The organism is Ruegeria sp. CJ3 (assembly GCF_056536725.1).
On record NZ_JBQFQE010000002.1, the window covers coordinates 109,789 to 336,463 of the forward strand.

At 61.8% G+C, this 226,675-nt stretch carries 214 protein-coding genes, 5 tRNA genes and 1 pseudogene (2 of these 220 running past the window's edge); 77 read left to right on the forward strand and 143 right to left on the reverse strand.

Annotated features, from left to right (window positions below; translation table 11 throughout):
* Nucleotides 1–227 carry the 5' end (the start) of a TIGR04283 family arsenosugar biosynthesis glycosyltransferase gene (locus ACR0J1_RS03685; protein ID WP_480730603.1) on the reverse strand. Its footprint begins 448 nt before the window's first position, so 227 of the gene's 675 nt are visible here — the first part of the coding sequence; its start codon is at nt 225–227; its stop codon lies off the left edge, out of view.
* Between the two features lie 73 nt (nt 228–300).
* Here ACR0J1_RS03685 and ygfZ point away from each other — a divergent pair, with 73 nt between their 5' ends.
* Both ygfZ and ACR0J1_RS03695 read left to right on the forward strand, forming a co-directional pair.
* Nucleotides 301–1,038 carry a CAF17-like 4Fe-4S cluster assembly/insertion protein YgfZ gene (gene ygfZ / locus ACR0J1_RS03690; protein ID WP_480730605.1) on the forward strand — a complete coding sequence of 246 codons (738 nt, stop codon included), beginning with the start codon at nt 301–303 and terminating at the stop codon, nt 1,036–1,038.
* Between the two features lie 106 nt (nt 1,039–1,144).
* Nucleotides 1,145–2,083 (forward strand): ABC transporter transmembrane domain-containing protein, encoded by a 939-nt coding sequence (locus tag ACR0J1_RS03695; RefSeq protein ID WP_480730607.1) that lies wholly within the window; start codon nt 1,145–1,147, stop codon nt 2,081–2,083.
* A 47-nt stretch (nt 2,084–2,130) separates the two neighbouring features.
* Here ACR0J1_RS03695 and efp read toward each other — a convergent pair whose 3' ends face one another.
* Nucleotides 2,131–2,694 carry an elongation factor P gene (gene efp, locus ACR0J1_RS03700; protein ID WP_480529338.1) on the reverse strand — a complete coding sequence of 188 codons (564 nt, stop codon included), beginning with the start codon at nt 2,692–2,694 and terminating at the stop codon, nt 2,131–2,133.
* 219 nt (nt 2,695–2,913) lie between these two features.
* On the opposite strand from efp, the gene ACR0J1_RS03705 reads away from it, so the two are divergent.
* Complete coding sequence (locus ACR0J1_RS03705; protein ID WP_480529337.1) at nt 2,914–3,234, forward strand: DUF6280 family protein; 321 nt, start codon at nt 2,914–2,916, stop codon at nt 3,232–3,234.
* 66 nt (nt 3,235–3,300) lie between these two features.
* On the opposite strand, the gene ACR0J1_RS03710 is transcribed toward ACR0J1_RS03705, so the two are convergent.
* Entirely contained in the window at nt 3,301–3,870 is a 570-nt protein-coding gene (locus ACR0J1_RS03710; RefSeq protein ID WP_480730610.1) for a cobalamin biosynthesis protein CobQ, read from the reverse strand.
* Nucleotides 3,871–3,929: 59 nt separating this feature from the next.
* On the opposite strand from ACR0J1_RS03710, the gene ACR0J1_RS03715 reads away from it, so the two are divergent.
* Complete coding sequence (locus ACR0J1_RS03715) at nt 3,930–5,387, forward strand: cobyric acid synthase (RefSeq protein ID WP_480730612.1); 1,458 nt, start codon at nt 3,930–3,932, stop codon at nt 5,385–5,387.
* Nucleotides 5,388–5,390: 3 nt separating this feature from the next.
* On the opposite strand, the gene ACR0J1_RS03720 is transcribed toward ACR0J1_RS03715, so the two are convergent.
* The 3 genes from ACR0J1_RS03720 to ACR0J1_RS03730 form a co-directional block, all read right to left on the reverse strand.
* Entirely contained in the window at nt 5,391–6,149 is a 759-nt protein-coding gene (locus ACR0J1_RS03720; protein ID WP_480730614.1) for a hypothetical protein, read from the reverse strand.
* A gap of 74 nt (nt 6,150–6,223) precedes the next feature.
* The gene (locus ACR0J1_RS03725) at nt 6,224–7,642 is read right to left on the reverse strand and encodes a TolC family outer membrane protein (RefSeq protein WP_480730616.1); all 1,419 of its coding nucleotides are present in this window, start codon (nt 7,640–7,642) and stop codon (nt 6,224–6,226) included.
* 97 nt (nt 7,643–7,739) lie between these two features.
* On the reverse strand, nt 7,740–8,393 hold the full coding sequence (locus ACR0J1_RS03730) for a protein-L-isoaspartate O-methyltransferase family protein (protein WP_480730618.1): 654 nt from the start codon (nt 8,391–8,393) through the stop codon (nt 7,740–7,742).
* Between the two features lie 226 nt (nt 8,394–8,619).
* Between ACR0J1_RS03730 and ACR0J1_RS03735 the strand changes: the two genes are divergently transcribed.
* The 6 genes from ACR0J1_RS03735 to ACR0J1_RS03760 all read left to right on the forward strand — a co-directional run bounded on the left by ACR0J1_RS03735 (nt 8,620) and on the right by ACR0J1_RS03760 (nt 15,236).
* Nucleotides 8,620–8,693: transfer RNA gene (locus tag ACR0J1_RS03735), tRNA-Cys, on the forward strand.
* Nucleotides 8,694–8,809: 116 nt separating this feature from the next.
* Nucleotides 8,810–10,384: a winged helix-turn-helix domain-containing tetratricopeptide repeat protein gene (locus tag ACR0J1_RS03740; protein WP_480730620.1), complete on the forward strand. Its 1,575-nt coding sequence runs from the start codon at nt 8,810–8,812 to the stop codon at nt 10,382–10,384.
* Nucleotides 10,385–10,525: 141 nt separating this feature from the next.
* Nucleotides 10,526–11,605: a PLP-dependent cysteine synthase family protein gene (locus ACR0J1_RS03745; RefSeq protein WP_480730622.1), complete on the forward strand. Its 1,080-nt coding sequence runs from the start codon at nt 10,526–10,528 to the stop codon at nt 11,603–11,605.
* A gap of 1 nt (nt 11,606) precedes the next feature.
* Entirely contained in the window at nt 11,607–13,043 is a 1,437-nt protein-coding gene (locus ACR0J1_RS03750) for a pyridoxal phosphate-dependent decarboxylase family protein (protein WP_480730624.1), read from the forward strand.
* The gene (locus tag ACR0J1_RS03755; RefSeq protein WP_480730626.1) at nt 13,040–14,785 is read left to right on the forward strand and encodes a tetratricopeptide repeat protein; all 1,746 of its coding nucleotides are present in this window, start codon (nt 13,040–13,042) and stop codon (nt 14,783–14,785) included. The genes ACR0J1_RS03750 and ACR0J1_RS03755 overlap by 4 nt, the downstream gene beginning before the upstream one ends.
* A gap of 151 nt (nt 14,786–14,936) precedes the next feature.
* Nucleotides 14,937–15,236, forward strand: coding sequence for a hypothetical protein (locus ACR0J1_RS03760; RefSeq protein WP_480730628.1), 300 nt, complete (start codon nt 14,937–14,939; stop codon nt 15,234–15,236).
* 52 nt (nt 15,237–15,288) lie between these two features.
* On the opposite strand, the gene ACR0J1_RS03765 is transcribed toward ACR0J1_RS03760, so the two are convergent.
* Nucleotides 15,289–17,634 (reverse strand): S8 family serine peptidase, encoded by a 2,346-nt coding sequence (locus ACR0J1_RS03765; RefSeq protein WP_480730630.1) that lies wholly within the window; start codon nt 17,632–17,634, stop codon nt 15,289–15,291.
* A 630-nt stretch (nt 17,635–18,264) separates the two neighbouring features.
* On the opposite strand from ACR0J1_RS03765, the gene ACR0J1_RS03770 reads away from it, so the two are divergent.
* Nucleotides 18,265–20,808 carry a coiled-coil domain-containing protein gene (locus ACR0J1_RS03770; RefSeq protein ID WP_480730632.1) on the forward strand — a complete coding sequence of 848 codons (2,544 nt, stop codon included), beginning with the start codon at nt 18,265–18,267 and terminating at the stop codon, nt 20,806–20,808.
* 25 nt (nt 20,809–20,833) lie between these two features.
* Entirely contained in the window at nt 20,834–21,892 is a 1,059-nt protein-coding gene (locus ACR0J1_RS03775) for a TAXI family TRAP transporter solute-binding subunit (RefSeq protein WP_480730634.1), read from the forward strand.
* 24 nt (nt 21,893–21,916) lie between these two features.
* On the opposite strand, the gene ACR0J1_RS03780 is transcribed toward ACR0J1_RS03775, so the two are convergent.
* From ACR0J1_RS03780 to ACR0J1_RS03815, 8 genes and pseudogenes are all read right to left on the reverse strand, one after another.
* Complete coding sequence (locus ACR0J1_RS03780) at nt 21,917–23,647, reverse strand: AAA family ATPase (protein ID WP_480730636.1); 1,731 nt, start codon at nt 23,645–23,647, stop codon at nt 21,917–21,919.
* A 335-nt stretch (nt 23,648–23,982) separates the two neighbouring features.
* On the reverse strand, nt 23,983–25,065 hold the full coding sequence (locus ACR0J1_RS03785) for a ferritin-like domain-containing protein (protein ID WP_480730637.1): 1,083 nt from the start codon (nt 25,063–25,065) through the stop codon (nt 23,983–23,985).
* On the reverse strand, nt 25,062–26,966 hold the full coding sequence (locus tag ACR0J1_RS03790; RefSeq protein ID WP_480730639.1) for a GMC family oxidoreductase: 1,905 nt from the start codon (nt 26,964–26,966) through the stop codon (nt 25,062–25,064). The genes ACR0J1_RS03785 and ACR0J1_RS03790 overlap by 4 nt, the downstream gene beginning before the upstream one ends.
* Nucleotides 26,963–27,439 carry a hypothetical protein gene (locus ACR0J1_RS03795; RefSeq protein WP_480730641.1) on the reverse strand — a complete coding sequence of 159 codons (477 nt, stop codon included), beginning with the start codon at nt 27,437–27,439 and terminating at the stop codon, nt 26,963–26,965. The genes ACR0J1_RS03790 and ACR0J1_RS03795 overlap by 4 nt, the downstream gene beginning before the upstream one ends.
* Nucleotides 27,426–28,367 (reverse strand): hypothetical protein, encoded by a 942-nt coding sequence (locus ACR0J1_RS03800; RefSeq protein WP_480730643.1) that lies wholly within the window; start codon nt 28,365–28,367, stop codon nt 27,426–27,428. Before ACR0J1_RS03800 ends, ACR0J1_RS03795 begins: the two co-directional genes overlap by 14 nt.
* Nucleotides 28,368–28,401: 34 nt before the next feature.
* Nucleotides 28,402–31,605 (reverse strand): adenylate/guanylate cyclase domain-containing protein, encoded by a 3,204-nt coding sequence (locus ACR0J1_RS03805; RefSeq protein ID WP_480731305.1) that lies wholly within the window; start codon nt 31,603–31,605, stop codon nt 28,402–28,404.
* 18 nt (nt 31,606–31,623) lie between these two features.
* Nucleotides 31,624–31,779, reverse strand: a pseudogene (locus tag ACR0J1_RS03810) (double zinc ribbon domain-containing protein); the annotation flags it as partial.
* A gap of 207 nt (nt 31,780–31,986) precedes the next feature.
* Nucleotides 31,987–32,076 (reverse strand) — tRNA-Ser (locus ACR0J1_RS03815).
* Between the two features lie 204 nt (nt 32,077–32,280).
* Between ACR0J1_RS03815 and ACR0J1_RS03820 the strand changes: the two genes are divergently transcribed.
* The 8 genes from ACR0J1_RS03820 to ACR0J1_RS03855 all read left to right on the forward strand — a co-directional run bounded on the left by ACR0J1_RS03820 (nt 32,281) and on the right by ACR0J1_RS03855 (nt 39,893).
* Nucleotides 32,281–33,606 (forward strand): SPOR domain-containing protein, encoded by a 1,326-nt coding sequence (locus ACR0J1_RS03820; protein ID WP_480730645.1) that lies wholly within the window; start codon nt 32,281–32,283, stop codon nt 33,604–33,606.
* Between the two features lie 17 nt (nt 33,607–33,623).
* Nucleotides 33,624–34,790, forward strand: coding sequence for a D-alanyl-D-alanine carboxypeptidase family protein (locus ACR0J1_RS03825; protein WP_480730647.1), 1,167 nt, complete (start codon nt 33,624–33,626; stop codon nt 34,788–34,790).
* Nucleotides 34,787–35,413, forward strand: a complete 627-nt coding sequence (gene tmk / locus ACR0J1_RS03830; protein ID WP_480730649.1) for a dTMP kinase — start codon at nt 34,787–34,789, stop codon at nt 35,411–35,413. The genes ACR0J1_RS03825 and tmk overlap by 4 nt, the downstream gene beginning before the upstream one ends.
* Nucleotides 35,414–35,416: 3 nt before the next feature.
* On the forward strand, nt 35,417–36,535 hold the full coding sequence (locus tag ACR0J1_RS03835; protein ID WP_480730651.1) for a DNA polymerase III subunit delta': 1,119 nt from the start codon (nt 35,417–35,419) through the stop codon (nt 36,533–36,535).
* Nucleotides 36,535–37,341, forward strand: a complete 807-nt coding sequence (locus ACR0J1_RS03840) for a TatD family hydrolase (protein WP_480730653.1) — start codon at nt 36,535–36,537, stop codon at nt 37,339–37,341. Before ACR0J1_RS03835 ends, ACR0J1_RS03840 begins: the two co-directional genes overlap by 1 nt.
* Nucleotides 37,338–38,135 (forward strand): MBL fold metallo-hydrolase, encoded by a 798-nt coding sequence (locus ACR0J1_RS03845; RefSeq protein ID WP_480730655.1) that lies wholly within the window; start codon nt 37,338–37,340, stop codon nt 38,133–38,135. The genes ACR0J1_RS03840 and ACR0J1_RS03845 overlap by 4 nt, the downstream gene beginning before the upstream one ends.
* 46 nt (nt 38,136–38,181) lie before the next feature.
* Nucleotides 38,182–39,117: an AEC family transporter gene (locus tag ACR0J1_RS03850; RefSeq protein ID WP_480730657.1), complete on the forward strand. Its 936-nt coding sequence runs from the start codon at nt 38,182–38,184 to the stop codon at nt 39,115–39,117.
* Between the two features lie 71 nt (nt 39,118–39,188).
* On the forward strand, nt 39,189–39,893 hold the full coding sequence (locus tag ACR0J1_RS03855) for a CbiX/SirB N-terminal domain-containing protein (RefSeq protein ID WP_480730659.1): 705 nt from the start codon (nt 39,189–39,191) through the stop codon (nt 39,891–39,893).
* On the opposite strand, the gene ACR0J1_RS03860 is transcribed toward ACR0J1_RS03855, so the two are convergent.
* The 5 genes from ACR0J1_RS03860 to ACR0J1_RS03880 form a co-directional block, all read right to left on the reverse strand.
* Nucleotides 39,886–40,893 (reverse strand): diguanylate cyclase domain-containing protein, encoded by a 1,008-nt coding sequence (locus ACR0J1_RS03860; protein WP_480730661.1) that lies wholly within the window; start codon nt 40,891–40,893, stop codon nt 39,886–39,888. The genes ACR0J1_RS03855 and ACR0J1_RS03860 overlap by 8 nt on opposite strands.
* Nucleotides 40,890–41,477 carry a heme NO-binding domain-containing protein gene (locus tag ACR0J1_RS03865; protein ID WP_480730663.1) on the reverse strand — a complete coding sequence of 196 codons (588 nt, stop codon included), beginning with the start codon at nt 41,475–41,477 and terminating at the stop codon, nt 40,890–40,892. The genes ACR0J1_RS03860 and ACR0J1_RS03865 overlap by 4 nt, the downstream gene beginning before the upstream one ends.
* 118 nt (nt 41,478–41,595) lie before the next feature.
* Nucleotides 41,596–43,155, reverse strand: coding sequence for a trimethylamine methyltransferase family protein (locus ACR0J1_RS03870; protein WP_480730665.1), 1,560 nt, complete (start codon nt 43,153–43,155; stop codon nt 41,596–41,598).
* Nucleotides 43,156–43,275: 120 nt separating this feature from the next.
* Nucleotides 43,276–43,968 (reverse strand): HAD family hydrolase, encoded by a 693-nt coding sequence (locus ACR0J1_RS03875; protein ID WP_480730667.1) that lies wholly within the window; start codon nt 43,966–43,968, stop codon nt 43,276–43,278.
* 18 nt (nt 43,969–43,986) lie between these two features.
* A complete protein-coding gene (locus ACR0J1_RS03880) occupies nt 43,987–44,271 on the reverse strand; it encodes a DUF3572 domain-containing protein (RefSeq protein WP_480730669.1) in 285 nt (94 codons plus the stop codon).
* A gap of 90 nt (nt 44,272–44,361) precedes the next feature.
* Between ACR0J1_RS03880 and ACR0J1_RS03885 the strand changes: the two genes are divergently transcribed.
* The gene (locus ACR0J1_RS03885; RefSeq protein WP_480730671.1) at nt 44,362–45,762 is read left to right on the forward strand and encodes a diguanylate cyclase; all 1,401 of its coding nucleotides are present in this window, start codon (nt 44,362–44,364) and stop codon (nt 45,760–45,762) included.
* A 4-nt stretch (nt 45,763–45,766) separates the two neighbouring features.
* Here the strand turns inward: ACR0J1_RS03885 and ACR0J1_RS03890 are convergent, their stop codons facing one another.
* Genes ACR0J1_RS03890 through ACR0J1_RS03905 form a run of 4 tightly spaced genes read right to left on the reverse strand, consistent with a single transcriptional unit; the run spans nt 45,767 to nt 47,647 of the window.
* Nucleotides 45,767–46,240 (reverse strand): periplasmic heavy metal sensor, encoded by a 474-nt coding sequence (locus ACR0J1_RS03890; RefSeq protein WP_480730673.1) that lies wholly within the window; start codon nt 46,238–46,240, stop codon nt 45,767–45,769.
* The gene (locus ACR0J1_RS03895) at nt 46,237–46,578 is read right to left on the reverse strand and encodes a hypothetical protein (RefSeq protein WP_480730675.1); all 342 of its coding nucleotides are present in this window, start codon (nt 46,576–46,578) and stop codon (nt 46,237–46,239) included. The genes ACR0J1_RS03890 and ACR0J1_RS03895 overlap by 4 nt, the downstream gene beginning before the upstream one ends.
* A complete protein-coding gene (locus ACR0J1_RS03900; RefSeq protein ID WP_480730677.1) occupies nt 46,571–47,185 on the reverse strand; it encodes an RNA polymerase sigma factor in 615 nt (204 codons plus the stop codon). The genes ACR0J1_RS03895 and ACR0J1_RS03900 overlap by 8 nt, the downstream gene beginning before the upstream one ends.
* 6 nt (nt 47,186–47,191) lie before the next feature.
* A complete protein-coding gene (locus tag ACR0J1_RS03905; protein WP_480730678.1) occupies nt 47,192–47,647 on the reverse strand; it encodes an EF-hand domain-containing protein in 456 nt (151 codons plus the stop codon).
* A 220-nt stretch (nt 47,648–47,867) separates the two neighbouring features.
* On the opposite strand from ACR0J1_RS03905, the gene ACR0J1_RS03910 reads away from it, so the two are divergent.
* Together ACR0J1_RS03910 and ACR0J1_RS03915 are read left to right on the forward strand one after the other, a co-directional pair.
* Nucleotides 47,868–48,266, forward strand: a complete 399-nt coding sequence (locus tag ACR0J1_RS03910; protein WP_480730680.1) for a DUF983 domain-containing protein — start codon at nt 47,868–47,870, stop codon at nt 48,264–48,266.
* Nucleotides 48,263–48,964: an NUDIX hydrolase gene (locus tag ACR0J1_RS03915; protein WP_480730682.1), complete on the forward strand. Its 702-nt coding sequence runs from the start codon at nt 48,263–48,265 to the stop codon at nt 48,962–48,964. Before ACR0J1_RS03910 ends, ACR0J1_RS03915 begins: the two co-directional genes overlap by 4 nt.
* Here ACR0J1_RS03915 and ACR0J1_RS03920 read toward each other — a convergent pair.
* The 32 genes from ACR0J1_RS03920 to ACR0J1_RS04075 form a co-directional block, all read right to left on the reverse strand.
* On the reverse strand, nt 48,961–50,628 hold the full coding sequence (locus ACR0J1_RS03920; protein ID WP_480730684.1) for a ribonuclease J: 1,668 nt from the start codon (nt 50,626–50,628) through the stop codon (nt 48,961–48,963). The genes ACR0J1_RS03915 and ACR0J1_RS03920 overlap by 4 nt on opposite strands.
* The gene (locus ACR0J1_RS03925; RefSeq protein ID WP_480730686.1) at nt 50,625–51,404 is read right to left on the reverse strand and encodes a type III pantothenate kinase; all 780 of its coding nucleotides are present in this window, start codon (nt 51,402–51,404) and stop codon (nt 50,625–50,627) included. The genes ACR0J1_RS03920 and ACR0J1_RS03925 overlap by 4 nt, the downstream gene beginning before the upstream one ends.
* An 11-nt stretch (nt 51,405–51,415) precedes the next feature.
* Nucleotides 51,416–52,165 (reverse strand): biotin--[acetyl-CoA-carboxylase] ligase, encoded by a 750-nt coding sequence (locus ACR0J1_RS03930; protein WP_480730688.1) that lies wholly within the window; start codon nt 52,163–52,165, stop codon nt 51,416–51,418.
* 15 nt (nt 52,166–52,180) lie between these two features.
* Complete coding sequence (gene nuoN / locus ACR0J1_RS03935; RefSeq protein ID WP_480730690.1) at nt 52,181–53,623, reverse strand: NADH-quinone oxidoreductase subunit NuoN; 1,443 nt, start codon at nt 53,621–53,623, stop codon at nt 52,181–52,183.
* A 15-nt stretch (nt 53,624–53,638) separates the two neighbouring features.
* Nucleotides 53,639–55,180, reverse strand: coding sequence for an NADH-quinone oxidoreductase subunit M (locus tag ACR0J1_RS03940; protein WP_480730692.1), 1,542 nt, complete (start codon nt 55,178–55,180; stop codon nt 53,639–53,641).
* Nucleotides 55,180–57,315 carry an NADH-quinone oxidoreductase subunit L gene (gene nuoL / locus ACR0J1_RS03945; protein ID WP_480730694.1) on the reverse strand — a complete coding sequence of 712 codons (2,136 nt, stop codon included), beginning with the start codon at nt 57,313–57,315 and terminating at the stop codon, nt 55,180–55,182. Before nuoL ends, ACR0J1_RS03940 begins: the two co-directional genes overlap by 1 nt.
* Nucleotides 57,316–57,321: 6 nt before the next feature.
* A complete protein-coding gene (gene nuoK / locus ACR0J1_RS03950; RefSeq protein ID WP_005984024.1) occupies nt 57,322–57,627 on the reverse strand; it encodes an NADH-quinone oxidoreductase subunit NuoK in 306 nt (101 codons plus the stop codon).
* On the reverse strand, nt 57,624–58,058 hold the full coding sequence (locus ACR0J1_RS03955) for a hypothetical protein (RefSeq protein ID WP_480730696.1): 435 nt from the start codon (nt 58,056–58,058) through the stop codon (nt 57,624–57,626). Before ACR0J1_RS03955 ends, nuoK begins: the two co-directional genes overlap by 4 nt.
* A gap of 8 nt (nt 58,059–58,066) precedes the next feature.
* Nucleotides 58,067–58,669 (reverse strand): NADH-quinone oxidoreductase subunit J, encoded by a 603-nt coding sequence (locus ACR0J1_RS03960; protein WP_480730698.1) that lies wholly within the window; start codon nt 58,667–58,669, stop codon nt 58,067–58,069.
* A complete protein-coding gene (locus ACR0J1_RS03965) occupies nt 58,666–59,076 on the reverse strand; it encodes a carboxymuconolactone decarboxylase family protein (protein WP_480730700.1) in 411 nt (136 codons plus the stop codon). Before ACR0J1_RS03965 ends, ACR0J1_RS03960 begins: the two co-directional genes overlap by 4 nt.
* Nucleotides 59,073–59,567 (reverse strand): NADH-quinone oxidoreductase subunit NuoI, encoded by a 495-nt coding sequence (gene nuoI / locus ACR0J1_RS03970; protein WP_170532308.1) that lies wholly within the window; start codon nt 59,565–59,567, stop codon nt 59,073–59,075. The genes ACR0J1_RS03965 and nuoI overlap by 4 nt, the downstream gene beginning before the upstream one ends.
* Nucleotides 59,568–59,570: 3 nt before the next feature.
* Nucleotides 59,571–60,608: an NADH-quinone oxidoreductase subunit NuoH gene (gene nuoH, locus ACR0J1_RS03975; RefSeq protein ID WP_480730702.1), complete on the reverse strand. Its 1,038-nt coding sequence runs from the start codon at nt 60,606–60,608 to the stop codon at nt 59,571–59,573.
* A gap of 168 nt (nt 60,609–60,776) precedes the next feature.
* The gene (gene nuoG, locus ACR0J1_RS03980; protein WP_480730704.1) at nt 60,777–62,798 is read right to left on the reverse strand and encodes an NADH-quinone oxidoreductase subunit NuoG; all 2,022 of its coding nucleotides are present in this window, start codon (nt 62,796–62,798) and stop codon (nt 60,777–60,779) included.
* 3 nt (nt 62,799–62,801) lie between these two features.
* The gene (locus ACR0J1_RS03985; RefSeq protein ID WP_480730706.1) at nt 62,802–63,206 is read right to left on the reverse strand and encodes a DUF5333 domain-containing protein; all 405 of its coding nucleotides are present in this window, start codon (nt 63,204–63,206) and stop codon (nt 62,802–62,804) included.
* Nucleotides 63,207–63,304: 98 nt separating this feature from the next.
* The gene (locus ACR0J1_RS03990) at nt 63,305–63,658 is read right to left on the reverse strand and encodes a hypothetical protein (RefSeq protein WP_480730708.1); all 354 of its coding nucleotides are present in this window, start codon (nt 63,656–63,658) and stop codon (nt 63,305–63,307) included.
* Nucleotides 63,659–63,668: 10 nt separating this feature from the next.
* Nucleotides 63,669–64,085, reverse strand: coding sequence for an MAPEG family protein (locus tag ACR0J1_RS03995; protein WP_480730710.1), 417 nt, complete (start codon nt 64,083–64,085; stop codon nt 63,669–63,671).
* Nucleotides 64,086–64,089: 4 nt separating this feature from the next.
* Nucleotides 64,090–65,388: an NADH-quinone oxidoreductase subunit NuoF gene (gene nuoF, locus ACR0J1_RS04000; RefSeq protein ID WP_480730712.1), complete on the reverse strand. Its 1,299-nt coding sequence runs from the start codon at nt 65,386–65,388 to the stop codon at nt 64,090–64,092.
* Nucleotides 65,389–65,397: 9 nt separating this feature from the next.
* Nucleotides 65,398–65,619, reverse strand: a complete 222-nt coding sequence (locus tag ACR0J1_RS04005) for a DUF5337 domain-containing protein (RefSeq protein WP_480531382.1) — start codon at nt 65,617–65,619, stop codon at nt 65,398–65,400.
* A gap of 30 nt (nt 65,620–65,649) precedes the next feature.
* Nucleotides 65,650–66,741: an NADH-quinone oxidoreductase subunit NuoE gene (gene nuoE / locus ACR0J1_RS04010; RefSeq protein WP_480730714.1), complete on the reverse strand. Its 1,092-nt coding sequence runs from the start codon at nt 66,739–66,741 to the stop codon at nt 65,650–65,652.
* A complete protein-coding gene (locus ACR0J1_RS04015) occupies nt 66,741–67,964 on the reverse strand; it encodes an NADH-quinone oxidoreductase subunit D (RefSeq protein WP_480730716.1) in 1,224 nt (407 codons plus the stop codon). The genes nuoE and ACR0J1_RS04015 overlap by 1 nt, the downstream gene beginning before the upstream one ends.
* Nucleotides 67,965–68,087: 123 nt before the next feature.
* The gene (locus ACR0J1_RS04020) at nt 68,088–68,264 is read right to left on the reverse strand and encodes a hypothetical protein (RefSeq protein ID WP_480730718.1); all 177 of its coding nucleotides are present in this window, start codon (nt 68,262–68,264) and stop codon (nt 68,088–68,090) included.
* Nucleotides 68,265–68,270: 6 nt separating this feature from the next.
* Nucleotides 68,271–68,870, reverse strand: a complete 600-nt coding sequence (locus ACR0J1_RS04025; RefSeq protein ID WP_480730720.1) for an NADH-quinone oxidoreductase subunit C — start codon at nt 68,868–68,870, stop codon at nt 68,271–68,273.
* A 12-nt stretch (nt 68,871–68,882) separates the two neighbouring features.
* A complete protein-coding gene (locus ACR0J1_RS04030) occupies nt 68,883–69,416 on the reverse strand; it encodes a NuoB/complex I 20 kDa subunit family protein (RefSeq protein ID WP_010442777.1) in 534 nt (177 codons plus the stop codon).
* On the reverse strand, nt 69,407–69,772 hold the full coding sequence (locus ACR0J1_RS04035; protein ID WP_120635912.1) for an NADH-quinone oxidoreductase subunit A: 366 nt from the start codon (nt 69,770–69,772) through the stop codon (nt 69,407–69,409). The genes ACR0J1_RS04030 and ACR0J1_RS04035 overlap by 10 nt, the downstream gene beginning before the upstream one ends.
* A 175-nt stretch (nt 69,773–69,947) precedes the next feature.
* Nucleotides 69,948–70,736 (reverse strand): crotonase/enoyl-CoA hydratase family protein, encoded by a 789-nt coding sequence (locus tag ACR0J1_RS04040; RefSeq protein WP_480730722.1) that lies wholly within the window; start codon nt 70,734–70,736, stop codon nt 69,948–69,950.
* Between the two features lie 9 nt (nt 70,737–70,745).
* Nucleotides 70,746–71,600: a hydroxymethylglutaryl-CoA lyase gene (locus ACR0J1_RS04045; protein ID WP_480730724.1), complete on the reverse strand. Its 855-nt coding sequence runs from the start codon at nt 71,598–71,600 to the stop codon at nt 70,746–70,748.
* Nucleotides 71,601–71,674: 74 nt separating this feature from the next.
* The gene (locus tag ACR0J1_RS04050) at nt 71,675–73,603 is read right to left on the reverse strand and encodes an acetyl/propionyl/methylcrotonyl-CoA carboxylase subunit alpha (protein ID WP_480730726.1); all 1,929 of its coding nucleotides are present in this window, start codon (nt 73,601–73,603) and stop codon (nt 71,675–71,677) included.
* Nucleotides 73,604–73,606: 3 nt separating this feature from the next.
* The gene (locus tag ACR0J1_RS04055) at nt 73,607–74,032 is read right to left on the reverse strand and encodes an ASCH domain-containing protein (protein ID WP_480730728.1); all 426 of its coding nucleotides are present in this window, start codon (nt 74,030–74,032) and stop codon (nt 73,607–73,609) included.
* Between the two features lie 6 nt (nt 74,033–74,038).
* The gene (locus ACR0J1_RS04060; protein WP_480730730.1) at nt 74,039–74,707 is read right to left on the reverse strand and encodes a hypothetical protein; all 669 of its coding nucleotides are present in this window, start codon (nt 74,705–74,707) and stop codon (nt 74,039–74,041) included.
* 3 nt (nt 74,708–74,710) lie between these two features.
* Entirely contained in the window at nt 74,711–76,315 is a 1,605-nt protein-coding gene (locus tag ACR0J1_RS04065) for a carboxyl transferase domain-containing protein (protein WP_480730732.1), read from the reverse strand.
* Nucleotides 76,312–76,788, reverse strand: a complete 477-nt coding sequence (locus tag ACR0J1_RS04070; protein ID WP_480730734.1) for a hypothetical protein — start codon at nt 76,786–76,788, stop codon at nt 76,312–76,314. The genes ACR0J1_RS04065 and ACR0J1_RS04070 overlap by 4 nt, the downstream gene beginning before the upstream one ends.
* The gene (locus ACR0J1_RS04075) at nt 76,785–78,311 is read right to left on the reverse strand and encodes an AMP-binding protein (protein ID WP_480730736.1); all 1,527 of its coding nucleotides are present in this window, start codon (nt 78,309–78,311) and stop codon (nt 76,785–76,787) included. The genes ACR0J1_RS04070 and ACR0J1_RS04075 overlap by 4 nt, the downstream gene beginning before the upstream one ends.
* A 136-nt stretch (nt 78,312–78,447) precedes the next feature.
* Between ACR0J1_RS04075 and ACR0J1_RS04080 the strand changes: the two genes are divergently transcribed.
* The gene (locus ACR0J1_RS04080; RefSeq protein WP_480730738.1) at nt 78,448–79,050 is read left to right on the forward strand and encodes an OmpW/AlkL family protein; all 603 of its coding nucleotides are present in this window, start codon (nt 78,448–78,450) and stop codon (nt 79,048–79,050) included.
* Nucleotides 79,051–79,098: 48 nt separating this feature from the next.
* On the opposite strand, the gene ACR0J1_RS04085 is transcribed toward ACR0J1_RS04080, so the two are convergent.
* The 3 genes from ACR0J1_RS04085 to ACR0J1_RS04095 all read right to left on the reverse strand — a co-directional run bounded on the left by ACR0J1_RS04085 (nt 79,099) and on the right by ACR0J1_RS04095 (nt 82,316).
* Entirely contained in the window at nt 79,099–80,262 is a 1,164-nt protein-coding gene (locus tag ACR0J1_RS04085; RefSeq protein WP_480730740.1) for an isovaleryl-CoA dehydrogenase, read from the reverse strand.
* A gap of 152 nt (nt 80,263–80,414) precedes the next feature.
* Complete coding sequence (locus ACR0J1_RS04090) at nt 80,415–81,605, reverse strand: DegT/DnrJ/EryC1/StrS family aminotransferase (RefSeq protein ID WP_480730742.1); 1,191 nt, start codon at nt 81,603–81,605, stop codon at nt 80,415–80,417.
* Nucleotides 81,606–81,644: 39 nt separating this feature from the next.
* Complete coding sequence (locus ACR0J1_RS04095) at nt 81,645–82,316, reverse strand: HAD-IA family hydrolase (protein ID WP_480730744.1); 672 nt, start codon at nt 82,314–82,316, stop codon at nt 81,645–81,647.
* A gap of 134 nt (nt 82,317–82,450) precedes the next feature.
* Between ACR0J1_RS04095 and glmU the strand changes: the two genes are divergently transcribed.
* From glmU to ACR0J1_RS04110, 3 genes are read left to right on the forward strand one after another with little or no spacing between them, the layout of a single operon-like run.
* Nucleotides 82,451–83,803 carry a bifunctional UDP-N-acetylglucosamine diphosphorylase/glucosamine-1-phosphate N-acetyltransferase GlmU gene (gene glmU, locus ACR0J1_RS04100; RefSeq protein ID WP_480730745.1) on the forward strand — a complete coding sequence of 451 codons (1,353 nt, stop codon included), beginning with the start codon at nt 82,451–82,453 and terminating at the stop codon, nt 83,801–83,803.
* 3 nt (nt 83,804–83,806) lie between these two features.
* Entirely contained in the window at nt 83,807–85,627 is a 1,821-nt protein-coding gene (gene glmS / locus ACR0J1_RS04105; protein WP_480730747.1) for a glutamine--fructose-6-phosphate transaminase (isomerizing), read from the forward strand.
* Nucleotides 85,624–86,319 (forward strand): DNA alkylation repair protein, encoded by a 696-nt coding sequence (locus tag ACR0J1_RS04110; RefSeq protein ID WP_480730749.1) that lies wholly within the window; start codon nt 85,624–85,626, stop codon nt 86,317–86,319. Before glmS ends, ACR0J1_RS04110 begins: the two co-directional genes overlap by 4 nt.
* Here the strand turns inward: ACR0J1_RS04110 and ACR0J1_RS04115 are convergent.
* Nucleotides 86,307–86,714, reverse strand: coding sequence for a hypothetical protein (locus ACR0J1_RS04115; RefSeq protein WP_480730751.1), 408 nt, complete (start codon nt 86,712–86,714; stop codon nt 86,307–86,309). The two genes, ACR0J1_RS04110 and ACR0J1_RS04115, sit on opposite strands and share 13 nt — an antisense overlap.
* A 90-nt stretch (nt 86,715–86,804) precedes the next feature.
* Here ACR0J1_RS04115 and moaA point away from each other — a divergent pair, with 90 nt between their 5' ends.
* Both moaA and ACR0J1_RS04125 read left to right on the forward strand, forming a co-directional pair.
* Nucleotides 86,805–87,812, forward strand: coding sequence for a GTP 3',8-cyclase MoaA (gene moaA, locus ACR0J1_RS04120; protein ID WP_480730753.1), 1,008 nt, complete (start codon nt 86,805–86,807; stop codon nt 87,810–87,812).
* A gap of 1 nt (nt 87,813) precedes the next feature.
* A complete protein-coding gene (locus ACR0J1_RS04125) occupies nt 87,814–89,136 on the forward strand; it encodes a 3-deoxy-D-manno-octulosonic acid transferase (RefSeq protein WP_480730755.1) in 1,323 nt (440 codons plus the stop codon).
* Between the two features lie 45 nt (nt 89,137–89,181).
* Here the strand turns inward: ACR0J1_RS04125 and ACR0J1_RS04130 are convergent, their stop codons facing one another.
* Genes ACR0J1_RS04130 through ACR0J1_RS04150 form a run of 5 tightly spaced genes read right to left on the reverse strand, consistent with a single transcriptional unit; the run spans nt 89,182 to nt 95,721 of the window.
* The gene (locus ACR0J1_RS04130) at nt 89,182–90,345 is read right to left on the reverse strand and encodes a M20 aminoacylase family protein (RefSeq protein ID WP_480730757.1); all 1,164 of its coding nucleotides are present in this window, start codon (nt 90,343–90,345) and stop codon (nt 89,182–89,184) included.
* 17 nt (nt 90,346–90,362) lie between these two features.
* Nucleotides 90,363–91,526: a M20 aminoacylase family protein gene (locus tag ACR0J1_RS04135; protein ID WP_480730759.1), complete on the reverse strand. Its 1,164-nt coding sequence runs from the start codon at nt 91,524–91,526 to the stop codon at nt 90,363–90,365.
* A 14-nt stretch (nt 91,527–91,540) separates the two neighbouring features.
* The gene (locus ACR0J1_RS04140) at nt 91,541–92,707 is read right to left on the reverse strand and encodes a M20 aminoacylase family protein (RefSeq protein WP_480730761.1); all 1,167 of its coding nucleotides are present in this window, start codon (nt 92,705–92,707) and stop codon (nt 91,541–91,543) included.
* Between the two features lie 21 nt (nt 92,708–92,728).
* Nucleotides 92,729–93,895, reverse strand: a complete 1,167-nt coding sequence (gene argE / locus ACR0J1_RS04145; protein ID WP_480730763.1) for an acetylornithine deacetylase — start codon at nt 93,893–93,895, stop codon at nt 92,729–92,731.
* 5 nt (nt 93,896–93,900) lie between these two features.
* Nucleotides 93,901–95,721 carry an ABC transporter ATP-binding protein gene (locus ACR0J1_RS04150; protein ID WP_480730765.1) on the reverse strand — a complete coding sequence of 607 codons (1,821 nt, stop codon included), beginning with the start codon at nt 95,719–95,721 and terminating at the stop codon, nt 93,901–93,903.
* Between the two features lie 285 nt (nt 95,722–96,006).
* Here ACR0J1_RS04150 and ACR0J1_RS04155 point away from each other — a divergent pair, with 285 nt between their 5' ends.
* From ACR0J1_RS04155 to ACR0J1_RS04165, 3 genes are all read left to right on the forward strand, one after another.
* Nucleotides 96,007–97,713 carry a peptide ABC transporter substrate-binding protein gene (locus ACR0J1_RS04155; protein WP_480730767.1) on the forward strand — a complete coding sequence of 569 codons (1,707 nt, stop codon included), beginning with the start codon at nt 96,007–96,009 and terminating at the stop codon, nt 97,711–97,713.
* Between the two features lie 93 nt (nt 97,714–97,806).
* Nucleotides 97,807–98,814, forward strand: a complete 1,008-nt coding sequence (locus tag ACR0J1_RS04160; RefSeq protein WP_170736410.1) for an ABC transporter permease — start codon at nt 97,807–97,809, stop codon at nt 98,812–98,814.
* Nucleotides 98,807–99,787 (forward strand): ABC transporter permease, encoded by a 981-nt coding sequence (locus ACR0J1_RS04165; protein ID WP_480730769.1) that lies wholly within the window; start codon nt 98,807–98,809, stop codon nt 99,785–99,787. Before ACR0J1_RS04160 ends, ACR0J1_RS04165 begins: the two co-directional genes overlap by 8 nt.
* A 7-nt stretch (nt 99,788–99,794) precedes the next feature.
* On the opposite strand, the gene ACR0J1_RS04170 is transcribed toward ACR0J1_RS04165, so the two are convergent.
* The 6 genes from ACR0J1_RS04170 to ACR0J1_RS04195 form a co-directional block, all read right to left on the reverse strand.
* Nucleotides 99,795–100,931, reverse strand: coding sequence for an MFS transporter (locus tag ACR0J1_RS04170; protein WP_480730771.1), 1,137 nt, complete (start codon nt 100,929–100,931; stop codon nt 99,795–99,797).
* Nucleotides 100,932–101,003: 72 nt separating this feature from the next.
* Entirely contained in the window at nt 101,004–102,281 is a 1,278-nt protein-coding gene (locus ACR0J1_RS04175) for a DUF3422 family protein (RefSeq protein WP_480730773.1), read from the reverse strand.
* Between the two features lie 107 nt (nt 102,282–102,388).
* Entirely contained in the window at nt 102,389–102,745 is a 357-nt protein-coding gene (locus ACR0J1_RS04180) for a VOC family protein (RefSeq protein WP_480730775.1), read from the reverse strand.
* 166 nt (nt 102,746–102,911) lie between these two features.
* A complete protein-coding gene (locus ACR0J1_RS04185) occupies nt 102,912–104,363 on the reverse strand; it encodes an NAD(P)(+) transhydrogenase (Re/Si-specific) subunit beta (RefSeq protein ID WP_480730777.1) in 1,452 nt (483 codons plus the stop codon).
* Between the two features lie 13 nt (nt 104,364–104,376).
* Entirely contained in the window at nt 104,377–105,948 is a 1,572-nt protein-coding gene (locus ACR0J1_RS04190) for a Re/Si-specific NAD(P)(+) transhydrogenase subunit alpha (protein WP_480730779.1), read from the reverse strand.
* A gap of 132 nt (nt 105,949–106,080) precedes the next feature.
* Nucleotides 106,081–106,530: a methyltransferase family protein gene (locus tag ACR0J1_RS04195; RefSeq protein WP_480730781.1), complete on the reverse strand. Its 450-nt coding sequence runs from the start codon at nt 106,528–106,530 to the stop codon at nt 106,081–106,083.
* A 186-nt stretch (nt 106,531–106,716) separates the two neighbouring features.
* Here ACR0J1_RS04195 and kynU point away from each other — a divergent pair, with 186 nt between their 5' ends.
* Nucleotides 106,717–107,910 (forward strand): kynureninase, encoded by a 1,194-nt coding sequence (gene kynU / locus ACR0J1_RS04200; protein ID WP_480730783.1) that lies wholly within the window; start codon nt 106,717–106,719, stop codon nt 107,908–107,910.
* On the opposite strand, the gene ACR0J1_RS04205 is transcribed toward kynU, so the two are convergent.
* The gene (locus ACR0J1_RS04205; RefSeq protein ID WP_480730785.1) at nt 107,903–108,481 is read right to left on the reverse strand and encodes a TetR/AcrR family transcriptional regulator; all 579 of its coding nucleotides are present in this window, start codon (nt 108,479–108,481) and stop codon (nt 107,903–107,905) included. The genes kynU and ACR0J1_RS04205 overlap by 8 nt on opposite strands.
* Before the next feature lie 97 nt (nt 108,482–108,578).
* Between ACR0J1_RS04205 and ACR0J1_RS04210 the strand changes: the two genes are divergently transcribed.
* Both ACR0J1_RS04210 and ACR0J1_RS04215 read left to right on the forward strand, forming a co-directional pair.
* Nucleotides 108,579–109,043 carry a (2Fe-2S)-binding protein gene (locus ACR0J1_RS04210; RefSeq protein ID WP_480730787.1) on the forward strand — a complete coding sequence of 155 codons (465 nt, stop codon included), beginning with the start codon at nt 108,579–108,581 and terminating at the stop codon, nt 109,041–109,043.
* A 3-nt stretch (nt 109,044–109,046) separates the two neighbouring features.
* Nucleotides 109,047–111,287 (forward strand): xanthine dehydrogenase family protein molybdopterin-binding subunit, encoded by a 2,241-nt coding sequence (locus tag ACR0J1_RS04215; protein WP_480730789.1) that lies wholly within the window; start codon nt 109,047–109,049, stop codon nt 111,285–111,287.
* Nucleotides 111,288–111,319: 32 nt separating this feature from the next.
* On the opposite strand, the gene ACR0J1_RS04220 is transcribed toward ACR0J1_RS04215, so the two are convergent.
* The gene (locus tag ACR0J1_RS04220; protein ID WP_480730791.1) at nt 111,320–112,099 is read right to left on the reverse strand and encodes a gamma-glutamyl-gamma-aminobutyrate hydrolase family protein; all 780 of its coding nucleotides are present in this window, start codon (nt 112,097–112,099) and stop codon (nt 111,320–111,322) included.
* A gap of 212 nt (nt 112,100–112,311) precedes the next feature.
* Here ACR0J1_RS04220 and pepN point away from each other — a divergent pair, with 212 nt between their 5' ends.
* From pepN to ACR0J1_RS04255, 7 genes are all read left to right on the forward strand, one after another.
* On the forward strand, nt 112,312–114,864 hold the full coding sequence (pepN, locus tag ACR0J1_RS04225; RefSeq protein WP_480730793.1) for an aminopeptidase N: 2,553 nt from the start codon (nt 112,312–112,314) through the stop codon (nt 114,862–114,864).
* Nucleotides 114,861–115,289 (forward strand): hypothetical protein, encoded by a 429-nt coding sequence (locus tag ACR0J1_RS04230; RefSeq protein ID WP_480730795.1) that lies wholly within the window; start codon nt 114,861–114,863, stop codon nt 115,287–115,289. The genes pepN and ACR0J1_RS04230 overlap by 4 nt, the downstream gene beginning before the upstream one ends.
* Nucleotides 115,290–115,416: 127 nt before the next feature.
* On the forward strand, nt 115,417–116,676 hold the full coding sequence (locus ACR0J1_RS04235) for a hypothetical protein (RefSeq protein WP_480730796.1): 1,260 nt from the start codon (nt 115,417–115,419) through the stop codon (nt 116,674–116,676).
* A gap of 75 nt (nt 116,677–116,751) precedes the next feature.
* Complete coding sequence (gene gatB, locus ACR0J1_RS04240) at nt 116,752–118,263, forward strand: Asp-tRNA(Asn)/Glu-tRNA(Gln) amidotransferase subunit GatB (protein ID WP_480730798.1); 1,512 nt, start codon at nt 116,752–116,754, stop codon at nt 118,261–118,263.
* 140 nt (nt 118,264–118,403) lie between these two features.
* Nucleotides 118,404–119,642 (forward strand): peptidase T, encoded by a 1,239-nt coding sequence (gene pepT / locus ACR0J1_RS04245; protein WP_480730800.1) that lies wholly within the window; start codon nt 118,404–118,406, stop codon nt 119,640–119,642.
* An 86-nt stretch (nt 119,643–119,728) separates the two neighbouring features.
* Nucleotides 119,729–120,160 (forward strand): DUF4177 domain-containing protein, encoded by a 432-nt coding sequence (locus ACR0J1_RS04250; RefSeq protein WP_480730802.1) that lies wholly within the window; start codon nt 119,729–119,731, stop codon nt 120,158–120,160.
* A 96-nt stretch (nt 120,161–120,256) separates the two neighbouring features.
* Entirely contained in the window at nt 120,257–121,627 is a 1,371-nt protein-coding gene (locus ACR0J1_RS04255; RefSeq protein ID WP_480730804.1) for a DUF3179 domain-containing protein, read from the forward strand.
* On the opposite strand, the gene ACR0J1_RS04260 is transcribed toward ACR0J1_RS04255, so the two are convergent.
* From ACR0J1_RS04260 to ACR0J1_RS04340, 17 genes are all read right to left on the reverse strand, one after another.
* Nucleotides 121,628–123,313 carry a chloride channel protein gene (locus tag ACR0J1_RS04260; protein WP_480730806.1) on the reverse strand — a complete coding sequence of 562 codons (1,686 nt, stop codon included), beginning with the start codon at nt 123,311–123,313 and terminating at the stop codon, nt 121,628–121,630.
* A gap of 112 nt (nt 123,314–123,425) precedes the next feature.
* Nucleotides 123,426–125,075, reverse strand: coding sequence for a DNA repair protein RecN (gene recN, locus ACR0J1_RS04265; protein ID WP_480730808.1), 1,650 nt, complete (start codon nt 125,073–125,075; stop codon nt 123,426–123,428).
* Nucleotides 125,076–125,111: 36 nt separating this feature from the next.
* Entirely contained in the window at nt 125,112–125,972 is an 861-nt protein-coding gene (locus ACR0J1_RS04270; protein WP_480730810.1) for an outer membrane protein assembly factor BamD, read from the reverse strand.
* A 141-nt stretch (nt 125,973–126,113) separates the two neighbouring features.
* Entirely contained in the window at nt 126,114–127,034 is a 921-nt protein-coding gene (lpxC, locus tag ACR0J1_RS04275) for a UDP-3-O-acyl-N-acetylglucosamine deacetylase (RefSeq protein ID WP_480730812.1), read from the reverse strand.
* 214 nt (nt 127,035–127,248) lie between these two features.
* Nucleotides 127,249–128,850 carry a cell division protein FtsZ gene (gene ftsZ / locus ACR0J1_RS04280; RefSeq protein ID WP_480730814.1) on the reverse strand — a complete coding sequence of 534 codons (1,602 nt, stop codon included), beginning with the start codon at nt 128,848–128,850 and terminating at the stop codon, nt 127,249–127,251.
* 352 nt (nt 128,851–129,202) lie between these two features.
* On the reverse strand, nt 129,203–129,604 hold the full coding sequence (locus ACR0J1_RS04285; protein ID WP_480734492.1) for a hypothetical protein: 402 nt from the start codon (nt 129,602–129,604) through the stop codon (nt 129,203–129,205).
* A gap of 4 nt (nt 129,605–129,608) precedes the next feature.
* The gene (ftsA, locus tag ACR0J1_RS04290) at nt 129,609–130,943 is read right to left on the reverse strand and encodes a cell division protein FtsA (protein ID WP_480731307.1); all 1,335 of its coding nucleotides are present in this window, start codon (nt 130,941–130,943) and stop codon (nt 129,609–129,611) included.
* Between the two features lie 8 nt (nt 130,944–130,951).
* A complete protein-coding gene (locus ACR0J1_RS04295; protein ID WP_480730818.1) occupies nt 130,952–131,956 on the reverse strand; it encodes a cell division protein FtsQ/DivIB in 1,005 nt (334 codons plus the stop codon).
* Nucleotides 131,944–132,861, reverse strand: a complete 918-nt coding sequence (locus ACR0J1_RS04300) for a D-alanine--D-alanine ligase (RefSeq protein WP_480730820.1) — start codon at nt 132,859–132,861, stop codon at nt 131,944–131,946. Before ACR0J1_RS04300 ends, ACR0J1_RS04295 begins: the two co-directional genes overlap by 13 nt.
* Before the next feature lie 112 nt (nt 132,862–132,973).
* Nucleotides 132,974–133,897, reverse strand: a complete 924-nt coding sequence (gene murB / locus ACR0J1_RS04305; RefSeq protein ID WP_480730822.1) for a UDP-N-acetylmuramate dehydrogenase — start codon at nt 133,895–133,897, stop codon at nt 132,974–132,976.
* Complete coding sequence (locus tag ACR0J1_RS04310) at nt 133,894–134,187, reverse strand: hypothetical protein (protein ID WP_480730824.1); 294 nt, start codon at nt 134,185–134,187, stop codon at nt 133,894–133,896. Before ACR0J1_RS04310 ends, murB begins: the two co-directional genes overlap by 4 nt.
* Before the next feature lie 23 nt (nt 134,188–134,210).
* Nucleotides 134,211–134,477 carry a DUF2484 family protein gene (locus ACR0J1_RS04315; protein ID WP_480531270.1) on the reverse strand — a complete coding sequence of 89 codons (267 nt, stop codon included), beginning with the start codon at nt 134,475–134,477 and terminating at the stop codon, nt 134,211–134,213.
* On the reverse strand, nt 134,474–134,722 hold the full coding sequence (locus tag ACR0J1_RS04320) for a DUF2484 family protein (RefSeq protein ID WP_480730826.1): 249 nt from the start codon (nt 134,720–134,722) through the stop codon (nt 134,474–134,476). The genes ACR0J1_RS04315 and ACR0J1_RS04320 overlap by 4 nt, the downstream gene beginning before the upstream one ends.
* A gap of 4 nt (nt 134,723–134,726) precedes the next feature.
* Nucleotides 134,727–136,133: a UDP-N-acetylmuramate--L-alanine ligase gene (gene murC, locus ACR0J1_RS04325; RefSeq protein WP_480730828.1), complete on the reverse strand. Its 1,407-nt coding sequence runs from the start codon at nt 136,131–136,133 to the stop codon at nt 134,727–134,729.
* A complete protein-coding gene (locus ACR0J1_RS04330) occupies nt 136,130–137,221 on the reverse strand; it encodes a UDP-N-acetylglucosamine--N-acetylmuramyl-(pentapeptide) pyrophosphoryl-undecaprenol N-acetylglucosamine transferase (protein ID WP_480730830.1) in 1,092 nt (363 codons plus the stop codon). The genes murC and ACR0J1_RS04330 overlap by 4 nt, the downstream gene beginning before the upstream one ends.
* Nucleotides 137,221–138,384: a putative lipid II flippase FtsW gene (ftsW, locus tag ACR0J1_RS04335; protein ID WP_480730832.1), complete on the reverse strand. Its 1,164-nt coding sequence runs from the start codon at nt 138,382–138,384 to the stop codon at nt 137,221–137,223. Before ftsW ends, ACR0J1_RS04330 begins: the two co-directional genes overlap by 1 nt.
* Before the next feature lie 248 nt (nt 138,385–138,632).
* On the reverse strand, nt 138,633–139,682 hold the full coding sequence (locus ACR0J1_RS04340; RefSeq protein ID WP_480730833.1) for a Hint domain-containing protein: 1,050 nt from the start codon (nt 139,680–139,682) through the stop codon (nt 138,633–138,635).
* 190 nt (nt 139,683–139,872) lie between these two features.
* Here ACR0J1_RS04340 and ACR0J1_RS04345 point away from each other — a divergent pair, with 190 nt between their 5' ends.
* Nucleotides 139,873–141,051, forward strand: coding sequence for a BaiN/RdsA family NAD(P)/FAD-dependent oxidoreductase (locus ACR0J1_RS04345; RefSeq protein ID WP_480730835.1), 1,179 nt, complete (start codon nt 139,873–139,875; stop codon nt 141,049–141,051).
* A 23-nt stretch (nt 141,052–141,074) separates the two neighbouring features.
* Here the strand turns inward: ACR0J1_RS04345 and ACR0J1_RS04350 are convergent, their stop codons facing one another.
* From ACR0J1_RS04350 to mraZ, 9 genes are all read right to left on the reverse strand, one after another.
* Nucleotides 141,075–141,449, reverse strand: coding sequence for a glycine zipper family protein (locus ACR0J1_RS04350; RefSeq protein WP_480531257.1), 375 nt, complete (start codon nt 141,447–141,449; stop codon nt 141,075–141,077).
* 111 nt (nt 141,450–141,560) lie between these two features.
* The gene (gene murD, locus ACR0J1_RS04355; protein WP_480730837.1) at nt 141,561–142,955 is read right to left on the reverse strand and encodes a UDP-N-acetylmuramoyl-L-alanine--D-glutamate ligase; all 1,395 of its coding nucleotides are present in this window, start codon (nt 142,953–142,955) and stop codon (nt 141,561–141,563) included.
* Between the two features lie 148 nt (nt 142,956–143,103).
* The gene (gene mraY, locus ACR0J1_RS04360) at nt 143,104–144,186 is read right to left on the reverse strand and encodes a phospho-N-acetylmuramoyl-pentapeptide-transferase (RefSeq protein WP_480730839.1); all 1,083 of its coding nucleotides are present in this window, start codon (nt 144,184–144,186) and stop codon (nt 143,104–143,106) included.
* Nucleotides 144,187–144,217: 31 nt separating this feature from the next.
* Nucleotides 144,218–145,600: a UDP-N-acetylmuramoyl-tripeptide--D-alanyl-D-alanine ligase gene (locus tag ACR0J1_RS04365; protein WP_480730841.1), complete on the reverse strand. Its 1,383-nt coding sequence runs from the start codon at nt 145,598–145,600 to the stop codon at nt 144,218–144,220.
* Entirely contained in the window at nt 145,597–147,078 is a 1,482-nt protein-coding gene (locus ACR0J1_RS04370) for a UDP-N-acetylmuramoyl-L-alanyl-D-glutamate--2,6-diaminopimelate ligase (protein ID WP_480730843.1), read from the reverse strand. Before ACR0J1_RS04370 ends, ACR0J1_RS04365 begins: the two co-directional genes overlap by 4 nt.
* 22 nt (nt 147,079–147,100) lie before the next feature.
* On the reverse strand, nt 147,101–148,888 hold the full coding sequence (locus tag ACR0J1_RS04375) for a peptidoglycan D,D-transpeptidase FtsI family protein (protein WP_480730845.1): 1,788 nt from the start codon (nt 148,886–148,888) through the stop codon (nt 147,101–147,103).
* Nucleotides 148,885–149,253 (reverse strand): cell division protein FtsL, encoded by a 369-nt coding sequence (ftsL, locus tag ACR0J1_RS04380; RefSeq protein ID WP_480531245.1) that lies wholly within the window; start codon nt 149,251–149,253, stop codon nt 148,885–148,887. The genes ACR0J1_RS04375 and ftsL overlap by 4 nt, the downstream gene beginning before the upstream one ends.
* Nucleotides 149,250–150,239: a 16S rRNA (cytosine(1402)-N(4))-methyltransferase RsmH gene (rsmH, locus tag ACR0J1_RS04385; RefSeq protein WP_480730847.1), complete on the reverse strand. Its 990-nt coding sequence runs from the start codon at nt 150,237–150,239 to the stop codon at nt 149,250–149,252. Before rsmH ends, ftsL begins: the two co-directional genes overlap by 4 nt.
* Before the next feature lie 4 nt (nt 150,240–150,243).
* Nucleotides 150,244–150,747, reverse strand: a complete 504-nt coding sequence (gene mraZ / locus ACR0J1_RS04390; protein WP_480730849.1) for a division/cell wall cluster transcriptional repressor MraZ — start codon at nt 150,745–150,747, stop codon at nt 150,244–150,246.
* A 902-nt stretch (nt 150,748–151,649) separates the two neighbouring features.
* Between mraZ and ACR0J1_RS04395 the strand changes: the two genes are divergently transcribed.
* Nucleotides 151,650–151,874, forward strand: coding sequence for a DUF1127 domain-containing protein (locus ACR0J1_RS04395; protein WP_480730851.1), 225 nt, complete (start codon nt 151,650–151,652; stop codon nt 151,872–151,874).
* Nucleotides 151,875–152,284: 410 nt separating this feature from the next.
* Here the strand turns inward: ACR0J1_RS04395 and ACR0J1_RS04400 are convergent, their stop codons facing one another.
* On the reverse strand, nt 152,285–154,681 hold the full coding sequence (locus tag ACR0J1_RS04400; RefSeq protein WP_480730853.1) for an ATP-dependent helicase: 2,397 nt from the start codon (nt 154,679–154,681) through the stop codon (nt 152,285–152,287).
* Between the two features lie 168 nt (nt 154,682–154,849).
* On the opposite strand from ACR0J1_RS04400, the gene ACR0J1_RS04405 reads away from it, so the two are divergent.
* The 3 genes from ACR0J1_RS04405 (at nt 154,850) to ACR0J1_RS04415 (ending at nt 160,833) form a co-directional block, all read left to right on the forward strand.
* Nucleotides 154,850–156,637, forward strand: a complete 1,788-nt coding sequence (locus tag ACR0J1_RS04405; RefSeq protein WP_480730855.1) for a sensor domain-containing diguanylate cyclase — start codon at nt 154,850–154,852, stop codon at nt 156,635–156,637.
* A gap of 300 nt (nt 156,638–156,937) precedes the next feature.
* Nucleotides 156,938–160,375: a pyruvate carboxylase gene (locus ACR0J1_RS04410; RefSeq protein WP_480730857.1), complete on the forward strand. Its 3,438-nt coding sequence runs from the start codon at nt 156,938–156,940 to the stop codon at nt 160,373–160,375.
* A 74-nt stretch (nt 160,376–160,449) separates the two neighbouring features.
* Nucleotides 160,450–160,833 (forward strand): MAPEG family protein, encoded by a 384-nt coding sequence (locus ACR0J1_RS04415; RefSeq protein ID WP_480730859.1) that lies wholly within the window; start codon nt 160,450–160,452, stop codon nt 160,831–160,833.
* Nucleotides 160,834–160,846: 13 nt separating this feature from the next.
* On the opposite strand, the gene ACR0J1_RS04420 is transcribed toward ACR0J1_RS04415, so the two are convergent.
* A complete protein-coding gene (locus ACR0J1_RS04420) occupies nt 160,847–160,990 on the reverse strand; it encodes a hypothetical protein (protein WP_480730861.1) in 144 nt (47 codons plus the stop codon).
* Between the two features lie 149 nt (nt 160,991–161,139).
* Between ACR0J1_RS04420 and ACR0J1_RS04425 the strand changes: the two genes are divergently transcribed.
* From ACR0J1_RS04425 to ACR0J1_RS04440, 4 genes are all read left to right on the forward strand, one after another.
* Nucleotides 161,140–161,214 (forward strand) — tRNA-Gly (locus ACR0J1_RS04425).
* 33 nt (nt 161,215–161,247) lie between these two features.
* A tRNA-Gly gene (locus ACR0J1_RS04430) sits at nt 161,248–161,322 on the forward strand.
* An 83-nt stretch (nt 161,323–161,405) separates the two neighbouring features.
* Complete coding sequence (locus ACR0J1_RS04435) at nt 161,406–162,272, forward strand: GNAT family N-acetyltransferase (RefSeq protein ID WP_480730863.1); 867 nt, start codon at nt 161,406–161,408, stop codon at nt 162,270–162,272.
* Between the two features lie 42 nt (nt 162,273–162,314).
* Complete coding sequence (locus tag ACR0J1_RS04440) at nt 162,315–162,914, forward strand: hypothetical protein (RefSeq protein ID WP_480730865.1); 600 nt, start codon at nt 162,315–162,317, stop codon at nt 162,912–162,914.
* A gap of 7 nt (nt 162,915–162,921) precedes the next feature.
* Here the strand turns inward: ACR0J1_RS04440 and ACR0J1_RS04445 are convergent, their stop codons facing one another.
* A complete protein-coding gene (locus ACR0J1_RS04445) occupies nt 162,922–163,161 on the reverse strand; it encodes an Lrp/AsnC family transcriptional regulator (protein WP_010442612.1) in 240 nt (79 codons plus the stop codon).
* Between the two features lie 154 nt (nt 163,162–163,315).
* Between ACR0J1_RS04445 and hisB the strand changes: the two genes are divergently transcribed.
* Both hisB and hisH read left to right on the forward strand, forming a co-directional pair.
* Nucleotides 163,316–163,903: an imidazoleglycerol-phosphate dehydratase HisB gene (gene hisB / locus ACR0J1_RS04450; protein WP_480730867.1), complete on the forward strand. Its 588-nt coding sequence runs from the start codon at nt 163,316–163,318 to the stop codon at nt 163,901–163,903.
* Nucleotides 163,904–164,542, forward strand: coding sequence for an imidazole glycerol phosphate synthase subunit HisH (gene hisH, locus ACR0J1_RS04455; RefSeq protein WP_480730869.1), 639 nt, complete (start codon nt 163,904–163,906; stop codon nt 164,540–164,542).
* 4 nt (nt 164,543–164,546) lie between these two features.
* Here the strand turns inward: hisH and ACR0J1_RS04460 are convergent, their stop codons facing one another.
* Nucleotides 164,547–164,948, reverse strand: a complete 402-nt coding sequence (locus tag ACR0J1_RS04460) for a DUF2147 domain-containing protein (protein WP_480531221.1) — start codon at nt 164,946–164,948, stop codon at nt 164,547–164,549.
* A 134-nt stretch (nt 164,949–165,082) separates the two neighbouring features.
* Here ACR0J1_RS04460 and hisA point away from each other — a divergent pair, with 134 nt between their 5' ends.
* Nucleotides 165,083–165,802 carry a 1-(5-phosphoribosyl)-5-[(5-phosphoribosylamino)methylideneamino]imidazole-4-carboxamide isomerase gene (gene hisA / locus ACR0J1_RS04465; RefSeq protein ID WP_480730870.1) on the forward strand — a complete coding sequence of 240 codons (720 nt, stop codon included), beginning with the start codon at nt 165,083–165,085 and terminating at the stop codon, nt 165,800–165,802.
* 1 nt (nt 165,803) lies between these two features.
* On the opposite strand, the gene ACR0J1_RS04470 is transcribed toward hisA, so the two are convergent.
* Complete coding sequence (locus ACR0J1_RS04470) at nt 165,804–166,250, reverse strand: DUF302 domain-containing protein (RefSeq protein ID WP_480730872.1); 447 nt, start codon at nt 166,248–166,250, stop codon at nt 165,804–165,806.
* A gap of 121 nt (nt 166,251–166,371) precedes the next feature.
* On the opposite strand from ACR0J1_RS04470, the gene hisF reads away from it, so the two are divergent.
* The 3 genes from hisF (at nt 166,372) to ACR0J1_RS04485 (ending at nt 168,083) form a co-directional block, all read left to right on the forward strand.
* On the forward strand, nt 166,372–167,133 hold the full coding sequence (hisF, locus tag ACR0J1_RS04475) for an imidazole glycerol phosphate synthase subunit HisF (RefSeq protein WP_480530064.1): 762 nt from the start codon (nt 166,372–166,374) through the stop codon (nt 167,131–167,133).
* Nucleotides 167,130–167,447 carry a phosphoribosyl-ATP diphosphatase gene (locus ACR0J1_RS04480; RefSeq protein ID WP_480730874.1) on the forward strand — a complete coding sequence of 106 codons (318 nt, stop codon included), beginning with the start codon at nt 167,130–167,132 and terminating at the stop codon, nt 167,445–167,447. Before hisF ends, ACR0J1_RS04480 begins: the two co-directional genes overlap by 4 nt.
* Before the next feature lie 69 nt (nt 167,448–167,516).
* On the forward strand, nt 167,517–168,083 hold the full coding sequence (locus tag ACR0J1_RS04485) for a hypothetical protein (protein ID WP_480730876.1): 567 nt from the start codon (nt 167,517–167,519) through the stop codon (nt 168,081–168,083).
* Nucleotides 168,084–168,177: 94 nt separating this feature from the next.
* Here ACR0J1_RS04485 and ACR0J1_RS04490 read toward each other — a convergent pair whose 3' ends face one another.
* The 5 genes from ACR0J1_RS04490 to rlmB all read right to left on the reverse strand — a co-directional run bounded on the left by ACR0J1_RS04490 (nt 168,178) and on the right by rlmB (nt 170,967).
* Complete coding sequence (locus ACR0J1_RS04490) at nt 168,178–168,579, reverse strand: nuclear transport factor 2 family protein (protein WP_480730878.1); 402 nt, start codon at nt 168,577–168,579, stop codon at nt 168,178–168,180.
* Between the two features lie 126 nt (nt 168,580–168,705).
* Entirely contained in the window at nt 168,706–169,176 is a 471-nt protein-coding gene (locus ACR0J1_RS04495; protein WP_480730880.1) for a CoA-binding protein, read from the reverse strand.
* A gap of 201 nt (nt 169,177–169,377) precedes the next feature.
* On the reverse strand, nt 169,378–169,749 hold the full coding sequence (locus ACR0J1_RS04500; RefSeq protein WP_480730882.1) for a YHS domain-containing (seleno)protein: 372 nt from the start codon (nt 169,747–169,749) through the stop codon (nt 169,378–169,380).
* 168 nt (nt 169,750–169,917) lie between these two features.
* Nucleotides 169,918–170,055 (reverse strand): hypothetical protein, encoded by a 138-nt coding sequence (locus tag ACR0J1_RS04505; RefSeq protein WP_480730884.1) that lies wholly within the window; start codon nt 170,053–170,055, stop codon nt 169,918–169,920.
* Between the two features lie 138 nt (nt 170,056–170,193).
* Nucleotides 170,194–170,967, reverse strand: a complete 774-nt coding sequence (rlmB, locus tag ACR0J1_RS04510; RefSeq protein ID WP_480730886.1) for a 23S rRNA (guanosine(2251)-2'-O)-methyltransferase RlmB — start codon at nt 170,965–170,967, stop codon at nt 170,194–170,196.
* A gap of 116 nt (nt 170,968–171,083) precedes the next feature.
* On the opposite strand from rlmB, the gene ACR0J1_RS04515 reads away from it, so the two are divergent.
* Nucleotides 171,084–171,167 (forward strand) — tRNA-Tyr (locus ACR0J1_RS04515).
* Between the two features lie 44 nt (nt 171,168–171,211).
* Here the strand turns inward: ACR0J1_RS04515 and ACR0J1_RS04520 are convergent.
* From ACR0J1_RS04520 to ACR0J1_RS04545, 6 genes are all read right to left on the reverse strand, one after another.
* Nucleotides 171,212–172,645, reverse strand: coding sequence for a glycosyltransferase family 39 protein (locus ACR0J1_RS04520; protein ID WP_480730888.1), 1,434 nt, complete (start codon nt 172,643–172,645; stop codon nt 171,212–171,214).
* 154 nt (nt 172,646–172,799) lie between these two features.
* Entirely contained in the window at nt 172,800–173,324 is a 525-nt protein-coding gene (locus ACR0J1_RS04525) for a DUF2478 domain-containing protein (protein ID WP_480730889.1), read from the reverse strand.
* A 72-nt stretch (nt 173,325–173,396) separates the two neighbouring features.
* Nucleotides 173,397–174,062, reverse strand: coding sequence for an NnrU family protein (locus ACR0J1_RS04530; RefSeq protein WP_480730891.1), 666 nt, complete (start codon nt 174,060–174,062; stop codon nt 173,397–173,399).
* Nucleotides 174,063–174,167: 105 nt separating this feature from the next.
* Nucleotides 174,168–176,228, reverse strand: coding sequence for an ABC transporter permease (locus tag ACR0J1_RS04535; protein ID WP_480730893.1), 2,061 nt, complete (start codon nt 176,226–176,228; stop codon nt 174,168–174,170).
* Nucleotides 176,225–177,274, reverse strand: coding sequence for a quaternary amine ABC transporter ATP-binding protein (locus ACR0J1_RS04540; RefSeq protein ID WP_480730895.1), 1,050 nt, complete (start codon nt 177,272–177,274; stop codon nt 176,225–176,227). The genes ACR0J1_RS04535 and ACR0J1_RS04540 overlap by 4 nt, the downstream gene beginning before the upstream one ends.
* Nucleotides 177,275–177,284: 10 nt before the next feature.
* Complete coding sequence (locus ACR0J1_RS04545) at nt 177,285–178,235, reverse strand: ABC transporter substrate-binding protein (protein WP_480730897.1); 951 nt, start codon at nt 178,233–178,235, stop codon at nt 177,285–177,287.
* Nucleotides 178,236–178,575: 340 nt separating this feature from the next.
* Here ACR0J1_RS04545 and ACR0J1_RS04550 point away from each other — a divergent pair, with 340 nt between their 5' ends.
* Together ACR0J1_RS04550 and ACR0J1_RS04555 are read left to right on the forward strand one after the other, a co-directional pair.
* Nucleotides 178,576–179,238, forward strand: coding sequence for a DNA-3-methyladenine glycosylase I (locus ACR0J1_RS04550; RefSeq protein WP_480730899.1), 663 nt, complete (start codon nt 178,576–178,578; stop codon nt 179,236–179,238).
* Nucleotides 179,239–179,280: 42 nt separating this feature from the next.
* Nucleotides 179,281–179,967 carry a hypothetical protein gene (locus ACR0J1_RS04555; RefSeq protein WP_480730901.1) on the forward strand — a complete coding sequence of 229 codons (687 nt, stop codon included), beginning with the start codon at nt 179,281–179,283 and terminating at the stop codon, nt 179,965–179,967.
* A gap of 3 nt (nt 179,968–179,970) precedes the next feature.
* Here ACR0J1_RS04555 and ACR0J1_RS04560 read toward each other — a convergent pair whose 3' ends face one another.
* The gene (locus tag ACR0J1_RS04560) at nt 179,971–180,375 is read right to left on the reverse strand and encodes a c-type cytochrome (RefSeq protein WP_480730903.1); all 405 of its coding nucleotides are present in this window, start codon (nt 180,373–180,375) and stop codon (nt 179,971–179,973) included.
* A 97-nt stretch (nt 180,376–180,472) separates the two neighbouring features.
* Between ACR0J1_RS04560 and ACR0J1_RS04565 the strand changes: the two genes are divergently transcribed.
* Nucleotides 180,473–180,910, forward strand: coding sequence for a DMT family transporter (locus ACR0J1_RS04565; RefSeq protein ID WP_480730905.1), 438 nt, complete (start codon nt 180,473–180,475; stop codon nt 180,908–180,910).
* On the opposite strand, the gene ACR0J1_RS04570 is transcribed toward ACR0J1_RS04565, so the two are convergent.
* Nucleotides 180,894–181,580, reverse strand: coding sequence for an ABC transporter ATP-binding protein (locus ACR0J1_RS04570; protein WP_480730907.1), 687 nt, complete (start codon nt 181,578–181,580; stop codon nt 180,894–180,896). The two genes, ACR0J1_RS04565 and ACR0J1_RS04570, sit on opposite strands and share 17 nt — an antisense overlap.
* Nucleotides 181,573–182,859 (reverse strand): lipoprotein-releasing ABC transporter permease subunit, encoded by a 1,287-nt coding sequence (locus tag ACR0J1_RS04575; RefSeq protein WP_480730909.1) that lies wholly within the window; start codon nt 182,857–182,859, stop codon nt 181,573–181,575. Before ACR0J1_RS04575 ends, ACR0J1_RS04570 begins: the two co-directional genes overlap by 8 nt.
* Before the next feature lie 380 nt (nt 182,860–183,239).
* Here ACR0J1_RS04575 and ACR0J1_RS04580 point away from each other — a divergent pair, with 380 nt between their 5' ends.
* Nucleotides 183,240–183,590, forward strand: a complete 351-nt coding sequence (locus tag ACR0J1_RS04580; protein WP_480730911.1) for a hypothetical protein — start codon at nt 183,240–183,242, stop codon at nt 183,588–183,590.
* 30 nt (nt 183,591–183,620) lie between these two features.
* On the opposite strand, the gene proS is transcribed toward ACR0J1_RS04580, so the two are convergent.
* Nucleotides 183,621–184,961 carry a proline--tRNA ligase gene (gene proS, locus ACR0J1_RS04585; protein WP_480730913.1) on the reverse strand — a complete coding sequence of 447 codons (1,341 nt, stop codon included), beginning with the start codon at nt 184,959–184,961 and terminating at the stop codon, nt 183,621–183,623.
* Nucleotides 184,962–185,126: 165 nt separating this feature from the next.
* Here proS and ACR0J1_RS04590 point away from each other — a divergent pair, with 165 nt between their 5' ends.
* The 5 genes from ACR0J1_RS04590 to ACR0J1_RS04610 all read left to right on the forward strand — a co-directional run bounded on the left by ACR0J1_RS04590 (nt 185,127) and on the right by ACR0J1_RS04610 (nt 190,915).
* A complete protein-coding gene (locus ACR0J1_RS04590) occupies nt 185,127–186,491 on the forward strand; it encodes an FAD-dependent oxidoreductase (protein ID WP_480730915.1) in 1,365 nt (454 codons plus the stop codon).
* Nucleotides 186,491–187,465 (forward strand): isopenicillin N synthase family dioxygenase, encoded by a 975-nt coding sequence (locus tag ACR0J1_RS04595; RefSeq protein WP_480730917.1) that lies wholly within the window; start codon nt 186,491–186,493, stop codon nt 187,463–187,465. The genes ACR0J1_RS04590 and ACR0J1_RS04595 overlap by 1 nt, the downstream gene beginning before the upstream one ends.
* Before the next feature lie 90 nt (nt 187,466–187,555).
* Complete coding sequence (locus tag ACR0J1_RS04600; protein ID WP_480730919.1) at nt 187,556–188,629, forward strand: AI-2E family transporter; 1,074 nt, start codon at nt 187,556–187,558, stop codon at nt 188,627–188,629.
* The gene (locus ACR0J1_RS04605) at nt 188,630–189,319 is read left to right on the forward strand and encodes a P-loop NTPase family protein (protein ID WP_480730921.1); all 690 of its coding nucleotides are present in this window, start codon (nt 188,630–188,632) and stop codon (nt 189,317–189,319) included.
* Nucleotides 189,320–189,370: 51 nt separating this feature from the next.
* Nucleotides 189,371–190,915, forward strand: a complete 1,545-nt coding sequence (locus tag ACR0J1_RS04610; RefSeq protein WP_480531163.1) for a Ppx/GppA family phosphatase — start codon at nt 189,371–189,373, stop codon at nt 190,913–190,915.
* 11 nt (nt 190,916–190,926) lie between these two features.
* On the opposite strand, the gene ACR0J1_RS04615 is transcribed toward ACR0J1_RS04610, so the two are convergent.
* The 7 genes from ACR0J1_RS04615 to ACR0J1_RS04645 form a co-directional block, all read right to left on the reverse strand.
* Nucleotides 190,927–191,289: a hypothetical protein gene (locus ACR0J1_RS04615; RefSeq protein ID WP_480531161.1), complete on the reverse strand. Its 363-nt coding sequence runs from the start codon at nt 191,287–191,289 to the stop codon at nt 190,927–190,929.
* Nucleotides 191,290–191,338: 49 nt separating this feature from the next.
* Nucleotides 191,339–192,331, reverse strand: coding sequence for an endonuclease/exonuclease/phosphatase family protein (locus ACR0J1_RS04620; protein ID WP_480730925.1), 993 nt, complete (start codon nt 192,329–192,331; stop codon nt 191,339–191,341).
* Between the two features lie 3 nt (nt 192,332–192,334).
* A complete protein-coding gene (locus ACR0J1_RS04625) occupies nt 192,335–193,015 on the reverse strand; it encodes a TerB family tellurite resistance protein (protein WP_480730927.1) in 681 nt (226 codons plus the stop codon).
* A 45-nt stretch (nt 193,016–193,060) separates the two neighbouring features.
* On the reverse strand, nt 193,061–193,549 hold the full coding sequence (locus ACR0J1_RS04630) for an N-acetyltransferase family protein (protein ID WP_480730929.1): 489 nt from the start codon (nt 193,547–193,549) through the stop codon (nt 193,061–193,063).
* Entirely contained in the window at nt 193,546–194,148 is a 603-nt protein-coding gene (locus ACR0J1_RS04635; protein ID WP_480730930.1) for a VOC family protein, read from the reverse strand. Before ACR0J1_RS04635 ends, ACR0J1_RS04630 begins: the two co-directional genes overlap by 4 nt.
* A gap of 72 nt (nt 194,149–194,220) precedes the next feature.
* The gene (scpA, locus tag ACR0J1_RS04640) at nt 194,221–196,347 is read right to left on the reverse strand and encodes a methylmalonyl-CoA mutase (RefSeq protein ID WP_480730932.1); all 2,127 of its coding nucleotides are present in this window, start codon (nt 196,345–196,347) and stop codon (nt 194,221–194,223) included.
* Nucleotides 196,344–197,159, reverse strand: coding sequence for a hypothetical protein (locus tag ACR0J1_RS04645; RefSeq protein ID WP_480730933.1), 816 nt, complete (start codon nt 197,157–197,159; stop codon nt 196,344–196,346). Before ACR0J1_RS04645 ends, scpA begins: the two co-directional genes overlap by 4 nt.
* 126 nt (nt 197,160–197,285) lie before the next feature.
* Here ACR0J1_RS04645 and ACR0J1_RS04650 point away from each other — a divergent pair, with 126 nt between their 5' ends.
* Nucleotides 197,286–197,732 carry a DUF4174 domain-containing protein gene (locus ACR0J1_RS04650; protein ID WP_480730935.1) on the forward strand — a complete coding sequence of 149 codons (447 nt, stop codon included), beginning with the start codon at nt 197,286–197,288 and terminating at the stop codon, nt 197,730–197,732.
* A 76-nt stretch (nt 197,733–197,808) separates the two neighbouring features.
* Here the strand turns inward: ACR0J1_RS04650 and ACR0J1_RS04655 are convergent, their stop codons facing one another.
* Nucleotides 197,809–199,854 carry an acetyl-CoA carboxylase biotin carboxylase subunit gene (locus ACR0J1_RS04655; RefSeq protein ID WP_480730937.1) on the reverse strand — a complete coding sequence of 682 codons (2,046 nt, stop codon included), beginning with the start codon at nt 199,852–199,854 and terminating at the stop codon, nt 197,809–197,811.
* 117 nt (nt 199,855–199,971) lie between these two features.
* Nucleotides 199,972–200,175, reverse strand: a complete 204-nt coding sequence (locus ACR0J1_RS04660) for a hypothetical protein (protein WP_480730939.1) — start codon at nt 200,173–200,175, stop codon at nt 199,972–199,974.
* Between the two features lie 650 nt (nt 200,176–200,825).
* Here ACR0J1_RS04660 and ACR0J1_RS04665 point away from each other — a divergent pair.
* Nucleotides 200,826–201,977 (forward strand): DcaP family trimeric outer membrane transporter, encoded by a 1,152-nt coding sequence (locus ACR0J1_RS04665; RefSeq protein WP_480730941.1) that lies wholly within the window; start codon nt 200,826–200,828, stop codon nt 201,975–201,977.
* Between the two features lie 86 nt (nt 201,978–202,063).
* Here the strand turns inward: ACR0J1_RS04665 and ACR0J1_RS04670 are convergent, their stop codons facing one another.
* The 3 genes from ACR0J1_RS04670 to ACR0J1_RS04680 form a co-directional block, all read right to left on the reverse strand.
* Nucleotides 202,064–202,417 (reverse strand): hypothetical protein, encoded by a 354-nt coding sequence (locus tag ACR0J1_RS04670; RefSeq protein WP_480730943.1) that lies wholly within the window; start codon nt 202,415–202,417, stop codon nt 202,064–202,066.
* A 127-nt stretch (nt 202,418–202,544) separates the two neighbouring features.
* On the reverse strand, nt 202,545–202,904 hold the full coding sequence (locus ACR0J1_RS04675) for a DUF6497 family protein (protein WP_480730945.1): 360 nt from the start codon (nt 202,902–202,904) through the stop codon (nt 202,545–202,547).
* A gap of 150 nt (nt 202,905–203,054) precedes the next feature.
* Nucleotides 203,055–204,587, reverse strand: a complete 1,533-nt coding sequence (locus ACR0J1_RS04680; RefSeq protein WP_480730947.1) for an acyl-CoA carboxylase subunit beta — start codon at nt 204,585–204,587, stop codon at nt 203,055–203,057.
* A 182-nt stretch (nt 204,588–204,769) separates the two neighbouring features.
* On the opposite strand from ACR0J1_RS04680, the gene ACR0J1_RS04685 reads away from it, so the two are divergent.
* Together ACR0J1_RS04685 and ACR0J1_RS04690 are read left to right on the forward strand one after the other, a co-directional pair.
* Nucleotides 204,770–205,975 carry a multidrug effflux MFS transporter gene (locus ACR0J1_RS04685; RefSeq protein ID WP_480730949.1) on the forward strand — a complete coding sequence of 402 codons (1,206 nt, stop codon included), beginning with the start codon at nt 204,770–204,772 and terminating at the stop codon, nt 205,973–205,975.
* 63 nt (nt 205,976–206,038) lie between these two features.
* Complete coding sequence (locus ACR0J1_RS04690) at nt 206,039–207,439, forward strand: helix-turn-helix domain-containing protein (protein ID WP_480730951.1); 1,401 nt, start codon at nt 206,039–206,041, stop codon at nt 207,437–207,439.
* A 69-nt stretch (nt 207,440–207,508) separates the two neighbouring features.
* On the opposite strand, the gene ACR0J1_RS04695 is transcribed toward ACR0J1_RS04690, so the two are convergent.
* The 6 genes from ACR0J1_RS04695 to ACR0J1_RS04720 all read right to left on the reverse strand — a co-directional run bounded on the left by ACR0J1_RS04695 (nt 207,509) and on the right by ACR0J1_RS04720 (nt 213,334).
* On the reverse strand, nt 207,509–207,748 hold the full coding sequence (locus tag ACR0J1_RS04695) for an HP1242/YdcH family protein (RefSeq protein WP_480730953.1): 240 nt from the start codon (nt 207,746–207,748) through the stop codon (nt 207,509–207,511).
* Between the two features lie 124 nt (nt 207,749–207,872).
* A complete protein-coding gene (betA, locus tag ACR0J1_RS04700) occupies nt 207,873–209,531 on the reverse strand; it encodes a choline dehydrogenase (RefSeq protein WP_480730955.1) in 1,659 nt (552 codons plus the stop codon).
* 89 nt (nt 209,532–209,620) lie between these two features.
* A complete protein-coding gene (gene betC / locus ACR0J1_RS04705; RefSeq protein WP_480730957.1) occupies nt 209,621–211,129 on the reverse strand; it encodes a choline-sulfatase in 1,509 nt (502 codons plus the stop codon).
* The gene (gene betI / locus ACR0J1_RS04710) at nt 211,126–211,698 is read right to left on the reverse strand and encodes a choline-binding transcriptional repressor BetI (RefSeq protein WP_480730959.1); all 573 of its coding nucleotides are present in this window, start codon (nt 211,696–211,698) and stop codon (nt 211,126–211,128) included. Before betI ends, betC begins: the two co-directional genes overlap by 4 nt.
* A gap of 75 nt (nt 211,699–211,773) precedes the next feature.
* The gene (locus ACR0J1_RS04715; RefSeq protein WP_480730961.1) at nt 211,774–212,694 is read right to left on the reverse strand and encodes a DMT family transporter; all 921 of its coding nucleotides are present in this window, start codon (nt 212,692–212,694) and stop codon (nt 211,774–211,776) included.
* A gap of 40 nt (nt 212,695–212,734) precedes the next feature.
* Nucleotides 212,735–213,334, reverse strand: a complete 600-nt coding sequence (locus tag ACR0J1_RS04720; RefSeq protein ID WP_480730963.1) for a LysE/ArgO family amino acid transporter — start codon at nt 213,332–213,334, stop codon at nt 212,735–212,737.
* 88 nt (nt 213,335–213,422) lie between these two features.
* Between ACR0J1_RS04720 and ACR0J1_RS04725 the strand changes: the two genes are divergently transcribed.
* A complete protein-coding gene (locus ACR0J1_RS04725) occupies nt 213,423–214,310 on the forward strand; it encodes a LysR family transcriptional regulator ArgP (protein WP_480730965.1) in 888 nt (295 codons plus the stop codon).
* Here the strand turns inward: ACR0J1_RS04725 and ACR0J1_RS04730 are convergent.
* Both ACR0J1_RS04730 and ACR0J1_RS04735 read right to left on the reverse strand, forming a co-directional pair.
* Nucleotides 214,307–215,578, reverse strand: a complete 1,272-nt coding sequence (locus ACR0J1_RS04730; protein WP_480730966.1) for an MFS transporter — start codon at nt 215,576–215,578, stop codon at nt 214,307–214,309. The two genes, ACR0J1_RS04725 and ACR0J1_RS04730, sit on opposite strands and share 4 nt — an antisense overlap.
* A 144-nt stretch (nt 215,579–215,722) precedes the next feature.
* Entirely contained in the window at nt 215,723–216,463 is a 741-nt protein-coding gene (locus ACR0J1_RS04735; protein ID WP_480730968.1) for a YebC/PmpR family DNA-binding transcriptional regulator, read from the reverse strand.
* Between the two features lie 111 nt (nt 216,464–216,574).
* On the opposite strand from ACR0J1_RS04735, the gene ACR0J1_RS04740 reads away from it, so the two are divergent.
* The 4 genes from ACR0J1_RS04740 (at nt 216,575) to ACR0J1_RS04755 (ending at nt 221,701) form a co-directional block, all read left to right on the forward strand.
* Entirely contained in the window at nt 216,575–218,347 is a 1,773-nt protein-coding gene (locus tag ACR0J1_RS04740; RefSeq protein ID WP_480730970.1) for an SLC13 family permease, read from the forward strand.
* A gap of 16 nt (nt 218,348–218,363) precedes the next feature.
* A complete protein-coding gene (locus ACR0J1_RS04745; RefSeq protein WP_480730971.1) occupies nt 218,364–219,098 on the forward strand; it encodes a glutamine amidotransferase in 735 nt (244 codons plus the stop codon).
* A gap of 72 nt (nt 219,099–219,170) precedes the next feature.
* Nucleotides 219,171–220,028 (forward strand): bile acid:sodium symporter family protein, encoded by an 858-nt coding sequence (locus ACR0J1_RS04750; RefSeq protein WP_480730973.1) that lies wholly within the window; start codon nt 219,171–219,173, stop codon nt 220,026–220,028.
* A gap of 11 nt (nt 220,029–220,039) precedes the next feature.
* Nucleotides 220,040–221,701, forward strand: coding sequence for an FAD-binding dehydrogenase (locus ACR0J1_RS04755; protein ID WP_480730975.1), 1,662 nt, complete (start codon nt 220,040–220,042; stop codon nt 221,699–221,701).
* On the opposite strand, the gene ACR0J1_RS04760 is transcribed toward ACR0J1_RS04755, so the two are convergent.
* From ACR0J1_RS04760 to ACR0J1_RS04770, 3 genes are all read right to left on the reverse strand, one after another.
* A complete protein-coding gene (locus ACR0J1_RS04760) occupies nt 221,702–222,448 on the reverse strand; it encodes a YbaY family lipoprotein (protein ID WP_480730977.1) in 747 nt (248 codons plus the stop codon).
* Between the two features lie 100 nt (nt 222,449–222,548).
* Nucleotides 222,549–224,327 carry an SLC13 family permease gene (locus tag ACR0J1_RS04765; RefSeq protein ID WP_480730979.1) on the reverse strand — a complete coding sequence of 593 codons (1,779 nt, stop codon included), beginning with the start codon at nt 224,325–224,327 and terminating at the stop codon, nt 222,549–222,551.
* A gap of 91 nt (nt 224,328–224,418) precedes the next feature.
* Complete coding sequence (locus ACR0J1_RS04770; protein WP_480730981.1) at nt 224,419–225,231, reverse strand: TIGR00282 family metallophosphoesterase; 813 nt, start codon at nt 225,229–225,231, stop codon at nt 224,419–224,421.
* Nucleotides 225,232–225,477: 246 nt separating this feature from the next.
* Here ACR0J1_RS04770 and ACR0J1_RS04775 point away from each other — a divergent pair, with 246 nt between their 5' ends.
* The gene (locus ACR0J1_RS04775) at nt 225,478–226,317 is read left to right on the forward strand and encodes a 2OG-Fe(II) oxygenase (protein ID WP_480531102.1); all 840 of its coding nucleotides are present in this window, start codon (nt 225,478–225,480) and stop codon (nt 226,315–226,317) included.
* Here the strand turns inward: ACR0J1_RS04775 and ACR0J1_RS04780 are convergent.
* Nucleotides 226,314–226,675: the 3' portion of a 5-formyltetrahydrofolate cyclo-ligase gene (locus tag ACR0J1_RS04780; RefSeq protein WP_480730984.1), read on the reverse strand. The gene runs 211 nt beyond the window's last position; 362 of the gene's 573 nt are visible here — the last part of the coding sequence; the start codon falls outside the window, past its right edge; the stop codon is at nt 226,314–226,316. The genes ACR0J1_RS04775 and ACR0J1_RS04780 overlap by 4 nt on opposite strands.

The window sequence follows — 226,675 nt, forward strand, 5'->3', positions numbered from 1 at the left end:
GCGGCGCAACCACGCCGCAACTGCCCCCCGCGCGAGGGCGGGCCGGTGACGATCTCGGCCCCCGCCTCATCAGCCATCTCAAGCGTAGCATCCGTTGACCCGCCATCGCTGACGATCAACTCGCGGATCAGACCGGCGTGCAGCCCCTCGATCAGCGCCTGCAACGTCGCGGGCAGCACCTGCCCCGCATTCAGGGTTGGGATCACGATAGAGATCGGAGCGGACACGTCTGAAACCCTCTGGTCATGGCGGCGCGATCTCCTATATCACGGGGCCAGACCATATGACGAGGATCAACCCATGCCCAATCGCCGCATTCTGCGCCTGACCGGCAAGGACACGGACAGCTTTCTGCAAGGGCTGATCACAAATGATGTGCAGCGCCTGCAAGATGGGCTGGTCTATGCGGCGATCTTAACGCCGCAGGGCAAGTATCTGGCGGATTTCTTTCTGAAACGCGATGGCGATGCGGTGCTGCTGGATGTCAGCGACGCCCTTGCCGATGGGCTGGTGAAACGCCTGACCATGTACAAACTGCGCGCTGATGTGACGATCGAGGCCGCCGACCTGAACCTGCAGCGCGGCACCGGCGCGGCGCCCGAAGGCGCCCTGCCCGACCCGCGCCACCCCGACCTGGGCTGGCGCGCCTATTCGGCGGCCCCCGAAAGCGACGACGGCACCGATTGGGATGCCATCCGCGTGCAGCATTGCATCCCCGAAAGCGGCATCGAACTGACACCTGACAGCTATATCCTGGAATCCGGGTTCGAGGCGCTGAACGGTCTGGATTTCAAGAAGGGCTGCTATGTCGGGCAAGAAGTCACCGCCCGCATGAAGCACAAGACCGAGCTGCGCAAAGGTCTGCGGGTCGTCGAGGTCTCGGGCTCAGCGCCGGTCGGCACCGAGATCCAGTCCGGTGGCAAACCGGCGGGCGTACTGTTCACCCAATCCGGTTGCAAGGCCATCGCCTATCTGCGTCTGGACCGCGCGGGCGACGACATGCGGGCGGGTGACGCAACCCTGCGGTTGCCCGGCTGACTTGTTGCCCAAGCGGCACGGGCCCCTCACCTGCCGCCTCATGCGTGTTTGACCCCCACCCCGCGCGCGGTATCACTAAGGTCATCAGACCTTTGGGGATATCCGCATGTTACGCCTTTACACCACCATTTGGCGCGTCAGTGCCGGTCGGCAGATCATCCTCATCCTGCTGTCGCTGGCGGTCGCAGCGCTGGCGGCGGCCCCCTTGGAGTTTCAACGCGATATCATCAACCACCTGACCTCGGACAATATCTCGGTCGACCACCTGATCCTGCTGGGGGCTGGCATGATGGGGGTCATCCTGCTGAGCCTCGGGCTGAAATGGGTGCTTGGCTATCGGGCCGGAACACTGGGCGAGGACCTGATCCGCCTGATCCGGGGGCGGTTGCTGGCGCGGGCGGTGGATATCGACAAGGCAGGGCAGGATCTGCGGTCCGGCACCATGACCACCGCCGTATCGGCCGAGGCCGAAGAGCTTGGCAAGTTCGCCGGAGGGGCCTTTTCCGACCCCGTGGTGCAGATCGGGACGCTGATCAGCGTGATCGGCTATATCTCGTCAACGCAACCGGGGCTGGGCCTGATCGCATTTTCGATGATCGTGCCGCAGATCGTCATCGTGCTGGTTTCACAACGCAAGGTGAACAGGTTTGTGGCCGAGCGTGTGCGCGTCCTGCGAAGCTCGACCGATCGGCTGACGCAGGCGGATATCGAGGCCGTCTCGGATGCCATCCTGGAACAGTTTGATGAGATTTATGAGACGCGCCGCAGGATGTTTCTGTGGAAACTGTCTGCGAAATTCCTGCTGAGCGTCATCAACGGCGCGGGCACGGTGGGCGTTCTGATGCTGGGCGGCTGGTTGGTGTTGCAGGGCAAGACCGATGTGGGCACCGTCGTAGCCGCGACAAGCGGGCTAAGCCGTATTCAGGGGCCGACGGCCTTTCTGATCGCGTTTTACCGGCAGGTCAGCGCCAACCGTATCAAATACGAACTGGTGCTGGAACTGTTCGGCGATCATCCCGAACGCTATCGTCGCACCACCTCATAGAAAAAGGGGCCGCATCGCAGCCCCTTTGATACTGGAACAGCCTTCGATCAGGCGCGTTCAGAATATTCCATGGTTTCGGTATTCACCACGATCATCTCATCCTGACCGATGAAGGGCGGCACCATGACCTTGACGCCATTGTCCAGCACGGCTGGTTTGAACGAGTTCGCAGCGGTCTGACCTTTGACCACCGGCTCGGTCTCGACGATCTTACAGGTCACTTTCTGCGGCAACGAGGCGTTCAGCGCTTCGGATTCGTAGAATTCGACCACAATGGTCATGCCGTCCTGCAGAAACGGGCGGCGTTCGCCCAGCAGGTCGGCGGGCAGTTCGATCTGCTCATAGGTCTCGGAATCCATGAACACCAGCATGCCGTCGGATTCGTAAAGGAACTGCTGATCCTTCTGCTCCAGACGCACCCGTTCGACCTTGTCTGCCGAGCGGAACCGTTCGTTCAGCTTTGATCCATTCCGCAGGTTGCGCAGTTCGACCTGGGCAAAAGCGCCACCTTTCCCGGGCTTTACGTGATCCACCTTGACCGCTGCCCACAGCCCGTCATTATGCTCAAGCACATTGCCGGGGCGAATTTCGTTCCCATTTATCTTGGGCATGACTTAAATCCTTCACAAACGGTTGATGCGTCAGTTGCCGTCCCTATATCTGGCGGGAACACACCTGGCAAGACAACGAGACCTAGTGCTGCACTTGCAGCGAGCCATGCAAAAAATGCAACGCAACTATGCATTTTAGCTGTATCCGAATCGCTGCGAATAGGTCATAAGGACCGTCACGCCGAAAATTGCAAGAGCAAGAAAAACAAGGAAGACGAGATGAGAGATTTCGTTGACGGCACTGCCTTTAACAACGAGCAAGGCAATCGTGCGCGCAAGCTTTTCGCGGCCGTTGTGTTGGCTGCTCTGGATGACGCTATTGCTGATGACAAGAAATACGGCAACGGCCCCGAACAGATCGCCCGCTGGGCCCGTTCTCGCGACGGGCGCGAGGTATTGTCCTGCGCCGGTATCGACCCGAACGAACGCGTCGTGGACGGCCTGATGGAATTCGTGGGCCGCGGTGTGCGGACCTCGGTCGCCCTGTCGCGGGAAGAAAGCGAACGCCGACATGCAGCTCAACAGGCCGAAGCGGCCTGATCACTCGCTGCATGTTGTGCCAAAAGACGCGCCCCTCAGCCGGGCGCGTTTTTTCTTTGCCCGGGGTCAGAAAAACAGCAGCCATTGCCGGACAACCCAAAGCTCGGCGGCCAGCATCAGCCCGAATATCAGTTTGGCCGGAACGGACAGGCCGCGTCGCCACAAGATGCCATAGGCGATCACACAAACCCCGACCGAGACGGGGCCCACCCACAGCGCGTGATGGGTACTGTCCCAATAGCTGACCGGACTATGAAAAACCCAATCGCTGAACGGCCAGAATTGCGGACGCCCATCCCCTGCATGAAGCAGGAAGTCCAGCATCAGATGGAGCACACCCGCCGCCGCGCCCACCGTCAGCAACCGCCAGCCACACCACAGCCCCACGGCCAGCGCGATGCCCCACAGGACGAATGAATTGTCGATCGCAAACACCGTTTGCCATGCGGGTGAGTAGTAGAGCTGTCCGAACACAACCTGCTCGGGGATGTTAAGGATGAACAGCGACACACCGGCCATCAGATACAGCGACAGATCCGGCAGCAGCGATCCCAGCACCGCCGCCCACAGGACAGCCCCCCGGGCGGGGCGGGCAAAGGCGGCAGCTCCGATCAAAAGATGCGCGGGCGTGTTCATCCGGGCTTTTCCTTTGCCACCAAATCAGGTCATCTGCGCCTCAGCATAGGAGAGCGCCCATGGTACGGTCCATCATGATTCAGGGCACCGGCAGCAATGTCGGAAAATCGGTTCTGGTGGCCGGGCTGGCGCGTGCCTATACGCGGCGCGGGCTACGGGTGGCTCCGTTCAAGCCGCAGAATATGTCGAACAATGCCGCAGTGACCGAAAACGGGGGCGAGATCGGGCGGGCGCAGGCGCTGCAGGCATGGGCTGCGAACAGACCGACCCATACGGACATGAACCCGATCCTGCTGAAGCCCGAGACCGATACCGGCGCGCAGATCATCGTGCAGGGCCAGCGGGCGGGCACCATGAAGGCGGGCGACTATCGCAGAGACAAATCCAAACTTCTGGGCGCTGCGCTGGAAAGCTTTGGCCGCCTGTGTGACGACGCCGATCTGGTCCTGATAGAAGGTGCGGGCAGCCCGGCCGAGACCAATCTGCGCAAGGGCGACATCGCCAATATGGGCTTTGCCTGCGCCGCCAATGTTCCCGTGGTGCTGGTGGGTGACATCCACCGGGGCGGCGTGATTGCGCAGATCGTGGGCACTCAGGCGGTGCTGGAGGCCGATGATCTGGCCATGATCCGGGGTTTTGCCGTCAACCGGTTCAAGGGGGATGTGTCGCTGTTCGATGACGGGCGCGACGATATCGCCAACCGCACCGGCTGGCCTTGTCTGGGCGTTGTGCCGTGGTTCCAGGACGCATGGAAACTGCCCGCTGAGGACATGATGGACATCCGGTCTCATGCGGGTGGAGATTGCAAGATCGTGGTGCCTCAACTCGAACGGATGGCTAATTTCGATGACCTTGATCCGCTGTCAGCCGAACCCGGGGTGACAGTCGAAATCATCCCGGCAGGTCGCCCCCTGCCCGGCGATGCGGATCTGGTGCTGCTGCCGGGTAGCAAGTCCACCATCGGCGATCTGACCTATTTTCGCGCGCAGGGCTGGGATATCGACCTCTATGCGCATGTACGGCGTGGCGGTCATGTGCTGGGGCTGTGCGGCGGATATCAGATGCTGGGCAAAACCATCGCAGATCCCGACGGGGTCGACGGACGCCCCGGTATGGTCCAGGGGCTGGGCCTGCTGGATGTCAGCACCACGATGGCGGGTCAGAAGCAGGTCACATTGCGCGAGGCGACCGCCCTGCCCGGTCACGAGCCGGTGCGTGGATATGAAATCCATATGGGCCGCACCGATGGCCCCGACTGCGGCCACGCCTGGCTGCAGATCGACGGGCGGCCCGAAGGGGCCGCCAGCGCCAATGGCCGGGTGCGCGGCAGCTACCTGCACGGGATTTTCACGTCAGATGCGTTTCGCGCCAGTTATCTGGCCGGTCTGGGTGTGACCGCAGAAACCGCATATGAGGATGGGGTCGAACAGGCGCTGGACGATCTTGCCGATCATCTGGAACAGCACATGGATCTGGATCTGCTGCTGTCGCTGGCGCAAGAGCCGCATCGCGACTGAGGCTCAATCCACGCTCTGTTCTGTTACCACCCGGGCAATCTCTCGCCGGACCATCTTGCGCAGATTTCGCGTGATCCGTTCACCAAGCGCGCCCTGCAATTCCTCGCGGACAATCTGGGCGACAAGGTCGCGTAGTTCGTCCTGGCTGAGGTTCAGCGGCTCGTCGGGCCCGCTCGTGGTCCCTTCCTTCACGGCAGGGTCGCGGATGAAGGTTGCAACAGGCTCGTCCTTGGGCGTGGCAATTGCGGATTGTGCCGAGGCGGTGTCGACGGGCCACTCAACAGCTTTGGTCTTGGTACCCGAATAATCGTCATCGCTCTCGCCATCAGGTTCCCACTGATCCTCGGTCCGCGCAATCGCGGCCTCCAGCGCCTCGATCTTGGCGCTGAGGCTGCCCGCCAGATCGCGTTTCGGAGCGGCATCCGGGGTTTGAACGCTGGCCGCTACATCCCCCTGACGGACCACATCGCGGGGCTGCAACCGCATTGGTTCGGCCGGTGATGCGGGTTCATTTGCGGCGTCTGCCGGGGCATCATCACGGGCGCTGTGTTGCGGCATCAGCTTGAGCGGTGCAGGCTTTTCGGTAGTGAGCGGTTCATCGCTGACCCGCAGCGCATCCGTCAGAACCAGCCGACCCGGCTTGGGCGCCGGAGCCGATGGAATGAAAATAAACTCTGATTCCTCATGCGTATCTTCCGTGACCAGCCGTTTGACTGATGAAAGAACGTCCTGAGAACCGGTATTTACAACACTATCTGACATTATTCACTACCGCTCTTGCCCTGCGTCCGATTGTAGCCAATCCGGGCGCACACCACAACCGGTAGTGACGGCTATCAGTCGCGGCGCAACGCCTTGAGCACCCGATCAAGATCACGGCTTTGCTTGCTGACCTGCGACGGAGCGTTTTTCACCAGGTTGTAATACAGCGTCGGGTCATAGATCTGAACCGCCAGACCCAGACGTTCCGCCGTCAGCAGCCCCTGCGCCTGCAGCAGCTGATAGGCCGCGCGCGACCGTTCCGTGCGCGAGGCGACCTCGTTCAACTGCGCATCCAGCAGATCCTGCTGCGCGTTCAGAACATCCAACGTGGTCCGCGCGCCCAGCGTGGCCTCTTCGCGGATACCGTCAAAGGCAACCTGCGATGCCCGGACCTGCTCGGTCGACGCCCGCAAACTGGCCGAAGCGGCCTGGAAGTTGGCATAGGCCTCGGACACGCCCTGCGTGATGTTCTTCTGCACGTTCAGCAGGTTCGCCCGCGAGGCGTCCCGGGTCGCCATGGCGCGGCGCACCGCGGCGGCCAGACCGCCACCGGCGTAAATCGGTTGATTGAAGGTCAGCGAGATGCTGGCATCTTCGATGTTGTCATCGTTGTCATAGCTTTCCGTGATCCCGGCATCCGCGTTCAGGCTGACATTCGGACCCAGATTCGCGCGCTGCTGCTGAACGCCCAGATCAAAGGCCCGAACTTCGTGCTGAGACGACAGAATGGCCGGATGGTTGCGGCGCGCAAAGGAAATCGCCTCGGCTTCCGATCCCGGCAGGGCCGGCAATCTGGGCTGGCCCGATGTGCGCCCCGGCTGTTTGCCGACCGCGTTGACATATTCCGCCTGCGCCGAGCTCAGGCTGCCGCGCGCGACCGCGAGTTCCGCCTGCGAGCTGGCCAGCTGTGCCTCGGACAATGCAACATCCGTGCGGGTGACCTCACCCACTTCAAATCGGTCCTGCGAGGCCCGCAGTTCCTCGGCCGACACCTCAACGTCATTCAACTGAATCTGAACGGTTTCTTCCTGCAGCACCACATCCAGATAGGCATTTACGGCGCGGAACAGAATCTGCTGTTCGATGTCAATCAGGCTCTGGCGCGTGGACAGGACAATTTCCTGCGCCGATTGCTTGCCCAGAACTGAGAAACCGCCATCATAGACCAATTGGCTCAGCGTGAGGCCGGTAAAAAAGGTGGATGGCTCGTTTCGGGTCACCACACCGCTGTTCGTTGCACGGGTATAATCCTGGCTGACCTGAGCGGTCCAGTTGATGATCGGCCGCAGCGCCGACAGGGCGATGGCGACATCTTCATCGGCCGCCCGCAACAGGGCGCGGTTCTGTTCAAGCAGACCGCTGGTGTTGTAAGCACCGATGAAGGCATCGGTCACATTGTCAGCCCACGCAGGTTTACCGGACGCCGTTCCCAGTGCCAAACCTGCCGCCAACGCCAGTCCTCTGACCAACTTTCCTGTCGCCATCCCGCGCATGACCAAATCCTCTCAAATCGAAATTACGCAACCGCCAAAGCAGTTTGCGCCCTTGTTTTCAAGTAATCAAGACGTCAAAAAAACTTCTATGCTTCGACTATAGCGAAAATGCACACTCAGCGCAAAATGCGGGTAATACCGGGGCGCTGGCGTTAAAGGCATAGCGCCAAGATACGCGGCCTGCAGACTTGTGGCCAACTCGCACTGTTCCCAGATCGCCCTCCATGAACAGGCAGACGATCCGTCCGTGATCCTTGAGCTGGTCAAGCAGCACGTCGGGTACGTTTTCAACCCCGCCCTGAATCATGATCACGTCATAGGGGCCGTGCTCAGCCGCGCCCTCTTCCAACGGGCCGGTATGCACAATCGCATTGTCCGCATCCGCTTCCATCAGCAACGTCTGCGCCTCGGTGGCCATCGCCTCGTCGGCTTCAACGGCCACCACCAGTTCCGCCATGCGCGCGGCCACGGCGGTCGAATAGCCAAGCGCCGGAGCGATATCCAACACCACCTCGTCGTTCGAGATGTTCACCGCATCCAGCATCTTGGCCAGCGTCCGAGGCTCCAGCAGGCAGCGGCCCTCGCCCAGATCAATCAGGTCGCCGACATAGGCGGCCTCGCGCTGCGCGTCGGGCACGAAGTTTTCGCGTTTGACGGTCAGCATGGCGTTGATGATGGGAAATTTGGTCACGTCCGAAGGTCTGATCTGCGTATCAACCATCGTGTGGCGCCGGGCTGCGAAATCTGTCATGTGATCGCTCATTCTTTTTTCGCTCAGTTACCGGGCTTGTGCCACATCCGCCATCCTGCGGCAACGGGCCATCCGACGAAACCAGCCGCGGCAAAAGCGTCAGGCTGGGGCGCGGTCATTTTGTCGAGGTACCAGCCCAGATTCACACGTAAAGCTCTGGACCTTCGCCGGGAAAGCTGCTAGAACGCCCTTCACACCACGGCAAGTGATTGATTTTACTTGAAAAGGCGAGTTGGCGGAGTGGTGACGCAGCGGATTGCAAATCCGTGTACACCGGTTCGATTCCGGTACTCGCCTCCAATCCTTCACGTATAAGCCCGCCGCGACATTCGAACCCGACGACGCCCCTCGGACTTGCCCGAGGTTTCAGGCAGATCGACAGTCGACGCATCCTGAATGTTTGCTATTGTCTCAATATGATTTACGAGTTCCGGGATTTCAGGCTTGATCGTTCTCGTCAGGAGCTTTGGCGCGGGGCATCTGCGGTAGAAATTGAACCGCTGGCGTTCCAGCTGCTGTTGCTGCTGGTGGAAAACCGGGAAAGACTTGTCACCAAGACGGAATTGTTTGCGACCCTCTGGGGCAACAGGGTCGTCTCAGACGCTGCCCTTTCGACATGCATCAAGTCGGCCCGGCGGGCGGTCGAGGATGCAGGTGATCGACAGGACGTCATCAAGACCGTGCATGGCAAAGGACTGCGCTGGATGATCCCGGTCAGAACTGTCAGCGAACCAGCTAAGGTCGCGGCCGCCCAGAGGGATTTGGATGACAGCGACAACACATGGTCCGAAGCCGCCGCGCGGCCGACGATTGCCATCCTTCCGTTCGAGACAATGGGCACGACCCCCGAGGCTGAAACCCTGAGCGTCGCGATCCCTCACGAACTGATCGCATCCATATCGCGGCTGCGCTGGATTGCCGTGATAGCGCGGGGGTCTTCATTCCGGTTTCACTCCGGCAGGCCCGACATCGCCGAGATTCGCCGGGACCTTGGGGCCAGGTACTGCCTGACCGGCAGCGTCGAGGTGCTGGGTCCGAACGTGTCGATCAGCGTGATGCTGTCGAACACAGCGGACGGCGAGGTGATCTGGGCGGATCGCTTCAACTCGAAACTCGAGGACGTGCATGATGTTCGTGAAAGCATCATCTCGCAGGTGATCTTTGCCATCGAGGTGCAGATCCCGCTGAACGAGGCAGCGAAGGCGCGGCTGAGGTCGCCAGAAAATATCGATGCTTGGGCGACCTATCATCTGGGCCTGCAATCGCTGTACCGGTTCGACGCAAACGAAAATGACCGTGCGGTGGCGCTGTTTGAACAGGCCATTGCGCTAGAGCCCGGCTTTGCGCGGGCCCACGGGGCGCTGTCCTTTGCCCATTTCAAGACTGCCTTCATGCATTATTCCGACAGCCGGGCCATCCCGATGAAAGCCGCCCGCGCGGCCGCCGATCGCGCGATCGAACTAGACCCGATGGACCCGTTTGCCAATTTCAACATGGGCCGCGCAATGTGGCTGGTCGGTGATCTGGATAGCGCCAAGACCTGGCTGGACCGCTCGACATCGTTGAGCCCGAATTTCGCGCAGGGCATCTATGCCCGTGCCTGGACCGAGACCGTTTCGGGCGCCAGCAGTATTGGGCGGCGTCTGTCCGACGATGCCCGCACGCTCAGCCCGCTGGACCCGCTGCTCTATGCCATGCTGGGGACCCGCGCCATGAGCCTGGCGATGGAGGGCCGCGATACCGAGGCTGCAGACTGGGCCGTGCGCGCGGCGAATGCCCCGGGGGCTCATGACCTGATCAGCCTGATTGCCGCCTTCACCAACGAACTGGCGGGCAATCATGCCGAGGCCGCGCTGTGGGCCGGTCGCGCCCGCGCCGCGCGGCAGGACCTCACACAGCATCATTTCTTTCGGTCCTTCCCCTTCGCCGATCCGGACATCCGTACCCGCTTTTCCGATGCGCTGACCAAGCAGGGCATCCCCGAAACCTGAGCATGAACGGGCCCGGAAAGGGTCATTTTACAAGGTTTCCTCAGAACCCGCTCAGGACTTCGCCGCAGTGTCGGCGCTAGACTTGGACCCATCCCGGCCCGGTATGTTCGCTGCGGCCAACCGATCAAGTAAGGAAAAGCGATGACAGATCAAAAGCTCAGAACAACGCAGGGCAACGGGCGCGTCTATGACAGTGTTCTCGACACAATCGGCAACACGCCTGTCATCCGGATCAACAATCTGGGGCCCAAAGGCGTCAACCTGTTCGTGAAATTCGAGGCGTTCAATCCCGCCGGGTCGGTCAAGGATCGTCTGGCCGTGAACATTATCGAGGCCGCCGAACGCAGCGGAGCGCTGAAGCCCGGCCAGACGGTTGTCGAGGCCACCAGCGGCAATACCGGCATCGGGCTGGCGATGGTCTGCGCGCAAAAGGGATACCCTCTGGTCGTCACCATGGCCGACAGCTTTTCGGTCGAGCGTCGTCGCCTGATGCGGATGCTGGGGGCCAAGGTGGTACTGACGCCGCGCGCAGAAAAGGGCTTTGGCATGTACCGCAAGGCCGCTGAACTGGCCGAGGCCCATGGCTGGTTGCTGGCCCGTCAGTTCGAGACCGAGGCCAATGCCGAAATTCACGCCGCCACCACCGCGCAGGAGATTCTGGGCGATTTCGACGGCCAGCGGCTGGATTACTTCGTCACCGGCTATGGCACTGGCGGAACGGTCACCGGAGTCGCCCGCGTTCTGCGCAAGGAGCGGCCCGAGACCAAGATCATCCTGTCCGAACCCGCAAACGCGCAGTTGATCGGCAGCGGCGTCGCCACCGAGCGGGGGCAGGACGGCGATCCGCTTGCCAGCCATCCGGCGTTCGAGCCGCATCCGATTCAGGGCTGGACCCCGGATTTCATTCCGGCGGTATTGCAGGAATCCATCGACAACGGCTTTTTTGACGAGCTGATCCCCGTCCCCGGCCCGACCGGCGTGGAATGGGCCGCAAAACTGGCCAGCCAGGAAGGCATCCTGACCGGGATCTCGGGCGGAGCCACCTTTGCCATCGCCATCGGCATCGCCGAAAAGGCCGAACCCGGCGCGTCGGTGCTGTGCATGTTGCCTGATACGGGAGAACGCTATCTCAGCACACCGCTGTTCGACGGCATCGCCGAGGACATGACCGACGAAGAGGTCACGATCTCGCAATCCACACCCGGTTATCAGATGCCCTGACATGACCGATCGTCTCTCAGCCCTCAGCACCGCATATGAGCGGGCGCTGGCCTATCGGCAAGGTGTTCAGGACCGGCCCTGCCCGCCCGAGAAAGCCTATGCCGAGATGCGCGCCATCTTTGACGAACCGTTTCCGGCAGAGGGGCTGGACGAGGTCGCGGTCATCCGGGACCTCGCCAACCGGGGCGAGCAGGGCCTGACCCATATGGTCCATCCGATGTTCTTCGGCTGGGTTCTGGGCGGCTCGGCCCCCGTGGGGGTGGCAGCAGATTGGCTGGTCAGCGCGTGGGGGCAAAATTCGGCCTTTCACCGGTCCTCGCCCACAGCCGCCGCAGTCGAGGAAACGGCGGCCCGCTGGCTGCTTGAGGTACTGGACCTGCCGCGCGCGGCGGCGGTCGGGTTTGTCACCGGCGGCACGGTGGGCAATTTCACCGCACTGGCCGCCGCGCGCGGAGCCATTCTGCGCCGTCATGGATGGGATCCGGATGACGACGGTCTGTTCGGTGCCCCGCCCATCACGGTCTATCTGGGGGATGATGCTCACACCTCGGTCCTGTCGGCGCTGGGGTATCTTGGCCTTGGCAGGCAGCGGGTGCGGCGTATCAAAACCGACGGCGAAGGCCGCATGATCGCCACCGATCTGGAACGTCAGATCGCTGGCCAGACCGGCCCTGCAATCATCGTGGCGCAGGCGGGTCAGATCAACACCGGAGCCTTCGACCCGTTCGGCCCGATCACGCAGATTGCCCGGCGCGCAGGCGCATGGGTGCATGTGGATGGCGCATTTGGCCTCTGGGCCCGGGCCCATCCATCTTACCGACATCTGACGGCAGATATCGAACACGCGGATTCGTGGAGTGTCGATGGCCATAAATGGCTGCAGACCCCGTTCGACAGCGGCTATGCCATCGTTCGGGATACGGGTGCGCTGCAAAAGGCGATGCGGATCGATGCCAGCTACCTGCCAGTTCAGGATGAAAACGACCGTGTGCCCTGTTTTCTGACCCCCGAGCTGTCCCGCCGCGCCCGCGGCCTGCCCACATGGGCGGTGCTGAAATCGCTGGGCCGCAAGGGCGTTCAGGATCTTGTCGGACGTCATTGTGAGCTCGCGGCTCGCATTGCGACCCGCCTGCGCGACGCTTATGGGGTCCGGGTTCTGAATGATGTCGTGCTGAACCAGATTGTCGTCAGCTTTGGCCCGGCTGAGGCCCCCGTGGAACAGCGAAAGGCGGCAACCGAGGCGGTCATCGCCAGAATCGCCGCGCAGGGCGCGATCTTTGTCGGCGGCAGCAAATGGCGCGACGAATGGGTGATGCGCATCTCGGTCATCTGCGATGCGACGCAGGCCACGGCGGCCGACAAGGTTGCCGATTTGATCCTGACAAGCTGGGCCGAAGTTCAGCGCGACATGGCGCTGACCGGCGGGGGGGTACCATGACCGGACCTCAGGTTGACAGACGTCTGGCGGCGATCATGATGATCGACGTCGTCGGCTATTCCCGGATGATGGGCCTTGACGAAGAAGGCACGCTGAACCGGTTGAAACACCTGCGTCAGACGGTGGTATCGCCGCAAACGGCCGCCTATCGCGGGCGCATCGTCAAGGTCATGGGCGACGGGGCGATCATCGTGTTTTCAAGCATCGTCGACGCCGCGAATTCTGCCATTTCCATGCAAAAGGCGCTGCACCGGACCGGGTCCGACGACGTCCGTCTGCGCATCGGCCTGACGCTGGGCGATATCATCATCGAAGGCAGCGACATCTATGGCGACGGCGTCAACATCGCCGCCCGGCTGCAGGAAATCTGCGCCCCCGGCGGGATCGCCCTGAGCGCCGGCGCGCATGAGCAGGTGCGCGGCAAGACCACCGAAGGCTTCACCAATGGCGGCGAGCGGGCGCTCAAGAACATCGCGCAGCCGGTGCGGGTTTTTCTATGGCCTGCCGAGACGGCGGATGACCCGACCCCACGCCCGGCCCCTACCCTGCCCGACAAACCCTCGGTCGCAGTTCTGCCGTTTGACAATATGTCCGGCGACCCCTCGCAGGAATATTTCGCGGATGGCGTAGTCGAGGCGCTAACGGCCGCCCTGTCCCGCATCCGGTCTTTCTTTGTGATCGCCCGCAATTCTGCCTTTGCTTACAAGGGAACGCCCATAAATGTCGGCCAGATCGGGCGCGAGCTTGGCGTGGCCTACCTGCTTGAAGGCTCGGTCCAGCGGGCACAGGGGCGGATCAGGATCACCGTGCAGCTGATCGAGACCTCGACCGGCGCGCATCTGTGGGCCGAGCGCTATGACGGATCGGATGACGATCTGTTCGAACTGCAGGACCGGATCACCGAGCAGGTGGCGGGGGCCATCCTGCCCTCGATCCAGAGGGCCGAGATCGAACGGGTCTCGCGCAAGCCGCCGGGCAGCCTTGGGGCCTATGACCACACGATGCGGGCCATGCGCCATGTCTGGGCGTTGGACAAGAACGAGGCCGCGACCGCGCTGGGGCATCTGGAAAAGGCGCTGTCCATCGACCCTGACTATCCGCTGGCGCTGGCATTGGCCGCTTGGTGCTGGGCGCAGCATTCCGTCTATAACTGGGTCGAGGATATGAGCGCCGCCAAGTCAAAGGCGCTGGACCTGGCCGAACGCGCCGCCCGGCTGTCGTCCGAAGACCCGCTGATCCTGGCCGTTCTGGGCACGGTCCACACCTTTGCCCGCAATTACGACGTCGCCCGCGTCCTGCTGGAGCGCGCCATCTCGCTTGATCCCAACGCGGCCTGGGCCCATTCGCGGCTGGGCTGGCTCGAGGTTTATTCGGACAACCCGGCTGCGGCGCTGCCACAGTTCGAACAGGCGATCCGGCTCAGCCCGCTGGACCCGATGAATTTCAACAACTATGTCGGCATCGCCAGCGTGCATCAGCTGACCGAAAACTATGACCTGTCCGCCGACTATTTCCAGCGCGCCATCATCGAGCGGCCCACCGCCCACTGGATTCACCGCAATCTGGCCCCGGTCCTTTTGGCCGCCGGGCGCGAGGCCGAAGCAGAAGATTCCAAGGCCATCCTGTTCTCGAAATTCCCCGACCTGACCATCGAACGCTACAAGCAGGCCATGGTCTTTTCACCACCCGCGCTTGAACGGATATCGGTCTATCTGCGCCAGTTGGGCATGCCCGAACGCTAAGCGCCCTTGGCTTGACAACACATCCCCCGCACCCAACATTGGTTATCAGAGGCGAGGCCATGACACTCTGGCAAGGCTCGCCCCCTCGATGTTCACCCATGACCGCCGCAGGCACAGCTATGCTAGGCGGTCCAAGCAGGAGGATATCACCATGGAAACAGTCTCGGTCATCGCCGTTCTCATCTCCGGGCATGGTGCCCCCGACGATACCGTGATGACACAGGCGGGAAATGGGCTTCGCCGCTTAGGTTTCGAGGTCTATCCCGGCGGCCCCATGGCGCTGACCGTCAATGCACAGCCCGAGCAGCTTGCCAATGTGTTTGGGTTGCAGCTTGAGGTCGGGGCCGACGGGCAGATAAAATCCATTGGGAACCCGGCCGTCATCCCGCCCGATCTTGCGCCGTTTGTGGATCGCATCGAAATCCCGACGCGGCACGAAACCTTCCCCTGATCACGTTGTCAGCGGAAAGCCCCCAAGGGGGCTTTCCTGACGGTACCGTCAATCACAACAGCACGACACAGTTGCTGCTGACCGAGTTGTTTGCGGTGTTGGACTCAAGCACACCGTCGCCGGCCACCGCATTCACCGTGATGCGGAATTCGCAGCTTTCGGGATTGTAGCAGCGCCCGGGGATTGGCACCGAGATCTGGGCCTCGGCGCCGGGTTGGCCTGCCGGTGCCAAAGGTGGCGTTGGCACCTCGACCGCCCCGCCGACATTGGAAAACTCGACCCGCGTCGTTGTGGCCGCCGCAGCACCCGGACCGAGGTTCCGCACGATGATAGCAAGGTTCTGCGGTGTCTCACAGAAGTTGGAGGGGAAGAATGGTGGCCCCGGCGGGAAAGGCGGCACCGGCACAAGATCGGGCAGCTTCTTACCCGGATCCTCACCCGGCGGCGTTTCCGGCGGTGTCTCGGGCGGGCGCTTCTTCTTGGTGATGCGGGTCGGTTCAACAGTCTCGATATCCAGCGTCTCGACCTGTTCATCGGCACCCGCGGCTGTATAGACCGCCACAACCTCAAGCGGCGCGCGCGACTGAAGGGTCACAAAGCCCTTCAGGAAACAGCATTCGGGCAGGCCGACCGCATCCATGATATCCGCGCAATCGATCTCGAGCGCCTCATTCGGCCCGAGACGCAGGACAGATGTCTTGCTGACATGGCCGGGCTTTTCATTTGGCAGCGCAACCGAGACACGCTTGCGGAACCGGATCGTCTCATTGCCCGGGTTCATGATGTTTATCGCGGTAAAATAACGCCCCGCAGCAACCACCCCGGGTTTGGCACAACCGCAAACGAACTTGACCTTATAGTCGAGACGCTCAAGCTCTTCTTCGTCTTTGCCGTCGTCCTTGTCCTTACAACCACATTTGTTCCCGCAGCGCGCCATCGTGGCAACCACCGCTGCCGTCGCGTCGATCAGACCGCCACCTGTCGCCAGATCGGGACCCACGGTTGCATTATGCGGCCCCGGCGGCTGATTGGCCGCGGCGTTGGTTGCACCTTGCGTCACGTCCCGGCCCGTGCCCGAAAGGATGCTTTTGACCTCATGGGGCTTCAGGTCCGGACAGCACTCAAGCATCAGGGCAGCGACACCCGCAGCCTGCGGGCACGACGCCGACGTGCCGCTGATGCAGGCCCAGCCGTCATCGGCGGCGGTTTCGTCGCCATTGGGGAACGCGCCCCCCGACAGCCCAGTGTCGATCGAGCTTCCGGGCTGCAGCGGCAACATGATGTAAATACCGCGCGGCTGCATCCCGACCAGACCGCACACATCGGGCACCTGCCGCCCGGGGAAGATCGGCGTGGTGAAGCTGCTGGCATAGTCCGAAGCCTCGAGCGTGCCATCGGGGTGGGCAAAGACGCCGCCGATGGCGATGACATCCTCGTGCATCGCCGGCCAGCCGATATGCCCGTTCCCCGCCGAAAAGCAGACAACAATACCGCGCGCCACCGCCTCGGCAATGGCCGCAGCCAGCGGGATCTCGTCAGGGGGTATGGCGTTGAACGGCGGCGTCGGCAGGCTGCGCCCCCAACTGTTGGTGATGATGTTGGGATGCAGATCCACGGCAGTAGCAAAGGCAGCCGTCGCGTTCGCAAGATTGGTTTTCACCGGCATGAAATGCGCATTTGGCGCACCCGCACAGGCGTTACCCAGTTCCGAGGTCCCATGTCCGTTCAGATCGTCCAGCGGGTTGGTTCCCAGGCTGTCCGGCGACAACACCGCCTGATCCACATTGTAACCGCGCGAGATGTAGAACGGGTGGCGATAGAACCCGGTATCCACCATGGCCACGCGCACCCCTTTTCCGCTAAAGCCCAGTCGATGCGCCTTGTCGGTATTCAGAAACAGGTTCACGTCACCCGGAATATCCAGATGGTGATACCCCACACTGGGCGGCAACGGAGATTGCATGAACTCATGCGGTGTCGGCAGCACGGCCGCATCGACAACATCGCTCAGATCGTCGGCCGCGTGCAGCACCTTTTCCTCGGCCTTGCCCGAGATGAAGAAGGACGGGGCTGTCTCGTTCAGCCCCTGCGCATTCTGAAAGATGCCGACATCACGGGCAGCCAGTTCGACGCCGAAATGGCTGGCAACGCGCGCTGCCGGAGCCTGCACGGTGATCGACGTGTTGCCGACCCGCACGACGTCAAGATTGGCATTCTTCAGCCTGCGGCAGGCCTCATCAATCGCCGCTCGGTCGGCAAAGTACTGGCGGACATTTGCCGCCGAAAGCTCTGTTGCCGATAGCAGCGACGGTTTGTTGGCGGATTTCGGAATGACCTCGAAACTGATCGTGTCATTGTCTCCGGTACGCCGGGTCTTGGGCTTTGGGGTCTTCGCCATGATACACTCCTTGAAAATAGAAGCTGGCGAGATACCGGACCGGTTGTGAAATATGGTCCGAAGCAGGAAATGGTCCGGTGATCGACGCTGTGCGTGCGTAATCTCACCAATCTGAAATCTATGAACTAATAGTCTGCTGTAACGCGTCAGGCGCGATTGCATCCGGACGCTTGCTGATTTTCCGCACCCGGCACTATACCGCTCCGGGAATTATTGTTATCGCTTTCTCTTATCACGTTAGTGACGAAATTTCAAGGTGACCGCTTCTACGCGCCACCCAATCCCCGAAGCGCGACCACTCTGGCGGGAACAACGGCTGCGTGTCGCCGCTGTAAATCAAGGTCATGATCAGGTCTTGGCTAGGATCGCCAGAGTTCGGCAAACGCGGCCCCGGCGGCCGCAAGACCGGCCTCAGGTTCCGCAGCCGCGCTATGATTCGACTTTTTTGCAATTTTGTGAGACGCTTATCAGGCCGTTTTTTGTTTGGAGAGTGGAGGTATGGTCCCGTCGCGGCTGATTTATTTGACGTTTTTTGTTTTAAGCTTTGGTGTGTGGACGCCGGCGGTTTTGGCGCAAGATGCTGAGACGCCATCCATAAATCCCGGAGATGAGCCGCAGACAGCGGCTTCGTTGCGAAAGATACTTGCGCTGCTCGAGCAGGAAATCTCGCGCGCGCAGTCCTCAAAGGATCGGATCGCGGAAGATATCTCTGCGGCCGAAGTCAGCCTGTCCGAGTTGCAGGCCCAGATCGCCACAGCCGACTCCGAACGGCTTGAGAACGCGTCGCGCATCGCCGAGTTGGAAGAAGCCCGCAGCTTGTTGGCAAAAGAGCTTGAAGCAAACCAAGAGACGATTGCGGCCCAGCGCGCCGAACTTGTTGATCTGCAGGCCGCCTCACAAGCGGCCACTGTCCGGCTGGCCGAACTGAACCTCGAGCTTGAGACGGCGGCGGCGGATGCCGGCAACCTTGAACAGCTCAGGCTCGAGATACGCGATCTGGAAAGCAAGAAGGAAGCGGATCGTATGCTGGCCGATGAGCTAAAGGCCGAAGTCGCCACCCTGACCCGCGGCCAGGTCGAGGCGAATATCGAACTGGACACTTTGGGCGGAACGCTGACCTCAACCCGGGCTGATCTGGATGCGATGACGTCCGAAATCTCGGAAAAACGCGGCGAGCTTGATCAGCTGACCGCCGCGGTGGCCGAACGGCAGGCCGCGGCCGATGAGGCCCAGTCAATCCTGACCGGATTACAGGGCAATATCGAGGGGGTAACTGCCGACCTGAAGCGTGTCCAACAGGCAGTGCAGTTGCGTCGGGTCGAAGAGGAAGAGCTGAAGGCTGCAATCAGCACGGCCAGCGCGCGGAAAGAGGAGCTCGAGGTCGCGCTGACTGCGCTGCAGGAACAGGAAAGTAGCATGCGGGCGGATCTTGAGAAGCTCGAGGCTGAAAGCTCTGGCTTGTCCCGCAACTCGACCGACACGGCAGCCCGTGTCGCTTCGGCAGAGCAGTCGGTTCAGGGTCTACTTGATCAAAAGAAAAAGCTGGGGGCTGATCTGATACGCACTGGCGAGGAACTGGAGACCCTGCGCGCAGGCATTGTCGAGTCCGAGGCCAGACTGAGCGCAGCTCGGAATCAACAGACATCGGCTGAGCAAGACCTGACAGGGGTTAAGCAGGAACTGGCTGCGGCACAGTCCGAACTGGACGAGACCCGCGAGGCGATGTCAGTCGAGATGGCAACGCTTGCAGCGGCGCGGTCGCGCGCTGAGAACGCAACCGAAAGCGCGTTGCAGGAGAAAGAGCAGGCCGAGGCGGTGCTTTCTGAAACTCAGGCCGAACTGGCCCTCTTGCAGCAGCAGGTCCCTGATATTGAAGAGAGTATTTCGCAACAACAAGCGCTTGAGGCTGAGATTGCCGAGGCGCGCACGACGCTTGAAGGGCTAAGGGCCGATATCGACGCGCAAACGTCGCAGCAAAACAGCGCAAATGACGCGTTGGAGGCGCTGCGCGCGCAATCCGCGTCGGCCCGCAGCGAACTTGACCAACAAGAGGCGCGCCTTACCGAACTGACCGCCGAGTTACAGACCGTGTCCGATGATCTTGAGACCGGCGAACAAGCCAGGCTGGATCTCGCAGCATCTGTTGACGATCTTCGCCGGAACCGTGACGAGTTGACGGATGAACTTCTAACGTTGCGGGAAGAAGTCACACAGGTCACTGACCAGCGTGACGCCGCCCGGTCCGAGGCCGCCGAACTGGAAACCCAGGCTGCAAACCTTAGCGCCGAAGCGCAGGCCGCGGCCGAGGAACGCGATCGCGTCTCGGCCAGCCTTCAGCAAACCTCGGACAACGCAGCAACAGCCGAGCAGGAATTGGCCCGGCTTGAGGCCGCGTTAGAGGAACGTCAGGCCGAACTTGATCGCATGACCGCCGACATTCAGGACGCCAACGCGCGCGCTGCCGAGGCGGCGGAGGCCGAGCAATCCTTTGCCAATATTACCACCCGGATCGCGGAGGCCGAAACCGAGCTTGACGCGACGCAGACCGAGATCAGCGCCGCCCGCGCCGAACTGGAAAGCGCCACGCAAGAGGCTGCGGCAGCAACGCAGCAAAGGGACACGACCGCAGCCGAGATTGCAGAGCTGGAAGAAACCGCGACCCGTGCCAAGCAGGCCGCCGAAGCTGCGGTGCAACAGCAACAGGAAAGTCAGGCGGAACTGGCCCGGGTGGAAACCAGCGCCACCGCCGCCCGCGCCGAGCTTGACGCATTGCGCCAGCAGGCTGCCGCCTATCGCGACGAGCTGTCCAGTATTGCAACCAATCTGGGAGAGTTGCAGCGCCGCGCGGTTGCGGTCGAGCCGCAGCCTCCGCAATCCACCGACCAGATTCAAACTGAGCCAGAGGTGAGCACTCCGCCAACGGATCAGATCGTGCAGCCCGCCGCTGCCTCTCCTTCTGTTCCTTCTGTGCGGGGGGATGAAAAATCCATTGATCTGGTCAGGAGCATCCTGAGCGGCGCACCCGGTCTGGCCGAGCTGCCCGGAGGGATCGTGGATGCTCTGGCCGCCGATCTGGCCAGCGGGACATGCGCGGTCGACGCGCTGGAAGCTGCCGTCGGCGAGATCAATCGGCACACCCTGCTCCATTTGGTCAGGTCAGGAGAGTTCTGTTAGTTTTTGTTGTTTAAGGGAGGATAAAATGGATTGGTTCAAGCTGAGAAAGCTGCTCGGCCGTGTGGCGCTTCTGGCGGCTTTTGGCATCGCCGCGCCCGCCGCCGCGTCGGCGTTCGAGCGCAACATTCTGACAGGCGGGCCGACAGGCACATATATTCAGATCGGTGGCGACATGAGCGGCCTGGCCTCAGCCTGCGGGATCGAATTGAACGTCCGCGAAAGCGCTGGGTCGCTTGAGAACTTTCTGGGGGTCCGCAAGCGTCGGCACACGCAGCTGGGCATCGTTCAGAGCGATGTGCTGGAATATCTGAAAACCTATTCCAGCGAAGACCCCGAGATCGCCCGCGCCATATTTGGCGTCCGGATCGCATTTCCGTTGTATAACGAAGAGGTTCACATTCTGGCCAAGCGCGATGTCAACTCGCTGGCCGATCTGAATGGCCGCCGCGTCGCCGTCGGCGTCGAAGACAGCGGAACATTCCTGACCGCATCGCTGGTGCTGGACCTTGCCGGGGTGGTCCCGGCCGAGCGTCTGACCATCAACGCCGACACCTCGCTGCAGATGCTGCAGGATGGCACGATTGACGCCTTCTTCTATGTCGCGGGCGCACCGACGAAGATCTTCCAGACCGATGCCATAGATCCTGAAAAACTGCACCTGCTCTCGGTAACCGATCCCACACTATCGGCGGTTTACACGCCGTCGAAGATCGAGGCGGGCACCTACCCGTTCCAGACGGACACCATTGATGTTGTTGCGGTCAAGGCCGTTCTCATGACCTATGAATACACGCCGCAGCGCAATGCCTATCACCGTGAAAGCTGCAAGGCGGTGTCGGACGTGGCCCATCTGATCGCAAAAGAGTTCAATACACTGCAGGCCTCGGGCCATCCGAAATGGAACGATGTCGATCTCAACGACATTCCGCCCGGATGGAATATTTCTCAATGCGTCAATGAAGGCCTTAGCGCGGACTACCAGCTTGATTGCGGTCCGGTCGCCGCATCGGCCGAACAGCCCAATATCGAAAGCGAGGCAAACGCCGCTTATCGCAGCAGAATCTGCGCGGTCATCGGCTGCTAAGCCAACCTGTGGCGCGATCGGGTGCTATTCCGGCCCGATCGCGAACCAGTCCGAGGCCACCTCGGCACCGCTTCGGTCCTGCGCAATGATGCGCCATTGCCGCGCCTCATCGGGCGCGGTCGTGCGAACCGCCGAGGTCACCAGATCGGGCAGGTTCAGAACGGCATCCCCCGACGCCGACGCAAGTTCAACACGGTAGGACGCCGGATCAGCCCCTTCCGCGCTTGTCCAGACCAGTTCGACGGAACCACCCGCCAACTTGCGCGCAAAAAGCGGCGACGGCTCGGTCAGCGCCCCGTCTTCAAATGGCAAAGGCAGGTCTTCGAGGCGGCTGGCTGCCCCGTCAATCCCGGCAGCGGCCATGTCATACCACGCCCGCGCCAGAACAAGATCCACCGGCACCCCCTCGCCCGTCTCGTAAATCTGCCCTAGGTAATAGGCCGAGCGCGCATGCCCCAAAAGAGCGGCGCGGGCATAGCCGACGACTGCCGCATCCGAGGCTGAACCGGCCAGATCCAGAGCGGCCAGATACTGCCCGGTCGCAGTCGGCTCGGCATCGGCAAGCGCGGCCGAAATTCTTGCCAACCGCGCCTCATGCACTCCGGCCTCGCGGGGTTGCGGAGGTGGCGCAGCAATAACGTCCTCAACCGCAGGCGCATCCTCGGTCACCTCTTGCGAACCGGCAACGGCTTCTTCGCGCAGGGCAACCAATTGCTGCCAGAACGCACGCCCTGGTCCCGACACTGCCCAAACGACTCCCGCCGCGCCCACCAGAACCGCCGCGGCCACCGTTATTTTGCGGCCAACCCCTGCCCCGGCAACGTCCGATCGAGCGGTGTCGGTGCTTGTTTCAAATCCGGATGCATCGGTTTCAAAGCCCGCACCCGAGAGCGCGTGCCTGAGGACCGCACCAGACCCTTCCGCGCCTTCTGCGCTGACGGCCTGCTTGTCGAGACGCTTGGTCCCGGCAAGAACGGCAATACGGCGGACCTGCGCCTTGTCCAATTTGGGCAGATCGCCCCGATCGGCCTGTTCCAGAATTTGCCCGCAGATCGCATTGATCCGTGCCGGATGCCCGCTGGTCAGGCCAAAAATCTCGTGTATCGCATCCTTGCCAAGCCGCTGGTCGCCCTGCTCAATTTCTGGGAACCGCGCGCGGATATACCCGGCCACGTCATCTTCGTTCATGAAATCCAGTGTGAAGGCCGGCCCCGTCAGGTCGGGCCGCACCCCGGACAAGACGTCAGTCATGCCCGGGCGCCCCACAAAGACGAGTTTCAACAGGGGGCGGTCCCCGGCATTCTGCGCGCACAGTTCGCACAGCGCGCCAAGATACAGGTTCGACAGTTCGTCGGCATTATCAACAACTAGAACCGGAAACCTTTGCGCCGCGTGAAGTGAGCCCAGCAGGCGAACCAATTCGGCCCGGTTGCGGTCGGCATTTTCTGACGGCTCGCCCTTGGGATCAAAAGCCGACAGGACATCGGCCATGGCGTCGCCGGAAAACTGATCGACAGCGTACAACGCACGCACAACGAAGCCCGAGGTGTTTCTGGCAATCAGTTCACGAACCATCGAGGTCCGTCCGGACCCGTCGCGACCGACAAAAACCGTCATGGGGGCCCGGCTGGTTACCGCAAAGTTCAGACGCTCAAACGCAAGCTTGTGCGCCTGGCTCCAATAGACGGGGCCGCGCTCGTCTGACCCGGCAATCGCTCCGGAAGACAGGTCCGGTTGCGCCTTAGTCCCTTCCATATCTCCCAACTCGCCCTCTACGTAGCTACACTTACCATCGTGGCCCCGAAACAGCGAGTTTCGACCGATGACCACACACTATTGAACCCGTTGCCGATGTCGAAAGGTGCCAAAAGCCGCCTCGGACGATGTCAGAGGTCGGCACGGCACCAGTCGCAATCAACACGTTGTATTTTGCCGGAAAAAGAGCATTAAATCTAGGCTCAAGACGCCGGGAAAAGCGGTCCGGGCGGACAGGTCCCGCTTTTCCTTGGGGATCGGGCCATCAACCTATCGACGAGATGACACGTTGCCGGACACAAAGACCTGAATGTCCCCGCACCGGCAACAATGGCTCATTCCTTGGCCAGATATGTCCAGGTCGGTCCGGCGGTTTCGCCTGATCCGTCCGGCAAGGGTATGCGCATCAGTTTCTGCGCCAGAGATTTGATGTCATACATCGCCGGGATCAACATGCGCAGGGCCGCCTTGTCCTTGTTGAAGGCAGTATTCAGCCCGTCCAGCAGCCCGGTCCATGCCCGATTGAACTCGGCGGATATTGCGGCAATCTCTGGGATTTTGCGGAAATCACGCTCGGACGGATCGTCGCGCATGGGGGAAACGGCGCTCCAATCGACGATCAGATCGCCGCCAGATGGCGGGTCGTTCACGCCGTCATCGGGGTGGTAGTAGCGGCTGTGCAGGATCTCGTTGAACTTGAAGTAGTGCGCGATGTCCTCGTGCCCTTCGGGGCCGGGAATGATGTCTCCATCCCCGGCCCGGTGCCCCAGATCGGCACCTTCGCCTTCCTCCATGATCTCTTTGATAGCCTTCAGCGCGGCCTTGCGGCGCTGCGGCGGTTTGCCGGTCACCTCGATCACCTCGCCGCCAGCACCAAAATAGTCATCGTTGGTGATCTGCCGCTTGTCGTCGCCAATGAAGATGGCCTCATCACCGAACTTATCGCAGGCTTTCTCCAACTGATCGCGGATATAAATGTAGAACCCCCCGATCGTGTGGTAGTCGCCCTTCTTGGCCGGGCCGGTATCCTTGGGTGCCGCTTCGATCAGGCGAAAGCTTTTGACCTGTTCCGGCGTGAACCGGCGCAGGCGGACCGTCGGGCCGCGCCCGCCCAGCAGGGCCGTGGGATAACTGGGCAAGAGCGCGGGGTTGTTCAGCTGCGGCTTGCCGCCGATAGCGTTCATGACGTTGGCCACCAGCACCATGTGCAGCATCTCCTCGACCATGACCTGACGGATCACCTCGATCGGTTCGGCATTCACGATCGTGGGTTCGGACCGATCATACTGCCCCTGCTCGAGTATCGAATAGCAGGCTGTCGCATAAGGTGGGATCGTCGAAAGCTCCAACATCAGCGCGTCCTGAAGCAGGCCGCACAGCCGCTTGCGCGTCTCGGTCAGTTTGTCCTTCGAAGTCATTTCGCAGCCCCTTTCCGAACAGCGGCCCTGATGGCCCTTGCGGCCCTGTAGGCCATGGCTGACAGGGTCAGCGTCGGGTTCGACGTCGCAATTGTCGGCATCGAGCCCGCCCCCACCAACCACAGATTGTCGTGGTCCCAGGCCTGCATCACATCGTTGGTCACCGAGTTCTGCCTGTCGGTGCCGATCCGGTGGGTTCCGACCAGATGACCGGCCCCGAAGAAGGTGTATCCCCGGCCATCGTAGGTGAAATAGCCGGCATCAGACGGGTCATAGGCCGTGTGGTTGCGGATACCCAGCCGCTGAAAGATTTGCCCGGTGGCATCGGACGCCGCGGCCAGCCCGGCGCGCGAGTAGTCGTCGATGTCATAGCTGATCACCGGACGGTATTCGCCCATCGGCGTGCGATAGGCCGGGTCGATGGTCACGCGGTTGGTGGCGCGGGGCAGCTGCTCGACCAGCGTTCCGATGCGAACCTGCCGCTGAACATCGTGATAAAGCTTGTCGCGCAGCGCCTTGCCGTACAGGTTTTCCTGCTCGACCAGCCGCGCCACATCCGAGTTCGGCGCACCGGTCGCAAAGTTCCAGCCCCAGTTGCCAATCTCAAGCCGGAACGCCGCGGTTTTGTCGCGAAACACGCCATCCCGGAAGTTCGCATAGCTCGAGGTCGAGCCCGGTCCGCGAAACGGGCCAACCGGTTCCGGCGCAGCACCCCATGTTATCATATAGGGGTGGTCCATCAGGTTGCGCCCCAACTCGCCACTGGTCCGGCAAATGCCCGAAGAAAGGGCCAGTGTCACATTCTCGACCGCGCCGCCTGCAAGCACATACTGCCTGCCCCTGGCGCGACGCAGATCGTATTGAGCAACGCCGGGGAACGGGTACTTCTTGTAGACGATGCCCGACACCCGGCCGTCTTCACCCAGTTCCACCTTGGATGCCACCGCCTGTGTGACCGTGGTCATCAGATGTTTGCCGGTATGTTTTGCATCCTCCAGCGTCTTCATGGCGTTGTATTTGGCCTGAATGGGACAGATCGGGATGCAGCTTGAGTTGCCCTCGCACCGCTGCCCCATATAGGCAAATGGCCCCGTCGCACCACGCGGGCGGAACTGCGGGCGCATCTCGCCCCCGACCGGAATGCCCTTGGCAGTTTTCGGCCGCCGTGGCGTCGAGTTGCGACCTTGTGGCGTGCGGGACACCTTCAGCTTGACCGTATCCCGCGCATCCTGACCGACCTCGATCGGGGTCCCGTCCGCGCGGGCGAAGAAGTTGTCGACATAGGACGACGGCACCGAATGCATCGGGAAATCATAGCCCTTTGCAAAATAGCCCCGGTCGTCATGCGCGCCCGAGGTGCGAATGCCCAACGCCTTGGGTGTCTGCTCGTCCGCATCCGCCGAGACGCCGATTTCCCACTCGGCCCGCTCGTAATCGGCGCGCAGGTCCTGATAGCCAAAGGGCCAGTCGACCCCTTTGCCGAACCGGGTCTGCATTTCGAAATCGGCGGGCATCATCCGCAGGCTGGTCCCCAGCCAATGCAGCGACGTGCCACCATAGGCGCGCAGATAGTTGCTGCCGAAAGGCAGCGGTCCGCGTTGCACGAAATAGCCATTGGTGTCGGGCTCGGTCCCCCGCACCGCCGTGATGTCAAGGACCGAGGGCGACGGCAGCGTCGGAAGATCGGGATAGGGCGAGTTCGGTGTCTTCGCCAGCGACTGGTAATACTGATCCAGATAAGACCGATAGGTTTCCCACGTCTTGCCATGGTCCGCACCGGCCTCGAGGATCAGCACGGTATGGCCTGCCGAGACCAGCTCTTTCGCCAGAATGCCGCCCGCAAACCCCGCGCCCACGATCACGACATCATAGGTGGTCTCGTCGTCGGTTACTGCATTCATTGGTCCGCCCCCCGCTTTGCCGGAGGTTCAAGGCTCCACGCCCCGAAACCCTGCTGCTTGGCACCCATCGGGTGTGCGCCGATGGCATCCCAGACCAGCCCCTCTTTGTAGGACCGGGTCGAGATGATCTTGACCACGTCAAAGCGCGATGCGCCGTAGCTTTCGCGCCAGTCCTGCGGCAGCGGAACCCATTGCCCGGTATACCAAAGCTGAATCAGCGAACGGGCCACAGGACCCAGACATTTGTCGGACAGATAGGCCCGGCGGATGATCTCATCATCATCGGATTTGCCCAGCGCCGGTGCATGGGACAGGAACCGTTTCAATATCTCAGTCGGCAGGACCAGCCGCAGCCGATGCCAGTATTCCATGGCGCAGCCCGTGCCCTGCAGCTCGGCGCTGTCGTAACCGGTCAAGGCCGCGCAGACAGTCAGAAAGGCCTGATAGTCGGGCGTCTGGTCATGCGTGGTCATGGCGGTCTCCGTCGATGGCGTCCACGTAGAAGCCGCGCGGTTCGAAACAGGCGGGCGGGCTTTCGAAGACCTGCACCGCCACCGGGGTCTTGTCGGTGAACAGTGCGCGCATGTCGCGGGTCATCGGAAAGTCGTTCTTGCCCAGCTTCAGCTCAAAGCTTTTGGCCACCCGTTTGCCATCGCGGTTGGTTAGCATCGCCGTCTCGAACAGGCCCGAGATCGTCCATCTAGTCCAGACCGTGCGGCCGAGGCCGGTTGCAAACTCGGGGATCGGGGTGCAGTTCGTCATCGTCCACTGATCGCCCGTTAGCTGGCCCAGATCTGCTGTCAGATCGTAAACGATGGTCTGCGGGTCGTCGGGGTTGACCAGCTGTATCCACCAGTTTTTCGGGGAAATCGGCGGCTGGCCCTTCATTTTGGCGTTCAGCGACGGCACTTTGTAGTTGAACTGCCCCAGAAACTTGGGCTCGCCAAATGCCTGCCGCCCGGCCTTGACCGCCATCGCATTATCCGCCGCAACATGGATCCGCAGATGGCCGATGGTCTTGGTCTGATCGCGCCCGTGCAGATATTCCGTCAGGGTCATCTTCGGAACCCCCGGCACCCTGTTAGAGGGATAGGCCAACAGGTTGAATTCAACCTCGTTCACGGTACCCAGCGAGTTGTCGTAATGCGCAGTATAGCGTTGAAAATTCAGCAGGATGACGGCCTTGTTCTGGCCCTTGCCATCGGGAAACTCGGCCACACACAGACCGGTGCCCTCAACAAAGGGCTTGGCCCGTTCGACTGAGGTGTACCAATACATCCATTGGCATTGCAGAGAGGCATAGTAGAAGGGGAACGTATCGAACTGCTTTGGCAGCTTGGGCATCACGCCGGTGACATCCGTCTGATGGCACCGGTTGCCTTTGGATTTCTTCCTAGTCATCTTGGCTGTGTCCTCCCCACTGGCTACGACTTTGTTAAATTTTCTCCGAAGAACTCTCCGTCATCGCGGTTGTCAGTTTTTTTAAAATGGCATGTGTCTCAACCAGCGCCGGAATATCGGCCCCGGGGGCGTCGTCGACCGCCTTCGCGATCCGATCCAGGCAATCAGGGCTGGGGTCAAGGTCAGCCAATTCCCGAACGGTGCGCAGCAACGGGCCGAAATGGCCCAGATCCAGCGCCAGCGTAACGGCCTTTTCGAACTGCTGCAGACCCGCCTCGTCATCGCCATGGGCCAGCGCCAGCCTGCCCCGCAGCCGCGTGAGCCCGACGATCCAGAACTGCTCGCCGCTGTCGAGGGCGAACTTTTCCGCCTCATCCAAAAGCTGCTCGGCCTGATCAAGCCGCCCGTGCAGAATGGCGGCATCCGCGTAGAGATACAGGAAGAAGCTCAGGCCCAGCCGGCAACCAGTGTCGCGCCATTCCTTCAGCCCCAGTTCGATTTCATTCAGCGCGTCTTCGCCCAGTTCATTCCGCCGCGCCCAGCCGTTCATCACCCGCGCCCAGCCGCGCCAGAACTGAAACGAATACTCCTCGGACAGCGCGATAAGATTGGCGGAACTGTCCTGTACCGTCGCTTCGTCGCCCCGGAACTGTGAAATCCATCCCAGGAAGGCGTTCGCAAAGGACTGGCTGAAGGGATGCGCGGTTTCTTCGGCATGGGTCAGCGCCGCCCGGATCGCCTCGAGCGCGCCGGTGGTATCGCCCGACAACCAGCTTGACAGTGCGCGATAGCCCTGCAGCGCGACCGACAGGTCGACCACGTCATAGTCCAGCCCCATGAACCGGTGCTCAAGCGACAGGTCGAGCTCGATCCCGGCTTCCAGATGCGCCAGCGCCTCGCGCGGGTGACCCAGATAGGTCAGAAGCGCCCCGTGCGACCGTTCCGCCGAGACCAGAGCCAGCGGGCTGGCCTGATCCTGACACAATGAGACCAGGCGATCCGCATTCTGCTTTGAGATGGCATATTCCCCGCCCAGCATCGTCGACCGGAACTGACCATAGACTACCTTGAACAGTCGCTCGGTCTCGCCATATTCGCGGCACAGCGATTGTGCACGGGCGTAGGCAGACAACACGGATTCATGAGCATAGCCGCGCACGAAGGCCAGCGGTACGGCGATCATGATCTGCAGGTCGATCTCGCAACGGTCTCTCTCTTGCGACGGGGGCAGTTTCTGCAGACATTCCAGCGCGTGCTGCAAATGGTTGATCGCCTCGACATTGGCCGAATGATCCAGCGCCTGACGGGCCGCGATCATCAGGTTGCGTTCGGCCGCAGAATAGTCACCCGCGCGCCGATAGTGGTGGCCCAGAATCTCCGGCTCGCGCTTGACCGTGTCACCGTAGTATTCTTCGAGTATCCGCGCGATCCGTCCATGCCACCGCGCCGCGGTCGAGCGCAGCATGGACTGATAGGCCGCATCCTGCACCAGCGCGTGGCGGAAACGATAGGTATCCTCTTCGCCGTGCAGCCCCGCCGGAACGATCAGTTCGGTCTCAAGCAACTGGTCCAGGGCGGCCGCGATATCCTGCTCGCTCCATTCCAGCACATGGCTCAGCAGGTTGCGTTCGAAATTGCGCCCGATAGCGGCCGCCACCTGCACGATTTCGCGGCTGGCAGACAGCCGGTCCAGCCGGGCCATCAGCGAATCCTGCAGCGACTCGGGGATGGCCATGGACAGCTCGGCCTTGCTTTGGCCACGGCTGGCCAGCAACCCGGCCTCCATCGCCATCTTCGTCAGTTCCTCGACAAACAGCGGCACGCCGTCGGTCCGATCGGCCAACTGGCCGAGGATCTCGTCCGAGGGCCGGACGCCCGAGATGCTTTCGACCAGCTTGAAGATATCCCGCCGCACCAGACGGTTCAGCTCCAGCGTGGTGGCGTGCGACTGGTTTCGCCAGGGCGACTGAAACTCGCTGCGGGCGGTCATCAGAACCAGACAACGCCGGTTCGACAGTTGCTCAACCCAGCCATCGACGAATTCCAGCGTCGAGGCATCGAACCAATGCACATCATCCAGCAACAGCAGCAGCGGCGAGCTCTGCTCGAGCCCCGCACACAGCCGCAGCAAAGCTTCGATCAGCGCGCCCTTCTCCCGTTCGGGCGCCATCGGCTCGACCGGAGCAGTGGTGTCTTCCAACGCCAGCAACCTCAGGATCGGACCGGCGCAGCCCGCGTCATCCAGCCCAATTTCGGCCAGAAAACCCGTCACCTTTGCCCGGCTTGCTTCAAGCCCATCATCCGGGGACATGCCGGTCAGCGCTGTCAGAGCATTCTTGACCGGATAAAACGCGCTGCTCTGATGCAGCGGCGAGCCGAACAGGACGAATAGCGAGGCATCTTCGTCCGCCAACTCGTCGCTCAGCCCAAAGGCAATCTTGGATTTGCCAACCCCGGCATCGCCGGTCAGCAGCAGCACCTGCCCTTCGCCTTCCAGCGCGCCTTCCCATCTTGACCGAACCAGAGCGATCTCGGCGGTCCGGCCAATGATCGGTGTCTTGTCGTGCGAGAAATCCTTGCGGGCCGTTTCAAACCCCGACACGTTCTGCTGAACCCGAAACAGCTCCAACGGCGCGCTCACACCGGCCAGCTTCGGGTTGCCCAGCGAGACGAACTCCAGACGTTCACCGATCAACCGGCGGGTCACTTCCGAGACCACCACCTGCCCCATATCGGCGACGGACTGGATACGCGCGGCCACGTTCGGTGTATCCCCGAACAACCACATCTTTTCATCCATCGACGCGCTGTTGGCCGTGCCCACCACGACCGGCCCGGTATGTATCCCGATCCGCACGTTGGTCGACACCGATTGCCCCGAGACGCCCACATCAATGTCGCGCGCCATGTTGGCGATCTCAAGCGCGGACAGCGCCGCTGAATAGTGGCTGGCCTCCTGCGCGATCGGATAACCAAAGATCGCGACAACCCCGTCACCGGCATAGTTCGCAATCTCACCGCCATATTTGGCGACCGTCCGGCCCACCAGATCGCGGTATTGGGTGATCAGATCGCGATAATCCTCGGGATCGAATTTCTCGGACAGGGCCGTTGACCCGACCAAATCACAGAATAGAACCGTCAGTTGCCGCCGTTCGGCCACATCTCCGGGGGTGGTACCGGGTTGCGTAGGGTTGCCCGCCTCAGGGGCACCCTGCTGCGCAGTCGCAGCAGACATCGACGCGCCGCAGGCGGTGCAGAACTTTGCGTTGGGCACCGCAGGTTGGCCGCATGCGCCACAGACTAATGCCTGCGCGCTTCCGCAGCTATGGCAAAAATTCGATCCGGCAGGATTGGCCGAGCCGCATTGTGGGCAATTGACGTCAGAACTCACCAATCTGGCCGCCTTCATTCGTTGGTTAGTCAGAGCAATATTCGAAACAAAAACAAAATTTCACGGCCTTTTGTAACACACCGCCCACAATCCGTCGCCATCAATTGTGAATTGTGCTGCTAATCTGGTTACATTGGTCAGGTTGAATCACCGATCAGCCCCCCGGGGGCAGTGCCGGCCTTGAGTGTACAGTTGGGAAAAGCCGCGGGATCATCAGAGCATCGGTGGCGGGGAGACAGGGATTCGAACCCTGGGAACGCTCTCACGTTCAACGGTTTTCAAGACCGCCGCATTCGACCACTCTGCCACCTCCCCGCGTGGGGCCGGGTCTAAGACGAGTTGGGCACAGAGGCAAGCCATAAAGCGGGAATTCTTGCCGAAGCGAAACCAGCAGTCTTTCCATGGCCCGGCACCCGCGTTATGATCTTCGGGAAAGACCGCATCAGACTGGCAAAAAGAACCAGCGAAACAGCGGTGGGGCGCGGCTAATATGGCCTTGTCAGGCAAGGGATTGAGACGATGAAGCGAGCGACGGGCACACGCTTTGGGCCGCAGCGGCTGGCGGTATTGGCTGTGGGTTTGACGGCCCTCTCAGGGTGCGAGGAAGGGTTCGCCGCAAAAGAACCGCCGACCGAGGAAGCCGCAGCCGACAGCGCCGACAATACCAATCGATTTGAACTTTTCCCTGAAGCGACCAGCGGACAGCAACGCGATGTCGAAGCCCCGGGCGTATTTCAGGTGACCGAAGCCGGCTTGTGGGACGGACGGCCCTCTCTGGGCGGCATCTGGGTCGCACATCCCGATGTCGATCAGCCCGAGCGGGTACTGATCAAGAACACCTCGAACAACAAATCCGTGACTGGTGCTTTGTTCCGCCGCGACCGTAACCTGCCCGGCCCCGCGCTGCAGGTATCTTCGTCGGCTGCGGAACGGCTGGGGATGTTGGCCGGAGCGCCAACGAGGATCGAAGTCGTCGCCCTGCGCCGAGAGGTGATCGAAGAAACGCCACCACCGGTTGCGGAAGAAGCCCCCGACAGTGATACATCAACGGCAGCTACGGAAACGGCAGCGGCTGAGGTCGCCGAAACAGAGACTCCCGAACAGCCCGCCAAGCGCAAATGGTGGCAGAAAAAACCGGCAAGCGAGACCAACGCCGCCGGAGCCGCGGTCGCTGCAGGCGCGGCCACTGGGGCTGTTGTTGCCGCAGCGGCGGATGACGCGGCCGCTGCCAGCGGCGAGGCTGTTTCTGCCGCGACCGAAGGTGCCGACCTGACAGCCGCCGAGACCGCTGCGCCCGAGGAACCCGCCAAACGCAAATGGTGGCAACCCAAACCAAGCGAAGAGGCCGTGGCTGAAACAGCCACCACCCCGCTGGCCGAAACCGGGACCGAGGCCGCCTTGGCCGGCACCCAGACCGCAGCCCTGTCCGACCCCGAGATCACGCCTCCGACGGATCAACCGGCCAAGCGCAAATGGTGGCAGAAGAAAGAGCCCAACGCGATCACCGAGACCCCTCTGGACCCGATCGCCGGGGCCGCAGCCGCCATCGAGGCGAGCGAGCCAACAACCGCCGCTGCGGCAGCTGCAGCGGCACCCGCAGCGACGGGCGGGCTGGCCAAACCCTTCGTTCAGGCCGGAACCTTTAGCGTCGAGGCCAACGCCAAAAGCGCTGCTGAAAAGATTCGTCGCAACGGGATGCCTGCTGAGGTGGCTGAACTGAAAAGCGATGACAACACGGTCTGGCGCGTATTGGTCGGCCCGGTCACAACCCGCGCCGAGCGCCGCGCCCTGCTGAGCGATGTCAAGGACCTCGGCTTTACCGACGCCTTCACCGCCAGGAACTGAAAAACAGGAGGCCCATAATGCTGTCTGTGCTACGATCCACATGCCTGGCCCTTGGGCTGTCCTTGCTGGCCCTGCCCGCCTATGCGTTCGATACCACCGCACGGGCCGCTTATGTGATGGACCAGAAAACCGGCACGGTGCTTCTGTCCAAGGACGCCGACCAGCCGCTGCCTCCGGCGTCGATGTCGAAACTCATGACCCTCTATGTCGCGTTCGAAGCCCTGCGGGACGGACGCCTGACACTGGACGAAACCTTGCCCGTCTCGGAACATGCCATGAGTTATGGCGGGTCGACCATGTTCCTGAATACGCAGGACCGGGTCCGGGTCGAGGACCTGCTGCGCGGCATCATCGTGCTGTCGGGCAACGACGCCTGCGTGGTGATCGCCGAGGCGCTCAGCCCCGATGGGACCGAGGCCGGGTTCGCCCGCTTCATGACCCAACGCGCGCAGCAGATGGGCATGAACAATTCAAACTTTGCCAATTCCAACGGCTGGCCCGCCGCCGGACACATGATGTCGGTGCACGATCTCGCGGTTCTGGCTGATCGCCTGATCACCGATTTCCCGGAATATTACCCCTTGTTCGCCGAAGAAGTGTTCGAGTTCGATGGCCGTGCGCCCTCGAATTCGCGCAACCGCAACCCGCTGCTGAAACTGGGCATCGGGGCGGATGGCCTCAAAACCGGTCACACGCAAGAGGCCGGATATGGTCTGGTCGGATCGGCCAAGCAGGGCGACCGTCGGGTGGTGTTTGTTCTGACCGGGCTCGACAGCACCGCCAAGCGGGCAGAGGAGGCTGAGGCCGTGGTTAACTGGTCGTTTCGAAATTTTGTCGAGAGGACAGTTGCCAAAGCAGAAGAACCGGTAGCGCAAGCCAGGCTGTGGATGGGGGCTGAGAAGACGGTGGGGCTGGTGCCGGAAGAAGATCTGACTCTGCTGTTCCCCGTCTTGGGCGAAAAGGACATCAAGGCCGAGGTGGTCTATGAGGGCCCGATCAACGCGCCCGTCGCAAAAGGCCAGCAACTGGCCGAGCTTGTGATTCAGCCCGAGGGTCTGCCGGAAATCCGTCGCCCTCTGGTGGCTGACAGAGACGTCGCGCAGGGCGGGTTTGTGGTGCGCATGATGACAGTGGGCGGTATCGTTCTGAAAGACTTCATCAATATCCCGCTGGAGCAAATGTGACGCGACGCGGGCTATTCCTGACCTTTGAAGGCATTGACGGATCGGGCAAATCCACGCAGGCGCGGCTGCTGGCCGAGCATTTGCGCGGTGAGGGGCGCGAGGTTGTCCTGACGCGCGAACCCGGCGGCTCGGCCGGGGCCGAAGAAATCCGCGCTCTGGTGTTGCAGGGGGACCCGGATCGCTGGTCTGCCGAAACCGAGATCCTACTGTTCACCGCCGCCCGGCGCGACCATCTGGAACGCACCATCGAGCCGGCTCTGGCCGCAGGCAAGGTGGTGATCTGCGACCGTTTTGCTGACAGCACCCGCATGTATCAGGGGTTGTCGCGCGGTGACCTGCGCGGGATGGTGGATCAGTTGCATACTCTGATGATCGGGCGCGAACCGGACTTGACGCTGCTGGTCGACATGGACCCGAAAACGGGCCTGTCGCGCGCCAAGGGACGTCAGGGCGTCGAAGAACGGTTCGAAGATTTCGGGCTTGAGCTGCAACAGAAGATGCGCGCCGGGTTTCTTGCGCTTTCTGACGAATTCTCGGACCGGTTCCGCGTCATTGACGGAAACCGGGACATGGACAGCGTTGCGCGGGATGTGACAGATATCGCCATGGCAGCATTGCGATAGATCATGAGCGACGAGACCCCCACCCCGGATCAGGCCTCCGGCGCGCCGCACCCGCGCGAAACGGTGCAACTGTTCGGGCAGGACGCCGCCGAGCAGGCCTTTCTGACCGCCTATACCTCGGACCGGTTGCATCACGGCTGGCTTCTGACCGGCCCGCGCGGCGTTGGCAAAGCGACGCTGGCCTGGCGCATTGCGCGGTTTTTGCTGGCGACGCCTCCGGCAGATGACAGCGGGCTGTTCGGAGCCCCCCCGCCGCCCGAGACGCTTGAGATCGCTCCTGACCACCCGGTTTCGCATCGGATCCTGGCCGGGGCCGAACCCGGGCTGGCCACGATCACCCGTTCTGTCAACGATCAGGGGCGTCTGCGCAACGAGATCGTGGTCGACGACGTTCGCAAGTTGGGCCGTTTCTTCGGGTTGTCCTCCGCCGATGGCGGACGGCGGGTCGTCATCGTGGATTCCGCCGATGAAATGAACACCAGCGCAGCCAACGCGTTGCTGAAGATGCTCGAAGAACCTCCCGCACGCACGACGCTGCTGCTGATCTCGCACCAACCCTCGCGCCTGCTGCCGACCATCCGGTCCCGTTGCCGAACCCTGCGCCTGTCGCCTTTGGGGGTCGAGGATATGCAGGCTGCGCTGGCGCAGACCGGCGCGGACCTGCCCGCGCAAGCCGACCATCTGGCCGCCCTCGCGGCGGGTTCGGTTGGCGACGCGGTGCGCCTGATCAATCTGGGCGGGCTGGACCTTTATTCCGAACTGATCGCCATCCTAAGCACCCTGCCCCGGCTTGACCGGCAGCGCGCGCTGAAACTGGCCGAAACCGCCGCCCAGCGCGGCGCGGCCGAACGGTTCGACCTGCTTTTGTCGTTGATCGACATCGCCCTGTCGCGCCTTGCCCTGACCGGCGCAACCGGCGTGGCCCCCATGCCCGAAGCCGCCCCGAATGAGGCGGAAACGCTGGCTCGCCTTTCGGGCTCGCCGCACAAGGCCCGCCAGTGGGCCGAGGCTGCAGCGCTGATCACCTCACGCGCGCGGCATGGGCAGGCGGTGAACCTTGACCCTGCCTCGCTTGTCCTAGATACGGTGTTCAAGATACAGGAAACCGCCGGTCACAACTGATGAGCCCCACCCCCGAAATCACCGACAGCCATTGCCATCTGGACTTCCCGGATTTCGACGGCCAGTTGGACGACATCGTATCCCGCGCCGCCGAGGCTGGCGTGACCCGCATGGTCACCATCTGTACCCGCCTACGCAACGAACCCAGCGTGCGCGCCATCGCCGAGGCCCACGCACCGGTCTTCTACGCCGCCGGAACCCACCCGATGAGCGCCGCAGATGAGCCGATGGCCACCGTTGACGAACTGGTCGCGCTGGCCCGCCATCAAAAATTCGTCGGCATCGGCGAAAGCGGGCTGGATTATCACTACACGGCGGAGTCGGCCGAGGTGCAGCAACACTCGCTGCGCATTCATATCGAAGCAGCCCAGCAAACCGGTCTGCCGCTGATCATCCACGCCCGCGCGGCAGATGACGACATGGCCCGTATTCTGGCCGAAGAACACCGCAACGCGCCCTATTCCTGCGTGATGCATTGCTTCTCGTCTTCGGCGAAACTGGCCCGCGCGGCGCTTGATCTGGGCTTTTACCTGTCCATGTCCGGCATCGCCGCCTTTCCCAAAAGTCAGGAACTGCGCGACATCTTCGCCGCCGCGCCAATCGACCGCATTCTGGTGGAAACCGACGCGCCCTATCTGGCCCCGCCCCCTCATCGCGGCAAACGCAATGAGCCCGCCTATACCGCCCACACCGCCCGCAAAGGGGCCGAGGTGTTCGGGATGGACTACGCCGATTTCGCCGCCCAGACGCAGGCGAATTTCGACCGGCTTTTCACCAAGGCCGCCGCATTCAAGGCCGCCGCATGAGCGAGATACGATGCACGATTCTGGGCTGCGGATCATCCGGTGGCGTTCCCCGGCTGGGTGGCCTATGGGGGGCATGCGATCCCGACAACCCCAAGAACACCCGCCGCCGGTGCTCGGTTCTGGTTGAACGCGACGGACCGGATGGCACCACATCTGTCCTGATCGACACCTCGCCGGACATGCGCAGCCAGTTGCTGAGCAGCGGCACGGGGCGCTTGGACGCGGTCGTTTACACCCATTCCCATGCGGATCACACCAATGGGCTGGACGATCTGCGGATGATCTTCTTCAACATGAAGGCGCGCGTTCCGGTCTGGGCCGATGGTGATACGCAGAATGATCTGCTCAGCCGGTTTGGATATGCGTTTGTACAGCCCAAGGGCTCGCCTTATCCGCCGATCCTGGACCTGCACACGATCGACGGACCGTTCGAAATCGACGGACCGGGCGGAGCGATCCCGCTGCAACCCTTTCTGGTCAATCACGGGATGATCGACGCGCTGGGGTTCAAGATTGGAAACCTCGCCTATCTCCCTGATGTGGCAGAGATTTATGACGATGCATGGGCTGAATTGCAGGACCTCGATTGCCTGATCATCGACGCTCTGCGCCGGACGCCCCATCCCACCCACGCGCATCTGGAAAAGACGCTGGGCTGGATCGAGCAGCTGAACCCGAAACGCGCCATTCTGACCAACATGCATATCGATATGGACTATGCCACGGTCGAGGCCGAAACCCCGGACCACATCACACCCGCCTTTGACGGGATGGTGATCCGGCAAGCGCTTTAGGGGTCGGGCCGCTGGCCGCCCCCCACACTCTGCCCCCGGCTTTGCCATGTTCCAAAGCCTGATCGACGTCATCCTGCCGGTCTTTCTGGTGATCGGCGCCGGGTATCTGTCAACGCGACTGGGGTACTTCCGCGAGGTCCATATAGACGGGTTGATGAAATTCACACAGGGCTTCGCCATCCCCTGTCTGCTGTTTCTTGCCATCGCCAACCTCGACCTCAGCGCCAGTTTTGATCCCCGTCTTCTGGGCAGCTTCTACACCGCCGCCGGTCTGTGTTTCGTCGCTGGCATGATAGGCGCGCGCCTGATCTTTCGCCGCGACTGGGAGGATTGTGTTGCCATCGGCTTCTGCTGCCTGTTTTCGAACTCGGTCCTGTTGGGCCTACCCATCACCGAGCGCGCCTATGGCCCCGAAAACCTGACCGGCAACTTCGCAATCATCGCATTCCATTCGCCCTTTTGCTACGGCGTCGGCATTACAGTGATGGAAGTGTTCCGGCACCGAGGTCACGGCGGCGCGCAGATGATCAAATCCGTGATGACCGCCATGTTCAAGAACGCGCTGATCCTGGGCATCGGGCTTGGTTTCATTGTCAATCTATCGGGCGTCGCCATCCCGGCAGTGGTTGATGACGCGCTGAACCTGATCACACGTGCAGCGCTGCCCGGGGCCCTGTTCGCGCTTGGCGGCGTGCTGGTGAAATACCGCCCCGAAGGCGACCTGCGCGCGATCCTGTTTGTCTGCGGTATCTCTTTGCTGCTGCATCCCAGCCTTGTGTGGTTGTTCGGGACATCCCTGGCCCTGCCGCAGGATCTGTTTCGCTCGGGCGTTCTGACCGCTGCGATGGCTCCGGGGTTCAACGCTTATATCTTTGCCAATATATATGGCCGAGCCAGGCGGGTCGCGGCGTCGTCGGTGCTGATCGGGACGGCTGTGTCAATCCTCACCGTTTGGTTCTGGCTTGCGCTGCTGGGGTCCTAGCAGCGCAGAACCCGCATTGACTCTGCCCGCCGCCGGGTCATCTATCGCAGAGCCAAGATCGGAGTTTCCAGATGCCCCAAGCCGTTATCGTCGCCCACGGCCAACCTTCCGACCCCGCCCCGGCCCAGGCGGCGCTGGAGGCGCTGGCCCGGCGGATTGATGCCTTATGCGACGGGGTCTCGGTCCATGCGTCCACGCTGGCCGCCCCGGATGCGCTGGAGACCTGCCTGGACGGGTTGCGCGAGCCTGCGTTCATCTATCCTCTGTTCATGGCGAAGGGCTGGTTTGTGACCAGCGCCCTGCCCAAACGGATCGGGGATCGGCCCGCGCGCATCCTCGACCCGCTGGGCATCGACCCAGAATTGCCCTCATTGGTGGCTGATGCGCTCGGCTCAGCTCTGGCTGTGCGGGGGTGGTCGGCCGCGGAAACCGATCTGGTCATTGCCGCGCACGGATCAGGTCGCCGCGCGAATCCCGCAGCCGTGGCCAAGGGGTTTGTTGACGCCTTGAGCCAGATCATCGCTTTCAAGAGCAGCCGCCTGGGGTTCGTCGAACAACCTCCATCAATCTCCGAGGCCGCGACGGCGTCCGGAGATCAGTCGATCTGCCTGCCCTTCTTTGCCTGCACCGGTGGTCACGTGCTGGAGGACGTTCCCGAAGAACTGGCCCGCGCCAGCTTCTCAGGAGCCGTGATGCCGGTGATTTCGGAACTTCCGCAAGTGCAGGAACATATCGCCCAAACCCTGTCTGCGCTGCGAACCGCTGATCTTACATGATCTGGCCCGAACCTTGCGCATCGGCGACCTCACAATAGAACTGATGGCAAGACCGCCCGTTGCGCTTTGCAGCATAAAGCGCCAGATCGGCGGCGTGCAGGATGTCCGCTGCTTTGGGCGTATCGAACTGGCAGGACAACGCAGTCCCGATGCTGGCCGAGACATTGCAAACCGCGCCGTCGAACTGCATCGGTTCGCACAGACGAAGGATCAGACGGGCCGCAATTGCGTCTAGCTTACCCCGATCCGTCAACCCTTTGAAAATCAAGACGAACTCATCACCGCCGACCCGGGCCACCGCGTCATCGCTGCGGGTCTCTTCCAGCATGATCCGCGCGGCCTGCTGCAATACGTGGTCGCCTGCCGCATGGCCCAGACGATCGTTCACTGATTTGAAGAAATCCAGATCAAGATGCATCAGCGCAAAGGCTGACTTCGTCGAGATCAGATGGCCCAGGATATGGTCCATGGCCCGTCGGTTCTTCAACCCGGTCAGGGTATCTGTATAAGCCTGTTCCTCGGCCGCCAGCTTGGCCCCCTGCAGGCGCAGATTCAGGGACCGCGATGCCTCCATCGCGGCGGATTTTGCCTCGACCAGATACAAAAGCTCAATAGCCAGATCGGTGCCCGAGAAATCGGCGCTCGTCAGCGCATAATCCCGCACCGCGTCCAGGATCGAAATGCCAAAGGACAGGTTGATTACCGCCCCGCCACCGTAAGGCAAAGGGGCGATTAGCCCCTTGAAAGCGGTTTGAGGCGCGTCCTGAAACCGAAGATGCACCCGCTTGCCCGGCGCTGCCATCAGTGCGGCGACCGATCGGATTGACCGCGGGCGGTCCAACTGGAAAAGGTCCAGAAAGCTAAGGCCCGTCATGGGGGTATCGGGACGCAGCTTCTGCAGGGTCGGCCCCACTTGCGTGATCCGCCCCGAATCGTCCACCATCACGAACATCGGGCACAGGGTGTCCAATAAACCCGCCAAAACAGCCGTATCCATCATCCCTCGCGCCCCCCAAGATCGAAGTGCCGTCCTTCGGAGAAGGCGCTTTCAACCAGCGTGATCGAAATCACCTCGGCCCCGTCGCCATCCCCGCCATGATCAAGAATGACCAGCGCGCCGTAATCGTCGGCCATGGCGCGCAGAATTCCGGTCATGACACTGGAATAGCCCGGCAACCCCGGCGAACAATGCAACTGGTATTCCGTGCCCGAATGCTCGTGCAGCTCGAGGGCGGGCAAGTTTAGGTCCGATACTGCAAGCTTGGCACGATCAGACAGATCATCAAGCGAGTGGAGAAATTCGACGTAATTTACCCCACCGAACCTCAGCAATCGGCGCAGCCCCTCCATGTTGGGGTGCGAAACGAGATAGGTGCCAAGATCCTCTAGAAATTCGGGGCGTGGGCGGCTCAGATCCGCGCAAAGCACGTCCAGCACCCGGGCAGAAACATCCGCATCATAGAGCAACATCGCCTCGAACTCGTCAAAATCCAACCCGGCCGCCTGCGTCGCATGTAACCAGCATTGCCGACCATAGGTCGCGCAGACAAAGGATTGGATCGCCTTGTTGATCAGCCCATGCATGAAAAGCCCCGGAGTGGATACCCACCTCAGGTGACCTCAGAAAGCTTAACAAACACCCAAAATCCGGGCGCGGGATAATGACAATGCGATGTAATCACGTCCTGAGACCCGCCCTCTGTCAGAAATCGGTGGGCGCGCCTCCTTCCGCTTTCCGACGGGCGACGAAATCGGCCAGTTCCTCGCGGATCGCCTCGTCCAGAGGAGGTGGTTCGAAACTGTTCACAATCTCCTTGAACATCCGATGGGCGCGCTCGGCGGTCCAGATGCCACCCGCGACCTCCCAGGCCTCGAAGTTCTTCCAATCGCTCAGAAACGGTTGGTAAAACGCGGTAGTGTATCGGTCCTGCGTGTGCTGGATGCCAAAGAAATGCCCGTCTTTCCCAACCGAGCGAATAGCGTCCAGCGCGATGTCATCCGGCCCCGTCGCGCAAAGTTCGGGCTGCATATAGCGCTGGATCTGCTGCAATATCTCGCAATCCATCACGAACTTCTCGGGGCTGGCGATCAGCCCGCCCTCAAGCCAGCCGGCAGCGTGATAGACCATATTGGTCCCCGACTGCACCGCCGCCCAGAGCGAGTTCGACGTCTCCCAGATCGCCTGCCCGTCTGGCACATTGGCCGCGCAAACGCCCGACGACCGCATCGGCAAACCGTAGAACCGTGCCATCTGCCCAGTCATCTGGGTCGAGCGCATGTATTCCGGTGTCCCAAACGCAGGCGCGCCCGATTTCATGTCGACATTCGAGGTAAACGTCCCGATCACACAGGGAATCCCGGGCCGGACGTATTGGAACAGCGCAATCGCGCACAAAGCCTCGGCAAGCGATTGCGCCACCGCCCCTGCCATGGTCACGGGTGCCATCGCCCCGGCCAAGGTAAACGGCGTCACCACAATCGCCTGCCCGCGCCGCGCCAGCCGCAGACAGCCGTCGATCATCGGATGGTCATGCTTCAGCGGCGAGGTCGAGTTGATGTTGGTGTACATCCGGGGCGATGCTTCGAATTCCTCGTGGCTGAGGCCCCCGGCGATGCGCACCATCTCCATCACGTCCTCGACCCGCTCTTTGCCCAGCGAATAGGCGTGCATCGCCTTGTCGGTCAGCGTCAGCTTGTCATAGAGCACATCCAGATGGCGAATGCTGGCGTGGATATCCACCGGCTCAACCGGGTAACCGCCCGCAAAATGGATACAGTTGAAATACTGCGTCAGCTTCAGCAAATCCTGACACATCCGCCGGGTGCCCGGGACCTTCTTGCCGATCTCCATGTCCCAGTAATTCGGCGGCGACGAGACGTTGCCGAACAGCAACCTGCGCCCGCCCACCTCGATCACGTGATCTGGATTGCGCGGGGTTATGGTGAAGCTGCTGGGGGCCTTGCCCACCATCTCCATCACGAAGTCGCGGCCCATACGGACGTTGTCGCCGGTAATGGTGCACCCGGCCTCGCGCAGGATACCGATGGCTTCTTCGTTGTAGAACTCGATCCCGATCTCTTCGAGGATGCGCATCGCGCCCTCATGGATCGCCGCCACGCCCTCTGGGCCAAGTGGTTCGGTCGGCTGGTCGATATTGATCGGAGGATTCCATGGCATCTGATCAATCACGGCGCTGCCGCGGCGGGCCGCAGCGCCGGCACGGCCACCGCTGCGGCGTTTGCGGGTTCTGCTGTTAGCCATGGGTGTCCTCCGCGTTCTCGGTTTCCCCAGCAAGCCCCGAAGAACGAACGCTGGCCGCTCTGTCTGCGACAACAGATGTCGGTTTTGCCCAGCGAAGCGGCGAATTTCGGCGCGGCCCGATCAGTTTCCGGAGAGCCAACCGGGGATATGGCCGATATCCGGCAGCACGACATCGGCCAGAGGTTCCAGAGTCTCAGCCGGGGCCATGCCCGTCAGAACGCCAATCGTGACCATCCCCGCAGCGCGCCCGGCCTGCAGGTCGTGAAGGCTGTCCCCGACCATCGCAATCCGCGCCGGGTCCACGTCCACGTGGGTTGCGAAAGCCAGCAACTGCCCGGGGCTGGGTTTAAACCCATGTCCGCTGTCATATCCCGCGACAAAATCGAAGTGATTCCGCACACCGACCGACTCCAGATGCTCGAGCGCAGGCATCTCACCGTCATTGGTAGCGACACCCAGCTTCAGCCCGGATTGCCGCAGCCCGTCGAGGAACGGCAGCAGGGGAACGGCGGGGATTTGCCGCGCCTCGGCCGAGGCCCGGTTCAGAATGTCCACAAGCCCTGACCGGGGGCGATCGGGCAGATGGGGGTGCAGCGCATCCGCCACCTCATCGACTGTGCCAGCAATAACCACACTGTCGGGATCATAGGCCTCGGTCGCATAGTCGAAGCCAATAGAGCGCCCCATTTCAGCGGCCTTCTGCGGATCGCCATCCGACAGGCGCTCAAGCGCGATACGACCGAACGCCCCCCAGGTTGCAGCAAAATCGAAAAGGGTGCCGTCCTTGTCGAACAGAATCGCATCAATGGCCATGGACGGGGCTCCTGCAGGTTAGGTCCAGTGCATTTCCGAAGCCCCCGACAACACCGCATGGGCCTGGCCCGGCAGTTCGTAGGGGACGGAATTGGCGTCACAAAATGCGATCACCCACGAATCGTCAAGCATCAGGAAATCAAGAACCGATGTCAGAAACTCCGACTCGCCTGCCCGCACGCGTAAATCTTCAGCCGAGGCCCCACTGGCACCCAGAAAAACAGGCAAAAGCTCGTCATTCGCAACCAGCCATTCCAACACTTTCAGGGTCAGAGTTTCGGCGGAATCGGCAGAGATCGGCATAAACTGGCCTCAGATTGTGTGTTGGAAAGGGTTTATTAACCAGAGTCATAAACACTTTGGCAACACATGCAATCTGACGGGTAAACGGCTATGTCTGTGCAGGGCACCATATTGGTCCTCGACGGTGTTTCGACCAATCGCATCATGCTCAAGGTGCAGCTGACGGCTGCCTGGTATCATGTAGTGCAGGGGGAAAAGGTGGCCGGGCTGGGCACGCTGCTGCGACGCACGCGGCCCGATCTGGTACTGACGGCGCACACCTTGCCCGACGGCACCGCAGCGGATGTCAAACGGCTGATGGCGGCGGACCCGTCACTGGCGGATGTGCCCATCGTCGCCCTTGCCCCGCAGAACGACAAGGCGGCCCGGCTGCGGGCGCTGTCGGATGGGCTGGACGACGTACTTGGTTATCCGTTCAAGGATGCGTTTCTGCTGGCCCGGGTCCGAAGCCTGCTGCGCAGCCGCGCTGACCGGCAGGACCTGAATGTCCGGGATGATTCCCAATCCATCGGCTTTGCCGAGCCCGCCGCCGCGCTGCTTGCCCCGCCGCCGACAGCACGCATCGCGATCCTGACGCAGACGCCACGCACAGGGGCCTTGTGGAACAAGGCGCTGGCCGGTCAGACCCGCCATCAACTCACTTGCCATACCCTGCCCAACCTGCAGGGTGTGCTGTCCGGGGCCGCCCCCGATGCCATCGTGATCGAGCTTGGCCCGGACGGGTCAGGCCGCAACATCCTGGCCGATCTTCGCGCCCGCACCGCCACCCGGCACACGGTGCTTATTGCGGTCTTACCCAACGACAACGCCAATCTAGCCGCCGAAGCGTTGGACAGCGGTGCCGATGCCGTCTGTCTGGGCGGGTTCAGCAGCGATGAAATCTCGCTGCGGCTCGAGACGCAGATCGCCCGCAAGACCCGCGATGACCGCCTGCGCGCGACGCTGCGCAAGGGGTTGGCCGAATCGCTGATTGACCCGCTGACCGGTTTGCACAATCGCCGCTATGCCATGCGCGCGCTAGATCAGATCGCGCTGCAGTCGATGCAATCAGGGCGCAGTTTTGCAGTGATGCTGGCCGATCTGGATCACTTCAAGGCGATCAACGACCGGTTCGGTCACGCCGCCGGAGATCTGGTGCTGACCGAAGCCGCCCGGCGCCTGCAAGACGCAACCGGGCCATCCGGGTTCGTGGCGCGGATCGGGGGGGAAGAGTTCATGATTGGCCTTCCTGACAGCTCGGCCAAACAGGCGCTTCGATATGCTGATGCAATCTGCGCCAGCATCTGCAGCAAACCGTTCCACCTGCCCGACCATCCGCGATCTGTCCCGGTTACGATCAGCGTCGGCTTGAACCTGTGCAAACCGCCCACCGTTTTGAGGCACGAGGGGGCCGATCCGGTCAACACCCTGATCCGCTCGGCCGACAAGGCGCTTTACGCCGCCAAGAAGGCCGGTCGCAATCAGGTGCATGTCCGGCAAAACGCGGCCTGAGGGGTCAATCGCGTTTTTTCGGTTTGCGCGGGCCGCGTTTGACCACTTCTTCCAACCGGCCCGCATAGACCGCGCGTTCCTGATCGTTCATCGCCGAGACCTGCGCCAGCCATTGCTGATGCAGCGCCTGCTGCAGATCCGCAGTGGCGCGGGCCTGCTGCGTCAGCAGCGCCTCGACCGCGACCGGATCAAAAGGAACGGCGCGTAGCGCCTGGCTCAGCGCGCCGAAATCCTCTTTGCGACGGTGAGAGCCCTTACCGCGCAGGCCCGACAACTCTCCGCGCAGGGCTTTGCGCTCGGATTTGGGCAAGGCGTAATATAGTGCGGGCCCGAAACCGGGCGGCACGCTGACGCGGTCACCGCCTTTGAACCGCAATACGGTCCCGACGACGAGCCCGACCACCAGCAAGTTCAGAGCCAGAGAGACAACCAGCAAAATCGGCATCCATCGACGTTTGGGTGCAGGCGTGTCGGTCATTCCACATCCTCCAGATAGTCATCGTCCAAATTCAGGTCAGCCATCAGATAAGTCGTTTCCGACGACACAAAATACTCGGCCGGATCCGGCAAGAAGGCTGGGGCCGAAAACCCGATCCAGACCCCCGCCGCGCTGGCCGCGACAAGGCCGCCCAGACCCTGCCAACCGCCGATCCCCCGCAGGCGCTGCCGCCACGATGGCGTGGCCTTGGAGCGACGCGCCAGACGCACCGCCTCGGCATCGGTTTCTATGCGGACCGCCAGCGCGTCAGGCAGCACATCACGCGTCGCACGCGCCTGCGCAAACAGATCCTCGAGTTCTGTGTCGTGATCAGCCATGTTCATACCCCAGTTCATCCTTGCGCCCAGCCAGTATCGCCGTCAGAGACCGTTTGCCCCGCGCGGTCAGACTTTCCACCGCCTCGACCGAAATATCCATGATCCCGGCGATCTCGGGATTGGATAGCTCTTCGATATGCCGCAGAACGACCGCCTGCCGTTGCCGGTCCGGTAGCTGGTTCAACGCCTCTTGCAAAGCATCGCGGCGAGCGACCTCCTGCATCTGCTCGATCACGCTTGCTGCACCGTCCTCGGGCTCGGGCGCATTCTCCAAAGGATCAGGCCGTTTCCTGCGCCGCAGGTCCACGCACAGGTTCAGCGTCACGCGATACAGCCAGGTCGAAATCTGCGCCTGCCCCGGCACCCAGCCCGGCGCGATCTTCCACAGGCGCATCATCGCCTCTTGCGTTACATCCTCGGCCTCGGCCCGGTTGCCCAGCATCCGCAAGGCGACCGAATAACAGCGTGGCCCCAGCCGGTCGGTCAGCAGGCGGGCCGCCGTGCCATCGCCATCAGCAAACAGGCCCAGCAACGCCTCGTTGCTGGGCTCGGGCATGGCGAGTGACCCGCCATGCGCCATGTCCGGGTAAGAGGTCAGATCCTCCATCCCGCATCAGTTGTTGTCGGTATCCGACTTCTGGTGCCGCTTGTGCTTGCGGCCCATCCGGTCCTTTGCATCCGCATATTCCTGTTCCGAGATCGACCCGTTGCCATCGGCGTCGATGCGTTCGAACATCTTGGAGGCACGGCGCGGTTTGGGCAATTCATCTTCGCTGAGGAAGCCATCCGCATTTGCATCGTGCTTTTCGAACATCTTCGTCACACGCTCGTTGGCCTTGACCTGGGCCGCCGCCTGCATTTCCTCGACGCTCAGTTGCCCGTCTCCATCGGCATCGGCCGAGGTGAACTTCTGCATACGCTGCTCGGTGATCTCGGTCAGCGTCACCTGACCATCGCCGTCGATATCGAGTTCCTCGAAGGTCAGGCGCTTTCCTTTGGCGAAGGCCGAGGTTGCGGTGACCGCAACAGCGGTTCCAACGAGGACTGAGATGAGGTTTGCGTTTTTCATAACATATTTCCCTGATACGCGCGGCCCTGTGCCGCCGCTGATACTGTTCAAACGCGGGGCCGTCCCGTTTCCGTCGCCCGTTGCTCAACTTTTTAGCGCCCTGTTTGAAACAGGCCCGTTTCCTGCTAGGTTGCGGGATGCCGCCGCAAAGCGACGCACCCCCTTTCCCGAAGGGCCCGGCCTGGCCTATATCGCCTCAGGACAAACGCGCGAGATTCAAATGACTGATCAGACCATCGATTCCACGATCGAGGAAGACCGCCCGACCAAACCCGCCCTGATCCGGGGGTTTCGGTGCAAATGCCCGAACTGTGGCGAGGGCAAACTGCTGCACAGCTATCTCAAGGTGAACGACGCGTGCTCGCAATGCGGGCAAGAGCTGTTTCATCATCGCGCCGATGATGGCCCGGCCTATCTGACGATCCTGATCGTCGGGCACCTGCTGGCGCCCGCACTGCATGTGTCTTACGTGCATTGGCGGCCTGATCCGTGGACCATGGCCATCGCGTTCTCGGTCGGCTGCGTGGCGCTGTCGCTATATCTGCTGCCCCGCCTCAAGGGCGCGGTTGTGGCCTATCAATGGGCGCGCCGGATGCACGGGTTCGGCAAAACCGCATGAGTGCGGACAAAACCGCCATTCGCAACGCCGCCACGGTGATTGTCCTACGGGACAGGCTGGGTGATCCGTCGATCCTGATGGGGCAACGGGGGGCCAATGCGGCCTTCATGCCGAACAAATTTGTCTTTCCCGGCGGCGCGGTCGATCCGGCGGACGCAGATGTGCCCCTGGCGTCTCAACTGCCCGATCTGTGCACCGACCGCCTGTCGCAGCAGTCTCAGGCCGGGCTGCAAAACGCGCTGGCCGCCGCCGCGATCCGCGAGTTGTGGGAGGAAACCGGGTTGATCCTGGGACAACCCGGCGCGTGGCAGGGCAATGTGCCGACGGATTGGCAGAGCTTTGCTGAAATGGGGTTTGTTCCCTCGGCGTCGGCGCTGCAATTCGTGTTCCGCGCCGTCACTCCGCCCGGGCGGCCCCGTCGGTTCGATGCTCGGTTTTTTCTGGTCGATGCCGACGAAATTCAGGGCGATCTGGATGATTTTACCCATGCCTCGGATGAGCTGTCTCATCTGCAATGGGTGAAAATCCGACAGGCCCGCGAATACGATCTGCCCTTCATAACCGAGGTCGTGCTAGCCGAAATCGCCGCCCGCGCGGCAGACCCGAACCCGCCGGAAACCGTGCCATTCTTTCTGAATAACGAAGAGGCCAGCCTGTTCCTGCAGCTTCGGGGCTATCCCATGCCTTATGCGGATTAGCGCATCCGGCTGACCACCACGGTAACTTCGGGCTTTTTGCCAATCTCGGCCTGCGCGGTCTGACGCGCGATCCGGCGCAAGCCCTCTTCCAGCTTGTCATCGTCGCGCAGGGTCTTGGCTCCGGCCCGCATCAGAAACTGATTGAGGTCTTCTTCCAGAACCTCGACCAGCCCAGCACGGGACGAGCCCATCTCGGGCAGGCCCATGGTGTCGCACCAAGGCTCACCCAGCGGTTCATCCTCTTCATCCAGAATGACCGTGATGGTGATGTGGCCGTTCAGCGCCATGCGGATGCGGTCGCGCACAACCCCGTCCAGCGCACCAATCTTCACCGAGCCATCCAGATAGGTTCGACCGGTTTCAACATAGTCCGTCACCTTAGGCGCGTTACCGGTCAGGTCCAGCATGGTGCCGTTCAAGGCCAGTATCCCGGTGCGTCCGCCCGCCTCAGCCAGCTTGGCATGTTCGCGCAGATGGCGGTGTTCGCCATGCATCGGTATCACCATCTGAGGGTCAACCAACGCATGGATCCTCTCCAGATCGGGCCGGTTGGCGTGGCCCGAAACGTGATAGAGGCCCGAGCTGTCGTCGACCACATCAACCCCTTTTTCGCTAAGCTGGTTGATGATGCGGATCACGCCCCGCTCATTACCGGGGATGGTTTTGGACGAGAACAGGAACAGATCGCCCTCTTTCGCCTCAAGTCCGCGATATTTGCCCCGCGCCAGTTGCGCGCTGGCCGCGCGGCGTTCGCCCTGACTGCCGGTGACAATCAGCATCAGGTTCTGGCGCGGCACGTCGACGGCTTCTTCAGCGCTGATGACCTTTGGAAAATCTGTCAGGATACCGGTCTCGGTCGCCGCCTCAATCATCCGCCGCATCGCCCGCCCGAGCAACACAACCGACCGCCCGGCCCTCTGCCCGGCTTCAGCCAGCGTCTTCACTCGTGCCACGTTCGACGCAAAGGTCGTGGCGATCACCATCCCGCTGGCCTCTTGCACCAGACGGGTGATCTCGGGCCCGACTTCGGATTCCGAGCGTCCGGGATGGGCCGAGAACACATTGGTGCTGTCGCAAACCAGCGCTTTGACGCCCGGCTTGGCAACCTCTGCCCAGAGGTCAGGGTCAAACGCCTCACCCACCACCGGGTCGGCGTCCAGTTTGAAGTCACCCGAATGCACAACGCGGCCTGCGGGCGTGTCGATCACCAGACCGGCACTTTCAGGGATCGAGTGAGACACCGGCAGGAAACCTACGGTGAACGGCCCCGCCTCGATCTGCTCGGGCCACGGAGATGCGGTTTGCACGGCCTCGGTCGGGTGGCCGTGCTCGTCCATCTTGCGGCGCGCGATGTTGGCGGTGAAGGCCCGAGCATAGATCGGTGCGCCCAACGCCTCATAGCAATGGGCAACCGCGCCGACATGGTCCTCATGCGCGTGGGTGATAAAAACCGCCTCAAGCTGGTCGGCGCGTTCCTTCAACCAAGTGATATCGGCAAAGATCAGGTCGACCCCGGGGGATGTGTCCATATCTGGAAACGCCACCCCCAAATCGACCAGGATCAACCTCTCGGCGCCCGGCTTGCCATAGCCGTAGACATAGGCATTCATGCCAATTTCGCCTGCACCGCCCAGTGGCAGATAAATCAGTCTTTCGCTGCTCATGCGGAGCCAACTTCCTTGTTATGGCGATAGATCACGGTCAGCCCGTGCATCGTCAGATCGTCTTCAATGACATCAAATCCTACATCGGCCTGATCGAACAGAGGGGCCAAGCCCCCGGTGCCGACAACTTTCATCGCCATCCCGAACTCGGCCTTCACCCGTGAGATCAGCCCTTCGATCAGGCCGGAATACCCCCAATACACACCGGATTGGATGCAGCCAACCGTATTTGTGCCAATCACCTTTTCCGGTCGGGTGATATCGATATGCGGCAGGGCGGCCGCGCCTTGATGCAGCGCCTCCAGGCTCAGGTTCACGCCGGGCGCGATGATCCCGCCGACATAGGCCCCGTCGGCGGCGACCACATCGAAATTCGTCGCTGTGCCGAAATCGACCACCACCACGTTGCCGCCATGGCGATCAAAAGCCGCCGCCGCATTGGCCAGACGATCCGGACCGGGCACCGTCCCTTCATCCACGCGGGGATTGACCGGCAGCAGGCAATCGGGCTTGCCCACAACAAGCGGGCGACATCCAAAGAACCGGTCGGCGAAGACCCGAAGGTTGAACACCACGCGCGGCACGGTCGAGGCGATGACGACATCGGTAATCTCGGCCTCGATCCCGTAGTGTTTCACCAGCGTCGAGTACCATGTGAAATAGGCATCCGCCGTGCGCGCATGGTGGGTCGAGGTGCGCAGAGTGCACAGGAACTGCTCGCCATCCCAGATTGAGAAAACGGTGTTCGTGTTGCCGCAATCAATAGCGAGAAGCATCCGCGCCCCTTTCAGAAATACACATCTGCCGCCGGAATGCTGACCCGGCCTTTGGCGGTGTTTAGGACAAGGTTGCCCCCCGCGTCCACCGTTTCAAAGGTCCCCGTGGTTTGGGACGCTCCGGTGCGGGCGGTGATGACCTCGCCCAGACGGGCGGCGCGGGCAAGCCATGCTGTGCGGATCGGTTCGAACCCGTAGGTGGTGAACTGAGCCTCATATTGCGCATAGGCCACGGCCAGTTCGGTCAGAAAATCCTCGGGCGAGACTTGCGCGCCGGTCTCGGACAGCAGGGATACTGGCCGGACCGCGCCCGGTTCCACCTTGTCCGGTGTGGGTGCTTCGGACAGGTTGACCCCGATACCGATGGCCAGATGCGCAACGCCTTGCCCCCGCCCGGTGCTTTCCAGCAGGATACCGGCCAGCTTACCGCCATTCAGCAAAACATCGTTGGGCCATTTCAGAGACAACCCCGCCGCCCGGCCTGTAACCGCTACACAGGCATCAAACAGCGCCAGCGCCGCCACAAAGCTGCGCAAAGCCGCATCCTCGGGGCGGCCATCGGGCCGCATCAGCAGCGTTGCGGCCAAATTGCCGTTGGGATTTTCCCAAGCCCGACCGCGCCGCCCGCGCGCCGCTGTCTGGTGGTGCGCCATGATCCAGACAGGACCTTGCGCCGAGGGTGCAATCCGTGCCGCCTCGTTCAGCGTGCTGTCCACCTGCTGCAGCACATGCAGGCCATACCCTTGGGGCCAGTCGCTCATGCCGGTGATGCGGGATTAATTGACAAGCGTTGCCGCCGCCGCAGCCGCCGCGCCTTCGACGCCGAACTGATAGAACACACCGATCAGCATCAGCGCCGCCGACCCCATCAGTGCGCCCCACAGAACGGGTGGCGAGCGGGTTTCCAGCGGCTCTTCGTTCTCGTCACCGAAATACATATAGAACACGATCCGCAGATAGTAGAACGCACCGATGACCGAGGCGATGGCCGAGACGATCACCAGCCCGATCAGCCCGGCCTGCACACCCGCCTGCCACACGCCCAGCTTGGCGAAAAAGCCCAGCATGGGCGGAACGCCTGCAAGGCTGAACATCAGGATCAGCACAGCCAGAGCCTTGCCCGGGTCCCGTTTCGAGAACTGTCGCAACGCGTCGATGTCAGTGATCGGCTTGCCGTCACGCTCCATCATCAGGATGAAGGCAAAGGTGCCGATATTCATGGTGACGTAGATCGCCAGATACATCAGCATCGCCTTGACGCCCAGTTCGGTGCCCGCCGCCAGACCGATCAGCGCATAGCCCATATGAGCAATCGACGAAAACGCCATCAGCCTTTTGATGTCGCGCTGGCCAATCGCGGCCACAGCACCCAGCAGCATCGACAGAACCGAGAGCAGCACAATCACCTGCTGCCAGTCCTTCACAACACCACCGAACGCATCATGCATCAGCCGCGCAAACAGCGCCATCGCCGCCACTTTGGGCGCGGTTGCAAAGAAGGCGGTGATCGGCGTGGGTGAGCCTTCGTATACGTCCGGCGTCCACATATGGAAGGGCACGGCCGAGACCTTGAAGGCCAGACCTGAGACCATGAAGACCAGACCGAACAGCAGGCCAATCGAGACGTCGCCGTGGTGCACCGTCTGAATGATACCCGAAAACAGCGTGGTGCCGGTGAAGCCGTAGACCAGCGACGCGCCGTACAGCAGCAAACCCGAGCTGAGCGCGCCCAGTACGAAGTATTTCAGACCAGCCTCGGTCGATTTCGCGCTATCGCGCCGCAGGGCGGCCACGACGTAAAGTGACAGCGACTGCAATTCCAAGCCCATATAGAGCGACATCAAATCGCCCGCGCTGACCATCATCATCATGCCCACGGCGGCCAGTGCCACCAGCAGCGGGTATTCGAAGCGCAGCAGGTTGCGGCGGGCCATGTAGTCCTGGCTCATCAGCAGCACGGCGGCGGCTGACAGCAGGATGGCCACCTTGGCAAAGCGCGCGAAACCGTCATCGACGAACATGCCGTTGAAGGCCACGTTTACACCGTCGCCATTCATCGCAATCCAGATTGCCAGCACCGCCATCAAGCCCGACGTCGCCCAGACCAGAACCGGTGCCAGCCCGTCCTTGGTGGTATAGACAGCCCCGATCAGCGCCGCCATCGCATAGATTGCCAGAATGATTTCCGGCAGGATGATTGTCAGATCAGCCTGGATCATGTCTCCAAAGCCTCCTTAGTGCGATGCGACCTGGGTCGCGGCCTCAGCCGCGGCCAGAGCCGTGTCATAGTTCGAAATCAGCGCAGCGGTGGATTGCCCGATCACATCGGTCACCAGCGACGGATAGACACCCAGCAGGATGGTCATAACGATCAGTGGCGCAAAGATCAGACGCTCGCGCGAGCTCATGTCGGTGATGGATTTCAGGCTTTCCTTGATCAGATCGCCAAAGACCACGCGGCGATACAGCCACAGCGCATAACCGGCCGAGAAGATCACCCCCGTCGCAGCCACTGCAGTCACCCATGTGTTCACTTGGAACGCGCCCATCAGGGTCAGGAATTCTCCGATAAACCCGGACGTCCCCGGCAGGCCCACATTGGCCATGGTGAACATCATGAAGACCAGCGCGTATGCAGGCATCCGGATGACCAAGCCACCATAGGCCTCGATATCGCGGGTGTGCATGCGATGATAGATCACGCCGACACACAGGAACAACGCGGCCGAGATGAACCCGTGGCTGAGCATTTGGAAGATCGCGCCGTCAATCCCCTGCTGGTTCGCCGCAAAGATACCCATGGTCACAAAGCCCATATGCGCAACCGAGGAATAGGCGATCAGCTTTTTCATATCCTCCTGCACCAGCGCCACCAGCGAGGTGTAGACAACGGCAATCGCCGACATCCACAGCACCAGATCGGTCATCACAGCCGATCCCACCGGGAACATCGGAAGGCTGAACCGTAGGAAACCATAGCCGCCCATTTTCAGAAGGATTGCCGCCAGCACGACCGAGCCCGCCGTCGGGGCCTGAACGTGCGCATCCGGCAGCCAGGTATGGACAGGCCACATCGGCATCTTCACCGCGAAGGATGCAAAGAAGGCCAGGAACATCAGCGTCTGCATCCCGCCGACGACATAAATGCCCAGAACGCTAAAGCTTTCCGACGAGAACTGATGGCTCATCAGCGCCTCAATATCCGTGGTACCCGCATCGGCATACATGGCAACCATCGCGACCAGCATCAGTACCGAGCCAAGGAAGGTATAGAGGAAGAACTTGAAGCTCGCGTAAATCCGGTTCGCACCGCCCCAGATGCCGATGATCAGGAACATCGGAATCAGACCGGCCTCGAAGAACAGGTAGAACAGCACCAGATCCAGTGCCATGAACACGCCCAGCATTAGCGTTTCCAGCAGCAGGAAGGCGATCATGTATTCCTTGACCCGGTCGGTCACGTTCCAGCTGGCCAGAATGGTCAGCGGCATGATGAAGGTGGTCAGCAGAACGAACAGAACGCTTATCCCGTCCACGCCCATCTTGTATTTCAGGCCCATCAGCCATTCGCCCTCTTCCACCATCTGGAAGCCGGTGTTCGAGGGGTCAAAGCCGGTATAGATGCCGATCGAGACCAGGAAGGTCACGGTCGTCGCCACCAGAGCAACCCATTTGGCGTTGCGCTGCGCCGCTGCATCATCCCCGTGCAGGAACAGCGCCAGAATGGTCGCGGCAATGGCGGGGATGAAGGTGACAATAGATAGGATATTGTCCATTAGTGTGCGCCTCCGCCGATAGACATCCAGGTGACAAGGGCGGCGATGCCCAAGACCATCCAGAAGGCGTAAGTAAAGATGTAACCGGTCTGAGCCTTACCTGCGAGGCGCGTGAAGAAGGGCACCACGCCCATCGCAACCCCGTTCAGGAAGCCGTCGATTGTGTTGCCATCCCCGCGTTTCCACAGGAACCGTCCGACAGCCAGGGTGGGTTTGACAAAGATCGCATCGTAGATTTCGTCAAAGTACCACTTGTTCTTGAGGAACAGGTACAGTGGGCGCTGGTTCTCAGCCAGGCGCGCCGGAAGCGAAGTGTTCACGATATAGAACCAATAGGCCACCACAAAGCCCAGCAGCATGGCGACAAAGGGTGAGACCTTGACCCAGACCGGAGCCGCATGGGCATCGTCCAGAACATGGTTTTCCGGACCCATGTAAATCGCGCCCTCACCCGGCTCACCCACAAAGACATAGTGATGATCGCCATGGGCATCTTTCTCACCATGGCCGTCATCCGCATGGGCGTCACCGTGGTCATCGTCAGCATGGGCATCATGCGCCGTATCTGCCGCGTGGTCTCCGCCCTCGGCGTGTTCCGAGGCCTCAGCGACCGGAATGCCGTAGAACTTGCCGACCTTGTCCGCATGACCAAAGAAGTTGCCGTACCAGATCATCCCGGCAAAAACCGCACCCAGCGACAGAACACCCAGCGGGACCAGCATCGTCATCGGGCTTTCATGCGCATGCTCATGCGTATGTTTGTCGCCTCGCGGTTCGCCATAGAAGGTCAGGAAGATCAGCCGCCAGCTGTAGAACGAGGTGAACATCGCCGCGATCACCAACATCCAGAAGGCATAACCGGTGCCACCCGCAAAAGCGCTCTCGATGATGGCGTCTTTCGACAGGAACCCGGCGAACCCGATATGGGTCAGCGGAATGCCGACACCGGTGATGGCCAGCGTGCCGATCATCATGGCCCAGAACGTGTAGGGGATCTTGGTCCGCAGCCCACCGTATTCAGTCATCTCCTGTTCGTGATGCATCGCGTGGATCACCGAACCGGCCCCAAGGAACAACAGCGCCTTGAAGAACGCGTGCGTCAGCAGGTGGAACATCGCCGCCGAGTACATGCCGACGCCAGCGGCCACGAACATATACCCCAGCTGAGAACAGGTCGAATACGCGATGACGCGCTTGATGTCCGTCTGAACCAGACCGACGGTCGCAGCAAAGAATGCGGTCGATGCGCCAAGGAAGGTGATGAACCCGGTCGCACCCGGAGCGAACTCCATCAGCGGCGACATGCGGCAGACGAGGAACACACCTGCCGTCACCATGGTCGCAGCGTGGATCAGCGCCGACACAGGCGTCGGGCCTTCCATCGCGTCCGGCAACCATGTGTGCAGGATCAACTGCGCCGATTTACCCATCGCGCCGATGAACAGCAGGACGCAGATCACCTCGATGGCGGTCCACTCGCCCCACAGGAAATGCAACTGCGTTTCCGAAAGCGTCGAGGCCGAGGCGAAGATGTCCGAGAAATTGATGCTGTCGGTCAGGAAGAACAGCGCAAAGATACCCAAGGCAAAGCCAAAGTCGCCGACACGGTTGACGATGAACGCCTTCATCGCCGCCGCATTGGCCGACGGCTTGCGATAGTAGAATCCGATAAGCAGGTATGAGGCGACACCCACGCCCTCCCAACCAAAGAACATCTGCACCAGGTTATCCGCCGTCACCAGCATCAGCATGGCGAAGGTGAAGAAGGACAGATAGGCGAAGAAACGCGGTTTATAGCTCTCGCCCTCACGCCATTGCGGGTCGTGATCCATGTAGCCGAAGGAATAGAGGTGAACCAGCGCCGAAACGGTCGTCACCACGATCAGCATGATCGCGGTCAGCCGGTCCAGACGAATAGCCCAGCTTGTCGACAGCGAGCCGCTCTCGATCCAGCGCATGATTTCGATCTGCTGGGTGTGGCCGTCGAAGGACAGGAACACGATCCAGGACAGAAGACAGGCCAGAAACAGCAGGCCCGTCGCGGTCCACATGGCCGCCTTCTCGCCGATAAAGCGCCAGCCGAAACCGCAGATCAGCGCGCCCACCAGCGGGGCAAAGAGGATGGTGGTTTCCATATTCCCTTACCCCTTCATCATATTGACGTCTTCAACCGCGATGGTGCCACGGTTGCGGAAGAAGCAGACCAGAATGGCCAGACCAATCGCCGCCTCGGCCGCCGCCACGGTAAGTACGAACAGCGTGAACACCTGCCCGACCAGATCGCCCAGGAAGCTGGAGAACGCCACGAGGTTGATATTCACCGCCAGCAGCATCAGTTCGATGCTCATCAGCAGGATGATGACGTTCTTGCGGTTCAGGAAGAGACCGAAGATGCCGATGACGAACAGCGTCGCCGCGACCGTAAGATAGTGTTCAAGTCCGATCATAGCTTCGCCTCGCCTTCATCTGAGACAGTTCCCATAGTGCAGAATTTCGTTGGATCGAGTTGCTCATCACGTAAAATTGGATCAGCGCCGATCGCCATGAGGTCGGAGACAACCTCCGTCAGCAATGGTGGAGTGTCGAGGTTGGCGTATTTCTCTCTGAGCACACTCAATTCTGAACTCAGATCAAATTTCAGACTATCTGCACCAGTACCTTCAACAACAACATCTAGAGTTTCACCCGTAGCGCATGACACCACAGTCCAAGAGTATCCGGGGTTTTCACACCCGATCTCTCTCGCAACCCACCAGTCATGAATGCCGGGAATATCAAACCCAAAGGCACCATCGTAACCTGTGCACACTTCCGGTGGCACAGGTTTCGTGTCCGCGTATAACGCCGTAACCGAACCTATGAGCATTGCTGCGGTCATCGTTCGCCTCACAACCCCTGCCCCGGTTTCACGTCCTTCAACTCCATCGCCTTGGCCGGGTCGCGCATCATCTGGCCGATAATGTCCTGACGCTTGATGTCCTTGCGATGGCGCAGCGTCAGCACGATAGCGCCGATCATGGCCACCAGCAGGATCAGGCCCGCCAGCTGGAACAGAAGGAAGTATTGATCATAAAGAATGACGCCGAGCGCCTCGGTGTTATGACGGTCCGCAGGGACCGGCTGCGCCAGATTGGCCGCCGCGCCCTGAGCGCTGTCCCATGCGCCAAAGGCCATGACGAACTGCATCAGAATGACCAGACCGATCAGCAGGGCCAGCGGCATATAGCGCGCCATCTCGGCCTTGAGCTCGGCAAAGTCCACGTCCAGCATCATCACCACGAACAGGAACAGCACCGCGACCGCGCCGACATAGACGATGATCAACAGCATCGCCACGAACTCGGCCCCCAACAGCACGAACAGCCCCGCCGAGGACAGGAAGGACAGGATCAGCCACAGCACCGAATGCACCGGCTGGCGGCTGATCACCGTGAACAGTCCGCCGGTGATGGCGCTGATGGCAAACAGATAGAAGGCAAAGACGGTCATTGATCCTCATCCTCGTTATCGCCCATGACCTCTTGCGCCAGATCCAGCGCGCGGGTCATGGCCGGGATGCCGGCAAAGACCGACATCTGACCGATCGTTTCCACGATCTCTTGTTTCTTTGCGCCCGCCTCCAACGCGTGGCGCACGGTCTGCCGCACCGCCGAATCCGCCTGAGCGCCCTGACAGGTCAGCCCGGCCAGCGTCAGCAGCAGGCGGGTCTTGGCATCCAGCCCGTCGGTGTTGACGGTGTTGCCGAACATCATCTCCATGACCTCTTTGGGCATGGTTGGCCACAGTGCCTCGAACCCCTTGGGCGAGAAATTCTCCATCGCAGGATTCATCGCCTTGGCCATGTCCTGCGCCTGCTTCATCATCAGCTCAAACGGGTTTGTCGGCGTGTCAGTCATCTGTACGGAGCGTCCATTTCCAGATTGCGGGCGATCTCGGCTTCCCAACGTTCGCCGTTGTCCAGCAGTTTTTCCTTGTCGTAGAAAAGCTCCTCGCGGGTCTCCGTGGCGAATTCAAAGTTCGGGCCTTCGACAATGGCATCGACCGGGCATGCTTCCTGACAGAAACCGCAATAGATGCACTTGGTCATGTCGATGTCATACCGTGTTGTCCGGCGGGAGCCGTCTTCGCGCGGTTCGGCGTCGATGGTGATCGCTTGCGCCGGGCAGATCGCTTCGCAGAGTTTGCAGGCGATGCAGCGTTCCTCGCCGTTAGGATATCGGCGCAGCGCGTGTTCCCCACGGAACCGCGGGCTAAGCGGGCCTTTTTCGTGCGGGTAGTTCACGGTGGCCTTGGGGGCGAAGAAATATTTCAGGCCCAGCTTGAATCCGACCCAGAAGTCCTGCAGCAGAAAATACTTGGCGGCGCGGGTATAGTCGATTTGGGTCATGGGTCAGCCTCCTACGCTCCACCGGGCGAAGATGCCCCAGAACCAGTCGAATTTCGCCGCAAAGGCCACGAACACCACCCAGGCCAGCGAGAAGGGCAGAAACACTTTCCAGCCCAGCCGCATCAGCTGGTCATAGCGGTAGCGGGGCGTGATGGCCTTGACCATGGCGAAGATGAAGAAGAAGAACGTCATCTTGCCGACCATCCACAGCACTCCGTCCGGCAGGCCGGGGATCGGCGACAGCCAGCCGCCGAAGAACAGCAGCGTGGTCAGCGCGCACATCAGGAAGATGGCGATGTATTCACCTGCCATGAACAGCAGGAACATGGTGGCCGAGTATTCGACCTGATAGCCCGCAACCAGTTCCGATTCCGCCTCGGGCAGGTCGAACGGTGGGCGGTTGGTCTCGGCCAGCGCCGAGATGAAGAACAGGAAGACCATCGGGAAATGGGGCAGCCAGTACCAGCCGAAGAAACCGTAGCCGGTGTCTTGCGCGCCCACGATGGCTCCGAAATTCATTGATCCGGTCGAGATGATAACGCCGATGATAATCAGGCCGATGGACACCTCGTACGAGATCATCTGCGCAGCCGACCGCAGGGACCCCAGGAACGGGTATTTCGAGTTCGAGGCCCAGCCGCCCATGATGACGCCATAAACCTCAAGTGAGGACACAGCGAAGATATACAAAACCGCCACGTTGAGGTCCGACAGCACCCAGCCATCGTTGAACGGGATCACCGCCCATGCAATCAGCGACAACACGAACGAGGTCAGCGGCGCCAGGATGAATACTGCGCGGTCGGCGCCTGCGGGGATGACCACCTCTTTGACGACATATTTCAGCGCGTCCGCCACCGATTGCAGGATACCGTAAACGCCCACAACGTTGGGGCCGCGGCGCATCTGGACAGCGGCCCAGATCTTACGGTCGCCATAGACGAGAAACAGCAGCGAGATCATCACGAAAGCCACAACAGCCAGCACCTGCGCCAGGATGATGATGGCTATTCCGCCTGGGGTGTTAAAGAAATCAGCCATTTGTCCTCACACCTTGGGTATTCCGATGGCCGCTTTGGGCGGCACGGGCCGGCGCGTTGGTGTAAACAGCATCCGCCGCCCTTGCGCCACCCTTATTCTTCAGTTTCGCACGCAAAACAGGCGCGGCCATCTGCCGCCCAGCCCGGTGCGTTATGGCCCTGCCCCCGCTCATTCCGCCGCAATCTTTTCGGATTTGCGCGCCTGCGCCTGCGCCGACAGCTCGGCCATCAGTTGCGAGGCCCGTGCGATGGGGTTGGTCAGATAGAAATCCTTGATCGTATTGCGGAAGGTGGCCTTGCCCAGAGGGCTAGCGTCCAGCGCCTGCACCTCGTTCTCGATCACCTCGTCGATGCGGGCCAGGTGCGGAACCGCTTCGACCAGTGCGCCGCGCAGCTGCGCCAGCGAGTCGAAGGGCAGCGTAGCACCCAGTTCCGCCGACAGCGCCCGCAGGATGGCCCAGTTTTCCTTGGCCTCACCCGGAGCAAACCCGGCGCGCATCGCCAGCTGGGGGCGGCCTTCGGTGTTTACGAACAGCCCGTTTTCTTCCGTGTAGGCCGCGCCCGGCAGGATCACGTCGGCGCGGTGCGCACCGCGGTCACCATGGCTGCCCTGATAGATCACAAAGGCCCCTTCGCCGATTTCAACCTCATCCGCGCCAAGGTTATAGATCACATCCGCCGCTGACAGCGCGTCCATGCCGCCTTCGTTGGTGGCATCCACATCCATCGCTCCGACGCGCGACGCAGCGGTGTGCAGAACGATCAGCCCGCTTTCGGTATTCGCAGCAACGGCTTGTGCGGCAGCCAGAACGGCTGCACCGTCGGCCTCTTGCAGCGCGCCCTGCCCGACGATGACCAGCGAGCGCTTGCCCTTGATCTCATCGTCACCGCCCATATCAACAACTTGCTGCAGCGCCGAACGGTCGTCACCGACATGGTGGTAGTCATAGGTCAGATCGACCGCGGGCCCGACCAGAGCCACCTCGGCCCCATGCGCCCAAGCCTTGCGGATGCGCGCGTTCAGCACGGGGGCCTCGTCCCGCGGGTTGGTGCCGATCAGCAGGATGCGTTCAGCGCCATCGATATCTTCGATGGCCGCCGTCCCGGCATAGGCCCCACGGTTGCCAGCGGGCAGCTTCGCGCCGTCGGTGCGGCATTCCACAACACCACCCTGCCCTTCAATCATCTGCTTCAGCGCAAACGCGGCCTCGACCGGAGCCAGATCACCCACGATGCCCGCCGGTTTCTCGGCCCCTTTCAGCGCCTCAGCGGCTTTCGTCAACGCCTCAGGCCATGAGGCCGGGCGCAGCTTGCCGTTTTCGCGCACGTAAGGCCGGTCCAGACGCTGACGACGTAGACCGTCCCAGACAAAGCGTGTCTTGTCACTGATCCATTCCTCGTTCACGCCATCATGGTTACGCGGCAGGAACCGCATCACTTCACGGCCCTTGGTGTCCACGCGGATGTTCGAGCCCAGGGCATCCATCACGTCGATGCTCTCGGTCTTGGTCAGTTCCCACGGGCGCGCAGTGAAGGCATAGGGCTTCGAGGTCAGCGCCCCAACCGGGCACAGATCAATGATGTTGCCCTGCAGGTTCGAATCCAAGGTCTGGTTCAGATACGAGGTGATCTCAGCATCCTCGCCACGACCGGTCTGGCCCATCTGAGTGATCCCGGCCACCTCGGTGGTGAAGCGCACGCAGCGGGTGCAGCTGATGCAGCGGGTCATCGCCGTGCCGACCAGCGGTCCCAAATCCAGATCATCCACCGCCCGCTTGGCTTCCTTGAACCGCGTCCCCGACAAACCATAGGCCATCGCCTGATCCTGCAGGTCGCATTCGCCGCCCTGGTCGCAGATCGGGCAATCCAGCGGGTGGTTGATCAGCAGGAACTCCATCACCCCTTCGCGGGCTTTCTTGACCATGGGCGAGTTCGTCTTGACCTGCGGCGCCTGCCCCTCGGGACCCGGGCGCAGGTCACGCACCTGCATCGCGCAGGATGCGGCGGGCTTGGGCGGGCCGCCCACAACCTCGACCAGACACATCCGGCAGTTCCCGGCAATCGACAGACGCTCGTGATAGCAGAAACGCGGCACCTCGACCCCGGCCTGCTCACATGCCTGGATCAGGGTCATCGCACCATCGACTTCGATTTCCTGCCCGTCGATATTTACCTTGCGGAGGTCAGACATGGTCTAGTTCGCCCTCAAATACACGCCGATGGCGCTGTTTCTTTCAATCTCTTTCCGCCCCAACGTGCAGAAAGAATTGGGATTTTCGTAAGACACACCGTTCTGGGCCAGATACGCCTCGCCTTTGGCGCGCATCCGGTCCTTTTCGGCGTCCGAATCCACATAGGCGCGGATTTCCTTATCCGAATATCCCAGTTTGTTCGCTTTGGACCGCAGATCCCACATCACCCCAATCGCCTTCAGCCGACGCCCGCTGATCGACGGGCAATACTCGGAAATCTCATTTGCGATGGCGATGTAATAGAGCTCGTTGTCGATCTCTTTGACTTCGCGCAAGGGCGGTTTGGCCTCGGCAGCGACCGGAAGGATCAGGGCGGTGGCCAGAGCAAGCGTTTTTACTGCAGACATGGGGTTTCCTTTCGTCTTGGGTTCCCCAAGACGCGCCCCATCGGCGCTGCTAGGCAATAGCGCCCGGCCCGTTGGCCCGTGATATCCGATAACGCGGCTCATGGGCGTTGACAGGTCCCCGCAAAGGTCAGTTGATCCTTTTCGATCCGCAGCTTCTGCGGCTCGGTATCCGGGCCCACCTTCCACTTGATCCGCGAGGATCCAAAATTCTGCACGCAGAACTTGATGCCCTCATGCCGGCCAGCCTCGCGCGCACCGTCAAGTGACGCGGACACGTCCTTAACCGTCACTGTGAAATCGGTGGGCGACACCTTCTTGTCGACCTGCTTGGCAGAGGCGCGGAAGAACTTGCCGTCAAAGGCGACGCGCGTGCTGCTGGACGGGGCATCACCACAGGCGGCGATCAGCGAGACCGCAGCCAGAGGCAGAAGAAGCGACTTTGGTACCGGCATCATTCCCCCCTCAGAACGCGGCCACAAAGGACATGAGGCCCAGCACAACCATGCAGGCCCAGCCGACCACATAAAAAACCGACCGCACCCCGCTATGCGGTTGACCCAGCCCCCGCAGATGGATCACCAGCATCACAACCCGCGCAACCAGTGCGAGCGAGGCCAGCAGATTGACCCAGAACGGGCTGACCCCCAGCAGAATGGCCGCAATCGTCACCGCCAGAAATGCCGGCAGCGTTTCCGTGCCGTTCAGATAGGCCCGGTTCAGCCGATAGGCCTTGTCGGCATAGTCCTGATCAGGCGTCGCACCGGGGGCGAGGCCTTTGCCCTGCTTTGCCAACGCCGAAAACGGCGACAGGAACAAGACGATCAGGGTGAAAATCACTACAGACGCAATCGCGTGGCAGTATTCCGCATAGGCTTCCATATCGCTACTCCGCCGCCATCGCGCCCATACGGCCCGATTTCTGCGCCTTGATGCGATCTTCGATCTCTTCGCGGAAGTTGCGGATCAGGCCCTGGATCGGCCAGGCTGCCGCATCACCCAACGCACAGATCGTATGACCTTCGACCTGTTTGGTTACGTCGAACAGCATGTCGATCTCTTCCAGTTCCGCCTCGCCGCGCACCAGACGGTCCATCACGCGCATCATCCAGCCGGTGCCTTCGCGGCACGGCGTACACTGACCGCAGCTTTCGTGCTTGTAGAATTTCGACAGCCGCCAGATCGCCTTGATGATATCTGTGGACTTGTCCATCACGATCACCGCCGCCGTGCCCAGACCGGAGCCCAGCTCTCCGCGCAGATAGTCGAAATCCATGATCGCATCGCGCATGTTCTCACCGCGCACGCACGGCACGGACGAGCCACCTGGGATCACAGCCAGCAGATTGTCCCAGCCGCCGCGAATGCCGCCGCAATGGGTTTCGATCAGGTCCTCGAAGGAAATCGACATCGCCTCTTCGACGACACAGGGGTTGTTCACATGGCCCGAGATCGCAAACAGCTTGGTGCCCGCATTGTTCTGACGGCCAAAGCCCGCGAACCAGTCCGCGCCCCGGCGCAGGATCGTCGGCACAACGGCAATCGATTCCACGTTGTTCACCGTGGTCGGGCAACCATACAGCCCCGCCCCCGCCGGGAACGGAGGTTTCATCCGCGGCATACCCTTCTTGCCCTCAAGGCTTTCGATCAGGGCGGTTTCCTCACCGCAGATATAGGCGCCTGCCCCGTGATGCAGGAACAGGTCGAAATCCCAGCCCGAGCCAGCGGCGTTCTTGCCCAACAGGCCCGCATCATAAGCCTCGTCAATCGCGGCCTGCAGCGCCTCACGCTCGCGGATATATTCGCCGCGGATGTAGATATAGCAGGTATGCGCGTTCATCGCGAAAGAGGCGATCAGGCAGCCCTCGATCAGCGTGTGCGGATCATGGCGCATGATCTCGCGGTCTTTGCAAGTGCCGGGCTCGGATTCATCCGCGTTCACCACCAGATAAGCCGGACGTCCATCGCTTTCCTTGGGCATGAACGACCATTTCAGGCCGGTCGGGAACCCCGCCCCGCCGCGACCGCGCAGACCGGAATCCTTCATCGTCTGGATGATCCAGTCGCGGCCCTTTTCGATCAGGCCAGCGGTGCCGTCCCAGTGCCCCCGGGCCTGCGCCCCCCGCAGGCTGCGCTCATGCATCCCGTAGATGTTGGTAAAGATCCGGTCCTGATCCTTCAGCATCGCTTACCCTCAGCTCTCCTGACGCATACGCCAGAGTTGAAATATGTTGACGCCCGCATAGATGAATCCTGCCAGAGCGGCAAAATCAAACAGCAGCGCATGGCGTGCCGTCAGCTCCAATGCGGGGCCGATGAACAGGTTCATGGCAAGCCAGATCACCATCGTCACGGCGATGACGATGCCGATATGACGGCCCTTGCGGGCTATGGCCAGTTCCTTGTCCTTGTCCATCTCATCCCGATGCCCCGGACGGGCACCCGTTTAGTCCTCGTAAGTGCCGTCTTCCTTGGCACGTTTGGCGAATTCGGTCTCTTCCCCGGCGGCCAGCTTGGCAGCCTGTTCGATCCAGCCGTCGCGCTCGATCCGGCCCTTGAACTTCAGCCGCGCATCGACCCAGGCCACCTGTTCCGGCGTCCATTTGGCGATCTGGTCATAGTGGTAAAAGCCCAGCCCGTTCAGGGTTTCTTCCAGCTTCGGCCCCACACCTTTCAGCATCTTGAGGTCATCCGCCTTGCCATCCCGCGCAGCGGTCAGCGTTTCAGGCTGCGTCTCCTTCGCCTCAGCCGCCTGTTTCGCCGCAGGTTTGCCCTGCGCCGGAGCCTTGGGCGGTTTCGGAGCGGCCTTCGTCGCAGCAGCCTTGCCATCCTTGCCCAGCCACGGGGTCAGGATCGGCACCTCGGTCCCGTCGATGCGCTTGACGGTGTCGCCCAGATCAGTCGCCAGTTGCACGCTGGCATTATACTGGGTCTTGCCACTGTCATGCTCGGTCAGGCTGGACAGGCCTTTCAGCGGTTCTGCCCCATAGCGCCCGTTCTGCGGCCCCGGAACCGGAACCTTGCCCGCCACCAGATCGTCGAGGATCTTGCCAAAGCTCTCGGCGGTCAGATCCTCGTAGTAATCTTTACCGATCTGCGCCATCGGTGCGTTGGTGCAAGAGCCGAGGCATTCCACCTCTTCCCAGCTCAGCTTGCCATCGGCTGACAGCTCATGCGGCTTGGCGGCGATCTTGTCCTTGCAGACCGCGATCAGGTCCTCGGCCCCGCAAATCATGCAGGAGGTCGTACCGCAGACCTGAATATGCGCCACCGATCCAACCGGTTGCAGCTGGAACATGAAGTAGAACGAGGCGACCTCGAGCACGCGGATATAGGCCATGCCCAGCATGTCGGCGACGGATTCAATCGCCGGACGGGACAGCCAGCCCTCCTGCTCCTGCGCGCGCCACAGCAGAGGAATCACCGCGCTGGCCTGACGACCTTCGGGGTATTTGGTGATCTGCGCTTCGGCCCATTGCTGATTGGCAGCGGTGAAGGCAAAGGCTTCGGGTTGTTCGGGGTGAAGACGGCGGAGCATTAGCGGTCAATCTCTCCAAATACGACGTCCATCGTGCCGATGATGGCGGCGACGTCGGCCAGTTGGTGGCCTTTGGCCACGTGGTCCATGGCTTGCAGGTGCAGATAGCCCGGCGCGCGCAGTTTGGCGCGGTAGGGTTTGTTGGTCCCGTCGGCGACCAGATAGACGCCGAACTCGCCCTTGGGGGCCTCGACGGCGGCATAAACCTCGCCGGCGGGGACGTGGAAGCCTTCGGTATACAGCTTGAAGTGATGGATCAGGCTTTCCATCGAGGTCTTCATGTCCGAGCGTTTCGGCGGGGTGATCTTGCCGCGCGCCAGAACGTCGCCCGGGCATTCGCGGATTTTGGCGATGGCCTGACGGATGATCAGCAGCGACTGACGCATCTCTTCCATGCGGACCAGATAGCGGTCATAGCAATCACCGTTTTTACCGACGGGGATCTGGAATTCGAACTCGTCATAGCATTCGTAGGGCTGCGCGCGGCGCAGGTCCCAGGCCAGACCCGACCCGCGCACCATCACACCCGAGAAGCCGTATTTCTGGATGTCATCTTCGGTCACGATGCCGATATCGGCGTTGCGTTGCTTGAAGATACGGTTCTCGGTCAGCAGCCCGTCAATGTCATCCATGACCGCAGGGAACTCGTGGCTCCACGCCTCGATATCGTCCAGCAGTTCCGGCGGCAGGTCCTGATGCACACCACCGGGGCGGAAGTAAGCGGCGTGCAGGCGGGCACCACAGGCCCGTTCATAGAACACCATCAGCTTTTCGCGTTCCTCGAACCCCCAGAGCGGCGGCGTCAGCGCGCCCACGTCCATAGCCTGCGTGGTGATATTCAGCAGGTGGTTCAGAATGCGCCCGATCTCGGAGTACAGAACCCGGATCAGCGAGCCGCGGCGCGGCACTTCGACACCGGTCAGCTTTTCGATGGCCAGACACCAGGCGTGCTCCTGGTTCATCGGAGCCACGTAATCCAGACGGTCGAAATACGGCAGGTTCTGCAGGTACGTCCGGCTTTCCATCAGCTTTTCGGTACCACGGTGCAGCAAGCCGATATGCGGATCGCAGCGCTCGACGATCTCACCGTCCAGCTCAAGCACCATCCGCAAAACACCATGCGCCGCAGGGTGTTGCGGGCCAAAGTTGATGTTGAAATTGCGGATCTTCTGTTCTCCGCTCAGCGCGTCCGTGCTGCCGTCATCGTATCTTGAGCCGTCCATCAACGCCCTCGTTTCTTCTTTGCCTCGGCCCGGACCCGGACCTTTTCGGCTTCGGCCGCTTTCGCAGCAGCCCCTGCAAGCAAGACGCCCAGTGCGCCCAAAATGATCAGTTCGCCCATCATGTCAGCGCCGCTCCATCTCTTGCAGTTTCATGGCCATCATCCAAAGCAGGACGACCACAGCCGGAGAGATGATACAGGCAAACGCCCAGTTCTTGTTGATCCCGAAATGCGGTAGCAGCTTGATCATCGGTACAACCGTTGCCACCACCAGAATTATCCAGATCAGGAACTCAAACATTGAAGACTACTCCTGTTTCTCATCCCCCGGGAGAATGTAGTTGGCACCTTCCCACGGGGACATGAAGTCGAACTGCCGGTATTCCTGCACCAGACTGACCGGTTCGTAGACCACGCGCTTTTGCGCCTCGTCATAGCGGACCTCGGTATAGCCGGTGGTTGGGAAATCCTTGCGCAGCGGATAGCCGCGGAACCCATAGTCGGTCAGGATGCGCCGCAGGTCCGGATGCCCCGAGAACAGGATGCCGAACATATCGAACACCTCACGCTCGAACCAGTTGGCCGAGGGGTGGATGTCGGTGATCGAGGGCACCATATCTTCCTCGCGGATCGAAACCCTCAGGCGGATGCGCTGGTTCTGGTACATCGACAGGAAATGATAGACCACGTCGAACCGCTTGGCCCGTTCGGGATAGTCGACGCCGGTGATGTCAACCAGGGACGAAAACTTGCAGTTCTGGTCGGTCCGCAGGAATTCGACGAATTCCACAAGGTTGGACGGGGCGACGTCGACGTTCAGTTCACCAAAGGTGACGTCCCATGACAGAACGCAATCTGCCCGTTTGAGCTCCAGTTGCGTGCCGAGTTCTTTGAGTGCTTCGCTCATCTGCCCTCTCCCTCAGCGGACGATCGTGCCGGTGCGGCGGATTTTGCGCTGCAACTGCATCAGGCCGTACAACAGCGCCTCAGCGGTCGGAGGGCAGCCGGGCACGTAGATATCCACGGGCACAACCCGGTCACAGCCGCGAACCACAGAATAGGAATAGTGATAATACCCACCGCCATTCGCGCAGGATCCCATCGAGATCACATAACGCGGCTCGGGCATCTGGTCGTAGACCTTGCGCAGCGCAGGGGCCATCTTGTTGGTCAGGGTGCCCGCCACGATCATCACGTCCGACTGACGCGGGGACGCGCGCGGGGCGATGCCGAACCGTTCCGCATCATAGCGCGGCATCGAGGTATGCATCATCTCAACCGCGCAGCAGGCCAGACCGAACGTCATCCAGTGCAGCGAACCGGTGCGTGCCCAGTTGATGATGTCCTCGGTCGAGGTCAGCAGGAAGCCCTTGTCCTGCAGCTCGGCATTCAGGGCCTGAGTGGCGACTTCTTTGTCGACGCCTGCGGTGTTTGCACCCGTCATCACTCCCATTCCAGGGCCCCCTTCTTCCATTCATAGGCAAAGCCGATGGTCAGAACGCCCAAGAATACCATCATCGACCAAAAGCCGACATCACTGATGTCCTTGAAGCCGACAGCCCAGGGGAACAAGAAGGCAATCTCGAGATCGAAGATGATGAAAAGAATCGCCACCAGATAGAATCGAACATCGAATTTCATCCGCGCATCGTCGAAGGCGTTGAAGCCACATTCATATGCGCTGACTTTTTCGGGGTCGGGATTGCGGACGGCCAGAACCACGGCGGCCAGAATCAGGACGATTCCAAGGCCCACGGCAACGGCCAGAAACACCAGAATCGGGAGGTACTCCCGCAGCAGGTCTTCCACGTATAGCTCCTTTCCTGCGCCTGTCCCAAAGGGATGCGCCGTCAATTGGCGTGTTGACTGGCCATTCTCTATCTGCGCGGGGTCAGAGGGTCAACCGAACAGAAACGCGCAGGGGGCATTATTACAATTGCCCTGCCGCACCTTATCAGGAATGCTGGTGGATCAGCGAGATCGGTTAAACCTGCTTATTCCATGCAGGTTTACGTTTCTCGAAGAACGCACCGATTCCTTCCTGCGCCTCATCGGTTTCCCAACGCGCGACAAGCTGTTGAATGGTGTGGTCGATCACCGCATCGTCAATTCGCGGACCCAGCGATTGAACCAGCGCCTTGGCCGAGGCCACCGCACCGGGCGCGCATGACAGATAGGGCTGCACCTCGGCCTCGACCGCCTCGGCCAATGTGTCCGCAGGTACCGCGCGGGCCAAGAGCCCCAGATCAACCGCCTCTGCCGCGTCGAACAGACGGGCCGACATAAAGACGCGCCGCGCCCGCGCCTCGCCCATGCGGGCAATGACATAAGGTCCGATGGTGGCCGGGATCAGGCCCAGACGGGTTTCCGTCAGCCCCATCTTCAGGCCGTCGACGCCGATCGCCACATCACAGACCGAGGCCATCCCCACCCCGCCACCAAACGCGTTGCCCTGCAGCGCCCCGATCAAGGGCTTGGGCAACGTGTTCAGCGCATTCAGCATCTCGGCCAGCTTACGTGCCTCGACAAAACGCGTCTTAGGATCGGCGGCCATCTGTGCCTGCATCCAGCCCAGATCGCCTCCGGCGCAGAAGCTTTTGCCTGACGCGGTCAGAACCACCACCCGCACCGAGGCATCGCTGGCCAACTTCCCGGCGGCTTGGGTCAGCTCAGAAATCATCTGAGCCGACATGGCATTGTGCTTTTCCGGACGGTTCAGCGTCAGCGTCGCCACACCACGCGCATCTGTTTCCAGCGATATCGTATCAAACATAAGCGCCCCCTATTCTGGCCGCATGGCCCGCGCCATGCCCGCCGCTTGCTCCAGAACAGCGGCATCCAGACCCGTTTCATACCCCAAACGCTCCAGATGTGCGGCCACGGCCTCGGTCGCAACATTGCCTGCTGCACCCGGCGCATAGGGACAACCGCCCAGCCCGCCCACGGCGGCGTCAAACACCCGCACACCCAGCGCCAGCGAGGCATCAATATTGTCAATCGCCCGCCCGTTGGTGTCGTGGAAATGTCCCGCAAGGCGGGTCGCGGGTACACGCTCACGCACCGCCAGCAGCATATGCGCGATCTTGTCCGGCGTTGCCTGCCCGATCGTATCGCCCAGCGAAATTTCATAGCAGCCATGGGCGAACAGCGCGTCCGCAACCTCGGCGACCTTCTCAGGCGGGGTCGGGCCGTCATAAGGGCAATCGGTCACGCATGAAACATAGCCCCGGACCGGCAAATCGATATGGCGCGCGGCTTCGAGGATCGGCACGAACCGCTCAATGGACTCGGCGATGGTTGCGTTGATGTTGGCCTTCGAGAACCCCTCGGACGCCGAGGCGAACACCGCAATCTCATCCGCTTTGGCCGCCAGCGCATCCTCATATCCCCGCATATTCGGTGTCAGCGCCGCATAGCGCACACCGTCGGCCCGGGTGATCCCAGCCAGAACCTCACCGCTGCCCGCCATCTGCGGCACCCATTTCGGCGAGACAAAGCTCGCCACCTCAATCCGGTTGAACCCGGCGCGGCTGAGGCAATCGACCAGAGCCACCTTCTCGGCCACCGGAATCTCACGCTGTTCGTTCTGCAGACCGTCGCGCGGCCCGACCTCGAAAATCTCGACCCGTTCTTTCATCAGCGCATCCCTTCCCGGCTTCTTCTCGTTTCAAATACGGATGACTGTGCCACGCAATGCACGGCCCGAACAGATCAATCCTCGGCCAGCCGGACCAGAGCCGCCCCGGCCTCGACCTGAGCGCCCGCCTCCGCCAGCACCTCGGCCACCACGCCATCACGGGCGGCCAGAAGGGAATGCTCCATTTTCATGGCCTCCAGAATGGCCAGACGGTCGCCCTCCTTCACCTCTTGTCCTGCTAAGGCAAAGACGGCCTTGACCAAACCGGGCATGGGGGCCTCGATCACATTGGTGTCACCCGCCGCGCTGGCGTCACGATCCAGCGGGTCAACGACCTCAAACACCTGCCCGTAGTCATCGAATACAGTGATATGCGACCCGGCAATTGCGACACTGGGCATCGGATTTCCGTCGATGATCCAGCCGCCGCTGCGCTGAGCGATCAGCTGCGTGCCGTCGACCTCCCAGACCTGCCGATCAGGTCCGTCGACCTGCACATCCAGATCAACGATTTCTCCGTTCCGCAGCAACTGCACCGCGCGGTGCAAGGGACCCCAAAGGGTAAAGCCGGTCTCTGAAACCGTATCTGTAAGGCCCAGCGCAGTTATCGCAGCCGCCACGGCGGACACAGGCCCCGGGTCGGCCTTTTGCACCAGATTCTCAAGGTCGCGCCCGATCAGACCAGTATCGACATCGCCGAACGCAAAGTCGCTGTGGCGCGTCAAGGCCCCCAAGAAAGCAAGATTGGTAACCGTCCCTGCAACCTCGGTACGACGCAAGGCACGATGCAAACTTTCCAGAGCAACCGCGCGGGTCGGTCCATGCACCACCACCTTGGCGATCATGGGATCATACCAGGGGCTGATCGTGTCCCCGGCCCGCACGCCACTATCGGCGCGACACTCTTGCGGGAAGTTCAGATGGGTCAGAGTGCCCGTCGCGGGCAAAAAACCCTTTGGCACATCCTCGGCGTAAAGCCGCGCCTCAAAGGCGTGCCCGCTGATCGACAGATCGCCTTGCTGCTTCGGCAGGCTTTCCCCTGCTGCAACACGCAGCTGCCATTCGACCAGATCGACACCCGTGATCGCCTCGGTCACCGGATGTTCGACCTGCAAGCGCGTGTTCATTTCCATGAACCAGAACCGATCCGGGCGCAGCCCGTCCGAGGCATCAACGATGAATTCAACCGTCCCCGCGCCTTTATAGCCAATCGCCTCGGCAGCCCGCACGCCCGCCTGCCCCATCGCCGCGCGCATCTCAGCGGTCATGCCGGGGGCCGGAGCCTCTTCGATCACCTTCTGATGCCGCCGCTGCAACGAACAATCGCGTTCGAACAGATGCACCGCATGGGTGCCATCGCCGAAGACCTGCACTTCGATATGGCGGGGCTTGGCGACGAATTTCTCGACCAGCACTGCGTCATTGCCAAAGGCTGTCTTCGCCTCACCGCGCGCGCTGTCCAGAGCGGCCGAAAAATCCTCGGGTCGTTCGACAAGACGCATGCCCTTGCCGCCGCCTCCGGCAACGGCCTTGATCAGGACCGGATAGCCAATAGTATCGGCAGCCCCGGCCAGATGTTCGGGATCCTGATTGTCGCCATGATAGCCGGGCACAACGGGAACGCCCGCGTCCTCCATCAGCACCTTTGCCGCATCCTTAAGGCCCATTTTGCGGATCGCATCTGCAGACGGTCCGATGAAAGTCAGGCCCGCAGCTTCGACCGTATCCACAAAATCCGGGTTCTCGGACAGAAACCCATAGCCGGGATGGATCGCCTGCGCACCTGTGTCGAGCGCCGCCTGTATGATCACGTCGCCTTTCAGATAGCTCTCAGCCGGGGCCGCGCCGCCGATATGCACGGCCTCATCCGCCATCTGCACATGCTTGGCCGAGGCATCCGCGTCAGAATAAACCGCCACGCAGGACACGCCCATCTTCTGCGCGGTTTCCATGACGCGGCAAGCAATCTCTCCCCGGTTGGCAATCAGGATTTTGCTGAACATGGCTTACCCCTCAGTTCCAAGATCTTCGACAAGTCGGAACCGTTCGCAGAGCAATTCCATTTCAGGATCAAACCCGCCATTTCGTTCGAAATACCGGCGGTGATCTTCGCGCCAACCCTCAAGCGTCTCATTTTCGCCCTCGGCCAACGCGAAATCCTCGGTCACATCGCAATACCGGCAGATCGAAACCTCAACCGTTTCAATCACCAACGCCGGGCGGTCGTCCCACTCCAAAGCGATATCCCTGCGCCCCACTACCGGGGTTTCCGGGCTGCCTTCGGGGTAATCCCGCAAGGCGCCACAGGTTGCTGTTTTCTTGCCTGCACGCACCAAATTCAGCAGTTCAGCGCTCAGCATTGCATTGTCGCCAAACTTGAAGCTCTGCGCGCCCGGATAACGGTCTTTGAGTTGCGTAAGTCTTTCAACCATGACGTCCTACCACCAAGAACCGCTTTTTTCGTCTTGCAGATGCAATCTGACATATTCAGGCAGCGGCCAGGCTTCCCGGTCCATGCCACTAATCTTCCCAAGGTGACCATCTCGATATGCGTGATAATACAACTCGGGATGGATCGTGATCTCGATCTCGGCCAAAGCCCGCTCTACCTTGACTTTTGTGCGGTCAATCTCATCCGCCAGCTTCGCCTCATCGCTTTTCCCCGCCAGGGCACGAGGCAGCGAAATGTCCCCCAGCACTCTTTTGCCCACGGACATCGCAGCGGCCAAAACGAGGTTACCAACAAGGCCCCCAACGATGTCGACTGCCGAGTTGAGGCCAAAGCTCCAGTTCAACCAACCGCGCTTTCCTTTCTTCGCAGCCAGTTCAGTACGCATCCGGTCAAACTCACGCGCAAAAACCTCACGAAACTCGCGCGCGAACCGGGTGCGGCTGAAGTCATCCCGCCCTGCAAAAATTCGGATGACCGGGCGCACGAAGTATCCGCCGTTTGACCGATCCACAAATTCTTCAAAGTCAAACAAGAAAAAATAGTCTTCAGGGTCACGGGAGTTATGCACTAGGTAGACTGAGATTTCAGCCCGCGTCGTCAAATCGGGTAACTTGATATCTGGGATCGTATCCAACAGCCTTTTCTTAATATCCATAGCTTACATCCTGAACACGCCGAAACGTGTCTCCTCAATCGGGGCATTCAGCGCCGCGCTTAGGGACAGTGCTAGTACGTCGCGCGATTTGCGCGGGTCGATGATACCGTCATCCCAAAGGCGGGCTGAAGCATAAAGCGGGTGCGACTGCTCCTCGAACATCTCTAGCGTCGGGCGTTTGAATTCGGCCTCTTCTTCGGCCGACCACGAGCCACCTTGCCGTTCGATCCCGTCGCGCTTGACGGTGGCCAGAACACCGGCGGCTTGCTCGCCGCCCATCACGGAAATGCGCGAGTTCGGCCATGTCCAAAGGAACCGAGGCTGATAGGCGCGTCCCGCCATACCATAGTTCCCGGCGCCAAAGGACCCGCCGACCAGCATCGTGACCTTTGGCACCGAGGTCGTCGCAACCGCCGTCACCATCTTGGCCCCATGCCGCGCGATGCCCTCATTCTCGTATTTGCGGCCGACCATGAAGCCGGTGATGTTCTGCAGGAACACAAGCGGTGTCTTGCGCTGCGAGCAAAGCTCAACAAAATGCGCACCTTTCTGCGCGGCCTCTGAAAACAGCACACCGTTGTTGGCGATGATCCCGACCGGGCAGCCTTTGACATGGGCGAACCCCGTGACCAGCGTTTCCCCGAACCGCAGCTTGAACTCATCGAAGCGGGAGCCGTCAACCAGTCGCGCAATCACCTCGCGAATGTCGTAAGGCGTGCGCAGATCGGCGGGAACAACGCCCAGAATTTCTTCGGGGTCATAGGCCGGGTCTTCGGGGCTGGCCCAATCCACGGATTGCGGCTTGCGCAAGTTCAGCGAGCCAACGGCCCGGCGCGCCAAGGCCAGAGCGTGGGCGTCATCCTCTGCCAGATAGTCGGCCACACCGGACAGACGCGTATGTACATCACCGCCGCCCAGATCTTCGGAACTCACAACCTCTCCGGTCGCGGCTTTGACCAAGGGCGGCCCGGCCAGAAAGATCGTCCCCTGCTCCTTGACGATGATCGTCACGTCCGACATCGCAGGCACATAGGCACCACCCGCCGTGCAAGAGCCCATCACGACAGCAATCTGAGCAATCCCCTTCGCGCTCATCCGCGCTTGGTTGTAGAAGATGCGGCCAAAGTGATCTCGGTCGGGGAAGACCTCATCCTGATTGGGCAGGTTCGCGCCGCCGCTATCGACCAGATAGATGCAGGGCAGATGGTTTTCTTCGGCAATCTCCTGCGCGCGGAGGTGTTTCTTGACGGTCATCGGGTAATACGTACCGCCCTTCACGGTGGCATCGTTGCACACCACCATGACCTCGCGCCCCTGCACCCGGCCAATGCCCGCGATCACCCCGGCACAAGGCGCGGCATCGCCATACATCCCATGCGCCGCCGTCGCACCGATTTCCAGAAACGGAGACCCCGGGTCCAGCAGGTTCGCCACCCGACGTCTCGGGAGCATCTTGCCCCGAGACTCATGCCGCGCGCGGGATTTCTCACCCCCGCCTAAGCGGGCGGACTCGGCGGCGGCAGAGATTTGCGCCAACGCCTCGAGGTGGGCTGTATGGTTGGCCTTGAAGCCCTCAGAGGTGGGCATGGCTTTGGATGTGAGTTTCATTCTGTTTCCGATCCTCCGGGCGCATCTGACAACCGTTCAAGATCTCTGGCTGCGCTCCATCGCACTACGATATTAAAAGTCTCACACATAAACTCTGTCATTTGAGAGCAGTCTGGATCGAATTCATCATTTCTGAATTTCTCCAAACGACGCGGGTAAGACCATTTCTTTAAGCCGCTCAAACCTGCTACTTGATCTGGCAAGCCATCCGCGATTTCTAGGGTCTTTGCCAGAAGATGCGCGTTCAACTTCTCCATGCAATCGCGCGGGTCCTCGGGTGGATGCCCAAGCTCGCAATAATCATATGCTGACGACATACATCGAGTATCCATTTCGTCCGCTATGATGGTGCTTGAAAGCGCTGTGCAACCGTCAAACCAAGCTGGGACATCCAGCGTTTCTATCGTTTCCTCAGAAGCTAGCGGAGTGGCGGCGCCAAAGCACAGAACACTCAGTGTCAGAAGTCGCTTCATTCGTGAACTTCCCCCATCGCCCGCGCCTTCAATTCCTTTCGGATCACCTTCCCCGTCACCGTCATCGGCAGCTCGTCCAAAAACGCCACCTCACGCGGATAGGAATACTGCGCCAGACGGTCCTTGACCCACGCCTGCAGCTCCGCGCCCGTCGCTTCGGCCCCCGGCTTCAACACCACATAAGCCTTCACGATCTCGGTCCGCAGCGGGTCGGGCTTGCCGACCACGCCGACCGTTGCCACCGCCGGGTGGGTCAGCAGGCAATCTTCGATCTCCGCAGGGCCGATGCGGTATCCGGCAGACGTGATCACATCGTCGTCGCGGCCCACGAAGCGCAGATAGTCGCCCTCCCACACGCCGCGGTCTCCGGTGATCAACCAGTCACCCCGGAACTTCTCAGCCGTCGCCTCGGGCCGGTTCCAGTATTCCAGCAGCATCGCGGCCGAGCCGCGCCGGATCGCAACGTCGCCCTCTTCATCCGTTGGCTGGCCGTCGTCATCGACGACCGCAACCTCATGGCCCGGAACCGGTTTGCCGATACAGCCGGGGCGCACCGGGAAGTCCTCGGTACAAGAAGACACGACCATGTTGCATTCGGTCTGGCCATAGAACTCGTTGATCGTCAGGCCGAACGCCTGCTGCCCCCAGGCCAGCATCTCGGCCCCCAAAGGCTCACCCCCCGATGCCACCGAACGCAGACCGGGGATCGACTGATCGGCGGCTTTCAGCATCCGCAGCGCGGTTGGTGGAAAGAAGATGTTGCGCACACCGCCGCGCGCCACCACGTCGGCGCAGGCCTCGGGCGAGAACTTCTCGAGCCGGGCAGCGACCACCGGGATGCCCAGCGCCAGACCGGGCATCAGGACGTCAAACAACCCTCCGATCCAGGCCCAGTCGGCGGGCGTCCAGAGGCAATCGCCCGGACGCAGATGATTGTGGCTGATCGACACGCCCGGCAAGTGGCCGGTCAGAACCCGGTGCCCATGCAGCGCCCCCTTGGGGCTGCCCGTGGTGCCCGAGGTGTAGATCAGCACGGCAGGGTCCTCGGGTCCGGTATCGGCAAAGGGCACCGCCGCGCCCTCTTCACCGATTTCGTCCGCGATCAGCGGCTGGGCCAGATCGCCCAGTAAAGCCGCGCCATCGGTATCGGTCAGAACCAGCCGCGCGCCCGCGTCGCCGACCCGAGAGGCCAGCGCGTCGTGCTTGAACAGCTTGAACAATGGCACCGAGATCGCTCCGATCTTCCAGATCGCCAGATGCGCCGCCGCACACCAGGGCGACTGGCTGAGCAACACACCCACCCGCTCGCCGGGCTGAACCTGCCCCAGCAACACGCGCGCGATACCGTCGGTCATAGCGCCGAGCTCGCCAAAGGTAACTGGACGGCACCCATCCCGTGTCAGGTCCAAGATCGCCGTCTGCCCGGGCGGCCGCGACAGGCATTGCCGCGCCATACTCAGCCGGTCGGGCAGCGCCCAGCTTTGATCAGGGCGCAAACCCGGTATGACCTTATCGGGATGCATGATCAATCACCCTTGTTTTACAGGCCTCTGAGCAAGCATCGCCGCCCACCTCTGTCACGACAATTTGATGCAGATCAGAGTTCCCGCGCAGCCCTGCCCCCAGAACTTGGGAACCAACAAAACAAAAGGCATGAATATGACAAAGAAACTCGCCGCTTTGACTCTTTCTACCGCACTTGTCGCGCTGGCCGCCCCCGCTTTCGCCCAATCGCAAGGCGATTGGACGCTTGGTGCAGGTCTCGGTTATCTGGACCCCAAGTCCGATAACGGCACCCTGGCCGGTCTGGACGCCGAAGTCGGTTCGGACACCCGCCCGATCTTTACGGTCGAATACTTCATCCGCGACAATCTGGGCATCGAACTTCTGGCCTCGACCCCCTACGACCACGATGTCTCGCTTGGGGGCACCGAGATCGGCAGCGTCGATCACCTGCCGCCCACCCTGTCGCTGAACTATCACATCCCGACGGGCAGCGCCTGGACGCCGTATGTCGGCGCGGGCGTGAACTACACCATCTTCTTCGACGAGCAGTCGTCGCTGGGCGACCTCGAGCTTGATAACTCGGTCGGTATCGCACTGCAGGCCGGTGTGGACTATGCCGTCTCGGATGCGGGTGCGGTCCGTCTGAACGTGCGCTGGTTCGACATCGACTCGGACGCCACTCTGGACGGTGCCGATATCGGAACCGTCGAGATTGACCCATGGCTGGTGGGCGTGTCCTACGTTCATCGCTTCTGATCCAATCACATCAAAGCTCCGCGGCCTACCCGGCCGCGGGGTTTTTCGTCACCGCATCTCATTCATCATTTCGCGCCCGATCAGCATCCGGCGAATTTCGCTGGTGCCCGCGCCGATCTCCATCAGCTTGGCATCACGGAAAATCCGGCTAACCGGCGCATCCGACAGGAACCCGGCCCCGCCCAGCGCCTGTACGGCCTGATGCGCCTGCACCATCGCCTGCTCGGACGCATAAAGACAGCACGCCGCCGCATCTTGACGGGTCACGTCCCCCCGATCACAGGCCTTGGCCACCTCATAGACATAGGCGCGCGCCGAGTTCATCGCGGTATACATATCCGCAATCTTGCCCTGCATCAGTTGGAAACTGCCGATTGGTTTGCCGAACTGCTTACGCTCGGCCAGATAAGGCATGACCTCATCCAGACAGGCCGCCATGATGCCGGTGCCGATCCCGGCCAGCACAACGCGTTCATAGTCGAGACCGGACATCAGAACGGCAACGCCCCGGCCTTCTTCGCCCAGGACATTCTCGAACGGCACCTCGACATCTTCAAAGATCAGCTCAGCCGTATTCGACCCACGCATCCCCAGCTTGTCGAAATGGGGCGAGGTCGAGAAACCCGTCATCTCTTTCTCGATCAGAAAAGCAGTGATCCCTTTTGACCCCGCCTCAGGGTCGGTCTTGGCATAAACCACAAGGGTATCCGCATCCGGCCCGTTGGTAATCCAGTACTTGTTGCCGTTCAGCCGGTAGTGATCGTTGCGCTTCTCGGCGCGCAACTTCATCGACACCACATCCGACCCGGCCGAGGGCTCGGACATGGCCAGCGCCCCCACATGATCGCCCGAGATCAGGCGCGGCAGGTATTTCTGCTTCTGCTCCGCAGAGCCGTTCAACTTGATCTGGTTCACGCACAGGTTCGAATGCGCCCCATAGGACAACGACACCGAGGCCGAAGCCCGCGCCACCTCTTCCACCGCGATGGTATGGGCCAGATAAGACATCCCTGCCCCGCCATATTCCTCGGGCACCGTGACGCCCAGCAGGCCAAGATCGCCCATCTCTTTCCACAGCTCATTAGGAAAAGCGTTCGAGGCGTCAATCTCTGCCGCCATCGGCTTCACGCGTTCCTGCGCCCAGCGATGAACCATCTCGCGCAGGGCGTTCACGTCCTCGCCCAGATCGAATTGCATTGTGGCCGTGAACATGCGGGACACCTCCGATTGAGTTAATGAACAAGTGTTCAATAATCAGATAGCAGCGAATCCACCTCCGGTCAACGACAGTGCACAAAGCGACGCCCGCAAAGGGCGGCGTTTTGCCAAAAATCGAGCGTGCGCTGAAAGCGCACTCCGTTGGATTACGACTGATAGACGGTGCCCACCTCGGCGCGGATGATCCGCGCGATCAGGCGGCAATCTTCGATGGAAAAGGTCAGCGGCACCCGCATATCCATGATCCCGGCCAGAATACGGTCACTGTCCGGCATCCGGTCACTGTCCGCATAACGCCAGCTATCATAGCGCGAGGTAAAGCCACTGGGCTCGTCACCGCCGAACCACTTCAGCTCGACACCCCGCGCGGCGCAGCGGCTGATCACCTCGGCAATGCGCTCGGGCGACCAATCCAGCAACAGAAACTGGATCGACGATCCCACATAGGTCTCGTCCGAGGGCCGTTCGACAACCGTCAGGCCCGGTGTCCCGCGCAGACCGGCCTCAACCTCGGCATAGCGCTCGTTCCAGCGCGTGACCTGCCGGTCCAGATCGCGCAGTTGCGGGCGCAGGATCGCGGCCCGCAGGTTGTCCATCCGGCCCGAGATATTGGGCGTGTCATATTTGATCCGCTCGAATACTTCAGGCCCCGGCGCGGCCAGATGACGTTCATAGAGCATATAGGACCCCGACAGCATAATCGCCCGCGCCGCAATCTCGGGATCATCGGTGATCAGCAGACCGCCCTCGCCCGAGTTGACATGCTTGTAGGTCTGACAGGAATAGCACCCGATGGCACCTTGCCGCCCGGACATCTGCCCGCGCCAGGCAGCCCCCATCGTATGCGCACAATCCTCGATCACGGTGACCCCGGCGGCATCACATATCTGCATCAGCCGGTCCATGTCGCACAGATGGCCGCGCATATGGCTCAGCATAAGCACCCGCGCCTGATCCAGCTTGGCCGCCAGATCGTCCAGATCAATCGTCAGCGCCTCGGTCACGCCCACAAACACCGGCCGCGCACCAACCGAGGCAATCGCCCCCGGCACCGGAGCCAGCGTAAAGGCATTGGTCAGCACCGCATCACCGGGCCTTACCCCCACCGCCCGCAGCGCGGTGGCCAGAGCATACCCGCCCGACGCCACCGCCAGACAGTATTTCGCGCCCATCTGCGCGGCAAAGTCCTGTTCCAGCAATGCCGTCTCGCTCAACTCGCCGGGCGTGACATTGTAGCGATGCAGTCGGCCATGATGCAGCACGGCCAGCGCCGCCTCGATGGCCTCATCGGGGATCGGTTCCTGCTGGGTGAAGCTGCCGGTAAAGGTCTCGGTCATAAGGCTGTTCTGATACCGGCTGCCGCCCGGGTCAAGGGATCACACCGCCGCTCCGATCAAATCGGAGACCAGTTTCGGTAAATCATCAAAATGATGCAGCAGCGCCTCAGGCTCCAGCGCCGCCATATCATCGCCCGAGGGGCCAAAGGTCACCAGAACCGAAGGCACCCCGGCGGCCCGCGCCGTATTCCGGTCGGTGTCCGAGTCGCCGATCAGGACGCAGTGATCGGGATGGCCACCCGCCCGCCGCGCCGCCTCGCGCAGCGGTTCGGGGTCGGGCTTGCGCACCGGCAGCGTATCGGCCCCCACCAGCGAGGCAAACCGGTCGCGTACCCCCAGCCGGGTCAGCAGAAGATCAGCCAGCGCCTCGGGCTTGTTGGTGCAGATTCCGACACCATAACCGGCATCTGCAAGGCGCTCGACCGCCGCAATGGCACCGGGGTAGAACCTTGTATGGGTATCGATTGCCTCGGCATAGGCGTCGAGCAGCACGGGGTAGTAGGCCAGAACCGTCTCTTCCGCATAAGCACCGACGCGTTTCAGCCCATGGGTCAGCATCATCCGCCCCCCGCGCAGCGCGACGCCTGCATCCTGATCGTGGATCAGCACGTCGCCATGCCCCATCTGCCGGAAACAGTGGTTCGCGGCGGCCAGCAGATCGCCGGATGTATCCGCCAGCGTGCCGTCCAGATCGAAGATCACCGTGCGCATGTCGCCTCCTGCCTCAGCGGGTTTTCGCCGTGTCATGTTGCAAACGGCAATCTTCTTTGATGCCAGAACCGCTTGCGCCCTTGATCACAGCGGATAAAACGGGCCGCATCAAAACACAAAGAGAAAACGATTTCATGACCACCGCCCTTGTCATTCTTGCCGCCGGGAAAGGCACAAGAATGAACTCTGACCTTCCCAAAGTCCTGCATCCCATCGCGCAAACCCCGATGCTGGTCCATGCCATGCGCGCCGGGGCCGTCCTGTCGCCTCAGTACACTGTGATCGTCACAGGCCACGGGGCCGAGGCGGTCTCGAAAGTGGCGCAGGCCGAGGACGAGACCGCGCAGATCGTGGTGCAGCAAGAGCAACTGGGCACCGCGCACGCCGTCGCCCAGGCTCGTGATGCGTTGGCAGGGTTCGAGGGCGATGCGGTCGTTCTGTTTGGCGACACCCCGTTTCTGCAACCCGATACGCTGGAACGGATGATCGCCGCGCGGGCCGGGAATGATCTGGTCATCCTGGGCTTCGAGGCAGCCGATCCCGCGCGTTATGGCCGCCTTGTCATGAACGGCGAAATGCTGGAACGGATTGTCGAATTCAAGGACGCATCGGATGAAGAGCGCGCCATAACCCTTTGCAACTCTGGTCTTATGGCCTGCGACGCGCAAACGTTGTTCTCGCTGATTGACGCAGTTGGAAATGACAACGCGTCGGGCGAATACTATCTGACCGATATTGTCGAGATCGCCCGGAAGCGCGGCCTGCGCGTCACCGCAGTGGCCTGTGACGAAGCACAGACATTGGGCGTGAACTCGCGCGCGGATCTGGCCGCCGCGGACGCGATCTTTCAGACGCGCGCACGGGCCGAGTTGCTGGATCTGGGCGTCACGCTGATGGCCCCCGACACGGTGTATCTAGCCGCAGACACCGCCATCGGGCGCGACACCGTGATCGAACCAAACGTGGTCTTCGGCCCCGGCGTAACCGTCGAAAGCGGTGCCACCATTCGGGCGTTTTCGCATCTGGAAGGCTGTCATGTCAGCCGAGGCGCCACCGTTGGCCCCTATGCCCGGCTGCGCCCGGGCACGGAACTGGCCGAAAACACCCGCGTCGGTAATTTCGTCGAGATCAAGAATGCCGAGATCGCCGAAGGTGCGAAGGTGAATCACCTCAGCTATGTGGGCGATGCCTCGGTCGGGGCAGCGACCAATATCGGTGCGGGCACGATCACCTGCAACTATGACGGCGTGATGAAACACAAGACCACGATCGGGGAAAATGTGTTCATCGGGTCGAACACGATGCTGGTCGCTCCGGTCTCGCTGGGCGATGGGGCCATGACGGCAACCGGCACTGTGGTGACGAAAGATGTGGAACCAGATGCCCTCGCCGTCGCCCGCGCGCGGCAGGACAACAAACCCGGCTATGCGCGAAAACTGTTTGATATGCTGAAGGCGAAAAAAGCGCGCCGCGACGGAGGAGCCTGAGCCATGTGTGGAATCGTAGGTGTTCTGGGCAGTCACGAAGCAGCCCCCATTCTGGTCGAGGCGCTGAAGCGGCTGGAATATCGCGGTTATGACAGCGCCGGGATTGCGACCGTCAATGACGGCACGCTGGACCGGCGGCGGGCCGTGGGCAAGCTGGTCAATCTCAGCGATCTGCTGGTGCACGATCCCCTGCCCGGCAAATCCGGCATCGGCCACACCCGCTGGGCCACCCATGGCGCGCCGTCAGTCGGCAACGCTCATCCCCACAAGGCCGGGCCGGTTGCCGTCGTGCATAACGGTATCGTCGAGAATTACCGCGAGCTGCGGGCAGAACTGGCTGCACATGGGATCGGGTTCGAAACGGAAACCGACACCGAAACCGTTGCGCTGCTGACGGAACATTACATGGCATCGGGCCTTGACCCGGTCGCGGCCGCCTTCAAGGCCATTGACCGGCTGGACGGGGCGTTTGCGCTGGCTTTCCTGTTCAACGGGCAGGACGATCTGATCGTGGCCGCCCGCAAGGGCTCGCCTCTGGCCATCGGTCACGGTGACGATGAAATGTATGTGGGTTCGGACGCGATTGCGCTGGCACCGCTGACGGATCGGATCACCTATCTGGAAGAAGGCGACCGCGCGGTTCTGACTCGCACCTCGCTTGAAATCCGCAACGAGGCCGGTGAGATCGCCAACCGCGAGATGCGGCAGATCCGCATTGATCAGGCGCGTACCGACAAGGGTGGGCACAAGCACTACATGGCCAAGGAAATCGCCGAGCAGCCGGTCGTGGTGGCCGAGGCGATCCGCTCGTATCTGCCCACTGGCGGCGACCGCGTCATCCTGCCCGACGAATTGGACTTTTCACAGCTGGACCGGTTGACCATGGTGGCCTGTGGCACCGCCTACTACGCCTGCCTCACCGCCAAATACTGGTTCGAGCAGCTGGCTCAGATGCCTGTCGAGGTCGATATCGCCAGCGAGTTCCGCTATCGCGAACCTCCGATCACCGACCGTACGCTGGCCCTGTTTGTCAGCCAGTCGGGCGAGACCGCCGACACGCTGGCGGCACTGCGCTATTGCGAAGGCAAGGCGGACAAGATCGTCTCGGTGGTGAATGTGCCCGAAAGCTCGATCGCGCGCGAAAGCGATGTGGCGCTGCCGATCCATGCGGGCGTCGAGATCGGCGTCGCCTCGACCAAGGCGTTCACCTGCCAGCTAAGCGTGTTGCTGATGCTGGCGCTGAAGGCGGCCGCCGACCGGGGTACGCTGAATGACGAGGAACTGGCCGACCACGCCGCCGCCCTGCGCGGACTGCCTGCCGTCCTGAACACCGCACTGGATCAGAGCGAGGTCATCCGTCAGGCCGCTCAGCGCCTGTCCGAGGCGCGCGACGTTCTGTTTCTGGGGCGCGGCCTGATGTATCCGCTGGCGATGGAAGGCGCGCTGAAGCTAAAGGAAATCAGCTACATACACGCCGAAGGCTATGCGTCGGGCGAACTGAAGCACGGCCCGATCGCCCTGATCGACAAGCACATGCCGGTGGTCGTGATGGCCCCGCGCGATGCCGTATTCGACAAAACGGTTTCCAACATGCAAGAGGTTATGGCACGCAAGGGCAAGGTCATTCTGATCTCGGACGATGATGGCATCGCCGACGCCCAGGACGGGGTCTGGAGCACAATCAGGATGCCGCATATCCACACCAGCATCGCCCCGATCCTGTATTCGGTGCCGGCGCAGTTGCTGGCCTATCACACCGCCGTCGCCAAGGGGACAGATGTGGACCAGCCGCGCAACCTTGCGAAATCGGTAACCGTCGAATGAGCGGCGCACCCGACGCCTATCTGGATCAGATCAAAGCCCATGCCGACCCCGACCGGGCCGGAAAGATGGCGGCCTATCACAAGGCCGACCGCCCCTACCTGGGCGTCGCCAATCCGATCCTGAATGACCTGACCAAGCTCTGGCGGCGCGAACTAGACATTTCGGCCCGGGTCGATCTGGCAGACGCCCTCTGGCAAACCAATATCCACGAAGGCAGGCTGGCCGCCGCCAAGCTACTGACGCAGGCGCGCATCCGGCCCGATAACGGGGTCTGGGATCTTCTGCAAAGCTGGCTGCCCGATTTCGATGCCTGGGCGGTGGCCGATCACGCCTGCATGGCCCTGCAAAAGCGTCTGACCGCCGACCCCACGCGGCTGGATCAGGTCGAACTCTGGACCACCTCAGATCATATGTGGACCCGCCGCGCGGCCCTTGTGGCAACCCTGCCGTGGACCAAACAGAACCACCCAAAGCCCCAAGAGCTTGAATGCCGTGACCGGATTCTGCGCTGGGCCGTAGCTTACGTGCCCGACCGGGACTGGTTCATTCAGAAGGCTATCGCCTGGTGGCTGCGTGAGCTTTCGAAACACGACCCCGACCGCACCGGCGCCTTTCTCAATCAGCACGGCGCCGCAATGAAACCCTTTGCCCGCAAAGAAGCCGGTAAATACCTGCGCGATCAGTCCGAGTAGACCTGTAGCTCGATCAATTCATCAAACGGGACCAACAGCGCCCGCATCGCTTCAAGCGACAGGCGACTGCCGCCACCCTCGGGCGCGGGCACCAGCGTGACATAGGCCTGCGCCCCGGTACGCGGCACGACCACCCGGCCATTGGTTTCGGCCTGCACAAGCGGGGTCTGCAGCCAGCGCCCCGGCGTATTCGGATCTCCCAACCCGGCCACCGTCGTCTTTGCGCCGCTCCACCCGGTCTCCACCGCCGCGGGCTGCACCTCTGGCGTGGGCTCGACAACAGTTGGCGCAGGATCTGGCGCGGCATCAGGCGCACCGAACACCCGATCACTGGTCGACCGGATCACGTCGCAACCCGCAACCGCAACACATAGCAAAAGCAACAGATATTTCATGACCAAAGCCTATCGCCCTGTGCCCATCTGCACCAGTCCAAAGCACAGTTCACCCTTGCCGCGGCCTAACTTGCGCTTTACCTAAGAACCATGACAGCACCGCTTATCGACCCGTTTGCCCGCGCCATCACCTATCTCCGCGTCTCCGTCACGGACCGCTGCGATTTCCGGTGCGTTTATTGCATGTCCGAGGACATGAAGTTCCTGCCCAAAAAGGACCTTCTGACGCTGGAAGAGCTGGATCGGATGTGTACGACCTTCATTAAGATGGGCGTCGAAAAACTGCGCATCACCGGGGGTGAGCCTCTGGTGCGCCGTAACATCATGTCATTCTTCCATAATATGACACGGCACCTGGATAGCGGCGCGCTGAAGGAACTGACCCTGACGACCAACGGTTCGCAGTTGCATCGGTTTTCGGAAGACCTGTATGCGGCGGGCGTCCGCCGCGTGAATGTCTCGCTAGACACTCTTGACGACGACAAATTTGCCAGCATCACCCGCTGGGGCCGCCTGAAACAGGTGCTGAACGGCATCGACGCAGCGCAAAAGGCCGGTCTGCGGATCAAGATCAACGCCGTGGCGCTGAAAGGCTTTAACGAGCCCGAACTGCCCCGCATCACCGAATGGTGTGCAGAACGCGATATGGACCTGACCTGGATCGAAGTCATGCCCATGGGCGATATCGGCAACGAGGACCGGCTGGATCAGTACTGGTCCCTGAAAGACGTGCGCAAGGAATACGAGAACCACTACACAGTCACCGATCTGGCCGAGCGCACGGGCGGCCCGGCCCGCTATGTCCGGCTGGAAGAATCGGACCAGAAGATCGGATTCATCACGCCGCTCAGCCATAACTTCTGCGAAAGCTGCAACCGCGTGCGCCTGACCTGCACCGGAGAGCTTTTCATGTGCCTTGGGCAAGAGGACATGGCCGATCTGCGTGGCGCCCTGCGCGACCACCCCGAGACAGAACAACCGCTCGAAGATGCGATCCGTGCGGCCATCACCCTCAAACCCAAGGGGCACGACTTCGACTATTCCCGTCAGGCGGTCGACGGCCGGATGAGCCGCCACATGAGCCACACAGGCGGCTGACATGCCCGCCCCGGGCCCGCGTCCAACGCTGATCTACACCTTGTATTGCGGCGCAACCGCGCTGCTGTGGCCGCTGGTTTGGCGCACCGTCCGCAACAAGCTGCGAGACGCGGGCGTACCCGAGCAGCGGCAACAGGAACGTCTGGGCCATGCCAGCCTGCCCCGCCCCGCAGGCCAACTGATCTGGTTTCACGCCGCCAGCGTCGGCGAAAGCCTGTCGGTCCTGAGCCTGATCAAACGTCTGGGCGACCGACTGCCGAATGCCGAATTCCTCATCACATCCGGAACCCCCACCTCGGCCGCGCTGATCCAGAAACGCCTGCCGCCCCGCACGCGTCACCAATACCCGCCTCTGGACACCGCGGCCCCGGTACGTCGTTTTCTGAATCATTGGCGGCCGGATGCCGGGATCTTCGTCGAAAGCGAGCTCTGGCCTCGCCTGATCGTCGATAGCACAGCCCGGGGCACATCTCTGGCGCTTCTGAACGCGCGTCTGTCCGACAAATCCGTTGCGGCCTGGAAGAAACGCCCCAAGACCGCCCACTTCCTATTGGATCAATTCCGGCTGTTCCTGACCCAGAATGACAAAACCGCCAGCAACCTGCTCGCGATGGGCGCGCGGGCTGAGCGGGTCCGCCCTGGCACCAACCTCAAGGCGATGTCGGACCCGCTACCGGTCGACGACGCCGCGCTGGCGCAAATCAAAGCGCAAATCGGAGACCGTCCGATCTGGATCGCAAGCTCAACCCACGCTGGCGAGGAAGAAACGGTTCTGGCCGCCCACGCTGCCCTGCTGACCCAGCGGCCCGACCTGCTGCTGCTGCTTGTCCCGCGCCACCCCGAGCGCCGCGACGATATCGCCAAGTTGATCGCGCAGGCCGACCTGACCCATGCCACGCGCAGCGCCAACCAACCGATCACCCACGACACCCAAGTCTACATGGCTGACACGCTGGGTGAGCTGGGCACATGGTACGCGCTCAGCCCAATCGTTTTCCTCGGCGGTTCGCTCAACGAGATCGGGGGCCACAACCCCTTCGAACCCGTCCAGTCCGGGGCTGCCGTCCTCACTGGCCCGGGCACGTTCAACTTCGCCGAAACCTTCGCGCCCCTGATCGACACCGGCGGTGCCATCGAAGTCCAGACCGCCCCAGACCTGACCAAAGCCATCGACCACTGGCTCTCAGACACTGAGGCGTTGACCAAAGCCCGCGCCGCCGCCCAATCCTGCGTCAATACCCAAGCCTCCGCGCTGGATACGGTCATCGAAACCTTATGCACCCAGCTTGACCTGCGCGCACAGGATCCTCCTTCATCTGGCTAAAAATATCCCGGGGAGCGCGAGGGGCTGGCCCCTCGCTTACCCCATTCAGGCCGCAGGCATCCGCTGCTCAACGATCTCGGCCCACCAGCTGCACCCGGCCGGAATCGCTTCGTCGTTGAAGTTATACTCGGGGTGATGCACCATGGCCGTATCACCATTCCCCACCAGAATATAAGCCCCCGGACGCTCCTCCAGCATAAAGGCGAAATCTTCGCCCCCCATGACCAGAGGTGCTTCATCACAGCCGCCTGAGACCGACTTCGCCACCTCAGCGGCAAAATCCGTCTGCTCATCACTGTTCACCATCACCGGGTAGCCCCGGATATAGGTCACATCCGCCGTGCCCCCAAAAGTCGCCGCGACCCCGGCGCAAATCTCGTTGATCCGGGTCTCGGCCAGATCGCGCATCTCTTTGCTCATGGTGCGCACGGTGCCTTTGATCTGCACCGTCTGCGGGATCACGTTGAACGCTTTTGACGAGGTCTCAAACGACGTCACCGACACCACCACCTGATCAATCGGGTCCGCATTGCGCGAGGCAATCGTCTGCAGCGCCAACACGGCCTGCGCCGTCATCACAGTCGTATCCACCGTCTCTTGCGGTTTGGCGGCGTGACCTCCGCGGCCCTCGAAGGTGATGTCGAACTGATCGGTCGCCGCAAAGAACGATCCCGGACGGATCGCAAAGCTGCCCACCGGACGCCCCGGCCAGTTATGCATCCCGTAAACCTCCTGAATGTTCCAGCGCTCCATCATGCCGTCTTCGCACATTTCACGACCGCCGCCGCCGCCCTCTTCTGCGGGCTGGAAAATCACCACAACGGTGCCATCGAAATTGCGCGTCTCCGACAGGTATTTCGCCGCTCCCAGCAGCATTGCCGTATGGCCGTCATGGCCACAGGCATGCATCGCCCCGTCGGTTTTCGAGGCATAGTCCAGCCCCGTCGCCTCATGGATCGGCAACGCATCCATGTCCGCGCGCAGACCGATGACTTTGCCCTTGGTGTCGGACTTGCCCTTGATCACGCCCACAACACCGGTCCGTCCGATCCCGGTCACGATCTCATCGCAGCCAAACTCTTTCAGCTTTTCGGCGACCAGCGCACTGGTGCGATGGGTTTCGAACAAGATTTCGGGGTTCTCATGAATATCCCGTCGCCATGCGGTGATTTCATTCTGCAATTCAGCAAAGCGGTTCTTAACTGGCATCTCTTCTCTCTCCTATCTCAAGCCGCCGGCATCCGGCGCTCGACCATTTCGGCAAACCACGAGCATCCCATCGGGATGATCTCATCATTGAAATTGTATTCGGGGTGGTGCAGCCCGGCGCTGTCTCCATTGCCCAGCACGATAAAGGCACCCGGGCGTTCTTCCAGCATGAACGAGAAATCCTCGCCCCCCATCACCATCGGCGCTTCGCCACAGCTGCCGCCCACGAAAACGGCGGCCTCAGAAGCATAGCCCGTCTGTTCCTCGGCATTGATCGTCACCGGAACGCCACGTGTATAGGTCACTTTGACCGTGCCGCCAAAAGTTTCAGCGATGCCCTGCGCCACCTCGCTCAGTCGCGCTTCGATCATGTCGCGCATGTCGTTCGAATGCGTCCGCACGGTGCCCTTCACCTGTGCCGACTGAGGGATCACGTTGAACGCCTTGGAAGAGGTTTCGACTGAAGTCACGGACAGAACCGCCTGCAAGATCGGGTCCGCGTTGCGCGACACGATGGTTTGCAGCGCAACAATCAACTGAGACAGCATGACGGTTGTATCGATGGTCTCCTGCGGCTTGGCAGCGTGACCACCGCGGCCTTCCAGATGAATGTCGAACTCATCCGCTGCGGCCAGCAATGGGCCCGACCGAATGGCAAACTGCCCGGTCGGCACACCGGGCACATTGTGCATGGCATAGACTTCTTGGATGCCGAACCGGTCCATCAGACCGTCCTTGCACATCGCCTCGGCGCCATTGCCACCTTCTTCGGCGGGCTGAAAGATCACGATGGCGGTGCCATCAAAGTTCCGGGTTTCGGACAGGTATTTCGCAGCCCCCAGCACCATCGCCGTGTGGCCATCATGGCCGCAAGCGTGCATCGCGCCTTCGGTCTTGGAAGCGTAGTCGAGACCCGTCTGCTCCTGCATCGGAAGCGCATCCATATCGGCACGCAACCCGATCACGCGGCCCTGCGTATCGGTCTTGCCCTTGATCACGCCAACAACGCCGGTGCGGCCAATACCGGTCACAACCTCATCACAGCCGAACGCTTTCAGCTTTTCGGCGACCAAAGCGCTGGTGCGGTGGGTTTCATACAGGATCTCGGGGTGCTGATGGATATCCCGCCGCCAACCGGTGATTTCCTCGTGCATTTCGGCAAGTCGGTTCTTGATTGGCATTTGATCCTCCCAAATCAGGCGACGGGCAATCGTCGTTCCACCAGCTCAGCAAACCAGCTGCACCCGGCGGGAATGGCGTCGTCGTCGAAGTTGTATTCCGGGTGATGGCACATCGCCGTGTCCCCGTTTCCGATAAAGATGTAGGCTCCGGGCCGTTCTTCAAGCATGTAGGCGAAATCTTCGGACGGCATGATCGGATCGGTGCTGTCATTGACCTTGCCTGCGACCGCTTCAGCGGCCTCGGCGGCATATCCGGTTTCGGCCTCGGAATTCACGGTGACCGGGTATCCCGGCGTCCATGTCATTTCGGCTTTTGCATCGAAGGCCGAGGCCGTGTCTTCGGCAATCCGACGCACGCGTTCTTCCGCAATCTTGCGGTATTCGGGGTCAAGCGTCCGAACCGTGCCTTTCAATCGCACCGTATGCGCGATTACGTTCGAGGCGACGCTGTCCGTCACAAAGGTTCCAACCGTCAGCACCACGCGTTTGATCGGATCAACGGTACGCGACACAACCGATTGCAAAGCCACAACAATATGCGAGGCCACAAGGGTTGTATCCACCGCCTCATGCGGCGCCGCGGCATGGCCCCCTTTGCCGGTCACGATGATTTCGAACTCATCGGACGAGGCCAACAGCGCGCCTGGTCGGATTGCAAACTCTCCGACCGGCATCCCCGGCATATTGTGCATTCCGTAAACTTCCTGAATGCCCCAACGCTCCATCAGCCCGTCCTGACACATGGCCAGACCACCTGCTCCGCCTTCTTCGGCAGGCTGGAAGATCAGCACAACCGTACCGTCGAAGTTCCGCGTTTCAGCCAAATACTGCGCCGCGCCCAGCAGCATCGAGGTATGCCCGTCATGCCCGCAGGCGTGCATCTTGCCCGAAACGGTCGAGGCATAGTCCAGCCCCGTCGCCTCTTCGATGGGCAACGCATCCATGTCCGCCCGCAGCCCGATGACACGGCCTTTGGTATCAGTGCGTCCCTTGATGACCGCTACCACCCCGGTCTTGCCGATCCCGGGCGTAATCTCATCAACGCCGAACTCTTTCAGCCGATCGACCACAAACCCTGCCGTTTCTTCGACGTCATACATCAACTCGGGATGCATATGCAGGTGGCGACGCCATTTGGTGATCTCGCCGTGCATTTCGGCGAGCCGGTTCTTGACGGGCATCCTTGACCTCCGATCAGAGTGTTATTCGCAGAGCCGCTCTACCAAGCGTTCCATGAATTTTTGGCCTGCATTGAATTGAGAAATCGTAATGAACTCATTTGGCTGATGCGCCTGTGCGATATCGCCGGGGCCGCAGATGACGGCGGAGTACCCGGCTTCCTGAAATTGCCCCGCCTCGGTGCCATAGCTGACCACATGGCTGGCGTTGTCGCCGGTGAGCGAGCGCACCAGCATCTCGGCCTCACCTTCGGTTTCGGGCACCAACGCTGGCACCGCGAAATGGTCGGTGACATCGATGCGCGCCTCGGGGTGAACGGCCTGCATCCGGGCCTCGGCCTGTTTCACCTGTTCCAGATAGTCCGCGCGCCATTGCGCCGCGCTTTCCCCCGGCACCACTCGGAAATCCATCATGAAGCGACAATCCTTGGCGGTGATGTTATGCGCGGTACCGCCTTCGATCATGCCCACATGGCACGTCGTCCAGGGCGGATCGAACACCGCCGCGATGTCCGAAGGCTGCGCCGCCATATTCTCGGCATTGCGCCGGTTGGCCCAGTCGATAAGCGGCGCGGCCTCCATGATCGCGTTGACGCCGGTGTGCATGATCGAGCTATGCACCTCGAACCCAACCATATGCGTGTCATAGCCGAACCCGCCCTTGTGGCCGGTGACAGCCTGCATCACCGAAGGCTCACCCACAATCACGGCGGAACCTTTGGGCAGCACCCCTTGCATCGCCTCGATCATCGGTGGGGCACCGGTGCAGCCGACCTCTTCGTCAAAACTCAGCGCCAGTTGCAGCGGGCGTTTGATGCCTGCGTGATGCGCCTCGACCAGCGCCCAGATGGCCAGTGCGTCGAACCCTTTCATATCGCAGGTGCCGCGCCCGAAATACTTGCCGTCTTTTTCGGTGACGACGAAGGGATCAGTATCCCAGGGCTGGCCGTCGACGGGCACCACATCCGTGTGACCGGACAGGACAATAGCGCCCTCGTCCCAAGGCCCGACATGCGCGAACAAAGCGGCCTTGTGGGGCTGATCGGGGTCCGGCCGGCGATGCGCCTCGATCCCGTGGCTATCCAGATAGCTTTCGACCCAATCCACCAGCGGCAGGTTGGTGTCGCGGCTGACCGTGGGAAATGAGATCAGCTTGGTCATGATCTCAAGCGGAGACAGGCGTTCAGCCATCAGGCTTAATATCCGCTATCGGTGGTCAGAACGAAATGGCCCGGTTCGACCTCGTTGTATTGCGAGGGTTCGGGGGCGTAGCCAATAGGATGAATTGGCGACGGGATCGGTTTGAAATTCAAATCTTTTTCCGACTTCCGCTTGTTCGGATCGGCAATCGGCACCGCCTTCATCAGCGCCTGCGTATACGCATGCTGAGGGTTCTCGAACACCCGCGCGCGCGGCCCCAATTCGACGATCCGGCCCAGGTACATCACGCCCACGTGGTGGCTGACCCGTTCCACCACGGCCATGTCATGGCTGATGAACAGATAGCTGAGGCTCAACTCAGACTGCAGCTCCATCATCAGGTTCAGCACCTGCGCCTGCACCGAGACGTCCAACGCCGAGACCGCCTCATCCGCGATGATCAGCTTGGGATTCAGGGCCAGCGCGCGGGCGATTGCGATCCGTTGACGCTGACCACCCGACATCTCATGCGGGAAGCGGCGCATGAAGCTGCGTGGCAGTTGCACCTTGTCGAACAGTTGTGCCACGCGGTCCTGCAACTCGGGCCCCGAGGCGACGCCGTAGTTGCGCATCGGCTCTGCCACCTGATCGATCAGTTGCATCTGCGGATTCAGCGAGGCAAACGGGTCCTGAAAGATCATCTGCATGTCCAGCCGCGCCTTGCGCAGGCCCGCCGGGTCCAGCTTCATGATGTCGACGCCGTCCAGATCGACCTCACCCGCCATCGGCTCCACCAGCCGCAGGATGGACCGCCCGGCCGAAGATTTGCCGCAACCCGACTCACCAACAAGGCTGAGGGTCTGGCCACGGTTCAGGGTAAATGAGACATCCTCAACCGCGTGCACATTCGAAATCGTCCGGCGCAGCAGCCCGCCTTTGACCGGGAAGCGCGTTGTCAGGTTTTTGACCGTCAACAGCACCTCTTCGGTGCCGGGAATCGGCGCGATATTCTGGCCTTCGGCACCCAAAAGCTTCATCGGCTCGGGCGCGGCCTTGCCTTGCATTTCGCCCAGTTTCGGCACTGCCGCCAGTAGCGCCTTGGTATAGTCATGCTGTGGATTCTCGAAGATCTCGGTGACCGTACCTTCTTCGACCTTGTTGCCCCGGAACATAACCACGACGCGATCGGCCATCTGCGCAACCACCGCCATGTCATGGGTGATGAACATCACCGCCGTGCCGGTTTCGCGCTTGAGACGGTCCATCAATGCCAGAATCTCGGCCTGAATGGTCACGTCCAGCGCGGTCGTGGGTTCATCCGCAATCAGCAGGCGCGGCTCGCAGGCCATGGCCATGGCGATCACGACGCGCTGCCGCATCCCGCCGGACAGTTCGTGCGGATACTGCTTCAACCGCCGCTCAGGCTCGGGGATGCGGACCTGTCGCAGCAGCTCAAGCGCCCGCTCCTCGGCTTGTGCCTTCGACATATCCTTGTGGATGCGCAATCCTTCGGTCAGCTGCCGCCCCACCGTGAACACCGGGTTCAGCGCGGTCATCGGCTCCTGAAAGATCATCCCGATCTCATTGCCGCGAATCTGTTTCATCAGATCCTGATCCGCATTTGCCAGGTTCATCTCATCGCCATCGCGGCGATCAAACAGCAATTGCCCGCCCGCGATCTCGCCCCCGCCAAACTCGACCAGCCGCATCAGCGACAGCGAGGACACCGACTTGCCGGACCCGGATTCGCCAACGATACATACGGTTTCACCGGGGTTCACCTCGAACGAGACATCCTCGACGCCGACCACCGGACCGTCCTTGGTCTGAAACTCGACCCGTAGTTTTTTGATCTGGGCAATAGGCTGATCCAGCACGCGCGCTCTCCCCTTGGCGGCTTTTTGGTTTGAGTGCCAAACGCTAAGGCGGGGGGGCGGGAAAAGTCAAACCCATTGCCGGTTTTCCTGAAGGCAAGGCTTGCAATTTTCTAAAACTCTGTTTCGATACGCCGCGTAACCGTTTTGGGGAGAAGACGGAAAACACGTTCGTGTGACCACCGTTATCGTTGTTTTTCAACGCACTGCACCCCATCGCGGCAACGCCAAATCCGCAGGCCATGCGGAATACGACAAGACACATAAGTGTCCAACATGGAGTGTATGATGAAGATCAAAACCCTTTTGCTTGGTGCGATTGCAAGCACGGCGATGGCCCCGATGGCCATGGCCGAGCGTGGATCGGACGGCAATGTCAGCATTATTTACTGGCAGGCCCCATCGATCATGAACCCGTTCCTGTCGGGCGGCACCAAGGATGTCGAGGCTGCCTCGCTGGTGATCGAACCGCTCGCCCGCTATGACCAAGACGGCCAGATGGTGCCCTTCCTGGCATCCGAAATTCCGACTGTTGAAAATGGCGGCGTCAGCGAAGACCTGACCTCGATCACTTGGAAAATCGCACCGGGAATCACCTGGTCCGATGGCACCCCATTCACTGCGGCCGATGTCATCTTTACCGCGAACTATTGCATGGACCCTGAAGGCGGCTGCGCGCAGGTCACCAAGTTCGAGGGTGTCACCAACGTCGAGGCGATTGACGATCTGACCGTCAAAGTCACTTTCGACGCACCGACCCCCTTCCCCTACGGCCCCTTCGTCGGCGGTGAAAGCCCGATCATTCAGGCCGCACAGTTCGCGGACTGCATGGGCGCCAAGGCCCCGGAATGCACCACCGAGAACTTCAATCCGATCGGCACCGGCCCGTTTGTCGTCACCGAGTTCAAGCCGAATGACGTGATCACCTTCGCGGCAAACGAAAACTATCGTGACCCGGCGAAACCGGCCTTTGCAACCGTAACCTTCAAAGGCGGCGGCGATGCAACAGCGGCTGGTCGCGCGGTCATGGAAACCGGCGAGTTCGACTATGCCTGGAACCTGCAGCTTGCGCCCGAAGTGATCGCGCAGATGGAAGCAGGCGGCAAGGGCACCCCGGTCGCAGGCTTCGGCCCGCTGGTCGAGCGTATCATGCTGAACCAGACCAACCCGTCGCCCGATCTGCCGGAAGGCGAGCGTTCGACTGCTGCGCATCCGCATCCGTTCCTGCAGGATCCGGCCGTTTACAAAGCCATGTCCATGGCCATCGACCGTCCGCTGCTGGTGGAAATCGGCTATGGTCAGGCCGGCAAGGTGACCTGTAACTGGGTTCCGGCACCTGCCGCAGTTAACTCGACCTCGATGACCTGCGACACGCAGGATATTGAAGGCGCGAAAAAACTGCTGGATGACGCTGGCATCGTCGACAGCGATGGCGATGGAATTCGCGAAAAAGACGGCGTTCCGCTGAAAATCGTCTATCAGACCTCGACCAACGCCGTCCGTCAGGACTTCCAGGCGCTGATCAAGGAATGGTGGAGCCAGATCGGTATCGAATCCGAGCTGCGCAACATCAACGCATCGGTCTTCTTCGGTGGTGACCCGGGCTCGCCCGATACCTTCCAGAAGTTCTATGCCGACGTCGAGATGTACGCCAACACCTTCAACGGCACCGACCCGCAGTCCTACTTGGGCAACGGCCTGTGCGACAAGGCCCCGCGTCCTGACACGCAGTGGCAAGGTGAAAACATCAGCCGCTTTTGCAACGAAGAGTTCGACAAGCTGCACGGCCAACTCGCCGAAACTGCAGGCGCTGACGCGCGTGCTGAAATCGCGAAGCAGTTGAACGACATCATGGTTCAGAACGGCGGTATGATCCCGCTGGTGCACCGTGGTCGTCTGTCGGCGCACTCGAACACTCTGGGTGGCGTTGTCCTGAACGTATGGGACAGCGAGCTGTGGAACATTGCGGACTGGTACCGCAAAACCGGTTCCTAAGCCCTGACTTGCAAAGCCGCGCCCCGATCGATATCGGGGCGCGGTCATTTGCACACCACCCCAACAAGAAGACGCATATAAAGGCGCCTCTTAATGCTCAATTTTACCATAAGACGACTGGTGCTGGCCGTACCTACGCTGCTGTTCATCAGCCTCGTCATCTTCCTGCTGCTCGAGCTTGCCCCAGGCGACCCGATGGCACAGGTCCCACTCACCGTCCCCCCCGAAGTCAAAGAGAAGATGCGCGAGGCACTTGGCCTCGGACAGCCGATGCATATCCGGTTCTGGAAATGGATCGTGCAGTTCTTCTGGATCGAACCGCAGGTTCTGGTCGACGCCATGTTCGGCACCACCTTTTCCGAAGGTGACCTGCGTGTGATTTCGTGGCAGACCCGCTCACCCGTCATGGACATCGTCGTTCAGCGTATCCCCCAGACCCTGTGGGTTGTCGGCACCGCTTATGTGGTCGCCATCCTGATCGCACTGCCCATCGGCATCTATTCCGCGTATCGCCAGTATTCCTGGTTCGACCAGATGGGTACCTTTGTATCGATGGTCGGTTTCTCGGTCCCGCCCTTCTTCTCGGGCGTGCTGGTGATCGTGATCTTCTCGGTCCAGTTGGGTTGGTTCCCGTCGATCTATGACACCACCCTTGTGGTGAACAGTTGGGACAGCTTTATGCTGCAGCTCAAGCAGATGATCATGCCCGTCATGGTTCTGGCGCTACAGATCACCGCGCAGCTTAGCCGCTTCATGCGCGCCTCGATGCTGGACAATCTTAATCAGGATTACGTCCGTACCGCCCGCGCCAAGGGCCTCAGCGAATACACCGTTGTTATGGTCCATGTCCTGCGCAATTCGATGATCCCCGTGGTCACCGTGATTGCGCTGGGTATCCCGGCCATCTTTGGCGGCGCGATCATCACCGAGCAGGTGTTCAAGGTGAACGGCATCGGCCAGTTGCTGATCGGGGCCATTCAGGCCAACGACCTGCCGATGGTGCAGACGCTGACCTTCATCTTTGCCGTGCTGATCGTGCTGTTCAACCTGATCGCCGACGTCCTGTATGGCATTCTGGACCCGAGGATTCGCTATGACTGATCATGATCGTACCGACACTCTGGTCCCCGACGAGGGGTTGGCCCCGGCATCCACAGTCCTGCCAACCGCGGGTGTGATGGAGGAATTCACCACCCCACCCAGCAGCCAATGGCGCGATGTGTGGGATCAGTTCAAAACCCACAAGGGCGCAATGATCGGGGCGATCCTGTTCATCTTTATCGTCGCCGCGGTCTATCTCGGGCCATTTATCTGGACCATCGACCCTACCCAGATCGACATCCGGTCGCGTAATCAGGGCCCCAGCCTTGCGCATCCCTTCGGCACCGACCAACTGGGCCGGGATATTTTGGCACGGATGATGTCCGGCGGTCAGACCTCGGTGTCGGTTGGCATCACCGCGATGCTGCTGGCGCTGTTTCTGGGCTCGTTCATCGGCGTTCTGGCCGGGTTCTTCAAACGGCTGGACGGCCCGCTGATGCGCCTGACCGACCTGTTCCTGGCCCTGCCCCTGCTGCCCTTGCTGCTGGTTATGATGCTGCTGTTCCGCGAGCCACTATCGGCTGCTTTCGGACTGGAACGCGGCATCTTCATCTTGATCGTCTGCGCCATCGGCATCACCTCGTGGATGCCAACTGCGCGGATCGTGCGGGGGGACGTTCTGGCGATCAAAGAGCGTGAATTCGTTCTGGCAGCCCGTTCCATCGGCACCAGCAATAGCCAGATCATCACGCGGCACATCCTGCCGAACGTGCTGTCTCCAATCATGGTCTCAGCCACGTTGGGCATTGCCACGGCCATCATCACGGAAAGCGCACTGTCTTTCCTCGGCCTCGGGTTCCCACCCGACTTCCCGACATGGGGCCGGTTGCTGTTCGATGGCGTCGACTATCTGCAGCAATACCCCGAGCGCGTGTTCTGGCCCGGTCTGGCGATCTCGCTAACCGTGCTCAGCGTGAACTATCTGGGTGACGGCCTACGCGACGCGCTGGATCCCCGTATTCGCGGACGCTAAACGAACCTCAGTCGGCGCGCTTCAGCGCGCCGGCCAACAGGATGATCAGAACGGCCAGCGGCAACAGAACCGCAAATGCCAGCCGCAAGGTCATCAACTCGGCCAAAAACCCGATCAGGGGCGGCCCGATCAGCAACCCTCCGTAGCCCAAGGTCGCAACGCTTGCGATGGCCTGCCCCGGCGGCACGTTCGGGTCATTGGCCGCACGGCTGAAGGCCAGCGGCATGATCACCGCATAGCCGATCCCCATCAGCGCAAAGCCTGCCAGCGCCAACCCCGCCCCGCCTGCCGACACCACCCCGAACACGCTGAGCGCGGCGCAAACGCCCCCAAACCGCGCGGTCGCAACCGGTCCGAACCGCGCGATCACAAAGCCGCCCGCCAACCGGAAAGCCACCATCGCGACCGAGAACACCGCATATCCCAGCGCCGCAACACTCTCGGCCGCGCCGGTCACATCCCGCAGGAAAATCGCGCTCCAATCCGCCACCGCGCCCTCACCCAGCGCGCCGCACAGCGCGGTGAACCCCACGAGGATCAGAGCACCCGAGGGCAAAGCAAACACAGACCCCGCCCCCGCCTCGGCCCGGTTCGAGACCCAGCGCACCCACGACGCGGCTAAAGCCAACGCCACGACAACCCCGCCCGCCAGCAGAAAATGCTGGATCACCGTCAGCCCCGCCTGCACAGCGCCAAAACCGCTGAGCGCGCCCAGCCCGGCCCCCAGGCTCCACATCGCGTGGAACGAGGACATGACGGGCTTGTCAAAGGCCTGTTCGACCTCGGCGGCCCAGGCATTCATCGCCACATCCATCGAGCCATGGAATGCGCCGAAGACGAACAGAAACGCGGCCAGGGTCCAGAACTCACCAGCCAGCGCCAGCAGCATCAGGGAAAACGTGTAGAGAACCGCGATGACCCGCGTGATCGAGACCGCGCCGAACCGATCCGTCAGCCGCCCCGTGATCGGAAAGGAACATACCGCCCCGGCCGCCATGAACAGCAACCCATAGCCCAGCGCCTCATGGCTGAGGTCGAGCCGGTCGCGGACCGCCGGAATACGCGACGCCCAGATGCCGAACAACGCGCCATTCAGGATGAACATGGCGGCCACGGCTCGCCAAGCGGCAACAATACCAATCATGGGGACCCCCTCGCGCGAAACCTGCCCAACCGGACCCGTTCTACAGGTCCCGCAGAAATTGGCAAATGTCGCCTATTCCAGCCGCTTGCGAATCCGGCGAATGCCGATCCACACCCCCAGCACCACCGGAACCGTCACAGCCGCCGTCAGCGTCCCCTTGCTAATCCCCGCCTTGGTCAGCGGATAAAGCAGGTAGCTGACCAGCGAGACGGCATAATAGCTGATCGCCACCACCGATAGCCCCTCGACCGTATGCTGCAGCCGCAGCGCTAGATCCGCGCGCCGGTCCATGCTTTCCAGCAGCGCCTGATTCTGTGCGCTGCGCTCGACATCGACCCGCGTCCGCAATAGCTCACCAGCGCGAATGGCCCGGTCCGACAGCGCCTGCAAGCGGCGCTCAGTCGCTTTGACAGTGCGGATCGCCGGGTCATAGCGGCGCATCATGAAATCAGCAAAACTCTGCCCGCCCCGAAAGCGCTCTTCTCTCAGCACCGCGATCCTCTGGTTGACCAAGGCTTCATAGGCGCCTGTCGCAGCAAAGCGATAGGAACAGCGGGCCGACAGGCTTTCAAGCTCGGTCGAGGTCGACAGAAGCTGCGGCAGCAACGCATCCGGAGGCGTGCTGTCATCGGTCATCTCTCCCATCAGCTTGGTCAGCTGACCGTCCAGTTCACCGATCCGGGGCATCAGTTCCTTGACTCGCGCAAAGCCCAGCATCGACATCGCCTTATAGGTCTCGATCTCGCACAGCCGCTGAATAACGCGCCCGGTCCGGCGTTCATCGGTCCCGTCCGAAACAAACAGGGCGAAACGCATGTGTCCGGCGGGGTCGATGCGGAAATCGCCGGCGCAGATGGCCGAATCGTCCAGAACCCGCGCCGTCGCCAGGCTTTCGGGCTCGAACCAGTCGGCCAATGCAGCACTCACTCCGTCATCATCCGGGCGCTCGACCACCCGCAACATGATCGACGTCACCCTTTTCCCCGGACACGCCCGCAACCAGTCCGGCGGAAACACCTCGAAATCGGCCGGGTGGAAGGGCCGATCACTGACATTCGGAGTGATGGCGGTATAGGTGACGAACTCGGTGTGCTGCTCCCATTTCAGCCGGTGCCGGCCGATCTGGCCCGCATAATGCGTCGCTTCCGGCCGCGGATGCTGCGCACCATGCCGGTCCAGCAGATCAATCAGATGCCCCCGGTCTTCACCACGATCCCCCGCCACCGCGGCCGAGGGCTTCTTGATTGCCAAAAAAACGACCGTGCAGGGCGCGGACGCTGTCGGGAAAGGCCGTGCGTGCAACTCGTTGGCCAGCGCATAGCGCAGCGGATGGTCATCTATCGGCGTCATCGGTGGCTCCGTTTTGTCCGGCGCACTATAAGGCACCGGGAAAATACATCAATTATCTTTTTATTTCATGTACTTATGTGGATACCACAGCATACCGAACAGCTATCTTATTGATTTGGCTCCCACAGCTCGATGGGATTGCCCTCAGGGTCGTGAATACGCGCGAATTTTCCAACCTCGCTGTCCCAGTCCGGGCTGGTCTCGACCGTGATTCCGGCGGACCGAAGCTGCGCAATCATCGCATCCAGATCATCTACGCGGAAATTGATCATCCACTGCTGCTCGGCGCGTCCGAAATATTCCGTATCTTCAGCGAAGGGTGCAAAGACCGTGTACCCCTCCTGCTGCTTCCACGGCACAGGGTCATAGTGGTTCACCCCCAAATGCGTCTCATACCAAACACTCAGCGCCTTCGGGTCCCGCGCACGAAAGAATACCCCACCAATACCATTCACCTTTTCCATAGACACCCCCGCCAAAACATCATCCTGCCCCAACCTACCACACCCCACCCGCTTCATCTGGCCAAAAATATCCTGGGGGGCCGCTGGGGGGCAAAGCCCCCCAGCCAACCAAAAACGAAAAGGGCGCCCGCAAGGGCGCCCTTTGCATTTCACCGAAACGTTCCGATCAGTCGATCATCGGCAACAGCTTGTCCAACGACTGCTTTGCATCGCCATAGAACATGCGCGTGTTCTCCTTGAAGAACAGCGGGTTCTCGATGCCCGAATACCCGGTGCCCTGACCACGCTTGGACACAAAGACCTGCTTGGCCTTCCAGCACTCCAGCACCGGCATCCCGGCGATGGGGCTATTGGGATCTTCCTGCGCCGCAGGGTTCACGATGTCGTTCGATCCGATAACGATGGCCACATCCGTATCCGGGAAGTCATCGTTGATCTCATCCATCTCCAAAACGATGTCATAGGGCACCTTCGCCTCGGCCAGCAGCACGTTCATGTGCCCGGGCAGACGACCGGCAACCGGGTGGATCGCAAAACGCACCTCTTTGCCCTTGGCGCGCAGCTTGCGGACCAGTTCGGAAACGGACTGCTGCGCCTGCGCCACCGCCATGCCGTAGCCAGGGATGATGACAATGCTGTCGGCATCGTTCAGGGCTGCGGCCACACCATCGGCCTCGATCGCGATCTGTTCGCCCTCAACCGCCATCTGCTCGCCCTGCGGGCCACCAAAGCCGCCCAGGATCACGCTGACAAAGTGGCGGTTCATCGCCTTGCACATGATGTAGGACAGGATCGCACCCGACGAGCCCACCAGCGCACCCACCACGATCAGCAGGTCATTGCCCAGCGAGAAACCAATCGCCGCAGCCGCCCAACCCGAATACGAGTTCAGCATCGACACCACCACCGGCATATCGGCGCCGCCGATGCCCATGATCAGGTGATAGCCGATGAAGAGCGCCGCCAGCGTCATCAGGAACAGCGGAAAGAACCCGCCCGACGCGGTGTACCAGATCAGGCAAATCAGCGAGAGGCCCGCCGCCGCCGCATTCAAAGCATGACCGCCCGGCAGCTTGGTCGCCGCCGACGTCACCTTGCCCGCCAGCTTGCCATAGGCCACGACCGAGCCGGTAAAGGTGATCGCCCCGATGAAGATGCCCAGGAACAGCTCGACATGCAGGATCGAAACCTCGGCGGCCGTCTTCTTGGCGATCAGCTTGCCGAATTCGCCCAACCCGGACAGTTCAACCTCTTTCGCGGCATCCGCGATGGCGAACAGCTCGGCCACGTTCAGGATTTCGAAATGGGCGTTATAGCCCACGAACACAGCCGCCAGACCGACAAGGCTGTGCATTGCAGCCACCAGCTGCGGCATCTCGGTCATCTGCACGCGCTGCGCCACATATTGACCGATCAGGCCACCGCCGATCAGCAGCAGCAGCGACAGCAACCACAGGCCCGAGCCGGGGCCGACCAAGGTCGCAAACACCGCCAGCGCCATGCCGACAATGCCATACCAGACCGCGCGCTTGGCGCTTTCCTGATTTGAAAGCCCGCCAAGGGACAGGATGAAAAGGACAGCCGCAACAACATAAGCGGCAGAAGTGAAGCCAATCATATGCCCGACCTCCTTAAGATTTCTGGAACATGGCGAGCATGCGCCGGGTTACGAGGAAGCCACCGAAGATGTTGACCCCGGCCATAAAGACGGACAGCGCCGCCAGCAGAATGACCAGAAACGATCCCGATCCGATCTGCATCAACGCTCCAACGATAATAATCGACGAGATCGCATTGGTGATCGCCATCAGCGGCGTGTGCAAACTGTGCGAGACGTTCCAGATCACCTGGAAGCCCACGAAGATCGCCAGCACAAACACGATGAAGTGCTGCATGAAACTGGCCGGAGCGATCAGCCCCACCAGCAGCATCAGCGCGCCACCCACACCCAGCAGGGTGAACTGCTGTTTTGTCTGCGCCTTGAACGCCGCGATTTCCTGCGCCTTCTTCTCTTCCGGGGTCAGTTCTTTGACTTCCGGTTTCTTCTGCGCCGCAATCGCCTGCACCTTGGGCGGCGGCGGCGGGAAGGTGATCTCGCCTTCGTGCGTCACGGTCGCGCCGCGGATCACGTCATCTTCCATGTCGTGATTGACCTTGCCATCCTTCTCGGGCGTCAGATCAGTCATCATGTGACGGATGTTGGTGGCATAGAGTGACGAAGACTGTGCCGCCATCCGGCTGGGGAAGTCGGTATAGCCGATGATGGTCACGCCATTGTCGGTGACGATCTTTTCATCCGCCACGGTCAGCTTGCAGTTACCGCCCTTTTCCGCCGCCAGATCGACGATGACCGAGCCCGGCTTCATCGCCTCGACCATATCCTTGGTCCAAAGCTCGGGTGCCTCGCGGTTCGGGATCAGCGCGGTGGTGATCACGATGTCCATCTCAGGGGCCAGTTCACGGAACTTGGCCAGCTGCGCCTCGCGGAACTCATCCGACTGGACGGATGCATAACCACCGGTCGCAGCACCGTCCTGTTGGTCTTCTTCGAAATCCAGATAGACGAACTCGGCGCCCATGGATTCGACCTGTTCGGCCACTTCGGGGCGCACGTCGAACGCATAGGTGATCGCACCCAGCGAGGTCGAGGTCCCGATCGCAGCAAGACCGGCCACACCGGCCCCCACGATCAGCACCTTGGCAGGCGGAACCTTACCGGCGGCCGTCACCTGACCGGTGAAGAAGCGGCCAAAATTGTTACCCGCTTCGATCACCGCTCGGTAACCGGCGATATTGGCCATGGACGACAGCGCATCCATTTTCTGAGCCCGGCTGATGCGCGGCACCATCTCCATCGCGATGACGGTCGCACCCTTGGACTTGGCCAACTCCATGCCTTCTTCATTCCCGGCGGGGTTGAAGAACGAAATCAGCGTCTTGTCCTTGGTCAGACGCTTCAGCTCGGTCTCGGACGGCTGACGCACCTTGGCGATGATATCCGCCGCTTTCCACAGTGCGGCGGCGGTCTTGACGACCTCGACACCGGCGGCCTCATAAGCTGCGTCGGAAAACCCCGCAGCCGCGCCGGCGCCTTTTTCGATCAGGCACTCATAGCCCAGTTTCTGCAACTGTGCCGCCGAGTCCGGGGTCATCGCGACCCGGTTCTCGCCTTTGAATATTTCCTTTGGCGTTCCTATTTTCACCAGTCGGTTCCCCCTAATTTTCTGTTAAGGCCAGGTGGGTATCCGGCATTGTTTGACAAGCCGACATTTATCTTGCGCAAGATTATTTCGCAAGCGCAGCATTTCTTGCGGTGTGTCATGCCGATCACATCTTCATATCCACCTTCGGGTTTTGTTTTCATACCGCGCAAAATCAGCGCGGAACGTGCGGCGCAAACGATCCTCTTCCGGCAGGATAAAACGTCGTTCGAGCAACCAGACGAAGACCGGGATCAGCACCAGAGACAGCACCGCGTCGAAGCGCAGAATCAGACCGGCCAGGATCAGCACATCGCCCAGATAGATCGGATTGCGGCTGCGTTTGTAGATACCGCCCTGCACCATGGCCGACGGTGTTTCATGCGGCAGTACAGTCGTCCGATGGCGGCGAAACTCGAGAACCGCCAGCAGCGCCAGCAGCACGCCGCCACCGATCAGAATACCGCTGAGCAGATCTGTCACCGGCCCCTCCAGCGACAGCCCCAGAGGCAGCACCCGCGCCTGAGCCCAGGCCAAAACGGCAAAGCCCGCAAGCCAGACGGGTGGTATGTCGATCCGGCGCATGACCGCCTCCTGCCGCGGCAACATGCACCGGCGCATGTCGCTTCTGATCGCTGTCCTACCGCTTTCCGGCCAAGATGGCAAAAGCGCAGGGTGTCGCATCATCCGCCCCCCGGCGATGGACAGGTTCGGCCAGATCGGATAGGCCGGATGCAACCCGTTCTTTCCCTTAATGACGCAAGAGCTTCCATGACCGATTTCGCCGCCACCAAATCCATGTTCCACCTGCCCGCGGGGATGATCTATCTCGACGGCAACTCTCTGGGTCCGCTGCCGAAATCTGCGGCTGGCCGGGTGGGCGAGATGATGCAGGACGAATGGGGGCAGATGCTGATCACCGGCTGGAACAAGGCCGGATGGATGGCGATGCCCACCGGTCTGGGCGACCGCATCGGCCGCCTGATCGGGGCCGAACCGGGCAGCGTCGTGGTTGGCGACACGCTGTCGATCAAGGTCTATCAGGCCCTAGCCTCGGCGTTGGAGTTGAACCCGACCCGCAAAGTGGTGCTGTCGGACAATGGCAACTTTCCCTCGGACCTCTACATGGCTGACGGGCTGCTGCGGTCTCTGGGCCCGGATTACGAGCTGCGCGTCGTTGACCCGCAGGACGTCGCCGCCCATATCACCGAAGAGGTCGCCGTGCTGATGCTGACCGAGGTCGATTACCGCTCGGGCCGTATGCATGACATGAAGGCGTTGACCGAACTGGCCCACGCCAATGGCGTGGTGACGGTCTGGGATTTGGCGCATTCCGCTGGGGCCATTCCAGTCAACCTGTCCGGCTGCAATGCCGATTTCGCGGTGGGCTGCACGTATAAATACCTCAACGGAGGCCCCGGCGCGCCCGCCTTTATCTATGTTGCGCCGCGTCTGTCCGACCGGGTGCGCCCGGCGCTGTCGGGCTGGCTGGGGCATGAATCGCCCTTTGCCTTTGATCTGGATTACCGCCCCGGCACAGGGATCGAGCGGATGCGGGTTGGCACACCCCCGGTCATTCAGATGAGCGCGCTGTCAGCGGCGATGGATATCTGGGACATGGCCGAGATGGCCGATATCCGCGCCAAGTCCATCGACCTGACCGAATTGTTCATCCGCCGTGTCGAGGCCACATGCCCTGACCTGCAACTTGCCAGCCCCCGCGATCCGCAGCAGCGCGGCAGTCAGGTCTCATTCCGGTTTGCCGAAGGCTACGCCGCCATGCAGGCGCTGATCGCGCACGGTGTCATCGGCGATTTCCGGGCACCTGACGTGATGCGGTTCGGCTTCACGCCGCTTTACATCGACGAACAGGATGTGGAACAGGCGGTCGATATTCTGGCTGATATCATCACCAACAAGCTGTGGGATAAGCCCGAATACAAGATCCGCCAGCGCGTTACCTGACCTCAAGCCCCGCACCCAACAGCGCGGCAAGCTGGGAAATCCGCCGCTCGAACTCATCAGCGCTGGACGCCGTCAGCTTAACGCCCTTGAGCGTGGCGGTGATCGTCCGGGCGGTCTCGTCCGGGCCATCGGGGATGCGCACGCGCCCGTCGGCTGCCTCACGCCGCAGCCAGTCGGCATAAAGGCCGGTCAGTTCGGCCTCGCCCTCGTCCACGATATCTGACGCGGTGGATTTGCTGGCATCCAGCATCTCAACCCCGTGCGGCGAGGCGAGGATCATCGCCATGCCGTCAATCTGGGCGTCAATCGCGCGCGCGATGATCTGCGGCACGGTCCCGCCGCCAGACAGGGCACTGGCCACCCCGGCAATCTTTTCGGCGTAGTGCGCCTGCGTCAGGCTGCGAACGATGGCCTCTTTGTTCTTGTAATGCAGATAGACCGCCGGGCGCGACATGCCCGCACCCTTGGCGATGTCATCCATCGAGGTCTTACGGAATCCATAGGCCGCGAACGCCTCAAGCGCCGAGGCGAGGATGGCCAGTTGCCGTGGATCGTCCGGTTTTTGCTCCATGAATCCGATTTGACAGTTTTTGTTCAGATTGTCAATTGACAGACTGACACTTTACGCTAATTATGTCAGAAACCGTCACAGCCAAAAGAGGTGCGCCATGGCGACCGCCCTTAAGATCAACGGAAAGACCCATCAGGTCGATCTGCCCGACGATGTACCCCTGTTGTGGGCTCTGCGCGATGAGGTCGGCCTGACCGGCACCAAGTTCGGCTGCGGCGTGGCCGCTTGCGGATCCTGCACCGTGCATATCGATGGCGAGGCCGTGCGATCCTGTCAGGTCGCCCTGTCCGATGTCTGGGGCGATGTCACAACCATCGAAGGACTGGGCACGCCGGACACGATGGCGACGATCCAGCAGGCCTGGGTCGATCATCAGGTTGCGCAATGCGGTTACTGCCAGTCGGGCCAGATCATGCAGGCCGCAGCGCTGCTGGCCGAGAACCCCGCCCCCTCCGACGCCGATATCGACGACGCGATGCAGGGCAACCTGTGCCGCTGCGGCACCTATCCCCGCATCCGCGCCGCCATCCATGACGCCGCATCCAAGCTGAAGGAGGCCTGATCCATGGCCAGCATCGGAAAAATCCTGCGCCGCACCTTCCTGATCGGCTCGGCTGCCATTGTAGGCGGCGTGGCCTTTGGTGCCTATTACGTCACACGCCCCGCGGCGAACCCGCTGAAACCGCGTGAGGGCGAAACCGCGCTGAGCCCGTTTGTCCTGATCGACCAGCAGGGCGTCACGCTTTTCGCCCCGCGCGCCGAGATGGGTCAGGGCGTCATGACCACATGGGCCGCCCTGATTGCTGAGGAGTTAGACGTCGAACTGGACGACATTCGTGTTCTGCACGGCCCGGCGGCGGCGGCTTACTACAACCATGCCCTTGTGGGCGAAGGCCTGCCGAACAAGGGCTATGACATCTCGGATTTCCAGCACAACCTTGGCGAAGCTCTGGGCGTTCTGGGCCGAACGCTCAGCCTGCAGGTCACCGGCGGTTCGACCTCGATGAAAGACGGGTTCGAGCGGATGCGGATGGCCGGAGCCACCGCCCGCGAGACGTTGAAACAGGCAGCCGCCGACCGTCTGGGCGTGGACCGCGCGCAATTGAAAACCGAAAACGGAGCCGTAGTCGCCCCGGACGGCACCCGCATCCCCTATACCGAACTGGCTGAGGCCGCAGGCCAGATCGAGCCGCCCGAGGCCGCGCTGCGTGATCCCTCCGAATGGCGCCTGATCGGTAAATCCCTGCCCCGCGTCGACATTCCCGGCAAGTCGACCGGTACCGCCACATTCGGCATTGACGTGCGCCCCGAGGGTCTGAAATTCGCGTCCGTCCGTATGAGCCCCAAGCTGGGCGGCGCAATGAACGGCTTTGACGCGAGCGCCGCCGAAACCATGCCCGGCGTCGAAAAGATCGTCGATCTGGGCACCGGTGTTGCGGTGATTGCGAACAACACTTGGCTGGCAATACAGGCGGTCGAGGCGATCGACGTGGACTGGGGCGACGCCCCCTATCCGTCTGAGACTGATGGTATATTTGCCAAGATCGCCGAGGCTTTTGACGACGCCCCGAACTCGACCATGCGCGACGACGGCGATGTTGACACCCTGCCCGAAGGCGCGACCGAGATCACGGCGGACTATACCGTGCCCTATCTGGCCCACGCCACGATGGAGCCAATGAACGCCACCGCGCTTTACACCGGCAGCAAGCTGGACCTGTGGTGCGGCAATCAGGCACCGACCCTGATCCAGATGCGCGCGGCCAATACCGCAGGTCTGGACACCGACGCGGTCGAGATCCACACCACCTATCTGGGCGGCGGCTTTGGTCGCCGCGGAGAACTGGATTTTGGTGAGATCGCCACCAAGGTCGCCATGGCCATGCCCGGCACGCCGGTCCAGACAACGTGGAGCCGCGAAGAAGACATGCGCCACGACTTCTACCGCCCCGGCGCGATGGCCCGGATGCGCGGCGCGGTCAAAGGCGGCAAGGCCGTGCTGATCGACGGCAAGGTTGCCTCGCAATCCCCCACCCAGCAAGCGGTCGCGCGCTACACTGGCTTCCCCGGCGGCGGCCCCGACAAGGTTCTGGTCGAAGGCTTCTTCAACCAACCCTATTCGGTGCCCAACTACCGCATGGCCGGGCATATCGCCGATCTGGCCGTTCCTGTGGGCTTCTGGCGCTCGGTCGGCAACAGCCATAACGGGTTCTTCCACGAAACCTTCATGGATGAGATGGCCCATGCCGCCGGACGCGACCCGCTGGAGTTCCGACTGGAACTGGCACAATCCGAACACGCGCCCTCAGCCGGGTGTCTGGAGGCCGTCCGGGAAATGTCAGGCTGGACCGGCAAGACCCCCGATGGCGTGGGCCGCGGCGTGGCACTAACCTACAGCTTCGGCACCCCGGTCGCGCAGGTGATCGAGGTGGTGGACGAAGACGGCACTATCCGTATCTCGAAGGCCTGGGTCGCCTGCGACGTGGGCCTTGCACTGGACCCGGCCACGGTCGAGGCGCAGATGATCGGCGGCATGATCTATGGCCTGTCGGCGGCGGTGTCGGGTGAGATCACCTTTGCCGATGGCGAGGTCGAGCAATACAACTTCCCCGACTATGACGCGCTGCGGATGCACACGACGCCCGCAACCGAGGTCCGCATCCTTGAGACCAACAAGCATCTGGGTGGGGTCGGTGAACCCGGTACGCCTCCGTCGATGCCTGCACTGGGGAATGCTCTGTTTGATCTGACCGGCGAGCGCGCCCGCAGCCTGCCGTTGAACCAGCAGTTCAACCTGCTGGTCTGAGGCATCCGGTCCGGCGCCCGTCGCCGGACCGCTTAAGCCGAACGCTGCAGCCGCGCGGCGTCTTTGCCTGCGGCCCAGCCGTGTACGGCGCGGCCGAATTCCTCGAACAAGGGGCGCGAGACCGGATCGTTTGCGGCATCCCATTCGGGGTGCCATTGCACCGACAGGGTAAAGCCCGGGGCACCCTGAACATAGATCGCCTCGGGCGTGCCGTCGGGCGCGAGACCGTCGATCACCACATTCTCGCCCAACGTTTTGATCCCCTGCCCGTGCAGCGTGTTGGTCATCACCTCGCAAGCGCCCAGCAATTTATGAAACACCCCGCCCTCGGTCAGTGTCACCACATGGCGCAGGGCGAATTTCTCTTCCAGCGTGCCATCGGGCGGCATCCGGTGGTTCAACCGCCCAGGCAGATCGCGGATTTCGGGATACAGCGTGCCGCCCATGGCCACGTTGACCTCTTGAAAGCCGCGGCAGATGCCGAAGAACGGCTGCCCGCGCTGGACACAGGCGCGGACCAGCGGCAGCGTGATCGCATCCCGCGCCCGGTCAAAATCACCATGCGCGGCCGTTGCAGCCTCGCCATATTCTTCGGGATGCACGTTGGGGCGGCCTCCGGTCAGCAGAAAGCCGTCGCAGACCTCAAGCAACTCATCCACCGATACAAAACGCGGATCGGCAGGCACCAGCAGCGGCACACAATCCGAAACATTTGACACCGCATCCGAATTCATCGTTCCGCCCGCATGTGTCGGGTACTGATCGTTCATCAGATAAGAATTGCCGATAATGCCGACGACCGGGCGCGCCATGAGTTTTCCTTTGTCTCAACTGGTATCTGGCAAAACCTACCGGCAGGCCTGCCCTTGCGCAACGGCGCACACCCTGCATGTCAGCGCAGGCGCGTGTTCAACGGTGCACATTTTGGCGGGACGCATATCCGCTCTGCGCCCGGGCGCATTGGTTGCAGCGGCGGGGCGAAAACCATAACGTCGCGCCAGATTCCCAGTCAACGAGGCCCCCGATGCGCGATGCCGCCCCCACCACCATCTATCTGAAAGATTACACCCCGTTCAGCTATCTGGTCGACAGCGTGCATCTGACCTTCGATCTGGCCCCGAACGCCACCCGCGTGACCTCGCGCATCGCCTTCCGTCCGAACCCCGAGGCGACGGATCGTACGTTTTTCCTGCATGGCGAAGACCTCAAACTGATCCGCGCCGCCATCGACGGGGCCGAAGTGTCACCTGACCTGACACCCGAAGGTCTGACCCTTGCCGCGCCCGACGCGCCCTTTGTCTGGGAGGCCGAGGTCGAGATCGACCCCGGCAACAACACCGCGCTGGAGGGGCTTTATATGTCGAACGGCATGTATTGCACCCAATGTGAGGCCGAAGGGTTCCGCAAGATCACCTATTACCCCGACCGCCCCGATGTGATGTCCACCTTCACCGTGCGTATCAATGGCGACCTTCCGGTGCTGCTGTCGAACGGCAACCCCACGGCCAAGGGAGACGGCTGGGCCGAATGGGTCGATCCGTGGCCCAAACCCGCCTATCTGTTCGCGCTGGTCGCCGGAGAGTTGATCGCCCATCCCGGCCAGTTCACCACCATGTCGGGCCGTGACGTCGAACTGAACCTCTGGGTCCGCCCGGGCGACGAGGGCAAATGTGCCTTCGGCATGGAAGCCCTGAAGAAGTCGATGAAATGGGACGAGGACGTCTATGGCCGTGAATACGATCTGGACGTGTTCAACATCGTGGCCGTCGATGATTTCAACATGGGCGCGATGGAGAACAAGGGGCTGAACATCTTCAACTCCTCGGCTGTGTTGGCCAGCCCCGAAACCTCGACCGACATGAACTTCGAGCGGATCGAGGCGATCATCGCACATGAGTATTTCCACAACTGGACCGGCAACCGCATCACCTGCCGCGACTGGTTCCAGCTGTGCCTCAAGGAAGGGCTGACCGTCTATCGCGACTCGCAGTTCACCTCGGACATGCGCTCGGCCCCGGTGAAGCGTATCCACGACGCCATCGACCTGCGCGCGCGGCAATTCCCCGAGGATAACGGGCCTCTGTCGCATCCCGTGCGGCCCGAGAGTTTTCAGGAAATCAACAACTTCTACACCTCGACCGTCTACGAGAAAGGTGCCGAGGTCATCGGTATGCTGAAGCGGCTGGTGGGGGATGAGGCCTATGCACGGGCGCTCGATCTCTATTTCGACCGCCATGACGGGCAGGCCTGCACCATCGAGGATTGGCTGCAGGTTTTCGAGGACACTACGGGCCGCGATCTGCGCCAGTTCAAGCGCTGGTACAGCCAGTCCGGCACCCCGCGCCTGTCGGTGCGTGAGGATTGGACCGATGGCACCTACACCCTGACGCTGGGCCAACGGACCGAGCCGACACCGGGGCAGGACGACAAGCAGCCTCAGGTGATCCCGGTCGCCATTGGCCTGCTGGTTCCGAACGGGGATGAGGTCCGCGCGACCGAGGTGTTTGAGCTGACCGAGGCAGAACAAAGCTTTACCTTCACCGGCCTTGCGGCCAAGCCCGTGCCTTCGATCCTGCGCGACTTCTCGGCCCCGGTGATCCTTGAACATGAGCCGTCGAATGCCGAACGCGCCTTCCTGCTGGCCCATGACACCGACCCGTTCAACCGCTGGCAGGCGGGGCGGTCGCTGGCCGAGGACACGCTGCTGCGCATGATCACCGACGAGGCGACGCCGGATGCCGATTATCTGGACGGTTTGCTGGCCGTTCTGCGCGATCAAACGCTGGACCCGGCCTATCGCGCGCTGATGCTGGGCCTGCCGACGCAATCCGAACTGGCCGCGGCGCTACATGACAAAGGCGTCACGCCCGATCCGATGGCAATCTGGGCTGCGGTTGAAACCCTGCGTCAGGCCACCGCCCAGCATGTTCAGGACCTTCTGCCCCGGCTGCACAGCGAAACGCTGGTGGATGCGCCCTATCAGCCCGACGCCGAACAATCCGGCAAACGGGCCCTTGGGGGTGCTGCACTAGCGCTGACCTCGCGACTGGATGGCGGCACCAAGGCGGCCGAGGACTATGCCCGCGCTGACAACATGACCTTGCAACTGACCGCCCTGTCCTGCCTGCTGCGCGCGGGCAAGGGCGAAGCCGAACTGGCGGCGTTCTATGACCAGTGGCAGCACGACCGGCTGGTGATGGACAAATGGTTCGGCCTGCAGGTCGCGATGACAGGCCCTGAAAAGACGGTCGAGACTGCTCGAAAACTGTCCGAGCACGCTGATTTCAATTGGAAAAACCCCAACCGGTTCCGCGCGCTGATGGGCTCTTTGGCGGGCAGCCACGCGGGCTTCCATCAGGCGGACGGCGCGGGCTATACGCTGCTGGCGGACTGGCTGATCAAGCTTGACCCGGTGAACCCACAAACCACCGCCCGGATGTGCAGCGCCTTCCAGACCTGGAAACGCTATGACGCCGACCGTCAGGCCCTGATGCGCACACAACTGACCCGCATCGCCGAGACGCCGGACCTGTCGCGCGACTCGACCGAGATGGTGTCGCGCATCCTCGGCGCATGACCCCGTTCCGGTTTACTCGGCAGAACCGGAACCCGCGCACGGTTCTGATCCTGATCTGCATCTATGCGGCGCTGATCGGGCTGATGATCGTCTTTGACGCGGTCTGGTGGCTGATGGCCCTGCTGGCCCTGACCACCCTGCCCGCGCTGTGGGACGTGGCCAAAGACACCGACGCCGGGATGGAGCTGACCGACGACACTCTGCGCTGGCACAGCGGTCAGCGGCAGGGTGAGTTGAACCTGCCCGAGGTCGACCGGTTCCGCTTTGACACCCGTTGGGACCTTTCGGTGCGGGTCACGGCGGTGCTGAAATCGGACAAACGCGTGCGCTTGCCGGATGAATCACTTCCGCCGCATAAGCGGTTCGAAAACGTGCTGACACAGGCCGGATTCGCGGTCGAGCGTCATCATTTTACAGTATTCTGAAACGATCCCCCGATTCCGCGCCGGATTGGTCGCGGAATCCCTTGCTCGCAGCGTTGTGTCCTTGATTTGCGCCTAATTTTTGGCAAAACTGAACCTGTTACACGTTTGTTCCAGTTCGAGTTTCGCCATGTTTCGGTCTATCAGGGCAGTTTCTGCCCGTCTTTTCGGTTCTTCTGATCCCACCCCAACGCCTCTGCCTGCGTCGGTCGCCGATGCCACGGCATGGCTTGTTGCCTCGGGTCAGCTGAACATTCCCATCGCTGAAACGGATGCTGATGATGCGATCGCGCATCAGGTGATCGAGCGCGGCCGCTATCTGGCGCGGCAGGATATGTGGGCCGAGTTGTCGCGCGAAATGCGCGCCGCGGACGCGGCCCGCAAGACCACGCCCTGCGGGCAGCCCATCACCGATCTGCTGGCCTTTGGCGCCCGCTCGGATGTGGTGCTGGCGGCGGAACATGCGCTGTCCGACGGTAAGGAACTATCGGATTATGATCTGCTGGGCGGAATCTCCGAGCTGGAAGGCGAGGTTCAGAACCATCCCGACGATCCGATGATCGCGCTGGTGGTGGCGCTGGCGCATATCGATCTAGCCTGGGCCTGGCGCGGCACGGCGCAATCGGATGCGCTGCCGGCGCTGCATCAGTCCCGGTGTGCGGCGCATTTCGACCGCGCCGCCGCGCTGCTGCCGGTGAGCCGCGCAGCCATGCCCGACAGCCCCGCCGTTGCCGCGGCGGATTGTGCGCTGCTGGCCGGTCACATCGACCCGCGCACACGCGTCGCTGACAAGTATGAGGCGCTGATCACACTGGACCCGCGGAACCACCGCCACATGCGCGCCATGGGGACTCACCTGCTGCCGCGCTGGTTCGGCAGCTATGAACAGCTTGAGGTTCAGGCCCTGCGCAACGCCGCGCGGACCCAGAAGACGTGGGGCGCAGGCGGTTATACCTGGGCGCAGTTCGACGCCATCGCACTGGATGATGAGGCCTGCGCGCGGGTGGATGTCGAGTATTTTATTGAAGGATTACAGGATATTGTAGCGCGCCGCCCGGATCAACAAACGATCAACCTGTTGGCGGCCTATTGCTCGGTCACCCTGCAGAAGGGCATGGGCCGGAGCCCCAAAGCAGACGTCGCCCGCAAGCAGATCTGCGCCGCCGCAGACTGGTTGATCCGCGATCACCTGACCGAGTTGCACCCGCTGATCTGGGCCCATGCAGCGAACGGGTTCAACAACAGCCTGCGTGTCAATTCGGCTGAACGCTTTGCCGCCCGGGGCCGCCGCGATGCGCTGCGGGCCATTGCCAACCTGCTGCGGGACGAGCTGCGCAGCGGTCAAAGCGCGACGTTCACGCCGTCTGGGCTGCAGTTCTCGGGGAATTAGGGTCGGAACCCCTTGCTCCTTTGGCGCGCCGGGCCTAATACGCAGGCTTAGACTTCTGCGGATATGAGGCGCGCCATGCTCGACCTGACATACGAAATGCCCAAACCCAAAACCATTGCCGGGGCCAAGCACGATTGGGAACTGGTGATCGGGATGGAGGTGCATGCTCAGGTCTCATCCAATGCCAAGCTGTTCTCGGGCGCGTCGACGCAATTCGGGGCGGAGCCGAACTCGAACGTGGCCTTTGTTGATGCCGCGATGCCCGGAATGCTGCCGGTGATCAACGAGTACTGCGTGGAACAGGCGGTGCGTACCGGGCTGGGCCTGAAGGCGGATATCAACCTGAAATCGGCCTTTGACCGTAAGAATTATTTTTACCCCGACCTGCCGCAGGGATACCAGATTTCTCAGCTTTATCAGCCTATTGTGGGCGAAGGCGAGGTTCTGGTCGAGATGGGCGACGGCACCGCGCGCATGGTCCGCATTGAACGCATCCACATGGAGCAGGACGCAGGCAAATCGATCCACGACATGGACCCGCATATGTCCTTCGTCGACCTGAACCGGACCGGTGTCTGTCTGATGGAGATCGTCAGCCGCCCCGATATCCGTGGGCCGGAAGAGGCTGCCGCCTATATCGTCAAGCTGCGTCAGATCATGCGGTATTTGGGCACCTGCGACGGCAACATGCAGAACGGCAACCTGCGGGCGGACGTGAACGTCTCGATTTGTTTGCCGGGTGCGTATGAGAAGTATCAGGAAACACAGGACTTTTCGCATCTGGGCACGCGGTGCGAGATTAAAAACATGAACTCGATGCGGTTCATCCAGCAGGCGATTGAGGTCGAAGCCCGTCGCCAGATCGCCATCGTGGAAGCTGGGGGCGAGGTAGAACAGGAAACCCGTCTGTATGACCCGGACAAGGGTGAGACGCGCTCGATGCGGTCCAAGGAAGAAGCGCATGATTACCGCTATTTCCCCGACCCCGACCTGCTGCCGCTGGAGATCGAACAGGCATGGGTGGACGACATCGCCGCCAAGCTGCCGGAGCTGCCAGACGACAAAAAATCACGATTTATCAGCGAGTTCGGCCTGACCGACTATGACGCATCCGTGCTGACCGCCGAGGTGGAATCGGCGGCGTATTTCGAGGATGTCGCCAAGGGGCGCAGCGGCAAGCTGGCCGCGAACTGGGTCATCAACGAGCTGTTTGGGCGGTTGAAAAAGGACGACAAAGGTATCACTGACTCGCCGGTTTCTCCGGCGCAGCTGGGTGGGATTATTGACCTGATCGCGTCGGATGCGATCTCGGGCAAGATTGCCAAGGACCTGTTTGAAATCGTCTATACCGAAGGCGGTGATCCGGCGCAGATCGTCGAGGATCGCGGCATGAAACAGGTCACCGATACCGGCGCGATCGAGGCCGCTTTGGATGAGATCATCGCCGCCAATCCGGCGCAGGTCGAGAAGGCCAAGGTGAACCCGAAACTGGCCGGTTGGTTCGTCGGTCAGGTGATGAAGGCGACCGGCGGCAAGGCCAATCCGAAGGCGGTTAACGAATTGGTCAGCAAAAAGCTGGGCTCGTAAATCTTCCGATTTGTACATCCCCGAAGACCGGGTTTGTTCATTTTGTACATAATGAAAGCTTAACGTCCGGGGGCGGGTCAGCGGCTTGACTCGTCGCCCGAATGCGCTTTTTCATCCCGCAAGGCAGAGAGGGGATACCGATGCAAAATCGTTTTGATCAGGAACTGGAAACCCGGCTGATGCGCTATGCCGCCATCGACAGCCAAAGCGATGAGACCTCGCCCTCGACCCCCAGCACCGAGATTCAGTTCGACATGCTGAACCTGCTGCAGCAGGAGCTGACCGAGATCGGCGCGCAGGATGTAAAGATGACCGGCGACACTGTGGTGATGGCGACGATCCCCGGCACGGCTGAGGGGCCGACCATCGGGTTTCTGGCGCATGTGGACACGGCGCCTCAGTTCAATGCGACCGGGGTCAAGCCGCGGGTGATCAAAGGGTATAATGGTGGAGAGATCACGTTCCCCGATGATCCCGAACTGGTGCTGTCGCCCGAGGAACACCCCTATCTGGCTGAGAAGATCGGGCATGATCTGATCACGGCCTCGGGGACGACCCTGTTGGGCGCGGATGACAAGGCGGGCGTGTCGATCCTGATGACGCTGGCACGGCATCTGCTTGAGAACAAGGATGTCCCCCACGGCCCGATTCGCATCGCCTTTACGCCGGATGAAGAGATCGGGCGCGGTGTTACCGAACAGCTGCCGAAGGATATGAATGCGGATTTCGCCTATACGCTGGACGGGCAGGAATTGGGTGAGATCGAATATGAAAGCTTCTCGGCCGATCGGGCGGTGATCAAAATCACCGGCGTGTCGATCCATCCGGGGCTGGCCAAGGACAAGATGGTGAATGCCGCGCATCTGGCGGCGAAGATCGTGCAGACGCTGCCGCAGGCGACGATGACGCCCGAGGTGACGGATGAACGTCAGGGGTTCATCCATGTGACGGATATGAATGGCGGCTCGTCCGAGATGGAGATCAAGCTGATCCTGCGCGACTTCGAGATGGAAGGGTTGGAAGCGCAGCGCGATATCGTGCGTCAGGTCTGCGCCGCTGTGCAGGCCACCGAACCACGCGCGCAGATCGACTGCGAGATTTCGCACCAGTATCGCAACATGCGCTATTGGCTGGAAAAGGACATGACGCCGGTTGATCTGGCGCGTGATGCCTGCCGTGATCTGGGGATCGAGCCGGTTTCCGTGCCGATCCGCGGCGGCACCGACGGCTCGCGCCTGACCGAGTTTGGCACGCCGACGCCCAACATCTTCACCGGGATGCAGTGCATTCACGGGCCGTTGGAGTGGATTTCGGTGCAGGATATGGCCGTGGCGACCGAGCTGTGCTTGTCGCTGGTTGGCAAGGCCGCGCGCGGCTGAGGCCGAATCCCGCCGAGGCACGATCATGGCTTTCGTTTGCTTGCCAAAATGTTAACGTGCCCGGACACAGCAATCAGGACCTGTTGATGCAGCGCTACGAATACAAAGTTGTCCCCGCTCCGCAAAAGGGCACCAAGGCGAAAGGCGTGAAGACGCCTGAGGGCCGGTTTGCCACTTCGATCGAGCAGTTGCTGAACCAGTTGGGGCAAGAGGGCTGGGAGTATCAGCGCGCCGAACTGCTGCCTAGCGAGGAACGCTCAGGCCTGACCGGATCGACGACGAACTGGCGCAATGTGCTGGTGTTTCGCAGGGCGGTGGCCGAGGACGCCCCGCAGGTCGAGCCGGTGGCAGAGGACGACACCCCGACCCCGCGCCCGGTGCCCGGCCCCGATGAGGTGCTGACCACCCCGCCTGCGGCCCCTGCCCCGATCTCGGAAGCGCCGCAGGACCCGCCGCTGACGCTGAAAGCGTCGGACGAGGTTGAAGGCGAGGCGGACGAGGTCAAAGACAAGGCCTGACCCCGGAACATGATGTTTCACCCCGCTCACGCGGGTGTTTCGTGTATGTGAGCGCGATTGCGGGCAGATTGGGTTTGGACCCAATCGGAGGATGCCATGTCGATCACGCGTCGCAGTTTTACCGCTTTGCTGGGGGCCGGTGCCGCCTTGCCCACCGCGCTTTGGGCGCAGGAGGACCCGGTTTATCAGGCCGTGCGGTCAACGCTTTATGCCGGCGGGGCGGATTTCAAGGCCGGGATGGCCTTTCTTCAGCAGCGCGGTAACCCCGATGTGGTGCCTGCCCTTTTGACCGCGATGCGATATGGCCGGCGGCGCGAGGGTGCGATCGCCGAGGTGATGGACGCGCTGACCGGTCAGAACCTGGGCGCTGATTGGTTCGAGTGGATGCTGTGGCAAGAGAAGAACCCTCAGATCGTGCCGCACCCGTCGCTGGCACCGTTCAAGCGCGAAGTGCTGCTGGGGATTGATGAGAATTTCGACCTGTTCCTGCGCCCCGAATACCTGCAGCGCGACAAGATGAAAATCCGGCTGGAGGAAATCACCTGGGGCGGCGTGGTCAAGGATGGCATCCCGTCGTTGGACAATCCCAAGCTGATCCCGGCGGCGCGGGCGGATTATCTGAAGGATGACGATCTGGTCTTTGGTGTTTCGATCAACGGCGATGTGCGCGCCTATCCGCTGCGGATCATGGGCTGGCACGAGATGTTCAACGAGGTGATCGGCGGTGTGCCGGTGGCGCTGGCCTACTGTACGCTGTGCGGATCCGGGATTTTGTTCGAAACGCAGGTTGAGGCGCGGCGGAAGCCGTTTGTCTTTGGCTCGTCCGGGTTCCTCTATCGGTCGAACAAGCTGATGTTTGATCGCGAGACGCATTCGCTGTGGAACCAGTATACCGGCAAGCCGGTGGTTGGTCCGCTGGTGGACAGCGGCATCGAATTGAAGCAGCGCCCGGTGGTGATCACGCGGTGGGACAACTGGAAAGCCTCGCACCCGGATACGCAGGTGCTGTCGCTGAAGACGGGGCATCGGCGGAACTATGGCTCGGGCGTGGTGTATCAGGAGTATTTCGCCTCGCCCGAGTTGATGTTCCCGGCGCTGGTGGATCAGCGCCAGCATCGGCAGAAGGATTACGTGTTTGCCGTGCGCCAGTTCGGCGCGGCGCGGGCCTGGCCGTTGCAGGCTTTCAAGGGCAAGCCGGTGATCAATGATGCCATCGGCGGGCGGGCCCTGATGCTGATGGGTGATCCCGACAAGCGCAGCGTGCGGGCCTATGAGCGTGGGTCGCATCAGTTCCGCGCCACCAGCGATGGTGGCTTGCTGGATGAGGCGGGCAATAAGTGGAGCGTCACCGAAGAGGCTCTGGTCGCGCCGGATGGTACGGAATTGCCGCGCGTCGCGGGGCATATTTCCTACTGGTTTGCGTGGGACAATTATCTGGGCGATGCGGCCAGCGTGTATGGCGGCTGATTAGGAGTGTTCCTCGGCCGCGGTAGCGGCCAGCGCACGGTTATAGGCCTTGAGCGCATCGATGTGATAAAGTGCGCCGACCGGGTTCTCGCAGCCGTCCTTGTCGATGACCACCACGGGGATGCAGGGGATATCATCGCGGTCGAAATAGGGCATCGCTGCTTCGAGCGTGGCGTTGGCCCTGACGCAAAGGCCCTGATCGATCAGCGCCAGCGCCTGATCCTTGGTGATGGACCGCGCATCGCCCAAGGGGCGCATCACCGCACCTGCCCGCAGCATCGCCAGCAGATAGGCCTGCGGCCCGGCGGCCAGATGCACGTTGCGGCGCTCAAGCTGGGTCAGGAAGAAGGACCGGTCCACAAGGCGCGAGGCCAGCGCGGTGGACATCGAGACCGAGACCATAACGGCGAGGCCGATCTGCCAGTCTCCGGTCAGTTCGAAGACGATCAGCGTGGTGGAGATCGGCGCGCCCAGCACCGCCGCCGCCACCGCACCCATCCCGGCAAAGGCATAGAGCGTGTGGGTGCCCGACACGTCCGGCAGCAACCCGGTGGCAATCAGGCCAAAGGCCAGCCCGGTCAGCGCCCCGATCATCAGTGAGGGTGAGAACACCCCACCGCCCATGCGCCCGCCCATGGTGATGGCCACGGCGACGGTTTTCATGACCGCAAACAGGATGGCGGTGGTCAGGACAAGGTCGCCGGTCAGGGCGCGAATGGTGGTCTCGTAGCCGACGCCGATGATGTGGGGGAACCAGACGGCCAGCAGGCCCAGCATGGCCCCCGAAACTCCGGGGCGCAGCCAGCGCGGCAGGGACAGCCGGTTTTGGATATGGGTGCCGATATCCTCGGCAAAGAAGATCGAGCGCATCAGCACCAGCGCCACCAGTCCGCAGATCAGGCCGAGGATCAGGAAGGCGGGCAGTTCCACGTAGAATTGCAGCGAGCCGGGGGTGTCCAGCGTGAATTCGGTGACATCTCCGTAAGCCAGCCGGTTGATCACAGTGCCCGCGACCGAGGCGATCACGATGGGCGCAAAGGCGTGCACGGCAAAGTGGCGCAGCACGACCTCGAGCGCGAACAGCGCGCCTGCGATGGGGGCGTTGAAGCTGGCCGAGACGGCGGCGGCCACGGCGCAGCCCAGCAGGTCGCGCCCGGTGATACCATCGGCATGGATACGGTCGCTGACCCATGTGGAGATCACCCCGGCCATGTGCACGACCGGCCCTTCGCGGCCCGTCGACCCACCAGAACTGAGGGTGATGAGCGAGGCGAAGAAGGAGGCGATACCGGCCTTTTTCTCGACCCGGCCATCGGTGATCGCCGCGCCCTCGATCACATCCGCGACCGAGCGCACCCGGCCGTCATCGGTGAACCTGTGCAGGATGATGCCGACCAGCAGCCCTCCGACAACGGGGGTGAGGAAGATCCACAGCCAGTGCAGGCTTTCGGCATGGCTGTGCAGGTGCAAGATGTCTTGGGTGTTATACAGATAGGTCTGCAGCGCCGAGATTGCCATGCGGAACCCCAGCGCCATGAAACCGGCGGCGATGCCGATGACCAGCGCGATGAACCAGAACTGAACCTGGCTGGGCCCCCGGTGCCGCATCACCCGCCAGCCGTCCCGCAGCGCCGAGAGGGCCTGGTTCAGCTGATTGCGCAGCACGGTGCGGGTGGACTGGGTCATTGGCCCTCGTGAGGATCGCGGGGATGGTCGCTTAACCTTTACTAAGCCACGTTGGGGCCTGAGAAAAGTCGGTTCACGGGGGATTGTTTGCAGGCGTTGCGCGTTGGGCGCGTCAGGCGTCCAGCAGGGCGCGGGCGGCGGCGCGGGCCTCGTCGGTGATGGTGTCGCCAGCGACCATGCGGGCGATTTCGTCGACGCGGTCGGGATCGGCCAGCGGGATGACGGTGGACAGGGTCTGATCGCCCGTCACCTGTTTCTGCACCCGCCAGTGATGCGCGGCGCGGGCGGCGACCTGTGGGGAATGTGTGACCACCAGCACCTGCCCGCCGTGGGCCAGCGACGCCAGACGGCGGCCCACCGCGTCTGCCGTAGCACCACCGACGCCGCGGTCGATTTCGTCAAAGATCATGGTGCGGGCACTGTCCTCGCCGGTCAGGCAGACTTTGAGCGCCAGAAGAAAGCGGCTGAGTTCACCGCCCGAGGCGATCTTGTTCAGCGGGCCAGAGGGCGCGCCGGGGTTGGTGGCGACGGTGAAGGCCACGGCGTCGGTGCCTTCGGGGCCGGGATCAGCGGGGGTGATTTCGGTTCGGAACACGGCGCGTTCCATTTTCAGGGGCGCGAGTTCGGCCATGACCGCTTGGTCCAGCGCGCTGGCCGCTGTCTGACGCGCGGTGCTGAGGGCGCTAGCCGCTTTGTCATAGGCGGTCTGCGCCGCGTCCACGGCAGCGTGTTTGTCGCTGAGGTCAGCGTCGCCTGCATCCAGCCGGTTCAGGCGGTCGCGCAGGGTGTCGGCAAACGCGCCCAGATCGTCAGGGGCGACGTCGTGTTTGCGAGCCAGCGCGCGGATGGCGAACAGGCGTTCCTCGGCCTGTTCCAGTTCCGAGGGATTGAAATCGAGCGCTTGCAGGCAGGTGTTGACGCCGTCCTGCGCCTCGCCCAGTTCGATCAATGCGCGGCCCAGTGCAGCAATCGGTTCCTCAAGCTGACCGCCTGCATTGTCCGAGACGCCTTCGAGCCAGCGCACGGCATCGGCCATCGCGCCTTCGGCCCCGTCGCCGCCCAGCAGGGCAAAGGCGCGGGCCACGTCGTCGCGGATGCGTTCGGCCCCTTGCATCATGCGGCGGCGGGCGTCGAGATCGGCATCCTCGCCCGGTTGCGGGTCAAGCTGGTCAAGTTCACCCACGGAATGGCGCAAGAATTCTTCCTCGGCGCGCATGGTGGCCAGCGTGGCTTCGGTCTCAGCCAGTGCCTTGCGGGCGTGGGACATCTGGGTCCATGCGGCGCGGACAGCGGCAAGGCGGTCCCCGGCCCCGGCGTAAGCGTCCAGCATGGCGCGGTGGCCGCGCGGGTTCAGCAGGCCGCGATCATCGTGCTGGCCGTGCAATTCGATCAGGGTTTCTGACAGCGCACGCAGCACCTCGCCCGAGCAACGGCGGTCATTGATCCATGCCGTTTTGCGGCCCTCGGCGGTGTTGATGCGGCGCAGGATCAGCTCGTCGCCGCCCGGCAGCCCGGCCTCGGCCAGCACAGCATGGGCGGGGTGGTCTTCGGGCAGTTCGAACTCGGCCACGACCTCGCCCTGCGCAGCACCTTGGCGGACCAGTTCGGCGCGTCCGCGCCAGCCCAGAACGAAGCCCAGCGAATCCAGCAGGATCGACTTGCCCGCGCCGGTCTCTCCGGTCAGCGCGTTCAGGCCCGGCTGGAAGGTCAATTCCAGCCGGTCGATGATCAGCATGTCGCGGATATCAAGGGCGCGCAGCATCGGGTCTTTAGCGTCCCTCGGCCTTAGCCATGGCGGTTACAACCACTCACCCTTGATGGTCTGGCGATAGATCGTGGACAGCCAGTTGTTGCCACGGCTCTTGAGGTCCAGCCCGCGCGAGGTCAGCAGCGTGTAGCCCGCGTCGTACCATTCGGAGGACTGGTAGTTGTAACCCAGAATCGCACCGGCAGATTGTGCCTCATCCACCAGACCCAGCGCCAGATAGGCCTCGATCAGACGATAGAGCGCCTCAGCCGTGTGCGAGGTGGTCTGGAAATCCTCAACCACGACGCGGAAGCGGTTGATGGCGGCGGTGAAGTGATCCTGACGCAGGTAGAAACGCCCGATCTCCATTTCCTTGCCGGCCAGATGGTCAAACGCCAGATCGAATTTCAGCACTGACGAGGTGGCGTATTCGCTGTCGGGATAGACTTCGATCACCGTGCGCAGGGATTGCAGCGCCTGAAAGGTCAGGCCCTGATCGCGGCCCACTTCGTCGATCTGGTCATAATAGCTGAGTGCCAGCAGATACTGGGCATAAGCCGCATCTTCATCGGTGGGGTAGAAATCAATATAGCGCTGCGCGGCGGCGCGGCTTTCGGCATAGTTCTTGTCGGAATGGAACGAAAACGCCTGCATGATCAGCGCGCGCTTGGCCCAGTCGGAATAGGGGTAAAGACGCTCGACCTCGGAAAAATACCACGCCGCATCGTCCGAGCGATTCTGTGACAGCTCGTATTCACCGCGGGTGTAGATCTGTTCGGGTGTGAACCCTTCCAGGTTCTGATTACGGTCCGCGCCGCGCTTGCCGAACAGCCCACCGTCGCCGCACGCGGTCAAAACTGCTGCCAGAAGAAGCGCGCCTGCGATTCTGACTGCCGCCCTGATGCCAACCATTCCGCCCATCCTTGTCGTCTTTCTTAGCGGGATTTGTCCCTGATCGGACCTTGGTCTAGCACATAAAATTCCGGTGCAAAACGCCTTATGCGCCTCGGTCACGCAAATCTGGAAGAGTTGATCAGCCGCGCCACAGCCCCGTCAGGCGACCTGCGGGATCTCGCTGCGGACAAGGCCCTGACCGGGCAGGCGCGCGGCCTGTTCCGGGGTGCACAGGATCGGACGCACCGCGCCGGGTGTCTCGAACAGCTTGCGCAGCAGGGTGTTGGTCATGGAATGGCCGGACTTTTCACCGGTGAAGCGCCCCAGAATCGGACCGCCTGCCAGATAGAGATCGCCCAGAGCGTCCAGCATCTTGTGGCGCACGGCCTCATCCGCGTGGCGGAAACCACCCGGGGTCAGCACTTCGTCACCCTGCACGACCACGGCATTGTCCAGTGTGCCACCCAGCGCCAGCCCGTTTTCGCGCATCGCCTCGACATCGATGCGGCGGCAGAAGGTGCGGCTGTCACAAAGCTCGCGTGCGAACGCGCCGTTGCACATATCCAGAACCTTGGTCTGGCTGCCGATGGCGTCATCTTCGAAGTCGATGTGGAACTCGATCTCGAGCTTATCTGCAGGCGCAATCGTTGCGCTTGCGCCTTCGCGGGACACCGTGACGGGTTTCAGAACCTCATAGGCCAGAACCGGGCTGGCCTGACGGCGCACGCCCTTGGCCATGATGCCGCGCACGAAGTCAACGGACGAGCCATCCATGATCGGAACCTCAGGGCCGTCGATCTCGATCAGCGCGTTATGGATGCCGCAGCCCGCAAGGGCGGCCATGATATGTTCGATGGTCGAGACCGACACGCCTGCGTCATTGACCAGACGAGTACACAGCGGCGTGCGTTCGACCACGTCATAGATCGCGGGGATCAGTGCATTGCCTAGCTCGATATCGGTGCGCTTGAACCAGATCCCGTGACCGGCAGCCGCCGGTTTCAGGACCATCGTCGCAGGCTTGCCGCTGTGCAGCCCGGTGCCCTTGAACGTGACCGATGATTTGAGCGTATGTTGCAAATTGAACCTCAGCGAGTGGTGTCCAGCCTTGAGTGGGCTGTGTTGGCCATTCAACTAAGCAACTGCGGCATAAGGCTCAACTCACTCTTTGCAACCGATTGAAACATGAATGTGACAGATCGGCAAAACCCTGCTTAGCCACCGTCAACAGCTTGATATTCAAAAAGAAAGGGCCGCCAGAAGGCGACCCTTTGCGACGATTTTGTTACCGCGATCAGTTGGCCTGACGGCGCAGGAAGGCGGGAATTTCGATGCGGTCCTGATCCGGATCGCCTTCGTCCTGTGCAGGTGCCGTAGCGTCAGTTGCGCGCATCGCGGGCTGCTGGCGCACCGGCTGGGCCGGGGTATCGGCGGCGTGACCGGTCATCCGGTCGATCAGCCGGTTGAAGCCGAACCGGGGACGATCCTCGGCGGCGTGCTGCGGTTGAGGGGCCGGTTCGCGGGGCGCCTCGGGGGTCGGGCGCAGGCGGCTGGCGGGCACCTTCTGTACCGCGGCCTGCAGCCGCTGCATCGCCTCGGGCGACGGTGTGCCGGGGGTCGGGGCACGCGGGGCAGCATAAGCGTCGGCCGGTTCTTCGGCTTCGGGCTGGGGTTCGAACTGCGCGACCTGCGGCTGATAGGCAGGCGGCGGCAGGCCGTCATCCTCTTGCGCGGCGGGCTCTTCGTGCCAGCCCTCGTTCAGCTCGACATCCTCGATCGATTCAAACAGCGTGGGGGCGATGTTTGAGTCTTCCGCGGCGGGGGTCTCATCCGCGGCGACCTGTTCGGGGGCGGGTTCTTCCGCAGTAACCGTGCGGGTCAGCGGGGCCGACATCGAGCGGCGGGCAACCGGCACATCCTCGGACTTTTCGCTGGCGTCGATACCTGTGGCGACGACCGAGACGCGCATGCCGCCTTCCATCGCCGTATCCAGGGTCGAGCCGACGATGATGTTGGCCTCGGGGTCCACTTCCTCGCGGATACGGTTGGCGGCCTCGTCCAGTTCGAACAGGGTCAGGTCGTCGGATCCCGTGATGTTGATCAACACGCCCTTGGCACCCTTGAGGCTGATTTCGTCCAGCAGCGGGTTGGCGATGGCCTTCTCGGCGGCCTGAATGGCGCGGTCTTCGCCAGTCGCTTCGCCTGTGCCCATCATCGCCTTGCCCATCTCGTCCATCACGGCGCGAACGTCAGCAAAGTCGAGGTTGATCAGGCCCGGACGCACCATCAGGTCAGTCACGCCCTTGACGCCCTGATAGAGGACATCGTCCGCCATCGAGAACGCCTCGGTAAAGGTGGTCTTTTCGTTGGCCAGACGGAACAGGTTCTGGTTGGGGATGATGATCAGCGTGTCCACGACCTGCTGCAGCGATTCAACGCCATCCTCGGCCTGACGCATCCGCTTGGCGCCTTCGAACTGGAAGGGTTTGGTGACAACGCCAACGGTCAGCACGCCCAATTCACGCGCGGCCTGCGCGATGATCGGAGCCGCCCCGGTGCCGGTGCCGCCACCCATACCGGCGGTGATAAAGCACATATGCGCGCCCGCCAGGTGATCGACGATCTGTTCGATGCTTTCTTCGGCAGCCGCAGCACCCACGGTGGGCCGTGCACCTGCACCCAGCCCTTCGGTGACCTTGACGCCCAGCTGCACCCGCGCCGACGAGCGGCTTTGCTGCAGCGCCTGAGCGTCGGTGTTGGCGACGACAAATTCCACGCCATCCAGCTGTTTCTCAATCATGTTGTCGACAGCGTTGCCGCCTGCCCCACCAACGCCAAATACCGTAATCCGAGGCTTAAGTTCGTCGTGCCCGGGCATCGAAAGATTCAATGTCATGCTCTGTCCGCCTGTTTTATATGTTGCCGCAAAATGCGGTTTTTTCTGACCTATCCACAGATGATTTTACTGTGTCATTTCGGAAACGTCACCAGAAAAATCGCAAGAATCCACAAAATATGGAGGAAATAAGGCATCAGACAGCCGCATTTCGCTGTGACCGCCAGATGTTGCGGCAAGAGCTTCATGTTGCACTACACACCGAGAGACCCCACCCGCCCGAACCGGGGGTGCGAAAACCGGCTGATCACTTGTTCTGGTCGCGGAAAACTGCTCAATGTCCTGCCGCTGGGCCTCTGCCGGGCCTTGTGGATATCTTGCGGGATTCCGGCGCGCGCTGCAACCGGTTTCTTTAGCCAACCGGGGTACTTGGGCAGTTCAGGCCGTCCTTGGTGATGCTGCGGACCTCTTGCGTTTCGCTGCCGACGAATCTGGCCAGCCGCACCATCAGGCGGTCGTTGTGCAGGAAGGGCCACCAGCAGACCGGCAGGCCATTTGGGGCATCGTCGTAGAGAAAGCAGATCTGACCGTTGGGCGTGGAGATCTGACCATAGACGCAGCCGCGCCCTTCCATCCGCCAGACGGAAAGAGTCGGGCTGAGGAATTCCTCGGTCCCGACCAGCATACCGCTGCGGATTTCGTGGAAGGTGATGGTTTTGCCGACCACCGCGTCCAGAAACGCGTCCGGAGAGATCAGGGTTTGGGCGGTGGCCGCCACAGGCCAGAGCGTTGCGCCAAGCACTGCCCGGCGCAAGGCTTTACCAATTATCACGGAACCAGCGCACGGCGCGTTTGAACGGGCGCGCGGCGTAGGTGTCGACGGGGATTTCGAAATCCCACCATTCGTCCTGCGGATGCGCGGCGAACAGGCTGAGGCCAACAGCCGACGAGAACCCCGGCCCCGTCGCTGATTGCGGCAGGCCGTGCACGCGCAGCGGGCGGCCAAGGCGGACGCGTTGGCCGAGGATACGGCTGGCCAGCCCGTCGAGGCCCATGATCTGGCTGCCGCCGCCGGTCAGCACGATCTGCTGGCTGGGCAGGTGGTCGAACCCGGCAGCGTCAAGGCGGGTGCGGACCTCTTCGAGGATTTCCTCGACGCGGGGGCGCATGATTCCGATCAGCTCAGCGCGGCTGACCGTGCGGCGGTCGTGTTCCCAATCACCGGTGTCGCCGCCGATATCGATCATGTCGCGGTCGTCGGCCCCAGTGGCGTGGACGCCGCCGTTGAAGGTCTTGATGCGTTCGGCCACTGCAGCGGGCACGCCGAGGCCCATAGAAATATCGCTGGTGACGTGATCGCCGCCCATGCGCACGCAATCGGCATAGATCATGTGCTTCTTCATGAAGATCGACACGCTGGTGGTGCCGCCGCCCATGTCGATACAGGCCGCGCCCAGTTCCTGCTCATCCTCGACCAGCGCGGAAACACCTGAGACGTAGGCCGAGTTCGCAATCCCCGCCAGTTCCAAATCGCAGCGTTTGATACAGCGAACGATGTTCTGGATCGCCACCGCATCGACGGTGAGCATGTGCATGTCAACGGCGAGGCTTTGACCCAACTGACCGCGCGGATCAATCAGGCCCGAGCGGTTGTCCAGCGCGAAATTCACCGGCTGGGCGTGCAGCACTTCGCGCCCTTCGCCGTAATCCGGTACATCGCAGGCGTTCAGGACACGGCCGACCTCGGCCTCGGTGACCAGTTGGCCCTCCAGATCGACCTGCGCATCCAGACCATAAGAGCGCGGGTTCGCGCCCGAGAAGCTGGCAATCACATGGTCGACACGGATATCGGCCATCTTCTGTGCCGCCTGCAATGCGGTGCGGATGGCGCGTTCGGTTTCCTGCATCGCGGTGACTTCGCCGAACTGCACGCCGCGCGACCGGGTGGTGGCCGCGCCAATCACGCGGAAACCGGTCTGCCCTGCCATCGAGCCGATCGAGTTATCCTCGGACAGCCGCCCTGTGCCGTCGAACCGCAGCACGAGGCAGGCGATTTTGGAACTGCCCACGTCCAGAATGGCGACAACGCCGCGTTGCATGGCCTGCCGGCGCATCTGCCGCATGGCCCGTTGGGATTGATAAAGATCGGTCATCATGGTCGTTACTGCCCGCTACTCACATCTACTTTTGTGTTCCACCAGTCTTCGCTGGCTGTTTTGTTCATTCGAATGGTTGGCCGCTGTCCGAGGCGCATATCCACCGCCACCACATCGCGTTCCAGAAGGTCCTGCACCTCATTCACCGCCAGCACGCGTTCCAAGGCGCGCGCGGGGCGGTCGGTGGGCAGCATGATGCGCTGGTTCCGATCCAGCACCAGATCCCAGCGGCGTTCGCCCACACGCACCAGACCGCGGACGCGGTCGCCCAGACTGCGCGCGGTGGTCAGGATCTGCAGCGCTTCGGGAACGTGTTTGTCTGCGCCCTTGCCTGCGATCAGCGGCAGGGTGGCGTGATCGGCGCGCGCGGCGATACGGTCCACATGGGCCCCGGTTTCGTCCAGCAACTCGATCCCGTCGCGGGTGCGCCAGACGATGACCGGCTGGCGTTCGACCACATCGACCTGCAGAATGCCGCCGGGGCGAATGCGCACGGTGGCCGATTTCACCGGGTCCAGCCCGGTGATGGTGTCGCGGATTTGCTCGACATCCAGATCCCAGGAACTGAGCGGGAAATCGAGCGGCACGACCTCGCGGATATCTTCCGACAGCGCGGTCCCTGCCCCGTCGATGGCCATCAGGTTGACCATGAATTCGGGGCGTTCCTGAATCGAGGTTTTGATGTCGGCGATATAGGTACTAACGGCCTCGCGCCGGTCTTCCGAGGCGAAATAGCCACCCACCGCAGCGACCACGGCCAGCACCGGCAGGCCGATCTTCAGCCCGCGCCGGATGCCGGGGGTAAGCATCCAGCGCTGAAACCGGTAGCTGAGGCGCGACGGCGCGGGGTCCGACGCCTGCGCGCGGCCAAACAGCCGCGCACCGCGCAGGCGCAGTTTGGGTTCGGGTTTGGGGTCAGGCCGAGGGGCCGCGGCGAAATCCGCATCCGGCCCGGCAAGGGCTTTGGTCCGGTGGATCACCGGCGCGCGGGTGGCGGTCAGCGGTCGCATGAGGCGTCCTCCACCATCCAGGCGCAAAGCTGGCCGAAACTCATGCCGATATGCTCGGCCTGTTCGGGCACCAGCGAGGTCGGGGTCATGCCCGGCTGCGTGTTGGTTTCCAGCAGGAACAGGCCATCCGCGCCCATGCTGTCATCCCAGCGGTAATCGGTGCGGGTCACGCCGCGACAGCCCAGAGCGTTATGGGCCTTCACCGCATACTCCATGCAGCGGTCAAAGATGTCCTGCGGGATGTCGGCGGGCAGCACGTGCCACGAGCCGCCCGGTTTGTATTTGGCGTCGTAATCGTACCAGCCGCCATCGGTCATGATCTCGGTCACGGTCAGGGGGCGGTCGCCCATGACGGTCACGGTCAGTTCACGGCCTGCGACGTATTTCTCGACCATGATGTGTTCGGGCATGTCGTCGGACAGCTTCGGGGGGCCATTTGCGCCTTCGTGGACGATATAGATGCCGACGCTGGAGCCTTCGTTGTTGGGCTTGGCGACGTAAGGAGGTTCCATCACGTGGACCTCGACCACCTCGACCTTGGGCACGATCACGCTGGGCACGATGGGCAGGCCCTCGGTCTGGTAGATTTCCTTGCTGCGCTGCTTGTCCATGGCCAAAGCCGAGGACAGCACGCCGGAATGCGTGTAGGGAATGCGCATCCACTCCAACAGACCCTGCACACAGCCATCCTCGCCCCAGCGGCCATGCAGGGCGTTGAAAACCACATCCGGCTTGATGTCCAATAGGCGCGCATAGAGGTCGGGACCTGCGTCCAGCTCGACCACTTCAAAGCCTTCTCCCACAAGGGCGGCTGCGCATTCGCGCCCGCTGCTGAGTGACACCTCGCGTTCCGCCGAGGGGCCGCCCATCAATACCGCCACTTTGGGGTTTGTCCTGCTCGACATACCCAATGTGCGCCTCAATGTCCCCGGACCTTATGTGGTGGTCCGTACTGCGTTTATGCCTTTGATCCGTCGCCGTTAATTGCCTGATTATGGTCTGACGGTTGGGGCTTTATTATTCCAGCGGATCACCGACCCGCATGATTTCCCACTCTAGCGTGATGCCGCTTGTTTCGTAAACCTTTTTTCGCACCTCTTCGCCCAGACCTTCGAGGTCTGCGGCGGTGGCGTCACCGGTATTGATCAGGAAATTCGAATGCTTGGGGCTCATCTGCGCGCCGCCTTTGGTGGCGCCGCGCATTCCAGCGTCGTCGATCACCTTCCACGCCTTGAGGTCATACACATCGTCGGCCTTGCCGGTCGAGGAAAACCCGGCGGGGTTGCGGAAGGTCGATCCGGCGCTGCGGTCCTTGGTGGGTTGGGTTTCGTCGCGTTTCTTAAGTTGCGCTTCCATGCGGGCGTGGAGCTCGGCGGGATCGCCTTTGGGGCCTTGGAACGTGGCCGAGATCAGCACCGCGCCGTCGGGCAGGTCGGACTGGCGATAGCGGAAGTTGAGGTCTTGGGGTGAGAGGTCTTTGACTTCTCCGGCCCGCGTGACGATGGTGGCCTTTTGCAGAACGTCTGCGGTGTAGCTGCCGTAGCAGCCCGCGTTCATCCGCACCGCGCCGCCGATGGAGCCGGGGATGGTGCGCAGGAAGGTCAGGTCAACGCCTGCATCCGCCGCCTTGCGCGCCACATGCGCGTCCAGCGCCGCCGCGCCTGTGGTGACGGTGGTGCCGTCGACCGAGATCGTGTTGAACCCGCGCCCCAGACGGATCACCACGGCGCGCAGGCCACCGTCACGAACGATCAGGTTCGATCCGACGCCCATGGGGAAGACCGGCACATCTGCCGGCAGATCGCGCAGAAACGCCTGCAGATCTTCGGTGTCAGCGGGTTGGAACAGGTGATCCGCAGGCCCTCCGACACGCAGCCATGTGAGGTCGTTGAGCGGGCGCGCCTTGGTCAAGCGGCCCCGGACGGTAGGCAGGGTGTTCATTCGCCGGCCCGTGCGGCCAGGCTGCGCCCGCCGACGCCGCCCATGATGGCGGCAAAGAGGAAGGGCAGAACCGCGCCGGTCAGCCAGACGAAGGGGCCGAAGGCCTGTTCTTCCTCGCCGGTTCCGACACCGGCCAGCATCACGATCAGCACCAATGCGACGGCCGAGGCCAGCCCGATCAGCCACAGCAGCCCCCTCAGCCCGATCCAGCGTCCGGCGACAAAGCCCGCAAGCGCCCCGAAAACGAGCGAGATCAAGGGCAGATAGGCAAATGTGGCGATGTCGACCATGGGGGGCCTCCTGAGACTGGCCGTTACTTTCTGGCCGCCTTCATGCCCTGCATTTTCGCCTTTGTCCAACGGGTCAGGTAAATCACTGGCCAGCGCAGCACGGACATGCCCATCGCCAGCACCAGCAGCCCGATCCATGGACCGTTCTGATAGGTCACATAGCCCAGAATGGGGATGCCCACGGCGATCAGGATATAGGCCCGGGTCCAGTGGTTATCCTTGCTGGGGATCATCGCCAGTACATTGGCCGCCAGCCCCCAGAGACCGGCCAGAGCAATCGACCAGTTCATTCCGGCACCTCTTTTCCCGCCCACTTGCGCCAGTAATAGCGGATCGGGTTACGAAACATCGAGGCGAACCCGGCGAAGGCCAGCAACCCGGCAAACCAGCCATAGTCATAGCCCAGAAACACGATCAGCGCGGGCGCACTGACGAACAGCACGATCCCCGGCGGGAATTGTAGGCGCATCGGCAGCATCGCCACGATGGTCGAGGCCAGCACCCAAAGGCAGGCCAGTATGAGCGACACCGACACGGGACTAGCTGGCCTTTGCCATCAGACGGTCCGGCAGGTCGTTGGCCATGGCGCTGATCGAACCCGCCCCGAGGCAGACGACCATATCCCCCGGACGGGCCTGTTCGCGCACAAGGCGCACAAGGTCGTCATCGCCGAGGATCGCGCGGGCGTGGCGATGACCGTGGCGGATCAGCCCCTCGACCAGATCATCGCGCGAGGCGCCTTCGACCGGGTCCTCTCCGGCGGCGAAAACATCGGTGATGGCGACCACATCGGCGTCGTTGAAACAGGTGCAGAAATCATCGAACAGATCCGAAAGGCGAGTATAGCGGTGCGGTTGGTGGACGGCGATAACGCGGCCGTCAGTCGCCTGACGGGCGGCTTTGAGGACAGCGGCGATTTCAACCGGGTGGTGGCCGTAATCGTCGATAATGGTCACGCCGTTCACCTCGCCCACCTTGGTGAACCGACGGTTGACGCCGCCGAAATTGGCCAGCGCGTCACGGATTTCCGCAGCCTTCATGCCCAGATGGCGGGCTACGGCCACCGCCGACAGCGCGTTCGAGACGTTGTGATCACCGGGCATGGGCAGGGTGCAGCCCTCGATCACCTTGTCCTCATATCTCAGGTGGATATCGAAATGGGCCACGCCGCCCTTATAGGTCAGGTTGTCGGCGCGCACATCGGCCTGCGCGTTGAACCCATAGGTGCGCACGCGGCGGTCGGTGATGCGGCCAACCAGCGCCTGAACCTCGGCATGGTCGGTGCAGCAGACGGCGAGGCCGTAGAAGGGCAGGTTCGACAGGAACTCGTGAAACCCGTCGCGGAGCTGGTCGAAATCGCCCCAATGCTCCATATGCTCGGGGTCGATATTGGTGACGATGGCGATGGTTGCGGGCAGGCGGTTGAACGAGCCGTCGGATTCATCAGCCTCAACCACCATCCATTCGCCCTGCCCCATGCGGGCGTTTGAGCCATAGGCGTGGATAATGCCGCCATTGATCACGGTCGGGTCGAAATCGCCCGCCACCATAAGCTCGGCCATCATAGTGGTGGTGGTGGTCTTGCCGTGGGTTCCGGCAATCGCGATGTTGGATTTCAGGCGCATCAGTTCGGCCAGCATGTCGGCGCGGCGCACCACCGGCAGGCCTTGCGCGCGGGCCTGATCCAGTTCCGGGTTGCCCGGTTTGATCGCGGTCGAGACCACAACGACGGCGGCGTTTTCCAGATTTTCGGCGCGCTGGCCTTCGAAAATTTCAGCCCCGAGCGCGGCAAGCCTGTCGGTGATCTTTGACGCCTTCAGGTCCGATCCCTGCACCCGGTAGCCCAGGTTCAGCAGCACCTCTGCGATGCCCGACATCCCGATCCCGCCGATACCGACAAAGTGGATCGGTCCGACGTCCTGCGGCAGTTTGGTGGCTGGGGTCATGGGGTCTCCTTCTGCGCGAGGTGTTCGACGAGGGCGGTCAGACGCTCGGTCGCATCCGGTGCCCCAACGGACAGCGCGGCATGGGCCATTTTCTGGGCGGCCTCGGGGGTGGTGAGAACCGTGGTGATTTGCTCTGTCAGCGCGGAAACGTCAAGGGCGTTTTCGGGGATCATGATCGCCCCGCCCGCCTGAACCAGCCCGCGCGCATTGGCAGTCTGGTGGTCGCCTGCGGCGGCGGCAAAGGGGATCAGGATCGAGGGCCGTCCAATGACGGAAATATCCGCCACGCTGGAGGCCCCTGAACGCGAGATAACAAGCTGCGCATCGGACATGCGGCGAGGGACATCATCGAAGAAGGGCTGCACATCGGCCTGAATGCCGTGATCGGCGTAGAAGGCTTTGACCCGTTCGCCGTCCTCGTCCCGGGCCTGATGCGAGACGCGGATGAAACCGCGCAGTTGTTCGGGCAGCGCCGCGATGGCCCCTGGCACCATATCACTGAGGATGCGCGCGCCTTGGCTGCCGCCCATCACGAGGACGGACATCGGGTAGTCGCCGGGCGGAATGTAAGGTGCTCCGGCGCGGTCCAGCACGGCGGCGCGGACCGGGTTGCCGGTGTGGACGCCCTTGGCCCCGTCGGGCAGGTCGGTGGGCCAGACGCCGCAGGCCACCTGAGCGACGCGGGTGGCGAAGATCTGGTTCACGCGACCCAGAACCCCGTTCTGTTCATGGATCATGCGCGGGATCTTCAACAGCGTTGCCGCACCCAAAGCGGGGATCGAGGGATAGCCGCCAAAGCCAACCACCACGTCAGGCTTGTCGCGCATCATCTGCGCGGCCATGCCGGTGACGCCCGCCGCGATCTTGGGGCCGACCAACAGTTTGGCCGCCATACCGCCACGCGCGAAGGTGGCCGAAGAGGCCTCGACGATTTCGACGCCTTCGGGGAACGCGCCGGTATAGCGCGCACCGCGCGGGTCGGTGGACAGGCGCACGCGCCAGCCTTTGTGCAGCATCGCCTCGGCCAAAGCCTGCGCCGGGAACATATGGCCCCCGGTGCCACCCGCTGCGATCAGAAGATACGGCATCAGCCTCGCCCACGCAGAATGTCGCCCAGTTCGCCCTGCGGGCGCGAGCGGGTGAAGGCCAGCAACATGCCAACCGCGATGCCGCCTGCGATCAGCGACGAACCGCCATAGCTGACGAAGGGCAGCGTCATGCCCTTGGCGGGCAGCAGGCGCACGGCCACGCCCATGTTGATCATGGCTTGCACACCGAACATGCAGGCCAGCCCGGTTCCGGCCAGACGGATGAACATATCGCGTTCGCGCATCAGCCGCAGCAACGAGCGTACGACGATCAGCGAATAAAGCGCGATGATGATGAGGACGAGGATCAGCCCGTATTCCTCAGCCGCGACGGCAATGATGAAATCCGTATGCGCATCGGGCAGAGACCATTTCACCTGCCCCTCACCTACGCCGACACCGAACAATCCGCCTTCGCGGATGGCGTTGGTGGCGTAGCCAAGCTGCGTGGTGGGGTCTAGTTCCTGATTGAGGAAACCGTCGATGCGGCGGGCGAAGTGTTCGGAATTGGAATAAGCGAACATGCCGCCCAGCACCACGGCTCCGGCCATCCCGAGCAGCAGCAGCATGGGTGCCCCGGCGACGAAATACATCACGCCCCAGCCAAAGAGGATCAGGCAGGCCTGCCCGAAATCGGGCTGCATCACCAGCATCGCGACAATCGCCATGCACAGCGCAAAGGACCATAGCCGCCCCGGCGGGCCGTTGATTTCCTGCGACGCGGCCAGCAGCCATGCAGCGACGACCACAAAGCCGGGCTTCAGAAATTCGGACGGTTGCAGCGAGGCAAAGCCCAGCGAATACCAGCGCACCGCGCCTTTGCCAAAGTCAGTACCAAAGACCGGCAGAAAGGCCAGCGCCACGAACGAGGCCAGAAAGCCCAGGATCGCCAGACGCCGCACCAGCGTCGGCGACATCATCGAGGTCAGCAGCATCGCCACCAGCGCCAGCCCGCCGAACAGCGCCTGACGCTCGACATAGTGGAACGGATCGAACCCGTTGCGCCCGGCCAGCGGCGGCGAGGACGCCAGCCCCAGCAAAAGACCGATGACAAACAGGATCAGAACGCAGGACATCGTCCAGCGATCAATCGTCCGCCACCACTTTGGAAGAATCGGTTCGCCGCGCTGGTCCTGGACCGCGCCATACACCATCTCAGTCATGAGATACCGCCACTATCTGCCTCGTTAACGTCCCGTTTTCGGGATCTATTTGAGAGTCTACAGGTGTTTTTGCGTTCAGGCCAGTGGAATGACGGGGTTTGAACGATTTCTGGGCAGCGCTGATCCGATTGCGGACACCCGCCTTGCTTGCCGCCGATCCTAAGGGTCGGTCATGCGGGCGAACCGCGTGAAACACGAAGATCAACTTCACCCCATAGAGGCTTGATTTCCCTCAGAATGCAGAGGCGTCATTCGGCCAATAGCGGCTTGCCGTTCTTCACATGACGCCGGACCAGCGTGCGAACCTGCCCGCCGCGATCCGGTGTCGGACGCGCAAGTTGCGGTGCGTGGTCGTCCGAGGTGAGCTCGGGGAACAGGGCCTCGATCTCGGCGCGGGCGTCTGCGCCGACGCCTTTCAGGGCCTCGGGGCCGGTATAAAGGCTCTCGGTCGGGGCACCTTCGGCAAAGATCACCTCGTGCCGGTCGAACAGCATGTGGAAATAGGTGACGGCGTTCAAATCAGCCTCTTCGCGCACGCCGGGCAGATCGAGCAGCTTATGCGCGGGAACAAGGACCTCTTGCGCCGAGAACATGCGCACCGCGATGGGCGAGCGCACCAGCATCCGGTGCTGTGGCGAGACACACAGGTCGTTGTGCGGCAGCCCGTCACCCAGTGCGCCGCGGGCGATCCGGATCGGGCGCAGCCTGGGCTTGCCCTGCAGATCAATGCTGTCCAGGTCACGCGACCCGATCCAGCGGATCACCTGCGGACCGTGATCAAGGGTCGTCACCGCGTCCCCGACCGCCAGCGTTTCGACCGCGCGGTGGCCATCTGGCGTTTCAATCCGGGTTCCGGCGACGAAACAGGGCACAACGGTGTCGATATCGATGTCGGGACCGTTGTCGATGATATCGATGATCGTCAGCGTCGTGTTGAGCGGCGGGACGGAGCCATCGATAAAGGCCAGGAAAAAGCCATCTTCGGAATCCACCCCGATCGAGTTGCCATCGCCGTTGATGTCATAGTCAAACAGGCCGATCTGATAGGTGTTGGTGCCATCGGTGACCGAAACGGTGAAATCCCAATAGATGATCTCGTCATCGAACGTCTGGGTCGGGTCGTTGGCGGTTTCGTTCGAGATATCGTCACCGTCGAAGATCGTGCCATCTGCACCGTCTTCGATGGTGATCTGGTTGTAGGCGAAAATCTGGAAGGTCGAACCCGCAACGCTGGACGAGGCCCCGGCATCAGACAGGGTGGAGTCGCTGCGGAATGCACCAAAGATTGTTGTCGGCATCGTGGGGGAACTCCACCAGAATTACAAAACACATGCGTTTTACGCAAAGAACATTAGGAAATGGCTAGGGGCAGCTTGCCTTTCGGTCAAGGGCACCGGCCGGTTTCGTCAGGCGTTGTGGCGCATCCGCACCCTCTTTTGGGGGCCGCTGCCTCTTGCCATCGCGCCCGGAACAGGCCAAGGGCGGGGCATGAGTTACGACACCATCATCCTCGGGGCCGGAGCGGCCGGCATGATGTGCGCGACCCAGTGCGGTGGGCGGGTGCTGGTGATCGATCATGCGAAAGCAGCGGGTGAGAAGATCCGTATCTCGGGTGGTGGGCGGTGCAATTTCACCAATCTGTATGCGGGGCCTGCCAACTTCCTGTCGCAGAACCCGCATTTCTGCAAATCGGCACTGGCACGGTATACGCAGTGGGATTTCATCCATCTGGTTGGTCGCCACGGCATTGCCTGGCACGAGAAAACGCTGGGGCAGTTGTTCTGCAACGGGTCCTCGAAACAGATCATCCAGATGCTGCTGAACGAGATGGCGCAGGCAGGGGCCGAGCTGTGGGTGCAGACCTCGATCCGCGATCTGCGCAAGACCGAGAGCGGCTTTGCGCTGGAGGTTGAGCGTGAGGGCAAGCGCATTCCCTTGACCTGCCGCAATCTGGTGCTGGCCACCGGCGGCAAGTCGATCCCCAAGATGGGGGCGACCGGGCTGGCCTATGATATCGCGCGGCAATTCGGGCTGCGGGTGACCGAGACCCGGGCGGCGCTGGTGCCGTTCACCTTTTCCGAGGGCCGGTTCTGGGACCTCTCGGGCGTGTCCCTGCCCGCGCGGCTGTCGAACGACCGCACCAGTTTTGACGAGGCGCTGCTGTTCACTCATCGCGGCCTGAGCGGGCCTGCGGTGTTGCAACTGTCGTCCTACTGGCGCGAGGGCGAGGCGTTCCGGGTCAATCTGATCCCCGACCTGCCTCTGTTCGACCTGCTGCGTGACCAGCGTCAGGCCGGAGGGCGCAAGGCACTGACCACGGAACTGGCGCGGCATCTGCCTGCGCGGCTGGTCGAATATCTTGGCCAACACATCCCGATGGCGGGCAATCTGGCGGACCAGTCCGACGGGGCGCTGTCCGATCTGGTCGCGGCGCTGTCGGGTTGGGAGCTGACGCCCTCGGGCACCGAAGGATATCGCACCGCCGAGGTGACGCTGGGCGGGATCGACACCGATGATCTGTCGTCAAAAACGATGGAGGCCAGGGATGTCCCCGGCCTCTATGTCATTGGCGAAGCGGTGGATGTCACCGGTTGGCTGGGTGGCTACAATTTCCAGTGGGCGTGGTCTTCGGGCCACGCCGCTGGGTGCGCCATCGGAGGCCGTTAGCCGACACAATTGATCGCACGGCCTTAGCCGACGACGTTGTAGCCACGTCCGCGCATGCAGTTGCGCACGATGACTTCCTTGTTCTGGTTCTTGTTGATCACGTCCGCGCCCGCGCCAACCAGCGCACCGGCAACGGCTGCACGGCCCAGATTGTCGCTACTGTCCTGAACGATACCGGTCACGGCGGCAGCACCGGCCGCCCCAATCGCGGCGTTGCCGGCGGTCGAGCCATCGACGCCGGGTTGCGACGCCGCCAGTTGCTGGCATTGTGCCAGATCGGAGTTGTAGTTCGGACCCACAGGCCCGTCGATCACGGGCTGATAGCTGGCACCGGTATTGGTGCAGGCCCCGGCAGCAAGCAGGGCGGGAACGATCAGCAGAAGTTTACGGTTTGGCATAGTCATGACCTCGTGTTGAATTGCGCAAAGGCAAAAAGCAATGTGCGTGGGACGTCAAGCAGATAGGCCGCAGCTTCGCCGAACCGGCGGGCAATTGCAAATTTCACGCGATCAGAGCCGTTTTTGCACCTCGGCCACGAAATCATCGCCGCGCTGTTCGAAATTGTCATACTGGTCGAAACTGGCCGCGGCCGGGGCCAGCAGGACGGTTTCGCCCGGTTGTGCGTCGGCCATGGCCTGTTCGACGGCCGCGGCCATGGTGGTGCAGACCTGCGCCTGAGGCTCAAGCTGCATGGCAAACCCGGCAGCCTCGCGCCCGATGACATAGGCCTTGATCACGTGGTCGGCGGCGGCGTTCAGGGCGTCCAGCCCGCCCTCTTTTTCCAACCCGCCGCAGATCCAGCGGATCTGCTTGAACGCGCTCAGCGCTTTCAGGGCGCTGTCGACATTGGTGGCTTTGGAGTCGTTCACATAGGTCACGCCATCCGCCTCGGCGATGATCTGGCTGCGATGCGGCAGGCCGGGGAAGGAGTGCAGCGCATCCTCGATCACCCGGGGCGCGAGGCCCAGCGAGCGGCAGGCAGCATAGGCGGCGCAGGCGTTCTGGTGGTTATGCGTGCCGGGCAGGCCCCTGATGCCGCGCAGATCGATGGAGCCCGCCTGACGACCCTTGCGGTATTCCGCGAGGTACCCCTTGCGCGCAAAGACCTGCCAGCCCGGCCCGGTCAGCTTGCGCGCCACCGAGACGCGGATCACCCGGTCGTCCGTCGGGCCTTCGGCCAGTTGACCCGCAAGAAACGCGCCCTCGGCCTCGTCAATGCCGATCACCGCGCGATCCGGCCCGCCCTCGGCGAACAGGCGGCGCTTGGCGGCGAAATAGCCGCCCATGCCGCCATGCCGATCCAGATGATCTGGTGTGAGGTTGGTGAACACCGCCACATCCGGGGTCAGCGCCCGGGCCAGTTCGGTCTGATAGCTGGAAAGCTCCAGCACCACGACCGAACCATCACCGCCCGGATCGATATCCAGAACGCCCCGCCCGATATTGCCCGCCAGTTGCGAGTCGCGCCCCGCCTCGGTCAGGATATGGTGGATCAGCGCGGCGGTGGTGGATTTGCCGTTCGAGCCGGTCACCGCGATGACCCGTGGCGGAGTGTCGTAATTGTTCCACTCGGGCCCCGCGAAAGAGCGGAAGAACAACCCGATATCATTGTCCACCGGCACGCCCGCCTCCAACGCGGCGGCCACAACGGGGTTTGGTGTCGGATAAAGGTGCGGGATACCCGGGGAAACGATCAGCGCGGCGATCGCGTCAAACGCCCCGTGACGGCGCAGATCGGCGCAGGTGAAGCCTTCATCCTCGGCAGCCTCACGCGCGGCGGGGTTGTCATCCCAACAGACCGGCTCGGCCCCACCTGCGCGCAGCGCCCGCGCGGTGGTCAGACCCGACCGCCCCAGCCCCAGAACCGCTACTTTCTGTCCTGAAAACCCTTTGACCGGGATCATGCTGCCCACCTTCATCGTCTAGAAATCAGCGCCACCCTGCACCGAAGGATTTGCCAAAGGCAAGGGCGCGTTCAGGCTCGCGCGGCAGCGCGAGCCGGGCCCAACGGGTGGCAGGGGGGCCGCAGGCCCTCCGAACCCGGCGGGAGCGTTACCGAACCTTCAGCGTCGCCAGCCCGATCATCGCGAGGATCAGAGAGATGATCCAGAAGCGGATGACGATGGTGGGCTCGGCCCAGCCCTTTTTCTCATAGTGGTGATGGATCGGGGCCATCAGGAACACCCGCCGCCCGGTGCGCTTGAAATAGAGCACCTGAATGATCACGCTCAGCGCTTCGACCACAAACAGGCCGCCGACCACGGCCAGAACCAGCTCGTGCTTGGTGGCCACGGCGATGGCTCCCAGCGCGCCGCCCAGGGCCAGCGATCCGGTGTCACCCATGAACACCGCTGCCGGAGGGGCGTTGTACCACAGGAAGCCCAGACCTCCGCCGAACAAAGCAGCCGTAAAGATCAGGATTTCCCCGGTGCCGGGCACGTAATGGACGTCGAGGTATTCCGTAAAGTCGACCCGCCCCACAGCATAGGCGATCACGCCAAGGGTCGAGGCCGCGATCATTGCAGGCATGATGGCCAACCCGTCCAGCCCATCGGTCAGGTTCACCGCATTCGCGGCCCCCACGATCACGATCACCGCGAAGGGGATGTAGAACAGGCCCAGATTGACCAGCGTATCCTTGAACACGGGCAGCGCCAGTTGGTTCTGCAAATCCGCCGGGTGGTGCAGCGTCGCCCAGAGCGAGGCCAGAACAGCGATGATGATCCCCAGCGCCAGCCGCATCTTGCCCGACACGCCCTTGGTGTTCTGCTTCGAGACCTTGGCATAATCGTCGGCAAAGCCGATGGCCGCATAGGCCAGTGTCACGAACAGCACCATCCAGACATAAGGGTTATCCCAGCGCGCCCAGACCAGTGTCGAGGTCACCAGCGCGCCCACGATCAGCAGCCCGCCCATGGTGGGCGTTCCGGCCTTCGAGAAATGCGCCTCGGGGCCGTCATCGCGGATCGGCTGGCCCTTGCCCTGCTTGCGGCGCAGCACGTTGATCAGGGGTTTACCGAACAGGAACCCAAAGATCAGCGCGGTCAGAAAGGCGCCCCCTGCGCGGAAGGTGATATAGCGGAAGAGGTTCCAGAAATCGCCTCCGTCCGACAGGGCGGTTAACCAATAAAGCATACCAATACCTTTCTTACGCACCGGGCATGGATCACGCGCGCACTTGCCCCATTTTCCGCAGACCGTCAACAATCTGCGCCAATGCCATGCTGAGCGAGCCCTTTGCCAGCACCGCATCGCCATCGCGGATGAGTTCGGGCAGACGGGCAGCCATCTCAGCGCTGGTTTCGGTCCAGAGCCCGCGTTTGTTTTCCGGCAGAGCCCTATGCAGCGCCTGCATCAGCGGGCCGATGCAGTGCACCTGATCGACCTGCGCCATCGCAGCGACATCCGCCATCGCGGCATGCATCGCCTGTTCCTGCGTACCCAGTTCCTTCATATCGCCCAGAAACGCGATCTTGCGTTTGCCTTGGGATGCGGCCAGCACGTCCAAAGCGGCCTCCATCGAGGTGGGGTTGGCGTTATAGCTGTCGTCCAGCAGTTCGATCTGACCCTCGGACAGCGCGATCACTTCACGCACGCCGCGCCCCTTGACCGGAGACCAGCGGCGCAGGCCCGCGATGGCCTGATCCAGATCGACGCCCATCTCGACACACGCCGCCAGAGCGCCCAGTGCGTTCATGGCGAAATGGGTCCCCGCGGATTGCACGTCGTATTGGATGGCTTTGCCGCCAACATTTGCCTTTGCCTGCAGGTTGTCCGGCCCCTGCTCCACCTTGGTCAGGGCATAGTTCCCTGCACTGCGGCCGAACTCGACGATCTTCGCGCCTTTAGCTCGAGCGCAGTCGCGCAAGATGTCGGCGTGGTCGATATCGGCGTTGACGATGGCCGCTCCGCCCGTTGTCAGCCCGTCGAAGATCGCGGCCTTTTCGTGGGCGATGCCCGCGACGTTCTCGAACGCTTCCAGATGCACCGCCGCGACGGTCGTCACCAGCGCCACATGCGGCTGCGCCTGACGGGCCAGAGGGGCGATTTCTCCGGGGTGATTCATGCCGATCTCGATCACGGCGAATTCGGTGTCGCGGGGCATCCGGGCCAGCGTCAGGGGCACACCCCAATGGTTGTTATAGCTGGCGACGCTGGCATGGGTTTTGCCTTGGGTTTCCAGAATACTGGCCAGCATTTCCTTGGTCGAGGTTTTGCCGACGCTGCCGGTCACGCCCACCACGCGCGCATTCGTACGGACGCGGGCGGCCTGCCCCAGCGACTCGAGCCCTTGCAGCACATCATCCACGATCAGAAGCGGCGCATCCTCGGGCACACCTTCGGGGATGCGGGAGACCAGCACGGCCCCTGCGCCTTTCTCCAGCGCCTGCGCCACGAAATCATGACCATCGCGGGCGGCTTTGAGCGCCACGAACAGGTCGCCGGTTTGCAATGTACGAGTGTCGATGGAGACTCCGTTGACCTGCCAATCACTGGTGGCGCGGCCCTTGGTGGCCTCGGCGGCCTCGGCTGCGGTCCAGAGCGTCATGCGACCCTCCCGTCCAGTGCAGCGACCGAGATGCTGGCCTGCTCAACATCGTCAAAAGGCAGCACCTGATCACCGACGATCTGACCGGTTTCATGGCCTTTGCCCGCGATCAGCAGCGCGTCGCCGGGTTGCAGGGCGTCGATGCCGCGCAGGATGGCCTCGGCGCGGTCGCCCACTTCGGTGGCCTCGGGCGCGCCCAGCATGACGGCGGCGCGGATGGTGGCCGGGTCTTCGCTGCGGGGGTTGTCATCCGTGACAAAGACCAGATCGGCGTTTTCTGCTGCCGCCTGCCCCATGAGTGGTCGTTTGGTGGCGTCACGGTCGCCGCCCGCGCCGACGATGGCGATCAGACGGCCCATCACATGCGGGCGCATCGCCTTCAGCGCGGTCGCGACGGCGTCGGGTGTGTGGGCATAATCAACAAACACCGCCGCGCCGTTTTCGCGCGTCGCGGCCAACTGCATCCGGCCCCGGACGGTGGTCAGATGCGGCAGGGTTTCGAACACGCGGTCGGGGTCTTCTCCGGCGGCGATGACCAGACCGCAGGCCAGCAGGACGTTTTCGGCCTGAAACCCGCCGATCAGGTTGAGGCGGGTTTGATGAACCTTGCCCTTCCACGAAAAGCGCAGGTCCTGCCCAGTGGCGTCAAAGCGTTGATTCAGAAGGCAAAGATCGGCACCCTCGGGGCCGACGGTGATGATGTTCTGCCCGCGCGCCTCGGCGATTTGGCGCACTTGCGCACCCTTGGGATCGCTGAGGTTGATCACCGCGACGCCGTCCTCGGGCAGCACCCGGTCGAACAGGCCGGCTTTGGCGGCGAAATAGGCCTCGAACGTGTCGTGATAGTCCAGATGATCCTGCGTGAAGTTAGAGAACCCGGCGGCGGCCAGATGCACCCCGTCCAGACGGCGCTGTTCAAGGCCGTGGGACGAGGCCTCCATCGCCGCGTGGGTCACGCCATTCTGCGCGGCCTCGGCCAGACAGCGGTGCAGCGTGATCGGTTCGGGCGTGGTGTGGGCCAGCGGGGCGGTCCATGCGCCCTCGACCCCTGTGGTGCCGAGGTTGACTGCGGCAAGGTCCAGTTCCGTCCAGATTTGACGCACGAAGCTGGCGACGGATGTTTTGCCGTTGGTGCCGGTGACCGCCACGATGGTCTGTGGTTGCGCACCGAACCACAGGGCGGCGGCTCCTGCCAGTGCCTGACGCGGGTCTTGGGTGACGATCAGGGCGGCGTCCGAGGCGGCCAGTTCTTGGGCGGCAATCTCAGCCCCTTGTGCGTCGGTCAGGATCGCGGCGGCACCCATGCGCAGGGCGTATTGGATGAACTCTCCGCCGTGGACGCGGGTGCCGGGAAGGGCCGCGAAGAGATAGCCATCCTTGACCTCGCGGCTATCGACCGCCAGTCCGGTGACGTCAGGATTCGCCCCGCCCCGTGCGGTCAGGGCCAGTTCGCTGAGTTTCTTTGACGTTGCGCCCATGACCCACCTTTCGCCGGACAGCCTAATTTGAGGTCAGCGTTATAGCAGCGCGCGCCTCAGGCTCAAGCCGGGGTCTGAGGCCCAAAAGCGGCGCAATGCGCGCGATCAGTTCGGCGGCGACGGGAACGGCGGTCCAACCCGCGGTGCGGCGCTTTTCGCCATAGGCGACGATGGACGGTTCATCCAGCGTAACAATCAGCACATATTTCGGATCGTAGGCCGGAAAGATGGTGGCGAAGGTGGCGATCACCTTGTCATCATAGTAGCCTCCGCGCGGCTTGGGCTTGTCGGCGGTGCCGGTCTTGCCTGCGACATCATAGCCCGCCACGTCACCAAAGCTGGCGGTGCCATCGGTGACCACCTTGCGCAGCATGTTCTGCGCCTGCTTGGCGGTGTTTTCGGACATCACGCGGGGGCCGTATTGCGGACCGTTGCGGCGCAGGATGGTCGGGCTGACGTAGTGCCCGCCATTGGCAATTGCGGCATACCCGGCAGCCAGATGCATCGGGCTGGTCGACAGGCCATGGCCGTAGGAGATGGTCACGGTGCTCAGCTCACCCCATTTCTTGGGCTTGAGCGGTTGACCACCCTTGGCCTCGACAATCTCGAACGGGGTCGGGTCGAACATGCCCAGCGCGTTCAGGAAATCTTGTTGCCGCTGCGCGCCGATCTGCAGCGCTAGCCGCCCGGTACCCCGGTTCGAGCTGTGGACGATCACATCAGCCACGCTGATCTCGCCATAGTTCTTGCCGTTGAATTCACCGATTGGGAAGCGACCGATCTTCATCGGGCCAGAGGTGTCGATGATTGTGTTGGAATTCACCAAGCCAAGCTGCACGGCCTGCGCGGCGGTGAAGATTTTGAACACCGAACCGAGTTCATACACGCCCTGCACATAGCGGTTGAACAGCGGGCTGTCCGAGGGATCGAAGCCCGAGGTCGGAGGGCGCGGGCGGTCATTGGGATCAAAAGACGGCAGGGAGGCAGCCGAGACAACTTCGCCGGTATGCGCGTTCATCAGAACGGCCGAGGCGCCCTTGGCATTCATGATCTTCATGCCGCCATAAAGCACCTGCTCGACGGCGGCCTGAACGGTCAGGTCCAGCGACAGTTGCAGCGGCTTGTTGCCATTGGCCGGGTCGCGCAGATAGTCGTCGAACTGTTTCTCGACACCTGCCACGCCGATCACCTCGGCCGCGCTGACGCCTTCGCGGCCAAAGCCCGAGCCGCCCAGAATATGCGCAGCCAGCTTGCCATTCGGATAGAGGCGCATTTCACGGGGGCCGAACAGGATGCCCGGATCGCCGATATCATGCACGGCCTGCTTCTGCTCGGGCGAGATGCGTTTCTTGATCCACAGGAACTTGCGCTTGCCGGTAAAGTCTTTGACCAGACGCTCTTTTTCCAGATCGGGGAAGATCGCGACCAGTTGATCCGCAGCCGCAATCGGGTCGATCATCAGGGGCGGCTGGGCGTAAACGGAATAGGTGTCCAGATTGGTCGCCAGAATGCGGCCCTCACGATCAACGATATTGCCACGCTGCATCGCAATCGAGGCGCCGGGCGCATTGGCCAGCGGCTCCTGCGCCTCGGAGGTCGCCAGAACGCCCATGCGGAAGCCCACGACCGAGAAGGCGCAGAAGAAGAACAGGCCCAGCACCAGCAGGCGACCCTCGGCCCGGGCGCGGGCGCGGTCTTTCATGTCTTCGTGGCGTTTGCGGATGTTTTCGCGCTCAATCGCCTTGGGGTTTTCGCCTTTGGCGCGGGCGTCGAGAATGCGGGCCAGTGGGCGGAGCGGTGTGCGGGTCATGGGACTTGCACCTCCACCAGCGCCTGAACGTCGGTGATGTCCTGCAGTTCAAGCGGGTCGACGATGGGCAGGTCGGGGTCCTCGCCATAGCTGATCTGGTCGGCACGGCCAAATTGCTCGGCCCGCAGGGGCAGCAGGCCGAGACGTTCGAAATTCAGATCGGCCAGCTCGCGCAGACGGTCGGGCCGGTTCAGATAGGCCCATTCGGCATTCAGCACCGCCAGCCGCGCCTGCGCTTCACCAATCTGACCCTGCAGCGATTGGGTTTCTTTCAGCACCTGCTGCGTTCGGTAGTTTTCCTGATAAGCCCACAGCGCCAGCCCAAAGACAGACAGGGCCGTCAACACATACAATATACTCTTCATCTTCCCCGTCCCCCCAGTTGCGGCATCCCGATGGCGCGGGCCTCAATTTCCCCCGCCGGAGCCTCAGTGCGTATCCCCACGCGCAGCTTGGCCGAGCGCGCGCGCGGGTTTTCCTGCAATTCCTGATCGTCGGGACCCACCGCCTTGCGGGTCTTGAGCGTGAATTGCGGCAGTTCCTGTTCCATCTCGGGCGCATAGCGGTTGGCGCGGCCCGTCTTGCCCGCGCGCGATTGAAAGAACCGTTTGACCATCCGATCCTCGATGGAGTGGAAGGTCACAACGGCCAACTGCCCGCCGGGCTTCAAAGCACGTTCGGCGGCCATAAGACCCTGAAACAATTCTTCATATTCGGCATTCACCGCGATCCGCAGCCCCTGAAAGCTGCGCGTTGCCGGGTGCGATTGCCCCGGCTTCGGGCGCGGAAGGCAGGATTCTATGATCTCAGCCAAACGCAGAGTCGTGGTGATCGGTTCCTCGGCCCGCGCCGTGACGATGGCCTTGGCAATGCGACGGCTGGCGCGTTCTTCACCGAAATGAAACAGGATATCGGCCAGTTGCGCCTCGGTCGCGGTATTCACCAGATCGGCAGCGCTTTCGCCTTCCTGGCTCATGCGCATGTCCAGCGGGCCGTCTTTCATGAAGGAAAAGCCGCGCTCGGCCTGATCCAACTGCATGGAAGAGACGCCAAGGTCCAGCACCACGCCATCCAGATCTTGCGCATATTCATCCATGCGCGAGAACACCCCCTGCTGCATCACCAATCGGTCACCATAATCCCCGGGCCAATCGGCGGCCATTTCAAAGGCCAGAGGGTCGCGATCCACGCCGATGACCTTCTCGGCCCCCGCCTCTAGCAGGCCTCGCGTATAGCCACCCGCGCCGAATGTGCCGTCCAGCCAGACGCCAGACACAGGTGCCACGGCAGCCAGCAATGGGCGCAAGAGAACAGGGATGTGAGGGTTCGATGAGGTCTGAGCGCCGGCCATGCCGTCACCCATCCCCGATGCCGTCAAGATACTGCATCGGATCGAAATCCTCGGGCAGATCGTCGAGCCATTCCTCGGTCGCGGCCAGTTCGTCGGCCTCGTAAGTCTCGGGTTTCCAGATCTGGAAGGTGTCCCCGGCGGCGATAAAGAACGCCTCGCCCTCAAGGCCGATCTTGGTGCGCAGCTTGGCGGGCAGGACCAGACGGCCGGTCTCATCAACATTGGTCGGGAAGGACTGACCGTGGAACAGCCGCTGCAGCATCCGGCGCTGCATCGAACCACGCGGCAGAGCATCGATCTTGGCGTCGACCTCGTCAATCGCCTGCATAGTATAACATTCAAGGTATTTGCGGCGGTGGTCGCCATAGACAATCACCAGTTCAGGATTGTCACCGGGCTGCCAGTTGGGATCCGAGGCCTCAAGCACACGGCGAAACGAGGCCGGGATCGAGACCCTGCCCTTCGTATCCACCTTATGCTGGCTTTCGCCTCTAAACCTGCGCGCCAAGACGACTGTCCCTTTCGCTTGCGCCCCACCTGAAATTCACGTTCCCCCCGGAAGTAAAAACGGCGGGTTGATCTGCTGCCACTGATCAACCCGCCGCATTGACCCGCTGAGCGGGATGTCCAGCTGCGCGCGCCACCTGGGGGGATGTCTGCTCGCCCGCGCGCCGGATCTGTTGAGTGATGAAAGCGAGATGCCTGTATGAAACCTTTTTTATCTTTTTTGGTTCGGGGTCGTTTGGTGCCCCTTAACTGTCCTCGCCCTCATCGGGTATCTAAGGGATGCCATGGGAAATCATGGAAATCAACAACAATTTTGCATGCCGAGATGCGATTCAGGGCGCGAGTCAAGGTTAAATTACAGTGAGACCACTATGAATACCCCATAAATAGATATTCACCCAACCAACACCACTATATATACGCCCATTTCAACCAAACTCTTCTATCCCATAATTTCCCAATAAATCTGTTTTTTGCCTGAAACACATCTCTCAAGCTGCAAGAATCCGATCAACAGACTCGAATCGCACCCCGATTCAGCCCCTTTCCCGCAGCAAGCCCATGCTTTCCCATGCCAACCTCATCACCCACTCCGGGCGATCACCGAGGTGTATCTCCGCCCGCAGATGCGGCCTCAAGCTGCTCAATCCTGCGCCAGTAGCGCTGAAAGGATAAGCAGCGCTTGCACCCCCTGCCGAGACACCAAACACCGCCCCGCAATGAAAAACCTATATTTTCAAGGCAATTATTCCGCTGCCGCCGAAAATCCCGACAATCCATGCGCTTGCTGCATAGCGGCATTGACGATACGGGCTATTGTGCGACTGCAGCATTTACCTATTTTCACTCTCAACCAAGCGCCGGTTCACACTGGCAGCCGCAAGAAATGAATGGATGATGAAGATGGCACTCGCAAGCACACAGACAGCCCTGAAGGACGCACCCGCGTTTGGCATCGCTGCGCTGATCGAAACCGCAAAGACCCGGATCGCGCGTTATCGCCTGTATCGCCAGACGGTGAACGAGCTGTCGGAACTGTCCGACCGCGAACTGGGTGATCTGGGCCTGCACCGCTCGATGATCCGCAGGCTGGCCATCCAGGCCACCGACGACCTCATGCCGCTGTAAGCGCGGCACTGACATACCGAGATCAGGTCCACCCTCCTCCCTTTCGGACCTGTATTTCAGCGGCAACGTCTCTCCTCCTCCCTGACGTTGCCGCACCCTATACCGGCCCTGACCGCCGGAACCTGACACATCGGGGCCTCCTCCTCCCTGCCCTGATGTTGAAAGCGCGCGGCGATGTCCTCCTCCTCCCTGACATCGCCGCGTCTTCCTCATACCGGGCTCAAACCCGGGTTCAGATACATCGGGGCTTCCTCCTCCCTGCCCAGATGTAGAAAAGAACGGCGGTTCCCCTTCCTCCTCCCTGGGAACCGCCGTTTCTCTTTTCCAGAACCAAAAAAGCAGGGCGCAAACACACCCTGCTTCTTCTGTTCAAAAATACTTCGGAGCGCGAGGCAGAGCCTCGCAAAAAGTCAAAACGGCACGTCGTCCTTGGCCGTCAGAAACCGCGAGACCACCTTCTTCACCCCAGCCTTGTCGAAATCGACCTCGACCTTGTCGCCCTCGATGCCGATCACCCCGCCATAGCCGAACTTCTGGTGAAACACCCGCTCGCCCAGCGTGAAGCTGGCCACCGCCGTCGCATCAATCACCGTATTGCGGCTTTCCTTGGGCTGAGACATCCCGTACTGCCCCTGCCGCGCCTGCATCCGCTTCCAGCCGGGCGAGTTATAGACATTCGCCTCCGCCGCACGGGTCTCGATACTGGCCGCAACCTGCCCGCCGCCATAAAGCCCCGGAGGCGTCAGAACCTCAACATGATCCTCGGGCAGTTCATCGATAAAGCGCGAGGGCATCGAATTCTGCCACTGCCCAAACACCCGCCGGTTGGCCGCAAAGGAAATAGTACAGACCTCTTCCGCGCGGGTGATGCCCACATAGGCCAGCCGCCGCTCCTCTTCCAAACCCTTCAGCCCGGATTCGTCCATCGAGCGCTGAGACGGGAACAACCCGTCCTCCCACCCCGGCAGGAACACGGCGGGAAACTCCAGCCCCTTGGCCGCGTGTAGCGTCATGATCGAGACCTTGGCCCCGTCGCCGTCCTGCTCATTGTCCATCACCAGACTGACATGCTCCAGAAACCCTTGCAGGTTCTCGAAATTGTCCAACTGGTTGACCAGTTCCTTGAGGTTCTCCAACCGCCCCGGTGCTTCGGGCGTCTTTTCGTTTTGCCAGTGCCCGGTGTAACCGGATTCGTCCAACACGATCTGCGCCAGTTCGATATGCGTATGCTCGGGCGCGCCATAGCGGATGGGTGAGACGCCATCGTCGATCACTGTGTCATCATCCACCTCGATCCGAGGCCCCCGCGTCATCACGTTCCACCGCGCCAGACCGTCGATCAATTCGCGCAGCGCCTTGCCGCCTTTGCCCTTGATCAGACCATTCTCGACGGCGATCCGCGCGCCCTCGACCAAGGAGACGCCGTTTTCCCGCGCCACCACCTGAATCGTCTGTTGCGCCTTGTCGCCAAGACCGCGTTTGGGCGTGTTCACGATCCGCTCGAAGGCCAGGTCATCCTCGGGGCTGACCACCAGCCGGAAATAGGCCATGGCATCGCGAATCTCCATCCGCTCATAGAACCGAGGGCCACCGATCACCTTGTACGGCAGGCCGATGGTCAGAAACCGATCCTCAAACGCCCGCATCTGGTGCGAGGCGCGCACGAGAATCGCCATCTCATCGAGGTTCATCGGCCGCACGCCCCGCGTACCGCCCTGCATCGCGTCGATTTCCTCGCCGATCCAGCGCGCCTCTTCCTCGCCATCCCAATGGCCGATCAGCCGAACCTTTTCGCCTTCTTCACGGTCGGTCCAAAGCTCTTTGCCCAAACGGCTTTCATTGCCGCGAATGACATTCGACGCAGCCGCCAGAATATGCGGGGTCGAGCGATAGTTCTGTTCCAGCCGCACCACGAAAGCGCCGGGAAAATCCTTCTCAAACCGCAGGATGTTACCCACCTCGGCCCCGCGCCAGCCATAGATCGACTGATCGTCATCGCCGACGCAGCAGATATTCTTGTGCCCCCCCGCCAGCAGGCGCAGCCAGAGATACTGGGCGACGTTGGTATCCTGATATTCGTCCACGAGGATGTAGCGGAACCAGCGCTGATATTGCTCCAGCACATCCGGGTGGGTCTGGAAGATTGTCACCATATGAAGCAGCAGGTCGCCGAAATCCACCGCGTTCAACTCGCGTAGGCGGGTCTGGTATTGGGCGTACAGCTCGATACCCTTGTGATTGAAAGCCCCCGCATCTGCGGCTGGCACCTTGTCAGGCGTCAGGGCGCGATTCTTCCAGTCGTCAATGATGCCGGCCAGCATCCGCGCGGGCCAGCGTTTATCATCAATGTTGGCAGCTTGGGTCAGTTGTTTCAGCAGCCGCTTCTGGTCGTCTGTGTCCAGAATGGTGAAGTTGGACTTCAAACCCACTAGTTCCGCGTGACGCCGCAGCAGCTTGACGCAGATCGCATGGAATGTGCCCAGCCATGGCATCCCCTCGGCGGGGCGTCCCAGCATCCGGCCCACGCGCTGTTTCATCTCGCGCGCGGCTTTGTTGGTGAAAGTCACGGCCAGGATTTCATTCTCGCGCACCCGATGGGTTCTGAGCAGATGCGTGATCCGCGCAGTCAGCGCCTTGGTCTTGCCCGTCCCGGCCCCCGCCAGCATCAGTACCGGGCCATCCAGCCGTTCGACCGCCTCGCGCTGTGCAGGGTTGAGGTCGTTCAGATAGTCTGCCGAGGCCGCAGGCATCGCCCGCGCCGACAGCGATGCGCCTTCGAAGGCGTCCATTTCGTCAAAACTGCTCATGGGCCCAAACTACGCCGGATCAGCGCCGAGGGGAAGGGTTTGTTCACGGCTTGTTCGCGCTCAATTTCATAAAATTCCGCGACCGGGTAGCCCCGGCATGGTCGCGCCTTAACGATTTTTCAAAGAAAACCCCCGACCCTCTGGGCAGGAGCATATGGGGATTGGTCGGTGGACGGACAAAAGAAAGAAACTCTGGCGCGTGTATTTGTACGTTTGATCACGGGCGTGGGTCTGTTGTGTGTTGTCGGGCTTGCCGGGTGGATCTCGGTCAAAGGGGCCGATCCCCTGGTCGATCGCATGATCGAGGCCGAGGTGCGGCACCGGGCCGAGGTCTGGGAAAGCCATATCTCGGTACTGATGCCCGATTTTCAGCTTGAGTTCTCGACCGGCCAGATCAATCCGGACGAGGCTGCCATCCTCAAGCGGTTTCTGGGGGCGACGGATGTGTTCCGGATGCAGGTCTATGATGCGACCGGGCGCGCCATCTGGTCCTCGGCCGGGCCGCACAGCCATGCGCCCGCGCTGACGGTCGATCGCCGCGACGACACGCTGAAAGGGCGCATTTTCTACGCTCTGTCGCAGAAATCCGCGCTTGAGGTGCTGCACGCCGAGACCGCCGCGCTCAACCGGTCGGACCAGACCCGGGACGTGGCCGAGACGGTGGCGCCGGTCACCAATGGCGGGGCCTATCTGGGCGCGGTGCAGTTCTTTACCGATGTCAGCGACCTGCGGGTCGCCTTTCTAGGCCAGATCCGCCCGCTGCTGGCGCTGGTCGGCTGCCTGATGATCGGCACCATCCTGACGGTTGCGGCGGTGGTGTTTCGCAGCAACCGGCTGCAGTTGCGCAGCCTGAAAAACCGCGCGATCAAAGAACGGGAATTGATGGACGATCAGTTGCGGCTGGCGCGCGAGGTGCGGCTGTTGGGAGAGCTGAACGAATGGCTGCAATCCAGCCGCTCTCTGGACGAACTCTTTGACATGGTGTCACGGTTCATGACCCATATCCTGCCCGAGGCCGAGGGCAGCGTGTATGTCTATTCCAACTCGCGCGATGTGCTGGATGGCTGCGCCAGTTGGAATGGCGGGACGCACAAGGCGCATATCCACCCCGAGGGGTGCTGGGGCCTGCGCCGCGGGCGGACCTATGAATTCGGAGCCTCCGAGATTGATTTTGTCTGCGAACATGCGGAACCGCATGACGGGCGACCCTATTTCTGCTTTCCGATTTTGGCCCATGGCGAGACGGTGGGCCTGCTGCATCTGCGTGCCCATGAGGGCCGCGACGCGGCGTTTCACGACAGCAAGAAACTGGCTCAGCTTTGCGCAGAACAGATCAGCATCGCGATCGCAAATGTGCGGATGCGCGACCAGTTGCATGACCAGTCGGTGCGCGACCCGCTGACCGGGCTGTTCAACCGTCGCCACATGACCGAGACCTTGCGCAAGGCGATCAGCCGCAGTCAGCAGACCGGTGCGGCGCTGAGCCTGATTGCGGTGGATGTGGATCATTTCAAGAAATTCAACGACACGCACGGACATGACGCGGGCGATATGGTTCTGCGTGCAGTGGGCTCGGCACTGGAACAAGGGTGCGACCGGGATGAGATCGCCTGCCGCATCGGCGGGGAAGAGTTCATGCTGATCCTGCCCGACAACAGCCCCGATGATGCCATGACCCGCGCCGAGCAGTTGCGACAGGCGGTCGAGGCGGTCTCGGTCCGGTACGGCGAGAAGTCGCTGCCACGCATCACCATCTCGGTCGGGGTGGCGCATTATCCGGTGCATGGGGCCATGCCGCAGGATCTGATGCGGGCCGCGGATGACGCGCTTTATGCCGCCAAGGACAAGGGGCGCAATCAGGTCCAGGTGGCCCGGTCCGGCGCGGATGCGGAGAGACCGATCGGGGCCGCTGACAGGCCCGCAAAGGCCCTGCGCCCTCCGACCTCGGCGGCCTGAAGGGACCAGTCACAGGCGTCGTGCCCGGCAGGATCGGACTGGCGGGGCTTCCTATGTCTGGCAGCGAATCGCGCGGCCCCCCGGTGGGGCGTCTAACGGGTGCCCCGGATGCGCCGCGTGGGATATCAAGCAACAAAAATACAACAATTCATGCTGCGGCGCAGCAAACGCAAAGGTAATGCTTCACCACACGGCGTTTGCGAGCGATAACATGCCGGTTCTACCCAGAAGGGCTGATATACGGGCGCGTATTGTCCGTCTATTGAGGACACACAGCTAAGAAGACCCCGGGGGCGTGAGATGACAGAGTTTAACAAGATCCTGATTGCCAATCGGGGCGAGATTGCCATTCGTGTAATGCGGGCGGCAAATGAAATGGGAAAGCGCACTGTTGCGGTCTTTGCCGAGGAAGACAAGCTGGGGCTGCACCGGTTCAAGGCGGATGAGGCCTATCGCATCGGTGCCGATCTGGGGCCCGTGGCCGCCTATCTGTCGATTGACGAGATCATTCGGGTCGCCAAGGAATGCGGTGCGGATGCGATCCATCCCGGTTACGGCCTGCTGTCGGAAAACCCTGAATTCGTTGATGCCTGTACGCAGAACGGCATCACCTTTATCGGCCCCAAGGCCGAGACCATGCGCGCCCTGGGCGACAAGGCCAGCGCACGCAAGGTGGCGATGGCCGCCGACGTGCCGGTGATCCCGGCGACCGAGGTGCTGGGCGACGACATGGACGCGATCAGGGCCGAAGCGGCCGAGATCGGATACCCTCTGATGCTGAAGGCCAGCTGGGGCGGTGGCGGGCGCGGGATGCGTCCGATCCTGTCCGAAGACGAGCTGGAGGAAAAGGTACTGGAAGGCCGTCGCGAGGCCGAAGCCGCCTTTGGCAATGGCGAAGGCTATCTGGAAAAGATGATCACCCGCGCCCGCCACGTCGAGGTTCAGATCCTCGGAGACAAGCATGGCGAGATTTATCATCTCTATGAACGCGACTGCTCGGTCCAGCGGCGCAACCAGAAGGTCGTGGAACGGGCCCCTGCCCCCTATCTGACCGACGATCAGCGGGCCGAGCTTTGCGAGCTGGGCCGCCGCATCTGCGCCCATGTAAACTATGAATGCGCGGGGACCGTCGAATTCCTGATGGATATGAACACCGGCAAGTTCTACTTCATCGAGGTGAACCCGCGCGTGCAGGTCGAACATACCGTCACCGAAGAGGTCACCGGTATCGACATCGTGCAGGCGCAGATTCTGATCGCCGAGGGCAAGACCCTGGCCGAGGCCACCGGCAAAGCCAGCCAGGAAGACATCCGCCTGAACGGCCACGCGCTGCAGACCCGGGTGACAACCGAAGATCCGCTGAACAATTTCATCCCCGACTATGGCCGCATCACCGCCTATCGCTCGGCCACCGGTATGGGCATCCGGCTGGATGGTGGCACCGCTTATGCGGGGGGCGTGATCACGCGCTACTACGACTCGCTGCTGACCAAGGTCACCGCCTGGGCGCCTACCCCCGAGAAAGCGATTGCGCGCATGGACCGCGCGCTGCGGGAATTCCGTGTGCGGGGCGTCAGCACCAACATCGCCTTTGTCGAGAACCTGCTGAAACACCCGACCTTCCTGTCGAACGAATACACCACCAAGTTCATCGACGAGACGCCGGACCTTTTCCGTTTTAAGAAGCGTCGCGACCGAGGCACCAAGGTTCTGACCTATATCGCGGATATCACGGTGAACGGGCATCCCGAGACCAAGGACCGCCCGATGCCCCGCCCTGATCTGAAAGAGGCGCGCCCGCCGGCATTGAAGTCCGAACCGCGGATGGGCACCCGCAACCTGCTGGAGCAGAAGGGCCCGCAGGCCGTGGCCGACTGGATGAAGGCGCAACGGCAGTTGCTGATCACCGACACCACGATGCGCGACGGTCATCAGTCGCTGCTGGCAACGCGGATGCGGTCGATCGACATGATCAAGATCGCGCCCAGCTATGCCGCCAACCTACCGCAGCTGTTCAGCGTCGAATGCTGGGGCGGTGCGACCTTTGATGTGGCCTATCGGTTCCTGCAGGAATGCCCATGGCAGCGCCTGCGTGATCTGCGCGAGGCAATGCCGAACCTGATGACCCAGATGCTGCTGCGTGGCGCAAACGGGGTTGGGTACACCAACTATCCCGACAATGTGGTGCAGGAATTCGTCCGCGAGGCGTCGCAGAATATCGACGTGTTCCGCGTGTTTGACTCGTTGAACTGGGTGGAAAACATGCGGGTGGCGATGGACGCGGTCGTCGAAAACGGCAAAATCTGTGAAGGGACGGTTTGCTATACCGGTGACATTCTGGACCCGGATCGCGCCAAATATGACCTGAAGTACTATGTCGGCATGGCGAAAGAACTGCGCGATGCAGGTGCGCATGTACTGGGTCTGAAAGACATGGCCGGTCTGCTGAAACCGGCCTCGGCCCGTATTCTGATCCGCGCGCTGAAGGAGGAGGTCGGCCTGCCGATCCACTTCCACACCCACGATACTGCCGGCATCGCCAGCGCCACCATTCTGGCCGCGTCCGAGGCGGGCGTGGACGCGGTGGATTGCGCGATGGATGCGTTCTCGGGCAACACGTCTCAGGCAACTCTGGGCACGGTGGTCGAGGCGCTGCGCCATACCGAGCGTGACACCGGGCTGGACATCAAGGCCATCCGCGAGATCAGCGACTATTTCGAGGCGGTGCGCGGCCAGTACGCGGCGTTCGAATCCGGCCTGCAGGCCCCCGCGTCCGAGGTCTATCTGCACGAGATGCCGGGCGGTCAGTTCACCAACCTCAAGGCACAGGCCCGCAGCCTTGGGCTTGAGGAGCGCTGGCACGAAGTGGCCCAGATGTATGCGGACGTGAACCAGATGTTCGGCGATATCGTGAAGGTGACGCCCTCATCCAAGGTGGTCGGTGACATGGCGCTGATGATGGTCAGCCAGGGCCTGACCCGTGACGATGTGGAAAACCCGACCAGCGATGTGGCCTTCCCCGACTCGGTCATCGACATGATGCGTGGCAATTTGGGGCAACCCCCGGGTGGGTTCCCTGATACGATCATCCGGAAGGTGCTGAAAGACGAGGCCCCCAACACCGAGCGCCCCGGCAAGGACGTCGCGGCGGTCGATCTTGAGGCAACGCGCGCTGATCTGTCCAAGCAGCTAGAAGGCAAAGAGGTCGATGACGAGGACCTGAACGGCTACCTGATGTATCCCAAGGTGTTTCTGGACTATATGGGCCGCCATCGGACCTATGGCCCGGTCCGCGCCCTGCCAACGCGCACCTTCTTCTACGGCATGGAGCCCGGTGAAGAGATCACCGCCGAAATTGATCCGGGCAAGACGCTGGAAATCCGCTGTCAGGCGGTTGGCGAGACGGATGAAAACGGCGAGGTTCGCGTGTTCTTCGAACTCAACGGCCAACCCCGCGTGATCCGGGTGCCGAACCGTCTGGTCAAGGCCTCGACGGCACAGCGTCCAAAGGCCGAGGTTGGCAATCCCAACCACATCGGCGCACCGATGCCCGGCGTGGTTGCAACCGTGGCCGTGACGGCAGGCCAAGAGGTCAAGGAAGGCGATCTGCTGCTGACCATCGAGGCGATGAAGATGGAAACCGGCATCCATGCCGAGCGCGACGCGGTGGTCAAAGCCGTCCATATCCAGCCCGGTGGCCAGATTGACGCCAAGGACCTGCTGGTCGAACTGGAATAAACGCAATATCGTTTTGCAGATCACGGGGGCCGCGCGGGCAACTGCGCGGCCTTTTCACCCTCAGAGGAAGCCCCATGCTGACCATCACCCCTGTTTACGCCGCGCTGATCGCACTCCTGTTTGTTGCGCTCAGTGTGAATGTCATCCTGCAACGGCGTCGGGGTAAAATCTCGGTCGGGGATCACGGTGACAAGGCGATGATCAAAGCGATGCGAACACATGCGAACTGCGCCGAATACGCGCCCTTTGCGCTGCTGCTGATCGCGATGGTCGAGTTGCAGGGCGCGGGCGGCTGGCTGGTGAACCTGTTGGGGCTGATGCTGTTGGCGGGGCGACTGCTGCACGCCTATGGGTTCGGCAAGACGCCGCAAATCATCATCCTGCGGCAGATCGGCATGGGGCTGACATTCACGGCCATCCTGATCGCAGCCATTGCGGGCCTTGTTCTGGCGCTCTGACAGCAGCCCGAGATTACCCTACCCGATCCTGCATCTGCGCGTGTTCCATGCTGATCGCGCGCCCGCCGTCCTGGTGGGTTTCAGATTTCGACGCCACCATGACCAGAACAATCATGACGCCCAAGGCCACTGCCTTGATGTCCGAGATACTGAACATTGTTTCATCACCCCTCTGTGCGTGTTTACGTTCTATTGGCTCTTGAACGTTGGCAGCGCGGGTTTCCGTCGGAAGAAATTTGCCAGCGTCCGGCATTTTCCTCTTGCAGGCCAGCGTGGGACTTTATACATCCCTCCTCACTCAACGGCGCGGGCGTAGCTCAGGGGTAGAGCATAACCTTGCCAAGGTTAGGGTCGGGCGTTCGAATCGCCTCGCCCGCTCCATTGAGAGGTCTTTGGACCGACATAGTATCTGATGCGGGCGTAGCTCAGGGGTAGAGCATAACCTTGCCAAGGTTAGGGTCGGGCGTTCGAATCGCCTCGCCCGCTCCAGATACCAACCTTTCCCGAACATGCTGGTTCTTTTGGTGGGCTTGCGCCATGCTGGCTGCAACGCAGATTGCAAGGCTACGCTCATGTCGGATTATGTCATTCGCCCCCTCACCGCCGCCGAAGTGCAGCACGCCGTCGATTGGGCGGGCCGCGAGGGGTGGAATCCGGGTGTCCACGATGCCGAGTGTTTTCGCCCGACGGACCCCGATGGGTTTCTGGGTGGGTTTCTGGATGGCGAGATGATCGCCTCGGTCTCGGCGGTGAACTATGACGATGCCTTCTCGTTTCTGGGGTTCTACATCGTGAAGCCCGAGTTTCGACACCACGGCCATGGGCTTGAGATCGCAGGCCATGCGTTGGCCCATTGCAAGGGCCGCAATATGGGTCTGGATGGGGTGGTCGAGCAGCAGGACAACTACCGCAAGTCCGGGTTTACCTTTGCCTATAACAACTATCGTTTTGGCGGGACAAAACGCGGGATTCTGGCCGCGCTCGGGGCGCAACCGTCGATGCGGGTTGAGGAGTTGAATAGCCTCTCGGACGATCTGGCCGCTTATGACCGGCAAATGTTTCCGGCCCCGCGCGACATATTCCTGCGCGACTGGCTGAGCGCGCCCAGCCATGCCTCGCGCGTGTTTGCCGAAGATGGGGTGATCAAGGGCTATGCGACGCTGCGCCCCTGTCAGAGCGGCTACAAGATCGGGCCGTTATTTGCGGATGACGCCGAGATTGCGCAGGCCCTGCTGGCCTCGGTCTTGCAAGCCATCCCCGACGATCACGCCGCGCATGACGTGTTCATAGACATGCCGCAGCCCAACGCCGCCGCCTTTGCGCTGGCGGATGCGCTGGGTCTGGAAAAGGTGTTTGAGACCGCGCGGATGTATTCGGATCATCAGCCGGCTATCGATCTGGATCGGATTTTCGGCGTAACGACGTTTGAATTGGGTTAAGCCCGCTAAGGGCCGCCCTACCAGAGATCCGAGGGAAATCGCATGGCAGTTCCACAGCAAAGACAGTTTCTTCTGGGGCTGGCGGAAAACCTGCCGGGCCTGAGCTTTCTGCTTCTGCTTCGTGTACATGGTGATCTGCGATTGGCCGGATGGGTCGGTGCAATTCTGGCAGGCTGTGTGTGCTTTGCCTATGCCAAGCGGGTCATCCGCCCGGATTCAATATTGGTTGGCATCAACCTGTTCATGGCAGCGATAACACCGTTGATTGAGCTGCTGTACCAGTCTGGCTACCCTGACCAGGCCCAGTTTCTGGTCCGCAACATCGACACTTTGGTATTGTGCAGCGTTCTGATGTCAGGGCTGGTTCTGACGCTTTGGACAAAGACAGGTTTCCTGTCGCATCCGTCGAAAAATCCAAAGCAAACACAGTTGTATTCCGGGATAATGCTGGCGGTCTGCACGGTTTGTGCGCTGTGGTCCTCGGCTTTCGAAGGCGATCGCTTGATCTCATTGGCCCTGCCGCTTTCGCTGCTGTTCGGGGTGCGGCACTACCTCCGCGCCCGGGCAGCCGACAAACGACCGCATGCCGGGGCCGCAATCGCAGCACCGGCAACCGGCCACTCCACGGACTCGACCACCTGATACCGGATCAGAACGCCTTGAACGTCATCGTGGTCAGGGAGCGTTCGATATTGGGAATCACCAGCAGGTTTTCGTTGATGTAATGGCCCACATCGTCGGTTTCGGGGATGTAGAGTTTCAGCAGCAGATCGTATTCGCCACTTGTCGAATAAAGCTCTGAGTGGATCTCGCGCAGGGCGATCTCTTCGGCCACCTTGTAGGTGGTGCCGGGTTTGCAGCGGATCTGGATGAAAACGCAGGTGGACATGGGCCAAGCCTTGTTGGTTCGAGTTGACCGCAGGCTGGCACGGGCGGCGTCCGTGTGCAATCCCCTGCAACAGTTTGCGGCGAAGGCCTAAAGCGGTCTGGATAGGCCGCCCGTCCGCGTCTATAAGCGCCCCTGTAGCAAAAGGAATTCGCCCATGCGCAGCGCAAAGATCAGCCGTCAGACTGCCGAGACCGAGATCTCGGTTCAGGTCAATCTGGACGGCACCGGCCAGTATGACAACCAGACCGGCGTCGGGTTCTTTGACCACATGCTGGACCAGCTGGCGCGTCATTCGCTGATCGACATGACGATCCGCGCCAAGGGTGATTATCACATCGACGATCACCACACGGTCGAGGATACCGGGATCGCGCTGGGTCAGGCCATGACGCAGGCACTGGGCGACAAGAAGGGTATCCGGCGTTATGGCGAATGCCACCTGCCTATGGACGACGCGCAGGTGCGCTGTGCGCTGGACCTGTCGGGGCGTCCGTTTTTGATCTGGAACGTGGACCTGCCGACGCAGAAAATCGGCAAATTCGACACAGAACTGGTGCGCGAGTTCTTTCAGGCGCTGGCCACCCATGGCGGCATCACGCTGCATATCGACCAGCTGCACGGCTTCAACAGTCACCACATTGCCGAAGCCGCGTTCAAGGCTGTCGCGCGGGCGCTGCGCGACGCGGTCGAGACCGATCCGCGCAAGGCGGATGCGATTCCGTCGACCAAGGGCGCGCTGTAAATGCTCACCGCCATTATTGATTACGAGAGCGGTAACCTGCACTCGGCAGAGAAGGCGTTTCAACGCATGGCCCGCGAGGTGGATGCGGGTGAGGTCGTCGTGACCTCGGACGCGGACGTCGTCGCGCGGGCGGATCGTCTGGTGCTGCCCGGAGACGGGGCCTTTCCAGCCTGCGCGGCCGAGCTGCGCGGTCACAAAGGCATTTATGACGCGATGGTTGAGGCGGTCGAGCAGAAGGGCCGTCCGTTTCTGGGTATTTGCGTGGGGATGCAGTTGATGGCCTCAAAGGGCCTCGAATACACCGAGACCGACGGGTTGGGCTGGGTTGCCGGGGATGTCGTTAAGATCGAGCCTTCGGACAGCGCGCTGAAGGTGCCGCATATGGGCTGGAACGATCTGGTATTGGAGAGCGACCATCCGGTGTTCAGTGGTGTGACATCAGGCGATCACGCCTATTTCGTGCACTCCTACCATTTCCGCGTCACCGATCCGACGCAGCGGCTGGCTTATGTGGATTATGGGCAAGAGGTCACGGCCGTGGTCGGCCGCGACACGATGGTCGGGATGCAGTTTCATCCTGAGAAAAGTCAGGATGTGGGCCTGCGGATGATCGGGAATTTCCTGACCTGGACACCCTGAAGGGTTATTCCACGCGGGTCCAGACTTGCCCGCGGCAGACCAGACCTCCGACGGCGCAGCCCTTGACGGTCAGCTTGTTCTGGCCGTCCAACGACATTTTCGAACTATAAGTCTTGTCGCGATCCGGGGCCCAGATTTTTCCATCGTCATAGCTGCCGCCGCCTTCGGGGATCATGTCCCAGATGATTTGCTTGCCGAGGTTCTCGTATTCCAGCTGCTGATTGCCGTCGGCGTCAAAGGCGCTGTCGATGGTGCCGCAGATGGCGCTGCCACACTCGGAAATCGACACATGCAGATAGCCGCCCGTATCGCCCGGAGCTGTCTTCCACAGACCGTCCACCGGATCGGCGGCCATCGCTGCGGTGGCCATTGCGGCGAAACCCGCTGCAAGAGTAAATGTCTTCATGGTTTTCTCCCTGTATTTCCGATCAGTCTGGCCCGCCAATCGGCACCGGGCAAGTCTGACTTTGCGTCGCGTTGCGCCCCTGCCCCGCCTGTGCAATATCCCGCGCGTGTAACAGTGATATAGGGCCGCCAGACATGATCCTCTACCCCGCCATCGATCTGAAAGACGGCAATGCCGTACGCCTGCTGCGTGGCGAAATGGATAAGGCCACCGTCTTTAACGAAGACCCGGCGGCGCAGGCACGTGCCTTTGTCGAGGCGGGGTGCGCGTGGCTGCATCTGGTTGACCTGAACGGCGCCTTCGCCGGAGAGCCGGTCAACGCCGCCCCGGTCGAGGCAATTTTGAAAGCCTGCGATGTTCCGGCGCAGTTGGGCGGCGGCATCCGCGACATGGCGACGATCGAGACCTGGATCGACAAGGGTTTGGCGCGGGTCATTCTGGGTACCGTCGCTGTCGAGAACCCCGATCTGGTCCGCGAAGCGGCCAAAGCCTTCCCCGGCAAGGTCGCCGTCGGCATTGACGCGCGCAACGGCATGGTCGCTACCAAGGGCTGGGCCGAAGAGACTGACGTGCAGGTTACCGATCTGGCCCGCAGCTTTGAGGATGCGGGCGTCGCGGCGATTATCTACACCGATATCAACCGCGACGGTGCGATGCAGGGTCCGAATATCGAAGCAACCGCTGCACTGGCCCGCGCCGTTTCGATACCGGTGATTGCCTCGGGCGGTGTCAGCTCTCTGGAAGACCTGATCGCGCTACGCGACTGTGGCGTCGCGCTGGACGGCGCGATATCAGGCCGCGCGCTGTATGACGGCGCGATTGACCTGTCCGAGGCCATTCGCGCCCTAAGCTGAGTTACTGCGCGGCAGCGGCGGTCAGTTTCGCCAAAGCGCCACGCATTTTTTCGATGACCGGCGATTTTTCGACCTCATCGAACTCGTCCATAGTCTCTTTCGGGTCTTCATAGATCAGCCAGACCTGCCCATCTGCGTCCTGATACGCCTGCACCTTGAGGGGCAGGAACAGCCCGGCGCGTGGGTCGATTTGCATGGCAGGCGTGCCCAGCTTGGGGTTGCCGAAGATCAGCACCTGATTGGGCGGGATCGGGGTGCCGACCTTTTCGGCGCCCGCCGCATGGTCGATACGAGCGAAGACGGTGGCGCCTGCGTTGCCAACGGCGGCTTCCAGCGCGTCCAGCGCCTCGGCCACGGATTTGTCGGTTTGTACTTTAATGATGTCGTCAGCCATGGCGGACAGGGTGCCTCCGATTGTGAAGAGTGATGCCAGCAGAAGATGTCGCATAACAGAATTCCTTTTCGTGAATTTCACCTCTAATTTCCATGGCTTCGCCGCAGATCACAATCACAAGTCTGGCATCGGCGGGGCTTTGCCGGTAGAGGTGCCCCCGAGCAAAGGACACATCATGCTGAAAACCCGCATCATTCCCTGTCTGGACGTCGCCGATGGCCGCGTGGTCAAGGGCGTGAATTTCGTCGGCCTGCGCGATGCGGGCGATCCGGTGGAATCGGCCAAGGCCTATGACGCCGCAGGCGCGGATGAGATCTGTTTTCTGGACATCCACGCCACGCATGAGAACCGGGGCACGATGTTCGATGTCGTGCAGCGCACCGCCGAACAGTGTTTCGTGCCGCTAACCGTAGGCGGCGGCGTGCGCACCAAAGATGACGTGCGCGCCCTGTTGCTGGCCGGCGCAGATAAGGTGAGCTTTAACTCGGCCGCCGTTGCGAACCCGGATGTGATTGCCGAGGCCGCCGACCAGTTCGGCAGCCAGTGCATCGTCTGCGCCATTGACGCCAAGACCGTCAGCCCCGGCAAGTGGGAGATTTTCACCCATGGTGGGCGCAAACCCACCGGCATTGATGCGGTGGAGTTCGCCAAGACCGTCGTCGCCAAGGGTGCGGGGGAAATCCTGCTGACCTCGATGGACCGGGATGGGACAAAGGCCGGGTTCAACTTGCCCCTGACCCGTGCGATTTCCGACGCCGTTGACGTGCCGGTGATCGCCTCGGGCGGCGTCGGCACTTTGGACCATCTGGTCGAGGGCGTGACCAAGGGCGGAGCCAGCGCGGTGCTGGCGGCCTCGATCTTCCATTTCGGCGAATACACCATCCGCGAGGCCAAAGAGCATATGGCCGCCGCGGGCATTCCGATGAGGCTGACATGAGCATTCTGCACGATCTGGCCGCAACGATTGAGGCCCGCAAAGGGGCGGACCCTGACAGCAGTTGGACCGCGAAACTGCTGGCCAAGGGCCCCGAGAAATGCGCCGAAAAGTTCGGCGAAGAGGCCATAGAGGCCATCATCGAAGCCGCCAAAGGGGATCGGGAAAAGCTGACCTCAGAGGCGGCGGATGTGCTCTATCACCTGCTGGTCATGCTGGCCGCCCGCGATGTGGCGCTGGATGATGTGCTGGCTGAACTGGCCCGCCGTCAGGGCATCAGCGGCATCGCGGAAAAGGCGGCGCGACCCAAAGGGTAAGCGGGTTCCTTGCGATGGTACGGCCCGCTATAGTCCGGGTTTGGATGCAGTGAGGCAAAGGGCGTGCGCATGATCAAAGCTTTGATGTTTGCCGCAGCGCTTGCGACCCTCGCCGCTTGCGCCACGCCGCCGCCATCGACGGGGAATGAGGTTCAGCGTCTGGCCTCGGAAATTCAAAGCCTTGGTCCCGACATCGATCCTGCCGAGGCGAACCGGGCCGCGCAGATCGCCTATGCCTATACGGCGCAACTGGCGCAGGAATATGAAATCACCGACCCGCCTCTGATCCACAACGCCAAGGTCAACAAGGGCCTGCGGCCACGCGGCCTGTGTTGGCATTGGGCCGAGGATATCGAGCGGCGGCTGGATCGGGAACAGTTCCGCACGCTGGAAATGCACCGCGCCATCGCCAATGCGGACAACCCCTTCCGCATCGACCACAGCACCGCCATCATCAGCCGCAAAGGCGAGAGCATGTATGAGGGCGTCGTGCTGGACCCGTGGCGCTATGGCGGGGTGCTGTATTGGGGGCCGCTGGTCGAAGATAGCCGCTATGACTGGGTCCCGCGCGAGGTGGTGCTGGAAAAGCGCCGTCAGGAACAGGCGGCGAAGCTGGCACCGCGCGCCGACGGCTGATCTGGTGCCTCTCGGCATCCGGTTCTGACCGGTTAAGGACGTCAGAGCTTATCGAAAACGGTCATACCCGGTCAAACTGCATCAAGACAAATGTTCAGATATGTTCGCCTGCAACTTGTCGCTCGTAATCGGCGCTGTCGTACCAGCCCAGCGACTTGATGACTTTTAGGTCGTCGTCCAGATCCCATTCTTCCCACCCCGAAAAACGGACCTTATTTCCGGTCTCTTTGTGATGTCCATCAAATGTCCACGCATAGATCATATGGTGATCGGCAACGAGCACTGAATCTAGGGTCAGAACAAGATCGGGAAAGTCTGCCATGAACCCCGCCGCCATGCTGCCGATATCCGACGGCCCCGTCAGTGGGTCGCCCCCGTTCATGATCATGACTGCATTTTCGGCATATCGGGATGCAACAAGGTCGGGCGCCCGGCCCGTCCATGCAGCACAATGATCTTTTGCCAAGCTTCGGGCAGTCTCGCGGTCCGGCGTCATTAGTTATCCTTGAAAAACCCGAGAAAAATGGGCCTCTGGATTCGTAACCGAACATATATGCGCGATCAAGGCCTCCACGATGGTCACCTGATCGACATGCAAAGCGTTTATTTCTGCGCAGCGCAATCACAGCTTAGACGAGATAACCCCAGTGGCAAACCCACCCATCCGCAACTCTCCGAACAGGCGTTGATATTCGATCTTGGGGCAGCGGTTCATCACCACGTCGACACCGCGCGCCTGTGCGGTGGCGGCCGCGTCATGATGTTCAACGCCGATCTGCATCCAGATCGTGCGCAGGTCGGGGAATGCGGCCAGCGCCTCGTCGATGATGGGCGGCACCGCCTCGGACCGGCGGAAGATATCCACCATATCCACCGGCTCGGGAATCTCGGACAACGCGGCGCGGATGGTCTGGCCGAACAGCATCTTGCCCGCATGTCCGGGATTGACCGGGATCACCGTATACCCCTTGAGCGACAGGTAGCGCGCCACATAATAGCTGGGCCGCACCGGGTTCATGGACACGCCGACCACGGCCACAACCTTGGTGCGTTTCAGGATCGTTGTCAGATGTTCGTCGGAATAGTCGGGCATGGGCGTAGCCTATCCGCCCCTCTGACAAGAAAAAAGCGCCCAGGTAAAAACCTGAGCGCCAGTTGTTGGAACGAGGGACAGTGAAATGACCCGCGGCAGTTCCGTTCCGCGGTCATTGTGACATTTAAGCATAAGTTGGATAAAAAAAAGAGGGGGTGCGCATTTTTGTGATGACAGATCACGAAAAGCGGAAAACCGCCGTTACTGGTAGAGCGCGGACGGCCAATGCGCATCGGCCCGCCGGATGTTCTGCGAGACGTTTTGCTTCCATATCTGCTCGATTTCCGCGGAATGCGTCAGGTAGAGCTTGCCCTTGACGATCTGCCAGGCCAAAGGATCGGTGCTGCTGAGTTGGCCCTGCATCATCGCATAGGCGCAGTAACCGCCGAACTGAGGGGCAAAGGCACGCGGATTGCGTTCGAACCGGTCGCGGTTTTCCTCGGATTCGAACTGCCACCGGGCCCCTTTCCAGACTAGGGCGATATCCGGGCGACCCTGCATGGGGGTTCCAAGCTGGAAATAGGACACCGCATCATAGCCCGAAATCGCCACGCCGCTGTTGGCGTAGAACATCGGCCTCTCCTGCGCCCGGACCATGGGCGCGGCAACAAGACAGGACAGACTGGTAACAAAGGCACGTCGGGACAGCATATGGTGATTCACTGGTTCGAGATTTGAAGCCTCTAAAATGCATATTCCGGGCAGCGCCCGAAACCCCCATGACGCCGTTGTGAACGGCTGTTAATCGAACACATCCTCGATCACATCCCAAGCCTCGTCCATCACGCGCGAGAACAGGCCTTTCTTCCTTTTCTTCTGTTTTTCGGGTTTCCGCGCGGGTTTGTATTTGCGCGATCCCAGCTTGGCCTTGGGCACCATCTTGAGGTTATGCAGCGGCGCGCCACAACTGGCACAACTGAGTTCATGCTGCTGCTTGCCTTTCAGAACCAGCGCAGCGCGGGTGCCGCAATAGCAGCAGGTGGCGATTTTATGCGGCGTGGAAATGGGGGCCTCCTGTCATCGGTGCTGAGACGCATATAGGGCAATTGCGGCAGCATTTGAGACATTGAGTGACCCAAATCCGCCCGCCGCGTCAATCTTGACCAACTGATCCACCGTCTCCTTGGTCTTTTGCCGCAGCCCCGGCCCCTCGGCCCCCAGCACCAGCGCCACCGGGCGGTCGCGTTTGTCCTGCAGGGCGGTCTCAATAGTCTGGTCCGCCTCGCCGTCGAGGCCCAGAACCAGAAAACCCATATTCTGCAGCTCGATGATGGTGTCGGCCAGATTGCGCATCCGCAGATAGGGCTGGCGTTCCAGCGCACCGCTGGCGGTTTTTGCCAGCGCGCCGGTTTCGGGGGCGGAATGGTGACGTGTACCGATCACCGCACTGGCCCCCAGCACCTCGGCCGAGCGCAGAATCGCCCCTACGTTATGCGGGTCGGTCACCCGATCCAGAAGCAGCACGCGCGGGTTTTCGCGGCCAATGCAATTCTCGGCCAGTCCGCCCCAATCCAGCGGCTTGACCTCGAGCGCGGCCCCCTGATGGACCGAGCCGGGATCGATCGGCGCGGTGAACTTGCGCGGATCGGCCATCTCAGGTGTGATGCCTGCAAATTCAATGGCTTCCGCCAGCTTGTCGCCCGCATTGCGGGTCACGATCAGGCGCAGTTTCTGCCGGTTTGGGTTCATCAAAGCGTCGCGCACAGCGTGCAATCCGAACAGCCAGACGGTCTCGGACGCGGCGGCTTTGCGCGCCTGCTCCTTCTCAACGACCCACTTTGGTTTTTTCATGTCACGGGCCTCCGGGCCGGGAATTCGGTTTCCTGCGTCAAAGCAGTATTTTCCTGTTGACGCCCTTTAGACGCGCTAGTAATCACGCCTCCACGTCAGGTGCAACGCCTGACAGTGGGCGACAGGCCGCAAGGTGTGGCAGGGGACTGTAACTCCCTCGCGGAGACGCACGCCTGGTTCGATTCCAGGGTCGCCCACCATCTTCTTCCCAGACAATCTGCACTGTTTCGGACCGTTACCAGGGCTATTTTGCGACCGGCGCGAAAGACAGCGACATCATCTCGTTCTCGTCAAACCGGTAGGGGGCGGTCAGGGTGATAATGCGGGCCGGATCGACGTCTTTCGGGGCTTTCCGATCCGCCTCCCACACCCGCAGGACCGGACCCGACGGTCGTATTCCGCGTTCGTTATGGATCGCCCGGCCGGGGGCCAGATAGGCCATGTTTCCCGCCAGCCAGTTATGGGCAACGATGGCGCTGCCGGGTGGAGCGTAATCCAGAATCTGAGGGGTCAGCACGGCGAAGGGCGCGGCGCGTTTGGCGTCTGCGGCAAGGTTGTGGTGCAGCATGGCAGCGCCGATCGTGACGGCAAAAGCGGCGCTGATCTGGGCAAAGCGGTGCGCGCCGATGGCCCCGGTCTTGGGCAGCACACAGAGGGTCAGGGTCGGACCTGCGAATATGAGAGCCGGTTGCAGCCAGCGATCCTTGAAATTGGTGCTGCCGCTGACGACCACCAGAACCGCCAGCAGGACCATCGCCCAGAACAGAAGCCGTTGCATGAGACGCAGCAAGTCTTTTTCAGCCACAACCATGCCATGACGCCGATAGAGCAGCCAGAGCGCGCCCAGAACCAAAGCCAGCAGCGACACGAAGCCAAGCGCGGCCAACACCAGTTCCGCAAGGCCCTGTACCGCGATCAGTGCGGCGGGGCCATCGCTGGCCATATTCAGCTTATGGGCGCTGCCAAAGGCCATATCCGGATGATTTACGATCCAAAGCACGGGCCCCGCCAGCAGAACCGCCGCGATCCCGACCGATATCAGCAACCGCGGCGACCAGATCGGCGCGCGCGTTTCCGCGTTGCTGAAGACTGCCAGCAGCATCGCCGCAAGCGCGATGAGGTAGTTGTATTTCGACAGCCCTCCCATTGCCATTACGATACCCAGCAGGACAAAACCCGCTGTGGTCGGTTTGCGGATCAGGCCCCACAGAACCGCAAATGTCAGGACCGAGCACAGATTGGCCAGAACCGTATGGGTCAGAGCGCGCTGCGCCTCCCAACTGATCTGATAGAGCATCAGCAGCGACAGGACCGACAGCCCCGCCAGCGCCGGGACCCATCGGCTGCGGAGCGTCCCATAGAGCGTCAGCGCCGTCGCCAACAGCAGCCCGTTCTTCAGCAGCGACAGACCCAGAATACCCGGGCCGGTGATCTGAAACACCGCCCATTGCAGCCAGGCATAGAGCGGCAGTTGTGGACCGTAGCCCCAATCGAGACGACGGGCATCCAGCAGGATCTCAGCCTCGTCCAGGCCCAGCGCGCCGCCGGTGGCGAGCCGCAGGATGACGTGCAGAATGAAATATCCGGTAAAGAGCGACAGCCAGAACCGATCGGTCGCCGCCAGCCCCTGCACATCTGACAAGGGTGAAGGGTACGAACCCGTCTGGATGTGGTTCATGGCGCGCCCCGATCCGACCGGCGCGCCCTTCTCTCGTCGGACCACCGGATTGCTTCACTGGGCGACTCTAGACCTGATGCCGGGAAACGAGTCCAGCTTTTTCACAATTTCGTGAGCCTCGGCGGTTGACACCGATCCGTCGCAGCGCGCGCGCCTATGCAGTGCGCTGCGCGCCGGTCTGTGCGATGGTGTCCAGCCAGTCGGTCAGGCTGCCAAGGTCAGGGTCCAGTGCCTCGGCCATCCCGCCTGCGAAGTCCTGAAAGCGGTCGATATTCAGTTGGTTCAGGCCGACGAGGACGGGAATGCCACGTTCCAGCGCATCGGCGATGAGCGGGCGGAAACCGCGGCCGTCGGCCTCGTGCTTGCCGAACTTGTTGATGATCAGCAGGCGCGGGCCGTTGTCCAGCGATTGCGTGACCAGCCCCACGGCGCGCTCCAGTTCACCCGTATCCAGACGGCAGCCGCGCGCATTCTTGCCCAGCGATTGCGAGATGCGGATGGTCTCACCGGTGGGCAGCACCTTAAGGTCCATATCGCATTTATAACCTTCGGCGCATTCGGTGTTGGTTTGCACCACGCCGGCCAGCGGGGTACCCGCATCGGTCAGAGCCTCGGCAAAGGCGCTGAGCAGGCGGTCGGTCGCGCCGCGATCGGTGGTTGTGACATAGGCCAGATGCATTTTAGGACCTCAAGACTTCAAAGTGTTACGTTTCAGATAGCACGCGATGACAGGTTCGACCACTCTACGCCTTCACGGCAGTGGCGAAAGCCCAATCACAGCTTCGTGCAGGTGGAGGAGAGCCGCGTAAGCAGCAAAGGTGATGAGCCAGACCCAAGGGCGCGGCCAGGGACGGGGCGCGCGCAAAGACAGGCGCGCGGTGTCGCGGGACAGACGGGGCCAGTCCGCCCCCATGGTGCGGGCCGTACGGCGGTCGATCAGGGCCATGCCCATCGCGGCGAAGCCTGCGAAGAGGCCAAACAGGATGACATGCGACAGGCTGCCATTGGCCAGCAGATGCGCGACGGCCCACAGCATCAGCGCCACAAGGATCGGATGACGGGTGGTGCGCAGGATGCCCGGGTTGTCGGGATCGAAAGGGCTGTTCCCCAGCCCGCCGAAGGAAAACGGGTTCTGGATCGACAGACCCGCGATGGCCAACCAGCAAACAATCGGCATGATCAGGAGCGGTAGCCAGCGGAAGATTGTGAGCGGTGGGATGACCTCGACATAAGGCGCCTTGGCCGCCGCAATGATCAGCCAGCCCAGTACGGCAAGCGAGACCAGCGAATAGGCGGCGAAATACCCGGTGCGTCCCAGCGTGCCGATCAGCCAGCCGCGCACCGCTGGGCGGGCGGGGATCATGTGGCTCAGCAGGAACGTGGCAAGCGCTGCGAGGAATAAGCCCCAACCGGTCATGAGTGTCTCCGAACGTGTTGCGCCCGGTCTAGGCCTTCGGGCCGTAGCGGTCTTTGTCCGAAATCAAGTGAGGGCAAAGGGGCGGCTGTCCGCCCCTGCCCTGTTTTACAGGCCCAGCGCTTTGCGGCGTTCCTCCGCAAACCCCTGCACCATACGGTCGGCGATCAGCGCGAGGATGGCCATAGCTGCCCCGGCTGAGATGCCAAGCCCCACATCCGCCTGCCCCAGCGCCAGATAGATCGACTGGCCGAGACCAGTGGTGCCGATCAGCGCCGCGATCACCAGCATCGCAAAGGCATAGAGGATGGTCTGGTTCAGCCCCAGCAGAATGGTCGGCGCAGCATAAGGCGCGCGGACGTCGCGCATGATCTGCCACTCGGTCGCGCCGCTGGAGATGGCGGCCTCCATCATCTCATCCGGCGTATTGACCAACCCGTGCCGCGTGTAGCGGATCATCGGGACAATGGCGTAGGCGCAGATAGCAAGGAAGGCCGAGAATTCTCCGATCTGGAACACCATCAGCACCGGGATCAGGAAGACGAACAGAGGGATCGTCTGCAGCATGTCGCAGATCGGGCGCACGATGGTCCAGACCGGTTTCCAGACCGCGCTGGCCAGACCGATCAGCCCGCCGACCACAGCGCAGGAAAACACCGCCGCACCGCTGAGATACAGCGACAGCAACGCGCGCTCCCAAAGGCCCGAGACGAGGATGGTGCAGAGCAGTCCCACCGACAGCGCAGCCAGACGCCAGCCACCCGCAACCCAGCCCAGCGCAGCAGCGCCGGTCAGGACGAAGGGCCATGGCAGGTTGGCGATGCCGGTCTCCAGCATTCCGATCAGGATCAGAACGATCAGCCCTCCGGTCAGATGCCCGCGCCATGCCATCAGCAGCGCGATTGCGGCAGCAGCGGCAAAGAGGCCGTAGCTCATCGTCGGCGTCCATGCGAAGCCCCATGTGAAGGGCAGCACCGCCTGATCCAGCCCGATCCGCAGCGGCAGCAACACATAGAACAGCGAGTTGTTCTTGAGCGCGTCCAGCCACGGCCCATTGGCCTGCGTGAAAGCTGTCAGGCCGCTGTCGATGGCCGCGGCCATCGGGTCCAGAACGGTCAGTTCGGACGGGTTCGGCAGCCACGCCCAGAAGGCGGCGGTGAACAGCACCGCAAAGCCCAGCATCACCCAGACCACTCGGCTGTCATAGCGTTTGCGCTCGGTCGCCAGAGTGCCGCTCATCCGGTCGATCACCACGGCAAAGACGACGATGACCAGACCCGCCATCAGGGATTCGCCGAACTGCGCCTTGCGCATGGTCAGTAGGACCTCCCAACCGATGTCGTTGAACCCCCCGATGACGGCGGCGATGATCACCATGGACAGGGCAGCCATCAGGCATTGGTTCACACCGACCATGATCTGCGTGGTGGCGGCGGGGATTTCGACTTGGAATAGCTGCTGAAACCGTGTGCCGCCGGACATGATGGCGGCCTCCTTGATCTCGGGCTCCACCCGTTCCAGCCCCAGCATCACATTGCGCGCCATGGGCGGTGCGGCGTAGATGGCTGAAGCGATCAACCCGACCACCGGGCCAAAGCCAAAGAGCAGCAACAGCGGTGTCAGATAGGCAAAGGTCGGCACGGTTTGCATGATGTCCAGCACGGCCTGCACAAAGGATTTCACCCGCGGCACTTCATTGGCAAGAATACCAATCGCGCCGCCCATGATCAGCGCCACGGGCACGGAGACGGCGACGAGGGCCAGCGTGTTCATGCTCTCGGCCCAATAGCCCGAGGCCAGCACAAAGCTGAGGCCGATAAAGCCCAGCGCCGCCATCGGCAGCCCGCCCAGATACCAGCCCAGCGCGGTGACGATACCGATCAGGATTGGCCAAGGGGTGCTGCCCAGCACATAGTTGGCAGCATTCATCGGATAGGTCATCAGATCCGAGAACAGCCGCATGGCCGGTTTGATACCGTTCAGGAACCAGTCGAGAAACGCCCCGACCCATTGGGTTGCGGGCAGTTCCCATGCGGCGGGCCATTTGACCAGCCACGGGGCTACGCCTTCCAGCGCCAGACATACCGCGCCGACGATCACGGTGATCAGTGCCGCCTGCGCTCCTGCGGTCAGGCGCGCCTGCTGCGCAGGGATATCCAGCGCCGTCATGTCTCGTCCACCTGCAGGGCGGCGGCCAGATCAGAGGGGTGTACGGTGCCGACGACATTACCCTCGGCATCCCGCACCGGCACAGGTTCGTACAATTCCATGCAATGCGCCAATGCCGCGTCCAGCGTCATACCGGTCGTCAAACCGGGATCATCCGGTCCGCACTCGGCCTCATCCCGCATGACCGAGGCGACCTTGGCGTGCTGGCCCTTGGCCACGTCTTTCGAGAATTCGCGAACATAATCGTCCACCGGACGCAGCACGATATCCGTGGGCGTGCCGATCTGAACGATCTTGCCATCGCGCATGATGGCGATACGGTCGGCCAGTTTCAGGGCCTCTTGAATGTCATGAGTGATGAAGACGATGGATTTCTTCAACGTCGCCTGAATGCGCAGGAATTCATCCTGCAACTGGCGGCGGATCAGAGGATCGAGCGCCGAGAATGGCTCGTCCAGAAACCAGATGTCCGGGTTTACAGCAAGGCTGCGCGCGATCCCCACGCGTTGCCGCTGACCGCCCGAAAGCTGCCGGGGGAAGCTGTCTTCGCGGCCTTCAAGACCAACCAGCGAGACCACCTCTTGCGCGCGGGCCAGACGTTCCTTTTTGCCGATACCCTGCACGCGCAGCGGATAGGCCACGTTTTCGGCCACCGTCATATGCGGGAACAGGCCAAAATGCTGGAACACCATCCCCAGCTTCTTGCGCCGCAGATCGGTCAAAACCTTCTTGGACGCGCCCATGACATTCTCGCCATCCACACGAATCTCGCCACCCGTGCCGGGCAGCAGTTGGGAGATGCAGCGGATCAGCGTCGATTTACCCGAGCCGGACAGGCCCATGATGACGAACAGCTCGCCCTCATGCACTTCGAAATTGGCGTCCTGAACGGCGGGAATGTACCCACCTTCACGCAGATTGGCGGCGGCTTGGTCGGCGTCATTCCCTGACCGAGACAGCGCGTCGGTCAGGGCCTTGTCTGCGCCGGGGCCAAACACCTGCCAGAGATTCCGGCAGGCGATGGCTGGCGTGTTTGCGTCAGTCACTGATGTCAGCTCACTGGGTCGCCGCGTCAACGACGGGGCGCCATTTGCCCTCGTTCTCGGCCATCCAAGCAGCGACCACCTCTTCGACCTTACCGCCGTCGACATCGATCGCGCCCATCATCGGCTGCTGGTCTTCGACCGCCAGTTGATAGTTGGTCAGGATTTCATAGGCGGCAGGCCATTTGTCGGCCATGCCGCTCCAACCGGCCTTGAAGATGCGCGAGGGCGAGAAGTCGCAATCGTTGACCGCGTTCGGGTTTGGCCCCCATGCCGGATCGTTAAAGCAGGCCTCTTCGCCTGCGGGCAATTCAACGAACTGCACATCATAAGCCGACATCGCCCAATGCGGTTGCCAGAAGGTGATCAGCAGCGGCGAATTGCGCTCGGTCGAGGCGCGAAGTTCGGCGATCAGCGCGCCCTCGGACCCTGCAGGAACCGCTTTGAACGGCAGCTCAAGACCCGTCATGCGATCCGCGCCCGGGGTGCCCCAATCGGCGGGATAATCAACCAGACGGCCTCCGGGCAGGGTTTCCGCCGTGGCAAAGACCTGCGCGCAGTCTTTCAGCGCTTCCCATGCGGGCAGGCCCGGGCACAGGTCGGCGACATGCGCCGGGTAAGCGATGCCTTCTTTGGCGTCGAGGCCCAGATCGCCGATCTCGACTACGGTGCCTTCGTCAATCTTCTTGGCATATTCGTCGGACACGTTGGACGACCAGATTTCCAGCGTTGCGTCGATGTCACCATCAGCCAGCGCCTGGAATTGATTCATCATGCCAGCAGTCACGTATTCCACGTTGTAGCCTGCGGCTTTCAGCATCTCTCCTGCCACATGAGTGGTGACGTGCTGGCCGGTCCATTCGTTGATCGCCAGCTTGATCGGCTCGTCCACTGCGCCCATGTCGGCGGCGTGGGCCGATCCGGCGACGGCGATGGCCAGAAGGCTTACGCTTAACTTTTTCATTACATTTCTCCCTGTTTTATTCTGCTTGCCCCTGCCGGGACGCGATGGCCCGAGCGGGGAAATTCATGGTGACGACACCTATCGCAACATGCACACATTCGGACGGAAAGGAAAAGGGAACCGCCACTCCGGCTGCGACATTCCACGCCGGTCCTGGTTCTGCCCTCCCTCCCGGTCCTGTCTGCACTTTATCATCTGCGCCCGGTACCGTTCATCCGGTTAGGTTAGAGATATTGATTGACCAGTCAATTATAAAACACAGCCGCCGCAGCAACGTCACGTTCACCCTTGCCAGACAGGCCCAAACCAGCCCAACCTTGCACAACGGAAGGATCAGGCCATGCATCACTTCGACGACATCTTTGAGATGGCAGCCAAACGCCATGGCGGTGCCGAGGCACTGGAGGCCAAGCTGGAGCGGCCCAAACCGGTCGCCGAGCTGGCCGAAATGCCCGAGGATCGGTGGCTGTCGACCATCACCAAAACCGTATTTCAGGCGGGTTTCAACTGGAAGGTCATCGAGGCGAAATGGGACGGTTTCGAAACCGCGTTTGACGGCTTCGATGTCGGACGCTGCGCTTTTATGGATGACGAGAAGTTTGACGCCCTTCTGCAAGACACAAGGATTGTACGCAACGGCACCAAGATTGCCGCCGTGCGTGACAACGCGGCATTCCTGCTGGAATTGCGCGAAGAAGGCGGTGCGGGACAGGTTCTGGGCGGCTGGCCGTCCGAGGATTACATTGGCTTGCTCACGATGCTGAGCAAACGCGGGTCGCGGCTGGGTGGGGCCTCGGCACAATATGCCATGCGATTTGCCGGGCGTGACAGTTTCATCCTGTCACGCGACGTGACCGCGCGACTGATCGCCGAAGGGGTGATCGACAAGCCCGCAACCTCGAAAAAGGCGATGTCGGCGGTTCAGGGCGCGTTCAATACATGGATGGATCAGTCCGGGCGCTCGTTGACGGAAATCAGCCGGGTTCTTGCGATGAGCCTCTGAAAACGGCTTGCAGAGCGGGGCGGGTGCATTAGGCTTTGTTTCATGGTCCGACCCCTGCTGATTTTGATCCTGCTGTTTTTTGCATCCTGCGGTCGCCCTCTGACCGAGCATGAACGCGCCTTTGCAACAAGGCTGCATGGCGACACGTTGAATCTTGATCGCGTGCGTCTGGTCGAGGGGGCTCCGGTCGCGGCGATCACCTATACGCGCAAGGCCCGGCCCCGGCTGGCCTGCCGGGAACGCATCCTGCCGCCGGTGAAAGAGGAAACGGTGACTGGCAAACCCGCCGGTGTAGCGCTGTTCAATCGGGTCTATTTCACCCGCGACTGGTATCTGGACGATTACATGGCGCAATACCCCGAGCGGGTAAATCTGATCGCCGCCATGCTGCTGGCGCATGAGCTCACCCATGTGTGGCAGTGGCAGAACCGCAAGACCACCGGTTATCACCCGCTGCGCGCAGCGGCCGAGCATGGCCGCACGGACGATCCCTATCTGTTTGATCTCAGCACCTCGCCCGATTTTCTGGCCTACGGGTTCGAGCAGCAGGGTGCGATTGTCGAGGAATATGTCTGCTGCCGCGCGCTGGACCCCGACGCGCCGCGCACCAAGCGCCTGCACGATATGCTGAGCGCGCATTTTGATGTGGCGACCCTGCCGGGCAGCCGACGCGAAAACGAAGTGCTGCTGCCCTGGGCAGGGGCCGAGGTCGAGGGGATTTGCCGCTGAGGCTCAGCCCTCTTGCAGGGTTTTCAGATAGGCGACCAGATCGGCGATGGGCTTGCTGGTCAGGATCGGCTGCCCGGCAGGCGTCTTGATCGCGGTGTCATCGCCTTCGAAATACGGCCCATAGACCGGCATCGGGCTGCCATGGCTGACCAGAGGGTCGCGCCCATCGATCCGTGCCACCACGCGGGCGGTCGGGAAGACACCATCCGCATCCGCCAGCGCCTTGAGGTTCGAGGGTTGGATCACCAGCACTCCAGCCATTGGCCCGTGTCCGGTGGCATCCAGCCCATGACAGGTGGCGCAATAGTGTTGATACAGCTCGGCCCCGGTTTCGACATCCTGCGCCGCCGCGTTCTGCGGCAGAATGCAAACAGCCAGCCAGACTGCGCCAAGTATCGACCGTAACATCGCTTTTCTCCCTTCCGCCTTGCAGATCAAGACTTGCCCGAAGGGCCCGCGGGCGCAATGATCCAGATCAACGGAACCGGCGCAGGGGTACAAGTCCATGACACAATACGCAGCCATCATGCTGGCCGCCGGGATCGGGGTGCCCATCCTCGCCGCGCTGAACGCCGCGCTGGGTCGGCTGATCGGATCGCCCAACGCGGCGGCGGTCATTCTGTTTGCTATCGCCTTTGTCGCCTCGGCCCTTGCGCTGTTGGTGCTTGGCGGAGGCGAGGCGTTCGCAAAACTCACGCAGGCCCCCAAGCATCTGCTGTTGGGCGGGGTCCTGATTGCATTTTACGTGCTGTCGATCACCCATGTGGCCCCGCATTTCGGGGTGGGCAATGCGGTGTTCTTCGTGCTGTTGGGTCAGTTGATCAGCACGGCAGCGATAGACCATTTCGGCCTGTTCGGCGCGCAGGTCACACCGCTGACGCTGATGCGTGCAGGGGGTATCGCGGTAATGGCGCTTGGCGTGGCGATCACGCAATTGGCCTGAGCACGCCCCCGTCCAGCCGCACCACCCGATCCATCCGCGCCGCCAGATCAAGGTTATGGGTGGCGATCAGCGCCGACAGCCCCTCGTCCCGCACCAGTGCCATCAGCGCGGCAAACACCTGATCCGAGGTTTCGGGGTCCAGATTGCCCGTCGGCTCATCCGCCAGCAGAACACGCGGTCTGTTGGCAAGCGCCCGGCAGAAGGCAACGCGCTGCTGTTCACCGCCGGACAGAGCAGCCGGTCGATGACCTGAGCGCGCAGCGACGCCCACGCGATCAAGCAATTGCATCGCGCGGTCCTGCGCAGCCTTCTCTGGGGTACCGTTCGCCAGTTGCGGCAGCACGATGTTTTCCAGCGCAGTGAACTCGGGCAGCAGGTGGTGGAACTGGTAGACAAACCCCACGTCCTGCCGCCGGATCGCGGTGCGGGTGCGGTCACCTTTACCGGTTGCGCCCTGCCCCGCGATCTCGACCGTTCCCGTGTCGGGCGTATCCAGCAGACCCGCGATATGCAGCAGCGTGGACTTGCCCGCGCCCGAGGGGGCAACCAGCGCCACGGCTTCACCCGCGCGCAGCTCCAGATCGGCCCCGCGCAGCACCTGAACCTCGCCCGGGGTGCCCTGCAGGTAGGTCTTGGTCAGGCCGTCGAGCTTCAGTGTCACATCACTCATAGCGCAGCGCCTCGACCGGGTTCAGCCGCGCCGCGCGGCGGGCTGGGAAATAGGTGACAAGGAAAGACAGGCCCAGCGATAGGGCGATGGCCTTGAGGACGTCGGACAGGTGCAACTCTGCCGGTAACGCATAGATACCACGAATAGAGGGATCCCAGACGCCGCCGCCCATGACATAGTTCACGAACGAGAAGATCGGATCGATGTAGATCGCGAAGAGGCAGCCCAGAATGACCCCCATCGCCGTCCCGATGATGCCGGTGAAAGCGCCGCAGATGAAGAAGACGCGCAGCACCGACCCTTCGCTCAGGCCAATGGTCCGCAGGATGCCGATATCGCGGCCTTTGTTCTTCACCAGCATGATCAGGCCCGAGACAATGTTCATCGCCGCAATCAGCACAAGGATCGACAGGATGATGAACATCACGTTGTCCTCGACCTCCAGCGCGCGCAGGAACCCGCCCGAGGCGTCCTGCCATGTCCAGATCTGGCTGCGCTCACCAGCGGCTTCGAGGATCGGGATTAGGATAGGCGAGAGGTCCTCGGGGCGGTCGACCATCACTTCGATCTCGTCGGCCACACCTTCGCGGTTGAAGAAGCTCTGCGCCTCGGTGAAAGGCATGTAGACGCGGGTGCGGTCGATGTCATAGCGCCCGGCGGAAAAGACATAGACGACCTCATACGCGTTCACGCGCGGGGACGTCCCGAAGGCGGTCTTGACCCCGTTGGGCGAGGTCAGCTTCACCCGATCCCCCACCGTGGCCCCGATGGACCGCGCAACGCCCGAGCCGATGGCGATGCCATCCGCGAACCGCGACAGGTCGCCATAAGCCTGATCACTTTCCGCAATCCCCGGCAGGTCGGCCAAATCATCGGGGCGGATGCCGAACACCTGCACCCCGGCGCTGCGGTCGGCATTGGTGATCAGGACCTGCCCCTTAACCTGCGGCGCGGCACGTTCAACCCCCGGCACCTGCGCGATCCGGTCCGCCATGCCGTCGAAATCGGCGATGGTGCGATCCAGCCGTCCTTGCGCGTTGACCTCTCCGGCTGAGAACACGGTGACATGGGCGTTCGCACCCAGAATGGTGCCCACGAATTCCGACCGGAACCCGGACCGAACGGCCAGCGTGGCGATCAGCGCAAACACCGCCAGCGTTATCCCGATCAGCGATATCCAAGTCATCACGCTGACACCCCCCTCGGCGCGGCGGGCACGCAGATAGCGCCAGGCGATTTTCCATTCAAATGGGGCAAAGGGCGGGGGTGTTTTGGCCATGGTGCCTCGGGGGTATCGGTTTGGCGCGACCCTTTCGGCATTTCGCCCGAGGGTCAAGCCGGTTCTCGCGCTTGGGGCGGGAGTTGGCAGATCAGCGGGTAAAGCGGTCGTCATACTGCCGTCCGACACCGAATCGATCAGCGCTGCTCTTTCAATGCGAGAATGGCCGACACCTCAGAACCACCAAGGGTTGTGATGCATTTCACAGACACTGCCTTATTGTTTCAGCTATGAAGTCAATGTGAATGGTTAGCGGCCCAACTGAGTCACAACGGCAACATTAGGTGCGCAATATTATTTCGCAAATTGATTAATACAGGAAATATTGTACCCTATTTTTGGGGGGACACATTTTGTGAGTAAGAGCGGAGGTACGCTCAATGGGTATTCAGGAACACATGGAAGGGTCGGGCCCTATTTTGGCCCGTCAGGCATCAACGGAACTGGATTGTGAAAGCGCCGCATTGCTGCGCGCAGCGATCCGGCCCTTGTTCAGCAGCGCAGTCAGCTGGGCCAGTCTGGCCGACATTCTGAAGGACAAAGGCTATCATCTGGCCTTTCGTCAGGGCCGCCTGTGCATCAGCGATCACACGACCGGAGAACGCATCTGCGGATTGCGCTTCCTCGGCTTTGAGCTGCGCGATCTGGTGCGGCGCATGGGACGCCCGATCGTTGTCGCACGTGGCAGCGACGCGGACGGGGACATCCTGACAGCGCGCCCGACGTCCTGATCTTTTGACGCCAAGCCTGCATCGCCCGGATCAGGCGATGCCTTGGTAGATTTCTGCGACTTTGGTCACAGCCGCCTCGGGGCTGAGTTCCTCGCTTTCGCCGGTGCGACGGCAGGTCAGTTCAACAACCCCATTCTTCAAACCGCGCGGGCCAACGGTGATCCGCCATGGCAGGCCGATCAGGTCCATCGTGGCGAACTTGCCCCCTGCCCGTTCATTGCGGTCATCATAAAGCGGCTCCAGCCCCAGCGCGGTCAACGCGCCGTAGAGTTTGTCACAGGCCGCATCCGCCTCATCATCGCCCTGCTTCAGATTGACGATTCCACAGTGGAACGGCGTCACGCCTTCGGGCCAGATGATGCCCTTGTCGTCATGGCTGGCCTCAATGATTGCACCAATCAGGCGGCTGACACCGATACCGTGGCTGCCCATATGCACCGGAACCGGCTTGCCATCGGGGCCTTGGACCGTCGCGCCCAGAGGTTCGGAATATTTGGTGCCGAAGTAGAATATCTGCCCCACTTCGATCCCGCGCGCTACACGGCGGCGGTCCTCGGGGATCTGGTTGAACAGCGCCTCATCATGGGTTTCGTCCGTGCGGGCGTATTTCGAAGTAAACTCTTCGAGGATCGCCTGACACTGTTCGCGGCTGTCATAGTCGATTTCACGATCGCCGAAGGTCAGATCGGTAACAGCACTGTCGTAGAAGACCTCGGATTCGCCCGTATCGGCCAGTACTAGGAATTCATGCGTGTTGTCACCACCGATGGGCCCGGAATCAGCGCGCATCGGGATGGCTTGCAGGCCCATACGTTCATATGTGCGCAGGTAGCTGACCAGATGGCGGTTGTAGGAATGCAGCGCGTCCTCTTTGGTCAGGTCGAAATTATAGCCGTCCTTCATGTAGAACTCGCGCCCCCGCATCACGCCAAAGCGCGGGCGGATTTCATCGCGGAATTTCCACTGGATTTGGTAGAGCGTCAGCGGCAGGTCTTTGTAGCTGCTGACATGACCGCGGAAGATATCGGTCACCAGTTCCTCGGCCGTGGGCGTATAGAGCATGTCGCGGTCATGCCGGTCTTTCATCCGCAGCATTTCCTGACCGTAGTCGTCATACCGCCCGGATTCGCGCCACAGGTCCGCCGATTGCAGGATCGGCATCTGGATCGCGATGTGACCGGCCCGCGCCTGTTCCTCATGCACAATGTTTTCCAGCTTGCGCAGCACTTTGAAGCCCATCGGCAACCACGAATAAATCCCGGCAGCCGCCTGCTTGATCATACCCGCGCGCAGCATCAGCCGGTGGCTGACGATCTGGGCCTCGGAGGGGTTTTCCTTGAGAACGGGCAGAAAGTAACGGCTGAGGCGCATCGTGTAACCTTAAAGGTGAAAATTTCGCTTTTAGGTGATTATGCCAAAGCCCCGCCGGGGGCAATCATGCTTTGGTGTTTTTGCGACGTTGCGGCAGTCGGTTTTCCGATTGACCCATCTCCTCTGGTTCTCAAAGCTAGCGGGAATGCAAAACACGAGGCATCGATGCAGACCATCACCGAACCCGCCCGGCAGATTCCAGTTGTTCACCAAACCGACATTCTGGTCGTGGGCTCGGGCCCTGCCGGGTTGGCTGCTGCGTTGGCCGCTGCGCGTGCCGGGGCAGAGGTCGCGATTATGGACCGGTTCGGCTGCATGGGCGGCAACATCACCGCCGTCGGCGTCGAAGGCTTTGCCTGGTATCGCCACGAACAGACGGTCGAGGCGGGCGGCATCGGTATGGAGTTCGAGACCCGCGCCAAGGACATGGGCGCGGCGGTGCCGGAAAGCCAATCGCTCAGCTATGAGTTGGACAGCGAAGGGTTCAAGCTGGTCGCCGACCGTCTGATCGAGGAGGCTGGCGTGCATCCCATGCTGCACCGTCAATTCGTCGCTCCGATCATGGAAGGCGACCGTATCACCGGTGTCATCACCGAATCCAAGGCCGGACGCGAGGCGATTCTGGCCCGCGTGGTCATCGACGCCACGGGTGATGCGGATGTGGCCCATCGCGCGGGCGCGCCGACGCACAAGACCGCGCCGGAAAAGATGATGGCGGCCTCGGTCATGTTTCATCTGGCCGGTGTCGACAAACGCGCCTTTATGGAGGGCGTCAAGGCTGATCCGCAGACCTACAAGGACTGGGGTGGCGGCGGTGAGTGGAATATCGAGACCTCGGGCAAAGAGGACGATATGTTCTCGCCCTTCGTGCACAAGCCCTTTCAGCAGGCCATCGATCAGGGCCTGATCCCGCCGCATCTGAACACCATTGCGGGCACTTGGGGCGCGATGCACGATACCGGAGAGCTGACCTATATGAACCTGATCCATCTGGATCAGATCGACGGCACCGATCCCGACAGTATGACGCGCGGCGAGATCGAAGGGCGGCGTCAGTCCATGCTGGCCATCGAGGCCCTGCGGCGCTTCATGCCCGGGTGCGAAAACGCCCGGCTACGGAATTTCGGCATGACCATCGGCATCCGCGACACCCGCAAGATCGACGCGGTTTACAACATGACCGAGGATGACGCCCGCCATCAGGGCCGGTTCGAGGATACGATCGGCATCTACCCCGAATTCATCGACGGCTATGGCATCCTGATCCTGCCGACAACGGGGCGGTATATGCAGATCCCCTATCGCTCGATGTTGCCCAAAGGGATCAAGGGCCTGCTGGTCGCGGGCCGCTCGCACGGGGCGGATCGGGTGGCTCATGCGGCGACGCGCAACATGGCCTGCTGCGCAGTCATGGGTCAGGGCGCGGGCATCGCTGCTGTCATGTCGCTGCGCAGCAATCAGGAGCTTGACCGCATGAACCTTGCCCCGGTTCACAAGGAACTGGAGCGCCAAGGGGTCAGGATCAGCTGATGCAGCACATTCCGATCATCGACATCACGCCCCTGTACGATCCCAAAGGTGCGACCTATGACCGGACCGTCCGGCAGATCATGGAGGCCTGTACTGATATCGGGTTTCTGTCGATCACAGGAACCGGGATATCTCGGCACACTGTAGATCGGGTCCGGCAGGTCGTCCGCACGATCTTTGAAGTCGACGAGGAGCGTAAATGGGATCAGGCGATCACCCGCGAGAATTACCGCGGGTATATCCCGATGGGGTTTTTCTCACCCAATGATGGCTCGGGCAAGGCGGATAAATACGAAGGATACAAGCTGCACCATGAAGTGCCCGAAGATGCGCCAATCCGGCAGGACTGTACGCTCTATGGCCCGAACCTTTGGCCCGTTGAGGTACCACAGGCCCGCGATATCATCCTCGATTATTGGCAACAGCTGGACGGGGTAGCTGATCTGTTGCTGCATGCGCTGGAAACCGGTCTGGGTCTGACGCCGCAAACGCTGCGCGGCGCGTTCCGGAACCCGATGACCAACATGACGCTGCTGCACTACCCTCCGCAGGCGCCGGATGAGGGCGGCTATGGCATTCATCCGCACAAGGACACCGATGCCCTAACCATCATCGCCCCCGACCCCGTGGGTGGTCTTGAGGTGCAAACGCGCGAGGGCGGCTGGATCACGCCCGACTGCCCGCCCGGAGGCTTCGTCGTCAATATCGGCGACATGCTGGAGCTTTGGTCCGGCGGGCGGTTGAAATCGACCCCACATCGCGTGGTCAATCGCTCGGGGCGCGAGCGCTATTCCTTTCCCTATTTCGCGGTGCCTCGCCACGACGTGGTGGTCGCGCCTTTGCTGGCCGCCCTTCCCGGCTTTGACCGGCCATCAGTGCATTGCGGCCATTGGTCGGCCGAGATCTGGCGCACCAACTGGCCCGACGAGGCCGCCGACCGCACCACGCCGGAACTGGGAACGCTGCACGATTGAGGCGCAAAAACCCGCAGCCCATGAACCACTTGCATCGCGCGCTGTCATGGGCCAAGAACGCGACAACGCTGTGCAACAAGGGAACGCGCCATGGCTTTGCCGGTGAAGGATCAGCTCAGATACTGGGGCATCGCCGCCGCGGTTTTTGTGGTGCTTCTCTACCTGTTGGGCGACGTTCTGTTGCCCTTCGTGATCGGCGGGGCGATCGCTTATTTCCTTGATCCCGTCGCGGACCGCCTGGAAAAGCTGGGCCTGTCGCGCATGGCGGCCACCGGCATCATAACGGTCGTTGGCGTGCTGGGCTTTGTGCTGATGATCCTGATGGTTGTGCCCGCCCTGATCACACAGCTGCTGGATCTGATCGATATCTTGCCAAGTCTTTTCAAGGAATTGCGCGCGTTTGTTGAGAAACAATTTCCGGCACTTCTGGACCGCGAATCCAATACGCACCAAATGCTGGTCTCATTCGGGGATACGCTGAAATCCAAGACCGGAGATGTGCTGCAAGGGGTCCTGACCTCGCTCGGCTCGGCGATCAACGTGGTGGTTTTGCTGGTCATCGTGCCGGTCGTAGCCGTTTACATGCTGATGGACTGGGACCGCATGATCGCCCGGATCGGAGAGCTGCTGCCCCGCGACCACGCCCCCACGATCAAGCGTCTGGCCAGTGAGATCGACGCGGTTCTGGCCTCATTCGTGCGCGGCATGGGCACGGTCTGCCTGATCCTCGGCACCTACTACGCGGTGGCGCTGATGCTGGTCGGCCTGCAATTCGGCCTGATCGTCGGCTTCATCGCCGGGCTGGTCACCTTCATCCCCTATCTGGGCGCGCTGATCGGGGGCACGCTGGCCATCGGGCTGGCGCTGTTTCAGTTCTGGGGCGATTGGGCGCATGTGGGGATGGTCGCGGGTATCTTCGCCATCGGACAGGTGACCGAGGGCAATTTCCTGACCCCGAAACTGGTGGGCAGTTCGGTTGGCCTGCACCCGGTCTGGCTGCTGCTGGCGCTGTCGGTGTTTGGCGCGCTGTTCGGTTTTGTCGGTATGCTGGTCGCCGTTCCGGTTGCCGCCGCTCTGGGCGTCTTGGCGCGGTTCGCGACCGAGCAATATCTGGGCAGCCGGCTGTATACCGGGCTGGAAGGGCTGCAGCAGGACGACGAATAAATGGCCACGCAGCTAAGCTTTGACCTGCCATCCATCACCGCGCTGGGGCGCGAGGATTTCTTTGTCTCGCCCGCCAATGCGCTGGCGGTTGCGATGATCTCGGCCACGTCCTGGCCTGGCAACAAGCTGGTGCTGAGCGGCCCTGCGGGGTCGGGCAAGACCCACCTGGCCCATGTCTGGGCGGCTGAAACCGGGGGGCGGATCGTGCAGGCCGCAGCCCTGCGCTATGACGATGTGCCCGATCTGGCGCACGGGCCGGTCGCGGTCGAGGACGTGCCGGTGATCGCCGCCGATCCCGAGCAGCAGAAAACCCTGTTTCACCTGCACAATCTGGTTCTGGCCGAGGGGCACACCCTGCTGATGACCGGGCGCGGCGCGCCTCGGCACTGGAGCCTGCCGCTGGCCGATCTGCAAAGCCGGGTCGAGGGCGCGCATCACGTGGCGCTTGAGGGGCCGGATGATGCGCTGCTGGGGGCGGTGCTGGCAAAGCTCTTTACCGACCGGCAACTGAGCCCGGGGCCGGATGTGATCGCCTATCTGGTCAAGCACATGGATCGCAGTTTCGAGACCGCAGCACAGGTTGTGGCGCAACTGGACACGATCGCGCTGACCGAAAAGCGCGACATCACCCGGGCGCTGGCCGTGCGCCTGCTGAACACGGAACCTGAACATTCGGATGCCTGCAATTGACCGCACAGGGGGTGATCCCGCATCCTGTGGCGCAAAACATCTGGGGACACCATGACCGAGACCGCCGATACTGATTTCCCCAACCAGGGACTTTTGGGCACGCCCCTGTTTCAGGATCCCGGGGCCCGGGCGCTGTCGCGTGTGGGGGTGGTCGATATCGGCTCGAACTCGGTGCGAATGGTGATCTTTGACGGCGCGGCGCGGTCGCCTGCCTATTTCTACAATGAAAAGGTGATGTGCGAGCTGGGCGCGGGCCTGTCCGAGACCGGGCGCCTGAACCCGCAGGGGCGCAAGCGGGCGTTGTCGGCGTTGCAACGGTTTCAGTATCTGGCGCGAAATCTGGGCCTCCCCGCGCTACACGCGGTCGCCACCGCAGCGGTACGCGAGGCCAGCGACGGCCCCGAGTTCTGCGCCAAGGTCAAAGCGGAAACCGGCCTGACCATCAACGTCGTCAATGGCGAGGAAGAGGCGCGGCTGTCCGCGCAGGGCGTTCTGCTGGGCTGGCCGGGTGCCTATGGGCTGATGTGCGACATCGGCGGGTCCTCGGTCGAGCTGGCCGAGATCGGCGGTGGCGAGGTCGGCAAGCGCATGACGTCTCCGCTGGGGCCGCTCAAGCTGCGCGACATCAAGGGCGGGCGGCGCGCACGCAAGGCGCATATCAAGGCGGCGCTGGAAGAGATGTGTACCAAGATGGGGCCCCAGCGCGACCGTCTGTTTCTGGTTGGCGGCAGCTGGCGCGCCTTTGCGCGGCTGGACATGCTGCGCCGGGGCTATCCGCTGAATGTTCTCCATGAATACCGCATGAGCCATACTCAGATCCACGAAACCATCCGCTTTGTCGAAAAGAACGACCCCGAAGAGCTGCGGGTGCTGGCCGGGGTATCGGGATCGCGGATGGCACTGATCCCTTATGCGATGGACGTGCTGTCGCGGCTGATCCGCACCTTCAAGCCCAAGGACATCGCCGTCTCAAGCTATGGTATCCGCGAGGGGTTGTTGTACGAGCAGATGCCGCAACGCCTGCGCGACCGCGATCCGCTGATCGAGGCCTGCCGCTTTGCCGAGGCCAAGGATGCGCGCCTGCCCGGGTTCGGTCGACATCTGTTCGATTTCGTGACGCCCCTGTTCCGCTCGGCCCCCGGCTATCGCGTGCGGCTGATCAAGGCAGCCTGTCTGCTGCATGACGTCAGCTGGCGCGCGCATCCCGATTATCGGGCCGAGGCCTGTTTCGAATATGTCACCCGCGCCAATATGAGCGGTATCAAGCATTCCGAACGGATTTTCATCGGGCTTGCCCTGCAGCACCGGTATCGCAACAAGCGCGAGGGGAACCGGTTCACGGACCTTTATGATCTGCTGGACGAAAAGAGCCAGATACAGGCCGAGGTTCTGGGCAAGGCCCTGCGGTTCGGCGCGATGTTGTGGATGCAGAATGACGCGCCGATGGGCAAGCTGCGCCTTTATCCCAAGAAACATCTGATCGAACTGCGCCTGCCCAAAGCCGCCAAACCGCTGTTCAACGAGGTTGCCGAGGCCCGATTCAACTCGCTGGCCGCCACGCTTGAGGCCACGCCGCGCGTCATCCTGCGCGGCTGAACCTGCCCCGGTCAGATATCGGTATACCCCTCGGGCGGGGTCTCTTGCGGATCGGGTGTATCGGGTTGGTCATGCCGGGGTTTCCTGCGGATGATGATGTCGCCATTCGGCAGTATCTCGGGCGGTTCATAAACGCTCCAGTCCTGAACCTGATCTGCCAGTTCCGCCAGCGCCGGGCCCATTTCCTGCATAAACGTCTGCAGGGCCGGGCCGAACTGGTCGACCATAGCGCGCAGGTCATCCATGGTCGGCTCCATCTCTTGCCGCAGACCTTCGAGGAAAAGCTCGGCCCCCCGCTCCATCAGCGATTTGCCATTGTCCTCCTGCGCTTGGACAGGCAGGGCCGTTGCGGCGCAGACCGCGCAGATCAGCATCAGGTGTCGCATGATCAAAGTATAGGCGATGGCCGCCCTGGTTGGAAGGTTACAGGTCGATATCCAGCGTCACCGGAAAGTGGTCGGATGCAGTCAGCAGCGCCTCGCGCAGCTCGGGGTTGCCCCAGCAAGCGGTGTCACGAAACGGATGCCAGATGCGCCAGGTCGGGCCATGCGCGCGCAGGTCGTCGCTGATCATGATGTAATCCAGCAGCGCCTCGAGATAGCGCCCCTCCTTGGGGCGGGCAAAGCGGGCGGTGGCCGGAACCGAGCCGGCGCGCGGTTCTAGCGCCCGCGCGGCATGGGGATCGTAAAGCCCCGCCTGCAGCAAAATCTCGACCGAAGAGCGCCCGAACAGATGTTCGAATTCATCCAGCCCCGGCCCGTCATTCAGATCACCCAGCAGGATCACGGGCTGTTGCGCCGCAATATGATGCCCGATCCGCCGGGACAGCCAGATCGCCTGCGCCAGTTGCTTGCGGCGGTTGGCGATCGAAATCCGTATCATCTCGTCCCGCGACCCGGCCCCGTGGGGCGCTTTGGATTTCAGATGCGCCCCGATCAGGCGAAATGCTTGCCCCGAGGCCGTTTCAACCGCCAGTTCCATGGGCGGTTTTGAGAACCGCACCTGATCCTCGGTCGCGTCCACATCCAGATCAATGCGGAATTCACCATCGAAACGCGGTGCATCGGCTTCCTGCTGCGGGTCATGACGGACCTTCAGCACCCCGGGATCATAGAGCAGGGCAAGCTCTTGATGGGTGTCGTTGGCAAAGCCCATCGCGGCATGATTGGTGCGCAGATCAAAAGCCTCGGCAAAGCGTTGCAGGGCGCGGACGGTGTTTTGGACCTTGCCGGTATTGGGGGCTTCAACAATCAGGATCGCATCGGCATCCAGCGCGGTCAGAACCTTGGCAATCGCCTCGATCTGCTGCGCCTTTGTGACATCATGACGCCCTGACCAGCTGTCATCGGCGATCAAGGCGTCATCCGGATCAAACAGGTTGGCGAACCATTCGATATTGTAGGTCGCCAGCCGCATGGGTCAGACTTTGGCGCCGTTGATCTCGTCCCAGGCGCGGTTGATGTCGATCATCTTCTTCTCGGCCAGGCGCACGGCCTCTTCCGGCACACCGCGAGCCATCATCGAATCCGGGTGGGTGTCACGCACCAATTGCCGCCAGACCTTGCGAATCTCGGGCAGCGGCATGTCGCGCGCCACGCCCAGCACGGTATAGGGGTCCTTGGGTGCATCCGGCACAAAGCGCGCGCGCAGGGCCATGAACTGCGCATCGGTCTGGCCGAAGATGCGGCTGACCTCTTCGAGGAATTCGTTTTCGTTGGGGTGATAGAACCCGTCCGCCATGGCGATGTGAAACAGCCCCTCCATCAGATCGCAGAGCGTGGTGCTGTCTTCGGCGAACATGCGGGCGATGCGGCGGGCATAATCCTGATATCCGGCAACATCGGTACGGGCCATGTCAAAGACCTTGGCCGCGCCGTCCTCATCCTCGGGCGCGATCTGAAAGACCTCGCGGAAGGCGGTGACCTCGTCCCGGGTCACCTGACCGTCGGCCTTGGCCATCTTCGCCCCCAGTGCGACAACGGCAATCGCAAACGCCACCGAGCGTTCGGGCGGCGTGCGCAGTTTCTCAAACACTGCGGTCAGGCTTTCGCCCTGCGCAAGCGCATTCAGCGCGTCGGCTATTCTGGTCCAGATCGACATGGCCGCACCCTAGCGCGCCCGGGCGCGGCTGTCAGGTGCGACAGATCACAGCGGGGTCAGAATTTTCTGCATCAGCACCAGATCCAGCCGTTGGTCCCATTTAAAGCCCACCTCGGGCAAAAGGCCGACCTGAGCGAAGCCGATCGAGGAATGAAACGCGATGGCCGCAGGATTGGCCGACGAGATACCAGCGATCAGAACATGCACGTTCTCGGCCCTTGCGGTGGCCTCCAGAGCCTGCATCAACGCACGGCCCACCCCCTGCCCCCGGGCCTCTGGGGTTAGCAGGATGGAATGCTCACGGCATTGCGCATATCCGGGACCCGCGCGAAACGGGGCATAGGTCGCGAAGCCCATGACGACGCCCGCGTTTTCGGAGACCAGAAAGGCAGGGTCGCGGGCTTGGATATCAGCGGCGACACCTTCGATACAGCGTTCGTCGGTGGTGAAGGTTACCAGAGTATCGCGAATGATCGCGTTGGTGATCGCGGCGACATCGGGTGCGTCTTCGACTCTGGCCCGCCGGATTGTCATTCCAGCACACGCAGCCCATGAGGGGTTTCAATTTCCGCGCGCAACCCTGCCGGACCGCCGTCGAACGCGACACGGTCCAGTGGGCCCAGCCCCTTGGCCAGTTCCAGCGCGTCCGGGTGGCACACAATCAAACGTCGCAACCGGCAGCCGCTATCTTGCAGCATCTGCGCCGGGTGCAGATCGCCCTGCCATTGGATGAGTGCCGGAAACAGGTTGTCAAACGGCAGCCGCCCGTTGGGCGGCACCGCCATCCGCCAGCGCAGGGCCCCGCGTGTCAGGTCAATCGGCTGGCCCACGCCGTCGGGAAAGACGGTCAACGAGGCCTCGATATCCGGGACGCGGCAAATCCAGTTGGTCAGGCGCGGCGTCCCTTCGAACCGATCCAGGTCGAACCAGCGAGTGCGCTGCGGATTGGGGGCATCGGGATCAATGGCGATGGCCTCAAGATACAGCCCGTCCCGCAACCCCAGAAGCCGGTTATGGGTGCCGAAGGTCTCGTGCTTGCCGCCGGCCTGCAGCCGTACGCCCAGCGCCTGTTCGAGGTGGGCTGAGGCCTCTTCAAGAGTTTCGCCCGCGACCGCCAGATGATCCAGTTTCATACGCATCCTCCCGGCTAGAAAATCTTCATCGAAGATTTTCTAGCATAAGATTTTTCGACGAAAAATCTCGGTTTACGCCCGGGCTTCGCCGATCAGACGCAGGATGTCCTGTGCGGCTTCGGGGATGTTGGTTCCGGGGCCGAAGATCGCCTTCACGCCGTGATCATAGAGGAACTGGTAATCCTGCTGGGGGATGACACCACCGCAGATGACGATAATATCCTCAGCCCCGGCCTTTTTCAGTTCTTCAACCAGTTGCGGGGCCAGTGTCTTGTGACCCGCTGCCTGCGAAGAAATACCGATAACATGCACGTCATTGTCCACCGCATCCTGAGCGGCCTCGGCAGGCGTCTGGAACAGCGGGCCAACATCGACGTCAAAACCGATATCGGCAAAGGCCGTGGCGATCACCTTGGCACCCCGGTCATGGCCGTCCTGCCCCATCTTGACCACCAGCAAACGCGGGCGGCGGCCTTCGGCCTCGGCGAAATCCTCTATGGATTTCTGGATGGCGGCAAAGCCTTCGTCCCCCTCATAAGCCGCGCCATAGACGCCAGCCAGAGTTTTCACCTCGGCGCGGTGGCGGCCGAATTCTTTCTCCATTGCCATGCTGATCTCTCCTACGGATGCGCGGGCGCGGGCGGCCTCGACCGCGGCGGCCAGAAGGTTGCCGCCCTCGCGGGCGGTGGTGGTCAGGTTGTCCAGCGCCTGTTGGCAGGCCGCATCGTCGCGGGTCGCGCGGATGCGCTCCAATCGTGCAACCTGCGCCTCACGCACAGCGACGTTGTCGACATCCAGAATATCGATCGGGTCTTCCTGCTCCTTGCGGTATTTGTTGACGCCGACGATCACCTCATCGCCCTTATCGATCATCGCCTGACGGCGCGCGGCGCTTTCTTCGATGCGCAGCTTGGGCATTCCGCTGGCGACCGCCTTGGTCATGCCGCCCATCTCCTCGACCTCTTCCATCAAGGCCCAGGCTTTTTCGACCAGTTCATTGGTCAAGCTTTCGATGTAGTAAGAGCCCGCCAGCGGATCGACCACCTCAGTCACGCCGGTTTCCTCCTGCAGCACCAGCTGCGTGTTCCGCGCGATGCGGGCCGAGAAATCCGTGGGCAACGCAATCGCTTCGTCCAGAGCGTTGGTATGCAGCGATTGGGTGCCGCCCAGAACCGCGCTCATCGCCTCATAAGCGGTGCGGATGACGTTGTTGTAGGGGTCCTGTTCCTGCAGGCTGACGCCCGAAGTCTGGCAATGAGTCCGCAACATTTTGGAGCGTTCGGATTTCGCCCCGAAATCCGTCATCACCCGGTGCCAGAGCGTACGTGCCGCGCGCAGCTTGGCGATTTCCATGAAGAAATTCATGCCGATGGCAAAGAAGAAAGACAGACGGCCCGCGAACTTGTCCACGTCCATCCCGGCCTGTGTTGCGGCCCGCACGTATTCACGACCGTCCGCCAACGTATAGGCCAGCTCCTGCACAAGGTTCGCCCCGGCCTCTTGCATGTGGTAGCCCGAGATCGAGATCGAGTTGAATTTGGGCATCTCGTTTGACGTATAGTCGATGATGTCCGAGATGATCTTCATCGACGGCTCGGGCGGATAGATATAGGTGTTGCGCACCATGAACTCTTTCAGAATGTCGTTCTGAATAGTCCCTGAGAGCACGGATTTGTCATGGCCCTGCTCTTCTCCGGCCACAATAAAATTGGCCAGAATGGGGATCACCGCACCGTTCATGGTCATCGAGACCGAGACCTTGTCCAGCGGGATACCATCAAACAGGATTTTCATGTCCTCGACGCTGTCGATGGCCACGCCTGCCTTGCCCACATCACCGACCACACGAGGATGGTCGCTGTCATATCCCCGATGCGTGGCCAGATCGAAAGCCACCGAGACCCCCTGCTGGCCCGCTGCCAGATTGCGGCGGTAGAAGGCGTTCGATTCCTCGGCTGTGGAAAAGCCCGCATACTGGCGGATCGTCCACGGGCGCCCCGCATACATCGTGGCCTTCACCCCGCGTGTGAACGGACCAAACCCCGGCAGAGACCCCATATGCGGCAGATCAGCGGTATCGGCCTGCGTATAGAGCGGTTTGACGTCGATGCCTTCCAGCGTTTCCTTGGTCAGATCGTCAAGGGGGCGTCCGCGCAGCTCTTTCTCAGCAAGCGCTTGCCAGTCCTTTGTGTCGGTCATTTCGATGTCCTCTCGTCCATTCGGATTTCGGCGGGGCGTACCCCGTCAACATAGGTGTTGGTTTGTTGCAGAAGCCGCGCCAGCCCGTCGGCCCCCGACGCAAGCCAGGTCAGGTCATCCGCATAATCACCCCACAGCTTGAGGGAATGACTGGCGGTGAAACTGTGCTTTCGGGAACCGCGCACCGCGTTTTTCCAAGTGTCGCGGTGGTCGCGCGGGGCAACGCACCCGGTCGTCAGATGCAGTTGATCGTCGGGGCGTCCGGCAAAATCCTCGAACGGAAACACCAGCAGCGAGGCATCGGGAAACGCGCCCGCGATATCGCTGATGACATCCTGCCAGCGCCGTCCGTTGCGGACGATCTGGTTCCAGACTGCGGGCGAAACCGGCGCGTGGCCGCGTTTCTGCAGATAGGCCCCGGCTGAACTCCAATACGCATCCAACGCCCTGATATTGAGGATGATCTTGACCACGCGCGCGCCCAAAGCCTCCGCCAGAAACTGCGCCCGCTCGCGAGCCTTGGGATAGAGCGCCTTGAGCCGAAAATTACCGCTCATGGTGCCGACAAAGTTCTCCTGGCTGATGATCAACTGGCTGATCCCGCGTTGTTCGCACCGGGACAAGTCGTCAAAAATCCGCCCGCAGACTTCCGGCGTCAGGTTGCGCAGGCTGTCCAGCCCGGTCTCGCGCGTGTGCTTCGGCCCCCAAATGCCAATCCCCTGCTGTTCGAGGCTTGTGGCATTCGACTTCATGTAGTCCTGAAAACTTGACGAGGCGCAGCGATGCGCGCCGAAATGGAGGATCACGTCCACAGCTCCACCCCCCTGATCCCGCCTTTGCCCAATACCGACGGGGCGCGCATTTTTTTGATGATCAGAGGCATTTCGCCGGTCGCATTCATCGGCACAGCAGCTATATTCAATGATACAGGAGGCCACATGACACGTACGCTTGCCCTTGTTTTCTCGGCACTATTCCCGCTGGCCGCGCTGGCCGCGGACGGGTCCGCCCCTGCGGACGATGCCTTTGTGCGCCCCGCAGGCGATAGCACGCTGGACGAGTTTTTGTGGGTCAACCGGCCCATTGTGGTCTTCGCCGATACCCCGGCAGACCCTCGATTCCAGCAGCAGATCGACATGCTGACCGAAGGCGAGGCGGCCATGCGTGATCGCGATGTGGTCGTCCTGATCGATACCGATCCGTCGGCGCGGTCCCCGATCCGGTCGCAGCTGCGTCCGCGCGGGTTCCAGATGGTGTTTGTCGACAAGGACGGGGTGGTCAAACTGCGCAAACCCAGCCCCTGGAGCGTGCGTGAGATCGGGCGATCGATCGACAAAACCCCCCTGCGCGAACGCGAGATCCGCGAACGGCGCGAGGGTGGCTGAGCGCTTTCGCCACGTCCCCGCACCCCGGCGACAGGCGCCGGGAAAGAACATGGATATGACAAAAGCGCGGTCATGATCACTCGAACTCGATGATCACGTCGTCCACGGCAAGGCTGTCGCCTGCACCGGCGTTGATCTTGGCGACCTTGCCCTTCTTCTCGGCGCGCAGGATGTTCTCCATTTTCATCGCCTCGATGGTGCAAAGCGCCTGACCTTCCTGCACTTCCTGCCCCACTTCCACATCGACCTTTACAACAAGGCCGGGCATCGGGCAGAGCAGCATTTTCGAGGTATCGGGCGGCAGTTTCTCGGGCATCAGTCGGGCCAGTTCGGCCTGACGCGGGGTGCGCACATGCACCTTGAAGTCCGCGCCCCGGTTGCGGATACGGAACCCGCCCGAGACCTTGCCCACCTTCAGAACCAGCGGGCTGCCATCGACATCCAGAACGGCAAGTTGATCACCGGGCGTCCAGTCCGAGGCCACGCGCGAGGTACTGCCATCCGCAAAGGTCACGGTCGAGCCGTCCTTGTCCGCATCGATGGCCACCGCGAACTCATGCCCTTGCAGGGTCACGACCCAGTCTTCGCCAACCTTGCGTTCGTGGTTATCCATGCGCCCCGACACACGGGTGCGACGGATTTCGGCCACCCGGTGCATGGCTGCGCAGGAGGCCGCGATGCGGCGCAGATCACCCTCGGGCAACTCGACGCCTTCGAACCCGTCGGGATATTCTTCGGCGATGAAAGCGGTGGTCATGTCGCCCTTGATGAAAATCGGGTGGTCCATCACCGCCGACAGGAAGGGCAGGTTGTGACCGATGCCTTCAACCTCGAAACTGTCCAGCGCGACACGCATCGCCTCAATCGCCTGCTCGCGAGTCGGGGCCCACGTACACAATTTGGCGATCATCGGGTCGTAATACATGCTGATCTCGCCGCCTTCGTAGACGCCGGTATCGTTGCGCACGGCCGCAGACCCTTCGGGCGCATCGCCCTGCCACTTACCATTGACCAGCATCGGACCAGCCGCGGTTTCCTGCGGCGGGCGATAACGCGTCAGACGGCCAATCGACGGCAGGAAGCCGCGATAGGGATCCTCGGCATACAGACGGTTTTCGATCGCCCAACCTGTCAGGGTTACATCGTCTTGTGTGATCGACAGTTTTTCGCCAGCGGCAACGCGGATCATCTGTTCGACCAGATCAACCCCGGTGATCAGTTCCGTCACAGGATGTTCCACCTGCAGGCGGGTGTTCATTTCAAGGAAGTAGAAATTCTTCTCGCCATCCACGATGAACTCGACCGTCCCAGCGCTGGCATAGTTCACGGCCTTGGCCAAGGCGACCGCCTGTTCGCCCATCGCCTTGCGGGTTTCGGGATCGAGGAACGGCGACGGCGCCTCTTCCACAACCTTCTGGTTGCGGCGCTGGATCGAACATTCCCGCTCGCCCAGATAGATGCCATTGCCATGGCTGTCGCAAAGGACCTGTATTTCGATATGGCGGGGCTGGGTGACGAATTTCTCGATGAAAATCCGGTCATCGCCGAAAGAGTTCGCAGCCTCGTTCTTGGACGACTGAAAGCCCTCACGCGCCTCGTCATCGTTCCACGCAATCCGCATCCCTTTGCCACCGCCACCGGCGCTGGCCTTGATCATCACCGGATAGCCGATCTGGTTCGAGATTTTCACCGCCTCTTCCGCGTCTTCGATCAGCCCCATATAGCCGGGCACGGTCGAAACTCCGGCATCCTGCGCAATCTTTTTCGAGGTGATCTTGTCCCCCATGCTTTCGATCGCGCCGACCGGCGGGCCAACGAACGCCACGCCTTCGGCATCCAGCGCCTCGGCAAATTTTGAATTCTCGGACAGGAAGCCATAGCCGGGGTGCACCGCCTGCGCGCCGCTCTGGCGAATGGCATCCATGACCTTGTCGATCACGATGTAGGACTGGTTCGCCGGCGGCGGGCCGATATGCACCGCCTCATCCGCCATCGAGACATGCAGGGCGTTCTTGTCCGCATCCGAATAGATTGCGACGGTGCCGATACCCATCTTGCGGGCGGTCTTGATGACGCGGCAGGCGATCTCGCCCCGGTTGGCGATCAGGATCTTGTTGAACATGGAACGTCCTTTGTCTTGGTGTTCTGGAAACGCAAAACGCCGCCGCAGGGCGGTGACCCCACGACGGCGTGATGCGCGATGACGGACGGGGCTTTGGCGGCCCCGATAAATTCGGCGTTAGTTACAGTTGTTCTGCGTCTTGCAATACAGCACGTTGCCCGCAGCCCCGACCGCGGCCCCGAACAACGGGTCGGCACTGAGGACCGCAGCCCCGATCGCCCCGGCACCGCCGCCCAGGATGGCCTGTTCGCCGGTCGAGTCGCCGCAGGCCGCCAAGCCCGCGCAGGTTGCAAGCGCAAGAAGAAGTCGTGAGGTTCGCATGGGTACTGCCCTTTTCGGTTTCTTGAAGTCTTTGCCGCCAGATGCCGAAACCCTGCCTTGTTATGCAATAACAACGACCCAAAAACCGCGATATGCGCAGCTTTTTGCCGTTTTTCTTTGGGTATCCATGAAAAGAAAAACGCGGGCAGGACCATGTGGGGAACACAAGCCTGCCCGCGGAAGGAAGGGGTACGGAATAGTAGGTGCTTGTGCGACGCAGGCAAAGTAGAGCCGCACGGCCCATTCACCATGCACGTTACAATTGCAGGCGCAAACCCAACATTGTTTCCAATTGAATTTCCGGCTGAAAGCTGCCCATTCGGCGAAAATCCGCGCAGATTCGCGCCCATATCCGAGCCATCGCGCGCGTCGGGCACAGGCCGCGAATCTGTCACGATACCGTTACAAATTGTGCCCAGCCGACTGTGTCCGGCGTCGGGCTGATCACAGCCCCCCATGCCCGAACACGGAAAGTTGTGCCCAGTGTTCAGCGCGTTAGTGAGGCCGATCACCGGCCCGTGAAAATGCGGCTGCAGAGGCACACATTTGCTTGAGGAATCCGGGCGATTTCCTCCCGATTTGGTGATTTCCCTCACACACGCTGGCGTGAAACGGTGTGCCTGCACACTCGCACACAAGGAAGTATCCCCATGATATTTAAGGGTAAAAGAGCCAGCCTGCTTGCTGCCAGCGCGCTTTGCGCCAGCGGTTTGCCAGCCTTGGCGCAAGATGCACAAACTCAGGCCGAACTGGACGCGCTGCGCGCTCGGGTCGAAGCGCTGGAGGCCTCCAACCCGGGATCGGGCACCGGAGATCTGCAGATCGGAAACACGTCGCTGGACGTTTACGGTTATGTCAAAGCCGACTTCTTTTATGATTTCGACTTTGATCAGGGCGACACCGCGTTCGTGAACGTGGTGGGTGAGCCTTCGGCGGCCACCAGCGGCACCTTCGGCGCCACGGTCCGTCAGTCGCGGATTGGGTTGCGCACCAATACGCCCTCGGGAATCGGTGACATTCAGGGGCAGATTGAGGTCGACGCGTTCGGCTCGGACGGCACGGCTGAATTCCGGATCCGCCACGCGAACATCAGAATCGGTGAAGAGTGGCTGATCGGTCAGTTCTGGACCAACTTCCAGCCGCTGGACACCTACCCGACCTCGGTGGAATTCAACGGCCCCGTCGGTATCGCCTTCGCGCGTGTTCCGCAGGTGCGCTACACCAACAACTCGGTCAAAAACACCAGCTTTGCTGTCTCGATCGAAGAGAATGTCGGCGGGTCGAATTCTGACGATCCGGTTTTCACCGCGTCGGCCGAGTATAACGACGGCAAATACATCGCCCGCGGCGCGCTGCTTTACGGTAAGGCCGAAAGCGGCGGAACCGAGGTCGACCAGACCGGTCTGACCCTGTCCGGTTCGGCACGTCTTTGGGAAGGTGGCCTGTTCCAGGTCAACTATGTCACCGGCGAAGCGCTCGGCCCCTGGCTGATCGGTCTGGGTGACGCGGTTGTCGGCGGCGAAGCGAATGACGTTGACGGTTTCACCGTCGAACTGCGTCAGCAACTTGGCGCCAAATGGAATGTCGGCGTAGCGTATGGTTACGAAGACTACGACCTGCCCACCTCGACCGGCACGTTGTCGTTCACCGAGCTTGAGACGATCCACGTCAACGCCTTCTATCAGGCGACCGACAGCCTGACGCTGAGCGCCGAATACATCTATGGCGAGCGGAACGACACGATCTCTGGCGACGATTTTGACGCCAGCCGTATTCAGGTTGCCGCGCAGCTCAACTTCTGAATCATGCACCGGCCCCTGCCCGTTCGCGGGCAGGGTCACACCGCAATGACCCGGCAGGGCGTTATGTGCGGTAGCGCCAAACACGATCAGCCCACACCATCGAAAATGTCCGGAAACGACTGGCGCGCCGCGTCCAGGTCAATCACCAGCAAGGCGTCATAGCTTGCCGGATCGAACGGATCCTCTGCCGCCACAACCTCGCGCCCGAACAACCAGCTAAGCCGCCCTGCGTCCAGATTTCCGCGCTCGAACGGCTGGTCTCCGAAATGCGCCCACAGCGCCTCGATAAAGGCTGCGTCTGCGCGCTTGTCGGCAGGTTTTCGGTCGCGGAACCGCTCCCGCCGGGTCAGCGGCGTCACGCCCTTGGGATTGGCGCGGCGGATGGTGAACTGAAAATCGGTACCGGCCAGACGACCGGGGAAACCACGATGCTTTAGCATGGCCGCCCCCTTTGCATCAGGGTGTTGAAAAGACATGGAAACCGGCGATCCTGCCGGGACAGAGCGATCATGTGCGCCTCCGAAACCGTGGGGTTGGGTTGGGATGCCCTGAGGAGCTGTGTCATGCTCAGAGCTCCTCCCAGATACACATGGATTGCTCCAGCCGGTAGACCTCGAAATACTGGGTAGCGTCGGGTTCCGAGGTGCCGAATTCCAGGGGCCGGTCCGAGAATGAAATCACCACGCGGGCCGGGTCCAGCGCATGCCGGGCCACGTAGGGCACGGCCAGCGTCTTGCACAAATGCTCCATGTCGATCACTGCGACATCGTGGCTGATGCGCCCCGCCGTCGACCCGATCCGGGGCGCAATGAAGCGGAACCGCAACCAAAGCTCACCCGGATTGTTGTCGAGCAGCACATTGCTGAGTTCCACCGGCTGGCCCGATGGCACCGGCAACAGGTTGTCAGCCTGCGCAGGGCTGATCATGCCCGCCGCCACGGCAGCAAGAACCAGACCCCGGACCCGCCAATGGCGGGCTCCTCCCTCCGAGGTTGGCCGCACGACGCAGAGGGTCCGTGCAATCTTATATCTGGCGAAGTGCGTCATGAAACACCGGCAGCTGGCAGTCTCTGGTTCTTACAGCGGAATGTTGTCGTGCTTTTTCCACGGGTTCTTCAACTGCTTGCCCCGCAAGCTTGCGAATGCGCGCGACACGCGGCGGCGGGTGGATTGCGGCATGATGACCTCGTCAATGAAGCCACGCTCGGCAGCAACGAAAGGATTGGCGAACCGGTCCTCATAATCCTGCGTGTGCTGCGCGATCTTCTCGGCATCGCCCAGATCGGCGCGGTGGATGATCTCGGTCGCGCCCTTGGCACCCATCACCGCGATCTCGGCAGTGGGCCAGGCATAGTTGAAATCGCCGCGCAGGTGCTTCGAGGCCATCACGTCATAGGCCCCGCCATAGGCTTTGCGGGTGATCACAGTGACCTTGGGCACCGTCGCCTCGCCATAGGCAAACAGCAGCTTCGCGCCGTGCTTGATGACGCCACCATATTCCTGGCTGGTCCCCGGCAGAAAGCCCGGCACGTCCACCAGAGTCAGGATCGGAATTTCAAAACAGTCGCAGAACCGCACGAACCGCGCCGCCTTGCGCGAACTGTCGATATCCAGACACCCTGCCAGAACCATCGGCTGATTGGCCACGACGCCAACCGTCTGCCCCTCAAGCCGGATGAAGCCAGTGATGATGTTCTTGGCATAATCTTCTTGGATCTCATAGAAATCACCCTCATCAGCCACCTTGGTGATGAGCTCTTTCATGTCGTAGGGCGTGTTCGGGTTGTCCGGGATCAGCGTATCCAGCGAGGTTTCCACCCGGTTCGGTTCGTCGAAGAACGGGCGCACGGGCGGCTTTTCGCGGTTGTTAAGCGGCAGGAAATCAACCAGACGGCGGACCTCGGCCAGAGCCTCGACATCGTTTTCGAACGCACCATCAGCGACCGAGGATTTCTTGGTATGGGTCGAGGCCCCGCCCAGTTCCTCGGCGGTCACAACCTCGTTGGTGACGGTTTTCACGACGTCAGGCCCTGTGACGAACATATAGGACGTGTCTTTGACCATGAAGATAAAGTCAGTCATCGCAGGGCTATAGACCGCGCCCCCCGCGCAGGGCCCCATGATCACGCTGATCTGCGGCACCACGCCCGAGGCCATGATGTTGCGTTGAAACACCTCGGCATATCCGGCCAACGAGGCCACGCCTCCCTGAATCCGTGCACCGCCCGAGTCGTTGATGCCGATCACAGGTGCACCGTTCTGCATCGCCATATCCATGATCTTGCAGATCTTCTGCGCGTGGGTTTCCGACAGCGAGCCCCCAAACACGGTGAAATCCTGGCTGAAGACATAGACCATACGGCCATTGATCGTGCCCCAGCCGGTGACGACGCCATCACCCGCAGGCTTTTGATTTTCCATCCCGAAATCGGTGCAACGGTGGCTGACGAACATATCGAATTCTTCGAAACTGCCTTCATCGACCAGCAGTTCGATCCGCTCGCGCGCGGTCAGCTTGCCGCGCGCGTGCTGCGCGTCGATCCGTTTCTGCCCACCGCCAAGCCGGGCGTTGGTGCGGCGATCTTCAAGCTCGGAAAGGATATCTTTCATGACGGTCGTCCCCTATGGAATTTTGCCGGACCATAACGGGGGCGGGCCACAGGCCAAAGACATTTTCGGCAAATTTGCAAACTCTCCGCAACACATCTTTCAAAAAATGCAAAATTGCTAATTAACACAACAAACCAAAACAGCCGATGGATATTTGACCGCGCAGGCTCTAAGGGTGAACCATGCAGTTCAGATCATCCTCGGTCGGGCGCACACCGCCCACGCTCGCAACCCTTGTTTTGCTGTCGGGCCTGTCGGCGCTAAGCATGAACCTGTACCTGCCCAGCCTGCCCTTTATGGCGACCTATTTTCAAACCGATTACAAGACGATGCAGTTGTCGATTGCGCTGTATCTGCTGGTCAATGCAGCGCTGCAGATCCTGATCGGCCCGCTTGCGGACAAAGCCGGGCGCAGGCCGGTCCTGCTTTGGGGGCTGGCGCTGTTCCTGCTGGCCACGCTGGGTTGCATCTACGCGCCGACGATCGAGATTTTTCTGGCCTTCCGCATGAGCCAAGCGGTGATCGTTGTGGGCATCGTCCTCAGCCGCGCCGCCGTGCGGGATATGTATGCGCAGGACAAGGCGGCCTCGATGCTGGGATATGTGACCATGGGCATGGCCGTGGTCCCGATGATCGGGCCGGCGGTCGGCGGGCTGCTGGAGGAGGCGTTCGGATGGAAAGCCAATTTCTGGTTGCCCTTCGGGCTCGCGATCCTGGCCCTGTGGCTGACCTATCAGGATTTCGGCGAGACTGCCGCGTCGAGTGGCAAAACCTTGGTGCAGCAATTCCGCGAATACCCCGAACTGCTGAGATCCCCACGCTTCTGGGGCTATTCCCTGTCGTCGGCGCTGTCCTCGGGGGCGTTCTTTGCCTATCTCGGCGGTGCGCCTTTCATCGGCACAGAGGTTTTCGGCATGACCGCAGCCGAGGTCGGCATATATTTCGGTGCCCCCGCACTTGGCTATTTTTTCGGCAACTTCATCAGCGGGCGTTATTCGGTACGCTTTGGCGTGAACCGAATGGTCCTGTGGGGCTGCTGGCTGAACGCCGCTGGCGTGATGATCTCGGCCGCCCTGTTCTTAATCGGCTGGGGCACAGCACTCAGCTTTTTCGGCCTGATGACCTTTGTCGGGCTGGGCAACGGTATGTCGATCCCCAACGCCACCGCCGGGGCCTTGTCCGTGCGCCCGCATCTGGCCGCCACTGCATCGGGGTTGAGTGGGGCGATCATGCTCGGCGGCGGCGCAGCCCTCAGCGCCTGGGCGGGTGCCTTGCTGACGCGCGAAACCGGTGCCATGCCTCTTTTGTGGTTGATGCTGGCGACTTCGATCCTGGCGATCTGCGCCATTAGCAGCGTTATCTGGCGCGAGAAGCAACTGGGCCTCTAGGCGCTTGCACAGACAGGTTTGCAAAGTTAGCCTGCAACTTCAGGAAACCTGCAAAGAACCACCATGGCCACCCAGAAACTCTATGCCGGCGCCAAACTGCGTGAAGTGCGCACACGCCTGACCCTCACGCAGAAGGAATTCGCCACAAAGCTGGGCGTTTCGCTTCCGTATCTGAACCAGATGGAGAATAACAACCGCCCGATCTCGACCACGGTTGTTCTGGCGCTGGCGCAGGAATTCGGCATGGACGTCACCGAACTCAGCACCGGTGACAGCGAACGTCTTGTCTCCGACATGCGCGAGGCGCTGGCCGATCCGGTCTTCGCCGACATGATACCACCGCTGGCCGACTTGCGCCTGACTGCTTCGAACGCCCCGGCACTCGCCCGGGCCTTTATCGAGTTGCACCGCAGCTATCGCCAGACCCACGAACGGCTCGCCTCGTTGGACGAAGCACTGGGCCGCGAAGATGCCCGCATTCAGGCCAGCCCGTGGGAAGAAGTCCGCGATTTCTTCCACTATTGCGACAATTACATCGACGCCGTAGACCGCGCCGCGGAACGCTTTGCGACCCGCGCGCAGGAGGCCGGCGGTATCCGTCAGGCCGCCCTGAACAGCCTCTCGGAACGCGGCATTCACGTGACTTTTGCCGATACCGCAACCCTGCGCAGCTACAGCGCCGCGGACAAGACGCTGCGCCTGTCTTCACGCGCGGCCCCGCAGACACAGGTGTTTCAACTGCTGCTGCAGGTGGCGCTGATCAGTCAGGACAAATTGCTCGAAGCCACGCTCGACTTCGCCCGCTTCCAAAGCGACGAGGCCCGCGCGATCGCCAAGATCGGTCTGGCCAACTACTACGCCGGGGCCTCGCTGATGCCCTATGCCGCGTTCCTGTCAGCCGCGCAGGAATATCGCCACGATCTGGAACTGCTCAGCAACCGGTTCGGAGCCTCCATCGAACAGATCGCCCACCGACTATCGACCCTGCAGCGCCCCGGGGCCAAAGGCATCCCATTCTTCTTCGTCCGCGTCGATCAGGCGGGAACCATCACCAAACGCCACTCTGCCACGCGGCTGCAATTCGCGCGCTTCGGCGGGGCCTGCCCGCTGTGGAACGTCCACCGCGCCTTCGAAACACCGGGGCATTTCCTGCAGCAACTGGCGGAAACACCCGATGGCGTCCGCTATATCTCGCTGGCCCGCGATGTCTCGAAATCCGGCGGCTCGTTCGGCGCGCCGGTGCGCCGCTACGCCATCGCCCTGGGCTGCGAGATCCGCCATGCCGAAGCGCTGGTCTATGCCGACAATCTCGACATCACCAACGCCAGCGCTTTCGAGCCTATAGGCATCTCGTGCCGCATCTGTGAACGCCAGACCTGCCATCAACGATCGGTCCCGCCGCTGGAACGCCGCCTGTCCATCGACGCCCATACCCGCGACACCCTGCCGTACGAGGTCACCTGATCTTCTTCTGTTCAAAAATACTTCGGGGGAGTCGCCAAAGGCGACGGGGGCAGAGCCCCCGCCCAACCTTCAGTCTCTTGTCAAAATCGCCCAGATTTCATCCTTGAGCACCGCGCGCTTCTTGCGCAGTTCAATCTCGGCCAAACCTTCCATCGGATCGATATTGGTTTCGGCTCGATACACGATCCGATTGACCTCATGATATTCATCTGAAAGCCGGGCAAAATGTGCATCGGTTTGCTTGAGCTGGCTCATCAGATCGACCTTGTCGGGGAACTCTTCAGCCAACTCATGCGGGGTGTCGGTCATCCTGTGTGCTCCTTTTTGGGGGTTACGTCCGAAGATTAAAGAAAGCAGCTGGAAATTGCATTGACGCCGGTCAAATCCACGGCGAAAGACGCCAGCAATCCACCGTCTGTCGACAACCTTAGCCTCAGCGCTGCGCGACGGCCCAGTCCGGGTGAATCCATGGCCGGTCATTGGCCTTTGGCAGCGTGTCACGACCCAGAAGATGATCCGAAATCTTCTCGCCCACCATGATCGAAGGCGCGTTCAGATTGCCATTCGTAATCTGCGGAAAGATCGAGCTGTCGGCGACGCGCAGTCCGTCCACCCCGATCACGCGTCCGGTCGGATCGACCACCGCATGTCTGTCATCGGCCCGTCCCATCCGGCAGGTCCCGCAGGGGTGATAGGCGCTTTCGGCATGCTCGGCGATGAAGCCATTCAACTCATCGTCACTCTGCACGGCGGCCCCCGGCTGGATTTCCTTGCCAGCAAACGGCTTGAACGCCTCCTGCCCGAAAATCTCACGGGTCAGCCGGATACAGGTGCGGAAATCCTCCCAATCCTGTTCATGACTCATATAGTTAAAACGGATCACGGGCGCGTCCTCGGCTTGCCCCGATCGCAGCGTGACGGCCCCGCGCGATGGGGATCGCATCGGGCCTACATGCGCCTGAAACCCGTGCCCCTCGGCCGCCGCCTGCCCGTCATAGCGCACCGCCATGGGCAGGAAGTGATACTGAATGTCGGGATATTCCACCCCCGGCTTCGAGCGAATGAAAGCCGCGCTTTCGAACTGGTTCGAGGCCCCAAGGCCAGTCTTGGTAAACAACCACTGCGCCCCGATCATCCCCTTACTGAACAGGTTCCAGTGTTTATAGAGCGTGATCGGCTGCAGCGAGGCCTGCTGGATATAAAGCTCCAGATGATCCTGCAGGTTGGCCCCGACGCCGGGTCGATCCGCGACCACCTCGATCCCATGCTCGGCCAGATGCGCCGCCGGACCGATGCCCGACAGCATCAGCAGCTTGGGCGAGTTGATCGACGAGGCCGCCAGCACGACCTCGCGCCGCGCCCGAATGACCTCGCGCTTGCCGCCGCGGATCAGTTCGACTCCGGCGGCCCGCCCATCTTCGATGACGACACGCGATGCCAAGCCCCGGATCACCTCACAATTGTCCCGCTTGAGCGCGGGCTTGAGATAAGCATTGGCCGCCGACCAGCGCCGCCCTTTCCAGACGGTCTGCTCCATCGGGCCAAAGCCCTCTTGTTTTTCACCGTTATAGTCGCCGGTCACCTCGTATCCGGCCTGCTGCCCGGCATCTACAAAGGCCTTGAACAGAGGATTTTCGCGTGGGCCGCGAGAGACATGCAGCGGCCCGTCGGTCCCGCGCCATGTAGAATCTCCTCCGTGGCCGCCATCGTGCCAGGTCTCCATCCGTTTGTAATAGGGCAGCACGTCGGCATAAGACCATCCATCCGCGCCCATCTCGGCCCAGGTATCGAAGTCGCGCGCGTGACCACGCACATAGACCATCCCGTTGATCGAGGACGACCCGCCGATCACCTTCCCCCTCGGGCAAGCCAGACGGCGGTTGTTCAGATGCGGCTCGGGCTCGGATTTGTAGCCCCAGTCATAGCGCGACATATTCATCGGATAACTCAGCGCCGCCGGCATCTGGATGAACGGCCCCGCGTCGGTACCGCCATGTTCGATCACCAGAACCGAGGCCCCCGCCTCGCTGAGCCGATAGGCCATCGCGCAGCCGGCGGACCCTGCGCCTACGATGACAAAATCTGCTTCCATGCTCGTGTCTCCGGTTCCGCGCGGGGCAAGATTTTTCGTCGAAAAATCTCTGCGCCTCCGGCGGGAGTATTTGCAAAAAGATGAAGAGGTTATTCGCCGCGCGGGAAGCGCTGGCTTTCCTCGACGGTGTTCAGGTCCATGTGGTTGCGCATGTAGCGCTCGGACGCTTTCTGCAGCGGCTGATAGTCCCACGGGTAATATCCACCCTGTCGCAGCGCCTCATAGACCACCCAGCGCCTGGCCTGACTGGCCCGGATTTCGGCGTCGAAGCGGTCGAGGTCCCAGCGAGCCTCGGACTTGGCCCTGAGAGTCTGCAACGTCCCGGCGTGTTCGGGCGCGTCGGCGAGGTTGGTTAACTCATGAGGATCGGTCAAAAGGTCGAAGAGTTGATCCGGGTCGAGCGCGCAACGGTTGTACTTCCATTTGCCATAACGTAGCGAGACCAGCGGCGCATAAGACGCCTCTGCCGCGTATTCCATTGCAACGGGAGCGGTACGTTCAACGCCCTGCGCAAGCGGTACAAGGTCTTCACCATCGGTCCAGGGGGCGATCTCGGCCATATCAACACCTGCGAGCGATCCCAGAGTCGGTGTTACATCAATAGTGGACACCGGCGTGTCGATACGCCCCGCGGGCAGGTCCGGAGCCGCGATCATCAACGGCACGCGCGCCGAACCTTCATAGAAGTTCATCTTGAACCACAAACCCCGTTCACCCAGCATGTCGCCGTGATCCGAGACGAAGAGGATGATCGCCTCTTGCCGCGTGGTCTCCAGCACCTCGAGGATTTCACCGATCTTGTCGTCAAGATAAGAGATATTGGCGAAATAGGCGCGGCGGGATTTGCGGATGTCTTCCCGTGTGATGTCAAAACTGCGCCAGTCATTGGCGTCGAAAATGCGTTTGGAATGCGGATCCTGATTATCATAGCCAAGGTCCGCGACATCGGGTTCAAGATGCTCGCAATCCTCGTAGAGGTCCCAGTATTTGCGTCGGGCCACATAGGGGTCATGTGGGTGTGTAAAGCTGGCGGTTACACACCACGGACGGTCATCGTTACCCCGCGCCAAGTCATAAAGCTTGGCCTTGGCGTGATAGGCGACCTCGTCGTCATATTCCATCTGGTTCGAGATTTCAGCGACGCCCGCGCCCGTCACCGAACCCATGTTGTGATACCACCAATCGATCCGCTCACCCGGTTTGCGGTAGTCGGGCGTCCAGCCAAAATCGGCAGGATAGATATCGGTGGTTAGGCGGTCCTCGAACCCATGCATCTGGTCGGGCCCGACGAAATGCATCTTGCCCGAAAGGCAGGTGTAGTAGCCCGCGCGGCGCAGATGATGGGCGTATGTAGGAATATCGCTACGGAACTCAGCCGCGTTGTCATAGACCCCGGTGCGCGAGGGCAACTGGCCGGACATGAAACTGGCCCGACCGGGCGCGCACAGGGGCGATGCGGTGTAGGCGTTGGCAAAACGGGTCGATCGCTCGGCCAGCTTCTTCAGGTTCGGCGCATGAAGCCAGTCGGCGGGACCGTCAGGAAAGAGCGTTCCGTTCAGCTGATCCACCATCAGGATCAGAATGTTGGGTTGTGTCATTTTTCGGCCTCGAGAAAGGTCGCCAGGACGCGCTGGGCGTGGTTTACCGCCAGTTGCGGCTCTTGCGGGGCGTTCAGGGCCGCGTGGATATACAGCCCATCGATCAGCGCGATCATGTCTTCCGCCGCCTCGACCGGGTTCCGCATCAGCGGACGCAGAGCGTCGATCAGGTTTGACCGGATGCGACCCTGATAAATCTGCCAAAGGCGCAGCGCGTCATCATTGGTTTGCGCCAGCACATAAAAGCTCATCCAGGCGGCGATCACGTCCGGCGTGAAACAGGACGGTGCAAAACAGGCGCGGATGATCGCCTGCCCGCGCTCCTCTGGTTTCGCGGTCGCTAGCTGCGCGCGTGCCTCGGCTCCGAAATCCGACAGGATACGGCGCATTGCGGCCAGAAAAATCTGCTCTTTCCCGCCGAAATAGTGATGGGCCAGCGCGCTGGACATGCCCGCACGTTTGGCGATCTGGCTGACGGTCACGTCGAGGGATTTCTGCACTCCAAGTTCGGCGATCGTCGCCTTGACGATCGCATCGCGCCGGATCGGTTCCATTCCGAGTTTCGGCATCTCTGCCCCTCTGCCACATCTGTTGCTGCAGAAAAGCTAAGACGTTTTTATTGACCCGTCAATCAATAACCTTTTTCAACGTGCCGCGGGCGGGCTTTCAGACCCTTGCGCAGGCGTCGGCGGCCTGCGCATGATCCGGGCTTCGCGCCAGGTGATGAAGCTGAGCGCGCCCAGGATCAAGCTGCCCCCCGCGATAACCCAGCCGTCAATGCCTTCGTGAAACACCATCGCCCCTAGCAGCGTTGCCCAGATCAATTGCAGGAAGGTCACCGGCTGGGTCACCGCAACGGGTGCGGCCTGTAGGGCCAAAGTCATGAAGTAATGCCCGGCGGTCGCAAAACTGGCGACGACGAACAAAATCCCCATGTCGCGCAGGCTGGGCGGCTGCCACACTGCGATGGCAAAGGGGATCAGTGCAAGCGTCACCCAGATCGACAGATGCGCCACCACGACCGAGGGTCGGATGTCGCGCACCAACACCTTGGCCAGCAGGTAAGACCCGCCCAGCGCCAGCGTTGTACCCAGCATCGCAAGATGGCCGGGCAGCACCTCTTTGAAACCGGGGCGCAGAATGATCAGCACTCCGATCAGGGCCACACCGATGGCGGCGATCCGGCGAAAGGCCAGCTTTTCGCCCAGAAACAAAGCCGCGCCCAGCGTCACGTAAACCGGGGTCAGGTAGTTCATCGCCGTCACCTCGGCCAGAGGGATGCGGGTCATGGCGAAGAACCACAACATTACGGCAACGGCGTGGATCACCCCACGCAGGCCAAACAAGGTCAGGCTGCGGCGCGTCAGAGGGGTGTCGAGGATCGCGCGCAGGGCGGGTAGCAGGAAGACCAGCCCGAACACATAGCGCAGGAACGCAGCCTGTATCGGGTTCATACTGGTCCCGAGGATTTTCACCAGCGCATTCATCCCCACAAAAGACAGACCTGCCGCCAGCATCCAGAACATGCCGGTCAGAGGGCGATAACTGTGGTCGGGTGAAGTCATACAAAAGGTTGAACACCGGATTCCTGCCGGGAACAACCCTTCACATGATAACAAGTTTCGCAGCGATCAGCAGCATCACCACGCCGATCACCACATCCAGCGCCTGCCACGCGCGCGGGCGGGTGAACACAGGCGACAGAACCCGCGCGCCGTAGCCCAGCGAGAAGAAAAACACAAAGCTGGAGGTGACCGCCCCAATTCCAAAGGCCAGCCGGTCGTCATATTGCGCCGAGATCGAACCGATTAGCACCACCGTATCCAGATAGACATGCGGGTTCAGCCAGGTGAAGGCCAGTACGGTCAACAACGCCGCGCGCAGGCTGGTGACCTGCCCCCCGCCCAGTTCCATCGCCGCACCGCCCTGCAGAGCAGACCGGAAGCTGCGCAAAGCGTACCACGTCAGAAACACCGCACCGCCATAGCGCATCACGGTCTCAAACCACGGCACAGCCTGCGCCAGCGTGCCAAAGCCAGAGACGCCGGCGGCGATCAGGATCGCGTCTGAGACCGCGCAGGTCAGGCACAGCACAAAGACATGCTCGCGCCGCAGACCCTGCCGCAGGACAAAGGCGTTCTGGGCTCCGATGGCAAGGATCAGACTGAAGCCGAGCGCGAACCCGGCGATCATGGATGGGAACATGCGACCTCCTTGTGAGTCTGCGCCGTTGACTACAGGCTGCGGGAAGCCCTATCAAATTAAAGATACTAACTAAAATTAAGTTGTGCTAATGCTGCTCGACCCACATCACCTGTCCGCCCTTTCCGCCATCCTGCGTCATGGCAGCTTTGATGCGGCGGCGGCGGAACTGGCGGTGACGCCCTCGGCCATTTCCCAACGGATCAAAGCGCTTGAGGATCGGGTGGGTGCCGCTTTGATCAAGCGCGGCACGCCCTGCACCGGAACCCCCACGGGGTTGCGGATTGCCCGGCACGCAGAAGATATCGGTCTGCTTGAAGCCCAACTGTCGCGCGAGATCACGCTGGATCAGCGCGCGGGCCCGGCGCGCGTGCGGGTCGCGGTACCGGCTGATGTTCTGGCCACGTGGTTCGTCGATGCCATGGCGCAGACAAGCGAAATGCTGTTCGATCTGGTCATCGACGATCAGGACCATTCCGTCGGCTGGTTGCGGCGGGGCGAGGTCAGCGCCGCGATCACAGTCGGTGGCCAGCCGGTCACGGGTTGCGACGCGCTGGCGCTTGGAACGCTGCGCTACCTGCCGACAGCAAGTCCCAATTTCATGCGCAGGTGGTTTTCGGACGGTGTCTCGGACCACACCCTGTCCCGCGCGCCGTGCCTGATCTTCAACCGCAAGGACAATCTGCAAAAGACATGGCTGGCGGCGCATACGGGCAACCGGATCTCTCCGCCCTCGCATTTCCTGCCCTCCTCGCAGGGCTTTGTCGAAGCCGCCATCGCAGGGCTGGGATGGGGCATGAACCCCGAGGGGCTGGTCCGCGGCGCGATCGCAGATGGGCGACTGGTCGAGGTCCTTCCTGACGCCCCGCTGGACGTCGCGCTAACATGGCAGATCGGACGGGTTCTGGCGCCGGCGCTGGCCCCGCTGACACAAGCGGTCCGGCGCGCAGCGGCTGACGTGCTGATCCCGCCGGGTTAGGCCTGCGATACCGCAGGTTTTGGCGGCTGCACGATGCGATAGCAGGCAAAAGCCGCCCAGAAACTGACCAGCACGATGAACACGATGGCCGAGGCGACCTCGTGCAGATGCGCCACGCCCGCCATCGCCGCCGACAGGATCACCCCGGCCAGCCGGCAGATCGCCTTGATCGCCGCCGCCCCCTGCACGCGCTGATCCTTGGGGGCGACGTCCAGAAAATACAGCTTGCGCGCGCTGGCGATCCCGGTGGCTGCGACTGAGACCACAAATAGCGAGATGGCGTGCAGATGGATCGTGTGATCGAGGTCCAGATAGTGAAAGCTCAACAACACGATCCCAGTCACGGCGACCATCAGGTTGCCGGTCACCATCACCGCACGATGGGATTTCAGGTTCACGGCCTGCCACAACGGAGCCGAGACCAGGTAACCCGACGCCGATGAGATGATCATCGCGGTCAACCCTTTGGCTGACGTGTGATGCGCCTCGGCCGCGATCAATGCAAAGAACGGGACGGACAGAGCGACGACGACCAGCGGCAGGCGCATCACCATGTAGCGCCGGAACCACTGCTGTTCGAACATGCTGACAATGCCCGAGATGATTTCGCGCAGGGATTGGCGGGGTCTCTTATCCGGTTGCGGGGTTTTGTCCTCGGGCGCGATTTCGGCCATGCCCAGAATGCACAGTGCCGAGAACAGGAAGAACACAACCGACGCAATGATCACAGCTGAATGACGCGAGAAGGGCGGGTTTTCCTTGGTGATCTCGTGCAGCAGCAACGCCAGCCCGATCGCGCCCAGCCCCCCTGCCCCAAGCTGAACGTAGTGGATGATCATCCGGGATTTTGACTTCAGGTGATCTCCGAACAGGTCGGACAGCATCAAGGATTGGCTTTCCTCGATCAGCCCGATCAGGAAGAAGGCTGTCACAAAGGCAATGGCGGTCATGGATACGCTGCCGGTGGCCGCGATCAGCAGGGCCATCAACAGGCAGCCCCCGATGCCTATTTCAGTCAGGGCGATGCCGCGTTTCTTGCGCGCCTGCGCGGCGATGGGGCGGGCAAAGAACACGTCCGAAATCATGCTGCCGACCATGCGGATCGACACCAGCGCCCCGGCCAGAAACATGGGCAGTTCCAGTGAAACCGCCAGAAACGGCAGGACGACCGAGGGGCTGCCCAGCGTCCATGCCACCTGCGACAGGATGCTTTGCCCGGCCAGAACCGGCACATTGCGCCGCCCCGGATCAGTTGTTTTGGATGCCATCTGCGTTTGCCCTATGCCGCGTGGATCGCGGTGTTTTCCCTGTTGCAAAGAACTGTATAGGGGCAAACTTTGCGGGCCAAGCCCCCCTGAAAACGCAAAAACCCGGCTCGGGGGCCGGGTTTCCGGTTTGGATCTGGCCCCGCGTTAAAGCTGCGCCATGACCTCGTCGGTGGCCTCAAAGTTCGTGGTCACGCGCTGCACGTCATCGTCATCTTCCAGCGCATCCACCAGCTTCATCAGCTTTTGCATGTCTTCCAGACCCAGTTCCGTGGTGGTGGTCGGCCTCCAGACCAGCTTGGTGGCCTCGGATTCGCCCAGGGCACCTTCGAGCGCGTTCGACACATCATTCAGATCGGTATCGGCGCACCAGATAATATGACCGTCTTCCGAGCTTTCGACGTCTTCGGCCCCGGCCTCGATGGCGGCCTCAAGGATGGTGTCCGCATCACCTGCGTCGACCGGATATACAACCTCGCCCTTGCGTTCGAACATGAACCCGACCGAGCCAGTTTCACCCAGATTGCCGCCATTTTTGGAAAAGGTAGACCGCACGGTCGAGGCCGTCCGGTTGCGGTTGTCGGTCATAGTTTCGACGATGACCGCTACGCCATTGGGGCCATAGCCCTCATACCGGATCTCTTCGTATTCATCGCCTTCACCGGCCACCGATTTCTTGATCGCGCGATCGATCACGTCCTTGGGTACCGAGTTCGACTTGGCCTCTTTCACCGCCAGACGCAGGCGTGGATTCTTGTCGGGATCGGGGTCGCCCATCTTGGCGGCCACGGTGATCTCTTTCGACAGCTTGGAAAACAGTTTGGACCGCGCGGCGTCCTGACGTCCCTTGCGGTGCTGGATATTGGCCCATTTTGAGTGGCCTGCCATGGTGCGTCCTCGTCATTCGTGATTGCGTGTTCGGCGCTCATATAGACGTTTGCGGGGGATGGGATCAAGAGACCGGCTTGCTCCGCCTTCGCCTGAGGCTATGGTGGCGGTATGACGACAGATCAGATCATTCTTTTTTCCCTTTTCATCGCCGTGTTCGGAATGCTGCTGTGGGGGCGGTTCCGCTATGATCTTGTGGCCTTTACCGCGCTGATGGTTGCGGTGACGCTGGGCGTGGTGCCCGTAGATCGTGCCTTTGCAGGGTTTGGGCACCCCGCCACAATCATTGTCGCCTTGGTGCTGGTGGTGTCAGCCGGTCTGGTGCGCTCGGGCGCGGTGTTCATGATTACGCGAACGTTGGTGGATGCCTCGCGGGGCCTCGGCGCCCACATCGCGCTGATGGGCGGGATCGGAGCGGTTCTGTCAGCCTTCATGAACAACGTCGCGGCGCTGGCGCTGCTGATGCCGGTTGATATCCAAACCGCCCGCAAGGCGGCGCGCCCGGTCGGTCTGTCGCTGATGCCGCTCAGCTTTGCGACGATCCTTGGGGGAATGGCGACGCTGATCGGGACGCCGCCGAACATCATCATCGCCTCGATCCGAGCCGAAACGCTGGGTGAGCCGTTTCATATGTTCGATTTCGCCCCCGTGGGCGGGATCGCGGCCATTGCCGGTCTGGCCTTTGTCGCGCTGATCGGTTGGCGTCTGATCCCCAACCGTGGCGTGCAGCAAGAAACATCCGAAGTGCTAGCCGAATACATCGCCGAACTGACCATCCCGCCCGAGTCGCCCCACATCGGCAAGCGGGTCAGCGAACTCTATGAGGCCGCCGAGAAGTCCGACGTTGCGATCATCGGCCTGATCCGCGATGGCAAACGCCGCTATGGCCGTTCGACCCACACCTCGCTGCGTGAAGGTGATGCGCTCGTGCTTGAGGCGCGGCCCGAGGCGCTGGATGAGTTTCGCGCTGCGCTCAATTTGAATTTCTCTGATACTCGGCGGCAGGAGGTGCTGACCGCCGAGGGCGACGGACTGGAGGTGATCGAGGTTGTCGCCCCCGAAAGCGCCCGCATCACCGGGCGCACGGCACAAGCGCTTGGGTTGGCCTGGCGGCAAAGCACAGTGCTGATGGGTATCTCCCGTCAGGGGCGGCGCATCACCGAACAGGTCCGCAAGACGGAGGTTGAGGCCGGGGACATCCTGCTGTTGCTCTGCCCACGCGACCGCAGCGCCGATGTGACCGAATGGCTGGGCTGTTTGCCACTGGCTGAACGCGGATTGAATGTGACCGCTAACGACAAGGCGTGGCTGGCGATTGGTCTGTTCGCCGCCGCCGTGCTGGCCGCCAGTATCGGGCTGATCTATCTGCCCATCGCTTTGGGCTTGGTCGTTGTGGCCTATGTGCTGACCAAGATCATGCCCATCGCCGATATCTACAATCACATCGAATGGCCCGTGGTGGTTCTGCTTGGGTCCATGATCCCACTGGGCAGCGCCTTGGAGACCTCAGGCGGCACAGAGCTTATCGCCAACGTGCTAATCCAACTGACAAACGGACTGCCCGCATGGGCCATCCTGACCGTGCTGATGGTGGTCACCATGACCCTGTCGGATGTGCTGAACAACACCGCAACCGCCATCGTCGCCGCCCCCGTCGGAATCCAGATGGCGCGCACGCTTGAGGTCTCGCCCGACCCGTTCCTGATGACGGTGGCCGTGGCGGCCTCGGCGGCGTTCCTGACGCCGATCGGACACAAGAACAACACGCTGGTGCTTGGTCCCGGAGGCTATCATTTCGGCGACTACTGGCGCATGGGTCTGCCGCTGGAGATTTTGATCATCGCCGTTTCGATCCCCTCGATCCTTGTGTTCTGGCCGCTTTGACGGGTAAAGGCAGCGCATGAAACGCTTTCTAATCCTGCAACTGCGCCCGGAAACCGATGCCTCGGATGCCGAGTATGCCTCGATCCTGGACAAAACCGGCCTCAGCCCCGCGCAGACCCACCGCATCCGACTGGATTGCGAGGACCTGCCCGAAGGGTTGAATGTCACCGACTATGCCGGCGTCATAGTGGGTGGCGGACCGGGCTGCGTCAGTGACGATCCGGCCAGCAAACCCGCGCTGGACGCAAAAATCGAAGGCGCGATCATGGGGCTGATGCCGCAGATCACCGCGCGGGATCATCCATTCATGGGCTGCTGCTATGGCTTGGGCATCCTGACCGCGCATCTGGGTGGCGACGTCAGCAAGCGGCAATATGGTGAGCCGGTTGGCCCATCCGATTGCCGCCTGACCGACGAAGGCGCGCAAGACCCGCTGACTGCTGGGCTGCAACCGGAATTCGAGGCCTTTGTCGGCCATAAAGAAGCCGTGCAATCCCTACCCGATGGCTGCGTGCATCTGGTGGCCTCGGACCCCTGCCCGTTCCAGATGATCCGCTGGGGGCAGAACGTCTATGCCACGCAGTTCCACCCCGAGGCGGACGCGCATGATTTCGAAGAACGCATCCATATCTACAAGGATCACGGCTATTTCCCGCCCGAAGATGCGCAAGGCCTGATCGATATGTGCCACGCCGCCGACGTCACCCAACCGGGCAAAATCCTGCGTCGGTTTGCGCAACGCTACGGGTGACCCAACGGAGCGGTTGCCTGATCCACGACCCCTCGCATAGGCTGGCCCGAACGGCTTTGGGAGGAGTTGTTCTTGGACCTGCTAATCAATGTCGGCCTGCCGCTTTCGCTGGCCATTATCATGCTGTCTCTGGGCGTCGGGCTTGAGGTAGCCGACTTTCGCCGCGTCCTGACCCGAGGCTTCCCCTTTGCCATCGGCGCGGTCAGCCAAGTGGTGTTGATCCCGCTAGCCGCGTTTGTCACCGTCAAACTGTTCGCCCTGCCGCCCGAGATCGCCGTGGGCGTCATGCTGCTCAGTTTCTGCCCCGGTGGAGTGACAAGCAACATCTTGGCGAAATTCGCCAAAGGCGATGTGGCCCTATCGGTCAGCCTGACCGCCGTCATCAGCCTGTTGTCCATCGTGACCGTCCCGGTACTGGCTGCGTGGTCCATCGACCATTTCATGGGCGAGGCCGCGCCCGACGTATCGATCAGCACGCTGGCGACGGCGCTGTTCCTGATCACCACCCTGCCCGTCGCCATCGGCGTCAGCATTCGCCGCTTTGCAACAAGCTTTGCGATACGCGTCGACGGACCACTGTCGACGCTTGCATCGGTTCTGTTCGTTCTGATCGTTGCCGCCGCTCTGGCCGGAAACTGGCAGTTTTTCATCACCAATCTCAGCTCGATCGGGGCGGCCCTGATCGCGCTGAACATATTCCTGTTGCTGGCCGGGTTGGGGCTGGCCCGCGCGGCCAAGCTGCCTTGGGGCGAGGCGAAGACAATCTCGGTCGAAACCGGCATTCAGAATTCGGCGATGGGGATCACGCTGGCGGCGCTGATCACCGGCACGACAACCGGTTTCAGCCCTCTGGCCGTCCCGGCCGCCGTCTATGGGATCACCATGTATGTGGTCGTCACCCCCTTCATCCTCTGGTTCCGCAGCCGCTGAAAGGACAGTCCATGACCAACAACACAGCAGACGCGATTGTGGTCGGCGGCGGGCTTGCCGGTCTGGCGGCGGCGGCGGAACTGGGTGATCGCGGTAAACGGGTGATCATCGTCGATCAGGAGCCTGAACATTTCCTGGGCGGGCAAGCCTTCTGGAGCCTCGGCGGCCTGTTCATGGTCGACACCCCCGAACAGCGCCGCATGGGCATTCGCGACTGCCACGATCTGGCGCTGCGCGACTGGATGGGCAGCGCGCAGTTTGACCGGGATGAGGACGCCTGGCCCCGCAAATGGGCGCAGGCCTATGTCGAGTTTGCCGCCGGTGAGATGCGCCCGTGGTTGCATGAGATGGGCCTGCGCTGGTTCCCGGTCGTGGGCTGGGCCGAACGCGGCGGGTCTTATGCGGACGGTCATGGCAACTCGGTCCCGCGCTTTCACATCACATGGGGCACAGGGCCGGGTGTGTTGGAACATTTCATCCGCCGTGTGCAGGAACACGTCAGCGCCGGATTGATCCAGATGAAGTTCCGTCATCAGGTCAGCCATATCATCATGCAAAACGGTTGCGCCAAAGGTGTGTCCGGAGAGGTTCTGGCCGATGACACTGCCCAGCGCGGCGGCAAGACCAACCGCGATGAGGTGGGCGAGTTCGAGGTCTATGCACCCTCGGTCATCGTCACCTCGGGCGGGATCGGCGGCAATTTCGAGATGGTGCGCAAGAACTGGCCGCGGGATCGCTTGGGGGAACCACCAAAGGACATGGTGGCGGGCGTGCCGTTCCATGTGGATGGCCGCATGATCCCGATCACTGAAAAGGCAGGCGGGCATGTAATCAACGGCGATCGGATGTGGCACTATACCGAGGGCGTGCGCAACTGGGATCCGATCTGGCCCGCCCATGGCATTCGCATCCTGCCCGGCCCCAGTTCTATGTGGTTCGACGCGCGCGGCAATCGCCTGCAACCGCCCTGTTTGCCCGGTTTCGACACGCTGGGCACGCTGCAGGAAATCCTGAAAACCGGGCATGAATACAGCTGGTTCGTTCTGACGCAGAAGGTGATCAAAAAGGAATTCGCCCTTTCGGGGTCTGAACAGAACCCTGATTTCACCTCTGGCAGTTGGAAAGAGGTGATCCGTCAGCGCATCCTGTCCGGCTCAAAAGCCACCGGGCCGGTCGAGGCATTCAAGGAAAAGGGTGAGGATTTTGTCGCGGCCCGCACCCTGACCGAGCTGGTCACCGGTATGAACCAGCTGGGCGGAGGTTTGATCGACGAGGCACATCTGCGCGCCCAAATCGAGGCGCGGGATTCGCAGGTGGACAATCCGTTCTCGAAAGATGCGCAGATGATGGCGATCCTCGCGGCGCGGAACTATCGCGGCGACCGGCTGATCCGCACAGCCAAGCCGCATAAGTTCCTTGATCCGTCAAACGGCCCGCTGATCGCGGTCAAGCTGCATGTGCTGACCCGCAAGACGCTGGGCGGTCTGCAGACCAACCTCGACAGCCAGATGATCGGTGCCGACGGTCAAGTAGTCCCCGGCCTGTTTGCGGCCGGAGAGGTCGCCGGCTTTGGCGGCGGCGGCTATCACGGGTACAACGCGCTTGAGGGCACGTTTCTGGGCGGCTGCATCTTCTCGGGCCGCAACGCAGGACGGTCGCGCGCCGTGGCCTGATTATGGCGTACGGATGAATTTCAGAACCGGTTCACCCGAGCCATCCAGCAGCACCAGACTGTCACCCGCCACCGCATAGGTGGTCACGCCCTGAAGGGCGGCAAAGAATTGATCCTCAACCTCTTCCATTCCGGGCGGGCAAGCCATCAGGGTGGCTGCCATGTTATCCGGGAACCCAAGGCTGTCGCCCGACAGGTCCGCCTGCCCCATGAACCGGTTGCAGCCGCCGAACCCGTTGAAGGCTCCGCCCTGCATGAACGACAGTTGCGGCGGGCGTTCGGCGTTGATGACCGCGCCATTGATGCCAATGGCGGTCCAGTTGGTGTCTTCCAGTGTGGCGGTGCCCTGACCGCTGACCTGTACCAGCACAAGATCGGTCTGGTCTCCGGCCCCGTGGGTCAGCACCGGGTGGACGGTATCGGTAGTGAACAACAGCTGATCGCCCTGATAGATCGAGCCGCTGACCGCATAGGTCATGCCATCGCGGATCAACGCATCATCAAAGCTCAGCTCGAATTCGGTCGGCACCCCGGTCAATGCATAACGCTGCGCGGCCAACGTAACAGCAGGCGCATCTGCCAGTGAAATATCCTGAAGCTCGACATACAGCGTCGCACCCTCCGGCACGGCGATCCGTTCGCGATAGGTCGCGGTTCCGGTGACCGATCCGGCATGGCTCTGGCTGCCCAGCAGGGCCAGCATGACGGCTCCGGCCACGATGGCCTGTCCGAGTTTGGGAAACGGCATGATCCGATCCTTTCACATTCGTATTTCATGAAAAAGATTGTGACCGGATCATCATTTACAAGACCCAAGCCCCGCAAGTCGGCGATTCCGCGCCGGTTAGCTACAGTGGCCAGATGAACGGGATCAGCAGCGAGGCCAACAGACCCACCGTCAGGTTCAGCGGCACACCGACCTTCAGAAAGTCGGTGAACCGGTATCCGCCGGGGCCGTAGACCATCATGTTGGTCTGATAGCCAATCGGCGTCGCAAACGAGGCCGAGGCCGCGACCATCACGGCCACCACCAGCGGTCGCGGATCGATCCCCACCGCCTGCGCCAGCGAGATCGCGATGGGTGTGACAACCACGGCGACCGCGTTGTTCGATACCAGTTCAGTCAGGACCGAGGTCAGCAGATACACCGCCCAGATGATCAGGAACGGCGGCAACATGCCCAGCGCGGGGGCCACCGCCTCGACAATCAGCGATACCGCCCCGGATTTGTCCAGCGCGGCACCGATGGCAAGCATTGAGAAGATCAGCGCCAGCAAGCGGCCCTCGACGAATGAGAATGCCTCATCCGCATCGATACAGCGAGTCAGCAGGACCACCGCAACGGCGATGACCGACAGCAGCAAGATCGGCGCAACCCCAAGCCCGGCCAACGCAACAATCCCGATCAGCGCCCCGATGGCGATCGGAGCATGACTGCGCCGGAACGCCCGCGCCGAGGGCTGGGTGACATCGACCATGTCCATATCGGCGGCCAGTTTCTGGATATCGGCGGGTGAGCCTTCCAGCAGCAGCGTATCCCCCACGCGCACGGTCAGCGCATCCAGTTGACGCCCGATATTCTGGTTCCGCCGATGCACCGCGAGGACGTAAACACCATAGCGCCGCCGCAGACGCATCGCGCCCAGCGTGCGCCCGACCATCCGGCATCCCGGCGTGATCAGCACCTCAACCGTTTTGGTCTCAACCGCCGAAACCTGATCGACCCGCTTGAGTTCCTTGTTGCTCTGCAGACTCAGAAGTTCGGTCATCTCGGTCCGCAGCACGACCCGGTCGCCCACCTGCAACTCGACACCCTTGAGGTTGCGCCGCAGCGATTCATCGCCGCGGATCACGTCGATAAGCCGCACGCCGGGGCGTTTGAACAGCTGAACGCCGGGGACCTCGCGCCCGATCAGGTTGCTTTCGGGGGGGATCACCGCCTCGGTGAAGAACTTCATCTTGGACCGATCGCTGAGCATCTCGGCCATGCTGTCGCGATCAGGCAGAAGGCGAGGCGCGATAAAGCGCAGATAGACCATGCCATAGATGACCAGCGCGATGCCCAGCGGCGTCACTTCGAAAATGGTAAACGCAGTCATGCCCTGCGCGCGGGCCACACCGTCGACCAGCAGGTTGGTCGACGTGCCAATCAGCGTCAACGTGCCGCCCAGAATCGCCGCATAACTCAGCGGGATCAACAGCTTCGAGGCCGGAACATCCAGCGTCCGCGCGATCTGGATAAAGACCGGGATCATCACCACCACCACGGGCGTGTTCGACACGACCGCCGAGGCGATGACTACAAAACCCATTAGCAGCGCGATGGCGATGCGTGGATTGACCTGCGCCTGCTTCTGCGCGGTCGAAGTAAACGCATCCAACGCCCCCGTTCGCACCAAGGCCCCCATGATGATGAACATCGCCGCAATCGTCCACGGGGCCGGGTTCGACAGCACCGCAAGCGCGCTTTGGTAGGGCAGAATGCCGGTAGCCAGCATCAGCGCGGCGCCGCCAATGGCGACAACCTCGGTCGGGTAAACCTCGCGCAGGAACATGATGAACATGCCCGCGACAATCATCAGCGCCAATACCGCGCTGCCCGTTTCTGTCAGTTGAAGGAATTGCATTCTTGGTATTCTGTCCGAACCCTGGCCTGGCTTGCGCGCCCGACGCTCAGTGTCTCGCATTGCGCGTGGCAGGGCAAGCCTGACTTGGATTTCAGAGACCTGCCTGCTGCAACCGCCCGCCCACGCGGACCATCTGCACAGATTTTGCGCGACCGTCCCGGTCGTGGGTCTCGACGAACACACCGCTCAGCGTGGCCTCGCCATTGGCAGGCGTGAACCGGGCCTTGGGCATTCCGGTGATAAAGCGGCGCATCGGCTCTTGCTTGTCCATGCCGATGACCGAGTCGTAATCTCCACACATCCCCGCATCGGTCAGATAGGCCGTGCCGCCGGGCAGGATTTGCGCATCTGCCGTAGGCACATGGGTATGCGTCCCCACCACAAGGCTGGCACGACCGTCGCAATAGTGGCCCATCGCCATCTTCTCGGACGTCGCCTCGCAATGCATATCGACGATGATGGCATCCGCCTGCCCGCCGCGCGGGTGCGATTTCAGGATTGGTTCGACGCCTGAGAACGGATCATCAAAGGGCCGCTTCATGAACACCTGCCCCAGCACCTGTAGCACCAGAACCTTGCGCCCGCCCGGAGCCGTAAACAACCGATGTCCCCGCCCCGGCGCGCCCTTGGCAAAATTCACCGGGCGTACGACGCGTGGTTCTTTTTCAATGAACTGCAGCATGTCCTTCTGGTCGAAGGCATGATCGCCCAAGGTCACGCAATCCGCCCCTGCATCCAGCAACAGCTTGGCGTGGTCGCCGGTCAGCCCCATCCCGTTCGAGGCGTTCTCACCATTGACCACAACAAAATCCAGCCGCCATTCATCACGCAGACGTGGCAAATGCTGCTGTATGGCCGCGCGTCCCGCGCGCCCCATGACGTCACCCAGGAAGAGAATTTTCATGCAAACCGTCCTATGTCCGGCACCGCCCGAGCGCAAGCAATTCCGGAAAGACCTTGCAGACGCGACCAGCATTTGCGTCAATCCTGCATGAACAATAATAGACACCTCTCGCAAATTGTTCACGATCACCTGCCGAAGGCCCACCGGGATAATTCGACGCGGCTGAAACGGTTGACACCTGGCTTCGCTCGGCGGCACAGTTTGTCATAACAGCAGTATTTTCATTTGATTGTTAGGTCGTGTGTTATGCCCTCTCCTGTCCTTGCCCTTGACCCTGAAACGCTTTTGTTGCCGACAAAGGACGCCCGGGCCGCCGCGCAGAATATTTCCGAAGATTACCAGTCAAAGAAGCCCTTTCCTTACGGCGGCTACGACAATTTCCTAGACCCTGCCATTCTGGAGCGTGTTCTTGAGGATCTCGAACAGCTTCCGCAGGCCGAAACCAGCTTTGACCGCGCGCAGGAGAAGCTGAAAGCCAGCTATCAGCCGGAACGCCTGCCGCCATACACGCGACAGCTGTTCTATGCGCTGAACTCACGCCCCGTTCTGGCCTTCCTAGAAGAGCTGACGGGCATCAAGGGACTGATCCCTGATCCGTATTTCGCCGGTGGCGGCATTCACGTGGTCTCTAACGGCGGACATCTCGATATCCACGCGGATTTCAACCATCACGGCGGGATGAACCTTGAGCGCCGCGTCAACATGCTGATCTATCTGAACAAGGATTGGCGCGAGGAATATGGCGGCTCGTTCGAGGTCTGGAACGAGGACATGACCGGCAAAGTCGCGGGGTTCGTGCCGCAATTCAACCGGATGTGCATCTTCAACACCAGTTCGACCAGTTGGCATGGAAACCCCGAGACGGTGAACCATCCCGATGGCGAGCCTCGCAAGTCCATCGCGTTGTATTATTATACCGCGACGTGGGACAGTTCGCGCAAATCCCACACGACCCTGTTCAAGCCCCGCCCCGGCACCCATGACCAGCGGGACAAGCAGGTCGCCCGACGCGCCTTGCTTGAAGATATCCTGCCGCCCGTGATCCACCGAAAGGTGGCGGGACGGCTGTACAAGCTGGGGTTCTAGGACCGGAAACTCAACACACGGCTCTCGGTGATGACCATGTCCAGCGGCTGGTCTGTCGGCTCCAGCGGTAGGCCGTCGTCTTCCTGCGCGTCAAAGGCAAAGCCGATGGCCAGTGTCGGGCGCTTGGCGCGCAGGCCTTCAAGGGTGCGGTCGTAGAAACCTCCGCCATAACCCAGCCGCCCGCCTTTTGCGTCGAAGGCCACGAGCGGCACGATCAGGATCTCTGGGTCGAAATAGTCATCAACCTCGGGGACCTTGGCGCCAAAAGGACCATCCTTCAGTACGCCCTCGGGCGTCCAGCGCGAAAAGAGCAGCGGTTGGCCTGCGGCCTGAATGACCGGCACGCCGACCGGGCCAT

Coding starts and splice junctions, on each gene's coding strand:
- ygfZ (WP_480730605.1), top strand. CDS start 301: ATGCCCAATCGCCGCATTCTGCGCCTGACCGGCAAGGACACGGACAGC.
- ACR0J1_RS03695 (WP_480730607.1), top strand. CDS start 1,145: ATGTTACGCCTTTACACCACCATTTGGCGCGTCAGTGCCGGTCGGCAG.
- efp (WP_480529338.1), bottom strand. CDS start 2,694: ATGCCCAAGATAAATGGGAACGAAATTCGCCCCGGCAATGTGCTTGAG.
- ACR0J1_RS03705 (WP_480529337.1), top strand. CDS start 2,914: ATGAGAGATTTCGTTGACGGCACTGCCTTTAACAACGAGCAAGGCAAT.
- ACR0J1_RS03710 (WP_480730610.1), bottom strand. CDS start 3,870: ATGAACACGCCCGCGCATCTTTTGATCGGAGCTGCCGCCTTTGCCCGC.
- ACR0J1_RS03715 (WP_480730612.1), top strand. CDS start 3,930: ATGGTACGGTCCATCATGATTCAGGGCACCGGCAGCAATGTCGGAAAA.
- ACR0J1_RS03720 (WP_480730614.1), bottom strand. CDS start 6,149: ATGTCAGATAGTGTTGTAAATACCGGTTCTCAGGACGTTCTTTCATCA.
- ACR0J1_RS03725 (WP_480730616.1), bottom strand. CDS start 7,642: ATGCGCGGGATGGCGACAGGAAAGTTGGTCAGAGGACTGGCGTTGGCG.
- ACR0J1_RS03730 (WP_480730618.1), bottom strand. CDS start 8,393: ATGACAGATTTCGCAGCCCGGCGCCACACGATGGTTGATACGCAGATC.
- ACR0J1_RS03740 (WP_480730620.1), top strand. CDS start 8,810: ATGATTTACGAGTTCCGGGATTTCAGGCTTGATCGTTCTCGTCAGGAG.
- ACR0J1_RS03745 (WP_480730622.1), top strand. CDS start 10,526: ATGACAGATCAAAAGCTCAGAACAACGCAGGGCAACGGGCGCGTCTAT.
- ACR0J1_RS03750 (WP_480730624.1), top strand. CDS start 11,607: ATGACCGATCGTCTCTCAGCCCTCAGCACCGCATATGAGCGGGCGCTG.
- ACR0J1_RS03755 (WP_480730626.1), top strand. CDS start 13,040: ATGACCGGACCTCAGGTTGACAGACGTCTGGCGGCGATCATGATGATC.
- ACR0J1_RS03760 (WP_480730628.1), top strand. CDS start 14,937: ATGGAAACAGTCTCGGTCATCGCCGTTCTCATCTCCGGGCATGGTGCC.
- ACR0J1_RS03765 (WP_480730630.1), bottom strand. CDS start 17,634: ATGGCGAAGACCCCAAAGCCCAAGACCCGGCGTACCGGAGACAATGAC.
- ACR0J1_RS03775 (WP_480730634.1), top strand. CDS start 20,834: ATGGATTGGTTCAAGCTGAGAAAGCTGCTCGGCCGTGTGGCGCTTCTG.
- ACR0J1_RS03780 (WP_480730636.1), bottom strand. CDS start 23,647: ATGGAAGGGACTAAGGCGCAACCGGACCTGTCTTCCGGAGCGATTGCC.
- ACR0J1_RS03785 (WP_480730637.1), bottom strand. CDS start 25,065: ATGACTTCGAAGGACAAACTGACCGAGACGCGCAAGCGGCTGTGCGGC.
- ACR0J1_RS03790 (WP_480730639.1), bottom strand. CDS start 26,966: ATGAATGCAGTAACCGACGACGAGACCACCTATGATGTCGTGATCGTG.
- ACR0J1_RS03795 (WP_480730641.1), bottom strand. CDS start 27,439: ATGACCACGCATGACCAGACGCCCGACTATCAGGCCTTTCTGACTGTC.
- ACR0J1_RS03800 (WP_480730643.1), bottom strand. CDS start 28,367: ATGACTAGGAAGAAATCCAAAGGCAACCGGTGCCATCAGACGGATGTC.
- ACR0J1_RS03805 (WP_480731305.1), bottom strand. CDS start 31,605: ATGTCTGCTGCGACTGCGCAGCAGGGTGCCCCTGAGGCGGGCAACCCT.
- ACR0J1_RS03820 (WP_480730645.1), top strand. CDS start 32,281: ATGAAGCGAGCGACGGGCACACGCTTTGGGCCGCAGCGGCTGGCGGTA.
- ACR0J1_RS03825 (WP_480730647.1), top strand. CDS start 33,624: ATGCTGTCTGTGCTACGATCCACATGCCTGGCCCTTGGGCTGTCCTTG.
- ACR0J1_RS03835 (WP_480730651.1), top strand. CDS start 35,417: ATGAGCGACGAGACCCCCACCCCGGATCAGGCCTCCGGCGCGCCGCAC.
- ACR0J1_RS03840 (WP_480730653.1), top strand. CDS start 36,535: ATGAGCCCCACCCCCGAAATCACCGACAGCCATTGCCATCTGGACTTC.
- ACR0J1_RS03845 (WP_480730655.1), top strand. CDS start 37,338: ATGAGCGAGATACGATGCACGATTCTGGGCTGCGGATCATCCGGTGGC.
- ACR0J1_RS03850 (WP_480730657.1), top strand. CDS start 38,182: ATGTTCCAAAGCCTGATCGACGTCATCCTGCCGGTCTTTCTGGTGATC.
- ACR0J1_RS03855 (WP_480730659.1), top strand. CDS start 39,189: ATGCCCCAAGCCGTTATCGTCGCCCACGGCCAACCTTCCGACCCCGCC.
- ACR0J1_RS03860 (WP_480730661.1), bottom strand. CDS start 40,893: ATGATGGATACGGCTGTTTTGGCGGGTTTATTGGACACCCTGTGCCCG.
- ACR0J1_RS03865 (WP_480730663.1), bottom strand. CDS start 41,477: ATGCATGGGCTGATCAACAAGGCGATCCAATCCTTTGTCTGCGCGACC.
- ACR0J1_RS03870 (WP_480730665.1), bottom strand. CDS start 43,155: ATGGCTAACAGCAGAACCCGCAAACGCCGCAGCGGTGGCCGTGCCGGC.
- ACR0J1_RS03875 (WP_480730667.1), bottom strand. CDS start 43,968: ATGGCCATTGATGCGATTCTGTTCGACAAGGACGGCACCCTTTTCGAT.
- ACR0J1_RS03880 (WP_480730669.1), bottom strand. CDS start 44,271: ATGCCGATCTCTGCCGATTCCGCCGAAACTCTGACCCTGAAAGTGTTG.
- ACR0J1_RS03885 (WP_480730671.1), top strand. CDS start 44,362: ATGTCTGTGCAGGGCACCATATTGGTCCTCGACGGTGTTTCGACCAAT.
- ACR0J1_RS03890 (WP_480730673.1), bottom strand. CDS start 46,240: ATGACCGACACGCCTGCACCCAAACGTCGATGGATGCCGATTTTGCTG.
- ACR0J1_RS03895 (WP_480730675.1), bottom strand. CDS start 46,578: ATGGCTGATCACGACACAGAACTCGAGGATCTGTTTGCGCAGGCGCGT.
- ACR0J1_RS03900 (WP_480730677.1), bottom strand. CDS start 47,185: ATGGAGGATCTGACCTCTTACCCGGACATGGCGCATGGCGGGTCACTC.
- ACR0J1_RS03905 (WP_480730678.1), bottom strand. CDS start 47,647: ATGAAAAACGCAAACCTCATCTCAGTCCTCGTTGGAACCGCTGTTGCG.
- ACR0J1_RS03910 (WP_480730680.1), top strand. CDS start 47,868: ATGACTGATCAGACCATCGATTCCACGATCGAGGAAGACCGCCCGACC.
- ACR0J1_RS03915 (WP_480730682.1), top strand. CDS start 48,263: ATGAGTGCGGACAAAACCGCCATTCGCAACGCCGCCACGGTGATTGTC.
- ACR0J1_RS03920 (WP_480730684.1), bottom strand. CDS start 50,628: ATGAGCAGCGAAAGACTGATTTATCTGCCACTGGGCGGTGCAGGCGAA.
- ACR0J1_RS03925 (WP_480730686.1), bottom strand. CDS start 51,404: ATGCTTCTCGCTATTGATTGCGGCAACACGAACACCGTTTTCTCAATC.
- ACR0J1_RS03930 (WP_480730688.1), bottom strand. CDS start 52,165: ATGAGCGACTGGCCCCAAGGGTATGGCCTGCATGTGCTGCAGCAGGTG.
- nuoN (WP_480730690.1), bottom strand. CDS start 53,623: ATGATCCAGGCTGATCTGACAATCATCCTGCCGGAAATCATTCTGGCA.
- ACR0J1_RS03940 (WP_480730692.1), bottom strand. CDS start 55,180: ATGGACAATATCCTATCTATTGTCACCTTCATCCCCGCCATTGCCGCG.
- nuoL (WP_480730694.1), bottom strand. CDS start 57,315: ATGGAAACCACCATCCTCTTTGCCCCGCTGGTGGGCGCGCTGATCTGC.
- nuoK (WP_005984024.1), bottom strand. CDS start 57,627: ATGATCGGACTTGAACACTATCTTACGGTCGCGGCGACGCTGTTCGTC.
- ACR0J1_RS03955 (WP_480730696.1), bottom strand. CDS start 58,058: ATGACCGCAGCAATGCTCATAGGTTCGGTTACGGCGTTATACGCGGAC.
- ACR0J1_RS03960 (WP_480730698.1), bottom strand. CDS start 58,669: ATGACCGTCTTTGCCTTCTATCTGTTTGCCATCAGCGCCATCACCGGC.
- ACR0J1_RS03965 (WP_480730700.1), bottom strand. CDS start 59,076: ATGACTGACACGCCGACAAACCCGTTTGAGCTGATGATGAAGCAGGCG.
- nuoI (WP_170532308.1), bottom strand. CDS start 59,567: ATGACCCAAATCGACTATACCCGCGCCGCCAAGTATTTTCTGCTGCAG.
- nuoH (WP_480730702.1), bottom strand. CDS start 60,608: ATGGCTGATTTCTTTAACACCCCAGGCGGAATAGCCATCATCATCCTG.
- nuoG (WP_480730704.1), bottom strand. CDS start 62,798: ATGTCTGACCTCCGCAAGGTAAATATCGACGGGCAGGAAATCGAAGTC.
- ACR0J1_RS03985 (WP_480730706.1), bottom strand. CDS start 63,206: ATGTCTGCAGTAAAAACGCTTGCTCTGGCCACCGCCCTGATCCTTCCG.
- ACR0J1_RS03990 (WP_480730708.1), bottom strand. CDS start 63,658: ATGCCGGTACCAAAGTCGCTTCTTCTGCCTCTGGCTGCGGTCTCGCTG.
- ACR0J1_RS03995 (WP_480730710.1), bottom strand. CDS start 64,085: ATGGAAGCCTATGCGGAATACTGCCACGCGATTGCGTCTGTAGTGATT.
- nuoF (WP_480730712.1), bottom strand. CDS start 65,388: ATGCTGAAGGATCAGGACCGGATCTTTACCAACATCTACGGGATGCAT.
- ACR0J1_RS04005 (WP_480531382.1), bottom strand. CDS start 65,619: ATGGACAAGGACAAGGAACTGGCCATAGCCCGCAAGGGCCGTCATATC.
- nuoE (WP_480730714.1), bottom strand. CDS start 66,741: ATGCTCCGCCGTCTTCACCCCGAACAACCCGAAGCCTTTGCCTTCACC.
- ACR0J1_RS04015 (WP_480730716.1), bottom strand. CDS start 67,964: ATGGACGGCTCAAGATACGATGACGGCAGCACGGACGCGCTGAGCGGA.
- ACR0J1_RS04020 (WP_480730718.1), bottom strand. CDS start 68,264: ATGTTTGAGTTCCTGATCTGGATAATTCTGGTGGTGGCAACGGTTGTA.
- ACR0J1_RS04025 (WP_480730720.1), bottom strand. CDS start 68,870: ATGAGCGAAGCACTCAAAGAACTCGGCACGCAACTGGAGCTCAAACGG.
- ACR0J1_RS04030 (WP_010442777.1), bottom strand. CDS start 69,416: ATGGGAGTGATGACGGGTGCAAACACCGCAGGCGTCGACAAAGAAGTC.
- ACR0J1_RS04040 (WP_480730722.1), bottom strand. CDS start 70,736: ATGTTTGATACGATATCGCTGGAAACAGATGCGCGTGGTGTGGCGACG.
- ACR0J1_RS04045 (WP_480730724.1), bottom strand. CDS start 71,600: ATGAAAGAACGGGTCGAGATTTTCGAGGTCGGGCCGCGCGACGGTCTG.
- ACR0J1_RS04050 (WP_480730726.1), bottom strand. CDS start 73,603: ATGTTCAGCAAAATCCTGATTGCCAACCGGGGAGAGATTGCTTGCCGC.
- ACR0J1_RS04055 (WP_480730728.1), bottom strand. CDS start 74,032: ATGGTTGAAAGACTTACGCAACTCAAAGACCGTTATCCGGGCGCGCAG.
- ACR0J1_RS04060 (WP_480730730.1), bottom strand. CDS start 74,707: ATGGATATTAAGAAAAGGCTGTTGGATACGATCCCAGATATCAAGTTA.
- ACR0J1_RS04065 (WP_480730732.1), bottom strand. CDS start 76,315: ATGAAACTCACATCCAAAGCCATGCCCACCTCTGAGGGCTTCAAGGCC.
- ACR0J1_RS04070 (WP_480730734.1), bottom strand. CDS start 76,788: ATGAAGCGACTTCTGACACTGAGTGTTCTGTGCTTTGGCGCCGCCACT.
- ACR0J1_RS04075 (WP_480730736.1), bottom strand. CDS start 78,311: ATGCATCCCGATAAGGTCATACCGGGTTTGCGCCCTGATCAAAGCTGG.
- ACR0J1_RS04080 (WP_480730738.1), top strand. CDS start 78,448: ATGACAAAGAAACTCGCCGCTTTGACTCTTTCTACCGCACTTGTCGCG.
- ACR0J1_RS04085 (WP_480730740.1), bottom strand. CDS start 80,262: ATGTTCACGGCCACAATGCAATTCGATCTGGGCGAGGACGTGAACGCC.
- ACR0J1_RS04090 (WP_480730742.1), bottom strand. CDS start 81,605: ATGACCGAGACCTTTACCGGCAGCTTCACCCAGCAGGAACCGATCCCC.
- ACR0J1_RS04095 (WP_480730744.1), bottom strand. CDS start 82,316: ATGCGCACGGTGATCTTCGATCTGGACGGCACGCTGGCGGATACATCC.
- glmU (WP_480730745.1), top strand. CDS start 82,451: ATGACCACCGCCCTTGTCATTCTTGCCGCCGGGAAAGGCACAAGAATG.
- glmS (WP_480730747.1), top strand. CDS start 83,807: ATGTGTGGAATCGTAGGTGTTCTGGGCAGTCACGAAGCAGCCCCCATT.
- ACR0J1_RS04110 (WP_480730749.1), top strand. CDS start 85,624: ATGAGCGGCGCACCCGACGCCTATCTGGATCAGATCAAAGCCCATGCC.
- ACR0J1_RS04115 (WP_480730751.1), bottom strand. CDS start 86,714: ATGAAATATCTGTTGCTTTTGCTATGTGTTGCGGTTGCGGGTTGCGAC.
- moaA (WP_480730753.1), top strand. CDS start 86,805: ATGACAGCACCGCTTATCGACCCGTTTGCCCGCGCCATCACCTATCTC.
- ACR0J1_RS04125 (WP_480730755.1), top strand. CDS start 87,814: ATGCCCGCCCCGGGCCCGCGTCCAACGCTGATCTACACCTTGTATTGC.
- ACR0J1_RS04130 (WP_480730757.1), bottom strand. CDS start 90,345: ATGCCAGTTAAGAACCGCTTTGCTGAATTGCAGAATGAAATCACCGCA.
- ACR0J1_RS04135 (WP_480730759.1), bottom strand. CDS start 91,526: ATGCCAATCAAGAACCGACTTGCCGAAATGCACGAGGAAATCACCGGT.
- ACR0J1_RS04140 (WP_480730761.1), bottom strand. CDS start 92,707: ATGCCCGTCAAGAACCGGCTCGCCGAAATGCACGGCGAGATCACCAAA.
- argE (WP_480730763.1), bottom strand. CDS start 93,895: ATGGCTGAACGCCTGTCTCCGCTTGAGATCATGACCAAGCTGATCTCA.
- ACR0J1_RS04155 (WP_480730767.1), top strand. CDS start 96,007: ATGAAGATCAAAACCCTTTTGCTTGGTGCGATTGCAAGCACGGCGATG.
- ACR0J1_RS04160 (WP_170736410.1), top strand. CDS start 97,807: ATGCTCAATTTTACCATAAGACGACTGGTGCTGGCCGTACCTACGCTG.
- ACR0J1_RS04165 (WP_480730769.1), top strand. CDS start 98,807: ATGACTGATCATGATCGTACCGACACTCTGGTCCCCGACGAGGGGTTG.
- ACR0J1_RS04170 (WP_480730771.1), bottom strand. CDS start 100,931: ATGATTGGTATTGTTGCCGCTTGGCGAGCCGTGGCCGCCATGTTCATC.
- ACR0J1_RS04175 (WP_480730773.1), bottom strand. CDS start 102,281: ATGACGCCGATAGATGACCATCCGCTGCGCTATGCGCTGGCCAACGAG.
- ACR0J1_RS04180 (WP_480730775.1), bottom strand. CDS start 102,745: ATGGAAAAGGTGAATGGTATTGGTGGGGTATTCTTTCGTGCGCGGGAC.
- ACR0J1_RS04185 (WP_480730777.1), bottom strand. CDS start 104,363: ATGATTGGCTTCACTTCTGCCGCTTATGTTGTTGCGGCTGTCCTTTTC.
- ACR0J1_RS04195 (WP_480730781.1), bottom strand. CDS start 106,530: ATGCGCCGGATCGACATACCACCCGTCTGGCTTGCGGGCTTTGCCGTT.
- kynU (WP_480730783.1), top strand. CDS start 106,717: ATGACCGATTTCGCCGCCACCAAATCCATGTTCCACCTGCCCGCGGGG.
- ACR0J1_RS04205 (WP_480730785.1), bottom strand. CDS start 108,481: ATGGAGCAAAAACCGGACGATCCACGGCAACTGGCCATCCTCGCCTCG.
- ACR0J1_RS04210 (WP_480730787.1), top strand. CDS start 108,579: ATGGCGACCGCCCTTAAGATCAACGGAAAGACCCATCAGGTCGATCTG.
- ACR0J1_RS04215 (WP_480730789.1), top strand. CDS start 109,047: ATGGCCAGCATCGGAAAAATCCTGCGCCGCACCTTCCTGATCGGCTCG.
- ACR0J1_RS04220 (WP_480730791.1), bottom strand. CDS start 112,099: ATGGCGCGCCCGGTCGTCGGCATTATCGGCAATTCTTATCTGATGAAC.
- pepN (WP_480730793.1), top strand. CDS start 112,312: ATGCGCGATGCCGCCCCCACCACCATCTATCTGAAAGATTACACCCCG.
- ACR0J1_RS04230 (WP_480730795.1), top strand. CDS start 114,861: ATGACCCCGTTCCGGTTTACTCGGCAGAACCGGAACCCGCGCACGGTT.
- ACR0J1_RS04235 (WP_480730796.1), top strand. CDS start 115,417: ATGTTTCGGTCTATCAGGGCAGTTTCTGCCCGTCTTTTCGGTTCTTCT.
- gatB (WP_480730798.1), top strand. CDS start 116,752: ATGCTCGACCTGACATACGAAATGCCCAAACCCAAAACCATTGCCGGG.
- pepT (WP_480730800.1), top strand. CDS start 118,404: ATGCAAAATCGTTTTGATCAGGAACTGGAAACCCGGCTGATGCGCTAT.
- ACR0J1_RS04250 (WP_480730802.1), top strand. CDS start 119,729: ATGCAGCGCTACGAATACAAAGTTGTCCCCGCTCCGCAAAAGGGCACC.
- ACR0J1_RS04255 (WP_480730804.1), top strand. CDS start 120,257: ATGTCGATCACGCGTCGCAGTTTTACCGCTTTGCTGGGGGCCGGTGCC.
- ACR0J1_RS04260 (WP_480730806.1), bottom strand. CDS start 123,313: ATGACCCAGTCCACCCGCACCGTGCTGCGCAATCAGCTGAACCAGGCC.
- recN (WP_480730808.1), bottom strand. CDS start 125,075: ATGCTGCGCGCCCTTGATATCCGCGACATGCTGATCATCGACCGGCTG.
- ACR0J1_RS04270 (WP_480730810.1), bottom strand. CDS start 125,972: ATGGTTGGCATCAGGGCGGCAGTCAGAATCGCAGGCGCGCTTCTTCTG.
- ftsZ (WP_480730814.1), bottom strand. CDS start 128,850: ATGACATTGAATCTTTCGATGCCCGGGCACGACGAACTTAAGCCTCGG.
- ftsA (WP_480731307.1), bottom strand. CDS start 130,943: ATGACCGATCTTTATCAATCCCAACGGGCCATGCGGCAGATGCGCCGG.
- ACR0J1_RS04295 (WP_480730818.1), bottom strand. CDS start 131,956: ATGCGACCGCTGACCGCCACCCGCGCGCCGGTGATCCACCGGACCAAA.
- ACR0J1_RS04300 (WP_480730820.1), bottom strand. CDS start 132,861: ATGTCGAGCAGGACAAACCCCAAAGTGGCGGTATTGATGGGCGGCCCC.
- murB (WP_480730822.1), bottom strand. CDS start 133,897: ATGAACACCCTGCCTACCGTCCGGGGCCGCTTGACCAAGGCGCGCCCG.
- ACR0J1_RS04310 (WP_480730824.1), bottom strand. CDS start 134,187: ATGGTCGACATCGCCACATTTGCCTATCTGCCCTTGATCTCGCTCGTT.
- ACR0J1_RS04315 (WP_480531270.1), bottom strand. CDS start 134,477: ATGAACTGGTCGATTGCTCTGGCCGGTCTCTGGGGGCTGGCGGCCAAT.
- murC (WP_480730828.1), bottom strand. CDS start 136,133: ATGACCCCAGCCACCAAACTGCCGCAGGACGTCGGACCGATCCACTTT.
- ACR0J1_RS04330 (WP_480730830.1), bottom strand. CDS start 137,221: ATGCCGTATCTTCTGATCGCAGCGGGTGGCACCGGGGGCCATATGTTC.
- ftsW (WP_480730832.1), bottom strand. CDS start 138,384: ATGACTGAGATGGTGTATGGCGCGGTCCAGGACCAGCGCGGCGAACCG.
- ACR0J1_RS04340 (WP_480730833.1), bottom strand. CDS start 139,682: ATGCCGACAACAATCTTTGGTGCATTCCGCAGCGACTCCACCCTGTCT.
- ACR0J1_RS04345 (WP_480730835.1), top strand. CDS start 139,873: ATGAGTTACGACACCATCATCCTCGGGGCCGGAGCGGCCGGCATGATG.
- ACR0J1_RS04350 (WP_480531257.1), bottom strand. CDS start 141,449: ATGCCAAACCGTAAACTTCTGCTGATCGTTCCCGCCCTGCTTGCTGCC.
- murD (WP_480730837.1), bottom strand. CDS start 142,955: ATGATCCCGGTCAAAGGGTTTTCAGGACAGAAAGTAGCGGTTCTGGGG.
- mraY (WP_480730839.1), bottom strand. CDS start 144,186: ATGCTTTATTGGTTAACCGCCCTGTCGGACGGAGGCGATTTCTGGAAC.
- ACR0J1_RS04365 (WP_480730841.1), bottom strand. CDS start 145,600: ATGACGCTCTGGACCGCAGCCGAGGCCGCCGAGGCCACCAAGGGCCGC.
- ACR0J1_RS04370 (WP_480730843.1), bottom strand. CDS start 147,078: ATGGGCGCAACGTCAAAGAAACTCAGCGAACTGGCCCTGACCGCACGG.
- ACR0J1_RS04375 (WP_480730845.1), bottom strand. CDS start 148,888: ATGACCCGCACACCGCTCCGCCCACTGGCCCGCATTCTCGACGCCCGC.
- ftsL (WP_480531245.1), bottom strand. CDS start 149,253: ATGAAGAGTATATTGTATGTGTTGACGGCCCTGTCTGTCTTTGGGCTG.
- rsmH (WP_480730847.1), bottom strand. CDS start 150,239: ATGGCCGGCGCTCAGACCTCATCGAACCCTCACATCCCTGTTCTCTTG.
- ACR0J1_RS04395 (WP_480730851.1), top strand. CDS start 151,650: ATGGCACTCGCAAGCACACAGACAGCCCTGAAGGACGCACCCGCGTTT.
- ACR0J1_RS04400 (WP_480730853.1), bottom strand. CDS start 154,681: ATGAGCAGTTTTGACGAAATGGACGCCTTCGAAGGCGCATCGCTGTCG.
- ACR0J1_RS04410 (WP_480730857.1), top strand. CDS start 156,938: ATGACAGAGTTTAACAAGATCCTGATTGCCAATCGGGGCGAGATTGCC.
- ACR0J1_RS04415 (WP_480730859.1), top strand. CDS start 160,450: ATGCTGACCATCACCCCTGTTTACGCCGCGCTGATCGCACTCCTGTTT.
- ACR0J1_RS04420 (WP_480730861.1), bottom strand. CDS start 160,990: ATGTTCAGTATCTCGGACATCAAGGCAGTGGCCTTGGGCGTCATGATT.
- ACR0J1_RS04435 (WP_480730863.1), top strand. CDS start 161,406: ATGTCGGATTATGTCATTCGCCCCCTCACCGCCGCCGAAGTGCAGCAC.
- ACR0J1_RS04440 (WP_480730865.1), top strand. CDS start 162,315: ATGGCAGTTCCACAGCAAAGACAGTTTCTTCTGGGGCTGGCGGAAAAC.
- ACR0J1_RS04445 (WP_010442612.1), bottom strand. CDS start 163,161: ATGTCCACCTGCGTTTTCATCCAGATCCGCTGCAAACCCGGCACCACC.
- hisB (WP_480730867.1), top strand. CDS start 163,316: ATGCGCAGCGCAAAGATCAGCCGTCAGACTGCCGAGACCGAGATCTCG.
- hisH (WP_480730869.1), top strand. CDS start 163,904: ATGCTCACCGCCATTATTGATTACGAGAGCGGTAACCTGCACTCGGCA.
- ACR0J1_RS04460 (WP_480531221.1), bottom strand. CDS start 164,948: ATGAAGACATTTACTCTTGCAGCGGGTTTCGCCGCAATGGCCACCGCA.
- hisA (WP_480730870.1), top strand. CDS start 165,083: ATGATCCTCTACCCCGCCATCGATCTGAAAGACGGCAATGCCGTACGC.
- ACR0J1_RS04470 (WP_480730872.1), bottom strand. CDS start 166,250: ATGCGACATCTTCTGCTGGCATCACTCTTCACAATCGGAGGCACCCTG.
- hisF (WP_480530064.1), top strand. CDS start 166,372: ATGCTGAAAACCCGCATCATTCCCTGTCTGGACGTCGCCGATGGCCGC.
- ACR0J1_RS04480 (WP_480730874.1), top strand. CDS start 167,130: ATGAGCATTCTGCACGATCTGGCCGCAACGATTGAGGCCCGCAAAGGG.
- ACR0J1_RS04485 (WP_480730876.1), top strand. CDS start 167,517: ATGATCAAAGCTTTGATGTTTGCCGCAGCGCTTGCGACCCTCGCCGCT.
- ACR0J1_RS04490 (WP_480730878.1), bottom strand. CDS start 168,579: ATGACGCCGGACCGCGAGACTGCCCGAAGCTTGGCAAAAGATCATTGT.
- ACR0J1_RS04495 (WP_480730880.1), bottom strand. CDS start 169,176: ATGCCCGACTATTCCGACGAACATCTGACAACGATCCTGAAACGCACC.
- ACR0J1_RS04500 (WP_480730882.1), bottom strand. CDS start 169,749: ATGTTCTACGCCAACAGCGGCGTGGCGATTTCGGGCTATGATGCGGTG.
- ACR0J1_RS04505 (WP_480730884.1), bottom strand. CDS start 170,055: ATGGTGCCCAAGGCCAAGCTGGGATCGCGCAAATACAAACCCGCGCGG.
- rlmB (WP_480730886.1), bottom strand. CDS start 170,967: ATGAAAAAACCAAAGTGGGTCGTTGAGAAGGAGCAGGCGCGCAAAGCC.
- ACR0J1_RS04520 (WP_480730888.1), bottom strand. CDS start 172,645: ATGAACCACATCCAGACGGGTTCGTACCCTTCACCCTTGTCAGATGTG.
- ACR0J1_RS04525 (WP_480730889.1), bottom strand. CDS start 173,324: ATGCATCTGGCCTATGTCACAACCACCGATCGCGGCGCGACCGACCGC.
- ACR0J1_RS04530 (WP_480730891.1), bottom strand. CDS start 174,062: ATGACCGGTTGGGGCTTATTCCTCGCAGCGCTTGCCACGTTCCTGCTG.
- ACR0J1_RS04535 (WP_480730893.1), bottom strand. CDS start 176,228: ATGACGGCGCTGGATATCCCTGCGCAGCAGGCGCGCCTGACCGCAGGA.
- ACR0J1_RS04545 (WP_480730897.1), bottom strand. CDS start 178,235: ATGAAAAAGTTAAGCGTAAGCCTTCTGGCCATCGCCGTCGCCGGATCG.
- ACR0J1_RS04550 (WP_480730899.1), top strand. CDS start 178,576: ATGCATCACTTCGACGACATCTTTGAGATGGCAGCCAAACGCCATGGC.
- ACR0J1_RS04555 (WP_480730901.1), top strand. CDS start 179,281: ATGGTCCGACCCCTGCTGATTTTGATCCTGCTGTTTTTTGCATCCTGC.
- ACR0J1_RS04560 (WP_480730903.1), bottom strand. CDS start 180,375: ATGTTACGGTCGATACTTGGCGCAGTCTGGCTGGCTGTTTGCATTCTG.
- ACR0J1_RS04565 (WP_480730905.1), top strand. CDS start 180,473: ATGACACAATACGCAGCCATCATGCTGGCCGCCGGGATCGGGGTGCCC.
- ACR0J1_RS04570 (WP_480730907.1), bottom strand. CDS start 181,580: ATGAGTGATGTGACACTGAAGCTCGACGGCCTGACCAAGACCTACCTG.
- ACR0J1_RS04575 (WP_480730909.1), bottom strand. CDS start 182,859: ATGGCCAAAACACCCCCGCCCTTTGCCCCATTTGAATGGAAAATCGCC.
- ACR0J1_RS04580 (WP_480730911.1), top strand. CDS start 183,240: ATGGGTATTCAGGAACACATGGAAGGGTCGGGCCCTATTTTGGCCCGT.
- proS (WP_480730913.1), bottom strand. CDS start 184,961: ATGCGCCTCAGCCGTTACTTTCTGCCCGTTCTCAAGGAAAACCCCTCC.
- ACR0J1_RS04590 (WP_480730915.1), top strand. CDS start 185,127: ATGCAGACCATCACCGAACCCGCCCGGCAGATTCCAGTTGTTCACCAA.
- ACR0J1_RS04595 (WP_480730917.1), top strand. CDS start 186,491: ATGCAGCACATTCCGATCATCGACATCACGCCCCTGTACGATCCCAAA.
- ACR0J1_RS04600 (WP_480730919.1), top strand. CDS start 187,556: ATGGCTTTGCCGGTGAAGGATCAGCTCAGATACTGGGGCATCGCCGCC.
- ACR0J1_RS04605 (WP_480730921.1), top strand. CDS start 188,630: ATGGCCACGCAGCTAAGCTTTGACCTGCCATCCATCACCGCGCTGGGG.
- ACR0J1_RS04610 (WP_480531163.1), top strand. CDS start 189,371: ATGACCGAGACCGCCGATACTGATTTCCCCAACCAGGGACTTTTGGGC.
- ACR0J1_RS04615 (WP_480531161.1), bottom strand. CDS start 191,289: ATGCTGATCTGCGCGGTCTGCGCCGCAACGGCCCTGCCTGTCCAAGCG.
- ACR0J1_RS04620 (WP_480730925.1), bottom strand. CDS start 192,331: ATGCGGCTGGCGACCTACAATATCGAATGGTTCGCCAACCTGTTTGAT.
- ACR0J1_RS04625 (WP_480730927.1), bottom strand. CDS start 193,015: ATGTCGATCTGGACCAGAATAGCCGACGCGCTGAATGCGCTTGCGCAG.
- ACR0J1_RS04630 (WP_480730929.1), bottom strand. CDS start 193,549: ATGACAATCCGGCGGGCCAGAGTCGAAGACGCACCCGATGTCGCCGCG.
- ACR0J1_RS04635 (WP_480730930.1), bottom strand. CDS start 194,148: ATGAAACTGGATCATCTGGCGGTCGCGGGCGAAACTCTTGAAGAGGCC.
- scpA (WP_480730932.1), bottom strand. CDS start 196,347: ATGACCGACACAAAGGACTGGCAAGCGCTTGCTGAGAAAGAGCTGCGC.
- ACR0J1_RS04650 (WP_480730935.1), top strand. CDS start 197,286: ATGACACGTACGCTTGCCCTTGTTTTCTCGGCACTATTCCCGCTGGCC.
- ACR0J1_RS04655 (WP_480730937.1), bottom strand. CDS start 199,854: ATGTTCAACAAGATCCTGATCGCCAACCGGGGCGAGATCGCCTGCCGC.
- ACR0J1_RS04660 (WP_480730939.1), bottom strand. CDS start 200,175: ATGCGAACCTCACGACTTCTTCTTGCGCTTGCAACCTGCGCGGGCTTG.
- ACR0J1_RS04665 (WP_480730941.1), top strand. CDS start 200,826: ATGATATTTAAGGGTAAAAGAGCCAGCCTGCTTGCTGCCAGCGCGCTT.
- ACR0J1_RS04670 (WP_480730943.1), bottom strand. CDS start 202,417: ATGCTAAAGCATCGTGGTTTCCCCGGTCGTCTGGCCGGTACCGATTTT.
- ACR0J1_RS04675 (WP_480730945.1), bottom strand. CDS start 202,904: ATGATCAGCCCTGCGCAGGCTGACAACCTGTTGCCGGTGCCATCGGGC.
- ACR0J1_RS04680 (WP_480730947.1), bottom strand. CDS start 204,587: ATGAAAGATATCCTTTCCGAGCTTGAAGATCGCCGCACCAACGCCCGG.
- ACR0J1_RS04685 (WP_480730949.1), top strand. CDS start 204,770: ATGCAGTTCAGATCATCCTCGGTCGGGCGCACACCGCCCACGCTCGCA.
- ACR0J1_RS04690 (WP_480730951.1), top strand. CDS start 206,039: ATGGCCACCCAGAAACTCTATGCCGGCGCCAAACTGCGTGAAGTGCGC.
- ACR0J1_RS04695 (WP_480730953.1), bottom strand. CDS start 207,748: ATGACCGACACCCCGCATGAGTTGGCTGAAGAGTTCCCCGACAAGGTC.
- betA (WP_480730955.1), bottom strand. CDS start 209,531: ATGGAAGCAGATTTTGTCATCGTAGGCGCAGGGTCCGCCGGCTGCGCG.
- betC (WP_480730957.1), bottom strand. CDS start 211,129: ATGACACAACCCAACATTCTGATCCTGATGGTGGATCAGCTGAACGGA.
- betI (WP_480730959.1), bottom strand. CDS start 211,698: ATGCCGAAACTCGGAATGGAACCGATCCGGCGCGATGCGATCGTCAAG.
- ACR0J1_RS04715 (WP_480730961.1), bottom strand. CDS start 212,694: ATGACTTCACCCGACCACAGTTATCGCCCTCTGACCGGCATGTTCTGG.
- ACR0J1_RS04720 (WP_480730963.1), bottom strand. CDS start 213,334: ATGTTCCCATCCATGATCGCCGGGTTCGCGCTCGGCTTCAGTCTGATC.
- ACR0J1_RS04725 (WP_480730965.1), top strand. CDS start 213,423: ATGCTGCTCGACCCACATCACCTGTCCGCCCTTTCCGCCATCCTGCGT.
- ACR0J1_RS04730 (WP_480730966.1), bottom strand. CDS start 215,578: ATGGCATCCAAAACAACTGATCCGGGGCGGCGCAATGTGCCGGTTCTG.
- ACR0J1_RS04735 (WP_480730968.1), bottom strand. CDS start 216,463: ATGGCAGGCCACTCAAAATGGGCCAATATCCAGCACCGCAAGGGACGT.
- ACR0J1_RS04740 (WP_480730970.1), top strand. CDS start 216,575: ATGACGACAGATCAGATCATTCTTTTTTCCCTTTTCATCGCCGTGTTC.
- ACR0J1_RS04745 (WP_480730971.1), top strand. CDS start 218,364: ATGAAACGCTTTCTAATCCTGCAACTGCGCCCGGAAACCGATGCCTCG.
- ACR0J1_RS04755 (WP_480730975.1), top strand. CDS start 220,040: ATGACCAACAACACAGCAGACGCGATTGTGGTCGGCGGCGGGCTTGCC.
- ACR0J1_RS04760 (WP_480730977.1), bottom strand. CDS start 222,448: ATGCCGTTTCCCAAACTCGGACAGGCCATCGTGGCCGGAGCCGTCATG.
- ACR0J1_RS04765 (WP_480730979.1), bottom strand. CDS start 224,327: ATGCAATTCCTTCAACTGACAGAAACGGGCAGCGCGGTATTGGCGCTG.
- ACR0J1_RS04770 (WP_480730981.1), bottom strand. CDS start 225,231: ATGAAAATTCTCTTCCTGGGTGACGTCATGGGGCGCGCGGGACGCGCG.
- ACR0J1_RS04775 (WP_480531102.1), top strand. CDS start 225,478: ATGCCCTCTCCTGTCCTTGCCCTTGACCCTGAAACGCTTTTGTTGCCG.